This is a genomic window from Leptospira idonii, from assembly GCF_004770995.1.
In the GTDB taxonomy this organism is placed as follows: Bacteria; Spirochaetota; Leptospiria; order Leptospirales; family Leptospiraceae; genus Leptospira_A; species Leptospira_A idonii.
The window spans coordinates 1-230,686 of the sequence record NZ_RQHW01000002.1; the positions used below are offsets into that span (position 1 = coordinate 1).

The following is a 230,686-nucleotide window of genomic DNA, read 5'->3' on the forward strand; positions in this document are numbered from 1 at the left end:
CAGAGTTCGTCTCTCGATGTTCTTTCTTTACAACTACGTCGTATACAAGTTGTTACTCAAAACAACAATACAAGCCTTTGATCCCAAAAAGATCAGAGGCTTTTTTGTGCCCGGAGAGGGGGACACAAGATTAGCCCGCAAGTCCGATATACAACCACTACAAGCAACCCTTCACGAATTTTGTTCTCTCAATTGGAATGGTTGCAGTGCTTGGCTAGATTTTCTAGCTGCTGCTCGTTGTTTTGATCGGCTATAGCAAAAAATGCATGTGTCTGCAATAAATGACTCTTTGTTTTACATTAATGAATGTATAGCGAATCTTTTAGAAAAATAAAGAGGAAGAGTAAATTAGTATAAAAAAATAATGTGATTTACTACTTTTGGTGATAGATGATACGATGATCCCTTCTGCAATGGGCCATCATACAAGGCAAAATGTTTATTTTTGATGGTAATACAATACAATGAAAAAATTTATTTTTAGTTTGTTTTCGGTTTTTCTCTTTTTTATTTCTTGTGGTGGCAAAGGAGGTGGAGACTCTTCCGCTACCTTGCTTTTGCTTCTTGCTGCCGGGTCGGGGGCAGCGAGCAATGACTCTTCTTCCGCAAGCGAACCATGTATGGAGACGACAGAAAGAACAGTCGCAGCAAATAATGGTCCGATTTTAAACTACTATGGAGCTGGAAAATCAGTCTATTATTCGAATCCTCAATCTTTTTCGGTAGGTCCAACTAAGCCGAATGCAATATTTTATGTAGAACAAACACACAGTTATACGACTTCAGGTGACTTTCGACCAGTTCATTATTATTTTTATAATAGCTCGGGTTCCAGTTTCATAAATCGAGAAGTAACTTTAGGGGGACAATTTGGAACATCTATGCTCGGTTATGGTTCCAATTCTTCTTATTATCTTGGCTCGTCCTCTCCTTATGTTAGTTTTGGTTTAGCAAATACTTGGTATCTCGATTTAAACGGCCCTGTGAATTCAAGTTTTCGAATCAAACAAACTGTTGGTTGTAAGGCGATGACGGAAGATGAACGATGGTTTAATACGAGTAACAATTCTAACTCAACGAACGGGCTTTCTCATTCTTGGCCTCGAAGAAAAAAGATGAATGTAAATATCATTTTTTTGAATAATTCCTATGCTACCAAAAGTTTGGAAGCAATTCAAACGGCATTAGATCGCTTTAAAACTCTATACTTGCAAAATACGGTAAATGTAGAACTTGTATTCTCTCTTAAAACTTCATCAGATACGGAATTCAATGCGATCTCGGATATATCTTCAGAGGATACTTCTCTTTCGGGTGGTTTACTTCGGTTGTACACATCCACGGCTTCCTTACAAGATCCTAAGGCTTTGAATATCTATATTGCGAGTGAGGCGACTGGTGAAGGTAGTCTTTTGGGAATGGCAGGCGGTATTCCAGGCCTTCCTGGCTTTACCGGAACAAGAGCCTCTGCGATGATCGTATTCGTTGAACCGCATCGTTCGACAGGTGCAGCGGGAAGTTCGCTTTCCTCTGCGGATCTAGTGATTCTTGGGAATACTATGGCGCATGAAGCAGGTCATTTTTTAGGACTTTTTCATACATCCGAGAGCGCTGGATCGAGCTCCAATTCCGGCCTAAATTATACACGCGATCCTTTGATTGAAACGCCTTACTGTAGTACTTCCCGAGCAAGTTTTCTTGTAAATGACGGTTACATTGCGCCTCAAGAATGTTTGGGGACAGGGATTACCAATGCGAGCGGTTATAATATGATGTTTTGGGCAAGTGATGGGGTCACCAATCAAAACCAAATTACAGGAGAACAGGGCTGGGTGATTCGAAGAAATCCTCTTGCGTATTAATATGATGAAACAAAGAATGATTACTTTTTTTCTTGCGACTTTTGGTTTCGTTTTACCATTGTTTGCAGAACCTTTGAATCAAGAGACACTCGATAGAATGATTACGAGTTTATCTCTTAGTCGACATCCTGGAGATATAGACCTCAAAGTGCTTGTCACTTCGATTGATCCTCAGCCGGTTCCATACCTGAAGGAAATTATTGAGAATCGCCCTGTTAGAGTATACGTAAAGGTGAATGCAGTTAATGCTCTCGCCAAATTTGAGTTAACTGAATCAAAGTCCTATCTGGAAACCCATTTGTCCGATCCAAATCAACATAGATTGGTGCGGCAATCGGTGATTCAGTCCTATATTCAGAAATATTACGATAAAGATCCGAATGCAGCAGTTTTTAAACTTCGAACTTCAATTAAGGAAAAGGAGTTTTTGGATTTTGCAGAAAAATCAATTGACTTCTCTAAATCACAGTCTTTCCAAAACAGAAAATCTAAAAATGAATTCAAACAATTTGAATCTACTGAAACACAAAAACAGAAAAGAGTTTTACCCAAAAAACCTGTTTCAGATTAAGAAGGACTCTATTTATTTTTACTGAACCCGTTGATGGAATTCTCTGACAGGAAGAGTTCTGAGTTTGGAAGTTGTGAGGGCGTTAGAGAAGTTCAAACAAAAATAGTGTGCAGAATTTTTCGCAGAACTAGAATTAGATTCTCGCAGACGAATAGTTATTGGCTTTCAAAATTTAATTTATTTAGTCATGTCAGGATATTTTTTGTTACTCCATTCTGAACTATCAATATGCATACGGATCTTCTATTCGCTGGTATTTTTCCAATCAAATTATCAATTTGCAGGAGATTTTTACTTACTGCTGTACACAAATTAGTTGTTGGTTGCTCAGATTACAAGGATCTGGCGTCCAGCCAGCTGTAATGTCGGCTATTGAAAGAGAGTTTCCTTGTCCCATAACTGCATTAAAACTTCCTGAATTACTTGTCCAACCGTTGCAAGTATTGGTAAGATTCGTTGTCCAATTTGTATTCAGTCCAGTCCAGTATTTTGAATTAGCAGAAAATCTTGTAGTCAAACTAGATAAAAATAGCCCATTGGAACTTGTTGTTCCAATAGTTCCTTCATCTTGGTAATACGTTTTATTAGGTGCAAAAACCCAATTGATTTGACCATCACCAATATTTGCAGTAACAGATGCTCTTCTGGTGACTCCATCAACCACCATCGCTTTGTAAGTTCCTGAGCCTGGATAATTTCCATCTGTGGAACAAGATGGATCAAAATTAACGGCGCTACCAGGATTGGGAGGATAACCAGATAAAGTGAGGAAGACCTTGCAAGGGTTACAAGAGATTACACAAGTGATAGATACCGAATTTATATTTGCGTTTTGAATGACTCCGGTTCCATTCGTTACAGTGCAAAAAAGTCCAGAAGGTTGACTTGAAATTTTTACTGAATAATTTGTTCCTGTTGTTAATAGATTTTTAAATGAGAAATTGGAACTATTTTGATCAATATCTAAAAAGAAAACTTCATTTAGAGTGAGTTTTAGCCCGGAATTCACAAGCCCTGAAATAGTGCCAGATACGGAATAGGCGATAATGTTGGAAATAAAATCTTTCCCACATAGGGGAGATGTATCATTTAAAATAAACTTGGTGAATTGGCTTTCTTTGAATGCATCTGAGTTTGGATCGCAGACATTATTCGATTGTGAAGGTTGGCAGTTGATAAAGATCAGAACGACCAAAACGGCTAAATACAATCGATTCCAATACAAAAAAAGGGAACTATAGTTAAAAAATTGTGTAAACCTCTTCAAAATTTAGTCCCCTCCGTATTGTAAATCAAATTACGATTATCCTGTTGCGATTCATGGGCTTGCTTGCGGAACTTTCGACAAGGCAAAGAGCAAGCTTGAATATTGTCCTGACCGAAGTTAGTAACTGCAAAATCGTCCCAGTAGCTACGAATTTTGGAACTTTGCCAGTCATTCGTTTGGATGACTTGATCCCAGTGGAATCGGCGGCCTTACGAGAAACTAAAAAATGCGCTGCTATGTAATCCATATCGTTTTTATATTTTCCGCAGATAGTCTTGAACTCTTCTTTGGTCGAGGATTGGATGTTGCTCAGGATATTCAAAAAAAAGGATTCTAAGTTATACGGTTTGTTTGTCCATTTTGGTAGGAAACTTTCAAAAGTTTCCTTTTAATTTACAACCTGTAGAGATATACATACAAAAATTATTGGTCATATCGATCTCAAAAATACATTAATTTATTTATTTGCATGTGAGTCCTAGTTCACTTCTACAAATCACAAACCCTTTACAAAAAAGGGAAAGCATAGAAGGGATTTACGAAACTAGAACTAAGTGCGGAACGCACCCGCCCAGGCGAATCCCGCATTTAAAAACCTATCTCTTCACCTCTAACAAAAGTTTATCGAGTTCTTTGTAACATTCGGCCATGCCATCGGCCGCGCCGCTTTCCACCATCATCTTGCAAACTTCGGCGGAAGCATATCTGCATAAATGGGTCATCAGAGTTCGATTGCCTTCGCTTGTGAAGGTGCGCGATTCAAATGTAGCGTTCGGATCTTCGGGAGCATTCGGATCGAAGGTAGACATGTCCATGATGTAGTTCTCGGTATTGGCCAATTTTTCAGGTGCAATCACTTCCCGAAATGTTCCATAAACGCCGGATTTGTTTCCCGCTTGGTCCGCATAGAGATACAAATATTTTCCACCTACTTTCAGATCTTGTTCACAGGTATCAAGAACCATACCTTCCGGACCGATCAGCCATTGTCGCATTAACTCAGGTTTGGTGTGGCAGTCAAACACCAATTCCCTTGGTGCAGCGAAGTAGCGTGTAAACACGACTTCGGTTTCTCCTCGACGTTCCATCTTCACTTCATTTTGGTTTGAGTTCATCTTTTCCTATCTCCTTTGGTTTGCATTGTTTGTAATTCTTCCAGTAGTCCGTCGAGTTTCTTGTAACGCTTTTCCCAAATTTGGCGGTATTTCTCAATCCAATCGATCGCGGTTTTGAGAGGTGCTGTTTCGAGTCGGCGTGGCCTTTCTTGGGCGCGAATTGCGGTAGAAATGAGGCCTGCTTTTTCCAAAACCTTTAAGTGTCTGGAAATGGCGGGCTGGCTCATTTGGAACGGTTTTGCCAGCTCCATAACCGTCGCATCTCCTTCTGCGAGTTGCATCAGGATCGCTCTTCTGGTTGAGTCTGCCAGTGCGGCGAATGTAGAATCGAGAGTTTGCATAAACTAGAGCTTATATAACTAGTGGGTTATATAATGAAAATGGTCAATCTTTTTTTTGCTTGTTTTGAGTTTCGGGTAAGACCGCCTTTATAGTGTTTGTTTTTTTGTTTTATCTGACGCTACCCCATAATAATACTTATAAGGGATTTTAAAAAAGAAAAGAGAGGATTCTATCTCTTTCTAAGGGAACGTCAGTCACTACAAATCAGGATATTTGACTTCCCGCTTTCCAAATTCCTACGGTTTGGGTAGAAATTATGGAAGGGAATAAAAGATAAAAAGTTAGACTGAGTTTTCGAGTAAAAAACTTGTTAGTTAGTGTTTGCTTTACAGAGCTGGTTTGATGTCCAAAGGCACCATGGAGATTGGCTCATACAATCTAATTGCTTTGTGAAAGTATGACATTTCTTTTGGGTTTGCTCTTTGGCATTATCATATTTAAAAGTCATTTTTTTGATCGTTTGATTCTCGGTATAATACTTATACTTTGCAATGGAAGTGTCTGGAACTGTTGTTTGGTAGCCATATCCGTTTAAAAAAACGTTCGCTTTGCCGATCGTATCCCTTTCTTTTACGGTTCCCGCCTTCCATTCGTTATCGACATATACATCGACAAAGGCTCCAGGAGGTGCAAAACCGACTGCCGGGAATTGATAAAGTCGCAATACTTCTGCAGAAGACTCTTTTTCACTTCCTTCTCCGTTTGACTCTTTAATAAGAGTTATATGGTAGGATTGTTTTTCCATTACATCTTTCAATTCCCAGTATAAGTCGGGCACGTTATAGAATCGTGGTCCGAATTTTTGTTTCATTGGCGATTTTAAAGATTCTCGAATCGAATTGAGCTCATCTACGGATTTCTGTGCTGCATTTAATTTTTCCTGAAACTTGGGAGTTTTTTCTCCCTCTTTGATTTCTTCGGATGAAAGTGATTTGAAATCAAAGTTTTCTAAGTCTAAAAAGGCCAATACGGCTTTTTCTAAAAATTCTTTTTCATTTTTTTTGTTCTGCCCCATGAGTTGGGTTTGTATGAATGAAAAGAGTATAACAAAAGATAAAAGGGAAAGAAAATATTTCATCTGCTGAATTCCTTGCGTAAAATTGAAGGAAACCATAATCTTGTTTTTGAATGAGTCAAGAATTTATTTCAATAAATTTGTTGGATATTATATCTTTTCCTTGCAAAGATTTGTTTCGTAAGTTAGGGAATGACTCAATTCCAAATTCGTTTTGACAATTCTTGAAATCGGAATATTGTTTATCTCTCTATGGTTTCATTCCCAGATAAAGATGTTCGATCATTTCTTTCGTGATTGTTTTCGCATTTTTAAAATCGATTTTGCGAAACATCATCTGTTTGCCTGAGAGCAGAACGGCAATTCCATGAACCATCGTCCAAGAGGCGATGGATGTTTTTTTTACATCGTTTGTTACAAGTTGTCCGTCTCTTTTGCAGTCTGAAATGATATTCACAAGTACATCAAATGTCTCTTCTTCGGCGGCGATCAGAGTATCGTATTTTGAGTGATCCTGGATTTGATTGCCATACATGATTTTAAAAAGATCCGGATTTTTAAGAGCGAACTCAACATACCGAATGCCTGATTCTCTGAATTGCAGCAAGGAACGGTTTGCGAATTGGGTACGTAATTTTTTTAACTGTTCCGCCAATAATTTGAATCCTTCCGTTGCGATCTCTGCCAGAAGAGATTCAAGATCGGGGTAATGCCTGTACGGAGCCGATTGGGAAACCCCTGCTAATTTGGCGACTTTCCTCAAGGACAATGCCTGGTATCCTTCTTCCTTTAGAAGTTTTAAGGAGGCTTCCATCAGTGCTTTTTTTAAATCGCCGTGGTGGTATGTCGTTTTTTCCGTGTTTTTTTTCATGTTGACATATATTACATTTAATCGAGAGTAGGTTGCATTGAATGTGTTCTGTGTAAACATTCTGTAGCGGGAGATTGAGGTCAATGAAAAATGAAATTATAAACGATCATTTTGATATAATCTGTATAGGTTCCGGAATGGGTAGCCTTACTGTTGCAAGTTTACTTTCCAGGTATGCAGGAAAAAAAATATTAGTGATCGAAAAACATTTTCAAGTGGGCGGTTACACTCACGCATTTGCCAGAAAACAAAATAAATTTCATTGGGATGTTGGCATCCACTATGTGGGCGATATGCATTCCGGCGGTTTCAGCCGTTTGCTTATGGATAAAATTACGGATAAGAAGGTTGTATGGAACAAGATGCCGGAACCTTTTGAAAAGTTCGTTTATCCGAATCGAACTTTTGAACTTTTCGGCAGTGAAGAGAAATTCAAATCCGATTTGATCTCCCAGTTTCCCTCTGAAGAAGAATCGATTCATCAATATTTCAAGGACTTACATAAAGCGTCCGCATTGTTCGGTAAGTCGATGATGATGAAGTCAACTACTCCTGAACTGAGTGCGTTCACCGCACAGATGGAAAGTTCCGAGATTGTGACTCTAAAAGACTATCTGGATCATCATTTTAAGAATGAAGACATCAAGGCGATCCTTGCGTCTCAGTGGGGTGATTACGGTCTTCCACCTTCCAAGTGTTTGTTTGCAACACATGCCGCACTTGTTGTTCATTATTTTAACGGAGGATTTTATCCTGTCGGCGGCGGTGGAAAAATATTTGAAAGTGTGGAACCTATCATTTTAGAGAATGGCGGGGCAGTCCTTGATACAACCGAGGTGCTTAGTGTCATTATAGAGAACGGCAAAGCAATAGGTGTGAAAACCAAATTTCTTCGAGGGGAAAAACAGGAGCGGGATTATTTTGCTCCTGTCATCGTATCTTGCGCCGGTGCTTATCCTACTTATATGAAATTGATTCCTGAATCTGTGCCGATTCCGTTTAGAAAATCATTAAGTGAGTTTTATAATAAAGAGAAGATGGCGACAAGTGTTTGTGTGTATATGGGCCTTTCCGATAGTCCCGCCAAACTTGGGTTTAAGGGAGAAAATTACTGGATCTTTGCTTCCAATGATCACGAAGAAAATTTCAAAAGAAGAAACGAATGGTTGGAGAACTTTGGGGAAGTCAAAAATCTATATATGTCTTTTCCCAGTTTAAAAGATCCTGATGCAAAAAATCATACCGCGGATATGATCGCATTTACCGATTACTCTCTATTTGAAAAATGGAAAGATCTTCCTTGGAAAAAAAGAGGGGAAGAGTATGAAACATTTAAAAAGAAAATTGCGGAATCGGTTGTGGATACGATAGAGATGAGATTTCCTGGGTTCAAAAATATCGTTGAATACATTGAAGTATCAACCCCGCTTACAAATGAACATTTTACTTCTCATCCGCATGGTGCCATCTATGGACTTGCTTGTGTTCCCGAACGTTATGACAAAACCAAATCTCCTTGGTTCGATGTGACAACTCCAATCGAAGGTTTGTTTCTAACAGGAGTGGACGCAGGAGGTTCGCCTGGGATTGCAGGTGCCATGATGGGCGGACTTGCGACGACTCTGAAGATTTTAGGAAGCAGGGATATACTCAAAAAAATTCTAAAAGAATAACTATGCTACTATAGTATATTCCAATTCGATATTTTGGCAATTGCCTCAAGAGCCGATGTGCCGACGAGGGAGTTGCCATTTTTATTTAATCCGGGCGACCAAACGGTGATTACTCCTACCTCCGGAACGATGGCGACGATTCCTCCTCCCACTCCGCTTTTGCCCGGCAGTCCGACTCTATAGGCGAAATCTCCGGAGGCATCATAATGTCCGCATAACATCATGATGGAATTGATGCGTCTGGCTAGTTCTGGAGATATAATTCTTTGATTAGAGATCGGATCGAATCCTTCTTTGGCAAGAAATAACATGGATCTACTTAAATCTTCACAACTCATTGCAATAGAACAATGGTTACAGTAAACATTGAGAACATCGGACACAGTATTCTCTATATTATTGCAGCTTTTCATAAAATGAACCAAACTGGAATTTCTATGCGCAGTCTCTAATTCGGATAAAGCAACTTCATGATCGATACCGATTCGTTTCTCTCCAATGATCTCATTCAGGAAATTCAAAATAGTTTGGATGCTGGTGTCAGGTGTTCTGTCCTTTAATAGGATATCACTTAGAACAAGAGCACCTGCATTGATAAACGGATTTCGTGGGATTCCTCGTTCCATTTCCAATTGAACGATCGAATTGAATGCATTTCCCGACGGTTCGTGGTGCACTCGCTCCCAGAGTTTGTCTCCGATTTGATTTAAAACTAAAGTGAGAGAAAAAACTTTGGAGATACTTTGGATGGAGAATGGTTCTTTTGCATCACCGAAGGATGCGGATTCTCCGTCTAACGTGAGAATAGATGCTCCGAATTTTTTTATATCCACTCGTGCCAAAGCGGGGATATAATCGGCAACTTTTCCAGATCCAATTTGATCTTGGATGGATCTACATGCGGAATCCAGTATTTGATTCAGTGATGCGTTCGTCATGGTCATTTTATAAACCGACGAGCATACTATACAATCTCAAATGATGATTTTTTATTCTTCTACCCCAATTAAAACATCATATTTAGGAGAAGTGATCAGTGCTTGCAGGGTGAGCTCAATGGACTGAGGATTTATCTGCCTATAACAAAAGTTGTATTGTAGTTGTGTGCGAAAATTGATGTAATTTCTCAACTCCGTTGCGTCCAAAGAATTTTCCGATTGAAGTATGAATTTGTTAGAAGAGCCACAGCAAACCATTCATTTACTTCTTTGATCATCTCTAGGTATTCATGTTTTTTGGGGTATTTCAGAATTTGAATCGGTCTTCGTTTCAAAGTCCAATGAGTTAGGTAAGCGGCGACTTTTAAAGAATTAACATTTTCAATATCGTGAAAATCCTTTAACCGTGCAATATCTGCAAAGTAGTCTAATATTAATTCTTCAACTAACGGGATACAAACATTGCAATGTTTTTGAAGTTTGAATGCTTTTAGGAAATCTTCCGCTGTGGTTAAGACATGAAGCATGCGTTCAGAGACCTTTTGTTCCGTGAATCGCTCTATGATATAATTGTAATTCTTGTCTCTCGAATTCACTTAGTTTGGTATGCGGATTTTACCATTTCTTTGAATTCTTTGCTATGGACGTCTTCTTTAAAAGATTGAACTGCTTCATTTGTCGGGTAGTTGATCGAAGCATTTGGCAAAGTTCTTTTTGTAAATTGCCGAGAGTTAATTTTTGCTATAAATTCTTCTGTTACTTTTTTATGCTTTTTTGATGCCCAAGAAATTTCCGACTTTTTCTGCGTGCTCATTTGGTGCGCCTAATGACCATATTCTCGATAGACAGTCGTCAGAAAAAGTAGAATTATTATTGGGGGAAGTCAATTGAATTATTGAAATCTAGCATTTTCTTGCAAAATATGGTGCACTCGCTCCCACAATTTGTCTCAAAATTGATTTCAGCCTTAAAATGTTTTATCTTAAGACTGAAATCAAAATTCAGTTGGAAATTAGTTCCAGTTGTTTGTTTTCGGTTTAGCGATGTTTACTTTCATTTCGCGATTGAGAATGTTTTTTCCATTCAAATCGTTAATTGCATTGTCTGCATCCTTACGTTCTTTCATTTCGATAAAACCGAAACCTTTAGAGTTACCGGAATACTGATCCATAATGATTTTTGCAGATGTAACTGCTCCGTGAGCGGAAAAAAGTTCGTTTAACTTGTTTTCCGTCATTTCGTAAGAAAGGTTACCGACGTATATGTTTACTGACATGTGATGTCCTTGGGAAATTTATTTTTGATTCTTTAAGATTAAAAATTTAAATACAACTAACCCATTGGGGAGATCGGGTAAAAACACAACGAAAATGCAGGGGAAAACTTTGAAAAGAGATCAGAATGCAAAAAAGCGGGGAATACTCTAGTGGTTAAATAAACGATAATGTTTTGAATCTATTGCCATTATTAATGACATGCATTTCTTCCGCAAGGAAAATTCATAAAATTTCAATTAACAAATGTTTTTTGTAAATGGAAAAATGAAAATAGTAAGTTCCTTGCGTTAGGGATACGCAGGGCTTGATTCACCGTTAGGTGAATGGGAGCGAAGCGAACCCCGAAGTAGCCCGACCCATTCTATCGAATTCATTCGAATGTAGATTGGATCGGGAACGCCAGATGAATGTAAACTAATCACCGTAGTAGCCAAATTCCTTTGTTGTATCGTGATGCGAATAGCGAAAGTTATTTGTAAATTTATTATCCTGGAGGCATCTTGTCGAACTTCGGCAAAGAGGGATCCAGATGATCCCAAACATAACCTCGTGAAGTGTATGTTACAACTTGAGGTTTGTAGCGGCTCGGATCATCTAAGCTGGTCGCATGGATGGTAAAAAGATCTGGCATGGCGGAAAAGGTCATGTAAACAGGCGATCCGCATTTGGGACAAAAATGACTGGTTTTGGTATTTCCGCTGTCGCCTATCCTATCAAACTTTCCTGTTTCCCCTTTCAGGTTTACCGTTTTGCGAGAAGGAAACGTTAAATAGGATCCGTGTCCTGTGCCGCTCATTTTTTGGCAGTCTTGGCATTGACAGTCATTCATGAACATAGGTTTGTCGGAAATCTCGTAACGAATGGATCCGCAAGCGCATCCTCCGGAATAGGGTTGGTTCATATTTGTTCTCCTGGGAAAATTCTTTGAAATTTATTATTCCAATACTCGGATAAAATTAGTTAGTTGAAATCAGTTCCGCAAGTGGTCGACCCGATTCCAGGAAGGTTTTGAGATTCGAAAGAACTCCAGGCCAGCCTGTAGATATGCCTGCAAACATTTGCGGATCTAGGTCTTCGTGGGTAACTACCAAACGTACCAATCCGTCCGCATAAGGCTCTATATCGAATGTTACACGGGAATGTTTTGAGGCATCTTCCATTTCTTTCGGGCGAGACCATGATAGAACTAGGCGATGAGGTGGATTACTTTCCACTACTTTGCCCATGATGTCGATTGTTTTTGCTTCATCCAAACGTTCGTGTTTCCATTCCGAACCAGGTTTCCAATCGGAAACATTTACATGAGCGGGGTTTTTTGCCATCGGATCGAGCCAGTATTGGCGTGCGATTTCGGGATTGATGATTGCGTTCCATACCTTTTCCGGTGTGGTAACTATATATGTTACATAAACGAAGTTATGTTTTTCCATGATTCTCTCCTTCCAGTTGCGCTTTCAGATCGTGTAAAAACCCTAAGCGATTTTGTTCAAATTTTCTAACCCAACGTTCATAAACTTCGTAAATCGGCACTGGATTGATATAGTGAAGTTTCTCTCGCCCCTTCCAAACTACACTCACCAGATTGGCTTTGATTAAGATGTCTATGTGCTGTGTTGCTGATTGCCTTTGCATATCGAGCTCTTCACAAAGAGAGGAAAGAGGTTGGCCGTTGTTGGTATAAAGAAGATCCAGCACTTTCCTTCGATTCGGATCCGCTAGCGCCTTGAATACCTTGTCAGCCCCTTCCATTTCTTTCGACATGTTAAAAGCAATATGCAGGTATTTGCCTGCATGTCAATACAAAATTTTACCTTAAATCGGACTCATTCGGTATTTTAAGAATTCGGTTTGGGCACCAGCGATTGCAGCGGATAGCGCGGTCGTTATTGGAATGTATGTTGGTCAACTAACTTTATATTATCGATTGGATTGGGAACGCCCTAAGCAACTAAGCTTGCGGCTGTGTAAAAAACATTTAATTACACCTTTCTATCCTTTTTCCCTGTTTACAATCTCCACCAAACTTTTGATAGTAGTTGGATTGAATCATGGCAGCCGGCAAAAATCAAAAATTTCAGAGTATCATAGAATATTTACAGACCAACGGGAAAGAATCCGAAATCGATTCTAGGCTGGTAGAACCGTTTCTGAACTTTTTAGGGTTTCCCAAAGAAGAGTTTAAAAGTCATCCTTCCGGAGACACAAGAAAGGAAGCCGATTTTGTGGCCTATTTAGACGGGGCGCCTTACATTGTCGTAGAGTCCAAATCCAATTCTATAAACTTGTCCGATTTCAGTTTGGATTCCTATAAAAAAGCCAAGTTCCAACTGTACGGATATTTGAAATCGGATAAATTCAATGCGGCGAAATTCGGTGTTTTGTTGAACGGAAAAAATATCCAAGTATTCCAAAGAAAAGACAATCTGATTTTTCCTTTAACACCGATTCTTAGTTTTGGTAAACAAGCGGACAAAGTGTTCAATGATTTGAAAAAGATTCTAAAGAAACCTCAATCTAATATTCCGGAACATAAGACTGCGATTATAACCGTTTATAATAATAAAGGAGGAGTTGGTAAAACTGTGACCGTGGGAAATCTTGGCGGTGTGCTGGCGAATATGGGGAAAAGAGTTTTGTTGGTGGATTTGGATCCGCAGCAAAGGGACTTATCCGATTCGTTTAAGTTGGGCAACATCGCTTCTCACACAAGTATCTTCGATGTTCTGTTCGATGCGAAGATAGAGAAAGCGATTTCCGCTAAAAAAATCAATTCGAATCTTTATATCATTCCGGGAGACGAACGTTTTGACGATCCCAATCATTCCGCCAAAAAAGTGACCGCTTCTATCGTAAAAAAGTTCAGAAAGGTTTTGGAAGGATTCGGTAAAAAAGGTTTGTTCGATTACATTCTGATCGATTGTCCCACTAACTGGAGTTTTTTTAGTAAATCCGGTGTTTCCGTTGCGGATGCGGTTTTGATTCCTGTGAATTATCAGGCGGCGCAAGCGATTCATAATGCGGTTCAAGTTTTGGATAAGTTTATTCCCGAAGTTTGGAAGGAAAGATCGGGGAACGGCCCGGAGATTCTCTCTATTTTATTTAACAATGCGTATACGGATAAGACGAGTGAAAAACATTTTGAAGAAGTCAGAAAAGACGAAATCAGGAAACTGACAAAGGGTAAATGGTATTCGGATCTGTTTGAATCCAATGTGGAAATCAAACATTATCATGAAATTTCCACTCAATTGTTTTTATATATCAATGAAGCAGGACCTTCTCCTTTGACAGTTAGGAAGCCGCATTCGAAAATTTCTCAAGAATACGAGCAAGTAGCTAAGAAACTTTTGGAACTTACTTAGACTTTCGGATAGAAAACGGTTAGTATATATACATTCTCTCGTTTGTTAAGAAGACTGCATTGCAATATTCCAATACTTCCGATCCGAAAATTCCTTCGACTCCTTTGAAGGATGTGATCATGTATTCCAATGAATTTGGCAAAACTCCGAATTTCATATTCAATTGAGCGTTTCCTTGAAACTCTTGTTCCCCTGCTATAGAATCTCCTGTAATTACAACAGGCATGGAATAAAAATCCGTTTTGAATTCTCCTATAGAAGGGTGGAAGTCGTTCATTTCTCCTAAAAATCGGATTCCGTTGGATGTACTTCCGTCTTTCGGCAAGGGAGAGAACCAGTTTTTGGAACCGTAGGAAAGCTGTGCTCCGGTATCAAAAAACATCTTTGTCGTTTTGAAAGGAGTTTTCACTTCCATGATCGGCAGAGTGTGCAATCGCTCCAAAGGATAACTGATGGATTCGCATTTTATTAGTTTGTCGGAAGGATCTATTTGGGGTCTAGTTACATGAACATCATAGAATGACATTTTATCTTTTCTGATTTCAAAATGAAAACGGGATAATATGTCGTTTCCTATGAGATAATCGATTTTTTTTCCGATCAATGTTTCTAAGTTGTGAGAACTATTTTCAAATAATTCGCTAGGATTCGTTTCGAACTCGTGTCCGCATAAATGAAGTATCTTCTTAGAAGACAAGGTTTTTGAGGACCCTGTATCGATGAGCGCATAACAAACCTTTTCCTTCTGTCGCGGTATTTCAAGGAGGATATGTCCCGAGACAAACATTACTTCATAACTGGCGATTGTTTTAGACATTTTAGAATTGGACTATGGTTTTCTATTTTTGTTTCGAAATTTAAAGGTAAAAACGGAATAGAAGATGTGATTGAGGGTGGATCTGCTTAAAAAACAGAGTAAATGCTTTTTGGAGGGCAAAACATTTACTCTGTTTTGTGAATTTCGGATGAAGATTAGCTGTTGCTATCGTCAGCGATTTTTTGTAAGTCGCTAAGAAGTTTTGCTTCTTTTTGGCTCAATCCGTCAGCTGAGAGAATTTTCTTCAAAGTGCTGATGATTTGGTCTTGGTCGTCCTCATCTAATTCAGCGAAATCGTTGAGTCCTTCATCTACATCGAAATCATCGATATTGTCGATCGCATCGGAAATTTCATCCTCGCTGATGTCGAATTTTGCCAAAACAGAAACAAGTTTGTTAATTTCGTCCTCAGTGATATCTCCGTCCACACCCATAGCAGCAATACTGAAATTCATTAATAGTTCGTTATCCATTGAATCATCCTTAAAAATTGAATTTTCGATATGATAATTATCTGTTTATGAAAATCAATAAAAAATTTCTTTTGTTCGAATTTGGTTTTTCTCCCGTCTGAGAGGATGGATCTGGACCGAGTTAGGGGCTAGTAATTGCATTTGAAGTCGAATGTGTCGTCTCCGAACACCTTTCGAATGACTTGGTAAAGTTGGGGATCGTAAGTTTCCAATTCTTTGCGGGTATCGATTTCACCATGAATGCCGTTAGTCGGAATGCTTTCTAAATTCGTATCGAACCAGGATTGAACTCCTTCCGCCCAATATTCGTCTTCGTTGGATTCTGCGTAAGTGTTCTTCCACAAACCTTTCTTTTTCGCGGCTTTATAAGCGGCGAGGATTTCCTTATAAAGAGGAGGATTCGTATAGGACAAACTGAACATTATGGTATGGGCAAATTCATGCACCATAATATTCTCTCCCCTATAGCGGTCATTTGGAAAGCAAAGTAGATTTTCTTCTCCGAAGCTGGTCGCAGGTCTGGAGATCGTTGCTCCAAAACCTCTCGCTCTTTCGTTCCAGTTTTCTTCCGGGAATGCGGTTTGCATGTCGGAATGTTCGGGAATGTCTAATGTTTGTTCTTTGGCTCCGATGATCGCCAGGCGGATTCGATACATTTGCAGTCTGCCGGGAACCTGCGGGAGTTGTTTCAACATAAATTTCAGGATCTCATTGGCTCTGATCAAAGCTTTATCGGATACTTTCTCAGAGGCTAAGATCGGTATACCTGTTTCATTGATGTATTTTTTATAGAAGGGACTTAGGTTGTAGTAATCCGCCAATTCGGGTGAGACTGCGCTTACCCGATTCGTTTTTGCGGGAACTTTTGCATTCCCTTGAATTGTGATCATTTCGTCACTTTTTGTTAGTTGGTATACTCCGATACATTTTCCGTTTTGATTGTCCAGTTTCCATATATGTTTCGCATAAGTGTTCATCTCTAGCGTTTGATTCGGAACCAACTCGCTGTAAAAAACGGACTTTCCTTGCGTATCAATCCAATAGAGTTTTAGATTTTCTCTTGTTAGGTTGGAGAAGGAAGCTACGATAGCGCTTCCTCCCCCGCTTGATTTCCATTTGGAATCGCAAGAAAGGGATTTGTTCGCAGTCTGTGCCTCTAGAGGAAGCAAACAAAAAAGAAGCGATAGGTAGGTAATGGGTCTGAATATGCGAAACATATCGTATTTCCATTGAAGATGAATGGTCGGATCCCTCAGGAAGTAATTTATTTCTCAGTAAAGAAATTCATCGCTTCCCAGTTCGCATCTTCACGAAGCGCAGTAGACAAATGACAGCGAACAGGAACCTCTTCCATGATTTTGCTCAGTTCCACCGCGATTGCAGTGATCTGGTGTTCTTGTAGATATGTATATATTAGGAATTGGTGATGCCAAAAGTAGTGACCTACGTAAAGAACAGAACCTTGCTTTTCCATGGCCGCCAGAACTCGTTCTTTGCAGGCATGTGCGTGTTTTCTTCTTTCTTCATCGGGGAGACCGTCGTCACCGGGAGCAAGTTCCAATACAGGATCTTTCAAGTGGATTGTGAGCTCCATAAAATCAGAATGTTTTTGTTTTTCGGCCGGAGCTACAGGTTGAGCCAGATAACTTCCTTGAGCGATGTATCCGTCTCTTTTTCCCAAAAAAGGGGTGAAATTTTTTTCCAATGCTTCGATGTTCAAGGGCTCTGTTTTTCCTCCACACATAGATAAAAGCAAAAATATAAAAAGTGATTTAAGTTTCATTCGTTCCCTCGGTTGTTTGAGTTTCCCAGGCAAATTTCTTCTGAGCGGCAATTGTAAAGGATGCCCCTGCTCGTGGAAACTAAAAAATGAGGAAGGATTCTTGGGAATTTATTTCATTTTCGGTTTGGAAATTAATATAAGATCGAAGCACTAAAAGAAAAAGGAAAGCCCTAAATTAATGGATTTAGACTTTTCCTTATCATTTACAATCGTCATATTACATACCAAATTTAATGGGCTATCGTTCATAATCATGGATTCGAGGCTGAGTCTTTGATTAAAACCTAATACATTAGAAAAATCATAATTGTATATGATTTTGATATGAAAGAGATCATATATACTTTGGTGTAGATAAAAGCGCATTCCCGAATCAAAAGCAGCGACTCGCTCCTTCGGCATATCATACACTCTTCCTCCTAGATAAGGCATTGCGGTAATTTGCAGGCTTTCAAATATTTTTTTTGTATACCCGAATCCAACTCTGGCTACTGCTTCATTTTTGCCTTTATGGAACACTGACCAATCGTAATAGCTGAAATCCACATATCTTACAATGCCTTTACTGAAATGGCCGCCTGCGATCATTGCTTCCATTCTGAAAAGATTGAATTCTGTAATTTTGACTTTGTCTTTGAAGATTGCCATTTGGGTTCTTAGGCTTTCTACCTGCGATGTTCCTATGGGTTGATTGTTGACGAAAAAGATACTTTTGTAAGCCGGTGTAAAAGTGAATAAGAGTGAATTGTTATTATTATATAATAATTGAAGGGAACTTATTTTTAGATTAGCGCTTGGGTCGGTTTGGTTTTCAGGAATATTTGTCTTTAGTTCTTTTTCGGAATAGGGATATTTTTTCTTTTCTTGATTCAGATGTTTTCTGATCTCAAGAGAATATTCTCTCGGAATTTGATAATTTAAGGCTAGGCCTAGTATATTTTTCAAATTGGCATTTGTATTACAACTTTCTCCACATGAGTGTCCATTCAATACATTATCTATGGTATCTTTTTCTGTTTCGGAAAGATTTTTGAAAGAGTATTCCAGTAATTTCTGAGTTGAAACAATATAACGAGTATATTTAATGATCGATTTTTGCTTTAGCTGATCGATGGATCTGATCGGAATCGTAATCAGAGGGTTGCTGTCATCATTGATCAACAAACGAAAAACATAATAAGAGCAGTTACGTGTAATGAAATTATATGAGTCTGATTTCGTTTTACTTTCTTTAATTTTTTGTATAATTTTCTCCATATCTACTTTTTTCATATCCACTTCATAAAAGACGAGATCCCTATTCTCTAGATCGTTTTGTTTGTATTTATAGAAGTATCGAGAAAAGGTGAAACGGCCGGGAACTTTGAGGATCAACGCACTGACTGGATTATATTCATTTGAGCTTGTGTCTGCCAGATATTCGACAACAATATCATCTGGCTCGGGTAAATCCCCGTTGTAGGCTACTAAAAAAGTGTGACCGAACATTGAGGCAGGTGAATCTAAATTTTCTCCTGCCATAACAATCGCTAATTTCTTCTTAGTTTTAAGTTCTTCTTCATCTACGTCGCCCAGCCAATCCTCTGCATTCAATACGGAGGAGAAAACCGTGCCAAAAAAAAGAATGGCTATGAAAAATTGAGTCAATTGTCGAGAGAGAAACTAGCTTCGCAAGCGAATGCCTCAATGCTTCCTGTTTGATTTAGAATTGAATTCAAATCAATGATCCATTGATTGAATTCTTTTTTGCATTCAAGACAAAATCTTTTATAAACATAAGATAAAGTTCTTTTTTCATTTCCGTAAATTTCGTCTATAATGGCAGAATAATTGAAAATGAAAAAAGAATTTATATATGGCTTACAAAAAGATCTTATTTCTTTCCCTTAGATTGTTCCAAATCTACTTGGAAAGTAGAAGGTGCGTAAGAATACATTGCGCCAGTTGAATAGTCTGTAGAGGATCCCCAAATTCCTGGGAAAATAATATTCACCCAGAACATAGGATCGATTCCATTGGAAAGAGCGATGGTTTTTGTTTCGTAACCTTCTTTTTTCAATACCAACAATTTACCATTTTTCTTGATATTACCAACATATGGAGTTTGGCCGATTTGAAGACCGTCTAATTCCACGGTAGCTCCACTAACATTGGAGTTGATGGAAACTAGCTGGTCGGAACCTTTGAAAATTGTTGCACAATTTAAAGAGATTAAACTAACGATTGCAAGCAGCAATCCGAGCATTGATTTTTTATTCATAAACTTATCCTTATCGAAGACATTTCGAAATGTTTGCGGCCATGGTCAATGAGAAAATAGGAATAGTCATTGTTTTGCGATAATTACTGGTTTTATCTTTATGTTGCATTTTTGGGGCTTTTGAAATATTATTTGTAGACATCAAACATCTGCAACGGAAGATGTAATTTGTTTTGTTGCGGAATTTTATTTCTCAGTTAACGGAGTTCATTATTAAATGAAAAACCTGAAATTTATTAATTTATTAATTGTAATATTCTGCTTTTCTTTTTCCGGCTGCTTCACTGTTGGACATGTAAAGTATGTAAAACCGGGTCCGGAGATTGCCCAAATTCGGGGAGAAGTTATGAGAAAGTGCGGTTTTATAATTTTGACTTCAGTTTTGGACGAATCTTTCGCTGCGTTATCTGCCGAAACAAAATCAATGAATTGGGAAAATATTAATATAACGTTTATACCCGTAATTGATCAGCTTAATTGCGTTTATTTTTACAAATATACTAAATTAGGAGAGCAAAAATGAACTGGAAGCTAATGTTTTTGATTTCCTTAATTTCTCTATCATTTGGATGTAAATCTAGTCCTTATTGGGGGAATTTCGAAAGAATTTCCTTAGAAGCTGTTCCAAATACAGAAGATTTAGATGAACCTGTCTCTGGTTACAATTGTGCGCTTTTTTGGTATGAAGCGTCTTTAGCAAAAGCGGTGCAAAGCGCAATCGCAAAGGTTCCAGGAGCAACTGCATTACGTGATGTTACATTTAAGGTGAGTGCATTTTGTATCGTAGCAACAGGAATACCTGTAAAAGATAAATCCGGCCAAGCTGAGAAACCCAAATAGTAGTTTTGGGTTTCGTTCGTTTGTCACGAAACGATCTTATAAAACCCTCAGTTATGTAAAATGTCTTTTATGTTCGATGATTAAACATCGGTTGGAGACTACTTTCAGTCCTGCTTGTTCGGCTCGTGCTTCCGCTTCCGGATGAGAGATTCCCAATTGCAGCCATAAAACTTCCGTTCCCCCTAAATCTAAAATCTCATCGACTAGTTCCGGTATTTTGTCGGAGCTTCGGAATACATCTACGAATTTTCTGTATTCTGCAGGAACCTCTGCAAGAGTTTTATAAATTTTGAATCCGTTTTCGTTATGAACTTTAGGATAGGTGCCTTGGATGTCCCAACCTTGTGAGCGGATATAAGCTGGTACATAATGACTTGGTTTTTGTGCATCCGAACTGAGTCCGTAAACGGAGATTTTCTGATAACGAGTGAGTAGGTCTTTGATTTCATTATCTCTTACATTCATTTGGGTTTTGTCTCCTAGGAATCCTTAGACTGTTTTTTCACTCTTTAGATGAGTATATCTCCGTAAGATTTTTTATGAGCAGCAATTGCTTTTCGAAAAAACAATACGAAATTATTCCCAGTTCATGAACTGGGACGACCCACCTCCTTTGCATTTGGTAAACTTTTTTCAATTATGATTGCACTGTTATCGGGAGTGATATTTTAAAGAGTCAAGTGTGAGAGTGCAGCCGTTGTTTGTTTTGTCTTCCTTATCCTTCCGCAATGCCGTACAATTGGTACAAAGAAAGGCTGTCCTAACTGTCTCTTTGCTTCTTTTTTCCTCTCTTCTGATCGCTTGCCAATCGGAAAGAACATTCCCTTTTTCGGAAGAATCCGAGATTCGTTTGGAGTCGGAAGGATTATTCAACATTTCCAAAAGAGTAGAGTTTTTGTCAGAAGAGAAACCTTCCGATCTTTCCTCGGTTACGGAGAAAGATTTAGGTTGGTCCAAAAATACTTCCAGTGTTTTCGATCAGGGCTTTAGCGATCGCATTCATTGGATTCGTTTTCGAATACGAAACGGATCGGAAGCAACTCATTGGTATCTGGCTCTGCAGAATAACCGAATGAATTTTGTAGATTTCTACGTAACAAAGGAATCGGGAAACAGCGAACTACATACGGGAGACCATCGTCTTATTTCTTCAAAAGCGAAGGCTTCCTTTCCTTATGCAGATTTTGTTTTAGATTACAATGAAACGGCTGTTATTTATATTCGGATCGAAACCGATTCTCATATAGGCTTTCCGATTCATCTCATTTCTTCCGAGGATTTCGGCTCTTTTGTATATGTGTATCAAATATACCAATGGGGTTCCTTATCCATAGTAGTGCTCTATATTATACTTCATTTGGCGTTTAATCGTTATCTCAATTTGAAGCTGAAAATGCTTCTTGCCGCTTCCGTTTTCTTTGCTTACGGATATTTCTATTTTCTTTATGGAGACGGGAACAGAGTGTTTTTGTCGGATCATATTTTGTTCCGGGAATATGTTCCTTTTCTTTCTTTGTTTTTCTTCGGGTTTTGTTTTACTTTATTTATCAAAGATTATTTACGTTTTTATGAGATGGGCAGCTATTATAATTGGTTTGCAAACATTTTGGCATTTTCTTTTTTCCTTTTGATTCCTTTGTTGTTTAGTTCCGTTCCCAATTCGATACAATCTTCCATTCGTTCTCTCAATGTGATGATTATGTATTCGTTTATGATCTACGGTGGAATCGTGAATTTATTACAAAGAAGATATTGGGTGTTCTTTTCTATTTTCGCATGGATGGTTATTTTTCTTTTTTCCATGGCGAATACTTTGATGCTTATGCATTTTATAGAATACGGAATCATCTTAGAACACGGGCTTTATCTTTCTTTTATTTTGGAATTTGTTCTCGTTCTTGTTTCGACTTTATATCGGTATCGACAGTTAGAGAAAGACAAACTCCTGTTTCAGGAAAGACTTAGGGCTTTGATTTTGGAAAATCAAAGTTTACAGTCTCTAACAAGTGTTTCCTTGGATAGGATTGTTGTTGAGAACGATTTTGCTGACTCGACTCAATATGATAAAAGAACGAGTGGGATCGATAGGCACGAAATTGCGAAATACATCATCGGGATCTTCGAGGAAAAAAAGCCCTACCTTATGGAAGATTTCGATTTGGCGGATTTAGCTCGTTTTTGCGGATTGAGGATCGATCAGGTTTCAGCGATCATCAATAATGAATTGAATACTAATTTTCGGACTTTAGTGAATGAGTATAGAGTTAAGGAAGCATGTCGTTTGATACGAGAGACTTCGGATGAGAATATTTTGGAAATCGCTTTTGCCAGTGGATTCGGTTCCAAAACCGCATTCAATCGTATCTTTAAAAATACTCTGGGAGTTTCTCCCCAAGATTTCAGAAAACAGCCGATCACCTTTCCGTAATATAATTGTTTTATCGTAAGTGCCGTCCGTTGGGCAAAAAATTTCTTAAGAAAGTTGCTTTACTTTATTTTGACTTTTCCTTTTTTAATCAATCCAATCTGTTCTCTTCGAATCGTTTTGCGTTGAACCGAAAGTCGGTGATGCTGGATCTGATTCTTTGAATTTTTAGGAGGTAGTTTATGTCTTACCGCTTGGTTTTCGTTTGGATTCTTGTTTTGTTTCTGAACGTTCCTGTTTTTTCCCAAACGCTTCATTTTTTGGTGATGGCGGATACTCACGATGAAACGATCGGGAAGAGTGTGAAAAAGGATTTTAAGAATCTGAAAGATTTGGCTCAAAAAATTGCCTCCAATACCGGCATGACTTTGAATTTAACCGCTTACGAAGGAAATGATTTTAGCTTAAAAAATGCAAATCGTGCCATCAATTCGATCTCTCCTGATCAGAATGATGCCGTTATAGTTTATATATCCGCCCATGGTTTTAGAGAGAGAGATTCTGCTACGAAGTGGCCAAATATTTATTTCCCTGAAGGAGAATACCTTGAGGAGAACGATATTTATAAGAGGCTGGCAAAGAAAAAACCACGCCTTCTGATCGTACTTGCGGATGTGTGTAATTCATATACTGATGACGACGGTTCCGTTCCGAATGTGATCCCTCGTAGCCTCAACGACAAGGAAGCAGAAAATTATACCACTCTCTTTGTGAACAGTAAAGGTGCAATCGTTGCCTCTTCTTCCAAACCGGGACAAGCCTCCATTGCGGAATCGAAGGGAGGTTCCTATACTTTAGCTGTTTTGAATGCTCTTAAAAATGCGGTTAAGTCTTCAAGTCCTCCTCGTTGGGCTGACATTATGAAAACTTCCGGTAAGCCGATCGGTTCCGGTTCTTCCAGACAAGATCCTCAATATGAACTTTTTTCCTTTACGGAAGGCGGAAAAACGAATAATTCCGTTGTAACAACGAACACTCCTGTTTCTAAGAAAATGAAGTTTACATTTAGCTCTGGTAAGTTGGAAGAACAAAACTCTAAAAAATGGAATTTGACCTTGGACGGTACCGTTTATAATCTGAAGGAATACGAAAGAGACAAAACCTATATTTACTTTACGGACGAAGAAAATGAGACCACGTACGCTTTGGATCTTCCTGCTAAAGTTTTCTTTCAATATGATTGGGACCGGGAAGACTGGGATACGATTGCGGACGATTTGAAGTAGGAGTTCAAAATGAAGAATGTATTTATTATTAGTTGTTTATTGACGTTGTTGTTTCATTGCCAGTCGGCTAAACCGAATAAGCCGCCGATATCTCCCGATAAGGAGAATTCTCAAGGAGAAGATGCTATGGTGTTTCCTAAAACGGTAGAAGAGTATCTCGGTTCCGCTACGATTGCGGCCATTCAAAAGGCGGAATCCGGAGAAAGTATGACGGTTGCTTCCCGCAAAAGTCAGTCGGGTTCCCTTCTTGCAGGATATCCGATTCTTGCTAAAGGAAGAACTCTTTCCAAAGATCAGGTGCAGCTTTTCAAAAAACTTTTGTTAGACCCTAAGTCTTATGTTTTTCCTACTGCCAAAAAAGTAATGATTGCACCTAAGTATGGTATTTTGTTAGGTGATGTTGTCGTTTTGATTGATCCTGCAAACCTTTTGATTTCCGTTCCTTCCGATGGAAAATCCAAGATAGAGGATTATGATCCGATCCAAGCCAAAATTCAGGCGCTATTGAAAGAATTGTTTTAGATTCTTTTTGTATTTTTCGTTTCTTCCTCGCCGTCTTTTCTCTCTTGCGTTAGGGATGGGGAGGGCTTGGTCTCCCGAAGGGAGACGGGAGCGTAAGCGGACCCCGAAGCAGCCCGGCCCCGGCCGGGTTTCTTTTTGGATCATCGAATGGATGGGGAACGCCCCTTGTTCGTTATAGAGGAGGGACGGCAGATTGTTTTTCCTCGGCAGGGTTTGATTTTCGGTATTTCTTTTGCAACCGGTCGGGATGTTTTGAGTCATACTGTGTAGTATAGGTATTCTCATTTGAAACTTCCAATTGCTAAGGGTAATAAAAGAGCGCTTCTGGTAGAAGGCGGCGGCATGAAAGGTGCTTTTGCGGGCGGTGTCCTGCATGGCTTAAACAGCGTTTTAACGGCGAAGAACTTTGATTTGGTGGTCGGGGTTTCGTCAGGCGCTTGTTCTGCGGCGTATTATGTGACTATGGATAAACCGGAACCGGAGAAAAGTAAAAACGCTCTTTCCGTTTGGTACAAAGAACTGTCGGGAAGACAGTTGATTTCCCTGTTTCACCCTTTGCGGGGGAAAACATTTTTGGATCAGGAGTATCTGATCGATTTTATCTTCAGAGAAAAAGTGAGATTGGAATCGGAGAATTTCGAAACCAACGGACTTCCTGAATTCAGGATCGCTGTGAGTAATCTTCAATCACATAGCATTGAATATGTGAAAGCGACCACTTCGAACGTATTCGATCTTTTGAAAGCCGCCACCTCTCTTCCTATCGCTACGAGAGGAAAACATAAATTGGAAGGTGTGACTTATTCCGATGCCGCCATTTTGAATCCTCTTCCTTTGCAGGATTTGATCGAAGCGGGTTATAAGGATATAACTGTTGTTATGAATTCTCCTATGGAAAGAGTTTCCGAGCCTCTTGGTTTTCTTACTGGGCTTTTGGCTTTTCCTAGGAATTGGAAGTTGAGTAAACTGATGAGAGAGTTTCATCATCATCATTTTAATGATGCCAGAAGGATCGCTAAGGAACCTCCTGCGGGGGTGAAGATTCATACGATCGCTCCTGATGATTCGCTTCCTGTCGGACTTGTGACTACGATCGGTCAAAAGTTAAAGGAGACTGTGGATCTTGGGGTTCAAAAAGGAGAAGATGCCGCTCGATTTTTATTCGAGATGTTTTTTCCCAAAGGTAAATCCGAAAAAGGAAAACGTTCTTCCAGAAAAAAAGATTCCACTCGTGCAGGGAAAGGAAAACATCCTTCACCAAACAAGAGTTATGTGAAAAGTAAACTTTCTCCAGCTCCTAAAAAAACGAGCAAAAAAGCGGTTTCTTCCAAGAAAAAATAAAATCGTTGTTATTTGGGAAGGCGGGTTGTTTTGTCCAGTTTTGTGGTACCTACGCCATTTACGCTGCGAATAAGCCGCCAACATAGAGTTTTCCCTTGAAAATGGCAAGTGTAGGCCACGGAAGCATCCAAGTTTGGGTTCCAAGAAGGAGATTACACCCGTTGTTCGGTTGAAGGAGGGAAGGTAATATTTTTGTGGTACCTACCCTGTAAATCACTCAGTAATCCTGATCTAATTGGGATCAAGTCTTATAGTCCTACTTGCGAGCAATTCTAAGCAGAAGAACTTGGAGGAAAAGGCGGAATATTTTGTGATCATTACACCCATTCAAGTTCGTTTCAATGATATGGATCCAATGCGGCGAGTAAACAATGCCAGTTATTCGGCATACCTTGAGTTGGCTAGGTTGGATTTTTGCAACCGTTATCTGAACATTAATACATTAGAAGACATTCCGTTTGTTCTTGCTCGAGTTGAAATGGATTTGTTGCATTCCGTTTATCCTGTGGATAAAATTTCTGTAAAAACGATCGTTTCAAGAATTGGAACTACTTCTTGGGATTTCGATTATGAAATTGTGAATATGGGCAACGAAATGATTCATGTCAAGGCTAAGACTGTGCAAGTATATTTTGATTATCATAAAAAGATAAAAGTAATGATTCCTGAATCATTTCGTGCCATATTAGAAAAAGAAATGGGCTAGGCGGCTAATTTGACCTGCATAGGCCAAGAGTCTCCTCCAAGATCTATTTCGAAAAGAATACGAAACATTTTTGTCCGTGTAACATTGCAATAGTCGGCTAAATCTCCCAATTCCATAAGCGAAGAATTACAAACTTTACATTGAAATCTAACTAATTCTGAAGTTTTTTCTCGATTTAACGTCGATGGATCTTGGTTTGCTGAAGGTATTTGATAAATTCTATGAGAATATCTTTCTATTAGGTAGTCAAAGTAGTTCGCAAAACTGCCATGACGTGTGATTTTTGCGTGAAGAACGATGGTTCTCCATTTTGAGATGGTAAATGTTGTTTGTTTTTCGTCTTTTTGGTCCTGAAATAGGATAAAACTAATATCTGCGTTGTAACTCATGTTATATTTGTCCTTATTCATGTTCTGCGATATTTATCTTTGTACCAAATTTGAAAAGTATATTAAAATAATATTAGAAAAAAATGTAATATGTTTTCACCTTTTTGCCCTGATCCTAATTTTTATGTCTTATTTTTGCGATAATGTTTGTATCAAAAGAGATCTTTCGAGCCGTAATGCTTCCATTCCCAATGATAAGCGTTTTTATCTCCGAATGACATACACTCTTCAATCCAATTCGACTCTTTTGTTGGATTGAGTTTGTGATATGCTGATTCAATCTCTTTAAGGAGCTCTTTGTATTCCGGTAAAATTTCCGTTTCGATCGGGTTGATTCCTCTTTCCATTAGGGTGAGGATAGCTTGTATTAAGGCCGCTTGCACTCCATGTTTGAGTAAAGTAGGGAATTGGTTGATTTCTTGAAGTTGGTCTGTAATGGTTTGGTAGGATAGTTTGAGTTTTGGTTCGGATGTGGTACCTACCAGTTCCGGAAATTTCTCATTGAAATCCCAAGGTAAAGAGTTTTCGTTCATAGTAGTAGGTAATGTCTCTGTTGTCTGTTGAATTGAGCCGTATTAAGGATATTTGCTTGTCAGAAGGATTTGATTTAGTGGGTTTTACTCCGGCAGTCATTCCTAAGCAGGATATAGATAACATTCAATCATGGGTAGACCAGCAGTTTTTTGGCAAAATGGATTGGTTTACGAAGCAAATCAGCCAAGAAATTCGTCTGGAAATGAGGCATTTGGGGTTTGTACCACAGTCAGTCATCGCATTAGGCATGGTTTATCGTTCTGAAGAAGCTGAAGAGATATTAGAGCAGTCTGCTGTGAAGGTTTCTAGGTATGCTTTAGGCGATGATTATCATCAGGTTTTAAGAAATAAAGGCAAGAACATTCTAAAGAAGCTTAAACAGCTATATCCTCAGGCTTCTTTTCGCCAATCGATTGATAGTTTACCAATTCCAGAGAAGGTTTTCGCTCGTTTAGCTGGTATTGGCTGGATGGGTAAGAATACGAACATCATTAATGAGGCATTCGGATCTTACTTTTTTCTTTCAATGATCTTGACTGATTATAAATGGGAAATTCCTGAAGTAGCAAAAGTTGATCATTGTGGTACATGCAACGCCTGTCTAGATGCCTGCCCAACAGGGGCTCTATTCGAGCCATATAAGATTGATGCAAGTAAATGTATCTCACATCATACAATTGAGAATAGGGAAGATGATTTTAGTCCTACAGAATTTACTGCTAATTGGCTCTACGGGTGCGATATTTGTCAGGAAGTATGTCCATGGAACAAAAATAAGGCGAAAAGAAATCGCATCCAAACCACGGTTAAGGAATTTATTCCCTACAAATATTGGACCGAAAATAAAAATTTAATGGAAAGTCCGCTCTCTATGGAAGACTTTGCTTCTATCTTTAGAAATTCTGCTGTTAAGCGTATTGGGTCCAAGTCTTGGAACAGAAATCTGAGTTCAGTTTTAAATCATTTAATCCAGGAAGAATAAGCTTGTCTTTTATGAATCTAAACAGTGAAGAATGTCAATATGATAAGGTGTATTAAACCCGACGCTAGGAGCTAAATTATAGCTAGATTCAAGCTTAATGCGTAGTGTAGTATCTCTGACAAACCCTAACTTCCTCATCGCTTTTAGCCAACCTAAGGCTTCCCATTCCAGCATAAATACTAACAGCTTACTTCTCGAGACCCCGACAGCATAAGCAATTGTATCAAGTTCAATTAAATCTTCATTATTGATACGGCAGCTAACTTTCTTTAAGTTTTCTCCTCTATCTTGATAGGATTTAGTTAGTTTAGTCCTGCTTTTTCCAATGACGTTGCCATAGAGAGAAAATATGGAATGATTCAGTAGATATTTAATTTTCTTTCTTAAAGAAAATCGTTCCTTTTTGAGGGAACTTAGCTTACTCAGGATATGTTTTGGTATTAAGAAAGATGTATTTGCATGATAAGAAGAAGGTAAATTTATTTTTATTCTGGTTTTTGTATTAGAAATCAATCGGTTTGTTCCCAACATAATACCTCTTTGAAATGACTATTATGTGTGGGTTGCTCTGAAGGATATTGGTTCCTTGGAGATTAAAATTTTACAGCTTGGAATATAAATTTGTAAGATATTTTGCTCGATCAAATGGAGATTCTGCTGAGCAAAGATAACTAACTACTGCTAAGCTATCAGCTCCTGCTTCTATAACGGATTTTGCATTTTTCTCATTAATTCCTCCAATTGCCACCAAAGGGAGTTGAGTCATGGAACGAATTCTTTTTAATCCGTCTAATCCCCAGGGTTCCTTTGTATCTAATTTTGTTTGAGTAGAGAAGATGGGAGATATTCCAAGATAATCAAGGTTAGCCTGAGCTGGGAGTTGGTAAAAATCATCCATAGATTCGATAGAAAGGCCGATAATCGCCTCTTCGCCTAAGATTTTACGGGCGTACGTTGCGGGCAGATCCGTCTGTCCTAAATGAAGTCCTTCTGCTCCAGCGGCGAGTGCAATGTCCAATCGATCATTGATGATCAAAGGGACATTTGTTTTTACTAAAAGATTTTTCAGCCGAATCGCTAAATCAAGAAAGTCGCGCGTGGAAATATCTTTTTCGCGGAGTTGAACCATTTTTACGCCACCTTTGATGGATTGAGCGATCACTTCTTCCAAAGGGTGGTGTATGCAATAAGAACGATCTGTAACTAGGTAGGTACCACAAATCACCTCACGTTTCTTTGTAAAACTTTCGAATGTCATCCTCTTTCATCTCATACAATGCATCTAAAAAATGAACCTGAAAACTTCCTGGTCCTGTTGATTTGGTTTTTGCCATCTCTCCTGCGATTCCCATAACCGCCATAGCGGAAGTCGCAGCACGTAAATGATCATTTTGTACAGCGGCAAAAGCCCCGCAGAGAGCGGAAGCCGTGCAGCCGAGGCCAGTGACTTTCGTCATCATCGGGTCACCATTAGAAGTTTTATGAATGGCTTCGTTTTGAATGATGTAATCCGTTGCACCGGAAACAACTACGACTCCTTTCGTAACCCGGCTGAGTGTTTGAGCGGTTTCGATTGCGGATTCGGAAGAATCAGTTGCATCTACTCCTTTGGTTTTTCCGGAGGAAGATAAGGTGGATAGGATTTCAGATGCATTGCCTCGAATGATAGAGGGCGATCCTGCATCTAGGATTCTACGAATCGTGCTGTTTCTAAGTTGGCTTGCACCGGCGCCGACAGGATCTAAAACGATCGGTTTGGACAATTTTACCGCTTTGGCAACTGCTTTCTCCATAGCAAGGATCCAGGGTTCAGAAAGGGTTCCTATATTGATGACCAAAGCACCGGAAATCGTAATCATTTCTTCCACTTCTTCGATTGCATGAGCCATGATCGGAGAAGCTCCAACCGCTAATAAAGCATTAGCGGTATTATTCATCACTACATAGTTTGTGATATTGTGTACGAGAGGGCTATTCTTTCTTACAAGGGAAAGATCTTCGATAATAGATAAAAGATGATTTTGCATATTCTAAGCTTCCGGTAGGAAACTTAGGCAATTTTTGCTATAGCGTCTTCTACTTTTTTGATTAAGTCGGATTCTGACCAGGGTTTGTTTAAAAAACTGTGCAGATTGACTTCACCTTTTAATTTATTTAAGGAATTCTCGTCAATATGACCGGAGATGATGATTTTTTTGATATTTGGATATCGTTTGTGCACATCTCTGAGAAATTCGTCGCCTCTTTGATTTGGCATCAGCCAATCGGAGATGATGATTAAAATATAGATACCTTCATCAACTAACTCTTCTATAATGGACCAAGCTTCTTCCGTATTTTGTGCGGTCTCGTATCTGTATTCGTTTCCAAAGTGTTTTTTTAACTGAGATTTTAAACTCATTAGGATGATTTGCTCATCATCCACAAATAAAATAGCTTTTGACATGACTTAGAATCCCCAAATATAGAATCGTAATTAAGGAATGAATCAAGAAAAAATTAAAGAAACATTGGAGAAAATGCGAGAGGGGTGAAAAAAATAGAATTGGCGAGCTCAACCCGCCATTAGCTATTTGCCATCATTAGGGCATTCTACTAATTTATCTTTCCCTGGGCAATACTCAGATCTTTTTTCTTTTCCAGGACAAATTGCAGAAAAGATAGAAGTGAAACTGAATCCTAATAGAATAAATGTGAGAAATAGATTTTTCATAATACCCTCTTTCTTAATTAGACAGGCGGACTTTTGTTTTTGCGAGCAGTTTTTTGATCGGATTTAAGACTCTTGTGTCAGAATCTCATATCCTTGGTCTGTAACGAGCACAGTATGTTCAAATTGGGCAGACCACTTTCCATCTTTGGTTCTTACTGTCCATTTATCTTGCCTATCAAAATTGACTTCCCAAGTGCCTAGATTGACCATTGGCTCTACCGTAAAGATCATCCCTGATTCAATCTTTGCGAGTTTTTTGGGAGAGCGGAAGTGTGGTACCTGCGGCTCTTCATGGAAATTTCTACCAACTCCATGACCCATTAAGTCTCTGACGATTCCGTAGCCTAGAGGAGTAAGAAAATCATCTATGGCATTCCCGATGTCATCGACTCGTTTTCCTGGTTTTACTTGCTCGATTCCGACCCACATTGCTTTCTCTGTGTCGCTTACAAGCTTTTCGATTTCTTTGGTTGTGGTACCTACTATAAACGTCCTAGAAGTATCCCCAATATACCCATCTACAATAGGCGATACATCTAAATTGATGATATCTCCATCTTTGAGCACATCTTCCTTTTTAGGGATTCCGTGGCAGACTACGTTGTTAATGGAAGTGCAGATAGATTTAGGAAACCCTCGGTATCCTAAAGGAGCCGATCTATGCCCATGTTTTTTAGTAAACGCTTCGGCAAGATCGTTCAATTCGAGAGTATTGACCCCTGATTTTACAAAGGGGCCCAAGTAGTTGAGGAGCTTGGCGGCAAAATTGCCTGCCTTTCTCATCTTTTCGATTTCGGATTTGTTTTTAATGAAGATCACGAGGACTAGAAGTCAGTGGATCTGGCGGTAGTTCTTTTGTTAGCAGAAGTTCTTTCTAGCGCTTTGTCGATCAAACGGTAAACTTCTTCATTTAGGCCTTCGATAGCATCGCCGGAAGTCATAAATCCTTTTGATTTGATATAAGCTTTTACCTTAGATGCGACAATAAGTGTTTCTTTCGATGTGGATTCGTTTTGTTCTTCTGACATGGTTTCCTCGACGGATGTTTTATTTCTTTCTAGCTCCGAGGATCGTATCCACTAGGGATTTTTCAATATTTAATTTTTCACTAATTGCCTCGGGAGTCCATTGGTAGTTGTCATGGAGGCTCAAAATTGTGGCTTTTTTACGTTCGATGAGCTGATTTTGGGAGGATTTGGCGGAGGTACCACCACTTTTCCCCCCCTGTGGCGGAGGTACCACCATCGCCCCCTGCACAATGTCTAAAAATTGAGACAATTTCTCAAAAGTCTCGTCCGCCTCGCCCAAAAGGGACTCTAAATCCTCTTTCGTTTCGCCTGAAGTTTCTCTCAATTCTTCCAAACGCTTTTGTAAAGTGAGAATCTGTCTATGGCGCTCGGAAAGATCTCCCATCAATTCTTCAATTTTATCGAACTTACGTTCCACCGAATCGATCTGGTTTTCACGTTCCGCCAAAAAGGAAGTTCTGTTTTCTGCCAAACGAATGGTCTCGGAAAGTTCCTTCTCTCTGGCTTCTACCACATCGATCTCTCGATCCAAAACATCTAGTCTGGCTTGCAACTCTCTGGAGTTTTGTTTTTGGTTCTCTAGGCCTTGGGCCAAGGAATAGACTGAGTCTTGAGATTCCGAAAGGGAATGCAGGAAGGATTCGATCTTGATCTGTTCTTCTGTGATCAGTTCGATTTTTTTCTCCATTCCCTGAATTTCAGGAAGCGTTTCTTGGAAAAAAGACATTCGTTCTGACACATAAGATAAGTTAGATGCCAGTATTTGAACTTGTTTGTCGATATCGCTTGTTTGAGACTGTGCATCGCTCAATCTTTCCAACTCGTTTGCAATTTCAGATTGGAGTGAAGAGAAAGTTTCAATGGAAGTTTGATAAATCGCCAGATCCGGCTTTTGTTTTTCCAATTCATCGAGGGCATTCACGATTTCTTCTACAGCTTTCTCTGATTGTTCCGCGATTTGTTTCGCATTCGCGAATAGATCGGTATGTTCTTTTACAGTTTCCAAATCTTCTGTCAAGCCACCTATCGCTTGTTTTAGATCGGTAAGCTCGGATTGGAACTCTTCCATAGTCTCAGCTTTGATTTCTCTGATGTCGGATAAAGAGGAATCAATATCAGATTTTAAATCTTGGAACTGATCACGAGTATCTCTTAGGAAATCTTGGCTTTCTTTTGCGATTTCCTTAAACGACTTCTCATAGTCTCTTTGATAAGTTTCTATTTGTTTTTTGGAATCTTCTTTAGATCTTTTGATGCTTTCTTCCAAATTGCGTCTGACGGAATTTAAGTGAGATGTGATTTTCTCCTCTAATTGACCGAGCTGAACGTTCCCTTTGTCCAAAAGTTTAGCCAATTGATGAGAAATCTTCGCATCGATGGTCTCGTTCAAACGATCCATTTTCTCTTCTTGAAGATTGAAGAAGGATTCTCCAGATTCTTCCAGATGTTTTAGAATTCTTTCTACTTCGTCTCTAGCATATTTTGATTCCGACTCTATCTTGGAAACGATCTCTTGCGATTTTTTTTCTGCAGTATCATCTAGCTTCGATTTTGCGGATAAAAATTCTGTTTGGAATTTGGAGAGTAAATCTCCTCCTTCAATATGAATTTCTTTCAATCGATCTTGTAGAATGTCCATCGAGTCGGACTGATCTTCTCTTAATTTAGCGAGTTCATCTTCCCATTTGGAAACAAATTGTTCCAAATTCGCATTGGCGATGCGGATCTTTTCCGAAACGATTTCTTCCGAAGATCTTGCTTTTTCTTCTGCTGTTTCGAAAATTTCTGAAGCGGTTTCTCTCAATGCGGATTTTAATTCATCCACATACTCATCGACATCCTTAGTATGATTGGAGATCGTTTCATTGAGATTTTGAATTTGTAATTCAAGAGATTGGATTTCGTTTTGAATGGAACTTTCTTTCCCTTTGAAATCGAAATGCATTTTATCTTCCAATTCAGCCTTTACGTTGAGAAGGGAAGTTTTGATTAAACTTTCTTGGTTTTCTCTTACGGTTTCCAGTTCCCTGTCGAAATCTTTTAATTCTTGTAAGGCGCTTTTTTTGAGAGACCCTGCTTCTTCCTTCAAATCTTCCGAGATTCTGTGGAACTCTTCACTGAATGCTTCTATTTCTCTAATTAACTCTTGTTTGCGGGTATCCGCTTGGCGCAGAAGTTTGTTTTCCGCTTCCAGATATTTCTCTTGGAATTGAATGATTGTCTGATTGATTCCGTCCGCTTGGCGTCTGGTTTCGTTGATGATCTCATCCCGTTTGGAAAGAGTCTCCAAAGAAAGACCTTCGATTTCTCTTTTGATGGACTCTGTCTCCAGGGATAATCCTTTCATAAAGGAATCCTTGGTATGACTCACTTGTTCGAAGATGGAATCGAATCTTTCTTGGATCTTCTTTTCTAATAAAGAAACTTTTTCATCTAACTTTTGTGAAATGCGGGAATACTTGTCTTCGATTTTATCGTCGAATTTATCCACTTTATCGGAAAGTAAAGAGGAGGTGTCCTCGAACTTAGTCAGTTTGATGTCAATTTCACCTTGCGCCAGTTTCATGGAGTCCAAAAGAGAATCCATTTCCTTTCTAGCATGATCCAATCTTCCTGCGGTTTCCTGAACCATCACGTCCGCATGAGATAATAATTTTTCTCTGGCGGAATCCGCAATATGAGTCATCGATTCGTCTAGAGAATCGGATTTCGACTCAAGAAGACCTTCCAGTTCCACCATCTTTTGGGCAACCGATTGTAAAATTTCGTCCGATCTTTGATTGAGTTTGGATTGAAAAGCATCTAAGAGAGAAACACTTTCATCGTGCAATCTGTCCATATCTTCCGCAACATTTTGCAGTTCTCTTTTATGGGATTGGATTTGCGTCAGTCCGGATTCCATCATGGAAGTTTCCCGTCTAACTTCTGCACTCAGTTGGTTGATTTGTTGAAGTTCCCCGGAAAGGGAAGAAAGGTATTCTTTGCTCGATCTGATTTTTTCAAACAGATCTCTCGACTCAACACTAAGGGATTGGATCTCTTCTGCGACTTTTCTGGATTGCTTCACTAGAATGTCCAGATCGATCCCCGCATCTTTTACGGATTGGATTTTTTGAAGCGCAGAATTATGAATTTCATCCGTAAGTTTGGATGCATAACGTTTCAGTTGCGAAAGTTTTGCATTGGATTTGTCTAAACGACGTAGGCCGATCGTGACTGCGACGCTCGCAATAAAGGGAAGTAATATGATCTCTAGGCCCATCGGGGAAATGTTCCAATAGTGGAATTATGTCTCATCAAGTATGGTGAGAAAAATCGCCTCTGGGATAATTTCCGCAAGCCATTTTTTATAGTTGGACTTCTTTCTCGGTTTTTATCATCTAAATCCATGCAAGCTATCCAATTATCTAAAGAATTTCCAGGAAAATTGGCAGTTTCTGACTTAAATTTCAAACTCAAACCAGGAAGGCTCACTGCTTTGCTCGGTCCGAATGGGGCAGGGAAGACGACCACCATGCGTCTTTTAGCCGGTTTTTTGGATCCAAGCTCCGGCAGAGTGGAAGTAGAGGGGCTGATTTTAAGTGAGAATCGACAGAAGTTGCAGCAGAAAATTGGTTATCTGCCTGAAAATGGGCCAGCTTACAGAGATTTAACAGTAGAGGAAAGTCTATTTTTTTTCGGAAGAAGCAGGGGATTGGATGAATCCATATCCACAAAATCCATTCATCGTTTGTTAGGTGAGCTTGATTTGGGGGAAGTGAGAAATACTGTAATCGGAAATCTTTCCAAAGGTTTCAAACAAAGGGTCGCACTTGCGGGAGTACTATTAGGAGATCCCGATTACTTGGTGTTAGATGAGCCGAGTTACGGATTGGATCCTATTCAGATGACTCAGATCCGAAGTTTGATCAAAGAACTTGGCAAATCGAAAACAGTTCTGATCTCTACGCATAGTTTGGATGAGGTGGAAGAAATTTGCGAACATGTAATTATACTTTCTCAAGGACAGATCGTTGCGGACAGTCCGGTACAAAGTCTGCGCAAAAAGGACAAACTATTTATAGAAGCAAGAATTGCATTTCCTGAATTTAAAAAGATACTGGAGTCGTCCGGTTTGTCGAATTTAAAATTAAGCCAAACTTTGCAGGATGATTTCTTCGAATACGAATTGGAGTTAGGAGAAAGAAAATCTGAAGAAGTTTTTGCCATTCTTTCTTCCGGTGGGATCGTTGTCAGAGAGATGAGAAAATCGGAAGAATCATTGAAAGCGATTTTCAATTCGATCGCCGGGAATTGATTGTATGAAAAAAATCCAAGCACTCTTTCGAAGAGAATGGCTACAAAGTTTCAACACTCCCGTCGGTTATACTTTTATCGTTCTCTTTCTATTGATCGAAAATTATATTTTCTTTTACGGATTCGGATCCAATTCGTTTTGGGATCGTAAAAGTTCCGATATGGGAGTTTTCTTTCAAAGCGTTCCCTATCTTCTATTATTATTCGTTCCTGCGATCGGAATGAGAATTTGGACGGAAGAAAAAGAATCCGGAACCTGGGAGATTTTATTCACTCTTCCTTTAACCGAATGGCAAATCGTCTTAGGGAAATTTTTCTCTACTTTTTTCTATGTAATCGTCACATTATGCTGCACCGTGTTTATACCCCTCACATTATCTGTGCTTGGTGACCCGGACTGGGGGTTGGTATTCTCCGGTTATTTGGGTCTTTTTCTGTTGAGTTCTTCTTTTGTGTCTTTGGTGCTTTACTTCACACTTTTTTTAAGAAGCCAGGTCATTTCTTTTTTAGTGGGGTTTCTCACTCTCATCAGTTTTTATCTTTTAGGTTCCCAAAGGCTGATCGATTTTTTTAGTTCCGGTTTTATCAAGATATTTTCCATTCCCTCCCATTATGAACCGTTTCGTCTGGGAATATTGGACCCGAGAGATTTTTACTTTTTCATTAGTCTTGATTTTCTATTTTTATACTTATCCGTGATCCGGCTTCGGTACAAAAGATGAATTGGAATCGACCAGGTTTATTTGTATTTCAATTGGTATTGGCCTTTTTTCTATCCAATCTTTTGATTAGTCATTTGATTTTAAGAAAAGATATTTCTTCCTCCAACAGGCTTACGATATCAGAGCAGACGAATTCTCTTCTAACATCGATTCGTCGTCCTCTGTCGGTTGATGCTTTTTATTCTTCAGATCTTCCTCCTGAATACAATGTTAGACGGGATTTGATTCGGGAATATCTGAATGAGATCGCAGGAAGAAATCCGGAATATATCAAAATCGTCTTTCATGATCCAGATGCCTCCGCAGAGATAAGAAAAAAGGCGAACGATATGGGATTGAGTCCGAATGAAATTCGTAAGTCTTCGGAAACAAGCCAATCCTTCCAAGAAGTATATATGGGGATCGCAGTTCATTACGATTCGGAAACGGAAATTCTCTCCGATTATTTTTTTGTGGAAGAAGCGGAGTCCCAGTTCGTAAGAGCTCTTCGTAAATTAAGTCAGAAAAACAAAGAACCTAGTCTGGCGATTTCGATAGATCCGGGAGTGTTTTCTTTTCCGGAGCCAGGAGACGGTTCCGGAAAAGATACTTGGGGCGTTTTTTATCACCAAGCTCTTGTTAAAGAGTATGGAAATCCTGCACTAGTACGTTTGAACGATGCAAAAATCCCCGATTCGATTCGCCTGTTGTTTGTGATCGGATCTCCAGAGTGGACAGGGAAAGGCAAACTTCATTTGGAAGAGTTTTTGGCGCGAGGGGGAAGAATGATTTTCCTCGCATCCAGCATGCAGTTTAAAATAGAACCTGTCCGAAATAAAAACGGACTCAGTTTTGAAAAAGGATCACAAGCAACTCCCAATGCGGGGCTCGGGTTTTGGAACGATCTTCTCATCCACTATGGGATTACTGTAGGAACCGATTTGATATTCGATTTCGAACATCCTGTACCTGTTGCCAACGGAGCGGATCATTCCGGTTGGTCGAGTAAAACTCAATATTATCCTCTTTGGCAATTTTTGTATAAAAACTCAGGCAATTTGCACGAATCCAATTTTTTGACGGACAAAACCGAGTTTTTGATTCTTCCTTGGTCTTCCGGAATCCGTATCGATCCTACGAAACAACCTAACATCAAATATGAGGTTTTGATCAAATCCGATTTGGAAGCGATTCGAAAAGAGAATTTATTTTCCGTATCTCAAAACCAAAACTTTTTGGATCGATCCTTGGAAGCAAGCAGGGTTCCTATGGGAGTTTTATTGGAAGGTAAATTGAACCCTTTGGATTCGAGAATCAAGTCTGCTCTTCCTACGAAAATGATTTTCTTTGCGAGTCCTTATTTTGTTTCCGATATTCTGGCACTTCCCGAATTCAGAACCTATTTGAGAGAGGCGAACGTTCCTTTTCTTTTGAATTCCATAGACTATTTGTTAGATGAAAATCAATATTTAATCACTCGAAAACAAAGTCCTGCCGTTTTACCTCTGAGGGCGTTTTCTCAGAAGGAAAGAAATCTTTATACTTTCTTTAATCTTGCCTTTATTCCAGGAATCATCGTTATCTTTGCGGTTCGAAGAATCAAAAGAAGGAACTCGGGCAGATAAAAGATATGAAAGAACAAAACAAAAGAATCTTCATACTGAATTTATTTTTTTCTCTCTGTCTTGTCGTTTTATACGATCCTTTCAATGCGTATCCTAAAGAATATTCCAAAGCGCCGGCCTGGCTAACTCAAAGTCAAATCGATTCCATTGATCAAATTAAAGTTAAATGGGAAGATGAAACCGACGAATATTCTTTTATACTCAAAAAGGAAAAATCTTTCTGGACGTATTCCGAAAAGGAAAATTCAGAACCATTGTTTTGTGACCAAGATAAAGTGATTCTTTTTTTAACGGCTCTTTCCGGATGGAAAAGATTCGAGAGAGACAGTAAAATCCTAAAGGATGAAGAATTTCTTAAAGAGGGATCTCCGGGAAGGCTCAGTCTTCTAGGTGAAGGCAAAATCATTTTGGATTGGGAGTGGGGAAAATGTTATAGAAATCAAACTGATTGCTTAGTTAGAGCGAAAGGTGCTTCTCTTAGTTTTCAAATTCCTGCTTTTCTTCCCAATCATTTGGGATTTTCTACGGATGATTTTTTTCTTTCGGACCGTCCTTTCTTTCATATCTCTCCCAAATCCATCAACTTCGTAGAATATAGTTTAGGTGGTCAGATTCGGTTCGGAATTCGAAAAGAAAAAGAGACTTGGGTTTTGGAGTCAGAGGAAAAAAACAAACTGAACAATTCGTCCGTAGACAGCTTCCTTTTGAGAATCGTGTCTTGGGGAGGAGAAAGCGGTTTTCTCAAAAAACATCTCTCACCGGAATTTTTATCGGGGAAAGAAATTCAAAAATTGAAAGTCGGCTATTTGGATGAGGAAAATCAGCAGGAGTATATCGAGGCAGTCGATATGGGAATCTTCAAAGGCAATTATAAACTGCTGCGAGTGGAACCCCGCATTCAGTACATCATCATGCCTTCTTATTCTTGGGAATACTTTCGTTTTTTCGACACTAAGCAGCTACAAAATTAAGCCGGGTGAAAAATTTCTGAAACAGAACTTCTTCTTTGTCGATTAGATCTTTCAAGCGGGACTTATAAGAAGGGTCTAGTTTTTCCAGTTCGGAGGACATTTCGTTCAAATGGCCTTCTTCCTCTAAAATTAAATTTCTCAAGTTGATGCTGTGTTCTGCGGATTCCAATACGGAGTTATAGATCGTGTAAACGATCATAGCTCTTTCTTCGATCACAGTAGTCGTATATAAATAGGCGAGGTAAGTGAATGTGTGGCCCGAAAACCCCGCTTTTTTCAATTCCCTGCGAACCACCGCATCCAGTTTTGCGAAATAAATTTTTGCCGATCCACCTTGCAAAAGTTCGTTGGTATGGTAACCCGGTTTGAACTCTGGCCTTAGAGATTTCGCCGCCTTTTTGAAAAACAAAGCGTGTCTTGCTTCTTCCGTAGCATGGCGAAGGATCATTTCCGAAGTTTCTTCGCTCGATTGGGTCAGTAATATTTTTCTGGAACCGATATGTTCCAATAGGGAGAGAGTATTCAGCCAAAGAGAATGTCTAACGGGATTCGATATGATTGTGGAAAAGAACGATTCTAATTTTTCGGAAGGAAGTTGAGCTACGGAGACCATTTGTTTCCAGGTTCTAAAACCGGTTTCAGATTTCTAGTTTTTCTTCAAAGGTATTTTGACCTCCGCAATGGTTTCCGATTCCGAGCTGAAGATTTTGAAGTTTTCGATGGGAAGAGATTCTCCTTTCAGAAGGATCACACAAAGCGCGATTCCTATTCCCTCTCCTTCGGAATTGTCTCCTCTTTCGATATAGTATTCCATAATATCATTGTAGTTTTGCGCATAAAGGAGTGAGTTCTTGATTTTCTGCATTTCTCCTTTCACCAGTTTTGAATTATTAACTATTGTTACTAGGATCTCGTCCTGGTTGTGGCTGATTTTCGTCTTTACGAACAGATTTTGGTCTCTCGCCAAACGTTCGTAAATATGACTTTTGCCTGAAAGGATAAAACTTTTATACATCCGAACACCTAATTCATAGTCGGCGCTCGAACGAATGTCCAATCGATTCTCTTGAAAGAATAGCCTTTTGAAATTGGCTTTGAATCCGTTGAGGATGAGATCCTTGATGATCGTGAACAGGATCGAAGAAAAGTCGCTGATTTTATAATGAGAGGTCAGCATATCCAGAATCTGCACGAGTTCCTCGTCAAATTCCTTGGAGGGACCGTATTCTATGAGAAGAATCGGTTCTCCGTTTTTGATTTTTTCCTGAATGGAGGCAGTCGGATCCGGTTTCATTTAAAAAATGTAATTGGAAGGGAAGAGCGGCAAAGATTTGCTTTTTTCATCTTCCAACAATCGATTCATCTCCATTCTAAACCTTTCCGTCAGATCGTCGACCGCTTTTCTTTTGTCTTTTTTATAGTCTTCGTAAAATTCTCCGATGGAGATCGGTCTTGCATAGGTAACAACTGCTTTGTGAGGTCTGCTTCTTGATTCTCCGAAAAGTTCTGTTTCGTATCTGTATAAAAATTCATACAAGCGTTCTGCGGAAGCCAGTTCCTTGATGTAACCTGTTTGAAATGTAATGAAATCGTAAGCCTTTGCAGCCGCTTTTCTGGCCCAGGTGGCCATATCCGGGCTGGGGAGTTCTCCGTTCGGATCGGGGGCTCCTATGGAAACCAATTCCAGTGTAGTGAGAATTTTTCTAAGTTTTTCTATTGCGTTCGCATCTGTTTCCCATTTCGGGATTCTGATTTTGGAGGCGATATTATCTAACATAACATGTCTCATGCGACCGATTCTGTAATCGAAGTCTTCGATTTTATCCGGCTCCACTTGAACTCCGTATTCTCTTTCTTCTCTTTCGATCATTCTTCTGCCGACGGACAAAATTCTATGGACGATATCTTTTCCAGTTTTGGAGATTCCTAATTTATCTTCCATACGTGTGAGAGTGTTATCTATGTCTTTTCTCATCCAATCCAAAGAAGAGGTCATTCTATATTTCACATAAGAAAGAAGGACTGTGATTTTTGCGGAAGGATCTTGTTTGAGTGCATCTTCCAACCCCCAAAAGCCCAGTTGGGAAACTCCCGATTGAAACGGAAGAAGTGTATCGTTCATTCCGCTGGTGGGTTCTCCTTCCGGAAATAACACCAGTTTGCCTCCCTGGGAAGCCAGAATGTCCCTGGAAGCTTTGAGCGATTCCCTGTCTGGCGCACCAGCTAATACGGAAAAGGCGCCTAAGGATTGGATGAAGTCCCCCACGAAACCCGCTCCCCACTCGAACACTTCTCTTGCCGCCATATAGTGAAATCGTGCGGACATCAAGTTGGCTACATGATAGGCAACGGGAGGTTCTTTCGTTGTGGGATGGTTCGATATATAGATAATCCTTTCGTTTTGGTAACTTTTTAGAATTTTTTTGTCTTCTTCAGAAACCTCGATTCCCTCCAAATTATGCACAATCTTTAGGATTAGGGGCAGGGAGAGATCCGTGAACCAAAGTGCTGGCAAATTGAATTTTGCGGGAATAAAGGATTTGATTGACATAGAACGAAAGCTACCGGCTTCTTGAAAGGAATCAAGTACGATTTCACATGGCATTCATAGAAGAACTCAACCAACAAGGCAATTTCCTATTCCGATGGCGCTCCTATATTCCGGGGCTTGTTTTAGCGTTTTCGCTCGCATATCTGCCTTTCGTTCCGCTTTTCAACGGCAATTACAAACACAACCTGTACTGGCTTGGTTTTTGTTTTTTCATCAGTCTTTTGGGACTGGGTGTAAGATGTTTTACGATCGGATATACTCCTGCCAGAACTTCCGGCAGAAACACCAAACAACAAGTAGCCGATTTGGTGAACCAGACCGGAATTTATTCCTTGGTGCGCCACCCTCTTTATGTAGGGAACTTTCTTATGTATTTGGGGCCGGTTCTCATTTTAAGAGACCTTCCTTTCGCCCTGGTTTATATTATGTTTTTCTACTTATATTATGAAAGAATCATCTTTGCTGAGGAGTATTTTCTTCGAGGAAAGTTCGATAAAGATTATCTGGCTTGGGCGGACAAAACGCCCGCGTTTATCCCTCGACTCGGCGGATATGTAAAACCGGAACTTCCTTTTTCTTTTAAGAATATTTTAAAACGTGAATATCCTAGTCTTTTCGGGATCATCGTAGTTTTTACGATTTTCGATTTGATCCAAGTATATTTCCAACTTCCTTATCTCAGCATAGGAAATAAGTTCGGAATTTGGAATTTATTTCATACGATTTTCTTCGGTTTCGGAGTCGCTTTTTACGTATTGACCCGTTTGGTTGTAAAAACGACGAAATTTCTGGACGTGGAAGGACGATAAACCCTTCTTAGGTGAACTGAGAAGTTAAGTAAAGGTAGGAGGCAAATATGAGCAGTCGATTGTCCAACGGTTGGAAAATCCCTCAAAGTCTGGATGAGAAAAAAGAAATGTTTGCCTCTTTCCAAAAAACACTGTCCGAAATGGAAAGTGAAAACCCTCTCACTGTATTTAGAGAGCATATGGAAAACGGGCTGTTGTTCAAAGCAGGCCTGCAAGATGCTCTCAACCAACTGAATACGTTTGCCAATCTGTATGCAAGCGCAAGCGAGTTAAAGGAAGCGATCTCTAAAGAAGAGAAGTAACCGCTTTGGACTTAAGAAAAGAAGCTGAAAATCTTCTCTTAGGCAAACTTATTCTTCATAAAAACATCACTGCTTTATCCTCCTTTTTATCCTTAATTCAAAGTTTGGTGCAGTCTTCCTTTCCTGAGGGAGATCCCCGTATCATTTCCAATCAATTGTTATACGAAGATCTGAGCTTGAGAATGTTCTCTCTTCGAAATCGAATCAAGGAAGGAGAAGATGTAGCGGAAGCTTTTTTTCCCGTTTGGAGAGAAGTCGGATTCGATCCGGAAGAAATTTACTTGGATGCCATCCGCATCCGTTGTGTCCAAAACGGATTTCAGGAAATAGAGGCGGCAAAACCTTCCGCATTCATACATAGGGATCCTTGGTATGCGAATCCTCAATGTCAGTTGAATTTTTGGATACCTGTCTATGATGTAATGTTTGGTTCCGGATTTCGGATTTATCCGACTTATTTCGATCAGGCGATTGCGAATGATTCCAACCTTTTCGATTACGAAAATTGGATAAAGCAAGGAGGATTTCAATCTTTGCGAAATCAGGAAGAAGGCAAAAAGATTTTCCCTTCTTCCGAATCCATTCCCGAGGAAATGCAACCGTACGATGTGTATGGAAATTCAGGGGAATTATTTTGTTTCGCATCCCATCATTTACACGGAACTTCCCCCAATCATTCCGGACTAGCCAGATTCAGTTTGGAAGTTCGTTTCGTATTGGAATCGCATCTGGAAGAACGTTTAGGACCGGACAAATTGGATAATTTTTCCAAAGGAAATACCCTTCGTCACATGTACAAACTGAACGGTAAAAAACCTGTTTCGGATGTTCTGATCAAACATTACGAAGAGAGATTTGTTTCGAAGTGAAGTAAGAGGGATTCATCGGTTCCTTGAGGATCGCTTCCACGATCTCAACCGCTTGTTTTTCCCTTTCCGGAAACCCTCCCGAAATCAAAGTAAAATCTCTTTTTGCCAGATTCATCTCGCTGATAAATTTCTGCTTCATCTCTTTTCTGATGTCACCTAAGTCCCGCAATGGATCTTCCACCCAGGGGATATCGATGTCCAAAAACAAAGAAGAATCGTATTGCAGTTGATAGGCTCTCTCTTGCAGCCAGTCGTATTTCAAATCGAAATAATGTTCCGCATATATTTTAGTAGTGAGAAGGTCCGTATCCAAAAATAAAATTCGATTTGCCGTTTCCGCTTTTTTCATTTCGGATAGCAAATGCCCTTCTGCAATTTCGAAAATATCGTCTCTCTCTACGAATCTTCCTTTTGCATCCAGATATTCTCTTGCAAATTCTGGAGCCCATTCCGTTTTGAAATGATTTGCCAGTTTTTCACTTAACACGGTTTTGCCGACGGATTCGCTTCCCGTAAGAACGACTCTTTTGAGAAAAAAAGGCCTTTCTATTTCGGGAATGAACTCCCAATAATCGGCAGGATTGTTTCTGATTTTGGAGGCAGAGATGGGAACCGCTTTTCTTTCCAAATCGATGATTTGGTGTTTGGTGCCAAGAACCTTCGCTAACGGATCTCCGTAACTTTCCGAAGTGAATAGAACGTCTATAGGGGCAGGGCTGTGGGAAAGAATTGTTTTTTTCCAAATTTCCCAAAACTGGATCGGATCTTCTTCAGGGTATTGAGGGTTTTCATCTTGCACCCATACCACATGAGCGGGCAGATCTTCGGTTAGTTCTTTCATCCATTGGAACCGAAGAGATCCCGGGATGAGTTCTCTTTTTAAAGTTGCTACAAGCACGGTTAGGTGGTTGCAATGTTTTTTCGCTTCTCTAATCAGATGAAGGTGGCCTAGATGAGGAGGATAAAATTTTCCTAGAATCAATCCGTGGTTTTCTATCAATTTTTTTCCTCCTTTGTTTCATTCAGGAAAACAGGAATTTTCCCTGAATCGGAAGGAAGATCCGTTTTGATTCGAATATCTGCATCCGATCCTAAAAGTGATTTGAATTCGGATTCCAATTTTTGGATGAATTCCGTCTGAGCCGGTACATAAACGGAAAGATTTAATTCGTAACTTCCGTCCTTTTTTTGAATGAATTGATGTCTGAGGATGTTCGGTTCTTTTCTTAAGATTCTGGAAACGTCGATAGGGTTGATCCTTTCCCCTTTCGTATCTTCGAAATAAACAGGTTTTCTTCCTTTCAATAATTTCAATTTAGGAAAAGAATCTCCGCAGCGGCAACTGCCGTATTGAATTTCGCCCCAATCTCCTGTCGCATAACGAAGTAAAGGTAGGTATGGATTTCTTCCTCCTGAGATCAGAATTTCCCCTTCTTTTGCGGGAAAACCTTCCTTGTCTAACACTTCAATGAATAGGTCTTCCGAAATGATATGCATCCAATCCGGATGAACAGGACAAGAATAAGCAATGGGACCGGTTTCATTCAATGAATAAAAATTGACCACAGGGCATTTGAAAAAATCGGAAAGAGCGATTCTTAAGTTATCTTCCAGCTCCAAGGCAGTCGAATGCAATGCACTAGGGGAATATTTCAAATTCATCTTCATAGCAGTTTCGAAGGCGTAAGGGTCTCCTGAAAGAAATTGCGGCTGGAAATGGGAAATGAATTTCTGCAGATGGTCTTTTTCTTTCCATTCTTTTTCTTTAAGATTTATTTTTGCAAACAAAGATCCTTCCGCCAAACTATGGCTTGTCGCATAAACAATTGTTTGGTTTTGATGACAGAGTTGAATCGCAGCAGTATGATCGTGTCCCTTTTTTAATTCTACACCGTGCCTGGAAAGTGAGTATTCTATGAGAGGCACGTAACATCCGATCGCTTTAGGATGATTGGGAGCAAGGATGGGTTTTCCTGTAGTGCCTGACGTCGGATTTACCACCAAACGAGAAAAATCGACATCCGTGGGAAGAATCTCCGTGATTTTATTCTGCAGATCTTCTCTTGTCATAAGAGGGATCTTATGGAATTCTTCGGGAAGGGAGATTCCGTTCAATCGTTCGTAAAAATAAGAAGATGTGAACTTGAGTTTTTGTATTTTAAGGATCAGCCAAGGAGGTGGAACGGAGGAGGGAACTTCTTTTTTAGAATAAACGGACGATTCGAATTCTTTTACGAATCGGTAGTCTTCTTGGGTAATTCTGTCTCCGATCCACGCATTCCAATTGGGAGCGAAATCGGAATCGATCATTTTCTCAAGAGATAAAAACCACTCTTCTCGCATAAGAGGAGTGAGTTGGAATATTTTCGCCTTCTCCAATGAAAACTCTTTTACTCTCGATTGTATTTGGATGCGGCTTCTTGTTCTTCCGCTTCTTTTATTTTTCTTAGAATCTCTTTGGCTCTTTCCTGTGCTTTTTTAGATTCTTCCAAAATACGGATTCTTTCCATAGTGTCGATGGATCGAAATCTATCTTGGAAATATTTTTCTTCTTCTCCTTTAGGGAGAAGAAAAAGTTCCGAAAACAAAGCACGAACCAGTTCTTCCGCTCTTTCTCCGTCTCTTGTCCATTCCGTATAAGGAGTGACTAAAACAGAATAATTGACTAGTTTGTTTTTTAAAAATGAAATCAACGCGTCTGCGGAGAAGGAGGAGAATTCGCCTTCTTTGTCCGAGAGAAGATAGGCGATGACTGCATGCAATCCGAGAAGGTTTTTATGTTCGGAGATTTCCTTCTCATCTAATCCTGCAAGTTCCTTCTTTCTTCCCAATTCTTTTGTGAAAGGATACAAAACATCGTTCCAAAGAAGGCTCACTTGCAAATGATTGAGATCGGCCTCGGACTCAGGAAATTCAGTGATTCGTTTTATGTAGTATCTGATTTCTTTCATAATTTTTTCTCACAAAATTCCTGCTAAATGCCACTAACTGTTCCCAGCCGGTAATGGGATAGATGTCCCATCCGTCTTCTTTCATCTGTTGAATCTCTCCCGTGAGCTGAGGGTTGTATAGATTCAATACCAAGGAGCCTCCTCCTCCAGCATTCTGTAACATCGATTTTACGAGAGGTCTCGGCTCGGTATGATATTCTTGAGTGAACATAGTATCGATCCCTTCATCGGAGATCACAAGAATATGGGTTTTTCTATCTTGAGGCGATCTATGAGAATATTCTTCTTCCAAAAGATCCAAAGGGAAACAAGTGCCCCATCCTATATAACCGGTCAATATTTTCAAAATGGAATTTTCATCTCTGATAAATGTTTTTGTGGTTTCGTATTCTTTTTCACCCGACCAAAGAGTGGCTCTTACTTTGGCTCCCGTTCTGAGTGCAGAAAGAGCGAGAATCGTTCCGGCTAAAGTTAAATAAGATATTTCCGTTAGAGGATTGGGCATAGAACCGGAACAATCAACGAAAAGATCCAAATCGATCGGGTTCTTATTCTTTTCGTAAGAAGGAGTTTCTCCATAATTATTTTCCACGGTCGTATAACCTGGAATTACGATAGGACTTTTTATGACTGAATCCACCCAATTGATGTTTTCCAAAGGAGACCCTAGGTCCCAAGATTCATTTCCTTCCAGAATCAGCTCCGGAGCTCCCGGGGTCACCTGTTCCGGAAAAGAAATCAAATGAGGGAGCGCCTTTTCTTTGTAATATTTATAAGCTTTCTCCGATTCGCTGATTTTTACGCCTAACGCTTCGCAAATGGCAGAATACTGTGCAGGACTGAGGGAAGGTGTGTTCTTTTTTTCGGAGGAGATTTCTTTCGTTTTGCCTCCACTTAAGGAAGGATCTTTCCCTTCGTCGAAGATGGATTCGATTTCCACCTCCGTGATTCCAGAGGGAACGTTCCCTCCTTTTCCGATTTGAGCCGTATCATGTAAAATGCTTATTTTTTCCAAGGAAGAAGCAGGGTCTCCTCCTATGAAATAAGGATAACAAATATTACCGAAATCGAATGCACCTCTCAGCCAATCGTTCGGGAAATTGCGAACGATTCTGTTCACTAGCATGGCATCGCTTTCCATATCATCTTCTACGATTTCATTCGTTAAGGTTTCTTTGGGAAGAGCCCAGAGGATTTCATAGGTTCTCATATAAAAATTCCAGAACCTTCCTTTCTGTTTCCCCAGCTTTTGATACACTTCTTCCATACGCAGACCATTGTGCCGCTTCAAACGATCATTGATGAATAGATCCGTATAAACGTTTACGATCATAGGAGCGACATGTTCGAATCTAGGCATGGCAGTTTGAACCAAGTAGATGAGTTTTCCCTGATCGCTGATGTCTCCCGGGCAATACACATGGTGGCCGATTTCGTGGCCCATGATTTCGAGAGGGTAATTTTCCAAATGATATTTTTTTATTTTTTGAACAGACAATAATACTTTATGATCTGTTAGCCGGATTGCTGCGAAGGAAGCCGTTAATCCTTCTTGCGTTTCTTCTTTTTCGCTGAATAAAAAATGAGGAGAGGAAAGTTTTACATAGTCGCTCCAAAGTTTCAGAGCCTCTTCCCATTTGTTTTCCCAATCTTCCAGGAGGTTCATTGTGGTTCCGTTTTATAGAAAAGAAAAATCTGATACGAAAAATTTACGGTAACAATTGCAAATCCGTCTTCTGCGGCAACGGATGTGATTTCGTTCTCCTTGAAATTTTTTTCTAAAATGATTTTCCAGAAAGGAGGAACGGTTTTCGAAATTAAGGGAGCTCTTTTCCTTTCTGTAGGATACAAACTCTCTCCGAATAGATCGAAAAAAAACTGAAAACAATCGTCTCCCGAATGGATCAAAAAGCCTTCTTCCTCTTTTTCAATCAAAGGAGGAGAGTGAAAGTGGCCGCCAAGCAAAGGATAGCCGGAAATGAGTTTGTATTTGATAGGGCTTGTGTTCTGAGGGTTCAAAACTCCGAAGGGAGAATGGGAAAAGCCGGAATGGAAGTCTGCAAAACTTTTCCCCAAATCGGAACCTAGTTTTTGTTTCAGTTCCTCTCCCAGGTGTAGAGCGGAATCTAATCCTACCGTTTTGTATTCCGGTTTCCCTCCTACCCAAATAAAAAAGCCGATGAGCTTTTTCAGATCTTCCAAAGAACGAATATCTGAACTCATCAAAGTTAGGCGCTTTAAGAAGGCTATTTCTTGCGAAGGAGAAAGTTTCGTCATCGCATTGACAGTGAAAGAGACTGAGGAAACAAAATCTTCTTGGAGAGGGAACTTGAGAGAGGAAAAAAGAGATAAAATTTGTTTTTCTCTTTCTCCTTTAGGATCTTTTAGAATTCCCTTTGTGATGAGCTGCAATAGAATTCGAAAGCAGGAAAGAACCGTATCTTCTTTCGGATTCTCTCCTAAAGAACGGGCAAGAGAGGAAATATAATCGAGTAAAAACGAGGAAACTAAATCTTCTTTGAAGTTAACGCTACTTTGTTTTGCCAACTGAACCATCTGGTTGCAATTGTCTCTTTCTTTCAAAAGAGAAGTTTTCCATCCTTCCGGAATCATCCGTTCTTCTCAACCCACATACCATAATTCGTATATCTTTGGTGCAGGTACTTCAGCTTCAATAGATCGTCATAGACATGTCCGTAGATTTTTCTTTGTTTGCTGATCGCTTCCACTTCCTTTTCGATGGCGACGATTCTTTCCTTGGTTTGGCTTAATGTCAAACCTTCCAGCCCTTGTTCGAAGAGTTCACTCAATTTGGCGACGTTATCCGCTTTGTCCAAATTCAATCGGTCGTATTCAGAACAGGAAAGTTGGAATAGTTTTCGGATCCAACTGATTCGATCGCTTTTGTACACATTGTACCCTGGTTCTTCGAAAAAAGGAGAATCGGGGTTTTGCACCAGTTTATCGTGGAGGACGAAAGGAAGTATGTGGGAAAGATCATCCAGGCTCACGGAAGATTCCCCTCGGAAGTAAGCGAGAGCTTTCGCATAATTGATGCAGGTGAAGATGGCTCTGACAGAAAGTCCGTTTTTGGTTTGGGAACCTAAATCTTTTTTTCTATCTTTTCCTTGGTCTCCCGAATTGAAATAAGCAAAATCGACTGCGGATAGTTTGACGGTATCTTTCGTTTTATATTCTATTTGTTCTCCTCCCGATTCGAAAAATTCGAATTGAGATGCGAAAAATTCCATTCTTCTGCGTAGGTTCGAAGGAAACTCAATATTTCTGATTTCTTCGGATATGGATTCTATCTCTTTTTCGGAGAAAATGATTTCGGGAGGAACCATTGACTCCGGTTTGAAATTTTCCTCCACTCTCTGCAAAAGATCTTTGATGAAACGAGTGTTGAAGTGGAGTGCTTTGACTACGATGTCTATTCTGTCCCGTAAAGCTTCGATGACTTGGTAGGTTCCTCCTCCCGCATCGTCGTTTGCCGTTAAATACCAAGCAGCATCGGGGCATTCGTAAATTTGATCGAAGATCTCCGCATAATTATCGCCTAATATAGTTAAAAGGGCGGATTGAGTTCGTGTAGGAATTCGATTGTATTCATCGATCACTTTCACTCTCATTCCCAGCCATTTCCTCCAGGAGATTTTGATTTCGTCCGTAGATTTAGCGTTCATCAAATCGGAAGGAAGAGGGTTCCCGATGAGATCCGTAATGGTCATTTGAGGTTGCCCGTGTTGGATGGCTCGTTTGATTTCTTTCAGACTATAACCTGCGATCACTCCCATCAGTATGGCGGATGCGGTTTTTCCTCTTCCCGGACCTCCTACTAACAAACATTTGCCTCTCACCACCAAGGTGAGAAGGGGAAGTAAAACAAAACTGGAATAACTTTGTCCGGAAGGAAGAACGATTTCCGTTTTTAAGTCTCCGATCGTAAAACGGGTAGGAGGTTTTTCGTTGTATTCTATGTCGTAGAAAGGAGTGATGATCGCATAATTCGTGATCCAATAATATGCCTTTCTGAGTTTTTCATCCAATCCTGTTTCCAAGGATTCGGAAGAAGAAACGGAAAACGGTCCTTCCTCCACAAGTTGGGCGATATCAAACTTTTTTCTGGATTCTTTCTTTTGGGGAATGGTGGGTGATTGAGAGACCTTCTTCGAGGTGATGTTTCGATCCATACATTTTCCTAGTCTTCTAGCAGGGATATTTCAGAAAAACAGGCATTAGGCGTATTTGTTTTCACTTCCACGGTGATGATGGAAATCCCCAGAGGGTATTTTGATTCTTCTTTCAAAGGAAAAAACCCATCCAGGGAAAAAGAAGTTTGTTTTTTGTTTTCACCGTTGAACCGAAATACAGAGATTAGTTTGTCGTCAGGAAGGCGAAGGTCTTTGTCGATATTGATGCTTTCTCTGAAAAGAAGTTTCGCTTCGAAAGAGGGAAGGTTTTGTCCCGGGCAGGCCTTCCAATCCAAAGAACGGAAGTTTCTAGGAGAGAAAACATTACCGTTCCAAACATGTGTCAGTTTCATTTCTACGAAAAAGTCCCAATCCAAAGGGCTGTTGTTTTTCTTCTGCCAAACCGTATTCGTATCTTGGTCTAATAAATAAGAAAGGTTGCCGGATCGGGTAGCATCTTCCGTACGAAAGGGAGGGATTTTATGATAAACATCCATATTCTTAAAAGTGCTCGAAATCAAAAAATAATTGCCAAATAAGATCAGAAGAATCCAGACAAAAACAGGAACAAAGGTGGATATGCGCATGAATTCTGAAAATATTTACTTCCCTAAAAAAAGTTCTACTTCTTTTTTCCCGACAGAGTCAGTTTAGGTAATCATGAAAATCGGTATCTTAGGCGGAACCGGCCTTATAGGAAAGGAACTCATTCCTTATGCGATGAAGAGAGGACACTCGTTCCGCATCTTCTCTAGGAAAGCGGAACTTCCCAAGGAACTGAGACAACTGGGGAATCTGGAGTTTATACAAACAACTCTTCCCACTTCCGCTCAACTGGAAGGTTTGGATGCAGTCATCAATTTGGTCGGTGAACCTATAGCAGGTGTTCGTTGGACAGATGAAAGAAAGATACTCATCCGAACTTCCCGAGTGGAATTCACAAAAGGGTTAGTCGTCCGTCTGAAAGATTGCAAACAACCTCCTTCCGTTTTTATCCAAGCTTCCGCAGTAGGTTACTACGGAATGAGCGAATCGGAACATACTTCCTTCGATGAAAGTTCTCCTCACGGAGAAGACTTTTTAGCCACGGTCTGTGTGGATTGGGAGAAGGAAACGGAAAGTTTAAACGAAAAAGGCATTCGAACTTTGATTTTGCGATCTGGAATCGTTCTATCTCCTAAAGGAGGGGCTTTGGAAAAAATGATTCCTCCTTTTAAGATGGGAGTAGGCGGTTCGATCGCATCCGGCAGACAGGGAATGAGTTGGATACATATTGCGGATTATGTTTCTGCCGTCTTGTTTTTGTTAAACAAAGGATCGTCGGAAGGTGCATATAATATAGTCTCTCCTGCCCCTTGCAGCAATGCGGAATTCTCTTCTTCTTTGGCAAAAACATTGTTTCGACCCAATTTAATGAAGGTTCCCGAATTCGCTATACATGTGTTATATGGTGACGGCGCTTTGGTGATCACTCAAGGTCAATATGTGGTTCCCAAAAGGTTGTTAGAGGAAGGTTATGAGTTTCAGTTTCAAAATCTAGAAGAGGCACTTCGAAATCTTCTGCTTCGTTCCTGAATTCTTCTTTTCAAATCTTTCTGAGAGAAAGATACTGGAACCAACCTTATCTGGGAGTCAGAAATGAATTTTCAAAAATTAATCGTTTCCTTATCCGTTCTTGTTTTCTCGTTTGCAATGATTGCATGCGGCGGAGACAAACCTACGGAAACTACTACTACTGAAGTTGCTGCACCTGCAGTGGATCCTGAAATCGCAAGAGGAGAAGAACTCTATTTGCAAAATGCTTGTGCTTCTTGTCATGGTGAAAAAGGGCTGGGAGACGGAGAAGCTGGAAAGTTTCTAAAACCGCTTCCTAGAAATTACAAGTCACCAGCTAACGAGTGGAAGAACGGTAACACTCTTGCGGGAATCACAAAGACTTTGAAAGAAGGAATTAAGAACACTCCGATGGTTGCCTACACTCACTTGGGTGATGAAAACATCGCTATTCTTGCAAAATACGTAGAACATCTTTCTAAAAATTAATCCGATTCACAGTACCGATCTTACTCGTTTTTTTCGGGTAGGGTCGGATCGTGGTGATTATGACATCCTCCACCATTTCCAAATATGACAGACCTGTTTGCGACTGCGGAACTACCAGAGAGTCTGCAAATGCCCGAAAAGTAGTTCGGTATTCCACCTGGGGAATGATCGCCATGGGCCTCGTGGGGATTTCCGCCACACCCAAAGATGTGTACTATGTGTGCAAACTTTGCAAACAACCCTTCGGTCGACTCTCCAAAGAGGAAAGAAAGGAATCCGTTTAATTTTGATTGACCCTTCCTCCTAGAGGATTTCCCTGGAAGCAAATGATAGAGGAATTTAAAATCCGTTTAGGCTTTGAAAATGAAGGAATTCTTCCTGTCATCCACATTGCCGGGGAAATTACTTCCGAAGCAGAAGAAGAAATCGTTCAATCTTACGAATCGATCCCTTCTGAAAAAAGATCCAGGGTCATTTTAAACTTCACCGAAACTTCTTATATCAATTCCGCCGGGATCGCCACACTCATCAGTTTGATCACAAAATCCTCTGAAAATCAGGGGAAAATCGAGTTCGCCGGACTCAATTCTCATTTTCGCAAGGTCATGGACATAGTAGGTCTCACAGATTTCGTTCTGATCCACGACTCTTTGCAAACGGCTCTCTCCCAATCTTAAATTCTTATAGATTCCTAACTTCCCTTCTACAGTATAGGAAGCTAGAGAGGCTTTCTGAATGAACCAAGTGGAAATCCACATCAAGGGCAAAACATATACATTTCCAACCATCGTAGGAACCGATGGAAAAGAGGGCATTGACCTAACTGATTTTTATAGAAAGACGGGACTTGTGACCGTGGATCCGGGTTTGTTTAACACCGCGTTAGGTCTTTCAAAGGTTTCCAGAAGAGACCCGGAAAAAGGCGAACTGACTTACAGGGGATATGACCTGGCCGAACTGGCACACCAATCCACATTCGTGGAAACTTCTTATCTTTTGATCTACGGCGATCTTCCCAACAAGCAAGAGTTAAACGATTTTTCGAAACGACTCTCTAAACACTCCATGATTCATGAAGATATGTTGAATCTCTTCGACGGGTTCCCTGGAGTTGCGAATCCTCTTGCCGTTTTATCCGTAATGGTGACTTCTCTTTCCAGCTACTATCTGGAAGAATACGAAGAAAAGTTGGATATGGGAGTGGATCTAATCGCTCGTCTTTTGGCGAAGATCCGCACCATCGCAGCATTCACATACAAACATGCGGTAGGACATCCTTTCGTTTATCCGATGGATAAAAATCCTTATTGTACTAACTTTCTTTATATGATGCATTCCGTTCCTGCTAGAAATTATGTAGTGCCGGAAGAATTCGATCGCATCCTCAATCAACTTTGGATCTTACATGCGGATCACGAACAAAACGTATCCAACACTGCTGTGCAGGTAGTGGGTTCGACTCAGGCGAATTTGTTCGCTTCCATCTCTGCGGGAATTATGGCGCAGTGGGGGGCGAGAGAAGGGGGAAGACCTACCGCTGCTATTGCACTCATCGAAGACATCATTAAATCCAGAACCGATGTGAAACATTATTTCGAACGATTTAAAACGGGAGAAGCGACTCTTCATTCCAACGGTTTCGGACAAAAAGCTTACGATGTGGTAAGTCCTAGAGCGAAAGTGGTGAGAGGAATCGTACAAGAGTTCTATCGCAATCGTAAATTGGATGCGGTGGAAGAAACTGCACTCAAGATCGATGAATTGGTTTGGAACGATCCTTATTTTGTGGAAAATTTACTGTATCCTAATTTGGAATATTATTCCGGGGTAGTGTTCCACACTCTGGGAATTCCTAAAGAGATGTTTTCTGTGATGCAGGTGATCGGCAGACTTCCCGGTTGGCTGTCACACTGGAGAGAACAAAGGAAAAAAGGCGACTTCAGTAAATTTAGACCGAAACAAATTTACGTGGGAGAAAACCAACGTAAGTATGTTCCTCTTCAGAGCAGACTTTAGTATTTATCCGTAAGATAATGACAGCCAAACGTCTGTTTTTTGCTAGGTTGACCTCTGTGGTCAGCCTAAGTTTAGGTCTGTTTTTATCTTGCGGCCAGATCCAATCTCCTCCTAAGGCTGTTCAAGGGAAAATCGATGCACGGGATTTTTTCCTAAAAGAAACCAATATTCTCTCTTTGAAAGGAGAATGGTTTTATTATCCCAAAGTCATTGTCGCTCCGACGGATGTTCCTCTTATCTCTTCTTCTCTGGAAAATCGCTTTTTTACTGTGCCTGGAATTTGGTCCGAATCGTTTTTGGATCGTGGTTTTTTGGCAGGGGACGGATTTGCCACCTATCGATTGATTGTTGCTCACCATTTGAAAGGAGAATCCCTTTCTTTCAAGGTTCCGGAAATGGAAACCGCATACATTATGTTTGTGGATGGGAAAAAACTTTCCAGTAACGGGATCGTTTCTACTACGGAAACCGGTTCTCTTCCGGAATACAGACCTAAGATCGTTGATTTCGTTCCTTCTTCGGACGAAAGCGAAATCGTTCTCCAAATTTCAAACTACCATCATAGAAAAGGCGGTCCTGCTCAGATCATTTCCGTAGGCAGAACTTCCGTCGTTCATGCACAACAGGAGAAAGAAGTTCTGAAGGATATGCTCCTTGTAGGCAGCATTTTTTTTATGGGGATTTATCATCTTTTTCTTTATCTCAATCGTAAAAAAGATCCTTATACATATTGGTTTGCTCTGGCCTGTCTTTTAATTTGTCTTCGAGTGTTTATTACTGGAAACAAATACATCACTTTGTTTTTCCCGGATCTTCCTTGGGAGCTACATCTTAAACTCAGTTATTTATCATTTTTTCTGATTCCTCCCGTATTCATAAGGTACATGTTTCTTCTCTTTCGTTCTCATTTTTCCAGCCAAACGTATGAATGGATGTTCCATATAGGACTTGCGTTCTCAGCATTGATTCTTCTTACCAGATCTTCGTTTTACACCTATTTGATGGTTCCTTATCAAATTTTTACGTTATCGTGCGCATTGTACGGACTTTTTGTTATTTTTAAGGTAGTAGCGAAAAAGGAAACCAGCTCCGCTTTATTTTTATTCAGTTTTATCGTATTCATTCTTACGTTCATGAATGATTTTCTCGTGAATAATCTCATCATAATCAATCCTCTGATGGCACATTACGGGATCTTTATGATGTTTTTGTTCCAGTCGATTTTCATTGCGAGAGGTTTTTCCAAGGGTTTTGTGGAGGCGGAGAATCTTGCCTTGGAACTTTCCAACAAAAACAAGGATTTGGAAAGTGCCAGATCCGCACTTACGAATCTGAATGAAAAACTGGAAGGTAAGGTGGATGCAAAAACGGTAGAACTTCAGAACAGACTGGAGCAGATCGGCAAAGACTTAAAGTTAGCAAAAAGCATCGTAACGAACTTGATCAAAGTTCCTGACTTATCTCCTTTTTTGAAAGTGGACTATTTGTACCAACCTCTGTCCGAAGTAGGCGGGGATATTTATTCCGTCAAAAAAATCCAAAGCAGTTATTTTAGATTCTTTCTTGCGGATGCTACAGGGCACGGACTGCAAGCGGCATTGTACACTATGATGATTCAGTCCGAGTTCGAAAGACTGAACGATGTCGCCACTAAACCTAACGATTTGTTATACTATCTCAACGAACATTTTTATGATAAAAATGCGGAACTACAGATTTATTTCCCTTCCATCGTAGTGGATTTCGACTTCGAACAAAAACTTCTTCGATTCTCCTGTGCAGGAATGCAAAATCATGTTCTTATGAAAAAAAACGGAGAGTTGGTGTATTTGGAAAACACCGGCCCCATCGTAGGAATTCTAACTCAATATCGATTCGGACTCAAAGAAGTGGATGTGGAAAAAGGAGACCGTCTTTTCATTTATACGGACGGTCTGTTCGAAGAGCTGAATGAAACGGATGGAAATGCCGCTTTGGCCGAGTTATTCGAAGGAATTCGTAAAACTGCGGATCTTCCGTTGGAAGAAGTGATTCCTTCTCTTACTTCCCATTTGTTCGAAAAGATGAAAAAGAACAAATGGAAAGACGATGTATGTTTGTTTGCGATCGAAGTGATCCGTTAAAAATCGTTCCTGGCTTAAATAAGAATCTTTCGATTAAAGAGTAAGTTCCTCCGATCAATCACCAATCTCCGGAACTTCCCCCTCCGGCAGAATCTCCTCCTCCTCCAAACCAACTGGAGTCGTCCGAACCGGAAGAAGACCAAAAAGAATCGGAACCTCCTCCTCCATACCAGCTTCCTCCGCCTCGGCTTGATTTTCCTACAAGGCCGAAGATTCCCATAACGATGCGCAGGATGATATATAGGATGATGATTCCTATACTGATCAAAGTAGCGACTCCGTCTTCTAAAAAACCTGTGAGCCCGCTGAACATAACGGGGATACCGAAGATCAAAAGAAGAAGTGAATTGAAGATGGAGGAATAAAGTCCGAATGCCAGTAGTAGGATTCCGATTCCTATCAGGACGATAGGAGGTGTCCCTTCTTCACCGGAAGAAGTCGTTGTTGTTTTTACATCCGACTCGCTGGGAGTGTATTCCCCTGCGATCGTTTTGATGATCGCATCCACTCCCGCTTCGACTCCTCCGTTCATATCGTTCGCTTTGAATTTAGGTCGAATTTCGTTTCGAAGGATGTGATCGGAAAGAACATCCGTAAGTGCACCTTCGAGTCCTCGACCCACTTCGATTCTCATCTTTCTGTCTTGAATCGAGATGATAAGGAGGACTCCATTGTCTTTGTCTTTTTGTCCCAGTTTCCAGGCATCGAACACTTGAATGGCGGCCCCTTCAATGGTGTCTCCTTCTAGGCTGGGAATGGTAAGGACTGCGATTTGATTGGAAGTGGTTTCTTCGAACGATTTTAATTTGATTTCCAGTTTTGCGACCGTTTCCGCACTGAGAACGCCCGCATTATCTGTCACTTGTCTCGTTAATTTAGGAACATCTATCGCCTTTAGGTCGTTAGAAGGGATGTTTAAAAAAACGAAACAAAGGAAAAAAGAAAGAGAATGGTAAAAAAAAGAACGATTGATCATAATAAATTTGTTAGGTTGCCTTGACCTAAGGATTAAAGCTGGGTTCCGCCGTCTCTGATTTCATCGGAGATTTCATTTTTATCGTCTTTTTCGATGGAGAGGCCGTATTTCACGAGTAGGTTCCCGCAAAACAGAATGGAGGATACAATCCCTTCTTTTCTTTTGTGGGTTTTCATTCCTTGGACAATCAGTCGCACAGCCTCTTCCCATTCGGACCTGGGAACGACTTTTGCGATCCCTGAATCAGGAAGCACTCTTACGACTCTTTCTCTAAAAGAGATATAAAGCAGGATGCCGGTTCTGTTTTTCGTACGGAACACTTCCTCTTCGATAAACGCTTCTTTTGCTTTTAGATTCACAAACAATCGTTTGAATGCGGGAGGAACAATGAATAGGCGTAAGGAAGCGAAAAAATAAGAAAGGATAAAGCCTACGATGGCGCCGATCCAAATGAATACCACAGCGTCCAAAGAACCGAAATCCCATCCGGTCAGATGAAAATAATCGCAAGCAAGGAGAGAAACCCCTCCGAATCCTCCCCCGATAAAGGCGAAAAACCAGTTCCATTCGTTGTAATGGTGGGAACTTTCCGCAAAATAGGGAACGATTTCTCCGGAAGTCTTTTGTTCCGCTTCTTTAACAGCGAGTTTGATTTCGGAAAGATCCGGATCCGAGAAATAACGAGATAAAATACCCATGCCGCAAAGCATGGGAGTTTTTCGATTCTGAGGCAATCAAAAAAACTAAACTCTGGAATCTATAACGATGGCGAGGCTGATTAAAAATAAATGAAATATACTGAAAAAGAAGAACTTTTTCGCGAACAATCTTTCTTGAGATAACATCAGTCGGTAGGCGAAACCTAAAAAGAGGATCGTAAGAAGGATCGCTGTGATAAGGTAAATTTCTCCCATCCTCGCATCCGCAAAATAGAACCCAAGAACTGCTGCTGAATAGGCAATGGAATAAAGGAAAATTTGTTTCACGGTTTTATCCACGCCTGAGACCACAGGCATCATGGGAATTCCCGCAAATTCATAGTCTTCTTTGAGGAAAATGGCAAGAGCCCAGAAATGAGCGGGAGTCCATAGAAAAATCACAAGAAACAAAATCCATGCGGGAAGAGGGAGTGCGTTCGAGGCTGCCGCATAACCGATGACAGGTCCGATGCATCCTGAGATTCCTCCGATCACAACGTTTTGTTCCGTTCTTGGTTTCAGCCAGATCGTATAAAGAAATACATACAAAAGCAGTGCGGACCAAGCAGCCAGTGCTGTGAGCAAGTTTACGAAATAAAACAGAATTCCGAATGCCAAAACCATAGTCGCCAAACCAATGTACAATGCTCCGTGAGGAGAAAGAACTCCCGAAGGGATCGGTCTTTGTTTGGTTCTGTACATCACTGCATCCTTTTCCCTTTCAATGTATTGATTGAAGATAAAGGAGGAGGAACTCATCAGATAAGTTCCCAGAAGAGTAAAACATACCAGAGATAGGGAAGGGGTTCCTTCCATTCCCAGATACAATCCGGGAAATACGGTAGCTAAAACGAGAATGGTGACTCTCGGTTTTGTAAGTTGATTCCAGGTCTTCAGCATTTCAGGCACTCTCTGCTGAGGAGTTTTTTCGGAAGTGGTAAAAACTCGCAGCGAAACAGGAAAGAAATACGAAGACTCCGTTTAAAGTATGAAACCCTGTGAGAAGTTTGGGAAGTTGGTACAAAACGTTCATCGCACCGACTAATATTTGTAAAATGATTAAGTAGGAGGCGAGTTTCAGAAAAAACTTAACTCTTTTGTTTTCCAACTGGAAGATCGAATAGACGGTCGTTCCCAAGATGATGAGAGCGGTGATGTATCCGAAAAAACGATGTTCCATCTGCAATCGAACCGGACCTGTCATTTCCGGAAGCATACTTCCGAAACAAGCGGGGAAATCGGGGCAAGCAAGACCTGCGTAATGGGAACTGACTTTCCCTCCCAAGAACAATTGAAAGAGAACGGAAAAAAGCATTAGTATAAAAAGATAACGAGCGTTTGGCCGAGAATGGAACTCAGATAAATTTCTTTCCTTTTCCATAAGAGCAATGCTAAGGCAGAATGTGAGAAGCAAAATCGCGTTGATCAAGTGAAGGTTAACCGTTGTTGGGTGGAGAAGCTTCGTGACAGTAAGTCCTCCCAAAATCACTTGAGTGATCAGAAAGAAGAAGGAAAGAGAAGCAGGCAGAACCAAATTCGCCTTTTCCTTTTTGTTTCTTAGAATCATTATAAGGCCGATGAGAACCAAGATTCCTAGAAATCCGGAATAATATCTGTGGCTCACTTCCATAAATACGTGAAAAGTCCATTCTGGAACGAATTTCCCATGACACAAAGGCCAATCGGGACAGGCAAGTCCTGAATCTGTGGCTCTCACTAGAGGTCCGTAGATCATATTGAAGAGAATGAGGACGGAAAGGATGGTGTAGTATCTATATATTTTCATCTTCAAGTCTGTTTCCTCCAGAATCCGAGAGGGGACGTGCAGGAAAATAAATTTAATCGAAAGAAACCTAAAAATTGTTGGAGTTTTTCTTCCTATTTTAATATAGACTCAGATAGGAACAAAAAAACATGAACCAAGAAGACTTATATAACAAAAGTGGCTACTGGACTTTCCTAGTGACTCTCGCTCTGAACGTTTTATTCTTTGCTTACATCTCTTTCATCCATCCTGGCACTCCTGCCAACCCGGGAAGTGGAAGCGGACTCGTTGAGTCCAAATAAGGGATAAGAATCTAATCTCTCGTGTCTTTTCTCCGTTTTTCCTTTGCTCTCATCCTATTGGGATCGGCTCCTTCTTTTGTTTGGGCCTATGATCCCCATTCCAATTTGACAAAGGAAAACACTCTTCCCAAAGAACTGAATAATGTCCGCATCTCCGATGTTACCGGAAAAAAAATCAATCTAAACATTTCTTTTCGCAACTCGGACGGACAAGATGTACTCCTTTCCGATTATTTTGCCAAAGGCAAACCGGTTCTTCTTTCTCCCGTATATTTCAAATGTCCCACTCTTTGTAATTATCACATGAACGGAGTGACTAAGGCTTTGAAACAAATGGATTGGACCGCCGGAAAAGAATTTCAATACATCGCTGTTTCCATCGACCCTAGAGAAAATGAAGAGGTCTCCACTCCTAAAAAAGCAGCCTATATCAAAGATTATGGGCGCCTTGGTGCTGAGTCCGGCTTTCACTTGCTCACCGGCAAACAAGAATCAATCGATGCGCTCTTGCAGCAGCTTGATTTTCGTTATCGTTGGGATGAAGAATCGAAACAGTTCATCCACGCAAGTGGAGTGTATGTGATGACACCGGAAGGAACTGTCTCTCGTATCCTTCAGGGAATTCAATGGGAAGGTAGAGATTTAAAATTAGCCTTTCTCGAGGCTGCTGATGGCAAGATTGGCAGTTTTGTAGAGAAGTTTGCTTTATTTTGCTTTCAATTTGACCCACGAAAAAATAAATATACGATATACGCTTACAGGATGATGCAAATGGGCGGGGGTGTTACACTCCTTATCTTGGGCTCGTTTTTATTTATACACTGGCGAAAAACAACAAAAAATCACCGTCAAGGAGTCATGTAGATGTCTTGGATTACATTCCCAGCGACCTCGTTCATGCCGATTCAGGCCACCGAAATCGCGAAAGAAGTGGATCTTCTCTACGCTTTTCTGATCGTTTCGAGTTTAGTCTCGTTTGTAATTTTAATTGGGGGAATGACTTGGTTCCTCGTAAAATATAAACGTACTTCCGTTGATCAAAAATCTGCGTACATTACCCACAATAACTTTGCCGAATTTCTTTGGTCCTTCATTCCACTTTTAATCCTCTTGGGGATTTTTTATTGGGGTATGGTCATCTTCGAAAAACTTCGTGTTCCTCCGGAAGAAGTTGCCGCAGAGATCCATGTAACAGCAGAACAATGGGCTTGGACTTATACCTATGCAAATGGGAAAGAATTCTATAGCGCAGGCGAAGATCCTTTGATCGTTCCTGCAGGAAAACCCACAAAACTGATTCTTACATCCAAAGATGTAATTCATAGTTTTTTCGTTCCCGCTTTCCGTGCGAAACAAGATGCGGTTCCTGGTAAATTCACTCAACTTTGGTTCGAACCGAAAGAGCCTGGTGAGTTCATTGTGTTCTGTACAGAATACTGTGGAACGAAACACTCCGGGATGATGATCAAAATCAAAGCGATTCCTGCTGATGACTATGCTGCATGGTTCCATGCTGAGAAAAAAGGAGCTGAAACTCCTGCTGATAAAGGAAAAACTCTTTTTGCTCAAAAAGCTTGTGCCAGCTGCCACTCTTTAGACGGTTCTCGTATCGTTGGTCCTTCTATGAAGGGACTTTTCGGAAATTCTCGTAAATTTGCGGACGGTTCTTCTGCAAATGCGGATGAAAACTATCTTCGCGAATCGATTCTTGTTTCCAGTGCTAAAATCGTAGAAGGGTATCCTCCTGCTATGCCTGTGTTCCAAGGTCAGCTTTCCGACGAAGAAGTGAACAATCTAATCGAATACATCAAAACTATTAAATAAAGGAGACAGGGATGAGTTCAGCGCACACAAACACCGCACATGGTCACGACACCGACCATCATTATCTGAACCATGGATCAGGAATCTGGTCTTGGCTCACTACACTCGATCACAAACGCATCGGCCTTATGTACTTCGGTACAGTAATGACTCTGTTTCTGATTGGTGGTTTTTTCGCTTTGGGAATTCGTTTGCACCTAGCTAAATTCGGGGCAACTCCTCTTCTCGAACCAGATACTTATAATAAATTTATGACCTTCCATGGTGCCATTATGGTATTTATGGTGATCATTCCAGGAATTCCTGCCTTCTTAGGAAACTTCGTTCTTCCCATTCAATTGGGAGCGAAAGACGTTGCTTTCCCTAGATTGAACCTTGCATCCTACTATGTGTTTATCGCGGGTGCGGCTCTTGCTGCTTCCTCTATGATCTTCAACCAAGTAGATACGGGATGGACTTTCTATACTCCTTACTCAACGTCTAAAACTTCCGGTGGAGTGATTCTTCTGGTGATGGGTGCCTTTACGATGGGATTTTCTTCCATCTTAACAGGACTAAACTTCATCGTTACCACTCACAAACTGAGAGCGCCTGGTATGACGATGGATCGAATCCCACTTATGGTGTGGGCTCTTTATTCCACTTCCATCATCCAAATCCTTGCGACTCCTATCTTAGCGATCACTCTTCTTTTGATCGGAACTGAGAAAGTTTTGGGAGTAGGGATCTTTGATCCGGACTTAGGCGGGGATCCAGTTCTATTCCAGCACTTCTTCTGGTTCTATTCTCACCCTGCGGTTTACATCATGATCCTTCCTGCGATGGGAGTGATCTCCGAACTCATCACTGCGTTCTCCAAAAAAACAATCTTCGGTTACAGAGCGATTGCTTATTCTTCCGTAGCGATTGCAGCGGTATCCTTCCTTGTTTGGGGACACCATATGTTCGTTTCCGGTCAGTCCACTCTGGCGGGAGTTTTGTTCTCACTCATCACAATGTTTGTAGGAGTTCCTACAGCGATCAAACTCTTCAACTGGATCTCCACAATGTATCGGGGAACGGTTACCTTCGAAGCTCCTATGCTGTATGCGATCGGCTTTATGTTCCTATTCACCATCGGTGGATTGACTGGAGTTATGTTGGCAGCTACCGGTATGGACGTTCACTTCCACGATACTTACTTCGTTGTAGCTCACTTCCATTACGTAATGGTAGGGGGAACTTTGATGGCGCTTATGGGAGGAATCTTCTACTGGTTCCCTAAGATGTTCGGAAAAATGACTTCCGACTTCGGTGGACGAGTTTCCTGGGTTCTGATCTTCACCGGATTCAACGTAACTTTCTTTCCTCAATTCATTTTGGGTGCTATGGGTATGCCTAGAAGATACTTCGACTATCTTCCTGAATACACGAACCTAAACCAAATTTCTACTGTCGGTTCTTGGCTCATCGGCTTAGGGTTCCTTGTGGGACTCATCACTGTGATCCATGGACTCGTTGCAGGACAAAAAGCACCTGCCAATCCTTGGGGAGCAAAAACTCTCGAGTGGCAAACTTCTTCTCCTCCACCGCACGAAAATTTTACAGAAACACCAACCGTAACTGCAGGGCCATATGACTTCCGTTAGTTCTTCAAGTGAATTTCACCACCAGCACCATTTTAAGAGTGCAGAACACCAATATGCTTCTGCGAAGCAAGGGATTTGGTTGTTTCTTTGCACAGAGATTCTTATGTTCGGGGGCCTATTCGTAGGTTACCTGATCTATCATTCTTTATATCCTACCGTTTTTAAAAACGGTTCGGAAACATTGAACTGGAAGATGGGCGCGGTCAACACCGTCGTTCTTTTGATCAGCTCTTTCACTATGGCTGCTGCCATCAATTATGTGCAGAGAGGTCTTCATAAGATTGCCTCCATCATGCTTGCTCTTACGATCGCTTGTGCGGGTGCGTTCATGGTAATTAAATACTTTGAATACACTCACAAGTTTCATGTAGGAACAGTTCCTGGTAAGTTCTCACTTGTGGATCCTACTTGTGCGGCAGGCGGAAAAAGAGCGGAATGCGAATCTAAAATCGCAGCCCTTCTCAAAAACCCGCAAGCGTTAGCTGCCAATCATGTTCACGAAGAAGAAGCTGAAAAACTAAAAGAAGTGATTTCTCAACCTAAATGGGAAATGTTCTACGGCTTTTACTTCGTAATGACAGGTCTTCACGGGGTGCACGTGGTCGCAGGTGCGATTTTGATCTTCTGGATTCTCATCAAAACCATGAGAAGAAAAGTAGGTCCGGAATACTACACTCCTGTAGAAGGTGTGGGTCTTTTCTGGCACGTTGTGGATTTGGTTTGGATTTACCTCTTCCCATTGCTTTATTTGGTCGGATAACAGGAGCTAAAAAATGGAATACGTAATTAATTATGGACTTTATTTCATCGCTCTGGTAGCAGTAGCGACTCCTGTTTTAGGTTTTGGAATTTTCGCACCGGTCATCGCAAAGACGACTATCGTGGGATTTATCATCAACTGGTTCTCTCAATTCTTGCAAACAGACAGAGCGAAGCAGTTCACAGAACAAAACAAGGACAGCAAACTCTTAAAATTCGTTTTAGGAGATGAAGGGCACCAAGAAGATCACGCTTCCGCATCCATGTGGGTGGAAGACGGAGACGGAGAAGTGGAAGAGCATCACGAACACCACATCATCTCCATCAAAACTTATGTTTATGTTCTTTTGGCTCTCTTCTTCGGAACGTTTGTCACTGTTTGGGTGGCTCAATACGACCTAGGAAGATGGAACATGATCGTTGCTATGGCTGTAGCGACAGGAAAGGCATTCTTCGTTCTTGCCTACTTCATGCACTTGAAGTATGACAATATGTTGAACCGAGTGATCTTTCTTGCCTCATTCGCATTTTTGGCACTTTTGTTTGCGTTCTCTTTTGGAGATATTGCAAGCCGAGTTCTGCCGAACATCGATTTCCCAGCTACTAAATACTACTAAGAAAGAAATTTCTTTCTTTCTTGTTTATGGAAACCCGCTCCGGCGGGTTTTTTTATATCCAATTTGTAATAGTTTTAGAACTATTTCTAAATTGAACCAGGTTCATAAAATGAGTGGTATTTGAAGATGGCCTTCTATGTCTAAGTTTTCGCCTTTTACCAACTTTCTCAAAAAGATCTTAGACCTGACACATGAAAGGCAGGAATATGCGGAAGCATATTATGAAGAACTAAATCGCCAATCTCGCATTTTGCATATCCCCGGTAGCATACTGGGGATTTTTTGTTGGTTGGGTTTTGCGTTCGATACGGATCCGAAACTTCATCCTGAATTCCCGGAACTCTTCTATTTCAGAATGGGGCTCTCTCTTTTTTCAGCCTCGTTTTTACTCATCATTTATATCAGTCATCTCTTTCGACTTAATTTGAGAGGAAAAGGGCTAGGATGGTCTTATGCGTACATTGCGTATCTTTTGAACGCCACTGCCTTTTTTACGGGAAGGATTGCGGATGATCCTGCCTACGTATCCGGATTCCAAATGGTGATCATGATTTTACCGTTTATGCCTTTTCCTAGGAGGGCGGTCTTTATTTATTATCCCATTTCCATTTTCATCTTTTTTGTCTCCGTTCTGATCTATCGCCCGAACCTCTCTACGGTAAGTGCCGCATATTCCATGCAGAACCTTGTTTTGAGTTATGTGTTAGGTCTTTTTAGCGGTTACATCATCGAGAGATTTCGATTCAATTCCTTTCTCAGTCATCAGAAGATTCTTCTAAAGAACAAAGAAGTTTCTGAAAGTATGGATGAGATCAGGGCTTTGAAAAACAAGCAGGATGGGGATTATTTTTTAACGACACTTCTTTTCAATCCACTGATTGCGAAAGAAACGGAAAGCAGTATGGTTCGTATCGAATATGTGCTGAACCAACATAAAAAATTCTTTTTCAGGGAAAAAGAGTATTCGTTAGGTGGCGATTATCTCAGCGTTTATAATCTGATCCTGCAAGGGAAAAAATACAAAGCATTCATCAACGGAGATGCGATGGGGAAATCCATCCAAGGAGCGGGGGGTGCCATCGTTCTAGGTGCCGTTTACAATTCCATCATCATCCGTTCCAAAATGGATCCTAATTCTTCGAATCGTTCCCCCGAACGATGGTTAAAGGATTGTTTCATGGATCTTCAGAAGGTTTTCGAAACTTTCGACGGAGGAATGCTTGTTTCTGCGGTTCTAGGTCTTTTGGATGAAACCTCCGGAACTCTTTATTATATCAATCTGGAACATCCTTGGATGGTTTTGTATCGGGATGGCAAAGCGAGTTTCATCAAATCGGAAAGTCATTTTTATAAGTTAGGTGTTTCCGGAATTCAATCCGAACTTTCCATCAGCACTTTTAGGATGAAACAGGGAGATAAAATCTTCTGCGGTTCCGACGGTAAGGACGACATCATCATAGAAGAATTGGCGAACGGAAAAAGAGTGATCAATGAGGATGAAACGGAGTTTCTTCATCGTTTGGAGATGGCGGAAGGAGATACTTTGAAAGTGGAATCGGAGCTGAGATCTTTCGGACTTTTTTCGGACGACTTCAGTTTGATTTCTTTGGAGTTTGTGGGAGAAAATTCCCCCAGACCAAACAAAAACTTTTCTGCCGCAAGAGAAGCACTTATCGCCAAACAATATGACGACGCTTTGCGACTTCTTACGGAATACCAAACTCCTCTCGCTGCTTCCTCAAACGAATATAAATTGTTTTCCCGCATTCATGAGAAAAGGGACGATTTGTTCTCCGCCATAGATTATGCGGGGATGGCTTTGGAGGCGGATCCTTCCGATACGGATTGGTTATTTCATACTTCTTTGCTTTTCAAAAGAATGTATTCTCTTCAAAAATCCGCCGCTTACCTTTCTGAATCTCAGGAACTCAGTGAAAGGGTCCGTCTTCGTAATCCTCAGAATATTAAGAATTTAATCCATTTGGCGGATATTTATCGACTGCAAGGCAATAAGGAAAGGGCGTCCTATTTGATCGCAAAAGTGAATCGAATTTCACCTAACGATTTAATGGCGGAAGCTTTGGCTAAAAAATTGGTTTAACTGCGATAAGACCTGATCGGTTTTGTAGGGAGTCTATTTTTTATACCTTCCCTCGATCGTTTTTCTTTTTGTATTCTCCTGGTGTTAGCCCTGTTGCTTTTTTAAACTCGGAGTTGAACACCGATTTTGATCCGAAACCTGTAGTAAATGCGACGGCAATCACCGATAGATCCGGTTTGTTTTTGAGAAGTTCTTCCGCTTCTTTAATTCTATAGGAATTCAAGTAGGCTCGAAAACTCATTCCCATCTGCGAATTGATGAGCTCCGATGTCTGCTGTAGATTGAGCCCTATTGCCAAAGATGTTTTTTCCAAATCCAAAGTTTCATCTAAATACGGTTTTGTTTCCGACATCCATTTTTCCAGCCGAACTAAAAATTCGTTCGTATTCACCGAATCTAGTTTGGATTTCGTATAACGTGTGTCTTTTGAATTGTGTATGGAGAGAAGTCTTTGCAGAATTTCATTTCTTTCTCCGGTCAAATCCTTATATTTTTGAAGAAGATTGAACAATAAAAAAAACAAATCGATGGGAAATATGAATATGGATCCGTATAGAACCGGCAGAGAATAAGGAAGGATTCCTAAGTAATAAAAAATAGAAACGTATCCGGAACAAAGATAAGTTCCCCAGCAGAGTAGAAAGAATTGGATTCTTTTTTCTCCCATCCGATAGATTCTAATTCCTGTGATGAGGATGATCGGAACGGATATTAAATAGATGAGATTGATGAGCCTAGAAAAGAACATATTCGTTTCTGTGAAAGGAATGCAGAGAGAAGATATGAGTCCAATGATTCCCAGCAGGAACAACAATCGATCGATCCAAGGAGTTCTTTGTTTTGTGTTTAAGAACATTCTTACAAACTGAAAGGATGTTGCGATCCCCAATGCCAAAAAGAATAAATTCGATCTGCTTTGCCACCAGATTGAATTAGGCCAAAGAGTATGAAATGAGTTCCCGAATTGTGTGTTGTACCACAAAGTTGTTGTTAGGATATAGATGGCATAATAGAAAAATTCATAGAGTCGAAATGCGATCAAATAAAACAGGCTGATCACAAACATTACTGCACAAAATCCTAGGATTAGGCATATCACTGCGGTCTCTAGAACGATTTTGTTGTGAAATGCATCCTCATCCATAGAGAAGATAGGAAAAGAAATGAGTGAAACGGATTGAAGACGCAGATAAATATGGTTTTTCTTTGTTTGTTTGAGCTTTGGGATTTGAAAACTAGGATCCAATGCTTCCGGAACTGCCCAGGTGGATTTCGGAAAAGAATCCCCTGTTCGCAAAGACATGTAGGAAGTTCCGTCCGGTAAATATAAAGTCGCACTATCCAATGCCTTCCATTCTAAAGAGAGAATTTTCTCGGGCAAAAAAGCAGGATCTTTTACCGGGGCACGCAACCAAATGATGTCTTTTGTAAAATGGAAAGAGAGAGAATCTTCTCGGATGGTTTGCCAAGATGTTTGTTTCTCTATTTCCTCCAAAGTCATGTTTCCTGCAGGATCACGGAAGGATTCGAATCGATTCGTAATGTTGGTTCTGTTTTTATCCTGATCGGAACAGGCAACGCCCGCAGATAGGATCCATGCAAGGAACAAAAATCGAATCGATTTCATTTTGAAACAGATTCTATTTTTTTTGACAAGTTACAAGTTTAATTCTAAAAAACAGTCCTGAAATATAGTTTCGGACGACCGGTTCTTTTTTTCGGATATGCTATGCCTTTATGGAGAGTTATATTCGAATATTCTGGCAGGTCCGATGTTTCGATTTGTTTAGACATATCCATTTTATATTTTTTACATCCGCTTTATTTTTGTCCTTTGACTGCCAGCCGGTCCATTTTAATAATACGGGAGATCGGGGAAGCAAGTCATTCTATCAAACTCAAATTTTACAATGTTTTTTGGAAAGACGCTGCGGCGATTTTATTAAAAACATAAGTTATGCGGGCGGCCCGTATTCTTTCGTTCAAAAAGTTTCTATCGCTCCTTTGATTCCCTCTTTGACGATGGAAGTTGTATCCTGCGTTTCCCATCCTGCCTTGCCTAGCGGACTTTCCATTGATAATCAATGTAAAATTAGCGGTACGCCACTTGCCTTACAGTCGATGACATCATATACCATTATCGCAAGTAGTTCCGATTCTGGTTCGATACAGGGAAAGATTGAAATTTCTGTAAATAGTTTCTCCATCCCCGCCACACTTGTTTCCGGTCTCTATGCGTGGTATCCTCTCGACGGGAATATGAATGATATGAGCGGAAACTCTCGTCATGGATATTTCCCTGGTGGAATTTGGCCTACAACTTCAGGTCCTTCTTACACTCTCAGTCGTTTCAATCTGCCGAACGGTACTGCTTCCTTCAACGGGACAAATCAATTTTTCGGCAGCGACTTTGCTCCTCTTTGTCACGAGGACTTTGCCATTGCCTTATGGATTTATCCGAGCGTTGTCTCAAATAACAAAATTATGGGGTATCAAGGTGCTACGAATTATAATCCAGGGATCACACTTGCAGTGAATGGAGCAGGGCGTGCGGAATTCAATGCCTTTTGGGTTGCCGGTTGGGGCAATGTGGATGGTCTGGCAGGGAATTCCTCAACTGTGGTACCTGCAAACGTGTGGACTCATATAGTTTATGTTCACAATGGAACCACTCGGCAGGGAAATATTTGGGTCAATGGAGTGAATGAAGGTACTACCTCAAACTTTGGCTCGTATGCCGGATGTACCACAGGCACTTCGCCGAATCAATGGTGGACAGGCACACCGCTAAATATCGGTTATGCTTACCCAGGTGGGTTCTTTACGGGAAGGATGGATGATATCTGGTTTTTCATAGGACGCCAACTGAATGCGAGCGACATTTCCACTTTGATGAGTCTTCCTTAGTGTGTCATTTCTTTGCATCTATGATTTTGTTTTGTCATTAAATCTGCTTCAAAATGCTTTGAAAACATAGAGACTGCTTGTCGGATGATTGGCAGAAAGAAAAGAGATTCTTTTGGAAAATTGAGTAAATCTAAAAAACCATTCTTTTTTTCAGGTGGATCAGCCGATTCTAAAAGAAAAGAGATTCGGAAAGTCATGCAAAATATAGATTACTCACGTAGACTCCGCGGATCCACCGGCCTTACTTCCGGGATGCAGGAACCACATACTTACACTTCCTATGCGAACCCTTCTTTGGGTGGAGGGGAATCTTCCAAATCCAAATCTGCTTTTGTACTATTGATCGGTGCTATTTTACTTTTTACTTCCGGAATGGTAGTAGGAATCCAACTCAACCAAAAGGAGAAAGGATTCCAATCCAATGGAGAAAAAAGTTTTTCCAATGTGGGGAAATCTACAACGCAGCTTTCTAAAAATGAGGGTTTATCCTCTAAGGATGCGGTAGAGAAGGAGGAAGAACGTGGTACCTCCTACGATTCCCCCTTCCCATCCTCTCTTAAATTCCCTCCTAAAAATGACCAAATCAACTATATGGTCCAAGTAGGCGACTTTTCCCCGGAGGAAGCGGTTCAAATCGGAAAACAACTGATGACCAAAGAACCCAGCTTGCAGGGACGCATTTTCCGCACTTCTACAGGAAAGCTCTATGCGGGTTATTTCTACAGAATGGAAGACGCAAAAGAAGCTTTGGACAAAATTACTTCTTCTGTTCCTGGTGTTTCCAGCGAAGCGACTGTAAAAACAATTCGATTCTGAACTATTTTTAGCACTTCCCTTGACAGAGCCCGTTTTTCGGGTTATACTAAAGGTAAGAGTATTTACGGAAGTTATTATACTTACTTGGCTACAAAAAAATTAACTGAAAAAGTAAAAGAGCCTAAATTCAAGGTGGGAGACTATGTAGTTTATCCCATCCACGGGGTAGGCGAAGTCACAGAAGTCGCAAAAAAAGTGATTCTGGGAAAGAAGAAAGACTGTTATATCATGGAAATTCAAGGTTCCAAGATGAAAGTCTCGATCCCGGTTGAACGTGCGATCGATGTTGGCATCCGGTCGATCATTGATAAAAAAGAGATCAAAAAAGTTCTCACTCTCCTCAAGAAGGATGAGATCGACACGGAAGAAGACTGGAAGGTCCGTTATCAAAATAATATGAACAAGATCAAGTCCGGTTCCATATTTGAGGTAGCAGATGTTTGCCGCAATCTTTACAAACGTGCCTATGGAAAAGAACTCTCCATCATGGAGAGAAAGCTCTATGAGAGCGCTTATAATTTAGTAAAGATGGAAATTGCGTTGAGCAAAGGAGTTCCCCAGGAAGAAGCAGGAAATATTGTTTCTGATGTACTGGCGGCTTCGGTCCAAGGCATGGCACCTCCACCTCCCCCGAAAGAAGAAGATGATCTTGATCTAGAATAAACTTCCGTATCTGCTCAAATTTTTGGCTAAAAAGGTTTGAGTCATGAAACACCTCCTTTCAGCTATCGGCTCGGTTGCAGTCGGTTTGGCTTCATTTTTCTTTCTCTACTCGGAATCACAGAATCCGGTTCTTGCGGGTTCCTTGTCGGGATTGGTCCTTCTCTATTCTCTCTTTCTCAGCTATGGAGAGAAAAAACTATACCCTGAACTCAAAGCAGATGTTTTGCTTTGTGCTAGCGTGGGAGCTCTTTTGGGAATCGCAATCTCTGCGTATCCTGCATCCTTACTTTCCGAATACGGATTCAAGTCCGTGGGAATCTTAGCGGTATTTCTTTTTTTCCTTACAGGAGTGAAAGGGGGAATTGCTTTCTCTAAAAGACCCGGTCTTTCCATTTTCGGAGGAGGAGCCGGTCCGGCAGGAACCAGTTTTTCTATCCCAGGATTGGAAACTGCATCCAGCAATGTAAGAGAAAAAATTCTAGATACTTCCGTTGTGATCGACGGTCGTATTTTGGATATCGCCGACACACACTTCTTAGATGGTCCTCTCATCCTTCCTAACTTCGTGCTTCGTGAAATCCAATTGATTTCCGATTCTTCCGATCCGATCAAAAGAGCTCGCGGCCGTAGAGGTTTGGAGATGCTCAATAAATTGCAAAGAAAAGGATCTATCGAAGTTAAAATCACATACACTGACTATTCCGACACAAGAGAAGTGGATGCGAAGTTGGTGAAACTTGCCCGTGATACAGGCGGTGCCGTTGTTACCAATGACTTTAACCTCAATAAGGTGGCAGAACTCCAAGGTGTGAAGGTTCTAAACCTGAACAATCTGGCAAATGCATTGAAACCGGTTGTGCTTCCTGGAGAAGAATTCCCTATTTCCGTCATCAAAGAAGGAAAGGATGAAAACCAAGGAATCGGTTATTTGGAAGACGGTACTATGGTCGTGATCGAAAACGGCGGACATTTGGTCGGAAAAGAAGTGAGAGTCGTTGTGACTTCCATCATTCAAACCGCTGCCGGAAAGATGATTTTTACAAAAGTACAAAACGGTAACAATAACTATAACAAATCGTAACGATTGTTTGACAGAGTGCTAGCTGATGAAAGCTCTATTTCGTTTTTTTACCTCTCGTGAGGGGCTAATCGCAGTACTCTGTTATGTGGCGACCGCAGCGTTCGCCACACTTGCCTTCGCTCCCTATTCCCAATCTTATCTGGTATGGCTCTCTCCTCTCGGTCTTTTTTATATAGAAAAGAAATATAGGGGAGAATGGAAAAAGCTTATCTGGCACGGATTCGCCTTTGCGATCGTGTTTTATAGTTTTTCCTTTTATTGGATCTACTATATGGTCACTGTGTTCGGAGGTTTTCCTTGGTTTTTGGCGGGACCGATCTTCGTTCTATCCGGGATCTTTCTGAACATCAAGTTTCCTTTCTTTCTGCTTTTATTTTCTTTTTTGGCAAAGAAGGTAGGGAAGTATTTTCCCTGGTTGGCAGGATTCTCCATGTTGGCTGCGGAGTTTTTGACCCCCCAAGTGTTTCCCTGGTATTTCGGAAACATAGTCGCAGAAAATCACATTCTATCGCAAAACGCAGAGTATGCGAGTGCGTATGGCCTCACTGTTTTATTATTCGTTTTCTCTTATTTTCTATTTCAATCCCTTCGCCCTAAAAGATGGCTTTTTATTTTCCGTTATTTGCGAACCGAAGGGAAAAATCTTCTTCGTAAAAGAAAGATCGTTTTAGGGATCGGTTCCGTATGGCTTTTGTTTCTTTCGTTTTGGGTCAATGGCGCTTATTTGTTTTGGAAATGGGAGAATGTCCTTCCTGTCGCCAAACGGGAAGTATTGATCGTCCAGCCCAATGCTCCTTTGGAGTTCAGGGACGGAAGAAGTGTGGCAGAAGAGATGAATCTTCTGATGCAAAGAATTGACCGCCTTACGGAAGAAGGTGCTAAGGGAGATAAAATCGATCTCATCGTATTTCCGGAATCGGGAGTTCCTTTTTATTCCACACATGAAACGGAAGCCACAAAGATCACAGGTGTCTATCAGCCTTGGTTCGAATCTCAAATGGCGATTTTGGCTCTCAGACATAAGGCGAATGTTTTTTTCAATGAGATCGATGTGGACTTTTTGAACGGGATCAAATCCAGAAGAAATTTAAGAAGTTATAATTCTTCCGCACTTATGAATCCGAACGGAGAAAGAAGAGAGAGTTATCAAAAAGTATATCTTCTTATTTTCGGAGAATACATGCCTTTCGAATGGATGTACGAACTTTCCGAACAAACGGGAAGGTTTGAGGCGGGAAAATCCCTTTCCCTCATTCCTTATTATAAAACTGCGGATTCCGTATCTACGAATTTAACTCCTCTTCGCTGGCCAGACTCCCTTCAGTTTTCTCCTTCTATGGTAAGGGACTATTATAAAACTCACACCGTACCGGAAGAGAAGGTAGGAAGTTTTCTTCCTTTGATTTGTTATGAAGTGATCATTCCTGAATTTGTGAGAAGGTTCCAGGGAGATCCCGATTTTTTCGTCAATGTAACAAACGATAAATGGTATGGGAATACAGTAGAAACCTACGAACATCATACTTTGGGCAGGATGAGATCCATCGAATTCCGCAAATGGATGGTTCGTTCCACGAATTCCGGCACTTCCGTTTTTGTGGATCATCTGGGAAGGAACGTAAAAAATGAATTCACAGCCGTAGAAGCAAGTGCTACTCTAAGAGGAACAGTGGATGTGATGCCCGGTTACGAGACCTTTTACAGAAGGTTCGGAAATCTTCTTCCTTGGTCGTTCCTCATCCTATCTGGGATCTATTTCGGTTATTATGTTGCGAAACGTCGTTAATTTCATATATGAAACCCGCCTTTTTTATGCGGTATATGCTTCGATCGCTTTTCATATAGTGATTTTTATATTCGCATACAACCAATCGGAAACAATTTATCAACCTATCTATTGCGGTCCTTACTGGATTTATGCCAACGGAGAAGTTGCGGACCGCCCTCTCGAATTGGACTTAGAATTCGCAAAAAGGGCCTGGGAAGAAAATCGCCTCAACAAAGAAGGTCTCATCCAAGAAGAAGGGCAAGAAACAACGGACGGAGAGCCTGGTGAGAAAGGTAAGTCAGAGTCTTTTGCCAAAGGAAAATACGAAGGAGGGCAGTGGGAGAATCTGGTTAAAGATTTGGAATCCGCTTCCCGCTTGAGAGACGGTTTTAAGAACGATTATGATAATGTTTATTCTTTCTCCGATGTTTCCGATTCTTACATTCGAAGAGAAAGAGACTACGAAGATATCGTAGTTAAGGAAGTTTTTCCTACTCTAAAAACAATTAGAGATCCTTTCACAGTCGATATAGAAGAGGCTGATGATAATTTAGCAGTTCATAAAGAACGAAACCGCATCATAGAAGAATTTCGAAAGGGAGAAGAACAATCGATCGTTACGATTACGGTTGCTTCCGAAGGAGAAAATCCTCCCAAGTCTCCTCTTTCCATGCCGAAAGAAGAAAGATCCGACTACTTGGATCAAACTTTAAAACAATCCAAAGAAAAACAGTTGGATCAATTTATTTCCCGCTTTATGGGTTATGATCCTGACAAAGGGGATTTAGCGAAATTCGTTCGGGATTTATATTATGAAAACCTGCAAAGATTGGCATATGTTTTCAGCGGGGATCCCAGTTACTTCACAGTAGATTATTTTCAAGAGAACTTGAATAAGGAAGATTTCCTCAGGCAGATGATGGCTCTTCTTTCAGAGAACTTAGGCACCAAAGTCGGTACGGAAGTTCTATTCACTTTGGATAATATTTATTTCATTCAGGCAAGAGCTTTGAAGGTTCTGATGGAAGGGGAAGCTTTGTATGCATCTGCTTCCGATGAACAAAAAAACAAACTTCGCATGGAAATCATAAAAAGGGTGTCCGAAAAATACAGACCTCTTCTGAAAGAGAAAAATATTCGTTCTTATGCGGATGTGGAAAATGCATATTCCAAAAAAAGATTGGAGATCATGGACACTCTTATTAAAAATTCTCCCGCAGGATATCGGTTAAACGACGCTCATTTCGAAAAAGGTAAAATTCTTTGGGACTCCGGAATGTTCCGAGGAGAAGACCGTCTTCTATTTGCCGCCATCGAAGAATGGAAAAAAATAAATCCTAAGAGCAAAGAAGGGGATTTTTTGGCGGCAAAATCCTACGATTCTCTAGGGATCATCCTGCAGCAGGAAGATGTGAAAGATATGTATGGGAAGTTTTCTCCTGCCGCAAAGGATAGAATCAATTACGTAATGACCCATCATCTGGAAGAGGAAATCAATTTGAAACGTCAAAGGGAAGAAAAACTGCTTTGGCCGAAAGTAAAATCTAAGCCTAATTGATTTTAAGTTTTTAAGTTTTCGATTCCGCTTTCATGAAATTCAGTAGCCCATTTGTCGTGGAAAGGAGTTTCTTTTTCGATCCTTTCTTCTATGGCCATTCCTGAAATTGCAGACTCTCCGTAATGTCTGAGAAAATCACGATGTGCTAATCTTTCGATGAGAGCTTGCCAGAAAACTTCGTCTTCATAATCTTCCAAAATATCCACAAGGCCGCTTTCTTCTTCGAATTCACGAGTAAGATACGGTTCTCCGTTATTTTGATCGATTTGAACTATATTGCCTAGCCCTGCGCCTTCCGCATGATTGAAAACATGACGAACCACTTCCGCAAATCGGGAGTCGTTGTCGGAATCTTCCTCGACTCTTTCCTTTGCCTGCAACGTAGAGATAACCCAATCTCCCATATAGACTAATTTGAGAAGGGTTTCGTATTGCTCAAGGGACAGTTCAAGATTCATCTAAAGATCAAGATCGGGGGCTTGGTTGGAATGAAAAGAGTTTTTTAGGCGGATCTTTCTGGAAAACGTCCCAAATTTTAATCTTCCAAAAGCAGTTCTTTGTTGCGGAGAGGTCTGTATTTATCTCGCACAATGGCAGTTATATCGTCAATGGCCAAAAGCACTTCCTGGGTGTTGGAATTGTTTTCGTTGGGAAGATAAAAGAATCCCAAGAGCTTGAGAGAGGAGCCTTGGAGAAAAACCCTGTCATTCTGGTCTACGGAATGTGTAAGAGGTACCACACAATTCTTCCAACCTTTGTAATTGAGCGAGGTAATTGCGATTTGGCGGATCTCGAAATCCTGATTTTCTATGATCAATGTTAGGTTTCCGATGGATTGGGAGGAATAAACAGGAATATGGATCTCTTTTACATAATCTTTGATCAAAATCGGTTGGGGAAAATAAACGGAGAAAGGAAAATTGGCGGCTTTCGGAACCCTGAGCACCAATGCTTGCCTGGATCCTGGGATGGGTGCGGTAAAATTTCCGGAAAGGGACAGATCGGGTAGAATTGTGTCTTTTTCGAGCCTGGTCCTAAGGTTGGCCTGGGAGTAATCTTGGGTTTCGAAATTCTCCAAAAGGATCTCTTTCCAGATCGTAACGTCCGCTTCTCTAACGTGCGCAATGCACAGAAAAATGCTCAGGAAAGTTATGTTTCTTAATGCAATCATGTTGACAATAATTCCTAACGAAGGGGATATATATGTTTTATCGGTAAAAAGGAGAATCTCACAAATGCAGGCGCACAAGTACCTATTGGCCATTTTAGCAATTTTTTTCGCAGGCCAACTCTCAGCACAGGTCGCTGACCCAAAAGCAAATACTTCCACATCCAAAGAAGAAGCAATTCAAAAAACAGAAGAGACTTCAGGAACAGTGAAACAAACTGTCGATGAAGTAGAAAAGGCAGTGAAGGATGCACTCGGCGGAGACAAGGACGGGCAAGGCGTCGTGGCTTCTGGAAAAGAGGCACTTTTTATCAATAGCAAAACTTCCTTCACATTGGAAGCAAAAGATGATTCCTCTTCTGTGGATTACATCGAGTGGAAACCTAAAAACGGAGACTACAGACGTTTCACTACTCCTATCCGCATTGCGGAAGAAGGTGTGACTGAAATTCAATACCGTTCCGTAGACAAAGCGGGCAATTATGAAATTCCTAAAGTTTTGGTAGTGAACGTAGACAACACTGCTCCTAGAGTTTCTCTTCAACCTGCAGAACAATTTTTCGTGTTAGACGGTGTTCCTTACTCTTCTAAGAACAACAGTTACTCGATTATCGCTGAAGACAAACAAACCGGTGTCAGTGCAGTTCAATACAGCGTAAACGCAGAAGCTGCTAAAGCTTACTCCGAGCCGATCAAATTGGAAAACGGTGGAGCAAACGTAATTAAATATTCCGCTACTGATAAATCCGGAAATTCTTCTCCTGAATCTTCTCTTATCATTACTGTGGACGATGTAAAACCTACTGTTGAAATCGTTCCTTCTTTACCGCTTGTTGACATCAACGGAAAACCTTTTGCAAAAAGAGGAAACGTATTCTATGTAAACGCAACGGATAAAGAATCCGGTGTGAAAAAGATTCTAGTGAAACTGGACGCAGAAACAGAATACCGCCCTTACACAGAAGCGATTTCCGTAGAAACACAAGGAGACCATGTTCTCAGTGCGATCGCCATCGATAACGTAGGAAATCAATCCGCAGTAGTGGAATTGAAATTCTCCGTAGACTTAACTCCTCCTTCTTCCGTGATCCAAAAATCAGGAAAAGAAGAAGCTAAAGTAGAATCTACTACTCCTACAACAACAACACCTGCAGAAGAAACTCCTGCAAAATAAAAACTAGATACTTCGTTCGGGGCCAAATCTTTCGGCCCTGAACCCAGATTCGAGGAGGCAAAATGTTTTCTCGAATCCTTTCCTTCTTTTATTCCCATCCTTGTTCTCATTGCGGTCATTTGGATTTTCTATCCAATCGGTTTGGAGTCTGCATTCATTGCATACGCAAACGAAGAAAATTTCAAAGAGATCATTTTGATCCTTCTGTCTGTTCCGTTTGTTCTCATAAAAGAGAGGAAGGAAAAGACTGTGCCTTTTGTTCTTCCCGATTCGTTTTTTTCTCCCGATTAGAGTTTCTGCACTATCGGTTTCCCTGGGAAAAAGAAACCTTTCAGATGTGCAAATTCCAAAAAGAAAGATTGCTTTCTTTTTATTTTGCGTTAGACTTCCGCAGAAAAAAGATTTCTAAGCGTCAGATAGAAAGGCCGGATGCGATTGTCTTTCTGCCTTCCGGTGATTTGAAATCGGGAAGAGGGTATCATCCTGCTGAAATTTTAGGGAAAAGGTTAGCTCTAAAGTGGAAGATTCCGATTCTACCGGGGGTGAGAAAGGCATCGCACGAGAAACAATCCGGAAAAATGTATAGGGAGAGATTTTTTCATGCAAAAAAGGCATTTCTTTTTCGAAAAAATGATAGAATGTGTAATGGAATTCATATCTTGATCATAGATGATATATTCACTACTGGTGCAAGTTTGAATGAGGTGGCTCGTTTGTATCTGGAAAACGGTGCAAGTAGAGTTTCGTGTATGGTATTATTAATAAACGAGGGTGATTGAATATAATGGATGTTCAAGTCAAGGAAGACATAAGGATCATTAAATTTGCGGGCGCCATTTTAAAAGTGGATTCCGACGAGATTGAGAAAGAACTTTCCAAACTCACTCAATCTTCCGTCAAAAAGATCATTCTTGACCTAACAAAAGTTCATCATATCTGTTCCACTGCTCTTGGAATCTTTGTAGCTACCAAGAGAAAGTTGAAGCCGATGAACGGAGATATCAAGGTGATCGTAGTGGATGAAGATCTCATTCAACTTTTCGAAATCACAATGTTAGACAAAGTGTTTGAAATCTTTCCAGATCTTTCCTCCGCGATCGAAGGTTTTCAGTTAGACGCAGAAGATTGATTTAGTTTTTTATGTCGGCAAAACAAATTGCCTTTGCTTCGGGGAGTGCGCATAAACTCAAAGAAATGCGCCTCATCCTCGAACCGCTTGGTTTTCAATTACTCTCTCCGAAAGATCTTTCTATTTCCTTTTCTCCCGAAGAAACAGAATCCACCTTTCTTGGTAACTCTTTGATCAAATCGAGAGAACTCCATAGACTCACAGGATTACCTTCGTTTGCGGACGACTCGGGAATTTGTGTGGATGCTTTGGAAGGACGACCGGGAGTTTATTCCGCAAGATACGGAGGAGAAGGTTTGAGCGATAAGGATCGTGCCTTGCTTTTGTTATCCGAGCTTGGCAATAATCCGAATCGAAAAGCGAACTATACTTGCGTCATCAGTTTTTGCGACGGCAAAACAGAAACTTCTTTCGAAGGGCAAGTGTTCGGGGAAATCTCCGCAGATTACGACGAAGTGGGGAAATACGGTTTCGGTTATGATCCTGTCTTTTTTTATCCTCCTTTCGGGAAAAGGTTCTCAGAAGTAGAGGAAGAAAGAAAAAACAAAGTCTCTCATAGGGCGGTTGCAGTGGATCAGTTCGTTCGATGGTTGGAAACTTATGGAACCTCTTTATGAATTTTTGATTTCGGTTTTAATGATTCTAAAATTTATTTCGTTTCCGATTCCAAGTTGAGGGCTGCCGGTTTGTTTTTTCCGATCAAATCCAATCTATGCAACGGAATATTATATATTTCCATACTTTCATTGATCTTTTGTTATTCGGGAAATTCTCCTGATTACTGCGATGTAGGAGGAAGAATCATTCATGACAAAAGCTGCAACAAACAAAAAAACAAAACAGATTCCCTTCTTGCAGAATACATCATCGCCGTAGGAATCAAATGTGCCGATCCGAATGCTATTCGCGATTTGGAAGGAAATTGTTTTTTAGACAGCCAAAACCTGCTTCATAGCATTCAGGAATCCCCCAGCTCGATCCAGTATTCCGCAATTATAGATCCTTCCATTTCCAGATCCAGCCAGCAAACCATCGGGAGTTTGTGTTTAAATAAGGATGCAAGTTCGCCTTTGGGAGCCAGATCCAGCCATTATGCTCAGAAAATTTATTCTTACGATCCTATCTCAAAGTCTGCAGTTAAGGAAATTTGGAACCAAAATCCGGAATATGAAGGCAATCGAGCCGCCGTGTCGGCAAGACCTCAGTCTTTACAAAATCATATCGTAGGAATGCCCGTTTCTCGTTTGGAAGCAGGCGGATGGATTGTGACCTTCTCCGGAGCCTCGAGCGGTTGTTATGAAAACAAGGGAATTTTCGCCAAGAGTTATTACCGTATTTTACAAGTTATAGATTGATTTCATTCGAAATTATATTTCTTTGAGAAGATGAGGTTTTCTCTTTCTGCATTTACTTTCATTTTGCTTTCGTTTAGCAGTTCCATATCCGCCACAGCAGTGTGTTTGGGAGAAGAATGTTCTAGAATTCCGAACGAATTTTTGTTGGGTGCGAATCTGATTGATCCCGCATTGGATGCAGTATATACGAAAGATTTTTTGAACGCAATGGGCAGCAGTGCAGTGATGCAGAACGTCAATTCTTCCATGATAGGCGCAAGGCATCTTTCCGGGCAAAGGGCAGGTTTGGGATATTCATTGGCCAGAACCAATCTCAACCCAAGGAATTTGTTTCTGGAGAATTCGGAACTGAGGGAACTTCCCTCTCAAGGTGCGGCGGCTTCTCCTGCGGTTTCCTACGGTGCAAATTTGGGGACTTTGATCGGATCGCCTAATTCAGAATTAATGAAATGGAATGTGAATTTTCATATATTTCATTATTATCTTTCTGAAGGGAACCTTCCTTTTTTGAGAATCAAAAATACGGACATCGGGGGAAGGGTCACGAATCTAGGTTTGAATCTGAGATACTTTCCCTTGTATGAAGGCTCTGAAGAAGGGAAAGATACTTCTTATAAAAACGGGTTATCTTTCGGGTTCGGTATTTTTCAAACCAATCAACAAATTCTTCTGAATTCCTATGATAGAAGGCCTACGAACATCCGCATCGACGGGGATGCCAGAAAGTGGATCGGAGTCAACGATCTGAATTATCATTCCCGCATTTTATCTTCCACTTTGGATGTAAGATATTCCTACGCTTTCGGGGATTTTTCCATATACGGAGGATTAGGAGGTATGTTTCATCAAGGAAACATTACGATCCAAGTGGTGCGAAATGCATCGATTTCTACGGTTTTGAATAAGGAAGATTTCAGCACTTATCCTTCTCTTTTGCATTTGGACATTCATAGAAACTATTTTTTGACGAGCAGAGATTGGTATGGAATTTTAGGAATGGAGTTTCGATGGAGAAACGTGAATCTTCTTGCTGAATATTTGAAAAATCGAAATTCGGAATCTTTGAATTTGGGAGTACAATATCTATTTTGATATTTTTTGACAAGAAAAAGCCTTGTCAGTTTTGAATCTTTTCGCTTAACATTCCTGTAATAATGATGAGTCTGAAAAGAGGATGTGTCTTCTTTGTTCTAATTTGGTCCTCTTTTTTTTGCAAGAATGTTGATTTAAATAATGCTTGTGATGCGAGTTCTAAATCCTATCGTTTTGCGAAAACCCTCAATCTTCTTTTCCCTTCGGAAATAAAAGGATGCGTTTCTGTAGCTCCCAGTTTCGGGATCGAATGGAACCCATTTTCCTCTTACCAAAGATCTGTGGTACCTGATGGAGATTCACTCAATTATCCTGCGGGTAATTTAATACTTTCTCCTTCTTTTTCTGAAAATGTTTTTCAATACAATGGGTCTGTAAAATACCGAACGACTTCCTTTCGGCTAAAGGTTTACGGGAATAGAATCAAACATTTGATCATCGAACTAAATCGTCAGGTTATGCTGGATGCATCAGCAGGTAGTTCTGAGATTGAACTTCCTCTGACAGTCGGTTTGAACCAGATTCGTATTTTTGCCGATGGAATTGGAGATTATCACTTTCAAATCAAAAGAGAACCTCAGTACTTGTATGTGCTCAAGGCTACTTCGCCGCATATTTTCGTGTATGAAATAGCTTCTGATGGAAAAATCAGTTCCGTTTCAGGAAGTCCTTTTTCTCTTCCTTCCGTTTCAAGTGCATTCGGTTTTGATTTTAACATTGCCCATTCCCATATTGTAACAGCAAATAATGCGGATCAAAAAGGGAGCGTTATCCGGGCCGACTTTTCTGGAACTCCCGTTTGGAGATCGAATTTTAATGTAGTAGGAGCAAACAATTTAAATGCTGCTTTTCATCCTTCCGGGAAATACTTTCTGGCTGGCAGTACTACGCTTTCTTCCTTTTCCTTTGACGCAGAATCAGAAAAGACGGAATTGATTCATTCTACAGCTGGTTCTTCCACCGCCGCAAGAGGGGGAAAGTTTACTCCAGATGGAAAATATTATTTTCTAACGGAGGCAAGCAGCGGGCTTATTAAAAGATTTTCATTTTCTAAACAAGATGGAATGTTAGGTGCTGCTGTTGGCGTTGGAAATTCTATCAATAATCTCAGTACTTCCTTGTCTATTACACCGGATGGTAAATATTTATATTCGTCTGAAGACAGCAGGTTAGCCGCCTATTCGATCAATTCAGATGGGAATCTTTCCTCGATCGGAAATTATAATGTATCTTGCTCCACTTATTACTATTACTTGGGAAGCATTGATCCGAGTTCCAAATTTATCTATGTTCCTTGTCAGTCCGGAAATTCCATTGTTGGTTATTCCATTGCTTCAAACGGAGCTTTAACTTCCGTTGCGAGTTTGGGAGTGTCAGGAGCACCTACTAATACAGCGATTGATTTGGATGGAAAATATCTTTACGTAGGAACTTCTTCCAGCAATTCAATTTCCGTATATTCCATCAATGCATCTACAGGAGCTTTGGCTCTGATAGAAACAGAGCCATGCAACGGAGTTTCAGTAGAAATGAAAGCTGATTATTAATGTTGATTGGAATTATCCTGTTGCGACAGTTCCACCTGACAAACGTTTGTAGAAATCGGCTCCTTCTCTTTCCAAAAATTCCTCATAAGTTCCTTTGAAGTCGTTGATTCCTTCCGGAGTCACTTCTATGATTCTTGTGCAAAGGGAGCTGATAAATTCGCGGTCGTGGGATACTAACAGAACCGTTCCTTCGAATAACGAAAGAGCATAGTTCAGTGCTTCGATGGTTTCCAGGTCCAAGTGGTTGGTAGGTTCATCCAATGCGATTACGTTGTCTCCTGCTAGAATCATCTTACCGATGATCATTCTGGATTTTTCGCCTCCCGAAAGTACCGTTGTGGATTTGTTCGCCATATCTCCGGAGAATAACATTCTTCCTAAAATGGCTCTGATCTCTTGCACTTCCGTTCCTTGAGGAGCATTGCGAAGAAGCCACTCGATGAGAGTGTCTGCATCCGGTTCCATCGCCTCACGATGGTCTTGTGGAAAAAAGGAAGCTTCTACGGAATCTCCCCATTTTACCGTTCCTTTGTCCGGATCCAGTTTTTTCATAAGCATCTTGAGAAGAGTCGTTTTTCCCACACCGTTCGTACCTACGATTCCCACTTTTTCCCCTTTGGAGATGGAAACCGTAAAGTCTTTGATGACAGAAAGAGTCTCGTAAGATTTAGAGATGTTATCTGCATCGAATACATCTTTCCCTAGAACTCTTTTGGCCTTGAAACGAATGTAAGGAGCGACTCTGGAAGAAGGTTTTACTTCTACCATCTCCGCTTTGATTTTTTCGATCATCTTTTGGCGAGAGGTAGCTTGTTTGGATTTACTCGCATTTGCCGAGAATCTGGAAACAAACTCTTGTAAATCGGAAATTTTTTCCTTAGCTCTTTTGCTGTCGCTTACCAACTGTTCTCTCGATTGCTCTGCTGCAATCATGAAGTCGTCGTAGTTCCCTGTGAAGATTCGAATCGTATTGTAGTCTAAGTCTGCGATATGTGTTGAGACTGAGTTGATAAAGTGACGGTCGTGGGAAATCACGATGACAACACCGTCGTAAGATGTCAAAAGTTCTTCCAGCCAGTGAATGGTTTTGATATCCAAGTGGTTGGTTGGCTCATCTAATAAAAGTACGTCGGGCTTGAGATAAAGAACTTGAGCCAGCAACACTCTCAGTTTGAATCCGCCTGTCAGATAGTTCAAAGGTTTGTTATGTGTATTCGTGGGAATCGCAAGTCCTTCTAGTAGTTCCCCTGCGATGGACTCCGCTTCGTATCCGCCTAAGTCTGCGAATCGTTCTTCGATTTCGGAAATGCGGATTCCTTCTTCATCTGTCATTTCTTCTTTTGCGTAAATGGCGTCTCTTTCCTGCATCAAATCCCAAAGTTCGGGATTTCCTCTTAGTACGGTTCCTAAAACGGTTTCATTCTCGTATTCGTAGTGATCCTGCTTGAGGTATCCTACCTTCATGTCTTTGTCGATGGCTACAACACCCGCAGTAGGCTGTAAAATTCCCGCTAAAACCTTCATAAAAGTCGATTTTCCCGACCCGTTGGCTCCGATGAGGCCATACCGGCACCCTGGCTTGAATTTGATAGAAACGTTTTCAAAGAGGGGTTTTTTCCCGAAGGAGACGGTAATGCCAGTTGCTGAGATCATATACAGTCAATTTTCTAAGGGAAACTGTGGTTTCAACCGACATTTCGTATGGTATGGCACGGATTCTCATCATTCTAATCTTTCTTCTTGGGGGAGGGCTCATCAGCTCTCAAAACACTCAAAATGGGATCCAGGTCCTTGCGGGGGAACTCATTAATACTGGGCATATGTTGAAGATGGAGAAGCAGATCTTGCGGCTTTCTCCCTCTCCTCTACAGGAAGAATTGGCTTATATCACCGGAAAAAAAGTAAGAATGTTATGCGATGTGAGCGGTGATTCCTGCACACCGATTCGTTATGAGCTGGATCCTTTCGAAACCGCTAAGGTCGCCGATTGGACTTTGAAAAAAATCCCGAGATATGTAACCGGAGGGCATTTTTCTTTTAACCCTCAGTGTACTCCTGATGGAAAGATGTTGTTTTGGACGGCTCTTATTCGGGAAGGCGGTAGATCCACTCAGAAGATATGGGCCGCCAAACGAGATCAATACGGTTTTTGGATGCAGGGAGAACAACTTGCAACTCCATTGAACAATCGTTTACCTTCCGCAGTGATTTCCGCCTTGCCAGGCGGTAACGAACTTTTCGTTTTCGGTAATTTCGGAGAAGAAGAAATGTTGGATCTTTTGAAAAAAGAGATGCAGTTCAAATCCCAAGAAGCCTCCAGAGAAGCGCAAAATCCGAAAGATTTTCATTTTCGTTTGGGAAGATTGGAAACGGAATACAGAGAAAGAACCGAGAAAATCCAGAACAGGGCTCCTCTTTACAAATCCTACAAAACGGAAACAGGATGGTCGAATCCGAATCCGATTCATTTCCCTTCTTTTTATAATTGGTATAGAAAACCGGAGAATCCCAATCAACAAGTGTTCGGCGGTTCTGCTTTGTCTTCTACGGGAAGAACCATAGTTTATTCCGCACAACAAAAAAGAAATTACGGCAAACTGGACTTATATGTTACTTTTTTATCCGATACCGGTACCTTCGAAGAAGGAATCAATCTTGGATCGACATTAAATACGGGAGAAGAGGAGATGGCTCCTTTTCTTGCTCCCGACGATAAAACTTTATATTTTTCCTCTTCCGGAAGAAAGGAAGGAATTTCTATTTTCGTCTCAAGAAGGTTAAACGAAAATTGGAACCAATGGTCGGAACCTCAAGAGCTTTCACCTAACCTAAGAGGTGTGAACTTTTTCTCCATTCCTGCAGTAGGGAACTGGGCTTATGTTTCCAGAGACGGGGAATTGTACATGGCTGCCATCCCTCCATCTTTCCAGCCGGAGCCTGTAGTTGTCATCAAAGGAAAAGTAGTGGATGAGGAAGGAAAACCTCTTCAAGCATCCGTTACTTACGAATCTTTGATTAAAAAGAAAGGATTGGGTTCTACTGTTTCCGATCCTTTGACTGGAGAATTTTCCATCATCCTTCCGTTCGATGAGAACTACGGATTTTACGGAGAAAAAGAAGGATATCTTCCTGTTTCACGAAACTTGAATTTGGTGGGTAAGGAAAAGGAAGGTCTTGAAAAGACCGTTTTACTTGTGCTTCCTAAACTCAAGAAAGGAAACGAAATCGTTCTCAATAATTTGTTTTTTGCTTTCCGTTCCGTGGATATCACGAAAGAATCAGAACCGGAGTTGGATCGTTTAGCGGGACTTCTGAAAAAGAATCCTAGGTTGAAGGTTGTGATCGAAGGCCATACGGATAACGTGGGCGGAGACCAAGCCAATAAAAAACTTTCTATAGAAAGGGCTGTGTCGGTGGCAAACTATCTGAAGTCTAAACATCAGCTGGAAGAAACAAGAATCACCACCAAGGGGCTAGGGCAAGGAGTGCCCGTGGCAGACAACAAAACAGAGGATGGACGCGCACAGAACAGGCGGGTCGTCTTTAAAATTCTGGAAGATTAAACGATATGGTCGATCTAAAAAAGATCAATATTCCTAAAGTCAATGTAGATACCAAAAAGGTGATGGGGGCCGTCGACGGTCTTGTGGATAAAATCCCTCCGCAAGTGCAAAGCCTACTTCGCAAAATCGCTTTCGGGCTCTTGATTTTCTTTTTAGTGATGGGGATTTATACCGGTTGGTCCAAGGGATGGGATAATGCGACACCTCAAGGTCTCCAACTAGCACAAGATACACGGTCTCTTTTTTTGACCGAAATCGAAAGAGAATACAACCGTAAAAGAAAAGATGTTCAGATGACGGATCCTGAAAATCTGACTTATGAAAACAATCGCAGAATGCAGTTCGATTTTATCAGTGAAAGGGAAAAAACCAATCCCAATCAAAATACTCTTCCCGAAGAATCCGATTTTTTAGGCAAAGAATATGATTTTCGTAACAGAAGAAGTATGGATACGGAAACTCCTCCTATGGCCACTCCTTCCGGAGACGGTTTGATTTCTTCTCCGATCGACGTGGAAAAGATGGGAAATTGGGAAAATAAAGACAGTGGTCTTTTGAATGCGGATGCTCCTGCTTCCGGGAAAGAATTGGAAAGATCCAATGTGGATCTTTCCGCCAAACCTGCGAAAACGAATCTTCGTAATGCACCACTTGAAAATTCGGAAACGGAAGAGGACATTCGATTTAAGAAGATGTTGGATCGGGTGGATCAATTGGAAAAAAGAGTGGCTGAGAAAAGGAAAAAGGAAGCCGCCTCTTCCGCTCCTGCGGAATCTGTCACTGAGCCGAAGCGTAAGTTGAGAGAATTGGATCGAGTTCCTAGATGATCCGGGCGTTTCTGTGAAAAGATTTGTGGTACCTCCTACGAAAAACCTGCTCCTAATCTCTTTTCTTCTCCCTTTTGTAGGGAATTCTTTGTTTTCTCAAGGATCTGTCCCCTCTCAAGAGATATTTCTACCTTTTCCGGAATCTCAGAAAACGGAAGATTCCGGTTTGGAACAGCCTACACAGACCGTTTCTTCTCAGCCTTCCACCACATCGACTCTGGGAAAAGAATCCCAAGATACAACTTCTGCCGCTCCTTCGTCGGATTTATCCTCAAACTCCGGTTCCGTGAAGGAATCTGCCGTTGCCTCTACCCAAAAACAAAAAAACGGTAAAAACAAAAAGAAGGGGAAGGGGGAAGGTGTTGATCCTACGGAGCCACCTTACCAAAGAGGAAAGGCTTTTTTAACCAGAAATCAGAAGAAAAATGCTGAGACTGAATTCTCGGATTCCTATTCCAAAGAAGGAGAGAAATCTAGTCCTTCTCGTGTGGAAAACACCAACTTATTCGGATTAGATTCCAAAGATAAGGAAGGTTCCTCACTTGTCGATAAACAGGAAGATCCGGATCTAAAAATCAAAACCCAATTCGAACTGGCTCGTTCCTTGGATCGAGTAGGAAATCCGGAATCCGAAGAAAAAGCATATAAAGAATATCTAAAATTAGTCACTCAGTTTCCTGTTCATTCGGAAATTACACCTAGAGCTCATTATGCGATTGCGGTTCTTTTGTTTCGTAAAAAGGAATATCGTCCTTCTTTGCATCATTTGGTGAAACTCATCAAAGACTTTAAGGAGTCCAAAGAAAGATCCTCTGCTTATTATTATGCGGGACGGATTTATGAATCCGCTTGGCCGGAAAGAGATTTGGAAAAGGCAAAAAAATATTATGATTTGTATCTTGCCGCAACGGAAGGAAAAGTGATCAGTCCCGGCTATGATTTTAGAAAAGAAGTAAGAGAAAGAAGAAACTTGATAGAATCGTTTCCTTGATGCGATTTAGTTCTTCTTTCTTATTAAAACGAAATTTTTTATTCCTATCACTTCATAAGAAATAGAACAATGCTAGTGAGCAAGCTTGCTAGGAAAAAATAAGTTCCGCTGATGAGTCGAGTGGCAGCTGCCGGATGTTTGAAGTTGAGCCAAGAGCAGGCGACTTTCATTGCATTCGCATCCGGTGCAGTTGCAACATTAGGTGCGAATTTAAAATCTTTGCAAGTTTTGTCCGCAAACGAAAAAAATCTTTTGCGAGAATGGTTGAATCGAATCTCTGCGTCTACTTAAGCGATCGCTACGTTCACTTCGATCCTTCCGAATTTGGAGTAAAGATTGATCGAAAGAGTAGGCTTTTTGTTGAACTTAACAGAAGTTGTTTTGGATTCTTGAATGTTCGGAGTAGTGATTTCCACGGATTGACCGGAAGATGTGAATATATTCATGGCATTACCTGTAGTCATGTTGGCAATTTCACCTAATATATCTTTGTATTCGTTTTTTACATCTTCGTCGGAAAGACCGGGAACAAGTCTGCGGGAAATTTTATAGGCAGCATCGTAATTCATGCTGTAGACGACTTCACCGCTGAAAGACCCTACCACTCCGATCACAATCGCTAATTCGTGTGAGGGTGCAGGGGAGTCCTTGATGCCTATTTTCCCTCGGATCAGGTCTTGCTGCAAAACATCTCTAAAAACGATGGTGGCAGCTTCCAGGAAGGGATTGATGAAGTCGGCTTTTATTTGCATTATTCTAAGGTAGAGAGAGACTTTTGCTTCTCGATGTTGTATTCTCCCGAAAGGGACTGGTTTATTTCAACAAAAAAGCTGAGGAGCGGTTTTTGTTTCATAAAATCTGCCATCGGATCTGCGGGTGCAGAAGCCGTTTCCGGAGCTTTTGCGAAGCTGAGTTCTCCGAATTCCACGTAAATTTGTTTGTCGTTGTCCGTAAACGGCCCTGCGACTTTCTTTTTTCCAAAAGGATTGGCGGAGAGTTCTTCCCAAAATTTAGGATCGGAAGCCAAACGATAGCTTCCCTTGGGGGATTGGATGAGTTTCAAATTGGCCAAAGAAGTAGGTGCGATGGTTTCGATCGCTTGAGCCGTTTCTTTGGAAATTGCTTCCAATGCGTTTTCCGCTCCGGTAAGGGTTTGGATTCTTTTTTTCCAGATTTCTAATTCTTTTCTTTTTCTGTCGAATTTGAGTTTGGAAATAAGCACTGCTTTTCTTGCTTCGAAGCTCAAAGGATTGCCGGAAGCATCCTTAGGAACATTCCCTTCTTTTTTCTCTTTCTCATACTCAGCTTGTAGGTCCGCATCCGGGATTTGGATTTTGGACTCCAATTGGTTGAGTAGATTCACTTCTGTAAAAGCTACCACACGGAAAGAGATTTTTGCTGTTTTAGCTTCTGTTTCTAGAGCTGCTTCCGAAGGGGAAGCTGTCCATTTTTGATCCAAAAAGTTAGGAAATAGGCTGAATCCAGTTGCAGAATCGATTCGATATGTCATGGGAGCCGAAGTAAGAATCTGTTGGTAGATTTGTTCAACGGTACGGGAATCTTCTTCTGCGTAACCCGCTTGAGAAGAGGCTTCTTTATGAAGTTGGCGGGCTTGGTTGGAGATTTCTCTGCGAATGCTGATTTCGGAAACTCTGTAACCTACCGCTTTGGCAATGTCATTGGCAATGAATAACTCACGGATGGTAGAAAAAGCGCAGGAATTGATCGCCTCTTCGTTGGCGGCCATCTCTCTGGAATATTGTTGGTATCGATAATAGCAGTCTCTTCGAGCGGCGTTGAAATAGTCGATGGCGACGGAGGTACCACCGATTTTACCGGCTTTTGTGGAAGATTGGCCTGTCAAAGCTCCCATAAAGCTTTGTTCCGCATCCCCTGGGAGAAAAGTAACAATGAGCATTCCTACAAGAATGGTTAAAAAAAAGCCCACTACGGAGCGGGTGAGAATGTCTTTCCAATTACTTGGTTCTTCTTCGAACATAGGGAAATGGTTTCCCCGGTCTCAGACTTGTAAAGAAAAAATGTAATTAAGGGATTTAAAGGATGGGCAGATAATAAAAATGGTATGTTGTATGCTGCTTTCGCAATGATTTTGGTCGGGGTTTTGTGTTTCCTTTATGTTTCTTTAAGCCCCAAATCTCAGAAAAACGACCAACCTTTCAAAAGATTCGGAGAAAGGCAGCCAGCACAAGGGGCAGGATACAGTGCTTCTTATCGTCATAATCCCAATCTTTCAGTTTCTCCTCAGTTAGATGAACGAATCCGTAGGGAACGGGAAATCGCAGACCGCAGACCTGTTTGGGAAGAACCAAATCTGCATTATACGAAATCTGCTCCTGTTGTGGAAAAACCTTCCGTTGTGGAGAAAGCGAGCATTCTTCAGGAAACCAAAGAAGGTCTTTCTGAAGTGCCGGATGTGGTACCTCCTACACCCAGCCACTTCCAGATGGACGGAATCCTTTATTTGGATCATTCCGGAAAAATCCCTTTTGGCACCAAAGACCTAGGAGATTCCGAATCCAACGAAGAAGACCTTCGTAATTTCAAAAGGGTCGGTCCCGCACTCTTAAAGGAAGAGGACGGGAAATTCGTTTTCTATTCGGGTAATGTGAGTTATACGTATGGTTCGGACGATTTGGAACAAGTCGTCTTCTACGACCAAGGAATCGTTTTTTTACTCAAAGACAGCAAAGCTCCCAAACCGGTCTATTTCACGAAAGAAATGGATCAGTTTAAGGAATTTCTGACACAAGCCGCCTCTGCCTGATTTCACTCCGTCATTAATTTCACTTTTGTCAAATTCATCCGAACCTCCAGAAAGGAGGAAAGTTTTTCCGTCTCTTTTTGTGCGGGTTTCTTTTTCCATCTTCCGGCAAACAAATGGTAATTGTCGTATTCGTCTTTCGAGGGATTGTATTCTTTCGTTTCAGTGAGAGAGAAGGTTTCCAAGTCGGGAAAAAGAATTTGAAGTTCTTTTCCTAATTGGTCCAGATTCTTTTCTTGTGTCGCATTCGTATTTTTGTAGATCTCAGATAGGATTTCGAATTTTAGAGATTCCGTATTCGGGGCGGAAAAATCCTGGATGACGGAGAGTTCCGTATCACCTAATTGATAATTGGCGAGTTTGTTTTGGATGGAGGTGATCGTTTCTTCAGGAATCTTCGCACCGATGATGCTGAGTTCGATTCGGGAGGGGCTTCCGTATTTTATATTTGTTTCTATGATCTTCGTTTTTGGGAAATCGAAATTTTGAGTGATGAAAAGGTTCGCTCTCGCTTTGAAAAGAGATGAGTTTGCAATTTGCCAGGCGGTATAAATGGAAGGGAGGATTGTGATCAAAGCGAATACAGCAAGATACATCCTTACTTTTGCTTCTTTTTCTTTATAAAGTCCCCAATCTACTTTTCTAAACTTTAGATATCGTACAAAAACGAAAGTTGCGATCGCTATGAAAACGGAATTGATGAAGTAAAGATAAAAGGCACCTAAAAAGAAATTCCATTCTCCTTGGGCTAAACCGAAACCTGCCGTACATAAAGGGGGCATCAGTGCAGTTGCGATTGCGACTCCTGCGATAGCAGTTCCTTTTTCTTTTCTTGTGTTCGCAATGATTCCTGTCGCTCCTCCGAAGAGTGCAATGAGCACATCAAAGATGGTAGGAGTGGTTCTTGCTAAGAGTTCCGACTGCGCTTCGTTAATGGGAGTAACCGAAAAATATAAAGTGGAGGTCGCAATACTGACCAAAGTGGCGATTCCCAGATTACGAAAACATCTTTTGAGAAGATCGAAGTCGTTCGTGCCTGCGGCAAATCCTGCACCTACTATGGGTCCCATCAAAGGAGAGATCAACATGGCGCCGATGATCACAGCGGTAGAGTTCACATTGAGTCCGATGGAGGCGATAAAAATAGCAAAAATCAAAGTCCACAAATTGGTTCCTTTGAATTCGATGCCTTTTCTTACCGATTCAATGGTTCCTTCTTGATCCGTATCTTCATGAAGATGGAATAACTCCATGAATTTTATAATTTTAGCATAGGTTACGTTTTGCTCTGATAGATTCGACATAGAGGCGATCTTGGTAAAAGTAATCTTTCATATCAAGTGGAAAAAGATGAGTAAAATTTATTGACTTTGCTTTTCCCAAAGACATGGTAAGGTGGCGCCGGATGGTCGTTTCTTTTGGCATTGCTTGCACAAACATTCTTCCTCTTTTCCTTCCAGCTTTGCAAACGGTTCTTCTTCGGATGCTTGGGTGATGAATATGTATCAATCTACCGAAAATCTTCTCAAACAAAACAATACGAATAAACAGGCTTATACGTTCAATGTTCGTTGTGTTTCTACAGGCCCTTAAAAATCTGGTCATATCAGAGCGGACAAAGTGCCCGATCGGCGATCGGATACGAATTTCCTCTCTTGTGAAATCGTAAGAAATATCTTGACGAGTTTAAAAAAATTCCTAAGATACTGCTTACTTTTTTGGCTTCTTATTTTCGAAAATTCTAAATCGAAACCATTTTCCCTGTAAGAAAACAGTTTCGAATCAATTGAAAACAATTTCTCGATAAATTTTTTTACGGTGATGTTAAATGATTCGATCCAGTTTGAAAATCGTGCTGCTTGCCACGATCACTGCCACTGCCGTTTTGTTGACGGCATTTATTTCTACCTTCGCCTACGTGACTGCGAAACAATATGTAGAAGAAGCTTACGTAGACGAGATTCGTAAAGTCTCCAAATTATCGGGAGATCAAATCGCCCAATTCTTTGAGAACCAAAACAAACTGGCTGAATATCTTTCCTCAAATCCTCTCTTTACGGAAGCCATCCGAGATAAAAACTTCAAAGTTCTGAATGTATCCCTGGCGGATCTCTATCATAAAATGGGTTTCTATGAGAATATTTTCATCTCAACTCCCGAAACTAATCCTAAAATTTTCTCCGATGCGAACGGAAAAGCGATCGGTTTTCAATGGGGAGGGCAAGGGTTTGATGAGAACATCAAGCAGGCATTAGCTGGTAAAAAGCATCTAAGTAAGGTGGGAGAATCCCCTATCACTCACGATCCTGTTGCCTTGTTGACGGTGCCTGTCATCGATAAGAACAAAGTCATTGCGATATTGGCGTTTTCCTTATCCCTCAATTCCGTGACCGAAAAACTGGTGTCAGGAATCAAAATCGGGACGGACGGATTTGTGGCAATCACCGATTTCGACGGAGTCGTCGTGGGTCATCCCGATAAAAAATTAATTTTAAAACTCCGAATGAACGATATGGACTGGGGCAAAAAATTGATGGAATTGAAGTCGGGAGAATATACCGAATATTTCTTCAAAAAAGAAAAAATAGCCACATCTTATCGTTTGGAAGAATACAGATTGTCCGCATTCGCAGTGATCTCCAAGGACGATATATCCGAAGTCGTTCATAAGATGTTGTATAAGATCGCAGCTTTCGCTTTCGTCTTCTTGTTGTTATCTGTCCTTGTGATATATTATCTTCTGAACAGACGACTTCATCCGCTCCAAGAAGCAAGAGAACTTTTTAGATCCATGGCTTCCGGAGATCTCACCTCCGAACTTAAAATTTATCATCAGGATGAAATCGGTGATTTGAGTCAGGATACTAATTTTTTTCTGGAAAGTTTGAAAACTTCGATCGAAGAGATACAGAAAATTTCTTATGAACTTGCTTCTTCGGCAGAAGAACTTTCCTCTAGTTCGGATAACTTCTCTACTACGGCACAGTCCACTGCGGCTTCCGTAGAAGAGATGTCTGCGACTGTGGAAGAAATGTCAGCGGGTATGGAAAATATTTCCGGCTCTACGGACAATCAGTACAAAAACATTTCTGAATTTCAACAAAGGATCAGGGAGCTTTCATCCAGCGTAAATCAGGTAGGAGAAGAGATCCAAAACACTCTCAACCAAGCCAAGATGATTACCGCTCAAGCGAGAAAGGGAGAAGAATCCTTGATCGGAATGAATGAGATGATTTCCAATATCCTCAAGTCTTCCGGTGAAATGACTGCGATTGTGGGGATCATCAACGATATCGCCGATCAAACCAGATTACTTTCCCTAAACGCTTCCATCGAAGCCGCAAGAGCAGGCGATGCAGGTAAGGGATTTGCCGTCGTTGCGGAAGAAATTTCTAAACTTTCCGAAAAAACGGCATCCGCTATTAAATCTATCTCAAGTATGATTTCGAAAAATAAAGGTGAATTGGATAGCGGGGCACAAGGGATTAAATCCTCTACGGATATCATTCATTCTATCATCAAAAATGTGGATTCCGTATCCGCAGCTATGGACAAATTGTATTCTATCACTGGATCACAGAAAGAAATCAACGGAATCGTTTTGGAAAATGCCCATAAAGTGGGAATGGAAGCCGAGTCTGTCAAGTTTGCAACCGACGAACAAAAGAAGGCGGTCATAGAAATCAATCAAGTGATCGGTCAAATCAACGAACATACGATCAGTACTGCTTCAGGCGCCGAACAAATGTCCGCATCCTCTAAAAGTCTTTCTAATACTGCTGAACTTTTAAGAAGCATTGCAGAGAAGTTTAAGATATAAATGCCTATTTCCATTTATTTAGCAGGGCCGGAAGTATTTTTTCCGAACGGATTCGAGATATTAAAAAGGCATCGGGAAAAATGTGAAGCAAAAGGTTTTATCGCTTACACTCCGTTTGATGGAGAACTTCCTCCGCATTTGCCAAGAGATTTATCTATGGCGAAACGAATTTTCGAATCGAACTGTGAATTGATTCGAAAATCGGACAGAATTTTAGCGAATTGTAATTTCTTCAGAGGCGCCTGTGTGGATGACGGTACTTCCTTCGAAATCGGTTACGGTTTTTCTTTAGGAAAAGAGATTTGGGGGTATCGGAGTGATCTGACCGCTTTGCATCTTAAGACGGCGGAAGTTGTTCCTACATCCTTTCATGATTCCGGTTTTCGGATGGACCAAGAAGGATATCTATTGAACGAAGATTTCGGGAATTCGATCAATTTGATGCTTGAATTTTCCATCCTTCAGTCCCAAGGTAAACTTATATTAGGTGATTTCTCTTCAGCGCTTGAGGAGATGGCAAAGCAAATATAGAACAACGAATTGTCTATACTTGCTTTCCTTAAGAGTTTCTTTCAGACTCCTCCGATCATAATGTGTTTGGTGATGAGATAGTCTCCCATCGATTCTGCGGAAAGATCTTTTCCGAATCCAGATTGTTTGAATCCTCCGTGAGGAGCTTCCGAAGCCAAAGGCAGATGGTCGTTGATCCAAACCGTCCCGAATTCCAGTCTTTGGGATACCCGCATAGCACGAGATAGATCGTTTGTCCAAATTGAGGAAGCCAATCCGTAGTTGACATCATTTGCAAAAGCAATCGCATTTTCCTCTTTTTCAAAAGGGAGGATTGTGAGGACGGGACCGAACACTTCGTTCTGTACGATCTCTGCATTTTGAGAGGTTTCTGCGATGACGGTAGGTTCGAAAAAATAACCTCGATCGAAAGATTTAGGAATTCCTCCTCCTGTAAGAATCTTCGCACCGGATTGTTTCGCTCTTTCTACAAAACCGGAAACTCTTTCTCTCTGGATTTTGGAAATCAAAGGACCCATTTCGGAAGCATCGTCGAAAGGAAGACCTATCTTTACGGAACGCATCGATTCTACAAGAGCTTCCGTCGCCCGTTTCAACTGGGATTTCTGGACATACACTCTTGTCGCTGCAGTGCAGTCTTGCCCCGTATTGCATGTGGCGCCTAATGTCGCCTTGGCAGCTAACAATTCTAAGTCTGCCTCTTCGAATACGAGTAAAGGGGCTTTGCCACCTAACTCTAAATGTACTCTTTTCAGGGTATTCGCAGCGCTTCTCATTATTTTTTTTCCTGTTTCCGTGGAACCTGTGAGTGAAACCATTCTGACGGAAGGATGGTCTACGATCGTTTGACCGGTTTCGTTTCCTCCCGTAACTATATTGATCACTCCTTCCGGAAATCCTGCTTGACCGGATAATTCAGCTAACATTAAAGTGGTGATCGGAGTTCCTGGAGCCGGTTTGAGAACTACGGTACATCCTGCAGCTAAAGCAGGCCCCAACTTCCATACAGCCATTAGGATCGGATAATTCCAAGGAGTGATTTGGCCGACGACTCCTACAGGTTCTCTTCTGAAAAGGGAAGTGTATCCTGGAAAAAATTCTCCCGATCTGCTTCCTTGGGTTTCTCTGGCGGCCCCTGCGAAAAATTTGAGATTGTCTACCGCAAAAGGAATGTCTCCCACCAAACTTAGGTTTTTATAAGGTTTGCCCGTATTTTCCGATTCCGCTTTCGCAAATTCCTCCGTTCTTTCGGAGAGTAGTTCCGCTAATTTCCAAATGCAGTTCGCTTTTTCTCCAGGAGTCAGCCGGGACCAACGGCCGTCATAAAAAGCGTTATGTGCCGCTTGAACCGCTTTGTTTACGTCTTCAGGAGAAGAATCGATCACTTCCGCAATCAGATCTCCCGTGGCGGGATTTTCGATCTGCATTTTCTTCCCGCCTAACGTATCTTCCCATTTTCCGTTGATCCACAATTTAAACTGTTTCATCCGATTACCCTATTTCCTCTAAAGATTTTTGAATGATGGAAAGACCTTCTTCTACGATGGAATCCTCCGCAGTGAGAGGCACCAGGATTCGAATCACATTTCCATACACACCGCAGGAAAGAAGGATCAGGCCGTTTTCGAGAGCTTTCGTAGTCAATTTTTTGGCAAGATCCGCTGAAGGCTGGTTCGGATCCCCGTTTTCGATCAATTCGAATGCCACCATACCGCCTAATCCTCGTATTTCGCCGATATAGGGGGAAGAATTTCTCATATCTTTCAGTTTTTTTTGGATGTTCTCACCCATCTGTGCGGATCTTGCCAAAATGTCCTCTTCTTCGATGAGATCCATCACTGCGATGGCAGCGGCACAAGCCACAGGGTTTCCCGCATAGGTGCCTCCTAGTCCTCCCGGTTCCGCGGAGTCCATAATTTCCGCCTTACCGATGACAGCCGAAAGAGGCATTCCCGCCGCAAGAGATTTGGCAGTGGTGATGAGATCCGGTTTGATTCCGCTGTGTTCGATGGCGAAAAGTTTTCCTGTTCTGGCGAATCCGGACTGTACTTCGTCCGCAACAAGTAGAATGCCATATTCATTACAGATAGATCTTAATTTTTTCAAGAAGGAAGGAGAAGCGATGTAGAACCCTCCCTCACCTTGTACAGGTTCAATGACGATGGCTGCGACTCTGTAAGGATCTATATCCGACTTGAAAATATTGGAAAGTGCTTTTAGGGAATCTTCTTCCGTCACTCCATGGTATTCCATAGGGAAGGGAGCGTGGTAAACGTCGGAGGGAAAAGGACCGAATCCTTTTTTATAAGGAATGATTTTTCCCGTCAAAGCAAGAGTCATCATCGTTCTTCCGTGGAACCCTCCTAAGAAGGAGATCACTCCTGTTCTCCCTGTGGCAGTCCTTGCGATTTTGACAGCGTTCTCCAATGCTTCCGCACCGGAAGAAAACAAAATGGTTTTTGAAGCTCCTTCAATGGGAGCCTTTTGATTCAATTTCTCCGCAAGAGTCACATAAGGCTCGTAAGGCATGATTTGGAATGCAGTATGGAGGAATAAATCGACTTGTTTGTGAATCGCATCCAATACTTTGGGATGACAGTGTCCCGTATTCATCACACCGATTCCACCTCCGAAATCTATATAACGTTTGCCTTCCACATCCCAGATCTCTGCGTTTTTTGCCCTATCAGCAAATACATGATAGGCGGTTGTGACTCCTCTGGGGACATTTTTCAAACGTTTTGCCCAGAGGGCTTGGTTTGTCGATGAGGTTTGGTTTGTCATGTAATGCCTCCTAGGCAGAGATATTTGGTTACAGTATAATCGTCTAATCCGTATTTGGAGCCTTCTCTTCCCATTCCGGAGAATTTGACCCCTCCGAAAGGAACCTGTTCGGAAGATATGATTCCTTCGTTGATGCCTACCATTCCGTATTCCAATTGTTCCGCTACTCGGAAGAGTCTGGCTATGTCTTTGGTGTAGAGATAAGATGCTAGACCGAACTCGGTATCGTTGGCAAGTCGAACGGCTTCTTCTTCCGTTTCGAATGTCATAATCGAGGCAACAGGCCCGAAGGTTTCCTCTCTGCTAGCTAACATTTCTTTGGTGACCGGATACAAAACAGTAGGTTCGAAAAAATTTCCTCCCAAAGGATGCGGTCTACCTCCTGTAAGTATTTTAGCACCTTTTGAAACTGCGTCCTGAATGTGAGTCTCTACTTTTTGTTTGGCCGCCTCATTGATCAGAGGGCCTTGTTCCGATTCGGAGAGTAGGCCGTTTCCTACTTTCAATCGGGAGGAAGCTTCCGTCAATTTTGCTGCGAAATCGTCTGCGATATTTTTATGAACCAAGAATCGATTTACACAAACACATGTTTGTCCCGTATTTCTGTATTTGGATAACATGGCTCCCTTCACTGCTTCGTTTAAATCGGCGTCTTCGAAAACGAGGAAAGGAGCATTTCCACCTAACTCTAAGGAGAGCTTTTTCAAAGTTTGTGCCGATTTTTCCATAAGATACATTCCCGTTTTTGTGGAACCAGTGAAGCTGAGTTTACGGACGTCTGCACTTTCTAAAATGGTTTTGCCTATAGAAACAGGATCCCCTGTCACCAAATTCCAAACTCCTTTCGGTATCCCCGCTTTTTCACCTAATACAGCTAAAGCGAAAGCGGAGTATGGAGTGAATTCTGAGGGTTTGGAGACCACTGTGCATCCTGCTGCGAGTGCGGGAGCGACTTTTCTAGTCAGCATGGCGGCAGGAAAATTCCAAGGAGTGATGGTGGCGACCACTCCTATAGGTTCTTTTAAAACCAAAATGCGAGTGTCCCTTCTGTGGGAAGGGACGATATCACCATACATTCGTTTGGCTTCTTCCGCAAACCATTCGATGTAAGAGGCGGCATATTGAATTTCTCCTCTGGATTCGGCAAGAGGTTTGCCTTGTTCCAAAGTCATGATATGAGCCAACTCTTCTTTATATTCTAAAATGAGTTGAAACCATTTATGCAGGATGTTGGCTCTTTCCTTTGCGGTACGTTTTTTCCAATCCGTAAATGAGGACACCGCTGAACGAATGGCAGACTTCGTTTCCTTCGCTCCTGAGTTGGGAACGGAACCTAGGACTTCGTTTGTCGCCGGATTCACCACATTGAGCTTACGATTGTCTTCGGAATCCACCCACTCTCCGTGGATGTAATTTGTTTCTCGAAACAAGGAACTGTCTTTGATGGATTTCATAGGATTGCCAATTCATAAGTAAGCCGGTATGAAAAAAATTCATACCTTTTTTTTAAAAACGAAGTTAGTTGTTGATCTATTTTAAAAAATAGGAAAACTTTTCCCTGAAAAACTTGAAACAACCAGAGGAGCTAATTGAATCATGAAACCAGAATCATTCCGTAGAATCCTTTCTGCTGCGATTATACTGTCACTCAGTCTAACAATCGCTTGCGGAAAAAAAGACTCCAAGTTATCCGAAATAGGACAGTCGGAAGGCGAAGTATCCATAGTCGCCTGGCCGGGTTATATCGAAAAGGGTGAAACCGATAAAGCATACGACTGGGTCACCGAGTTTGAAAAAAGCACCGGTTGTAAAGTGAGTATAAAAACGGCGGCAACTTCCGATGAAATGGTTGCTTTGATGAACGAAGGCGGTTTCGATTTAGTGACTGCTTCCGGGGATGCCTCCTTACGTTTGATAGCCGGAAACAAAGTGCAAGAGATCAATATCGATCTTATCCCCAGCTGGAAAAATATAGACTCTCGTCTGCAAAATGCCGCTTGGCATACTGTCGACGGAAAACATTACGGAGTTCCTTATCAATGGGGTCCTAACGTTTTAATGTACAATACGAAAGTGTTTAAAGTCGCTCCTACAAGTTGGAACGTAGTTTTTGAAGAACAAAAATTGCCGGATGGAAAATCGAATAAAGATAGAGTGCAAGCTTTTGACGGGCCGATCTACATCGCGGATGCGGCTTTGTATCTTAAATCCGCCAAACCGGAATTAGGAATTCAAGATCCTTACGAATTGGATGAAAAACAATATTCCGCAGTCATTGATCTTTTGAAAAAACAAAGACAGCTCGTACCTAAATACTGGCACGATGCGATGGTGCAAGTGGACGACTTCAAAAAAGAAGGGTTAGTTGCTTCCTCCACTTGGCCTTTCCAAGTCAATATGTTGATCGGAGAAAAACAGCCGGTAGGTTCCGTAGTTCCTAAGGAAGGGGCGACAGGATGGGCAGATACCACAATGCTTCATAGAGATTCCAAACATCCGAACTGTGCATACAAATGGCTTGAACACTCCATCCAACCGAAAGTGCAGGGAGACTTGGCTTCTTGGTTCGGGTCGGTTCCTTCCGTCCCTAGCGCCTGCAAAGGAAATGCATTGTTAGGTGACAGCGGTTGTTCCATCAACGGATTCAATAATTTCGAAAAAATCTCCTTTTGGAGAACCCCTGTGGAAAATTGTTCCGGAGGAAGAAAATGTATCCCTTATAAAAAATGGGCGGAAGATTATATTTCCATCATCGGAAGCAGATAATCCCGATCCTTTTTAAACCTTAAAAATAAAGTTCGGTTCGGCATTTTGCCGGATCGAACCATCACCGAAATCGGTGGATGAGTGCGGAGGAAAGTGAGTATACATGAGTTACGATGTGGAATTCCAAAATGTAACTAAAAAGTTCGATCAATTTTTTGCAGTGGATCAGCTGTCTTTCGGGATTCGGAAAGGCGAGTTTTTTTCCATGTTAGGTCCTTCCGGATCGGGAAAAACCACCTGTCTCAGAATGATCGCAGGGTTTCAGGACCCCAGTGAAGGCAGTGTGTTTCTGGAAAACAAAGATGTAACAGGCGTTCCTCCCTACCTTAGAAACGTAAATACGGTATTTCAAGACTACGCTCTTTTTCCTCATTTGAATGTGGAAGAAAATGTAGGATACGGCTTAAAGATCAAAAAACTACCTACTTCAGAAATTCAAACAAGAGTGAGGGAAATGTTGGAGATGGTGCGCCTTCCAGATGCGGGGAAAAGAAAACCTTCCGAACTTTCCGGTGGACAAAGACAAAGAATCGCATTGGCAAGAGCACTCATCAATCGTCCGGGAGTTCTTCTTTTGGATGAACCTCTAGGAGCGCTGGATCTCAAATTGAGAGAAGAGATGCAGATCGAACTCAAATCCATTCAGAAAAAAGTAGGGATCACTTTCGTATTTGTAACCCACGACCAGGAAGAAGCATTGTCTATGTCCGATCGAATCGCCATCTTTAATAAAGGTAAGGTGGAGCAAATAGGAACTCCTTCCGAAGTTTACGAAAGGCCTTCCACAGAGTTCGTTGCCAATTTTGTGGGGATCTCCAATATTTTGAAAGGAGAGGAACACAGATCCATTTTGGGCAAGTCAGAGAATGCGATGATTCGCCCTGAGAAAATCCATGTATTGGATTCCGACTCATCTAAAGATGGTTTGGTGACATTGAACGCTTTTTTCAAAAATCATATCTATTCCGGAGCTACTTCCAGACTTCTCTTCGAAACCAAATCAGGGCAAAGTTTGGTGGTATTCCATCAAAATCAAAAAACAAACGAAGAGAAACTTTCTTTGGGCAGAGAGGTTCTTCTCGCCTGGAAAGAATCCGATATGCATTTGTTTTAAAGGTTTGCGATATGACTGCTCTCTTGAACCGATTTTTTGTGTTTTTGTTTTACCGCAAAACACTCGCATTGTTTTTGCTTTTGTCTCCTTTGCTTCTTTGGCTGGGGATCGTATATTTGGGTTCTTTGTTTACCCTTCTGATACAAAGTTTTTTTTCCGTAGATTCTTTTTCGGGAGTGATCAAAAAGGAATTCACTTTAGAGTCTTATTACGATCTGTTCCGTCTTTCCACAAACTGGGACATCATCTTCCGCACTGCGGGAATGGCTTTCTCTGTGACTTTGATGAGCGGAATCATTGCATTCCCTATCGCCTATTATATGGCGATGTATGCAGGGCCAAAGTTGAAACCGGTTTTGTATCTGGGAGTGATGCTTCCTCTCTGGTCTAGTTATCTTGTAAAGGTATATGCCTGGAAACTTTTGATGGCTAAGGAAGGAATCATCACTTGGTTTTTAGAGCGTTTGCATCTCATGTCCGTTTTGGATTATGCGTTGAGTCTTCCTGTGATCGGTGGCTCATCTTTGTCCTTCTCTTATTTAGGGATGTTTTTGGTATTCGTATATATCTGGCTTCCTTATATGATCCTTCCTGTGCAGGCTTCTTTGGAAAGAATTCCCAAATCATTGTTAGAGGCTTCTTCCGATTTGGGAGCTAGTCCTTTCTCAACGTTCCGTAAGGTGATCCTTCCTTTGGCGTTTCCCGGTGTAGTCGCCGGGTCTATATTCACTTTTTCCCTTACCTTGGGAGATTATATCATTCCTACCATCATCGGAAATTCCAGTTATTTCATCGGTATGGCAGTTTATACTCATCAAGGAACGGCAGGTAACATTCCTTTGGCGGCAGCTTTTTCCGTAGTGCCGATCGTAATTATGATGATTTATCTCACAATCGCAAAACGATTAGGAGCTTTCGATGCTCTCTAAAATGAATTTCAGCAAATTGAGCCTTCTTGTCGCCACGATCCTCGGGTTTTTGTTCATACACATTCCCATCTTTCTGATCATTCTGTACGCTTTTTCCACGGATGAAAAAACGTTTCAATTTCCTCTCCCCGGTTTCACCTTAAGGTGGTTTGGTGTTGCTTGGGATAGACCCGATATTTGGGATGCTATTTTTCTTTCCGTGCAGGTGGCCTCTATCTCCACTGCGGCAGCAATCGTTTTGGGAACTTTGGCGAGTTTGGCCATCTACAGAAGTAGTTTTTTCGGCAAAGAAGTGATTTCTTTTTTGGTGATCCTGCCGATCGCATTGCCTGGAATCGTCACAGGAATTTCTTTACGTTCCGCAATGAGTCTCTTTGGAATTCCTTTCAGCACATGGACGATCGTCATCGCACATGCGACTTTCTGTATCGTGACCGTTTATAATAATGTGTTGGCTCGTTTGAGAAGAAATTCCTATTCTCTTGTGGAAGCTTCTATGGATTTGGGAGCCAACCAATGGGAGACCTTCCGCTATGTGGTTCTTCCTAATATTGCCACGGCACTTTTAGCGGGAGGAATGTTGTCTTTTGCACTTTCTTTCGACGAAGTCATCGTAACTACTTTCACTGCGGGGCAACAATCCACTGTGCCAGTGTGGATGTTGACGGAATTCATCCGTCCCAGACAGAGACCTGTGACGAATGTTGTCGCAGTTTTCGTGATTTTGGTGACCACATTACCCATATTAGCCGCTTATTATTTGACGCAAGAATCGGGTTCGGAAAAGAAATAAATATTTAACGAGCCGCTCGCTTCTTTCCAGAAAATATTGGATTGGAATCGTCTTTCTCGTCTAATGACCAAAGGGTTCCTCATGAAACGTTTTCTGGACGATCTTAAAATTTGGCAAAAATTACTCGCACTTTTTCTCCCTCTCGCTGTTTCCCTAGTTGTGATGCTTTTTCTTCTCGTTCGGGAAATGAACTCCTTTATCGATTTAAGTCAGGCAGAAGTGAAAGGATTGGAATTTCAAATTCCTATCAGAAAATTATTAACTTTGGTCATTGAAAGGAGAGGAACCGGCCATCTGATCATATTGGGAGATCGAACCAAAAAAGAACATTTTGACGCAACTACAGCTTCCATCGATGCGGTTTTGCAGGAGATGAAAGTATTGGACGATCGAAACAAGTCCGGCTTTCGGGAAGAAAAGGTGTATGCGGATCTGGAGTCCGACTGGTCGAAACTCAAGGGAACGGATGTATTGACGTCGATTCAATTGAATTTCGATTTATCTCAAAAGGTTTTCGACGACAGTTCTCGTTTTTTAGAGTTAGTTGGTGACAAGGCAAATCTCACTTTGGACTACGAATTGGCTACCAATTCCATAAACAATGTTTCCATCCGTTATCTTCCTAACCTCATATATACGATCAGCAAAATACGTGCCAGAGGAGTGAACACTCTCTTTGCAGCAAAACTCTCCGAAGAAGACCGTATCTTTTTTGCCGAACAATCCGCACTCATCCGATCCGGCATTTACGAAAGTAGATCTCTTTTAAGGAAAATAGAAACGACGGATCCTAAACTCGCAGAAACCATCACTGCCATTTATAAGGACTTCGATTCGATAGAAGAGTATCTAAAGATGGTGAACAGAGAGATGATCACCGGAAAAAAGACAAATTTAATCTTAGGTGATTTTTTCGCATCGTCTTCTTTTGCGATGGAGAAAGCGGGAATCATTTTCGATTCTCTTCATGCCGTTTCTAAAATCAAGATTCAGGAAAGACTGGATGAATTGGAACAACGTAAGTTCATGTATTTGATTTCGATCACGATGATCATTCTATTCGGTTCTTTGTTTTCTTATTTTCTGATTTTATCCATCATCAAACCCATTCATTCCATAGAGAACGGTTTGAGCCGTATTGTAAACGATAGGGATCTCACACTTTCCGTGGATGTACATTCCGAAAACGAAATAGGAAGCCTTGCCAAAAATATAGATAGTTTTGTAAGTTATATGGCGGATGTCTTTAAGAAGATGGGCTCCATGTCCGATTCTTTGAATCAAATCGCAAAAGAACTGGAAGGTTCGGTTCACTATCTTTCCGAAGCTTCGCAGTCGCAAGCTGCCAGCACGGAAGAGTCAAGTGCCGCCATCGAAGAGATTGCGGCGAGTTTGCAGCATGTATCTTCTTTGGTGAGTGAAGAAACAAAAAACTCTCACGAAACCAATAAAAGTTCCATCCGTTTGCAGACCAATATCAAGGCGGCAAGTGGTCGTCTTTCCCGATTAGGTGAAAGCGCGAAAGAAAGCGCCAATCGAGCCATGGCGGGGAAAGAAAAAATCAATTTGGCTACAGAGTCCATCGAAGAGATCAGAGATACCGCCTCCCAAATCAATTCGATCACGAATTTAATCAAAGAGATTTCCGACCAAACCAACTTACTTTCCTTAAATGCGGCCATTGAAGCGGCAAGGGCAGGGGATTCAGGAAGAGGCTTTGCAGTCGTTGCGGAAGAAATCGCAAAATTAGCGAATAGGTCCGTGACCAGCGTAAACGATATAGGGAAACTCGTTTCTTCTACGAATGCCGCCGTGACAAAGGGTTCGGACAATGTGAACACTGCCGTCAATGTTCTTTTGGAAATCATAGATAATATCGGCAATATCGAAGTGGAGTTGGGAGATGTGGTGCAGTTGATCCAAAAACAGGTGGACGAAATCAACTTGATTTCCCATAATATTCAGTTGGTTGCGGATGAATCTCTTCAGATCGAAAATGCTGCCAATGAACAAAAGTTATCTGCGGATCAAATTGCGAAAAGCATCCAATTGATCACTTCGGAATCACAATCCATCGCTTCCAATTCTTCCGAATTGGCGGTCGTTTCCGAAACTATTTTTCAAAAGGCGAACGAACTGAAATCGATGATTTCCGGCTTTAAAATAGAGTAATGATATGAAAAGAATCGCTGTTTTTTGCGGGGCAAGTATGGGAACCGACCCCGAATTCATCAAAGCTTCCGATCAATTAGCAAACGTTATGGTCGAGAACGGTTTCGGACTCGTTTACGGAGGAGGAAATTCCGGACTTATGGGGAAAATCGCCGATAAAGTGATGGAACTAGGCGGGGAAGCCATCGGGGTCATTCCTGAAAAATTGGTGAAAAGGGAAATCGCACATTATCATCTGACCGAACTTTTGGTTGTGGAAACCATGCACGAAAGAAAGGCGAAGATGTCCGAGCTTTCCGACGGTTTCATCGCTATGGCGGGAGGAATCGGCACCTTAGAAGAGTTAACCGAAGTTTTTACCTGGAATCAATTGGAATACCATGATAAACCGACCGCATTATTGAATACGAGCGGTTATTACGATACCTTGGTTCGTTTTATGGACGAAATGGTTTCCAAAGAATTTTTAAGATCGGAACAAAGAGACAAACTCATCGTAGACGAAGATCCTGCAAAACTTCTTCGCAAAATGAATTTGATTTAACCTTTTATCCTAAAACTTTTCGAAACACTCCTACTGCAAAATCAATCTCCTCTTTCGTAATGACCAAAGGAGGAGTGAATCGAATCACGTTTTCATGAGTGTCTTTGCAAAGAAGCCCTTCTTCCATCAGTTTCAAGCAGACCTCTCGGGCGGGAATATCCAGTTCGATTCCTATCAGCAAACCCATTCCTCTGACTTCCTTGATGTGTTTCGAAGGGATTTCTCTGAACAGGGACATTGCATATTCTCCCAATTCTTTCGATTTTCGAATCAGATCCTCCTTTAAAATTATATCTAACGCTTGCTTGGCGATCGCACATCCGAAAGGATTTCCACCGAAGGTGCTGCCGTGACTGCCTGGTTCCATCAGTCCCAAAGTTTCTCTGTCGCCTAAAACGGCGGAAATGGGATAATATCCTCCGCTGAGCGCTTTTCCTACTGTGATGAGATCGGGTTTCACTCCGTATCTTTCGAAACAGAATTTTTCTCCCGTTCTTCCTAGTCCCGTTTGGATTTCGTCTGCAATGAATAAAACCTGTTTTTCCCTGCATATTTTTTCCACCTCATGCAAGTAAGATGGAGGAGGCAGATAAACTCCTGCCTCTGCCTGTATGGGTTCCACCAAAAATGCCGCTGTCTCATTTGTGATAGATTCTCTCAGGGCATTTGCATCGCCGAAAGGAATGATCTTAAATCCGGGAGTGAACGGCCCGAAATCCGCCCGATAACTTTCTTCCGAGGAGAAGGAAATGACTGTGGTGGTTCTTCCGTGAAAATTATTTCTGCAGACGATGATCTCCGCCTTGTTCTCCGGGATTTTTTTGCGGCGGTATCCCCATCTTCTGGCGACTTTGATCGCCGTTTCCACCGCTTCCGCTCCCGAATTCATGAGAAGGAACATATTTTTCCCACTGAATCGATGTAATGTTTCGTATAACTCTGGTAATTTGGTGTTTCGGAAGGCTCGGGAGGTAAGTGTAAGGATTTTCGCCTGGTTTTGCACCGTTTCTTGGAGGGATGGATGACAATGACCCTGATTTAGGGCGGAATAGGAAGCAAGACAGTCCAAATACTTTTTGCCGGAGATGTCCCAAACCCACACTCCTTCCCCTTTTTCCAAAACTACGTCGAGCGGATTGTAGTTCGGAGCTCCGAAAGATGATTCCAACTCTAAGAAATAAGAAAAATTTTCCGTCATGAATACAAGAGTATAGGAAAATGCTCATGAGGAAATGTTTATTTTGAAATCTATATGAAAGTTCTGTTACGAATTTGGAAATTTATTGCAAATATATTAAATTTAAAACATACTTCAATGTATAAACATTTTATTCTCTCTTTCTAACTTCAATGGAAACAATGACTATCTCAGGTAAAATCGAAATTCCGAGCGTGATTCCGCTCCATAAAAAGTACACAAGAACCTTCTTTCAGGAAGATTCTTTGGTTTCGAACATCAGAAGGGCTCTTCAAAGAGAGATTCCTGCCGATTTGTTCGAATCTCAAGTGATTCCTGTCATTACGGAAGAAGAAAGAGCCTTTCTTTCTAATTATTACGTAAAAAGGGAAGGTTCGAACGGACTGGTTTACAGCTTAAAAAGCATTCCCTTGAAGGTAAGTGCGGAAGCTGCAAAAACATTCTTAGGTGAAGGCAATATAGACGAGGATCAAAAACGATTCCTATTCAATCTTTACCTCTTCAATGAAACGGAGGGGAAATATGTCCTAAAAAATTCAGTCACCGAGTCGGATGAAATTCGAATTTTACAGATGTTCAAACAAAAGTCGTTTCATATCAGGAACGTGGAGAAGGCTCTCATCTCGGAGATTTTGGAGAAAGCACAAGGTATCGCAAAGAAAGATGTTTTCTTTGCGAATCTATACACTCCTCCCACTCATAAATTTTTTTCTCCTCCCAATCTGAAACATATTTCGGGAATGCAGATCACGGAATCTGCAAGACAGTTCGGAATCGCTTGCCACCATATCTACGGAGGAGTTCCTTTCGAAGGAGTCACCTTTCTTTTGCAATATCTGAATGCGGAGTTCTTTCAGTATGCAAAATTGACTATGCCTATTAAGATGAGAGCGATCCTGAAAGATGTCAAATATGCAAAAGACGGATCTTGGAATTATTCTAATCTTGAAATCACTGTGTACCAAGAGAACGTAGAGATCAGTAAGGTAAGTATGGCGGCGACGATCCTGCCGTTGAAGGTTTATAAAAGATTAAAATCCGGCCAAGCGGAAGTTTACGAGATCGATCCTAGGTTCCGACTTTTGGATAAATTCAAAAACAATATTTCGATTCGGGACCAAGGCAACAAATTCGTTTGTAGCATCGAAAACATGTCGCAGAACGGATTTATGGTGAAAGCGGCTGGGAATTCTCCTGCGGATCTGGGAGGTAAAGACAGTCTTGAATTTTTTATGCATTTCGACATTGCAGGATTCGTTCACGGAAAATGCAGTTTGTTATGGGTGAAACAGGACGATCACAATGAAGACACATATTATGCAGGATTTAAGATAGAGGAACTTTCTCCTATCGATTCGGAAAACTTGAAAGAAAGCATAGATCGTTACGGGCGTTTGATTGAAGAAAGAGAAATTTTCTAAGGGATGAAGTCGTTTCAAAATCTTGAATATATCTTCCTTCACCTAGACGGTGTTTTGTTAGAGAATATTCTTGGTCCCATACTTCATTCCGTAATTGTCAACCGTTTGCAGGGAGAATATACTTCCGAAATAGAAAATCATATTTTGGCAAAACCCAAAGAGTCCGCATTGGAATATCTAAGGGAAAAATTAAGATTAAATCTGACGAACGAGGAATTGTTCGAACTCTATCAAAAAGAAAGGTCCTTATTCGAAAAAGGAAATGTGATTTCCGCACATCCAGGCATCCTTCCTTTTCTTCGTTTGTTGAAAGATTCCGGACTTAAAATCATGGCTTATGGCGGTGCTCCCGAAACCTATTTCGAAACGAATATGGGAAGTTATTCCGAATATTTCCACGACGTTCGTTATATCCGTACGAATGAAATGAGACCGGGGGTATTGGAGATCATTCGAAAATACGGTTTGGAACATCATAAATGTCTGTTTATGGATGAAGAAGCTTACGTAGGTCAAGTGGCTAAAGAAAATCATGTTCCTTTCATAGGTTTTGTTACTAATTTTTCATATAGTTTTCAACCTGAAGAAATGGAAAAAATAGGAATTAAGCATAAAGTGAAATCATTGGAAGAAGTGGATTTGAATTTGTTGGAAAAAATCGATTCTGAATGTTTAGAGATGAAAAAAGAAAAGGCAGGGAAAATATGAACGGGATCGAAGGTAAAGTAGCGCTTGTTACAGGGTCCACTTCCGGATTGGGGAAAGAAATTGCTGTCTATTTTGCGAAAGAAAAAGCGAAGGTAATCGTTTCAGGAAGAAGGGAAAAAGAAGGAGAAGAGGTGGTCTCCTTGATTCGTTCGCAAGGAGGAGAAGCAGCTTTTGTTTCTTGTGACATCAGCAAACCGGAACAAGTGGAAACTTTGGTGCGCACTTCGATCGAACGTTTTGGTCGTTTGGACTTCGCAGTCAATAATGCAGGAATCGCAGGAGTGATGAAGCCTGTTGCTGAGTATCCGATTGATGTGTGGGACGATATCATAAACATAAATTTAAAAGGAACTTTCCTTTCCATGAAATTCGAAATTCAGGAAATGTTGAAGCAGGGAAACGGCGGAGTGATCGTGAATGTATCCTCTGCCATCGGTCTGAGAGGAAAGGAAAAAATCGCTCCTTATTCGGCAACCAAACATGGAATTATCGGACTCACTAAAAGTGCTGCATTCGAATACGGAGGTTCCGGAATCAGAATCAATGCACTGTGCCCCGGAGGGATTCAGACGGAGATGGACGATTTGTTCTATCAAAATGCTCCCGATCCTGAAGCACTGCGCAAAGAAAGAATGAAATCCTATGCTTTGGGTAGAATGGCGCAGCCCAAAGAAGTGGCAAGAGTGGCTGTTTGGCTTTGCAGTGAAGATTCTTCTTTCATCACCGGCGCCTCGATTCCCGTCGATGGCGGAAAAACGGCTAAATAAATTTCTTTCTAGGTTGATTTTTAGAAAAATCTTGTCATGATTTCCTCTCGTATCGGAGTGTTTGGATGCTGAAAATGGCGGGGTTTTCTTCCGTTGAAGAAATTCATTCGGGGAAAAAAAGTTTAGTTTATAGGGCGAATCAATCCGGTACCCCCGTCATCATCAAAATCCTCAACAGGGAATATCCTGATATTTCCGAGATCAATCGTTTCAAACACGAATTCGAAATTCTGCAAAGTTTGAATCAACCGGGGATCATTCGAACGATCGCTCTGGAAAAATACAACAACTCCATGGCAATCATCTTCGAAGATATGGGAGGAGAACCTGTATCCGAGATCTTTCGGGAAAAAAACGGATACGGTTTGCCTGAGTTTTTGGATTTTTCGTTAAAGGCAAGTAAGGCGCTGGGAGAAATTCACAAAGCCAATATCGTTCATAACGACATCAAAGCTTGGAACATCATCATGAACCGCCAAACAGGAGAACTTCGAATCATAGATTTCGGAAGTGCTACTTTACTTACGCAAAGAAATTCGTTTATGCCTTTGAACGAATCTCTTTACGGAACTTTGGCTCATATCTCTCCCGAACAAACAGGCAGGATGAATCGGACAGTAGACTACAGAACCGATTTTTATTCCTTGGGGGTCACTTTCTATCAATTGATCACCGGCGAACTTCCGTTCACCTATACGGATCCTATGGAAATGGTGCACGCTCATATCGCCAAAATCCCCGTTTCTCCTTACGAGAAGAAAAAAGTTCCTAAGATCATTTCTAATATTATCATGAAACTTTTGGAAAAAAATCCGGAAGATAGATACCAAACCGTTGCAGGTCTTGTTTCCGATTTGGAAAGATGCAGTCAAACTCTCTCTTCCGGGGGAGAAGAGGCTCTTGATGGTTTGAAATTCGTTCCCGGAGAAACGGATCGTTCCACTAAGTTCCAGCTTCCCAAAAAACTTTACGGAAGATCGGAAGAGGTGAAACAAATCGTTCACACCTTCCGAAAGGTTGCGGAAGGAAAAACGGAACTGATGTTGATTTCGGGAAGATCCGGGATCGGAAAATCGGTTCTCATCAATGAAGTCAACAAACCCATCACCGAATACAAAGGTTATTTTTCGTCCGGTAAATATGATCTTTTCAAAAGATCCATTCCATACAGAGGGATCACCCAAGCCTTCCAGAAGCTGATCCAGCAGATACTTGCGGAAAGCCAAGATTCCATTCATACTTGGAAGGAAAGTTTCGTAAAGGCGCTCGGCCCCAATGCGAAAATCATAATCGATGTCATTCCCGAATTGGAAACTTTGATGGGAGCTCAGCCGGATGTGGCCGTTCTGGATGTCTCGGAATCTCAAAACCGATTTAATTTAGTATTTCAGAATTTTATAAAAGCTTGTTGCACGGAAGAACATCCTGTCGCCATTTTTTTGGATGATTTACAATGGGCAGATCCTTCCAGCATTCATCTCATCCGCAGAATTCTTTCCGATTCGGAGATGAAGTATCTTTTCCTAATGCTCTCCTTTCGGGACAACGAAGTGTATCCTACGGATCCTTTTTCCGTTTTGCTCTCCGATTTGGAAGAGGCAGGCCATTCCTACAAAAAAATCAATTTGGAACCTATCTCTGTCGAGGACATCACTCAACTGGTTACGGACAGTTTGTACTGCAAAGAGTCCGAGGCGAAAGAACTTGCGGAAATCCTTCACTTTAAAACCAAGGGAAATCCTTTTTATGTAAACGAAGTCTTCAAAAGCCTTCATGAAAAAGAACTGATTTATTATGAAGATAACAGGTGGAATCTCAAACTAACGCAAATCAAGGAAGTGAATATTTCCGGGAACGTGATCGATTTGATCGTGGAAAAGATCAAGGAACTCCCTTCCGAAAAGATAGAGATTCTAAAATTAGCAGCCTGTATCGGAAGCTGGTTCAAACAGGAAGTATACGCATCTATCGCCGGCAAACCTCTCTCCGAAGTAAAACAAGATCTAATCGATTTAGCCAATGAGGAATTTTTCCTTTTGAGTGAGACGGAAGTCAATTTCGTTCACGATAAAATCCAAGAAGCCACATACACTTTGATTTCGGAAGAAGAAAGAAGCAAAAATCATTATCATATCGGTAAGGCTTATCTTTCCATGTTGGATCGTTATAAGCTGGAAGACCATGTGTTTACGATCGTCAACCAATGGAACCAAGGGATCGCAAACATCCGTACTGAGGAAGAGAAGAATCGATTGAAAGAGCTGAACATTCTTGCGGGAAATAAGTCGATGGCTTCTACCGCTTATGAAGCGGCGCTCGGTTTTTTCGAAATAGCGATTCAGTTTTTGGGAACAAATCCTTGGGACAATGATTACGAAAATACTCTAAAACTTTATACGAACAAGGCTCGTTCGGAATATCTTTCCAAACAATACGAAGCAGCTGAAAAAAGTTTCGATCTTATTTTTTCGAAGGCAAAAGACACGTTGGATCAAATCCAGATGTACGAATTAAAATCGTCCATGTATGTCAGCCAGAACAAAATGTTGGAAGCATTGGGAATGCTGAAAACCGCGTTGAAGTTATTAGGAGTGAACCTTCCTAAAAATCCGGGCGAACTTTCTCCTCTTCCTGAAATCATCAAATTCAAAATCAAACTGGGCAATAGAAAGATAGAAAAACTGGCGGAACTTCCCGTTTCGACCGATCAAAAGTATTTTGCCATTATGCGTCTGTTAAACGCATGTATCGCCCCTTCCTTTTTGGCACAACCTCCTCTTTTTCCTGTCATCGTTTTGAAGATGGTGAATTTGACCTTGAAAAACGGCCTTTCTCCCATCAGTACATTCGCGTTCACAGCCTTCGGTATGATCCAAGGTTTTGCGTTAGGTGATTTCGACGCAGGTTACCAGTTCGGAAAACTGGGAACTTCTCTTATAGGTCCCTTGGATGCGAAAGCGTTCAAATGCAGAACCCTCTTTTTGTTCAGTTGTATGATCAATCATTGGAAGTTTCACGCAAGAGAAGGGGTTTCTTCTTTTTATGAATCCTTCCAAAGCGGGATGGAAACGGGGGATTTGCAATACGCTTCTTATTCTTTGAATAACATCCATTTTCAAGGGCTTCTCAGAAGACAGAATCTTACCGAACTTTTGGACAGTTACGAAAAGTACGAAACTTCTTTCGTATCCCTGAAACAATACAATGCCTATCAACTGTTTCAATTGAACAGACAGATCGCTTTGAATTTCAAAGGAGAGGTGGAAAACCTTCTTTTATTGGAAGAACCTTATTTCTTCGAATCGAAGGTTTTGCCGGAATGGATCGAATCCAAAAATGCGAACGCTTTGTACGATTATTATTTGAGTAAGTCCAGGCTGGAGTATTTTTTCGGAACCAAAGAAAAAGCCTACGAATATTCCCTTTTAGGGGAACCTTTCGAAGCCGCTATGTTCGGGATGATGTACATTCCGGAACATGTATTTTTCAATTCTTTGATCTCTGCTTCTTTGTATGCCGACACAAACGATTCTTCCAAAAAAAAAGAATATCTGAAGCGCCTTCGCAAAAACCAAAAACGTTTTCATAAATGGGCGGAAAGTTCTCCCGCCAATTACGGCCACAAGTATCATATTGTGGAAGGTTTGTTGTTCCAGATCAGGGGAAATTATACCCAGGCGGTTTCCGAATTCAAAAAGGCGATTCAAATCGCAAAAGAACAAGAATATATTTTAGAGGAAGCGATTGCGAACGAACTTTGTGCTTCCGTATGGTTCGCTTTGGGCGATGAAAGTTATGCTAACTTTCATTTGGTGGAATCCCATTATCTTTTTATCAAATGGGGAGCGGAGCCTAAGGCAAAACAATTGGAAAAACTCCATCCTCATTTGAAGAAATACGGAAGAAGAGGGATTTTTTCCGAATCGGATCTATCTCATTCTTCGAATACTACCAAACTCTCTTCCGGTTCTTCCGGAAATTTTTTGGATTTGAATACCGTGATCAAGGCATCTCAAACCATTTCCGGAGAAATCCAATTGGGAAAACTTTTAGAGAAGATGCTGAAAATTTTATTCGAGAACGCAGGAGCAGAAAGAGGATTTTTCATTTTAAAGGAAGGGGACGAACTTTTCGTTCAGGCAGAAGGCGATTCCAATTCACAACATTTGGAAGTTTTGCAGAAAAAACCTCTCGATTTTTTGGGGGATCTTCTTTCTCCGCATATAGTAAATTATGTGATTCGCACGAAAAGCATCATTATCTTGAATGATGCTGTGAACGAAGGAATGTTTGTGAACGATTTTTACATCAAAAACAAACGTCCTAAATCGATTTTATGTTATCCGATCCTCAACCAAGGGAATTTGGTCGGAGCAGTTTATTTGGAAAACAATCTTACTACGGATGCGTTCACTCCGGATCGTATCGAAGTTTTGAAGATTTTATCTTCTCAGATCGCTGTTTCTGTGGAAAATTCCATTCTTTATGCGAACCTGGAAGAGAAGGTAAACGAAAGAACCAAGGATTTGAATCAAGCTTTAACGGAAGTAAGTGGGTTGAAGGAACAACAGGACGGTGATTATTTTCTCACATCTCTTCTCATCGAACCGTTGGGACAGAACCATTCCTCTTCAAAAAACGTTTCCGTCGACTTTTTGGTGGAACAAAAGAAAAAATTCCAGTTCAAACAGTGGAAGGCTGAGATCGGAGGGGATCTTTGCGTTGCCGCCAATTTGGAATTGAGAGACAGAAGATACACTGTAGTGTTAAACGGAGATGCGATGGGGAAGTCCATCCAAGGAGCCGGAGGCGCTTTGGTTTTGGGTTCCGTATTCGAAGCAATCCTGCAAAGAGGGAAGGATACATCCGAAACCAAAAGTTCATTCCCTGAGAGATGGTTGAAAAACGCTTTTACGGAACTGCATAACACCTTTACTACGTTTGACGGCTCTATGTTGATCTCGGTGTTTCTGTGTTTGATCGACGAAGAAACTGGTTTCATTTATTTCATCAATGCGGAACATCCTCTTCCCGTTTTGTATCGGGACGGAAAATCCAGTTTTCTTCCTCATACTTATTTTTATGCGAAGCTGGGTCTTCTGATGACCAAAAGAAAAAATCTTCAAATCAATACATTCCAATTGGAAAAAGACGATATTTTGATCATCGGTTCCGACGGAAGAGACGATTTGTTCTTAGGAACTTTTGACGGAGAAGACCGGATCAACGAAGATGATGAATTGTTTTTAAAGAGCGTGGAAAAAGGAAAAGGGGAAATCGCTCCCATTCTGGATTCGATTAAGACCAACGGACAACTGATAGACGATCTTTCTTTGGTGCGTGTGGAATTTAAAGCATTGGAAGGAGTAAAACACAATCAAATCTCCAAAATGGCGATGGTGACTTTTCACGATGCTTTGACCAGATTCAAAAACAAGGAATACCACAAAACTTTGGAAATTCTGGAAGGTCTGATCGCTTCCGAGCCGAACTGCGGCAATCATGCGAGCATAGTAAAATTGCATATCAATACCTATCTTCATCTTCGCGATTATGCTCAAGCTTTGCATCATACCATACGTTACAGCGATTCTTATCCTTCCGATGTAGATTGTTTGTTTATCATCTCCCGTTGTTTCAAAAAAATAGGAGACATCGAACAAGCGATCGACTACGGAGAAAGATTGAGACTAAGAACTCCCAAACATAAAAAAAACCTAATGCAGCTCGCCTCCTTATATAGGTTAAATGGAAATCCCGAAATTGCGGACAAAATTCTTAAGGAAATCACTTGAAGCTTTCTCTGAAAATTCCCCGTAAATTTCCGGGAGAGAAAGTTTTATCCGGCATTCTCTTTTCTAAATCCCGCTCGACCAAATCCCCCCGAATCGGAAACTCGTGACAGGAATGATTTCCATCGGCAATGATATCGTTGAAAATGATCGTATCCGGGCTCTTTTGGCCAAACACGGAGACCGGTTTTTAAAAAGGATTTTTACCGAGGAAGAAATTCGATACTGCCACAAACATAAGGACCCGGTTCCTTATTTGGCGGGTAGATTCGCATGTAAGGAAGCTGTGATTAAGGCGATGTCCTTGGGTCCGGGAGAAGTTCTGGATATGAGAGAGATCGAACTTGCGGGCACCGATTTCGGGAAAAAAACGCTGGTCATCCACGGGAAAACTGAGAAATTTTTCCAATCAAAAGGATTTACAGCCAGTTCCGTCTCCATTAGCCATGCAGACCATTATTCCACTGCTGTTGTAGTTTTGTACAAGGAGAAAGTATGATCGTCAGCGAAAATAAATTGCAAGTGTTAGCTTTGTACAACCAAGGTCTTGCTCTTTATAAGGATAGAAAATTCACGGAAGCGAAGGAATGTTTTCAAAAAGCGGTTTCTTTGGATCCGAGTGACGGTCCTTCCAAACTTTACATTGAAAGATGCGATGATTATATTTCCGAACCTCCTCCTGAAGATTGGGACGGGGTTTATAATATGAAGACAAAATAGAGATTTATGACTAAAAAAAATACACAACCGATTGTTACCGAACATGGAGTGATTGCTACCATTCTCGGAAAAGAAACTGCATTTAACGGAACTTTGGCGTTCAAAAAACCTCTTCAAATTTCAGGAGACTTTACCGGAGAAATCATTTCCGACGGGTATCTTGTAGTGAGCGAAGGGGCTCGTGTGAAAGCAAATATCAAAGCGGGAACAGTTGTAGTCGGCGGAACCATCGTGGGCAATGTGACTGCGACACAAAGATTGGAGATGCTTGCTTCCGGAACGGTGCAGGGAAATATTCGAACTGCCAAACTACAAATCGCCGACGGAGTTGTATTCGACGGCAATTGTGAAATGCTCAGCAGCGAAGAATCGTAACTTTGTGGCAGTTCCATCCAAATAGTTTACTTTTAGTTTTTTCCTTCTGCCTCAATCTGATATTGGGGCTTTTCCTTCTCCGTTCCTTCCAGCTCCGATTAGTAAAATATCTATTGGTAATGGTTTTAGGCGCTATGCTTTGGGTCGGCGCCTATGGTATGGATTTCATACTCATCCATCAAACCTGGCATAAGGTATTCGTTTCCATCGTTCATATAGGGGTCGCTCTCTCCGGTTTAGGAGCCATTCTTGCCAGTTTGGAATTTACCCAGAACGGTCATCGCATTACAAGAACTTTGTGGGTGTTTCTTTCCGTGCAGCCCATTTTGATGTTCATTGCAGTCATTCTTGATCCCATATTCCATACTTTGATCTCCGATTCCTATATCATCACCGTCAACGATCGAATTCAGTGGAAGCAGGAGCTTTCCTATTTCACTTTATTTCTTGAGTTCGGGATCACTGGAATTTGGACCGTATATGTCTTTTTTTTCGTCATCAAAAGCATTTTAGAGACAAAACCTCCTGCCAGATACAGATACTATCTTCTTCTTTTCACTTGCTCTATCGTTTGGATTGCAGGGATCACCAATTATATGGGGTTCAAACCGATTGCTGGTTTGAATTTAACTTCGGTTGCTCTTTCTTTTCAGGTCATCGTTATCTTTTTTGCCATCGCCTATTACAGAATGTTCGATTTGATCCCTTTGGTCCGAGGAGAAGTCGTGGACGAATTGGAAGAACCAGTGGTGATTTTGGATGCGAACAATCGAGTTGTGGACTGGAATATTGCCGCAGAACAGTTATTTGTTGAAGGAAGAAGGCAACTGGCTTTTACATCGGCTCAAAATTTTTTCCATACGTATTCGGATCTCAGTCATAGGATTGAAACTTTGCCAGAGAAAAGAACCCATACTCATTGGAATTGGCAGTCTAAAAATCCTACTCAGGAATGGGAAGTTCGCGCCAAAAGAATCAGAGACAAACAAAGAGTAAACATAGGTTTGGTGATTGTGTTTCGGGACATCAGCGAGCAGAAAAAACTGGAAGTGCAGATGGCAGATGCCAACCGCAACCTATTGTTTGCGAACGGAACCAAGGACAGGTTTTTATCCATCATTTCCCACGATTTAAGGGGACCTCTTGCAGGAATCAAAATGTTGCTTAAGATTTTGAACGAAGACATGAAGGAGAAAGACGCCAAAATCGCGGAAATGACTCAGTCTTTGGTGGATGCTTCGGAGTCCGTGTTTTCTCTTTTGGAAAATCTTTTGGAGTGGTCCAAATTGCAGAGAGGGCAGGAAGAGTTCCATCCTCATTATTATAAACTGGACTCCATCGTTTCCGAGTCTGTCGAATTATTCGAGTTAAACGCCAAAAACAAATCCATCGAATTTGAAATCGATGTTCCTTCTCATGCAATGGTATATTGTGACGACCGGATGATTTTCACGATCCTTAGGAATTTGATTTCCAATGCAATCAAGTTCAGTCACAAAAACAGCAAAGTTAAGATCACCGCACGGGCCGAATCCAAATTCTGGAGAGTCAATGTGATCGATTTCGGAATGGGAATCGCTCCCGATATCCGAGCGAAGTTGTTTCACGTGGGAGAAGTGATTAAGTCTTTGGGAACGCAGGGAGAAAGCGGGAACGGAGTGGGACTTTTACTTTGTCAAGAATTTATCCTGATGAATGCGGGCGAGATAGAAGTGCAAAGCGACGGCGTTTCCGGTTCTACATTTTCTTTTACGATCCCCAGTCAACCAGTCTAAGTTTGCAAACACGGATAGGAGAATCTATGTCCCAGAAGACCGTTATCATTACAGGTGCCACGGAAGGAATCGGCAAAGTGGCCGCCAGAGAAATTTTGAAACTAGGCAATGCAGTTGTTTTAGTGGGAAGAAATCAAGAGAAACTCGCTCAAGTCACCAAAGAACTTTATCCTTTCTCGCAAGGAAATTCGATCGCAACCTATCAGGCGGATTTATCCTCTTTAAAAGAAACATCTTTATTAGGTGATAAACTTTCTAAAAACTATCCTAAAATCGATGTTCTATTGAATAATGCGGGAGCTTTTTTCTCGGAGAGAACTTTGACTCGAGAAGGATTGGAAGCCACTTTCGCACTCAACCACATGAACTATTTTGTTCTGGCCAAAAAATTAACTCCTTCCTTACGTTCGTCAGGTGCCGGTAGAATCGTCAATGTCGCTTCGGGAGCGCACTTCGGAGTTTCTTTGGATTTTGCGAATCTGCAAGGGGAAGTCAAATATTCCGGTTGGAAACAATACCAAAAATCCAAATTGATGAACATTCTGTTCACTTACGAATTGAGTGAAAGATTAAAATCCGATTCCATTACTGTAAATTGCCTGCACCCCGGGTTTGTGAAAACGAAATTCGGACATAATAATGCAGGTTTGGCGAAAGGTCTTTTACAGTTCGCTCAAAATTTATTCGCTATTAACGAAGACAAAGGTGCGGAGACTTCGGTCTATCTTTCCACTTCCGACGAAGTGAAGTCCGTTTCAGGAAAGTATTTCGAAAAATGTAAGACCAAAACAAGCTCCAAACCTTCCTACGATTTTTCCGCAAGAGAAGAGTTGTGGAAAGTTTCCGAAGAGATCTATAACAAATTGGCGGGCTAAGGGTAGACGTTTATGCCTTTCTTTCATCAGAAAAAACCTATCTCGATTCCCGTTCCGGGAGGAAAAACCATCGAAGAACATTTCGGAATCCCGTCTACCGGGCATAATGCGGTTTCCATTGCGTATATGGTTGCCCCTTCCGGATGGTCCGAACCGTTCCAGGTTCCTTCTTTCGATGAATGGACTTTGATGGTCCGAGGGGAAAAACAGATCGAAGCGGACGGACAAGTGATCGTGCTTCGTGCGGGAGAATCGATTCTCATCCAAAAAGGCACTCGGGTGAGGTATTCGAATCCTTTTTCCGAGGATGCAGAATACTGGTCCGTTTGTCTTCCTGCCTTTTCCATCGATTCGGTGAATAGAGAGCCTGAGAATTAGAAAAGAGAGTTTACTCTCAAAACCGTTTCCTTAAATTTTGGGTGGAACCGTTTATCCGGTTTCTCCCTTGCATGAACTCCGAAGACTTAAACTTTTTACACGAAAAAATGACCAAAGTGGACTTTCTGTCCGGCGATTTGATCATTGAACAGAACTCCAACGGAGATTCTTTTTATCTCATCGAAAAAGGGCTGGTGCAAGTTTGGAAGTATCTTGACGACACTAAAGAAGATATACTCGAGTTAGGCGAGTTCGGCCCTGGGGAATATTTCGGAGAAATTGCCTTGATCGACTCCGCACCCAGAACGGTGAACATCACCGCAAAGGAAAACTGCTCTCTTCTTCAAATGACAAGAGCAAGTTTTCAGGAATTATTATATTCTAATCCTGCTATGACTGTTTTTCTACTCCGCATTCTGACTGCCAGAATTCGAAATTCGGAACAAAGAGAAAATCAGGTATTAAGCACTAAAAACAAAAATTTAATCCAAACGAACAGGGAATTGGAAATCGCTTTGGACGAATTGAGAATGAACGAAGCCGTTCGTGCCGCCCTGATGGAAGAACTTCGCAAACAGAACGAGACTCTGGAAGAGATGGTGAAAGAGAGAACTGCAAAACTGCAGCAATCTTTGGAAATCATTAGAGAAGATTTAGAGACCGCTAAGACGATCCAGAGAAGCATTCTACCATTAAACACTAAAAAGGTGGCAAATCTTCAATTCAGTTCCCGTTTCGAGCCTATGAGCGAAGTGGGAGGAGACGTTTTCGACGTATTCCGGTTGGGAACTCATAAAGTGAGGCTCTTTTTAGCGGATGCGATCGGCCACGGAGTACAGGCCGCTCTGATCACGATGGCCATCAAAGCGGAGTTTGATCATGTGAAAAAAGAATTGGAAACACCTTCCGAGGTTTTGCTCCACTTGAACCGGGTTTTTTTGGAGAGATACGGCAAAAGGGCGACTCAATTCACTGCCGTGATTGCCGACATTGATTTGGAAAATTCACAACTTTACTATTCTTGCGCCGGACACAATGAACCTTATATACTTTCCCAAGGGAATATCATTCCTTTGGAAGAATCCGGGATTATGTTGGGACTGGAAAATGATGCTCATGTTTTTACTCAGACACTTCCTTTTTCGGAAGGAGATCGTTTGTTTATGATCTCCGACGGTATCATTGAACAGGAAAATGCGAACGGGGAATTTTTCGGAGAAAAAAGACTGCATCGTTATCTATTGGATTCCAAAGATATATCTTTGGAGAAAACGGTGGGAGGTCTTTTGGAAGCGTTTCAAGAGTTCAAAGGCAAACGTGAAATGATGGACGATGTAACTATTTTAGGAATCGGAATGGGAGGTTCAAAATCATGAAGACTTATCTGTGGTTGTGTATTATCTTTTTTATTTCCTGTCGTTCTTTCGATCCTGTATCTTATGAACCTCCTTTGAAGCCGGAAAGAACCGGTATTTATGCAGTCAATGAATCTTTAAGGGTTTCCGAAGTAATCGCTAAAGGAAAGTTAAGTGGACTGGAATCCTTGGATGTGGACAATGCGGGGAACATATACGGAGGAGACAAGGAAGGAAACGTTCTTAAAGTGACTTCTTCGGGAGAAATTTCCATTTTAGGAAATACGGGAGGGCGCGCATTAGGAGTTCAATTCGATTCCAAGGGCAATCTTATCGTCGCTGATGCCTACAAAGGTCTTTTGAGTTTATCCAAAGAAGGCACACTCTCCGATTTGACTACATCCTATCAGGGAGAGAAATTTAAATTTACCGACGATATGGATATCGCTAAAGACGGAAAAATTTATTTCACCGATGCGAGTATCTACGAACAAAAGGAATATCTTCTCGATCTTTTGGAATCGAGACCTTACGGCAGACTTTTTGTTTTCGATCCTAAAACGAAAGAAACAAAACTTTTGTTAGATGGGTTGTATTTCGCAAACGGAGTCGCTTTGTCCAAAAACGAAGATTTTATACTGATCAATGAAACCTACCGATATAAAATTTCCCGTTATTGGCTCAAAGGCAAGAAGGCGGGAACCAAGGAAGACTTTATCGTAAACCTTCCCGGTTTTCCGGACAACATCACCAGAAATCATAAAGGGGAGTTTTGGGTGGCTCTGTTTACCGTAAGAAACGATCGTATGGACAAAATGCACCCTTCCGCTTTTCTCAAAAAACTCACCTCGAACCTTCCTAAGTTTTTATGGCCTAAAGCGGAACCTTACGGTTTTGTTTTGAAGTTGGATGAAAACGGAAACGTAATTTCCACTCTCCAGGATCCGGGAGGAGAGGTTTTGAAGGAAATTACAAGCGCCATCGAAAAAGACGGATATTTGTATTTGGGAAGTTTGTATTCGGATCGAATCGGTAAACTTAAATTAAACGACAAATAAAAGTCATTTCGAATCTTTAGGAGGGATCCAAGCCAAATCGGTCACACCGTAATTTATCCCTAATCGATGTAAAATGGAAGTGGCTTGGCTTCTATGATGGGTTTGATGGTTGAATAAATGGGAGACTAGAAGCCAAGTCGGTTTTGAAATTTCCGTTTTCAGAATATAACTATAAAACTTAAAATCGTTCTTCAGCCAATCTTCCTGAACATTTTGAAACCAGAATGAAATTTCCTCGTCCGTTTGTTTTCTCATTCGAATCCAGTCGTCTTTCGATTCCGCTAAAATGGATTTCGGGTCTTTCACCAAAACCTCTTTGCCTTTGAATCGATCCATCCAGGCTCGATCCGCATAGAGAATATGGTTGAGGGTTCCTTTTAAGGAATGAAAAAAAGCATCTAAGTCTTGCGACCAATTTTCGTCAGAGATCCCTTTTATAACTTCAATTAGGTTTTTATTTTGCCATTCATTGTAACGGGACATTTCCGTGCAGTATTCTTTGGAAATCATATAATACCTACATTCATTTAGTTTCGAAATTTCTTTCAATCACGATTCGTTTTGAGCATAATGATAGATTTCTCCATGGTTTAGTTGTTTCAATTCTTCTTCGTTCGGAAAATGTGAAAATGTTTTGATCGTGTTTTCCTTTTCCGGAAAATTCGTATAAAGGATGTCCAAAGACATTCTCTTCTGCGAATAGTTTCCTCTATGAATCAGATGGGCTGAAAAAACCAATAGATCTTTTCTTTCGTGGGGAATGAGAACGGAATTAGGAAGAGAGTTTGAATTCTTGGCATCTTTTAATTCTAATCTTACATTTTTTTCTTCCTCAGTATCCCATCTCGAATGAGAGCCCGGGATAAGTTCGATTCCAGGATCTGAAATGAGTGGAATTCGGAAGTGGAGCACAATATCTTTTTGAAGGATTCGAATTTGTTCTTCTTCATCAACTCCCAGATATTGCACATCTCTATGCCAATAGGGAAGCCTGTTCTGATTTTCGGGTGTGAAGAAAACTTGAGTATTTAGAAAAAAGATTTTTTCTTCAGGAAACAGAGACTTTAAAATATGGAAGATTTTATTTTGAGAGATAAAATGAAACAAAGTTAGGCGGTCATTTCGATCCGAAGCTAGACTCGAGGAGGTAAGATAGTTGGAGTTGACCGTATCTTTGTGAGAATGCAGTTTCAGCCATTCCGAATGGGGCTTTCGAATTGCATTTTCGAGAGAGGAAATTTCCGATTCGGAGAAAAAGTTTTTGAAAAGAAAATAACCTTCCTTTTCAAAAACTAATTTCTCTTTCTCGAATGTCATTGAATTGATTTTATTCGATCACTTCTCCCGAAATGGTCACGGTTCTTCTGGAAACGATGGCTCTGTTTGTCACAAACATATATTGCATTAAAGTCCCCAAAAATCGAATGACTGAATCTGTTGTGGCCTCTTCGCTTTTGATTCGTAAGTTTATGAATTTTTTCGCATTTGGAAATTCCTCATTGAGAGCTTCCTCCAAATTGAATTCTTGAGTGTTGACTAAGTCGAATGCTACGAACGTCATTTTTCTCTCGATCACAAAACTTTTGGAAATTTCTCCTTCCGTTTTTTCATTGGAAAAAGATACGATCTTCGCATCCGGTTTGTATTTGATGGAGTATTCCGCACAGGAAATAAAAAGCTGGGAAACAAGAAGGGATAGGGACGCTATTTTTACCGTGAATTTCATTATTGCACCTTCCTTTTGTAAATGCTTCCTGTGATGATTACCGTATAAGGTCTGTAAAGTCCGAATAAAATAGCATCTAACAAACCATCAAGTGCCGTATATCTTTCAGTGATCTCTATGTCTCCGATCGCATCGTAATTGTCATAGATCTCTTGGTTTAGAATTTCTTCCAGGGATTTGGAGTGAACAGGAACGGTTCCGTAAAATAAAAACTGTCTCATGTGACTGACTTCAAAATTTCTCACAAGAGTATAAGCAGGATCGTTTTTAAATGTAGAGAGTCGAATGGGTTTATCGACATTACGAAGCAGTCTGTATTTCGTTTCCGCACAATTCGCCATTAGAAGAGCGAATAGGGAAACTAACAATAGAGAGGTTTTTTTCATAAGTAAGTTCCTTTTGGATTTTCGTAGGAAGATTCAAACTTTTTAATTAATGAAATCATAAAATGATCTCTTGTCGAAGATGTGGTATTCTCCCTGAATTACCAGTATTTTTCGGACAAATCTCTATGTTTTGTTTGGTGCTTTTTGTTTGACAAGTAACTGTCATATTGACAATATGTTGTCAATATGAGTCGACTCAGTCCTCAAGGCAGTTCGTTTTCGGAAATCGTGATAGAGATCTTCCGTCTGAATCGTCTTCTTTTGGATGCGGGGGATGAAATTACAAAGCCGGTCGGTTTGAGCAGTGCCAAGTGGCAGGTTTTGGGAGTTGTGGAGCACGGCGCTTGCTCCATGACAGATGTAGCTCGTATAATGGGTCTTACTCGCCAAGGAGTTCGTCAGACTGCGAACATGCTTGTGAAAGAAGGAATGATTCAATTTGTAGATAATCCGAATCATTTACGTTCCAAACTGATGGAGATCACACCTAAGGGAAAAATTGCGCTGGATTATATCCATAAACATCATGCTAAATGGGCAGATAAGATCGGAAACAAACATAATTCGAAAACATTGCAGATTGTATTGAATGAGTTACGTGCTCTCCAAACCAGTTTGGTAGAACATGAATTCCATATATAAATTAAAAGGCGGTTTTTATGAAGGCTGAAACGTTAATTCCTGTTCTACCGTGTTTTTCTTTGAAAACAAATCTAAGCTTTTATATGAACTTGGGATTTGAGATTTTATACCAAAGAGAGGGAGACTCTCCCTATGCATCCGTTGCATGGAAGGGAATTGAAATTCATTTTTTCGAGATGAGGGAAATGGATCCTCGCACTTCCTACGGCGCCTGCCATATTTCATCCACAAACGTGGAAGGTTTGTACGAAAGTTTTCTTAAATTTTTAAAAAGAAACGGAAACGAAATGCCTCAGTTCGGAATTCCCAAAATGACATCCTTGCAAAAATCTCCTTGGGGAGGACAAGGGTTCGAACTTGTGGATCCGGGCGGAAATAGAATTCACTTCGTTCAAAGAATTGAGCAAAGATTAGGTGAAGATGCTGCTGCCGTAGAAAGAGAAACTGACTCTCAAAAAAACGGCGAAAGGGAAGCGGATCTATTCAAAGTGATTTTCCCTTTTTGGTGAAATTAAAAAATACATTCTAATTTCTTCACATACCGGAATCGTTCAAGCGGCATATTCTTCCTTGTTTTAGAATGAAAGTATGAAGCATGCAAAAACGTTTTCGACTTTCTTTATCGCTTTTCTCGCATTATGGAATTGCCTTTCTTTCCCTGAAGATCATTTTAAAAAACAAATTCAGGAACCTGTGAACTTCCCTTATAATGAAAGAATTCTTCGGATCAAAGACTCTCAAGATCTTAGTAAAAAAGGGCTTCTGAATTTAATTCCGAATGTGCCTGCACAAGATGAAATTCTTTTACAGGAAGATCTAGGCCGTGCCTTCACCGCATCGATGGACGGAAATATTTGGATCTTGGATCTGAAAAAAAATCAGGCGGAAGTTTTTGTTAAAACTCCTTTGATGCCGGGAGGAATGGTGCTTCATCCTAAAAATTCCGATTTGATCTACTTCTGTGCTTCCAGGGGAAGTAAGGAAGATTCGGTCGAACCGAACGGACCGGGAATTTACGAACTTAAAATTTCCACCAAATCGATCCGAAAGATTGCGGATAGAGTTCCCCTGGGTCCCAAGGATAAAATACAAAACTCAAAAAGTCGATTGGGCAGTTTGTATCCTTCCAACAAACAACCCACGCTTGCTTTCGCTGAGATGAATGATTCCAACAGCAGAATGGTGGAGAAGGCGGATGATTTGGCGATCAGCAGCGACGGGGAAAGAATTTATTTCACGGAACCTTACGATCATAAAGGTGCTATTTTGGGAGTGAGTGATCAATCCCGCAACGAAGCTTTGAGTTTGGGGAAAAACGGCAATGTTTGGAAACTCGATCTGAAAAAGAAATCGGCAAGCCTTGTTGCGCATAATTATTCTTATGTGGACGGAATCCTGTTGGAATATTCTTCTAAGCAAACGATAGAGACTTCTATTTTACTGAACGAAGTGTCGCAATTTCGACTGATCCGAATGCATTTATCCGGAGAGAAAGCGGGAGAGGATGAAGTGGTGATCGAAGGTCTTCCCGGTTTTCCTGACGGTATGGACAGGGATGCGGAAGGAAGGGTATGGGTCGCTTTGGTTTTCGAAAGATCCAAACTTGTGACATGGCTTCATAATCATCCTTTCTGGAAAGGATTGGCATTGTACATTCCTCAAAAATGGCAGCCTGTATCCCGCAAAACGGGACTACTTGTCCTTTCCAAAGATGGTAAACAACCGTTATATTATGGAATGCACGACGGCTCCTTGTTCTCTACACTCATCGTGGTGATTCCAGGTAAGGAAAGGGTTTATTTCGCAGTCTACGAAAAGGACTATAAAGGGCTGAACGTCATTCCTTATCCGCTACCATCTTCTGCGACTCAATGAGAAAATAAAATGACTCCGTAAACCTTCTTACGGAGTTTAATTTTTACGAATAAACTGGTTGAATGGAATGAATGTAGGAGGAACATCTGAACTTGTAGATGGATTCCGAAAACAAAAGCATTCTCTACTTATGGAACAGCCGGGTGATGTTCACGACGAACGCCATGCAAACCGATTTCCATGCGCATTATGCGGCTACTTTAGCGGTATCATTGGATAAAAAGATCTGCATTGAAACGGAGAAAGGAAAAGAGGAATACCGAGCCGCACTTGTAGGGCCGAATACCTTTCATAGAACGGTTTCTCCCGGAGTGGAAATGATCGCTCTTCTCATCGATCCGGAAACTTACGAATATGGCTCCATTGCGGGAGTCGTAGGAGCGGAAGAAGTGAAAAAATTAGACTTCACCGCTTTTGAACCGTTAGTTGAAAGATTATGGAATTTGTATTCGGGAAATGTAAGCGATCAGGAAGCTTGGGATCTTCATCTGGATCTTCTTCGCTGCGTATATCCTTTCCGTAAATTGGAAAAGAACGTAGACGAAAGAATCAAAAAAATCGCTCATAAAATCAGAACCGAACTTCCTGACAGTATTCGTATGAAGGAAATCGGGCAAGGGTTTTCCATTTCGGAAGACAGACTGATCCGTCTCTTTAAGGAAAATTTAGGCATTCCTTTGAGAAGATATCTTCTATGGGTTCGTCTTTTAACGGCAGTTAAAGTTTTAAAGGAAGGTAAAAATTTGACGGAAGTGGCTCATCTGGCAGGATTTTCCGATTCCGCTCATTTCACCAGAACCTTTAAGGAGAATTTCGGTTTTGTGCCTTCTCTATTCTTCGGTCATCTCAAATCTGCGGAAGTAAGATTTTGTGAATCAGATGATCGGGTCTTCTGAAATTTTTTATAAATACCGGATTCATTCAAGCGAAACATATTCAAGTCTGTTAGTCTTGTTTTTATTAAAAACAAAGAAGAATAGATTATGCCATTACCCAGAGAAAAAGGACTACTATCCAAACTTTTTTCCAAAATGTCCAGGTATCGTTCCGAATCGATTCGGATGCCTTCAGAGGATGAAAAGGCCGGTTTTTTAAAAGCGCAAAGGCTGGCGTATCAATGTGTTACGGAAACGGAAAAGGAAATGAAGGAAGGATGGACCGAACTTCAGACCGCCAAATATATGGATACTTTCTTGAGAGATCACGGAGTAAAAGTATTTCTGCATCGCCCCTTTGCTTGGTTTGGCGATCATGCACGTTTCGACGGTTATAAACGATTCACTCAATTTCATCCCGGTAAAAGAACTTTAGTCGCGAACGAACCCTTTATACTGGATGTTTCTCCCGTCGTGGAGGGATACATCGGTGATATAGGATATTCTTCCTGTTTGACTCCTAGTGAGGAGCTGGACCAAGGAATGGAATATCTTCTTCAGCTTCGTAAAAAAATCCCTGAATACTTTTCTTCTTCTATGAGTGCTTCGGAGATTTGGTGGAAGATAGATAAAGAAGCAAAAGAAAACGGTTTCGATAATGTTCATTCTTTGTATCCTTTTGCCGTGTTGGGTCATCGCATCTATAAGGTGCATCTCCCTAAGATTTCATTTCCGTTGCTTCCTGTTAGTTTTGCAAGTTGGTTCAGTCTGCAAGGCTCGTATGAGTTTTTGACCCACAAAGTGCTTCCTGAACTTTTGACTCCGGATCATGAGGGAGACAAGGTGGGTTTGTGGGCAGTCGAACCTCATTTGGGAAGAGGGAAAGTCGGTTTTAAGTTCGAAGAGATCCTTGTGGTCGAAAAAGACAAAGCCTATTGGCTGGATGAGGAAGTTCCTCATGTACAAAGAAAAAGGAAATTACAAGAAACAAAATGAAAATATATTCTAATAAACTAATTTTATTGACGATTGTTGTTTGCGGGATCGGTTGCAATTCTCAAGGCATCAAAATCGGAAAAGCTTACGAATTCGGAGATGTTCCCGTTCCCATCACGGAAATAGAAAGAAAAGACGACCCTTTTTCCAATCTCAAAGTAGAGATGGCGGATCTTCCCGGTCACGACGATTTGATTTTCGATGCAGGCAAAGGAGTCGGTTTCGCCTCCGGCATGGACGGATGGATTTGGAAATTGGATTTAAAAACGGGGAAGGCATCTCAGTGGATCCAACCACCTATGAATCCTGCGGGGATGAGTTATTCGAATCGAAACAAAGACAAAATCGTTTTCTGTGCCTCTAGATTAGGCGGTGATTCTTATGAAGAAACGCAAAGAGTCGGTTTGTATGAAGTGGAGATTGCGACGAAAACGATTCGTCCTTTGTTATTGGATCTTCCTAAAACGGAACAGGAAGATTTCGAAAAAATATATTCCGTTTCGGAAAGAAAAACATTCTCACTCAGCCAGTTGAATTCTTCCAACTCCAGACCATTCTCGTTATGCAATGATTTGGCGGTATCCGAAGATGGAAACCGCATCTATATCAGCGAACCGTTCGAAAGAAAAGATGCTGCTATGGGAAGCGGTGCCGTGCCGGAAGCGATCGGTTTGTACCCTCACGGTAAACTTTGGTTTTACGATAGAAAAAAAGGAACGATATCTTTAGCGCTCAGCGGATTCACTTTCGTTGATGGAATCCTTTTGGAAGAAAACAGGTCCGAGGAATCTGTCGTCATTACGGAGACTACTAAGTTTAGAATTTTACGTGCCTATTTATCCGGCAAGAACCAAGGAAAATTCGAAGTTCTATTCGAGAACCTTCCCGGTTTGGCGGATGGATTGGAGAGAGACGAACAAGGTAGAATTTGGACAGGAATCATCAAAAAGAGATCGGGACTCATCAATTTCGTCCATCGAAATCCTTGGTTGAAACCTTTCCTTTTGAGCATTCCTCAGAGCATTCTTCCTGTTTCCAAGAAAACGGGAATTTTGGTTCTGGACAAAGATGGCAAACGAGCGTTATACTATTCTATGCATGACGGTTCCAAAGTCAGAGATATCTCGGTGGCCGTTCCTTTTGAAAGAAGAGCCTATTTCCCTTCTTTCGATAAATCCTCCCGAGGGCTGTTCTCTCTGTCCTACGAAGACTTGGGAATCTAAGATTTCCTCTCTAAGATGTGCCGATCTCTTTCATTTCGGCACATTTGGAGCAAGCAGGATGAGAAGGGAGAAAGGATTTTTCGCCGAAAATGGGACATTTTTTCCTCATCCTAAGCCGCTGAAACCATCCAACTCATTTCCCTTGACAAATGGCATCTGTGCAAAATTCTGACTGGGAAGCTCGAACGAAAGGCCTCCCATGAATAAAACGCAAGCGGGAAACCTCATTCTGGTCCTGTTCTTGGGACTAATGGCGGGAGCTGTAGCCGGTGTAGTCATCGATAAACTGCTCGGAACAGCGTTTCTCTCCAAGTTCTTATTCGAAAGTCCTGTTAGTTTCGAGCTTTATATAGTTAAAGTCGAGATCCAGCTAACCCCTGCAAGTCTAGTCGGCCTTGTAGCATCTGGTTATCTCGCACTAAAAAAGGGGTAATATATGTCCGTAATTTCCATGAAGAGCTTGCTAGAGGCAGGCGTACACTTCGGTCACCAAACACGTCGTTGGAATCCAAAAATGAGTCCTTATGTTTATACGGCTCGTAACGGAATCCACATCATCGATCTTCAAAAGACAGTTCAAAAGACAAAAGAAGCTTATGATGCTTTGAAGAAACTTACCGGCCAAGGCAAAAAGGTTCTTTTCGTAGGAACTAAAAAACAAGCTCGCGGTGCGATCGAAAGAGCAGCTCTTGCTTGCAGCATGTACTATGTATCTAACCGTTGGTTAGGTGGTCTTCTTACTAACTGGAATACAGTAAAGAAGTCTATCGCTCGTTTGAAAAAACTAGAGCAAATGGAAGAGAACAACTCTTTCGAACAAGAAGCTCGTACTAAAAAAGAAGCATTATCCCTTAAACGCGAATTGGAAAAACTCCGCCAAACACTCGGTGGAATCAAAGATATGGCTGTCATTCCTGAGATTCTTTTCGTGATCGATCCTAAAAAAGAAGAGATCGCAGTAAAAGAAGCAAAGAAACTAGGCCTTAAAGTTTTCGCTGTGATCGATACAAACTGTGATCCGGAGCCTATCGATTACCCAATTCCAGGTAACGACGATGCGATCCGCGCGATCTCTCTTTTCCTAGACACTATGGCAAACGCAGTGCTCGAAGGAACAGGTGGAGAAGTGATCCAAACTAATTTTACAGAAGATATGGATGCGGATCAACTTGCTCTTGAATACCAAGGTGAATATGACGAATCCGGAAAATTCATCATGGACGATGAGCTTCCTCCTACTGCGAAAGACATTCCTGTCGATGCGGATGCAGCGGCTAAAGTTACCGAAGTAAAAGTAGAAGGGAAAGAATAATAATGGCTGTTAGTTCAGAACAAATCAAAGATCTCCGCGAAAGAACCGGTGCGGGGATGATGGATTGCAAAAAAGCATTGGAAGAAAACGGCGGCGATATCGAAAAAGCCGTCACTTATCTACGTGAAAAAGGTTTGGCGAAAGCGGCAAAGAGAGCAGGCCGCGAAACAGGTGAAGGAAAAGTAATTTCTTACATCCACGGAACTGGTAAAACAGGTGTTATCTTAGAATTGAACTGCGAAACTGACTTTGTTGCGAACAATGCGGATTTCGAAGCCCTTGGAAAAGAAATCGCTCTTCAAATCACTGCGATGAACCCTCTTTATGTGAATGAAGATTCCATTCCTAAAGCGGAAATCGACAATGAAATGAGCATCCAAAAAGCTCTTCTTGAGAAAGAAGGCAAAAAGGCGGATCAAATCGAAAAGATCCTTCCCGGCAAAATGAAAAAATACTACGAAGAGATTTGTTTGGTTCACCAAAAATCCATTCGTGACAACACAAAAACCATCCACGACCTTCTTCAAGAAGCGATTGCGAAGTTCGGTGAGAACATCACCATCCGCAGATTTGCGAGGTTCCAAGTAGGTGGGCAGTAATCCGAAATACAAACGGATTCTGATCAAACTCTCCGGGGAAGCACTTGCCGGAGAGGGCGAACTAGGTATTGATACAAATAAAACTTTTTCCCTAGCGGGGCAAATCAAGGAAGTCCATGATATGGGTCTTGAGGTTGCCGTCGTAGTAGGCGGCGGCAATATGATTCGCGGGGAAACTTTAGCTAAATCCGGTATGGAAAGGGCAACAGCAGACTATATGGGTATGCTGGGAACCATCATGAACGCTCTCGCCTTACAAGATGCATGCGAGAAGCAGGGCATGTTCACTAGAGTTCTTTCCGCAATTGAAATGAAGTCGGTTGCAGAACCTTATATCCGCAGAAGAGCAGTAAGACACTTGGAGAAAAATCGAGTGATCATTTTTGCAGGCGGAACAGGAAATCCTTATTTTACTACGGACACTACCGCTTCTTTACGAGCAGTCGAAGTAGGATGTGAAGTCATCTTAAAGGCGACAAAAGTGGACGGAGTGTACACTGCAGATCCTAAAAAAGACCCTAATGCAAGAAGATACCTTCAGGTATCGTTTATGGAGTCCATCAGACAACGATTAAAGGTTATGGATTCCACGGCACTGAGTCTATGTATGGACAATAATATGCCGATCATCGTATTCGATATATTCAAATCGGGAAACCTGAAAAAACTTATCGATGGAGATCCGATAGGAACATTGATTTCCAATTCAGAGGAAGTGATTGAAGATGGTAGATGAAATTATAAAATCAATGCAGGCAAAAATGGATAAAACCGTAGATGCCTTGAAAAAAGATTTCGCAGTAATCCGCACCGGGAAAGCGAATCCTATGATGGTCGAAGATGTAAGAGTCGACTATTACGGAACTTTGACTCCTCTCAATCAGATGGGTAAAATCGCAGTTCCGGAACCAAGAATGATTTTGATCACTCCTTTCGAAAAGAGCATGTTGAAAGACATTGAAAAGGCGATTTTTGCAGCAGGATTAGGGCTCACTCCGAATAACGACGGTTCTAGTATTAGGATCAATATCCCTGAGTTAACAGGGGAAAGACGTAAGGAACTTGCGAAAGTCGTTAAACAAAAATCCGAAGAGAAAAAAGTCGCAATTCGTAACATCAGAAGAGACGCAAACGATGAATTGAAAAAACATCAGACGGAAGTGTCCCAAGATGAGATGAAAGGTCACCAGGATAAAATCCAAAAAATCACCGACTCTTATATCGCTAAAATCGGCGATTTGGAAAAAGAGAAAGAAAAAGAAATCACTACACTTTAAAATCATCTTAAGAGAAAGATAGAAGTTTTGTAAGTTATCAAAATGAAATTTAAAGTGATCCCATCACACATTGCTGTCATTATGGACGGCAATGGACGTTGGGCGGAAAAACAAGGCAAAAAAAGAACGGAAGGTCATAGAGCAGGGGCTACTGCCATTGATCGTTTGTTAGACGTCGCTCTCGAATATAAAATCCCCGCTATTTCCCTCTACGCATTCTCCACTGAAAATTGGAAACGCCCCATCACGGAAGTGAATGCCATTTTCAATCTATTGATCGAATTCATCGATACACGATTGGACGATATCCAGAAAAAAGGAATTCGTATCCAACACTCGGGAAACAGATCCAAACTTTCCAAGAAGGTTTTGGAAAAGATCGACGGAGCGGCAAAGGCAACTCAAAAGAACAAAAAGATCGTAGCCAACTTCTGTTTGAATTACGGCGGACAAGAAGAAATATTAAGCGGCTTTCATCGCATCCAAGCCGCACGAAAAGAAAGTCGTGTCCCTTTGGACAAACCGATCTCTCCCAAGGAATTCGAAAAATATTTGTATACACACCCTCTTCCCCCGGTAGACTTATTGATCAGAACCGCAGGGGAACAAAGGGTTTCCAATTTTCTACTTTGGCAGATCGCCTATGCGGAGTTCTTCTTTACGAATACTTTATGGCCCGATTTCGGCAGGGAATCGTTGGAAGAGGCTCTTGTCTTTTTTGAATCTAGAAAACGTAAATTTGGTGGTTTAGCATGAGCGAAACAGCATTAAGAATCTTATCGGCGGCGGCACTCGTAGTTGCTTATGTTTTTATGATCTTCCACTCTTCCTGGTATTATGTGGAATTTTTTCTATTCGGATCCGCAGTGATTTTTTTCGGCTTACGTGAGTTATATGCATTTTGCACCAGAGAAGACTCCAAACCTTTTTTCGGAACGGGACTTTTCTTTTCCATCGTGATTTTTGCAGTTTATTACCTTCAATTTTTAGGTCTTCAATACAATGTAACTCCTCCTCTTTGGGTGCAGGAAATTTCCAAACATTTGAGAGAAAGTTTCCATCCGGTTCCTTTTTTGATTTTGGCTCTTTCCATCACTGTTTGGATTCTGCAAATCTTTAAACGCCCGTTAGATGGAGCGCTTTTTTCCGCGAGTGCGACCGTTTTAGGTCCTGTGTATTTGGCGATCCCTATCGGTCATTTTTTGCTACTTCTTGCTTTTCCTTTCGGAGCTTATTATATCTTCTTAGTTTCAACGATCACTTTCATGAGTGATGCAGGTGCTTATTTCGGAGGAAGATGGTTCGGTAAACACTCCGCAGGGCTTAAAATTTCTCCTAAAAAAACCTGGGAAGGTTATATCGTAGGAAATATATCCGCCGTTCTCAGTACTCTTCTTTTGAATTATCTTTGGGAAACTTTTTCAGGAATCAAACTTCCTATATCCGTTTTGGAATCCGTTCTTTTGGCGTTCTTTATCTCTATTCTTTCCGTAATGGGAGACTTGGCGGAGTCTGCGATGAAGAGAGATGCGAAAATCAAAGATTCTTCCGCACTCATCCCCGGTCATGGAGGGCTTTTGGATCTTGCAGACGCTCTTCTTTTTACGGTTCCTGCCGTGTATTATTACTTTCAATTCAAGGGAATTCTGGGTTTCCCAGTTTAAGAACCGTCTAATTACTGATGATAGGGGTTTGTGTTCTTGGAATTTCAGGTTCGGTAGGACAGTCAAGCCTCAAGGTTCTCAGGTCTTTCCCGGAATCTTTCCGTTTAACCGCATTTAGTGTTCATTCCAACTTAAAAATCGCCGAGACTCTGATCGAAGAGTTTCGGCCTGAAGTCGTTTGTCTCACTTCCGAATCCCATCTGGGTGTTTGGGGCGATAAAAAAGGCGGAACAAGAATCGTTTACGGAGAACAAGGGTTAAATGAGATTGTTTCCCTTTCTTCTGTCGACACTGTAGTGACTGCCATTGTGGGAGCTGCGGGAGCTATTCCTACCATCACTGCCATCAAGGCAAAAAAGAAAATCGCGATAGCAAATAAGGAAACTTTGGTCACTTTCGGGCCTTATATCAACCGTTTGGTGAAGGAATGCGGAGTTTCCATGGTTCCTGTAGATTCGGAACACAATGCACTCTTTCAACTTTTGGAGAAGGAAGACCGTTCCAATATCAAAGCCATCACTTTGACCGCTTCCGGAGGAAGTTTTAGAGACCTTCCCATCGAAGATCTTCCGAATGTGTCCATAAAACAGGCATTAAACCATCCTACTTGGTCGATGGGTCCTAAGATCACTGTGGATTCAGCAGGCCTTGTGAACAAAGGTTTGGAAGTGATAGAGGCTCATTTTTTATTCGGATTCTCTTACGACGAGATCGAAGTGGTCATCCATCCGCAATCTTTGACTCACGGAATCATAGAAACCTTGGACGGAGCCTGTCTGCAATATACGAGCGCTCCCGATATGATTTTTCCTGTCGCTCACGCTTTGTTTTATCCGAATAAAACTCCTAAACTTTTGGCGGAGAAAAAACCTTTCTCTTGGAAGGAACTTACTTTCAGAGATCCTGATCCTGCCAGATATCCCGCATTAGCTTTGGCCTTTCAAGCGGGAAGGACAGGCGGATCCGCACCTGCGGTATTCAACGCCGCAAACGAAGTCGCAGTTCAATTGTTTTTGGAGGAAAAAATTCCATTCATCCAAATTCCCAGAATCATCGAAGATGCGTTAAATGAAATCCCGAATACTTTCCCGCAGGATTGGCAAGGTTTCTTAGAAAAAGACAACGAGACAAGGCTCTCGGTAAATAAAAAATATTCCAAAGGTGTGGTTGTATGATCTTATTGATATTAGGCGCTATTTTGATGTTCGCCGTTTCCATTTTCATTCATGAGTTAGGTCATCTTCTTTGCGGAAAACTTGTAGGGGTCGAGGCTAGAATTTTTTCCATAGGTTACGGAAAAGGGATCTGGAAAAAAAGAATCGGTAAAACCATCTATCAAGTCACTGCCATTCCTATCGGGGGTTATGTTCTCTTTCGAGGCGGCGATTACGGAGAAAGACTCAAAGGCAAACCGGGAGAATTGTTTTCCACTCCTCCCTTAAAAAGAATGATTCCCGTATTGGGAGGACCTTTTGCCAACTTAGTATTGGGTTTTGTGTTATTATTCATTTTGGATTTAAGCGGAGAGAGTTTCACTTCCAATCGAATCTTTATAGAGGATTCGATTCAATCCAGTTCTCCTGCTTATCTTGCCGGACTTCGTACGGGTGACCGAATCACTTCCATTAACGGAAGTAAAGTGGAGAACTTCGAGGATATCTTTACAAACGTAAGTTTTACGACGGGAGATCCGATCAACGTGGAGTATGAAAGAGACGGGAAAAAGAACACGATCCAAATTGTTCCCAATCTTTATTCTGCGGGAGGGCATCCTTCCATCGGAGTTTCCGCTTTCGGAGACAGAAGAGTGGAGGCAACTTTCACTTATTCGGAGCAGTTGGGTTATGCGGTAGGAAGTTTTCTGGATAAGGAGGATAAATCCGCCGAATTTTTCCAAAGCAGACTAGAAGAAAGAAAGGAAGAAATCCCCGAAGAACATGTCAAAAGAATCCAAAAAGAAGAGAGAGATAAGGCTCTTCGCAGAAGGGCTCTTTCTTATTTAAACGATGGGGATGTGATCTTAAAAGTTGCAGGAGTAGACGTATATACCGTTCCTGAACTGCAGGAAGAATTGGGAAAACATCAGAACGAAACCATTCCCATTCTAGTGGAAAGAAAAAAATACCCTTTGCTTTCTCCTTGGGCGACTGAGCCGGTGACTGTGCAAATTCCTGTTTTGGGTGCGAACGTTTTCGAGCTGATCGATATCAGACATCCTTCTTTCCCCGAGTTGAATCTTCCTTATTGGCGTTTAGACAGTTATGATCCCGAGATCCAAAACCGCCTTTCCAACTTGAAAGTCGATTCCTTGAGTTTCGAAACAGCAAATCAATTCGCTGATTATTTGAAAAAAGCGGATTCCGCTCGTAAGACGATCCTGATCGGGAATATGAAATATACCGCAGAACTTAAGTTAAAGCCGATCGGCCTTCTTGGGTTCCGAGCCTCCGTAAAATTCGATCCTGAGAATATGGAAAAAAAGATGGGAGTAGGAGAAGCGCTTGTTTCCGCTTCCGCTAAGGTTTATGATAACGTTTCCAAATCTTTGACGGGAATCAAACTGTTGTTCTTCGGTCTTCTTTCTCCTAAAGACAATTTGGCCGGTCCGATCGGTATCGTCCAACATGCTGGGCTCAGTTTGGAATACGGCTGGTCCGCTTATCTTGATTTTGTCGCTAAAATTTCTTTGGCTTTGATGATTATGAACCTTCTTCCGATTCCGATGGCGGACGGAGGACATATCGTACTCTTCGCTTATGAAGCCATTACGGGAAGACCTTTGCCTCGTAAGGCGATCGATGCGATTTTCCGTCTGGGGTTTTTCTTTTTGGTCGGTCTCGGTCTTTATGTTTCTTTCAACGATGTAATGCGTATTTTTTAATTTAATTTTCAGGTAATTTGATTCATGAAAGCTAGTTCCTATTTGATTCCTACAACAAAAGACGATCCGCAGGATGCTGTCGTCGCCTCGCACAAACTGATGATGAGAGCGGGACTTGTTCGTAAGTCAGCCGCAGGCTTATACAGTTATCTGCCGTTAGGTCTTCGCATCCTAAAGAAAATCGAAAATATCGTGAGAGAAGAAATGGATGCTTCCGGTGCTTTGGAATTTCAACTTCCTATTCTGACTCCCAGCGAGATTTGGAAAGAGTCCGGAAGATGGGACAAAATGGGCAAAGAGATGTTCCGTATCAAGGATAGACATGATAACGAAAATTGCCTTGGGCCGACTCATGAGGAATCGTTTTGTGTTTTAGTAAAGCCGATGGTTCGTTCTTATAAAGATCTTCCTATAAATGTATATCAAATTCATACGAAATTCAGGGACGAGATTCGTCCTAGATTCGGAGTGATCCGATCCAGAGAATTCACTATGAAAGATGCATATTCCTTTCATTTGGACGATGCTTCTCTTGACGAAACGTATCAAAAGATGAGACAAACCTATCGTCGTATCTTCGCAAGATTGGGTCTTGCCACCATACCGGTGCAAGCTGATTCCGGAAATATGGGAGGGTCTGCCTCGGAAGAGTTTATGGTGGTTTCTCCTATCGGAGAAGAGACTTTGACTCTTTGTGATTCTTGCGGTTTTTCAGGTAATATTGAAAAGACTCCTGTCGTTAAAAAAACAAGCCTTGCTTCCAAGCAGGAAGAAGAGTCGATCGTGGAGACTCCCGGTCAAAAATCTATCTCAGATGTAGCCCAATTTTTATCAGTGAAAGAAGAAGAGACTTTGAAAGCGGTCGCTCTTTCTTATGACGGAAAATACGTTCTAGTGTTTCTGCAAGGAGACCGAGAACTGAATGAAAATAAGCTGAAAAACTTTTTAGGTGCGAATGAGCTTCGGCCTATGGGGCAATCCGAACTGACTCGTTTCGGTTTGATCGCAGGTTTTATCGGTCCTGGTTTTGCTGAATCTTCCGATTTATTGATATTAGTCGATTCGATTTTGGAACCGAATTTCCCTTATGTGGCAGGTGCAAACGAAATCGATAAACATAAAAAAGGCGTTCAATTATCGAAATACTACGATTTCTCCAAAATCCAAACTTTGGATCTTTCCCAAAGTAAGGAAGGAGATCCTTGTCCGAATTGCGGGCATGCTTTAAAGGCCGAAAAAGGAATTGAAGTAGGGCATATTTTCAAACTGGGTCAAAAATATTCCAAGGCTTTCGAAATCAGCGTTTTGAACGATAAAGGAAAAGCCACTCTGACAACTATGGGTTGTTATGGGATCGGTGTGAATCGTTGTATGGCGACTGTTATCGAACAATGTAATGACGATAAAGGAATTTTCTGGCCTGTTTCCATAGCTCCGTTTGAAGTCTGTTTGGTGAGTATCGCAAAAACTCAGGAAGATATCGCACGGGTAGGAGAAGTATATTCCTCATTGAAGCAGGCAGGAATCGACGTTCTTTGGGACGATAGAGATCTTGGGCCGGGATTCAAATTCAAAGATTCTGAACTCATCGGTTTCCCTGTGAGATTGACCTTGGGCAAAGGGTTCTTGGAAAAAAATGAAATCACAATCCTCAACAGAAAGACAATGGAAGAAAAAACGATTTCAGGTTCCGATCCGAAGACCCTGATCGAGGAAATCAATTCTCTTCTTCGGTCTTTGCGAAAAGAGTTGGATGACAGAACGAAAGAAATCGGGTAAAAAGGTGAAAACTTTTTAATAAAAAATCCGAATTTAAGAGATCGGCTCGCTTTTCGGAAAGAAATCCGGTAAAGAGGCCTTATTGGGTGGCGGGCGGTCAGCCCCACCCAATTCAGGGCGGGGATCGAAAGATTCTCCCCGCACCCGAGAAGCAGTTTCCCTAAAATCCTGTTTTGTAAATCTGGAGATTATGGGATTCGATCAAGTTGGTTATTTTGGTGAATTCGGCGGGCGTTACTCCCCCGAAATTCTGACGGAAGCTCTCGAAGAACTCGAAGCTACTTACAAAAAATTAAGCAAAGACAAAAAGTTTCAAAAGGAACTTGCTTATTATCTGAAAAATTACGTGGGCAGGCCAAGCCCGCTTTCTTTTGCAGAGCGCCTAACAAAGCATTGGGGCGGAGCTAGAATCTGGCTCAAAAGAGAAGATCTGAATCATAGTGGCGCTCATAAAATCAACAACGCCATAGGCCAAGCATTAATCGCCCGTTATATGGGTAAAAAAAGAATCATTGCCGAAACGGGAGCGGGACAGCACGGCCTGGCAACCGCCACAGTCGGCGCCATGTTCGGAATGGAAACAGTCGTTTATATGGGCGCTGTAGACGTAAAAAGACAAAATCTTAACGCAAAAAAAATCGAACTGTTAGGTGCTAAAATCCTCCCTGTTACCTCTGGCGAGGCTACACTTAAAGAAGCAACGAGTGAAGCGATGAGGGATTGGGCATTGAATGTTTCTACGACTCATTATATCGTAGGTTCTGCGATCGGTCCGCATCCTTTTCCGACGATCGTAAGAGACTTGCAGTCCGTAATCGGAATCGAAGCTCGTAAACAATTCAAAAAGGAAAGAAAAACTTTACCTGCCGCCATAGTCGCTTGTGTAGGAGGAGGTTCCAATTCGATCGGAATGTTTGCAGGTTTTTTGAAAGATAAATCCGTAAAGATCTACGGAGCGGAAGCAGGGGGACTCGGTCCTAAACCAGGCGAACATTCTGCAACATTGACTTACGGTAAAACCGGATTCCTTCACGGAACAAAAACATTGATCATTCAAGACGAATACGGACAAATTGTACCCGCACATTCCGTATCCGCAGGCTTGGATTATCCTGGCGTCGGCCCGGAACATGCTCATTTGTCGAAAACGGGAAGAGTTGAATATCGAATGGTAACCGATGAACAAGCATTAAGTAGTTTCATCGAAGTCAGCCGAATCGAAGGAATTATCCCTGCATTGGAAACTGCGCATGCGTTTCACGTTGCGAGGGATGTGGCAATGGACTTAGGCAAGAAGAAAGATCTAATCATTTGTCTTTCCGGTCGAGGCGATAAAGATGTAACGGAAGTTTTACGTTTGTTGGGAGAAGGGAAACATGAGTAAAATTAAGGATTACTTCGAGAAAAAAACGGTTCAGTCCGTTTTCGTTCCTTTTTTCACTCTAGGAGATCCCGATTATAAGGCATCCGTCGAATACGGAAAAGCGATATTGGAAAGTGGGGCGGATATATTGGAATTGGGAATTCCTTTTTCCGATCCTGTCGCTGATGGTCCGGTCATCCAAAGAGCGGTTGCACGATCTCTCAAAAATTCATTCAGTTTCGATCAGATTTTTGCGACAACCAAAGCCATTCATGATCACCGTCCTGAAAAACCTTTGGTGTATCTCACTTATTTTAATCCTATCTATCATTGTGGGATTCCGAATTTTCTCGATAAGGCGAAAGTTTCCGGGATCGAAGGTTTGGTGATTCCCGATCTTCCTTTCGATACTGAGGAAAGTAAAATATTATTTTCAGAATTGAGAAAGAGAGATATGGATTTGATCCATCTTGTAACACCTGCTACACCTAAGAAAAGAATTCAGTCCATGAAAAAAACCTCTTCCGGTTTTATCTATTATGTGACTTCTTTTGGTGTAACGGGAGAAAGGCGAGAATTTTCCATCGATCTGGAAGATAGAATTAAATTTTTGAAGAAAAATTTGGAGCTACCTATCTGTGCGGGCTTTGGAATTTCTACTCCGGAACAAGCATCCCAGATCGCACATTATGCGGACGGAATCATCATCGGTTCGGCGATCCAAAGGATCATCGAAGAGAATGGAGAAAACGTGTCCAAATGTGCGGATGTTTTGAGGGAATATTCTAAATCGATACGAGGAAGTTTCAGCTAGTAAATTTCTTGCAATGAAATCGAACTATCCTATTAGATAGGCAATGGTTCGATTTCACGGAATTTTTGAAATTTCCGCAGTCCTTCTTTCTATTTTGTTTCTTTGTGGTTCTGACGAATCAGTTTCATAAATGGGCACACGAAACGAATCCGAACAAAACGGTACAATTCATTCAAAATGTAGGATCGGTTCTTTCTTCTAAGATCCATTCCTTGCATCATGGACCTCCTTTTTCCAGTAACTACTGTATCACCTGCGGGTGGTTGAATCCTCTCTTTGAGAGAATTCAATTCTTTCAGAATTTAAAGATAATATTGGAAAAAGTTCTCCATAAAACCGCTTAACTGCCGCAGCTGATACATCCCTCTTCCATCGTGCAAACTGCACCTATGAATTCAGGATTGATATCTTCGAATTTTGCAGGATCTTCCTTCACGATTTTTTCTTGTTTTGCCGAATTCTGTATTTCTTGTGTAAACTTTTTTTCCACAGTAAACTGAACCGCTTGTGCCGCCGCCTTTGTCCTTAGATAATACATTCCTGTTTTGAGTCCTTGTTTCCAGGCATAAAAATGCATGGAAGTCAGTTTTGCAGGAGTAGGGCTTTCTACGAACAGGTTTAAAGACTGTGATTGGCAGATGAATGCTCCTCTGTCTCTTGCCATATCGATCAGAGATCTTTGTTTCATTTCCCAAACGGTTTTATAGAGTTCTTTTATATCCTTAGGGATGGAATCGATGTTTTGTATCGACCCGTTTGCACCTACGATTTGATTTTTCATATCATTGGACCAAAGCCCCAAGTCTGCTAAATCTTTTAATAGATGTTTGTTGACAATGATGAATTCTCCGCTCAAAACCCGTCTGGTATAGATATTGGAAGTGTATGGTTCGAAACATTCGTTGTTTCCCAAAATCTGTGAAGTGGATGCAGTCGGCATCGGAGCGACTAACAAGGAGTTTCTGGCACCGAATTCCATAACTTCTTTGCGAAGGCTTTCCCAATCCCAGCGTTGGCTTGGTTTCACATTCCATAAGTCGAATTGAAACTTACCTTGAGATAACGGAGAACCTGGGAAACTTGAATAAGAACCCTGTTCTTTCGCTAAATCCTTACTTGCTGTCATGGAAGCGAAATAAATCGTTTCGAAAATATCACGATTGAGTTCTTTCGCGTAATCGCTTTCGTAAGCGGTTCTAAGCAAAATAAAAACATCCGCCAATCCCTGGACTCCCAAACCTACCGGTCTGTGCCTTAGATTGGATGTTTTTGCCTCCTCTATCGGATAATAGTTTTCATCGATGATTCTATTTAGGTTTTTTGTGACTTGGTATGTGATTTCGTATAACTTCTCGAAATCGAAACGTCCATCAATGATGAATTTCGGTAAGGCGATAGAAGCAAGATTGCAGACGGCAACCTCTTCCTGACTTGTATATTCCATGATTTCCGTACATAAATTACTGCTTTTGATCGTTCCTAGATTTTGCTGATTGCTTTTCGAGTTAGCGGCATCTTTGTACAAAAGGTACGGTGTTCCCGTTTCTATTTGGGATTCGATGATGGCAAACCAAAGGTCTTGCGCTTTAACCGTTTTTCTGGCTCTTCCTTCTTTTTCGTATCTTTCATAGAGTGCTTCGAATTCTTTCCCGAAAGTTTCACTGAGACCGGGAGCTTCGTTGGGACAGAACAAACTCCAATCCTCTCCGTTTTCGACCCTCTTCATAAATAAATCGGAGATCCATAGGGCATAAAATAAATCCCTAGCTCTCATCTCTTCCTTTCCATGATTCTTTTTTAATTCCAGGAAAGGGAAAATATCCGCATGCCAAGGTTCTAAATATACGGCAAAAGCTCCTTTTCTTTTTCCTCCTCCTTGATCCACGTAGCGGGCAGTATCATTGAACACTCGTAACATGGGAATGATTCCGTTACTGGTTCCGTTGGTTCCTCCGATATAGGAGCCTGTCGCTCTTATATTATGAATCGCAAGTCCTATCCCTCCTGCACTTTGGGAAATCTTTGCTGTTTGTTTCAACGTATCGTAAATTCCGTCGATGCTGTCTTCTTTCATCGTCAAAAGAAAACAACTGCTCATCTGAGGTTTAGGAGTTCCCGCATTGAATAGAGTTGGGGTTGCGTGAGTAAACCATCTTTCGCTCATTAGGTTGTATGTTTTGATTGCTTCGCTTAGATTGTTTTTGTGAATCCCGACGGAAACCCTCATATACATCTGCTGAGGTCTTTCTGCGATTTCCCCGTCGACACGGAGTAAATAAGATTTTTCCAACGTTTTGAATCCGAAATAATCGAATCCGAAATCTCTGTCGTAGATGATGGTGCTGTCCAATAATTCCGCATTTTCTTCTATGATTTTCCAAACGTCTTCGGCAATGAGAGGCAGATTTTTTCCCGTTTTCGGATCCTTATATTCGTACAACAACCGCATCGTTTCCGAAAAAGACTTAAGAGTGTTTTTATGAAGATTGCTGACTGCGATTCTGCTAGCGAGGAGTGCGTAGTCAGGGTGTTTGGTGGTAAGCGAAGCGGAAATCTCCGCAGCCAGATTGTCTAATTCCGTGGTAGTGACCCCGTCATAGATCCCTTCTATGACTTTTTTTGCGACATCAATCGGGCTTACATATCTACTGAGTCCGTAGGATAGTTTTTCTATACGCGCCGTGACTTTATCGAATTTTACAGATTCTTTTTTTCCGTTTCTTTTCACTACAAACATAATTGATCTATCCTCTTGTTCTAAAAATCTTCATCTAACGAAAATGCCATGGATTCTTTTTGAGCGAGCACTCCTGCCTTTTGGTAATCTCCCACACGTTTTTCAAAGAAATTCGTTTTTCCTTCGAGTGAGATCATTTCCATAAAATCGAAAGGATTGGCAGTATAATAAAGTTTTTCCAATCCTAGTTCTAAAAGCCATCGGTCCGCAACGAATTCTATATATTGGCTCATTAACTTAGCATTCATTCCGATCAAATCAACTGACAAAGATTCTGTGATGAATTCTTTTTCTATCGCTACTGCGTCAGTGAATATTTCATAAATTTTTTCCTGCGTAGGTTTGTTCTGGAGCATTCGAAAGAGAAGGCAGGCAAATTCGCAATGTAATCCTTCGTCTCTGCTGATCAGTTCATTTGAGAAAGTGAGCCCCGGTAGAAGCCCTCTTTTTTTCATCCAAAAGATGGCACAAAAACTTCCGCTGAAAAAAATCCCTTCCACTGCCGCGAATGCCAAAAGTCTTTCTGCAAAATTTCCGTTTTCAATCCAACGCAAAGCCCATTCTGCCTTCTTTTTTACAGCGGGAACATTCTCTAATGCTCCGAAAAGACGGGTTTTTTCTTTCGTATCTTGTATATAGGTATCGATGAGAAGAGAATACGTTTCCGAGTGGATGTTCTCCATCATGATTTGGAACCCGTAAAAGCACCTAACTTCAGGAAGTTGGACTTCTCTCATGAAATTCACTGCTAGGTTTTCGTTCACGATCCCGTCGCTTGCGGCGAAAAATGCAAGAATATTGCTTAGAAAAAATCTTTCGTTCTCGTTTAGATTCTTCCAATCCTCCAGATCCGCACTGAGATCGATTTCTTCCGCAGTCCAAAAGCAGGCTTTTTGTTTTTTATACATCTCCCAAATTTTCGGGTATTGGATGGGCAGTATGACAAAACGATCCTTGTTTTCTCGTAATAATACTTCTGTTTTAAAATCCATTTAAAAACTCCATGTAAGCGATTTATATAATTGAAGTGTTTTGTATTCTTCTGTCAGTAATGACATGCATTGGTAACAGAGGCAGTCGTCGTATTGAATGCTCAGATAATTTCTTTCCTCTTCGGAAAGGGCGACTTTGGAGCATTGACAGATTGCGATCGAACCCACTTTACATTCGAAAAGGTTTTTGCATTTAGGGCAGAACTTTTCTTCGTGTTTCACCAAATTAGAATTAGGTGTATCTTGGCGGGAAAGATTCGGATGATGACTATGATTTCCCAAGATAATACTCCTAATAAACTCGGGACAGGATGATCACGGATGGATGAACATGGCGATCCCGGTAGCAAAAGTCCGGGGCCCTGAAAAAAATTTCGGTACAAATGATCGTAGTACGGGCGATTCATTTGCGGGAAGATCCGACTCATTCCTCATCGAATTCGATGTGGAAAATACGGTTGCGCCGTCAGTTGAGGAGTTGCACCCCATTCCTCCCGGAATTAATTTCAGGAAAGTGAAAGAGACATATTCTGTCAATGCGCATTTTGGGGTAAAATCGCTCCTACAGACGGCAAATTACTTTTTAGTCGCTTTTTCTTGTTTGAGGGCATTTCAAACAATTCTCTCTTTCTGCATAATGAAAGCTAAGTGAAGAAAACAGTTTTATGATATTGGTGTTGATTGCGTTGGCTGCACTTGGAGTAATCCCTCCTTGGAGCGGTGTGAAAGCAAATTGCAGGATGCAGTGGAAAGATCTCGAATCCTCTGTTCTTTCGGAAAATGGAAGTTTTTTTCCGAAAGATTCCAAAAACATTTGAGTCTCCTCATTTTTTTTCAAAGAATGGCTAGGAAATTCCCCTTTTAGGAAACGAGGCTCTATGTCCAACAAAGAATCTAAATCTCTTTCGATCTTAGATTATCTTATTCTTTCTTTAGCCACAATCGGCTCGATAGGAATTCTAACATCTGTTATTCTCACTGGCTGGGAATATGAATACCTATCGTTGGTTGTGGGACTTGCGATTCTTCTGGCAAGTTCGTTTTTCGTTTATAAAACGATCGAAAAAATCGCCTCCGATAAACAGAAAACAGGTGCTCTTTGGCTTGCGTATGTAATTGCCGTTTTTATGTACGGAATGGTAAATACTTTCCAACCTTTGAAAGATTTAGAAGAGGATTCCATATCTACTCGTTTTCAATTCTTAAGAGGATCCAACACCAAATCGGAACAGGAAGGGGAATCAGGAAGAATCGAATACATCCAATTCCAGCCTCCCGCAAAAGCAAGAAAAGACATCAATATCATCGGGATCACCACCGAGTCATTGGAAAGACTGCAAGGAACTTGGCCTCTTCCTTGGAAATATTATGCAAATATCATAGAAACATTCAGCTCAACGAACAACATACTGATGTTCGATATTTTTCTCGTGGATTATAAGCCCGGACAAACGGAAGAGATGGTGGAAGCTCTAAAGAAAAACAGGAATGTTCTCTTTGACTACCCTATGGAAACCAGTGCGGAGTCTAAAGCTGCCGTTTTGAACCTTGACAAACGAATCGATGTTTTGCGTCGATTCCAACTCAAAAACGTAATCGATGAAGGAGACTTGGGCGTTGCTTGGGTGAATTTTCCTCAGCCTCCTATCGAACAAATCGGAGAACTATCTTCCGGTTTGGGTTTTGCGAACGTAAAAAAAGACGAATCAGGTTTAAACCGAAAAATGCCTTTGGTTGTGAAGGTTCTGAACTCTGGCAAAAGCAGAGAAACAGAATACTTCCCTTCGATCGACTTACTCATCGTATGTCAATACTACGGAATCGATGTACAGAAAGATGTAGAAGTGAATATGGGCAAGTATGTGAAGCTCAGCAACATTCCTAAAAAGATTTTACGTGAATTCAATGTGAAGGCGCGTAAATTCGAAGAAAGAGATGTGATGGCAGCTCCGAATGAGAAAAGAGAAGTTATCATTCCCATCGATTATGACGGCCAGATGGAAATTAATTTCGTGGGTGGCCGATATTCATTCAAACAAAACGAAATTTTCGAAGTCACAAACGATTGGAACCCCGAACTTTTGGAAGCCAATCAAATCGATAATAAGATTTTTCTTGTAGCGATGTATTATGCAACGGGAAGAGGGGCTTCCAAAGACTCCCACCTTTCTCCGTTTGGCGATATGTCGGGAATCGAACACCACGCACATGCGATCAATACCATTCTGAATCAGGATTTTATGTCTTCGCTTCCGAACTGGGCGATTTTTATCATCTATCTTGGTCTTGGTTTGATGATCGGTTTTTTACAACCTCGTGTAAAAACACATTGGGGTTTCGTGATTATGCTCACTCAGTTGATTGTCTATGGTGTGGTTGCACTTTATATCTTTGAGAAATTCAATCTCATTACGGTGCTTCCTTCCGTAACGATCGAACAGATCGTAGTCTTCATTGCGATCATCGGTTTTAGAATTTTGACGGAAGAGGAGAACGTAAAATACATCCGCCAAACATTCTCTAAATTCGTATCCAAAGACGTTGTGGATGAGCTCTTAAAACATCCTGACAACTTGGCTTTAGGTGGATCTAAAAGAGAAATCACTATTTTCTTCTCGGACGTAAGAGGGTTTACCACCATTTCGGAAGCTCTCGGTCCGGAAGATTTAGTAAAACTTCTCAACGAATATCTTTCCGCAATGACGGACATCATCATCCAATATAAGGGCACTATCGATAAATATATGGGGGATGCGATTATGGCATTCTGGGGAGCACCTGTTCCCTTGGAAGATCATGCGTATTACGCTTGTGTTGCGGCGCTCGCCCAATTGGATCATTTAAAGACCTTACAGAAAAAATGGGAAGAAAGGAACGTTCCGGTTATCGATATAGGAATCGGTCTCAATTCCGGTCCTGCGGTTGTGGGAAATATGGGGTCTTCTCACAGGATGGAATATACCTGTATGGGAGACACGATCAACCTTGGTTCTCGTTTGGAAGGCTCGAATAAGATGTACGAAACCAATATCATCATTTCCGAGTACACCTATGAAAAAGTAAAGGATAGGGTAGTGGCCAGAGAGCTGGATTTGGTGCGGGTAAAAGGAAAAACACAGCCTGTTCGGATTTACGAATTGCTTGGAATCCTAAACCCAGAAGATATGGAAAAAATGAAGCGACCTTTGCAAGGGGCAGCCTCATGAAAAAAGAATGTCTTTATACCCGTATCTCGATCAAATCCAATACCCGGAAGATTTAAGAAAACTTAAAGAAACAGAGCTCCCTCTGGTCTGCAAAGACCTGAGGGAATTTATCATCGACACGCTTGCCGGAATCGGCGGCCATTTTGCAAGCAACCTGGGGGTTGTGGAGCTGACTGTGGCACTTCATTATGTGTTCAATACTCCCGTTGATCGATTGATTTGGGATGTCGGGCATCAAACTTATCCTCACAAAATTCTTACAGGCAGAAAAGGCCAACTCTCTACGGTTCGCAAATGGGGGGGGCTTTCCGGTTTTCCAAAAAGAGAAGAATCCAAATACGATTTATATAATACGGGTCATGCGGGAACTTCCATCTCTCAAGCATTAGGTGAAGCTTGTGCGAGAGATTTGGTAGGAAAAGACTACAAAGTCGTTTCCGTAATCGGGGATGCCTCCATCGCTACAGGGATGGCTTTGGAAGCGATGAACCACGGCGGTCATGTGAAGCCGAATATGCTGGTCATCCTCAACGACAATTATATGTCGATTTCCAAAAACGTAGGATCCATATCCAACTATCTGAATAATATCATCTCTTCTCAGATTTATAATAAATGGAAAATGGTATTTTATCGTTTTCTGAAGTGGCTTCCTCTCGTCGGTCCCGCTTTGGAAAGTATAGCGCATAATATGGAATCTTCCATGAAACATTTTATGATGACTCCGGGAGGATTATTCGAAGACCTGGGGTTTACATATTACGGCCCGATCGACGGGCACGATGTAGGAAGATTGGTGCAGATGCTGCAAAATCTTGTGAAGATCGACGGACCTGTTTTGCTTCATGTTTTGACTCAGAAAGGGAAAGGTTATAAGCCGGCAGAGGCAGACCCAATCAAATATCACGGTGTGACACCTTTCAATAAAGAAGACGGAAAGATGGCCTCTGCCGATTCGAATAAAATCAGTCTTTCTAAGATAGTAGGCAAAACGCTTTCCGATCTCACGGATAAATATCCGAATACTGCGGTCATCACTCCGGCGATGATCGAAGGAAGCGGACTTAGAGATTATCAGGAAAAATATCCGAATCATACTTTCGACGTAGGAATCGCAGAACAACACTCAGTCGCTTTCGCAGGCGCTATGACCAGTGCAGGAGTGATTCCTTATATGTGTATTTATTCCACATTCTTAACTCGAGGAATGGATCAGCTTGTGGAAGATGTTTCTTTGATGAATCTTCCCGTACGTTTTGTCATCGATCGAGCAGGGATTGTTGGAGCGGATGGAGAAACTCACCAAGGTCTTTCCGATCTAGGGTATCTGGCAGGACTGCCGAATATGGATATCATCGTTCCTAGTTCTGCACAAGACATCATCGATTGCCTTCATTTTATGGCTACTTATACGGATGCTCCTATTTCCATTCGTTTTCCTAAAGACAACGGAGATTTGAGAGAATTAAAATTCGAGAATCCTAATGTGATCGAAAAAGGGAAGGCGAGAGTTTTGGCAGAGGGGAACGATCTCCTTCTGATTTCCGTAGGATCTATGCTTCCTATCGCCAAACAAGTTCAGAAGGATTTAGAAGCGAAAGGAAAAAAAGTAGGATTAATCGATCTATTCTGGCTTCGCCCATTCGATAAAACTACCATTGAGCGATTATTAGGTGATGTAGGCCGATTTGCCATTTTAGATGAGAGTTACGTCCATTCGGGTGCATCCGGATATCTCTTGAATGAAATTCATCCTAAATACCTTTCCAAATTCCTAAAAACTTTCGCCCTTCCTGCGGAGCCGATTCATCATGGAGAGAGATCCCAAGTTCTATCCCATTATAGATTGAACTCGGAAGGAATTGTGGAAGAAATTCTTCGTATTCTGTAAAATTAGTTTTCAAGGAGATTTTCACCCCTTCCGAAAATGAAAGAAAAACAACGAGGATATCTTTGTCTTCTAATTCTTTCTCCAACCAACTTGATTTAGCAAAAGACTTTTTCCGAACGGGCGATATGGATCGCGCCGAATACCATACTCGTTCCCTTTTGGAAAGAGAGGAAAATGAAGAAGGATATTTTTACCTAGGATTGATTCAGAATTCCCAAGGAAAATGGGAAGATGCTTTAACTTCTTATTATAAAGCAGTGACTTTGAATCATGAGTATGGAAATCCATGCAATGAAATCGGAGTTTTGCTTCTCCGTATGGGAAAGGATAAGGAAGCTGTGTACTGGCTTAAGAAATCAGTACGTTGTACTGTAAATGACGCTCCTCATATTTCCTTTTTTAATTTGGCTACATTGTACAAACTTTGGAATCGCCCGGAAAGATCTTTACAATATCTTCATAAAGCAATGGAAATCAAAAAGGATTTTCCGGAAGCAAGCAAGATGTGGGAAGAGTTAAAAACCGATCCCAATCATTCCGCAAATTCGAATTAATTCTCAGCCGTAATTTTGAGGGAGAGGGATTCCAATCTCTCCTTCATATAAAGGGATTTCCATCCTCAAATCTCCTATTTTCAAATAAGATACATCTCCTTCCTCTTCCAGAAATTCCGAGAGATCCGATGCTGCTGTCCAAGTAAAGCGATACTTAATTTTATCTTGGAAGGATGAAATCCCTATCAAACTATCATCTAACGTATGATAGATTTCAAAATTGGATAGATCATGGAGTTTTTCATCATCCGTGAGGAATTGAAGTTCTCCGTTTTCTTGTTTTACTTGCAGGACATGGCAAGGAAAGCCTGTGATTTCGAGATATCCGTTTTCTCTCAGCAGTCCGAATGCATTTTCAATATAAACTCCTGCATCGTTTTGATGCAGATTTTGGCGGAAGTATTTCAGTATCTCTTGTTGAGTGATTTCATTTCCTCGGAAGATCCAGCGATCTTTCTGGTCGATTCGGATTTCAGAGTCAAATTTACGTGGGGAAGATTGAGTTTGTGAATCCATAGTGTATCGTGCGCCTCATTTGTAGCGAAAAGCATAGCCTGTCCAAACAGGCAGATTGGATTGGTGTTTGTAGGAGTGGGTTGTATGGCCACGGTTGTCCATGGTTTCGAAGGAAAGGGCATCCACGGATTGTTGTTTTTTTTGGATCATCCAGACTCCATCCATCTTTTTCTCCCACATCTCTTTCTTCAGGGAAATCTCCAACTCTTCCCAAGGTGCCTCGGATTGGTTCCGAATTACGATTTCTCCCATAATTTGAAAGGGCTTTCGGGGGCGTTCCCTAAGGATCTCGATTTCCTCCCAATTGGCCTTTCTATAACCTGCTCTGTACGCTGTGTATTCTGGCTCGGGTATAAATTCGATCGTTGAACAGCTAATGAAAGCGAGAAAGACGGCAAATTTCAAAAATTTAAGATTCATTCTTATTCCTTAGACAAAAATATGCTATACATTGGCTTAAATGCAATAGGATGAACAAAGACAGAGATATAGGCATCCTTCTTTCATGGAAGAAACAGATTTAGGAAAAAGAAAAAGAGAGAACGTCTTAAAAATCGGATTCGCAACTTTGGACGAGATTGAGGACAAAGTGAAAGCATTTCGGGTGATGAACCAGAATGCGGTAAAAAAGCGATACCTCATTACAAGAGATCCGGTTACGGATGGTTCCGGTAAGTTATTGCTACAAAAAGCCCAAGAGATAGATGTTTCCGCAGCCAAATTGTTGCGAAGACATTTTAAGGGTGGAGATATGTTTAAGGTCTTCCAGCCTGATGAGGGTTTGGTGATCATTTCTGACATGTCTACTATGGAAGGTGTCTCTTTTTCCATGGACATTGTGACACAGATCATGAACCTCGGAGGAGGGGCATACGAAGGTTTTATCGACCGAGTTGACAGCTTCGAAGACTTTATCGGTCTGCTTAAGAAGAACTTGTTTCCCCGTATGATCATAGTCGGTTATCTGCCTAAAGAAAAAATCCAGAACGAAATCATTAACTTTGTTAAGGTTAAAAGATTAGATAATTATTTGCGTGCTCTGGAGCTGACACATTCTGTCTTTAAACCAAGTGCCTACTTTCCTAAAATCAAACAAGTAAACATTTCTCAGGAAGATCCTAAATCGTGGGGTCGGTTCGTAGTGGAGATTGTTCGAGAATATACTCGACCATATTTCGTTGAAGAAGTTTAGGAATCGCGGTATTGAGTGATTTCGATCTCTAGAGTGTGATTGGTGCGGTTGAAAGTTTGGCGTGATTCGAGTCTGCGAAAATATGTAGTACCTCTTACAAGCCCCAATCCACGCACTAATTCAAGCCAACCCAACTCCTCCCATTCCAGCATTAAAACCAATAACTTACTTCTTGATATACCTAATGCATTGGCGGCAATATCCATTTCCGCTAGATTTTTATCTGTCACTCTGCAGCTAATCTTTTGAAGCTCTTGACCAACTACTTGGTAAGATCGAGTGATTCTTTTTCTGTTTCGAGAGATCAATCCGTAATAAATTAGATGAGCTGATTCTTCCAAAAGATTGCGAATTCTCGCACTAAAAGCGCCTTGCATAGAGGAACGAATGTATCGGAAGATCTTGGCAGGAATAAGGAAAGAGGTCACAGTCTCTCCGTTTGGTTGAAAATAATGAGAATTTACTTCCGAGGATTCTAAGGAGAAATAAGGATAACTAGATTTAAATAAAGGGAAATTCTGTGGATTAGTTGTTCGGTAGTTGCTTTCTTCCATCTCAGTTAGAGATAGAAAGAAAGCTCCTTTGTACCCTTAAACCTCGTAAAATAGTAAATTTTCAGCGAGTTCTTTCGGTAAATTCCCGCTGGCATCCATATATTTTCTATAGCGATTTTCCAACTCTTTGTGTTGTCGATTTCGAACGTTCTTAAAGCGGTTATGAAGTTCCGAGAACGCAGGTTGAGCCGAAACTTTTTCTCTAATATTCTTATGAAAAGGAATATGCCGATAGAAAGTAGAACGTACTACACGGTTTACCCTTTGGACCCCTTCCGCTTCATATTTGATCCATAAGCCGTAATCGTAGGCGAATTTATCTCGATCGGTTCGGAATCTTTTGAAATCGGATGTGATTTTTTCTTTCAATTCGGGAGACAGATCTTTACTCTTCTTGTAGAATTGCACATAATCCGTGTAATCTGCCGTGATTGAAGGAATCCCTACGTTGTTCCAGTCTGGCCCTAAAATATTTTTACATAACTCCCATCGGAATGCTGCGACTGCATCCAATAAAAAGGTTTTCAGATCCCCTGTTACGAAATGAGGGATCGTGATTCTTCCTTTGGATTCTTTCGAACCGGAGCCTCGGAAAACGGAAAGATCCTGCCACATCATGAGCTTAGGACCGATCGACGGAACCAAAATGAAATCAGGAATCACGCTTCTTTGGACGAATTCGTTTTTGATTCCAATGCTTTCATTTCTATATAAGATTTCTCGATTGAATGCTGTGTAATCCACGTTTAAGATATCTTGGATCGCTTTCTCTACATTCTCTCTTGTGACAAAACATTTCTCTAAAGGAAGAGTGATGTGATATCTTGTTAAGATAGGAAAGTGGCTGGCAATGCTTCCCGAAGTCAAACGTACATTCGGTTCGTACATCGCATTGATTTCATAACCTAATCTTGCTTCTCCCGTATCATGATCAGGGGGGATGTCTTTGTCCGATTTGATTCCGGAATCTTTCAGTTCCAGCTTGAGTTTTTCGAAAAAGGTTTGGCCTAGTTCGTCCACAGAAGTAGGAATTTCTCTTCCGTAGATTTTCTCCAGCCAATCTGTGCCGAAATGAACAGGAACAGAACCGTTGTATCTGCCGGATTCGAGTCGGCTGAAAAGTTCAACTATATGTCCGTCGTCTAATAATGTTTCGTCGAAATATCCGTAGCGTAACATAAGTTCGACGGCTTTGGGACCCTTCTTCCCGTCTTTCATCCATTTTTGGAAAGATTTTTTATAAACCTCCCAATATGTTTTGGATATGGTTCTACGAATCTTGCGGTTGTCCGGTTCCGGATCCAGAGGATTTTTGAAGGTTTTTAGTTTCACCATCAGAGTGGAAAATTCTTTCACTGCTTCCGGATCGGCCTGGGAATAGTTTAAGATTTGGCTCGCAGAATTCAACAGTTCCGTTTTCAAACTTCCTATATCGATCCCCGCACGGATATTGTCTCCTCCAGCGGCAATGACAGCATCGCTTTCTTTTTTTGCGTTCAATTCGTGAGAATATTTGCCGGTAAGTTCTTTGAGTTTCTGCTCCAGCTTATCCAAACAGGATCCGATCCCTCCGTATTCGGAACCGAAGATTTGTTTATACTCCTCGAGTATTCCGAGACTTTTCTTTTGGATCCATTCACATATTGGAAGTAATACGGTAGAAGGTATGGTGGAATAACCTGTAGAGAATAAATCCAGAGTTAGATTGAACTTCTCGATTAAAGATTGATCTCCCTGGAATGCTGAGTTCAGAATGTCTGTAAGATCGGATGCTTCTTTGTTGAGTGTATCGAATAATTCTCGATAGGTGGTTACGTAACTTTCTGCCGCGCTCTGCAGCAAACTAGGATCCGCCTCAAAGAGAGCTTGGGAGATTTTGGGGTTCACCGCTAAAATTTTACGGATGAAATGAAAAGAAGAATCATTCCATTCCACTGTCTCTTCGTAATCTTTATCGAAAAACTCTCCGTGATCTTCTTCTAAAAAAGAAATGCTGGGCTGCTCCGGTAAGATCCCCCCATGTTCGTGAAACCCCGCCAAATTGTTTCTGATTTGGCGCATAACAGGGTCAATGATTGTATCGTCTCTTGTAATGATCCCCCCAGGCTGCACATCAGAAAAAATAGAAGGATTCAAAATATAATAGATCGCTCCCAAATTGTCGGATACCTGTTGGATCTTGGAGTTTAATCCTTTGATGGACAGGATCCTTTTGTAAAGTTCTCCGATCTCTTTCAGCATCGTGCGAACGCTCATAACCCCTACGGAAACTTTTTGTGTGAGAGTTTTCTTCGCATTCGCAGAATTCATCACATAGGTAGAAATTACACAGGAAGTTTTTGCCCGAATCGTATAAGGATAAGGAGTTCCTTCTAACAAAGCAAAGATACCGGGAGTGAGATTGGTTCCTTCCAAAGTATAGAGAGCCAGGCTCGTTTCCCCCAAAGTCGTTTCTATGCGAACCGAACCTTCGTGAAGGATATTTAAGGACAAAGAAGGTTTTCCTGCGACAAAGAGGACTTCACCTGGATTGACTGGGATCTTTTGATTATTTTTACTGGTATCTAGGGGCATGTTTAGCTTTTGATAAGAACGTATCGTTCCTACAAAACCTAGGATTCTTTCTCCAAATTGCAAAATACTTTTTAGAAAAATATAGAATGTTATCTTCCCAAATTTCCATTTCCCAATCGAAAAAAATTTCCATACCCGGAGATAAGTCCATTTCTCACAGGTCCGTTCTTTTTAGTTCCTTGGCCGAAGGAAAATCCGAAATCCACGGCTTTTTGGAAGGAGAAGATCCTTTAAATACAATGCATTGTTTTGCAAAAATGGGGGTGGAATTTACGCCCCAGGGAAAGGGAAGTTATTCCGTCCAAAGCCCTGGAAAGAAAAATCTACATTCCCCCGGTTCGGAATTGGATTTTGGAAATGCCGGTACTGGAATTCGCTTATCAGCGGGACTTATTTGCGGACTCCCTCAGATCGAGGCCGTCCTCACCGGGGACGCCTCTCTTCAAAAAAGACCTATGGCAAGAATCATAGATCCTTTGCGAGCAATGGGAGCAGACATCAAATCCGTTTCCGGAGACGGAAAAGCCCCTCTTGCCATCAAAGGCAAACAACTGCAAGATTACCAATTCAAAAGTCCCATCGCTTCGGCCCAAATCAAAAGCGCTTTAGTTCTAGCCGCACTTTCTTCCGAAATCGCAATCGATTATGAAGAAGACGAACTCTCCAGAGATCATACGGAAAACATGATTCGATTTTTGGGAGGAAACATAGAGCAAATCACTCCTCTTCGTTTCCGCCTCAAACCTCCTTATAAGTTCGAAGGAGGAAAGTTCGTTATCCCTGGAGATATCTCCAGTGCTTCTTTTTATATAGTATTCGGTTTATGCGGGAAGGGAGAACCAACTATCATACGTAATGTGGGACTCAACCCTTCCCGCATAGGAATCCTTACCGTTCTGAGAAACATGGGAGGAAAGATCGAAATCGCAGATCCCAGACAGGAATGCGGAGAAGACATCGGTGATCTAGTTGTTTATCCTTCCCGATTGAAACGAACGGAAATCGAAGCTCATTTGATCCCTTCCATCATAGATGAAATTCCTATCCTTGCCATTGCAGGTCTTTTTTCCGAAGGAGGGTTTTCCATTCGAAATGCAAAAGAACTTCGGGCGAAAGAATCCGACAGAATCGTTTCCATGGTCACCAATTTGCAGAGATTAGGTGTTGAAGTAACGGAATACGAGGACGGATACGAATTTTCGGAAGTATCTTCCATCCGATCCGCCAAAATCGAAACTTATATGGATCATAGAATCGCAATGAGTTTTGCGATTCTTTCTAAGTTAACCGGGATTGATCTTCAATTGGATGAAACCAGTTGGGTAGATACTTCCTTCCCTGGATTTTTCGAAATTTTAAAACAGTTTTAAGGGAACGAAACAGTATGATCGATCATGTAATCGCAATCGACGGCCCTGCCGGTTCCGGCAAAAGCACCATCGCCCGGCTCATCGCAAATAAAATCGGATATCTATACTTGGATTCGGGAGCTTTCTATAGAGGACTCACTTTGGCACTTTGGGAAACGTTCCAATCCAAAGAAGGAACTCAGGAACAATTTCCTTTTTTTGCGGAGAAGTTGGCGGATGCCTGTCTTTTAGAGAAAGAAAAACAAGAGTTCGGATTTTCTTTATCTTCCGTTCCTTTGCGCTGCGAACTTTCTTCTCAGGGAGAAAATCGAATCTTTTTAGGAGAGAGAGACATTTCTGAAGAAATCCGTACTCCCGAAATCACAAGGCTCATCCGACACATCGCTCCTCAGAGAGCGTTCCGCGAATTCGTAAATTCCAAGATCAGAGATTTTGCCAAAACTCATAAATTGGTCATGGACGGAAGGGACATCGGGACGGAAGTCTTCCCTAAGTCCAAATTCAAATTTTTCCTCACAGCTTCCTCTGATGTTCGCGCCCAAAGAAGGTTTAAGGAATTGGAATCCAAGGGAATCAAAACCGATTTCGGGCATTTAAAGGAAGAAATCGAATCCAGGGATCTTTCGGACGAAACCAGAACCGTCGCCCCCCTCAAACAGGCTTCTGACGCAATCCGTATTGACACGAGCACCCTTGACACGGAAACTGTCCTAAATACTATCCTGTCCAAGCTTTCGCCGCCTGGACAAATCTAAGTTTTGTATCCCGGTAACCATTGAATTCAACCAACCCATCTTCCTCCCCCAAAAACGAGACCACTTCCTTCGGAGAACTCCTAGAAAAGTGGGAATCACAGTCGCAAGCGCAAGAACAAGAAAATTCAGCAGGGAAAGGACTGCTCATTGAAGGCACCGTCGTAGACGTAATCGGAGACACAGTTTTCCTAGACATCGGTGAAAAACTAGAAGCGCGCGTTCCGCGTGAAGATTTTTCTGAAACCCCGAAAAGAGGGGAACGTGTCAGTGCCATTGTTAAGAAGCGCGTCGACGGATATTGTGTACTCTCGAAAAAGGAAGCGGATCAAAGAGTCGGTTGGGAAACCATCAAAGATGCAAGCGTAAACGGTTATCCTCTTTCCGGAAAAATCGTAAGCGAAGTTAAGAACAAAGGTTATCTGGTAGAAAGCGAAGGCATTCAACTTTTCCTTCCTGCATCTCATGTAGGAGTTCGTTTCAAAGAAGCGACGGAAGGCGGAAAAGAGTTCCAAGTTAAAATCATCGAACTCAATGAAAAAACCAAAACGGGTGTTGTATCTCGTAAAACTCTTCTCGATGAAATCAACGGCGAAAAATGGGAAGAGCTTCTTGGAAAAGTAAAAGTAGGGGATAAAGTTCAAGGTAAAGTCGTTAAGATTGCCAACTTTGGAGTTTTCTTGTCCGTTCACGAAGTAGTGGGACTTTTACGTCAAAACGATATTTCTTATAAAAAATTCGCTCCTTTCAAACAATACTTCCAAATCGGTGCCGATGTGGATGTGATCGTTCTGGAAGTAGACAAAGAGAACAACAAACTCTCTTTGGGCATCAAACAGTTGTATGAAGATCCTTGGATCTGGGCTAAGAAAGAATTGGAAAAAGGTATGGTGGTGCGTGGAATCGTTACTTCCATGACGAACTTCGGTGCTTTCGTAGAACTCAAAGAAGGTCTTGAAGGTCTCATCCATACCACTGAACTTTCTTGGGCGAAAAAACCGCCTCATCCGAAAGATGTATTGAAAAAAGGCCAAGAAGTAGATTCCGAAATTTTGGACATCGACTTTGAAGCACGCCGTCTTTCCCTCGGTCTCAAACAATTACTTCCTAACCCTTGGGAAGCTCTTTCTTCTAACGTCCGTGCAGGAAACGTATTGGAAGGAAAAGTCACTGGAATCACTAAATACGGTGCTTTCGTAGAAGTTGAGAACGGAATCGAAGGTCTCATTCACATATCCGACATTACATGGGATGAAAAAGAAAAGAACCCTCTTTCTCTTTTGAAAAAAGGTTCTTCCATCCAATACAAAATCCTAGATGTAAACTTGGATGCACAAAGAATCAGCTGCGGTTTGAAACAACTCAGCGAACATCCTTACGAAGCTCTTCGCAAAAAATATCCGCCGGGTACTCTTGTAGAAGGAAGAGTGAAATCCATCGTAAGTTTCGGTGTGTTCGTAGAAGTAGAACCTGGTTTCGAAGGTCTAGTTCATATCTCCGAAATTCCTGACGGTAGAAATATCAAGTTGGAAGATCTTTACAAAGTGGGCGAACAAGTTCGCACAGTTGTAGTGAAAATCGAGCCAAATAACAAAAAAATCTCTCTCTCTATCAAAGACTTCGATAAGGCTGTGGAAAGAGAAGAGATGGCGAAATATATGAAAGAAGATAACACTCCTTCTCGTGAGTCTATCGGATCTTTCATGAACTTGAATAACAACCGTTAATCCTTATGGATAAGTTTGTAAAAAAGAACCTCATCGATAAGAAGAAAGAAGAAACGCGAATTCAGGTAGATGAATTTGCGGACTTCGAAGGCTCCAAATCGGAGCTTTACTTCTTAAAGTTTTCCCGTTTTTTGGGACGAAATCGTAAAAACGTTTTCATTGGTATTTGTGTCACAGTGGTTTTGTTAGCTTCTGTGATCGGATACTTCGAATACGCAGACCACAGATTCCAAAAGGAAACGGTTCTTCTTGAAGAACTTCAAGTAAAAGCCAGAAAATCAAATGCAAGCGTAGACGACCAAATCAAAGGTTTGGAATCTTTTCTGAAAGAACAAAGTTCCGGCAATATGGAACTTCGTGTTTGGAAAGATCTTTCTCGTTTGTATGCAGAAAAAGGCGATTTCGGAAAAGCTGCCGAGTTTTTGGAAAAAGCGGGAATCAAAATCGATTCTCCTGCTGAAGTTAAAGCATATTACTTCTACATCGCCGGCAATTACAGAGACCAACAATCCGATTCTGCAAAAGCATTAGAAAATTATAAAGTAGCTTCTACCATCATCGAAAAAAGCGCAGAACTTTCTAATTTCAAAGCTTGGGCCTTCTATCAAACGGGAAGACTTCAATTCCAAACGGGAGATAAGGCAGGGGCTAAACTTTCTTTGGAGAAAGTTTTGAAATTGGAAAACACAACTGCTACCGGTGCGGATTCATTGGATGAAGTGAAACTTCTTTCCAGCTATCTACTTCTGAAAATCGGGAAATCGTAAATATGCTGACCCTCGCTCTTCCAAAGGGAAGGCTTGCGGAGGAAAGCGCCCAGATCTTAAAAGACAAGGGATGGTTGTCATCCCTTCCTCCTTCCGACTCCAAAGAGCTCACCTTTGTTTCCTCTGACAAAAGACTTCGACTTTTGTTTGTTCGCTCCCAAGACGTATGCACTTATGTGGAAGAATGTTCCGCCGATGCAGGAATTGTAGGATGGGACATAATTAAAGAAGGAAAATACGATTTAATCTCTCCTGTAGACTTAAAGATAGGAGAATGCCGTCTTTCTCTTGCTAGTTTCCCCGATTTCGACCTATTTGCCAAAAGATCTAAGGTAAGAGTTGCCACAAAATACCCCGAACTCACAAAAGAGTATTTTTTCTCAAAAGGAATTTCCTGTGAGGTGATCAAACTCTATGGTTCCATCGAATTGGCACCTATCGTAGGGCTTTCCGACTGCATCGTGGATCTAGTTTCTACGGGAGGAACATTGAAGGCAAACGGTCTGAAGGAAATCGAGTCCATCCTGCACAGCACTGCGAGACTTGTCTGCAATCGATCCGCATTTTATGCCAAACAAAATGAACTGCGATCTTTAATTGAGAGCCTAGAAAATTAAATAGATTGTTTTTCGACAGCTTCCCCAAACCATAGTAAAAACTTAGTAATTTTTCCATAGAGGATAGCCATGGCAGTCCCAAAGAGACGCAAATCGAAATCAAAAGTTAGAACCAAAAGGGCGCATCATGCCATTGGTAAACCTAACTTGAACCCTTGTTCCAACTGTGGTTCTTATATTCTTTCCCACCGTGTGTGCCCTTATTGCGGTTTCTACAAAGGCGCACTCGTAGTTGCACAGAAAGTAAAAAAGACTGCTGAAGAAAACTAACAATTATGTGGGTCGCCGTAGACGCGATGAGCGGAGATTACGGCCCGGAGTGTATCGTTGAGGGCGCCGTCCTTGCCGTCCGGGAGCTTGGCCTATCTGTTTCTTTGGTAGGCGACGAACAAGAGTTATTAGACCTTCTTTTAAAATTCGACTATGATACTGAAAAGATCAGAGTCGTACATTCTTCCGAAATCATAGGAATGAATGATTCCCCCTCCATAGCAGTCCGTGCTATGGAAGATTCCTCGGTAGTAAAAGCGGTGAGATTGGTTGCAGAAAAAGAATGCATCGGCGTATTCTCACCGGGTAACACAGGTGCTACGATGGCCGCAGCTCTTCTTCATATGGGTCGCCTTCCTGGTGTTTTGCGGCCCCCTATTGCCGCTCCCATCCCCAGAGAAGAGGGACCTCCCGTTTTGCTTTTGGATGCAGGTGCTAATGTGGACTGCAAGCCGGAATACTTGGCACAGTTCGCAGTGATGGGAGAAATTTATTCCAGAGAAGTTTTCGGAATTCAAAATCCTAAAGTTGGGATTCTCTCCAACGGAGAAGAAGATAAAAAAGGAAATTCCGTTACCGTCAAAGCATTCGAAATACTCAAAAAAATCCCCTTTAATTTTATCGGAAATGTGGAAGGCCGCGATCTTTACGGAAGCGGAAGAGATGTGGATGTAGTCGTCTGTGATGGTTATACGGGAAACATCGTCCTTAAGGCAACGGAGGGACTAGCAAAGTCCATTTTCAATGTTTTGAAAAATTCAATCCGCCAGTCCAGTTTGGCTCAGACAGGGGCTTTGCTTTTGAAGTCCACTTTCAATGCTGTGAAAAAAAGATTGGATTATGCCGAATACGGCGGAGCACTTCTTTTGGGTGTGGAAGGGATTTGTATGATCGGCCACGGATCTTCCAACGCTCTTGCAGTAAAAAATGCCGTCAGAGTCATTTCTGAGTGCGCAAAACAAAGAGTAAACGAACGTATTGCGGCAAGAATTTTAGAGTTTCGCTCAGTGATGGGCGATGTGGTTTGATAGATATCGGATTTATTTTATTTTGCATAAGCGTATAAATCATTAGTTAGGAGAAAGAGATGATTAATTTAACCGGAAAAACGGCAATTGTAACGGGTGGAGCGAGAGGAATTGGTAAGGGAACTTGCTTCAAACTTGCCTCTTTGGGTGCGAATATAGTAGTTGCTGACATGAATCCAGAAACAACGCAAGCTACGGCGGAAGAGTTGAAGGCGAAAGGATACAAAGCGATCGCAGTGATCGGAAACGTTTCCGTAGAAGAAGATGCACAAAACCTAATCGCTACAGCTCATAAAGAATTCGGTTCCGTAGACATTTTGGTGAACAATGCCGGTATCACTCGTGATACTCTTCTAATGAGAATGAAAAAAGAGCAGTGGGATGCGGTGATTGCCGTGAACCTAACTGGAACTTATCTTTGCACACAAGCAGCGATCAAAGTGATGATGAAACAAGAAAACGGTGGATCCATCATCAACCTTTCGTCTATTTCCGGAGAAAACGGTAATATCGGTCAAACAAACTATTCCGCTTCTAAAGCGGGTGTGATCGGTTTCACTAAGGCGGTCGCTTTGGAGATGGCTGCTAGAAAAGTTCGTTGCAATGCGATCGCTCCAGGTTTCATCGCAACTGAAATGACAGATGCAATCCCTGAGAACATCAAAGCGGGTATGATCTCTGCAATTCCATTGAAAAGAGCCGGTCTTCCTGAAGACATCGCAAACGGAATCGCATTCCTTGCTTCCGATGCTTCTTCTTTTATCACAGGACATGTTCTTGATATCAACGGTGGTGGTTTCCTTCCTGGTGGGGGACATTAATCCTTCCAACCCCTTCTCAAATAAAAAAGCCCTCGTTTTCCGAGGGCTTTTTTATTATCTAAAGATCAAACAGATCAAACAGATCTAAGTTTTATTACTTATTGTTTATAAGCTTTATCTTCTTCGATGAACTTTCTGGTCGTTGTGGCAGTCGTATCGATCTCTGCCGCTTGGATTCTGGAATTGTCCGTGTTATAAGAGAATACGGAAACTGCAGTCGTGTCCGTACGGAACGGAGAGTCAGCAGCAATTTTGTTCAATGCCGATACAGGGTGACCTGCGGATAAAGAAGTCCATTCTACTAAGGAGCCGTCGTAGAAGGCAGTAGGATATCCTAATATATTCAAGGATGCGAATCCGTTCACTTGCGCTTCGAAATTCGTGCGGCATTGGGAGACGATTGTGGTACCTGCCGTATAACCTGCATTCGCAAAAAGTGTTTTGATTTCTCCTTTGGAAAGAAACTTAAATCCGTTTGCGGAGGAACCTAGAAGGTTTGCCCAAGGGAAAGTAACGGCACCTTTGATATTTCCTTCGAAAAGCACATATTTTTTTGCCTGTCCAGTCGCATCGTTGGAAGGAGCTCCGGAAGAACCGTAAGCAGTGGTGATGTATTCTCCCGCTGCACCCCAGGAACCTGTCGCAGTTCTATTGAATTGTGCAGTAGGTCTTGCATCCACAATCAATTGTTTGGATGTGAGTCCGATCACATTGGCACTTGAATTTGATTTAGCAATCTCGATCACATTTTCTAATCCCAAGGTAAGCGCAGTATTATCCACTCGTAGATGTTTTACGGAGAATCCTCCGTTGTTGTTCGGGATTGTGGATCGAGAGTTTACGGTCAAACTTCCGCTGAAGTTTTTATAAAGGTTTCCGTTGACCAAAGCCAAATGTTTGATGTCCGCACCCCAGTATCTGAGCCAGTAAATCCCTCTTGCGATATCTTGTACTCCGCCTGCATAGGTTGCTTTGTTTCCTGCGGTATCATAATCTCCCACGGAACCGCCTGTGGAACTTCCGTTGATTAGGGTGGTTGTGGTACCTACCGCAAACACTACCAAATCCGTATTTAGATTGATTCCAAATGCTTTCAACCATTCGTCCACATACGCACCGTTGGCTTGGTAACGTACTGAATTTTTCACAAGACCGGTGTCTCTCGTTTGGTTAAATCGGAAGTTTGTGGTACCTCCTGTTTGGTAATCATCCAAAAGATATACATACACTCCGTTCGCTTCATTTGCTTTGACGTATGCGTTTTTGGCACCTGAATCATAACGGTTGGCAGCATCCGTTTGCAGGATGATCAATTTTCCAGAGATATGGGAAGGTTTATTCGCAGGCCAGTTGCTGACCCAAGATTCCAATTTGGAAGATTCAATGAGTCCCCAATCGTTTTTTGCATAATCGTCATTGGACTCGTTTACTAGTTCAGAGACAGTGTTGACTTTGATTTGGTTGGCTAGAAAAAGAAGAGCCGCAAGAAGAGGCGTATTGTCGTCTTTCTCCTTTTTGCAATTTCCTACAGCGAAAAATGCTATGATGAAAAGTAAGATCGGTATTTTTTTCATGATCGTAACTCCTTCTGGTTTTTATCCTCACGTTTTTTTAAAAAACTTGAGGAAGGGGGAGATATATCAATATTATATTCACTATATTGAACAAAAAATCCACTAATACGGACAAGCGATTCTAGGTTTTGCTTAAAATATTGAACAATACCTTAGATTGGTTCAAGAAAGGGAGCACACTCCCGGTTTCTAACTCCACAGTTGCTGTATTTCGAATGCATCTAATGGAAATTATGTGATGGCGAAATTGAGGCAAAGGTTTCAAATAGAAAATAATCTATTTAGGCTTGCCAAAAATCTCGACAATTTCATTTTTAAAAAACGCTAGGCGTTTCTTTACGCCCATCGGAAAACGATTTAACAATTTTGCCCCACTGTTTTAGCAGTGGCCTGGAGGATAATATGGCAGATCTCGATAAAATTAAGTCAATCATCGTAGAACAACTAGGTGTTGATATCTCAGAAGTTCATGAAAAGGCACACTTCATTGATGACCTCGGTGCTGACTCTCTTGATACAGTTGAGCTAGTTATGGCTCTTGAAGAAGAGTTCGGAGTCGAAATCTCTGACGAATTGGCAGAAAAAATTCAAACTGTTGGGGATGTAACTAAATACATCGACGAACTCAGCAACAAAGATAAAAAGTAGGCTAATATACATCAAAACCGGGTTCTCTCTCGGGAGAACCCGGATATTTTTTCCTTTGCGACCCAAACCCTCCTCATCAGATCCAATTTCCTGGCAAACCTCTGGCAGGCTTGAGGAACTCAAACAAATCCAATCCAATACAAAAACTAAATTCAAAGATCTGCGTCTTCTCCACCAAGCATTTGTTCATCGGTCTTTTGCCAACGAACTGGATGCTAAATCTCAAATCGACAACGAAAGATTGGAGTTTTTAGGAGATTCCGTATTGGGAATCCTTGCTGCGGAATATTTATATTTATCTCTTCCTTCCGGAAAAGAAGGAAAACTTGCCAAATTAAAAAGTAAAATCGTATCTACTCCCGCCATTGCAGCCATTGCCAGAAAATACGAATTCAATCGATATCTGCTTTTGGGAAAAGGGGAGAAAGAAAAAGGGGAATCGAATCACAATCTTCAGGCGGATTGTTTCGAAGCGTTTTTAGGAGCATTGTTTCTAGACCAAGGATTGGAAGAATGCAGACGTTTTCTAAAGACCAATTTCAAAAGAATGGATCAGTTATTGGAAGATGTTGAAGAAACCAAGGATTATAAAACCATTCTTCAGGAATACTGCCAGAAAAAATGGAAAACCATTCCCGTATATGAAGTATTAGGTGAAGAAGGCCCCGATCATCAAAAATCGTTTTTGATTTCAGTCGCCTATGGCGATAAGTTTAAAACCAAAGGAGAAGGCAAAAATAAAAGGACTGCGGAACAATTGGCAGCAAAACTTGCTTTGCTCAAACTAGGACTATTATGATCGATTTTATCTTTAAAAAACAAGGACTCAGGGTCAGAGTCGCAGCACTCATTCAAAACAATAAAGGCAAAATTTTACTGATCCAACAGCACAAAAAAGGGCACGGTTATTGGCTTCTTCCGGGAGGAGGAATCGAATTCGGAGAATCCGCAGAGGAAGCCTTAAAAAGAGAATTGAAAGAAGAATTGAATTTCGATGTGGTATCTTCCTCATTTCTTCTTTTGAACGAATCCATCGACCCTCAGAAAAAAAGACATTTGATCCAGTTAGTATTTTCTGTAAAAGTAAAGGATCAAGTTCCTACGATCGATCCGAAAGAAAAAGCGATTTCCGGATTCGGTTATTTCACTGAATCGGAGATTCAAAAATTGGACTTGCGGCCCGATATCAAAGAATACTTCAAAAAAAAGAAGAGAACTCTCTCGACTTATATCCCCAGTAAATGGGTAATTGAATCATGATGCTGCAAAAAAGAGAAGTGGAAGGATCCGGGTTTCGATATCCGATCGAACTTCATGAAGATCTTTCCGGGCTTCGTGAAAAACTGGAGAGTCTGAAAAAAGTTTCCCGGTTTTTTATCATCACGAACAGAGAAATCGCAGGCATTTATGAAAAATACCTGATCCAAGAAATCCAGTCTTTATCCGTACCTTATACGATCATCTACGCCAAACCCGGAGAAAAAAACAAACACATCGATCGATTGAAAAAAGTATTTCATGAGATGGTGAAATCGGATGCGGATCGTAAAGCTGTTATCGTGGCTTTCGGAGGAGGAGTCATCGGAGACTTCGCCGGTTTCGTGGCCGCATCTTACCAAAGAGGAATTCGTTTTGTTCAGGTTCCTACCACTCTATTGGCTTGTGTCGATTCTTCGGTAGGAGGAAAGGTAGCAGTCAATTTAGATCTGGGCAAAAATATGATCGGCGCTTTTCATCAGCCCGAATTCGTTTTCGCTCCAATGTTCACTCTTTCTACGTTACCGGAAAAAGAATGGAGCTGTGGTCTGGCGGAGATCGTAAAACATGCGTTTTTGGACGGAGGAGAATTCTTAAATCGACTGACTCATGTCAAACGCTCCGACTTTTCCGCAGGTTCCGAAGTGTTAAGATACTGCATCGACGAATCCGTACGAATCAAATCGAATGTGGTAGGGCAGGATGAAAAAGAAGGAGGGCTTCGTGCCATCCTGAACTTGGGCCACACAACAGGCCACGCAATAGAATCTTTGACTCAATACAAAAAGTACTCTCACGGAGAAGCTGTATCCATCGGTTTGATCACCGCTCTTTTATTGTCTCGAAAGATTTTGGGTTTTTCCGATTCGAATCTTTCCAAAGCGGTTCAAATCATGAAATCCCTTTCCCTTCCCGTTCGTCTCAAGGAAAAACCTGCCGATGTTCTAACGCACATGGAACACGATAAAAAGAAGGAAGGAAAAACCCTGAACTTCGTCCTTTTGGAAGATTTCGGAAAACCTAAGTTCGGCGTTCCTGTCGAAAGAGATTTGATCTTGGAAGTTTTAAAATTTCAAAAAGGATGGGAAGAGCTTGGGTAATCTTTTAAGGGATTTTTATTTAGAGCTCAATCCGCTTCATATACTTAAAAATTCGAATCGGGGAGCTGCGGAGACGTTCATTCTGTTCTTTTACATGGTTGCGTTCGCCGTTCTGGCATATAAGCTCGCCATTTTTTTTTTGGAGAGAATCCGTCCTGCACAAGATCCGGGTCACGAATACAATCGAAGAAAAGTTTTAAGAATGGGGTTTCTCATTCTATTTACGATCATTTATCTTCCTATTTTCTTTTCCAGTCTGGCGCTTTTACCGACTGTTCTCGGTTTGGCGGCTGCCGGTATCGTCATCTCTCTTAAGGAAGTTTGGCTGAATATGGTCGGATGGTTCATGATTATGGGAGGCAACGGGTTTAAGGTAGGGGATCGAATCGAAATCGACCATATCAAAGGAGATGTGGTGAATATCGGTTTTCTTAAATTCACTCTGCTTGAAATTTCCTCCGATCTTAGAGCGGAGCAGTCCACCAACAGGCTCATCCATTTCCCAAATTATAATATAGTGTTGTATCGATTCTTTATCGTATCCGATGCGATGGATTTCGTTTGGGACGAATTCAAAGTAGGGCTCACACTCGCATCCGATTGGGAAAAAGCTGAAAAAATCTGCACTCAAATTCTGCAGGAAGAATTGGTTTTGGCTCCCGAACTTGTGGATCAAAAAATCAGAGAGTTGTCTAAAAATTATCTTGTGAGACTGGGGAAAACGACTCCTATCGTATATACTTCTTTGGAACCGGAAGGGTTTGTTCAATTATCTCTTAGGTATTTGACTCCGATCCGATCGAAACGCATCAATAGAATTTTAATCTCGAAAGAAATACTAACAAAGTTTAAAGATGAATCAAATATCCAAATTATTACACACTTTAAGGGCTAATTCCCTACTCGTTTATTTTCAGCAGCTTCTGCTCGTATTCGGGGTTGCCATTTTATTTTCTCCCTGCCAAGGTAAGGGAGATCGCCCGAACAATGTTCCGGAAGAAGCGAAATACAATCGAAAAACTAACCTGTATCAGTTGGTGCAGGAAGGAAAAGATAGAAGCTGGTTTCAAAACGGAACTTTGGTTGTGGAGACGGAAGTAAACGAATTCGGTATATCCAACGGGCTTTCCCAAAGATTTGATTATGTTACCGGGGTTGTCATCGCTTCCGGTAATTATCAAAACTTGGAAAGATCCGGAGTTTGGAAATGGAATTTTTCCGATGGAAAGGCCTATTATGAAATGAACTTCACTCCCGGAGTCCGTAAAAAATCATTCTGGATGGCTACTTTGGAATGGGGGAATGAAAACGGTCCCTATTACCGTTATTTTAAAAACGGACGCATCAGTGAAAAAGGGTTTTATGACGGTGGAAACAGAACAGGAGATTGGTTGAAATACTATCCGGATACTAAAATCGAATCTAAGGGAAGTTACGCGAACGACAAAAAAGCGGGGGAGTGGTTTTATTATTATCCTGACGGAAGAAAGGAAGCTTATGAGAAGTATTCCGACTTAGGAGAATTCGAATATAGAGTCACTTACTATCCGAATGGAACCGTATGGTGCGAAACTAAAAAAGGGCTCTCTGCGATTTGCAGTTAAGCCCTTTCTCATACGACTGACTTATCTCATTTCCTTGAATGAGAGATAATAAAAAAGAAAAAACCGAAGATATTTAAAACTCTGTTCCTTTCCCGAACAATCCCATATTCGATTGAATCAAATCGATATTGAAGATCAGAAGAACGAAAAGAACCACGATAAACAAAACAATCAAGAGAGTGGCGAAGAGTCCTATGAAACCGTTTCTAAGGAAACGGAATTGCAGGTAAGATGCGCTCACTAGAATATTCTGGAAACCGGAAAGAGTTTTTTCGCCTCCCACCTTACCATAGTTATAAATATAAAAACCGGAAAGCAGAAGAACGAGCGAAAGAATAAAAATACTGAATTCGGTTACATAGTGTTTTTGAAGCAGGAAAAGAGGGATGTAAACCAGGTTTCCGATGAGAAGCCCTACGAAGATAATCACTATAAAATGCAGGATAAAACTGAATACAGAACCGTTTCCTTGCGATTGAGGAGCCCTTCCTTCTTCTTCCAAGTTGGAAGAGTAACGAAGTGTTTCGAAGGTTTTTGTTTCCGAAGCATCTTTGCCTAAAGAATGCAGCGCCAGGATACATGCAACATACGAAGCCACAAAAAACAGAAGTCCAAGAATACTGAGATAGTGGCCTTGAACGATGAGGCTGATATGAAGGAAAATTTTAGTCATCAGCCAGAAGATACTGATCGGATACAGAATGTAACTTAGATGAGGATAAAACCAAGCCTTATACATTCTGGAAACGAATACGGAAAAACAAAGCACCATATAAAAAAGAATGACTGCAAGAAGAATCCTTTGACCGATTAAGATGCGTTTAATGGCATCCATCGTTTCTTCAGGAGTAGAGTCGACGGGCAAATCTTCTTTCCCTAGTTCGGATAAAAGATAAGAAAGATAATCGATTCTCGACCAGATCCCTTTTCTGAACTCGATTTTAGGCGTGACCGTCTGTTGGGTTTTTTCCTCGGAAATTTCCGTAATGGAAATCGGATCGGGGAAAATGACTTCGAAATCGATTAGAATGGAGTGAAGTGCCAGAACGAGAAGAAAAAAAGGTGCAAATAGAGTGATTTGTTTGATTAGTTTTTTCATTTGATTTAGAGAAAGAAAAACATTGCAAGCATTCCCAATGCAATGAGTGTTAATATGATGATAAACGGCATTAGGTGATAACTTTCTTCCGCTTCTCTTTGCGCTGCTGCATGAGCTTTGGAAGCTGTCGTAATGGAGGCTGCAGAAGTCAGAGTAGGAGCGGAACCTGCAGCCTGATCAAAAGTTTTGATTTTGACCGAGTTCTCTTCTTCTACGATTTTCCCGTAGATTTGTTCGTTGATTTTGATGACTACTTCCGAAACATTTTTCGTATTCGAGATGTTTACGATTTTTGCAGGAATTTGTTTGATCGTTCCTGCATCATCCTTAAGTTCCATACTTTCTATGATTGCATTTGTGATGGGATCTCCCGGAAGAAGTCTTACATAAACGTTGTCTCCCGGTTTTAAATCGACAAGAGGAGTCCCGTTAACGGGTGATAGCTGAAATCGGAACTGGATCAATTGTTTATCGGGAGGAATTTGAAACCCTGAAGTCGCAGGCACGATCACCGGTACTGCTTCTTTTTTCGCCAGTTCTTCTTCGTCGATCGTCGTTTTTTCCAGATCTCTTTTTTCTATCAGTTCATAATGAATTTCGATTTTAGGATTGGAATTCCCTGCCGTTCGATTGTGAATTTGACCGAATATGAACTGCAGTCTGTCGACTAAGTTGTGATCGATGTAGTGCAAGAGCTCTTCCAAAAAACTCTCCGACTGAAACGAGGACTTTAATATTTCATGAAGTGATTTTGTGATGTTTTTGAGCTGATCCCCTTTATAAATCACCCTTTGGGTTCTGTTATAAAAGTCCTGAAAAGTGGATTTGATGGGGAGTAAAACGAGAGGACTTCCGCTGGACACACCTTCGAATTTGATGGCTTCGATTTCCACAGGATCCAAAACGACGGCAATCATGGTGTAAACCATATTGGCCTCGTCTCTTAAAATCACCTTAAGGGAATAATAATTTGGTGTGTCAGACATAAGGTTCTTTTTTGACAGTTTCCATCTTAGGAAGAAAGCTGTCAAAAAGATTAGGTTTACATGGGAATCGTTACATTAATTACCACCCGCTATATTCGCGGGTCACGGGTTTTGGGTTTTTTGTCCATTAAATCCCGTTTGTCCTTCATCGTCATGGCAAGTGGAGTTTCTTTGCTTGTAGTGGTTCTTTCCATTTTCAACGGATTTCAAAAGCAGGTGAAAGAGTCCCTTTGGCAAGGCGGCCCGCATATCACAATCGAGAATTCCTACGGGTCCGGTGCCATTTACGATTATGAAAAATTGATCACTCATTTGCAGACCGACCCCAATTTGAAAGATTCTCTCGTATCCATCGAGGGAAACATCACGAGTCACGGCCTCATTCAAAGTAATAACAACTTCAACCCGATTATGATCCGTGCGGTTCCGATCGATTCGGTTGAAAAATTATTGCAGAACGGCCTTCCTAACTTTCCCCGCATTCTGCAATACCAAAGAGATGAAATCCAAAACATCAATACGAAGAAGTTGGTCGTTGTTGGAAAAGAAATGGCGGCCATTTACGGTTACGGGTTGGGAAGAGAAATCACCATGGCGGTCCCCGGGGGAAGATTCACTGTGGAAAGAGGTGTGCAGGTGAATGTGCAGACCTTTCGCCTAACAGGACTTTTTAAAACAGGTTATTATAATTACGATTCTAAATTCGTTTTTTTATCCCTTCCTATGGCTCAGGATTTTTTCAAAATGAAGGGTGCCGTCAATCAGATAGGAATCAAAGTGCGTTCCTTGGACGATTTGAAGCTCACTAAAAATAAGATCTTGTCTCGTTTGAACGAGGACGATTGGAATCCTTCTTTGCAGAGCAGTTCTTCTTGGTCGGTTCGAACGATTGCGGAAGAACAAGAAAACTTTTTGGCGGCTCTTCGTTTGGAAAAAACGATCATCTCCATCATCGTTTTTCTTTTTATCGTTTTGGCAGCTTTAGGGATGGTCGCTACGGTTCATTCGTTGGTTCGTGCCAAAAGAAAATCCATCGGAACCTTAAAGGCGTTAGGTCTTGCTTCGAACGACATTCTGCTCATCTTTACATTGAATGCGATGGTGGTTGGGGTATTGTCTTCGTTAGTTGGCGGTATGTGGGGGATTTTTGTGGCAACCAAACTGGAAGTGATCATCAACGGACTTTCCGAAATCATCAATTCTGTGGGCCATCTTCTGAACCCGAACGATTGGAGCGATGTGGAGCTGGTTCCTAAAGACATCTATTACTTCGATCATATTCCGGTGGATATAGACATTTCCTTTATCTTTATGGTAACTACTGCGGCTACCATTCTCTCCGGTCTGGCAGGTTATTTCCCTGCACGTTGGGCCGCAAATTTGAATCCTGTGGATACAATTCGCAATGACTAATTCTGAAAATCCAGTAACTGTTTCCGTTCGAGGGCTTGAAAAATTCTACCAAGTGGTGGATCAAAAGTATCATATTCTTTCCGGAATGGACTTCGAAGTAAAGGCGGGAGAAATCGTTTCCGTAGAAGGTTCCTCAGGAGTAGGTAAGTCCACTCTTTTGAATATTCTTGGTGCGATGGATTCGTTTGACGGAGGTGAGGTGGACGTATGCGGTGTCTCTCTCCGTTATCTTACCGAAAAACAAAGAGAAAATTTTCGGGCCGAAAAAATTTCCTTTATCTTTCAGCAGCATCTTCTTCTTCCCGATTTCACAGCTTTGGAAAACGTGATGATGCCTCTTTTGATTTCCAAAATGAATATGGGTCAGGCAAAACAGGAAGCCAGTGCGATGTTAAAGCTAGTTGGTTTGGGAGAGCGAACGGAAAGTTTTCCTTCTCAACTTTCCGGAGGGGAAAGTGCCAGAGTGGGAGTCGCCCGCGCTCTTGTTGGGAAAAAACAATTGATTTTGGCGGACGAACCTACTGGGAATTTGGATCGGGATAACTCCCGTCATTTGATGGATCTTATCAAAGACCTTCAAAAAGAATTCCAATTTTCTCTCATCCTAGTGACTCACGATATGGAACTGGCTTCCATGGCTCACAAAAGAAATAGAATTCTTTCCGGGAAATTAACACCTATCTCGGGTTAAATTGAATTCACATTGTCTGAAATGCGGACTCACCGAATCTACCTTTCGAAAGACAGGTAAATTCGGTTGTTCTTCCTGCATTTTTGTGTTTCTTCCCGAATCTTCTTTTTCAAGAATTTCTTCCGATCAAATCATTAAACTGAGAGAATCAGAAACAGCACTGAAGCCTAAGCACAAATTCGATTGGAAAAATATTTCCTTTCGAGTCCGTATAACCAGATGTTTGCGAGAAGGCTTTTTCCCTTATTACTCTTCCGAGAAGGGTTCTATTGTTTCTTTTTTGGAAAAGAAAGGATTGGCTTTGCAGGAAGGAGAGTTTTCCGAATCGAAAGGGCTCGAAACGACTTCCGAACAAATGGAACGCTTCTATTCCAACGGAGAGGATCATCTTCGTTATGAGAAGATTTGGAAGCAGGATACATTCGACGGAAAAAAACAAGGTTTAGACGGGAAATTCTTAAAAATATTATTCGAAAAGGGAATTTGGGCTTGGTCGCCTAGGATCGGATTCATCAATTCCTGTCCGACGAATTGCGGAAGAGGGGATCGCCTGAGTGTTCAAGCGAGACTGAGTCCCAGTGATTTTTCCTTGGCTTCCGATTATCTGACTCCTTTTCTGGGATTTGGTGTAGAATTTACGGTATTGTCCGATGATAGAAGGGATGGGAGTCTTTCTTCTGTAGGAGTTCCTACACAAATTTCCTGCAAAAACGGAAATCCCATCCAAAAACGACGGTTTTTCAAAATTCTTGGTTTACTGGGGCTAGCTTAAGTCGGTACGGTTCAAGATGGGAACAAGGATGTTCGTCTAAGTAATAAGAGGCAAGGTGCGGCATGTTGGAATTCACAAAAAGAGCAAAACGAGTCATCAACGAAATCGCGCAGGACGAAGCTAAACGCTTAGGATCTGATTTTATCGGTCCCGAACACATACTACTCGGCCTATTGCGAGAAGAAGATTCGGTTGCAATAAAGATTCTTACGAATCTAAACATCAATTTAAATGAACTTAGAAAGGAAGTGGAAAAGCGTACCAGAGAAAATTCTGGGGCATTACTACTGGATGTTTCTCAAGGCCAGGATAAATATCAAAAAATGATCGAGGTTTCCAAAGAGGAAGCAAAACGATTAAAACATAATTATGTAGGCACGGAACACATCCTATTGGCTCTTCTCCGAGACAATAACAACATCGCAGGAGGATCTTTATCTTCCTTCAGCGTAAACTACAATGTAATTAAATCTGAAATTCTCAGACTTTTGGGAGCTCCTCCTGCCAGTGCAGTAGGAACCGGTTCCGGTGCCGGCCAAACACAGCAGCAAACTGCGCAGACAGCTCCTCGCCAAGAAAAGAGTAAAACTCCCATCTTGGATGAGTTCGCTCGTGACCTAACCCAATTGGCTCGTGAGAAAAAATTGGATCCTGTCATCGGTCGCTCCAAAGAAATCGAAAGAGTGATTCAAATTCTTTCCCGCAAAACAAAAAACAATCCTGTGTTAGTGGGAGAATCGGGTGTGGGTAAAACCGCAATCGTGGAAGGTTTGGCACAAGCGGTCGTGGACAAATTAGTCCCCGATCTTCTTTTCGAGAAACGAGTGTTATCTCTTGATCTGGCTAGCCTGATTGCAGGAACCAAATACAGAGGTGAGTTCGAAGAGCGATTGAAAAAGATCATGAAAGAGATCGTTTCTTCTCAAAACATCATCATCTTTATCGACGAGTTACATACTCTGATCGGTGCGGGAGCTGCGGAAGGTGCGGTGGATGCTGCGAACATTTTGAAACCTGCGTTAGCGCGCGGAGAACTGCAATGTATCGGTGCTACTACTAGCAACGAATACAGAAAGTACATCGAAAAAGACTCCGCTTTGGAAAGAAGATTCCAGATGGTAAAAGTCGCAGAACCTACGGTTGACGATGCAATCCTCATTCTGGACGGTTTGAAAAAAGCCTACGAAGCTCACCATAAGGTGCGTTATTCGAGCAAAGCTTTGGAGCAAGCGGTTAAGTTATCTCATAGATACATCAACGACCGTTTTTTACCGGACAAAGCGATCGATATCATCGATGAGGCGGGAGCGAAAGCTCGTCTTGCCAATTGCCAGAGACCGAACGAGATCAAAGAAATCGAAGAAGAAATCAAAACTCTTTCTTTGAAAAAAGAAGATCTGGTTCGAGGACAAGAATACGAAAAAGCAGCTGCAGTTCGCGACGAAGTGAACCGCAAAAAACAGGCTTTGGAAGATAAAACCAAACAATGGCAAGAAAGAATGGAAGGTTACGCAGTTTCCATCGAAGAAGAAGACATTCTATCTGTTGTTAGCTTGTGGACTGGAATTCCTTTGAAAAAAATGGAACAAACAGAAAATGCGAAACTTCTCAATCTGGAAACAGACATTCGAGATAGAATCGTAGGCCAAGCGGATGCGGTCGAAAAAATCGCTCGTGCGGTAAGACGTTCCAGAACCGGACTCAAGAGTGAAAAGAGACCTACTGGTTCCTTTATTTTTCTCGGACCGACAGGTGTCGGTAAGACGGAACTTGCGAAAGCTTTGGCGGTTCAATTGTTCGGATCGGAAGATTCCATGCTTAGAATCGATATGTCCGAATATATGGAACCGCATGCGGTTTCCAGACTCATCGGAGCTCCTCCGGGATATGTAGGATACGATGACGGAGGACAACTTACCGAGTTCGTAAGACGCAGACCTTACAGCATCGTTCTTTTGGATGAGATCGAAAAGGCGCATCATGATCTTTTCAACATCTTACTTCAAATCATGGAAGAGGGAAATCTGACGGATACCAAAGGAAGAAAGGTAAACTTCAGAGATACCATCATCATCATGACTTCCAATATCGCTGCGAAAGAAATTTCCAAAGGCGGACGATTGGGATTCGAAGACTTCCAAGAAGAAAGAGAAACCTATAAAGCGGAACAGGCTCGTGAGCAGTTGAAAAAACATTTCAACCCTGAGTTCCTCAACCGTGTGGACGAAGTGGTTTATTTCTCACCTTTGAAAAAGGAAGAAATCGTTCAAATCGTAGACATCATGTTGAAAGACTTTAACAAACGTTTAACTGAGAAAAAAGTGACGGTGGAACTGACTCAATCTGCAAAAGAACATTTTGCTACGATCGGTTACGACCAAAACTACGGAGCGAGACCTCTCAGAAGAGTGTTCCAACGTGAATTGGAAGATTATATGGCACTTCAATCTTTGAAGGGAGTGTATGATCAACCTACTAAGATCGACGTCGATTTCGTAGACAGCAAACTGGCTTTCAGCGAAAGTCCTTGGGCCGACTACAAAGAACCTGCGAAAAAGTCGAACGATGATTCCTCTTCTTCGGAAGAACAAAAGAACGACGATTTGGCTCTCGTATAGAGAGCCTTTTTAGGTTCGGGTAAAATGGCGATTCTGATCCCTCTCGTCTTCCTGTTTTCCTACTTTTTCATTCGAAAGGTATGGTTTCAGTTGAGAAAGATCAGAACCGTCGGCACCATAGAAAGAATCCAGATGGGAATCATCCTTCCCAATCTGGTCCTTCCCGAAGTCAAAGTTCATTATAAATACTACTTCCAATCCGGTCTCTATTTCGGAACCGGTTATTTGAATGTTTCCGATTTCCTCCCTGGCCAGGAATTCCATCTGCATTTGAGCCCTGGGGAAATTCCCACCCTTTATGCGGGAGACCAGGAAATCATTACCGAAGAGCATATCGAACATTACTTGCTTTCCCATGCGGCTAGCGTTTTCCTATACATAGACCCCATTGAGCCCTACCATTCCAGGATTGATCAGGTCAATTTGAATTCCATTAGCGTTCCTTCGGACTTGATATGAAATATTATTTATTCTTAGCCGTATTGTATTTCGTTACCGGCAGTGTATTCTCCCAAGAATCCAAAACACCCGTCGTGGGTTCCTCCTACTTTCAGGCGGTGGAAGAATACAAACTCAAAAATTATGCGAAGTCTATCGAACTTTTGAGATCCTTACTCTCCGAAGGTAAAGCAACTTATGAAAGTTATGCGCTATTGGCATATAACTACGATAAACTGAACGACTTCGAAAACGCATATTCTTCCATTCAGGAAGCCAGAAAAAGAAAACCGGAAGATGAAAATCTTGCCAGTTCCGCTTTGGGAATCCTCGCTCATTTCAAAAAATGGAAAGCAGTGATCGAACTTGCGGAAAAGTTCGTACCAATGTATCCTACGAACGCAGAAATCCGTTATTTTTATTCTTTAGCTCTTTCTCATAAGGGAGCGGGCAAGGTTGCTCTTTCTCAAATCGAAAAAGCGAAGGCAAACAATCCCAACGATGTTCGTTTTCTAGAGTTAGAAGGCAAAATTTACTACTCCTTAAAGAACTATGAAAAGGCGGACATGAGTCTTAGATGGGCTTCTTCCTTGAATGAAAAATCAGCATCCATCTGGAACAATTTAGCTCTCGTACAAGAAGCTCTTTATCATCAAAATAAAAAATTGGGCAAAAAGAAGGATGCTCTCGGTTATTTGGAAGAAGCCAAACTCTGCATTCAAAGAGCGGAGAGCATGGATTCCGACCAAACTTCGATTAAGGAAAACGTCAAAAGGATCCAATCGATCGTTCCCGCATCGTGAAAATCAAGTTCCATACCTTGGGCTGCCGTCTTAATTTTTTCGAGACGGACGGTCTTTATTCCGTTCTGAAAGACAAAGGGTTTTCTTTGGCAGATACGAACGAATCCGCCAATTACATCGTAGTCAACACTTGTACTGTTACGAACAAAGCGGATGTAAAAAACAGAAATATCATACGCAATGCAATTCGCTCCAATCCGGGAGCTAAAGTCTATGTAACCGGATGTTATGCGGAGACGGATAAACAAATCATCCAAGCAATACCTGGTGTAACAGGTGTTTATGGGAATACGGAAAAAAGTTCTCTTCCTTATAAAATATTGGAAGATTGGGAAGGAAGACCGTCCGAGCCTACGGGAACTTTGGATCGATTTTCTTATTCCGATGTTCTTCCTGAAGGGCACACTCGTGCTTATTTAAAAATCCAAGACGGATGCAATCGAAAATGTTCCTACTGTAAAATTCCGTCCGCACGAGGATTGGGGGTCAGCCGCAATTATTCCGATGTTTTGGACCAAGTTCGTTTTCTGCAAGATCATGGAATCGGGGAAATTCAATTAACCGGTGTTAATTTGGGATGGTATCGACTTGAAAACGGAGAAAAAGGTTTTTTAAATCTTCTGGAAGACATTCTTAAAATTTTGGAATATTCCAGGCTTCGTATTTCTTCCATTGAACCGCCGGATGTGGGGCCTGGTCTTTTGGATCTGATGACTCATCCTAGATTCACTAAATTCATCCATATCCCTCTGCAAAGCGGGAGCAGGGAAGTTTTAAAGGCGATGAGAAGGACCTATCATCCTGATTCTTTCCGTTTGAGAGTGGCAAAAGCTCATGAAATGTTGCCTGGTCTTTTTTTAGGAACGGATGTCATTACAGGTTTTCCGAACGAAACGGAAAAGGAATTCCAGGAATCCAAAGATTTGTTAGTCGAGTTAGGATTCGCAAAGATCCATGCGTTTCCTTATTCAGTAAGAAAAGGAACGTTTGCGGAAACGTTAGGCGATCCCATCCCCGGTGACGAAAAGAAAAGAAGGGTTCTCGATCTTATGGATCTTAGCTCCCGCTTGAATGAAACCTATGCAAAAACGCAGATGGGGACGGTTCAGGAAGCCATTTTAGAGAACGACGGCAAACTGGTGACCGGAAATTATTTAAAAGGCAAACTGGCAGATTCCGATAACTATCGTTATTTGACTACCGGGCAGTTTTTGGATGTGGTTGTTTCCGATTATCAAAGGATTCCCGGAAAAGAAGGTGAAGTTACCTTTCAACTCACCAGATAAACGCTTTCAGGTTCCCGGAAATAAACTCAGTCGAACTCAAGAATTTGTAATCCAAACAGTCCATTCTCCTTTTTTCTCCAAAGCTTTTGTCCATCCTGCTCCGGGGCCTTCGAAAGAGGAATCAATAGACACGGCAAGCGAAGGGTTTCCTTGTTCGTTGGAAACGATCCCCGCAAAACCTCCGTAGTTTGAAGATAAATCCTCCCATTCCGAGCCTGCCGTAATCCCTGCTTTCTTCCGTAAGAGAGCCAAGTCTTCGATTTCAGTGAGTCCCCAGTCGAAGTAATCCGGCCAGTAGATACAAGGTGTTCCTGGAGTCGTTAATACGAAACAATATGCTTTGGACTTGAAATGAGAAGGGCATTCCCAAACCTTTTGTCCCCATCCGTTGGAAGGAGAATAAGGAGATGCTCCCGTATCATGATTGTCAACGAGTGTGACAGCCAATTCTCTTTCTTTGCGATTCGGGCTTAAGTTCAATCCGTACTTTAAATTTGTGCTGTTTGCCGAATTGATTTCCTTTTTCAAGATCATATCGAATACGGCGCAGCCGGACTCTTCCGCCCAACCTAAAATACGAGATCTTTCATTGTTTCCGTACCTTTGAAACATAGGATCGTCCTTGATCGAGGCTGCTTGCCAATATTCTCCTACGGAGAAATATTCGATCGCAGTCGTATCTTTGATCAGATTCATCACATCCTTAGGATGGTATCCCCAGACAAAGTCCCAGCGCCATCCGTCTACACCGCAGTCGTTTGTAAGTTCGTTTAATGCCTGTTTGAATCTTGAATATACTTCCGGTCTGTCTAATTTCAAATCGCAGCTTCCGTCGAAAAAAGCTCCTCCCGTATCGGAGCCGCTGACTCTCCAAGCAGGTCCCGGATAAGTCCATACATCGTTTTTCATTCTGAACCTATCTCTGTGGTTGAGTACGATATCGACGATCGCCTTCAGTCCTAAAGAGTGGAGTTTTCGTATAAGGGAAGTTAACTCTTCTTTCGTTCCGTATCTGGAATTCAGATCGAAATCCCTCCAAAAATAACCTTCTCCTCCTCCGTGTTTTCCGTTTCCTTCCCATTCCGAATCGTCAATCCAAGGAGGAGGCAGATACAGGATCGTAAATCCTGATTTTGCGATTTCTTCCGACCTATCGTGGAGGATTTGATACCAGGATTTAGGACTTTGATGTAACGTACCGGTTCCTCTTGTTTTTACCAGATTCCAGTGAAACGCTTGTAAGATGATATCTTTGCCGTTGCCTCTTGTGATTTGCGGATTTGTGTTCATTCTGTTTACCAGAATCATGGGGACTCTTTTCGAAAAACGAGTCATTTTTTTCTAAAATATCTGTTATATTGATCTAAATCCGATGGGATAACAGAAGTATTCTAAAAAAATAGGTGAGCGCATTCGTCGTTTTTACAGCTTTGTAGTAACTATGTTCGAAAATTTTGAATCCGATGCAGTCCGCATCCAAACCGAAAGAACTTCCCAAAGGGAACACTCAACCCCTCTTTTTTTAACATCGAGCTTTATCTTCGATGATTCCGAACAAGCGAGAGCTTTGTTTGCAGATGAAATCCAAGGAAATATTTATACACGGTTCTCCAATCCGAATAACAACGAGTTAATCGAGAAACTTTGCCGTTTGGAAAAAACGGAAGACGGCCTTGCAACTGCTTCCGGTATGGCTGCCGTTTTTATTTCCATGTTTTCCCTTTTGAAATCAGGAGATCACGTTCTTGCTTCCCGTTCCGTTTTCGGCTCGACACATCAGGTTTTAACTCAAATTTTTCCTAGATTTAACATCGATTATTCGTATGCCGATGTAGGTAAAATCAACGAATGGGAAGAGGGGGTAAAGCCGAACACGAAAATCGTGTTTATAGAAACTCCTTCTAATCCTGCATTGGATATCATCGATTTGGAATGGATTTCCGCATTCTGCAAAAAAAGAAATTTGATTCTGATCGTTGACAATTGTTTTTGCACTCCTTACATCCAAAGACCTGCGGAATGGGGCGCTGATTTAGTGGTTCACTCAGGGACTAAGTTTTTGGACGGACAAGGAAGAGTGATTGCAGGAGCCGTGCTTGGCAGAAAAGATTTGATGAAAGAAATTCGATTCATCGCTCGCGCAACAGGACCTTCTCTTTCTCCTATGAACTCTTGGATTATTTCCAAAAGTTTGGAAACATTGGCCATTCGTATGGAAAAACATTCCGAAAACGCAACGAAGCTGGCTGAATTTTTGGAAACACATTCGGAAGTTGACTTTGTGAAATACCCTTTCCTCAAGTCGCATCCTCAAATGGCTTTGGCAAAAAAGCAAATGAAGTTAGGTGGCGGAGTCGTTACTTTTTCTGTCAAAGGCGGTTTGGAAAGAGGAAGAAGATTTTTGGACGCTTTGAAATGGTTCTCACTCACTGCGAACTTGGGTGATTCCAGAACGACTGCGACTCATCCCGCATCGACCACACATTCCAAACTGAAAGAAGAAGAACGATTGGCCGTGGGAATCTCTCCCGGTTTGATCCGAATTTCAGTAGGGTTGGAACATATCGATGATATCATCGAGGAAGTGAACCAGGCGCTCTCTGCTTCGAAGTAAATAAACGATAATACGATCGTTCTTTTTCGGCTAATGCCTGTTTTAGAATGGGAATGGACTTCTCCGATAATTTCAGAGAAGTTCTGTTCTCTAGGTTGTGTCGAAACATTCTGACATACATCTCTCCTGGATCCACATCCACTTCCATACGAACCCAAACATCTTTATCGATATCTTTTTTCTCGATTCTTTCCTCCATCGAGAATGTTTCTCCTGGAGAAAGCCTATTGTCATAAATTTCTTTCTCTAAAAATATATCCACGAATCTGCCGATGACTTCTTCCCTAAGAAGCATTTCTTTTCGGTTTCCGTTTTCCAAAACGAATCGTACATAAACCTTAGGCACCGCATAACTAGGAAATTTGTGACCTATCTTTTCGGAGGTGAATGACCCTCGTATCAATATGTAGTTTCCTTCTTCTTTAACTTGAAAGGAAAAGGACAAACCTTGTTTCACCATTTCCAAATCATGAATCCCTTTCCATTCGTGTTTTCTATCCGGCATATGACAGTTCTGGCATTGGATTCCTTGTTTTGCGAAATCGGATTCTTTCCATTCGGAATAGGTTTCCATCATTCTTTTGCCGTTTATCTTTTTACCCGATTCGGAACTTTCATGGCAGTTCTTACAAAATAAGGAGGATTCGAATTCTAGTGCCGTGGTATATCCTCCATGCGGTAAATTTTTTTCCGTACCGATTGTACCGTTTAAAGAAGGGGGGCCGAAACGTTGTTGGTTTCTCACGTGGCAGGAGGCACAGATGAGACCATGACTTCCTTGAGGCAGATAAGAATTCCATTCCTCTGGATATGTGTGTTTCCATCCTTCCTCTATGGAAAGATATTGTTTTGTTTCTGCCAAAGGGGAGTGGCATCGAAAACATTTTTGGGATTCTTCGTGTCCCAGCCCGGGGAGTTGCCATAAGACTCCGGGAGAAATGGTTTGGGAATGAAGGCTATTTTGCCAGGCTTCGAATTGGGGTTTGTGGCAGGTACCACAGGATTGAGGCTCCAAACTCTTTTCCAATTGGGAAAAATGACTAGGAGGAGGGCCTTGTTCTCCCATCGGTTCCTTCCAATGGGAATTCAGAAAAGAATTCTCTTCGCATCCTTGCAAAACAAAGAAGAGGATTCCGACCAAGAGGGCTTTCAATTTCTGAACCTGCATTCGTGATATAAGATACTTTATCTTTTAAACTGTATATTTTTCTGCTATCTAAAAAACGATATTCTTTAGACTTGCAATAGAAAAAGGACATACGCAGATGAAACCATCCAGAATTTTTTCTCTCACACTTCTATTCCTTCTCTTCGCTTTGGCCTCCGTCTTTTGCGGCGGAAAAACCTCTCCTCTTCCTGGGGATCGAAAGAATTTAAAGATCGGAATTTGTCCGGGTCCATACGGGGATATGATCCAAAAAGCGATTCTTCCTTCTTTATCTAAGAAGGGTTATACGGTTGAGATCGTTACTTTCAGCGATTATATTCAGCCGAATCTTGCGCTTTCGAATCGAGACATCGATGCGAATCTTTTTCAACATGTTCCTTATCTTGTGAAGTTTTCCAAAGATAAAGGATTGAAGTTAAACGTTGTGATCAATATTCCCACGGCTCCTATGACTGTTTTCGGAGGCAAAACGAAAGATCCGAAGGATTTGCCGAATAACGCATCTATTGCGCTTCCGAATGATCCTACGAATCAAATTAGAGCTCTCAAATTATTTCAAGAACTCGGGTTTATCAAAGTCAATCCGAATGCGGATGCAACGAAAACCACTTTGAAGGATATCGTGGAAAACAAAAAGAACATTCAGTTTCTTCCTTTGGAAGCGGCTCAACTCCCTCGGTCTTTGGAAAGTACGAACTTTACGGCAATTAACGGAAATTTTGCGCTTTCTGCAGGATTAAAACTTACTGATGCGGTTAAATTGGAAACCCTTGCGGAAGAACATAAAAACGTGATCGTTGTCAGAGAGGAAGATAAAGACGCCGAATTTGCAAAGGATATCGAAGCAGCCGTACGTTCTAAAGAGTTTGCGGAAACGATCAATCGTGATTTTCAGGGATTTCAAAAGCCGGATTGGCTCGAAAAATAGGGCTTCCGCTTGAATTCCATTTCTATCATCGAGTTTAAAAACGTTTCGAAGGATTTTTCATCAGGGAAATCCTTCTCTGCACTTCATAACGTTAGTTTTGCGGTTCCGGGTAAGACGATTTTCGGAGTGATCGGTCAGACGGGAGCAGGAAAAAGCACTCTGCTTCGTTTTGTGAATCTATTGGAGCAACCTTCCGAAGGATCCATATTGTTCCGAGGAAAAGAGATCAACCATCTGAAGTCCAAGCCTTTGAGGGAACATCGTGCCAACGTCGGGATGGTTTTCCAACAATTTCATTTGGTTTCCAATGTGACTGTCTTTGACAACATCGCATTGCCTTTGAAAGCGGCAGGATGGAAACAAAACGAGATTCAAAAAAGAGTGACTGAACTTCTCGAATTGGTAGGAATTCCCGAAAAAATAAATTCTTTCCCTAAAACTTTAAGCGGGGGACAGAAACAAAGAGTCGGAATTGCAAGAGCCCTTGCCAATAATCCCAGCGTACTTTTATGCGATGAACCTACGTCCGCATTGGATCCGGAAACTACTTCTTCGATTCTTTCTCTTTTGAAAAAAATCAATTCGGAATTGAATGTTACGATCATGATCGTAACTCATGAGATGGAAGTGGTGAGAGATATCTGTGATTATGTAGCTGTGATGGACAAGGGAAAATTGGCGGAAATCGGTTCCACATACGATGTGTTTGCCGAACCGAAAGCGGAGATCACTCGAAAAATGATAGGTAGTTTCCTTTTTCCGAAACTATCCGATTCTCTGCTTTCCTCTTCGAAGGGGGAAATTTTCAGAATATTACTTAAGGGCAAAATCGCAAGCGATCCGGTTTTGGCGACCGTATTCAAAAACTCTGTTTTGCATCCGAACATACTATCAAGTAACATCGAATATATAGCAGGAAAACCCATCGGAGTTTTTTATATCGAAGTGAATGGCTCGGAAACGGAGATCCAAAAGCTTTCCGAACAATTTGTCCAGGCAGGAGCCGAAATAGAGGAGCTAATCAAATAATGACGGATCGTTTATTGGAACTATTCCCCGAACTATATATTGCCTTCGGTCAGACATTTTTGATGTTAGGTATTTCTTTATCCATGGCTTTGTTGTTTGGGATTCCACTCGGGTTTCTCATCTTTTTATTCGATAAAAAAGTTTTTATACGAAATCGCTGGATGTATGCGATTCTAGGCACTTTAGCCAACTTGATTCGCTCCATTCCTTTCGTGATTTTACTCGTTTCACTTCTTCCTTTCACAATGTTTCTTACGGGAACAACGATCGGTCCTTTAGCTGCGTCCGTTTCTCTTTCCGTTGCCGCCATTCCTTTTTTAGCCAGACTTGTGGAGACTTCTCTTCGAGAGATTCCGGAGGGAGTTTTGGAAGCCTCCGTATCTACGGGAGCTAGTTTATGGCTGATTGTAAGATGTGTTTTGATCCCGGAAGCTATGCCAGGAATGATTTCCGGGATCACATTAACGGGGATTAGTTTATTGAGCTATTCCGCAATGGCAGGGATCGTGGGAGGAGGTGGCATAGGAGACTTAGCCATTCGTTTCGGTTATTATCGTTACGAAGACGATATCATGTTTATCACGGTCATTCTTCTTATTGTTTTGGTTCAACTAATGCAATTGTTAGGTGATTTTGTAAGGAATAAATCGGACCGGAAAAACGGATAAAGTTTTTTTTCTGTTTGAATTGAAAAATAAAGCTCGAATCCAATACGATCCGAGCTTTTTCGTTTATTTATGATTAGCCGCCGCAGGCATTTCCGCCACCGCCGGAAGCCCCTCCGGAAACAGGCGTAGGTGCGTTGCCTCTGATATAATCTTTATCGTTATCGATCGCTTGATTCGAAGATACTGCAAAAGCACTTGTTGTGGTGAATGAATATCTGGGAATGAGGTTCGTATTCGAAGTAAATGTTAGACTGTCAGTGAGTTGGTCCGTCCTCCAAGGAGATCCGAAATTCAAATTGGTCCAAACTCTCGCTTCATCGTAGGCCAAAGAACTCCATTCCAACCATGAGCCGTTGTAAACTCTTGTAGGATATCCTAGTATCGCATTCGATACGAAAAAAGCGATCATATCATTCGTTGCATTTCTGGAGTAAGTGATGACGTGTTTGTTTCCGGAAATTCCCGCATCTGAAAATAACTGAGTCAACTCCACTTTCGTTTTGAAGCGATAGTTGGAGGCTCCCGTGTTCACCAGCAATTGATTCCAAGGAATATTGGCTGCATTTCGAATATGTCCGTCGATCGGAGTTTTACATCCTGAACCTGCGGAGCAAGTTTTCCCGGAAGGGGCATCAGTCTGTCCGTTTTGATTAGGAGGAGTAAATTCCGTACTGCTTCGGTTGTCCAGAAAAACGACTCCCTGTGCCGGAATAGGGGTTACTTTTTGAAAATTAGTATTTCCGTTTTTTATAATATGTATTACATCTCCTAAAGTGGCTTGTAAAATCGTATTGTCGGTCAACAAAGAGGAAACAGAAGTTATCTCTGCGGTTCCTAAGTCCGTATTTTTCGCTGCGAGAGAAGGAAGAAGAGATTCGTCTATATTTTGTTTTGCGGAACCATTGAGCACCGCAATATTGCGATTGGAGACTCCCCAATAACGAAGTGCATAATTGGCACGTAAGGTATAGGTCAGATCTTTTTCCGTGGAAGTATTCGGAACCAGAACGATCAAATCGTTTTTGGGATCTACTTTATAGGCAGATAAAAAACTATCGATCACTTTGCCTTCCGGCACAATCATTTCACTTTCAATCAGTCCGTTTGTTCTGGTTTGTCCGAAGATCGTAGAACTTCCGTTCAGGTATCCACTATCGATTAGATATCCGAAAACCCCTCTGTAAGGATTCACATAGATGAATTGATGATTCGCAGTCGAATTGGAATCGATTTGGAATAATATCAATTTGCCGGTAATTCCTGCCGGTTTTTGAACATTCCAATTGCTGAGCCAATAGTTCAGAGTGCTTGCCGTGATGAGACCGAACCTGTTTTCGTTATAATCCTCGCTGGATGCATTTGCCAATTCCTCAGCAGAGTTCACTTTGATCGCAGGTGGCACTTTGAGTTTAAGAAGCGCAGGCAAAAAATTATAATCCTTTGGATTTTTGCAATGAGTTAGGACGGCGCTTAAAATTAAAAAGATTGAGATCGAACGGATGTATTGATTCATATCGTGTTTCCTTTTATAGATTGAACGGCAGATTTGCCGCAATTCCGATCGTCTGTAGTTTCGGAGTGTTATATCCCCAATAAGTTTGAGAATAGAAGATCGTGTAAAAATTTCCGTAACTATCTGGAATGCCGAATCCTACTTCCACATTATGGAAATTTTCTTTTCTCCCCCAGGCAGGTCTTTGGTCCCGCACCCACATATCGTAGAGATTGACTCCCGGATATTGATCTGGAACTACTATATTATAATTATTGTAAGGTGGTCTATGTCTAGGGTCTGCAAAATCGTATCCACCCTGACCGAATTGTCCTCTTCCTCCTAAAGTGATTATGAAGCTTGCTATTCTTTTATACAATGCTCCGTAGTACAATACGTCGTCCGGGACAGGTTGTTCTCTTCTGCGATAACTGAGTTCCCCTAAGGTTCCCAACCCCCAAAAATTAAAGTCTTTTGCGATATATAAGTTCGCTTCCACTCCATTGGCACCGTCTCCTAGTGCTTGGGGATGTCTGTCATAGTCGCCTTTTTTGATTCCTCCCAAACGAAGAGATAGAGTCGGCATCCAAGAATATTTGGAGTCGAATTCATCAGTAATTTTATAACGTAAGCCTATCCGGCTGTCTAAAATTCCGTTTTTATCTTTGGTTTCGGGAATTTGAGTGAGTCCATAGTATCTATCAACGAGTCTATGTCTACTCAATCGTCCATTTCCAACTGTTAGATCTGCTGTTAGACGGTCTGTGATCCCGTATTCCAATGAGAGACTCGCTACATTAATTCTTACATCATCGTCATACTTGGCAAAATTATTCGCTAAGTATGCACTATCGTAACGAGAATGAACAAAAACAGGCCTGACCCAAAGCTGCCTCTCATAAGGAGCCCAGGCTTGCTGCGCACTTAATTGTGTAGCTAAAAGAAAAGATAAAAAAGAAAAACCATAAAAGATGAATTTGTTAAACATAATTTTTTCCTATATATATGATAACTTAATCTTTCATTTAAGATCATTCGATTCCTTGCGTTATCCGCATGCTCTATTTATGGAATCGAAAGGGAGAAGGACACAAACCTTCCCTCACCCATTCTCTTAAATTATTTTCAAGTTATGTAAAACTTATGCAAAATTTCAAAACTTGCGACTAACCACCGCAGGCATTGGCACCTCCTCCGCCACCACCGCCGCCGCTGGAACCGCTGCTACTTCCTCCCCCTCCGGATGCAGAAGAGCCGCCGGTAGAGATTAAATATGCTTTGTCCTCTGTGATGATTTGGTTGGAGGATGTAGAGTATTGTTGGGTGATCGTAAAACTGAACTTCGAAATTTTCGCGTCCGTATTTGCTGTTAGGTTGTTCGTGACAGCCGAAGAGTTCGTTCTCCAAGGAGAGGATGCCGCCAAATTCGACCAGTTTCCTGTGTTCGTTGAATCATTATAAGATGCGAATGCCGACCACTCGATCCAAGAGCCGTCATAGTATCTTGTAGGATATCCTAAAATGGAGATGGCTGCAAATCCTGTGACCATAGAACGTACGTTAGTTCTGCAATATGTGACTACCGTTTTACCTTTCGTATAGCCGATCCCGCTGAAAGTATTGGCAAGTTCCGCTTTGGTTAAAAAACTTCCTGTAGCGGCATCCAATAGATTTGCAAAAGGTAAGTTCACGGAGCCTTTTATGTTTCCTTCAATCGGAGAAACGCAAGGAGTAGTTGTGCAGGATCTTCCTGACGCTCCGGCAGTTGTGTCTTGCACTCCACCGTATTCATCCGTTCTTCTCGCATCCAAAATAAAGACTCCTCCTGCAGGAATCGGAGTTACTCCCGTAAAACCCGTATTGCCATTACGTACTATGTGGAGCACGTCCCCGATCGTGGCATGAAGGATTGTATTGTCTGTGAATAAGTTCCTAAGAGAAGAGCCTCCTTCCGGATACTCTGTACTACCCCTTAGAGTTGTGAACAATTGTCCTTGCAGGGCTAAGTTGCTCACCGCTCCGTTTAACACTGCCAAATGTTTTTTGTCCGCTCCCCAATAACGAAATGCGAACCAGCCTCTTAAAGTGAACCAAAGATTGGAATAGTCGCCCGTTGTATAAGAATCCTGAGCGAAAACAACCAAATCTTTGCTTAGATCGATTCCATACTTATAGAGTAGGGCATCGATAGAAGCTCCTTTGGCTACCATCGTTTCCGTATCAATCAATCCGTTGTTTCTTGTTTGCGCAAACGATGTAGTCGCATCTGTCACAAGGAAGGTATAAACTCCTTTTTGAGTGTTTTGAGGAACATAACGACCGCTAGCAGTTCCTCCCGTTTGAATTTGTAGGATGACTAGTTTTCTGGAAATTCCTTCCGGTTTTTCCGTATCCCAGTTATTAACCCATCTTTCCAATGTACTTGCAGTGATCAGTCCATAACGATTGTCCGCATAATTGTCTGCGGATTCGCTTGCGAGTTCTTCTGCAGTGTTGACTTTCAATAAAATAGGAAGTTTGAATTTTAATGCTTCCATTATGAAATCGTATTCTTTCGTCTTTTTGCATGAAGAAGTGCCCAAAGCCGCAATCGATAATAACAAGGTCAAGTATGTGATCTTTCTCATTTTGGTTTCTCCTTTATAAATTGAACGGAAGGTTTACTGCGAATCCTACCGTTTTCAACTTTGCAGTGTTATATCCCGAATATGTATCTGAATAAAATAAGTTATAAAAATTCCCGTAATTATCGGTAAAACCCAATCCTATTTCCAAGTTATGAAAATTTTCCCTTCTTCCCCATGCCGGTCTTTCATTGGCAACCCAGTAGTCGTATAAATTCACTCCCGGTATTAGATCCGCAGTTTTGAGGTTTAAATAATTGTTCGGCGGTTCTTGTCTAGGATCTGCAAAGGCATATCCTCCTTGCCCGATTTGTCCTCTTCCGCCTATCGTTAGAAATACGACTTCGAATATTTTTTTATAGAATGCACCGTAATAGAGGATATCGTCCGGAACAGGTTTTTCTCTTCTTCTGTAGGAAAGTTCACCTAATGTTCCTAATCCGTAGAAGTTGAAATCCTTTGCAAAATAAAGATTGACTTCTCCTCCGTTGGCGCCGTCTCCCAATGACTGAGGATTTCTATCATAATCTCCTTTTTTGATACCTCCCGCTCTAAGCGAGATTGTAGGCATCCAGGCATATTTGGAATCGAACTCATCTATGATTTTGTATCGAAGTCCCACTCTGGTATCTAGGACGCCGTATTTGTCCGGAGATTCTGGTGTTTGCTGCAATCCGTAGTATCTATCCAGAATTCTGTGACGACCTAACTTTCCAAAGCCGGAGCTTAGGTCGAATGTAAGCCGATCCGTGATCCCGTATTCAAGGACTAAACTTCCCGCTGTGATTCTGACATTATCGTCGTAGGAAGAGTGATTGTTTGCAAGATAGGCACTGTTGTATTCCGAATGAACAAAGACAGGTCTAACCCATAGCTGTCTTTCGTAAGGTGACCAAGCTTGTTGTGCGGATACTGCACTACTGATTGTTAATAGCGCAATGTATAATATTAATTTTATCTGTTTCATGAATGTCATTTGCTTAAGACTTTAAGTGTTTTTGTTAAATGGTGTAGGAACTCATTTGGCTCTCAGCTTTACGTTGAATCGAATACTGACAAAATATTCGAGTGCTTCCAACTGTTCGCTTGTAAGTTTGCCTGCAAGATCAGGAAGATTGACTCTTTGTTTTTCGCTGTTGGGAAGAGAACCTTGGAGGTAATCCAATTGTTCCGACTGAGCGACCACTTTCGTTTTGTCTGTCGGAGGAAGTTCTATCTCTAGATTGTATATGGACTTTCCTAAATGGAATTTTTCCCGATCTTTCCCCTGGGGGACTTGGCCGACTCCACCGCCACCAAAGCCTCCTGAGGCAAAGACGGAGCTGAACCCGCTCAGATAAATTAGTAGAAATAATGCGACAATTTGTTTCATATATTGTATTTTCCTTAGATATTTCCAGTATTTAAGACAATAAGTACGTTATCAAGAACTATATATCTAATATATTGAATTTTTTCCAATAAAAGGCCCTTTGGAGAGCAATCCAAAGGGCAGGGTTCACGGAGTTTTTTATATGGAGAGTGAGGTTACTGGCCTTTGTAGGCTTTGTCCTCATCAATGTTTTTGCGGGTAGTTGTTGCGTTTGTGTTGATGTTGAATACGGAATATTGAGCCGTACTCGCAGCGCCATTGTAGACAGGTCCTGGTGTGGAGGTTCCGCTTTCAGTCAGTTCTGCCGTATCTGTAGCAAATTTATGGCCGGAAGGCAGTGTTCTTAGAGCTGCATTTGTATGGTATGCGGAGAGTGCAGTCCATTCAATTAAAGAATTCTCATAGAATACTGTTGGTTTGCCTAAGATTAAAAAAGTGCTGATTCCTGTTACCATAGAACGTGCGTTAGTTCTGCAATACTGAAGAATTGTTTGTCCCGAAGTATAGCCTGTTCCTGCCGGATTGATTGAATTGAAACCACTAACATCCGACCAAAGTGCAGCGATAGCAGCTTTTGATTTGAATTTACCTGTTGTTTGATCAACGACTTGCGGCCAAGGAGTGAATTTTGCTCCTTTGATATGACCTGCAAATAAAGCGGCACCGGAGGGTCCAAGAGTGAGTGCTACCGTGCCGCCTGTAAATTCTGCGTCTGTTGTGGTAGTATTGTGTCTTGCGTCTGCTATAAATACATTACCAATTCCGTAAATTCCGTGAGAGGTAGGGTTTTTCGCAATATTGATTACGTTTTCAAGAGGCTGCACTAAAACTGTATTGTCGAGTTTTCCATAAGCATCCTTTACAGAGAACGTTCCTTTGGTCGGTGCTGATAAAACTCCAGAATCTGTGGAAATATAGTTTGCCGCAAAATCTCCGTTAGCATCTATTGCTCCGTTTAATACTGCTACATTTTTTCTATCCACTCCCCAGTATCTTAACCAGTATACCGCACGGCCTAAGTTTTGATATACGCTTCCTTTAGGGCTTGCTAAAGTTCCTGCTCCTCTATCAGAACCCGCTGCGAATACGATAAGATCTTTTGTAGGATCAATTCCGTATGTTTGTAGAATTTCATCTGTGATTGCGCCTGTAGGTAGTGTGTTCGGATCAGTGATGATTCCGTTGTCTCTGGAGGCTCTGTATGCGAAACGATCACTTTGATTGAATACCGAACTCGTCCAGTCATACACCTTTACACCATTTGTTGGAATTATGTATTGTTTTGTGTAAGAGCCCGATGGGAATGATTGGACGATTACCAAGTTCCCTGAAATATCGCTTGGCTTGTTGGCAGTCCAATTGTCCAGCCATTTTGAAAGTTTAACGGACGTTACTAGCCCATAATTATTTTCATCGTAATTATCTGCTGATTCCGTTGTTAACTCTGCAGCTGTGCTAACTTTGACAGTGTTTAATAAAATTCCCGCTAAAAGCAGTGTTGTAAGGTTATCATCATCTTTCTTTTTGCATGCAGTGAGCAGCGTTGTTGAGATGAGTCCGATTGCTAAAACCGATTTGAAGTATTTCATCTTTTTTTCCTACCTGGTCTTCGATTGCCAGATTGCATCCGGTTTTCGAATCATTTTAGTCATAAATTGAATGAATACGGGTATTTGATAGAATTAATCTGTTATATGAGAGTAATTGTTTATTATATGGGATAGAAAATTGGAGGTATGGGTAATGGATTGGAGGGAGGGGGGTGGGAGTTCCTACAAAAACGGACAATTTTGCAAAATAAAAACCTATTTCTCCTAGATATGAAAAAGATTACACAAACCAAACATTTTGAAAAACATTCGCTTACCTACCAAAATAGCACTACTTCAGTCTCAACTATGTTAATTTCAGAGCGATTGTCTCATGAACTGAATGAGTTCGTTGAACAAAATGGAGGTAGTTTTAAGGAATTATTTAGAAGTTTGTTGGATGAGTTTGGAGAGATGATTCTAAGTTATCAGCCTACTTCCTCCACTCGTTTAAAGAAAGAATATCAGGCTTCTGGACAGGCACAGATCAAAAGAAATATTCGTGTAAGCGATTCTGATTTAGAAGAATTTCGTATAATTGCTGATTATTTACGGATGTCAAAATGCAAATTATTCGCAATGCTACTGGAGTGGAAGTTGATCGGATGGGGGTTGGTTTTGAGGAGAGTGGGGGTTGTGAGAGTTCCTACCCACCACCTAACACACTTCCTCTCCATTCTCGCAAAACCCTCTTTCTTCTCCCAAAAATCCAAAATCTACTTACGATCTTGATGATGAGGGCAGATCCAAATCAACTTTACTTCCTGACTAGAAGGATTTTTCAGCTGTAAAAGATCGGATGCTAAGAAAATTGCACTGTCCCCTTGCTCCAAAGAATAGGTTTTATCTTGGAAAGTAATTTCCAGACGTCCTTCTAGGATGATGATATTCTGTTCAAATTGGTTTTCGAACCAAGCAGGAAGAGGGAAATTTCCAGAAGCAACCTTAATTTCATATAACTCGAGTTTATCGGCGTCGTCTTTATGCAGCGAACGGGCTTCTAAATTTCCTTTATGAAGCTTGAAAATTCTTCCTTCATCTTTTCTAACCACCTTAGGTGTTCTTAAAAATAAATCCGGGATCATTTCCGCAATCGGTGTTCGTAGTGCTTTTGATAGTTTCCATAAGATACCGATGCTAGGAGTTGTTTTCCCGGACTCGATCAATCCGAGCATTCCCCTGCTAACGCTTGATATTTGGGAAACTTTTTCCATAGAGTAACCGAGTTCCAAACGCCTCTTTTTGATAGTAACGCCGAGAATGCTGGTTAAAACATCTTCTGGCTCAAGTTTTCCAGGGGTAACTTCATCAATTGTATCATTCATAGGAAAGCTTCTTTATTTTAGCGGTCGAGCGCTTAGTTTTTACAAAAGTTTGATATATTGGATATTTTGTAAAGTAAAATAGAGTAATTCTTTGGAAATGAGATAAAAATGGTAAAAAACAAGAAAATTTCAGCCCAAAGGACAAGGGCAGGAAGGTTATAGAATCCAAATTCCTCTTTAGAAGAAGGTAAAATTCCTAAATTTGTGTAAGTAAAGTAGGCAAGTTGAGGAATGAAAAGGTTTGCCCATCCGAGGGAATTGTCGGAGAAAGAAATTAGATATAAGGGGAGTAAGAATAAAAAATACCAAGGATTGGCAATCGGGTTGATGATTAAGTAACAGAAAAAAAGAAAACTCATCGTAGCCATGCTTCTCTTCCTGTTCTTAAAGAAGCGATTTCTTTGTAGGATAATAAATAAATTAATTCCAATCATCAAAAAGATAAACAATAGCTTGATTATCGATTTTTCAACAAAAGATCCCAAGATATAAAACAGAATCGAATTGAATTCGAAACTGGATGCGAAAAGAAGCAGACTACGAATGTCTTCACTGCCATCCAATCCTACGATGTATTTATAAGCAAAGAATCCTGAAGCCAAACCTGTTCCGAAGAGGAAACTTGCAGAAAAATAGTATAGAATATTTGGAAACAATTTATTTTCAAATATTCTTTTCCTGAAAACGAAATAAGGAAAAAAGATGATTAGAAACAATTTGCAGTGAACGGATAATCCGAATAGAAACCAGGAAAGATAACGAAACTTATTTTCCATCAGCCAGAAAGAGGCGGAGATGAAAAACAAAGGAATCACTTCGAAGTGAGCGTTGATATATATTTCTTTCAAAAGGATAGGAAATAAAAAATATAAAACGGCCGCTTTCTCATTCGAAAGTTTGAATATAAACCAAAAAATCGCTAAATCAAAAACTATATATGATAGCTTGAGTTCGATCAATGAAAACGGAGCAATACTGTGGATCCAGCTGAAATACAGTTCGATCCAAGGAAAATAAATTGTAGTCCAGTCTGGATGATTGACTCGAGATAAAATTTCGCTCGCTCTTTCCGAATTCAGGATGGAGGAATCATTGGAAAAAAAGAAATCAGGCGCTAGCTGATAAGGCGAAAAATCATGGGAGATCATAGCACCTTCCCAAAGATATCTTGCCCAATCATCTTCCCAAATAGGGAGAGAAACCGATAACATCACTCTGAGTAAAATACCGAAAAACAAAAACTCGTGGAAATAATTTTCGAAAAAACTTTTTTCCAGCTTTGTGAACAGAAAAAAAGAAAGACCTAGGCAGATTAGGACAAACGCATAACTGAAAATTCCTAATTGAACGGAATAAATCTGAAAGAAAAGCAGAGAAGAGAAGAGTAAGATCAGGAAAGGGTAAGGAAGAAGCAGCCTTAAATTCTTTCCTGAAGAAAAAATCATTTCACTGTTGTTTGTTGAAATTCAGATTATTGCATTTTTCACAAACATCGGCAGGAATAATTCCTGTTTTCATGAGCAAACCGAATACGAAACAACCTGCACACCAGCCTAAAAAAGACTCAAGAGATGCGAAGAACACCAACACACCTAACACTGCTTTGTAAGCATCCCATTGCCCGTAATGAAATAGTGCAAAGGCGGCAACGGCGAACGAAAACCCTATGACTTGTGCAAATCGTTTGGGAGGTCCTGCCGTAGGGATAAAAGAAATTTTTAGTAAAGGCACTAGCCATCTTGAAGTAATGAACGCTACCGGTTCGAATTTGGGCCCGTAACTCAATCGCAATGCAAAGCTGACCGCTAGAATTCCCAAAACAATCGGGTTTGGAAATAAAATGGCGAGAACTCCTAACAATACAACGCTGGAAGCGACAATTCTCGTGGCATTTTCATTCACAACATCCGGATAATAACCTAATTTCATGATTTGGCTCCTATCTGCTCAGACTTGGTTGGAGGGGACAATTGGCAAGAAAAATTCAATTTTGCAGACAAAAAGTTTATTTTATTGACGAAAATCTGCAATTTCATCGTTTTGGACTCATATTTATATAAATGAGTGCTTTTCGGAAGGGATGGCATAAGGAGATTTATATGAGAGTTTCATTTTTCAGATTCGGAAAGCAGATACAAGTTTTCAGTTTGTTTCTATTGTTTGTCGCCCATCTTCCTATCGCAGCATTTTCTGAATCGGCTACAAAGGAATGGGATCTGAAGGAGTCTTGGGTTCTTTCTCCAAAACAAGCATATTTGCTGAAGCAGAAGGGTGCCGTCCTTTTGGATGCAAGAGATCTTTCTTTGCGATATTTACCGAAAGTGGCGGATACGAAAACAATTTCCTGGGAAGAACTCTCCGTTAAGTCTTCACCTAATAATGGTAAACTTCTTTCGGATCAAGAAATTTTAGGTAAACTGAGTAAAGTCGGTATCGGATCCGATACGACTGTGATCGTCATCGGAGATCCTTTGAACGGTTGGGGAGAAGAGGGTAGAATCGTTTGGACTTTAAGAACTGTAGGAATCAAAAAATCCTTCTGGATTGACGGTGGAGCGAAAGCATATACTCGATATCTGTCTCAAGTAGGGAATGGAAATTCGGAAACGAATAAAGGATTGGAAATTAAACAAGATAAAAATGCAAAGAAGAAAGAATTGGATATCGACCACTCCCAACTAAAATCCGCTTTAAATGCACCTAACAAAAAAATATTTGTCTTGGATGTAAGAGAGGAAAGAGAATTTAAGGGAGAAACTCCTTATGGAGAATCCAGAGGCGGCCATATACCGGGAGCTAAATGGTTGTACTTTAAATCGTTTTTAAACCAAGAGGGATATTTGAAATCGAAAGAAGAGATACTCTCCGTTTTGACTAAGGAATCCATTCCTAAAAACGGAATCGTAGTATCTTATTGCACAGGAGGAATTCGTTCCGCTTGGACAACATCCGTATTGATTTCTTACGGAATTGAAGCGAAAAATTATTCAGGATCTATGTGGGAATGGTCTTCCTTGGATTCCAAAGAATATCCTTTGGTGAAGTAAAGTCTTGAAACATATAAAAACCTTATCCATCATTTCCACTGCGGTTTTGTTGATCGCATCCGTATCATTTTTGGTATGGAAGTTTGTCCCCAATCCTGTTCCGGTGGAAGAAGTTTTTCCGGGAAGGATTTGGGCAAAGCCGGTGACACAGCTTCCCGATTTACAAGGAGTAGGTGCTCCTCGTGCGGAAAATTGCGGGAAGTGCCATGCGGAGATTTATCAAGAGTGGAAAACTTCTACGCACTCACACGCTCTTTCCGATCTTCAGTTTCAAGCAGAGTTAAGTAAACCGTCTTCTCCTCAATGGATTTGTTTAAATTGTCATATCCCTGTTCAAAATCAGAGAGAGAAGATCGTAGTCGCACTGAATCACGGTAAATATGAAGAACCGGTAGAAGTTCCCAATCCGGGATTCGATCCTAAAATGAAAGAAGAAGCTGTTACTTGTGCCACTTGCCATGTCAGAGTGGATGAACAAGGCAAATCCTATGTCATCGGGGCGAATGGAAATACTAGCCCTCCGCATCCTGTGAAAATCAATGCGTCCCTTCTTCGAAATCGTTGTTATGATTGTCATAATGAAACTTATGAGTTGAACTCGAGTTTGGTGTGTTCTTTTCAAACTGGCACTGAATTGAAAGAAGCGGCTTCCCATTTTGCAGATAAGGATTGTGTGAGTTGTCATTTGCCTACTGTGAAACGATCCTTCGTGATTGCCGAATTGGGAAAATCCAAGAAAGATTCCCATAAACATTCGTTTATCGGAGGAGGAGTCCCTAAAAAATTCGAACTGTACCAGCATCAAATCCCCGGAGGTTATTCTCCCGGAATCGTATTGGAAAGTTGGGAAAAAAAGGATTCCGATTCGATCCTAGTCAAAGTGAAAAACCAAAACGCAGGCCATTATCTTCCTTCAGGAGATCCAGAAAGACATTTGAAATTGGAATTGATCTGGTTGGATGATTCCCGCAAAGCAATTTCCAAAGATGAAATTCGAATCGGGCAGGAATGGGAATGGTCACCTAAAGCACGTAAGACGTCAGACAATCGATTGAGGCCGAAAGAAATTCGGGAATGGAGAAAGGAAATCCCGGAAGGGAAGGTTAAGTCGGCAATCCTTCGTGTGTACCATATAAGGTTGAAGAACGTTGTCTCCGATTATGTGGAAAAATATGCGACCGGAGCACCGGAACAATACCAAGTTAAGATCAAGGAATTAAAAAAACATTACCCTCATAGTTCTTTGGTTCTTGAATCCGAATTCGACTTGAATACTAAAAAGGTTAAAAATACTTCCTTAAAGGATCTATTTGAAATCAATGAAAAACGTAGAGGGGAGTGAAGTTGCAATCATCATCCCTGCCAGAAACGAAGAAGGTTCTATCGGCTTCGTTCTGGAGGGAATCCTTTCTTTAGGAGTTGTCTCGAAAGATCAAATCTATGTTTCGGACAATGATTCTACGGACAAAACGAACGAGGTGGCAAAGTCATACGGAGTTCATGTGGTTCATGAAACAGAGTTAGGTTATGGAAATGCCTGCCTTCGTGCCTTAAAAGAAATCGCATCTCTTCAAAAACTTCCTGGAGCTGTAGTCGTTTGCGACGGAGACGGTTCCGATTTTCCGGAAGACATTCTTTCTTTGGTGGAAACATTGAACCGAACTCAGGCGGATCTTGTGATCGGTTCCAGAACCATCGGAGAGATTGAAGAAAACTCTCTCGGTTTTTTACAAAGATTCGGCAATTGGCTGACTTGTTTTTTGATTCTTGTATTCTATCGAAAAAATTTTTCCGATTTAGGACCTCTGAGAGCGATTCGTTATGAATCCTTACTGAAGATGAAACTGAAAGATCCCACCTGGGGTTGGAATATAGAAATGCATATCCGTGCCCTTCAAGAGAATATGAAGGTCGTTGAAATCCCCGTCGGATACAGAAGGAGGAAATCAGGAGTGTCCAAAATCTCCGGCACATTAAGAATGGCGGTCCGAGTAGGAATCAAAATCCTTTACACATTTTTCAAGTTGACTTTCTTTAAACCTAAATAGGTTTACGTTTGCACATTTTTGTCTTCATACTCTATGCGGTTATTTTATTTTTAGGAGCTCAATTCATCAATAGGGAGGATTGGCCGAATCTACTGGGATTCACATGCACTGCTCATTTTATCTTTTTTCTTTCATTTCGTTATTTGGATCGTTTGAATTTAAAAACCTTAATTCTTTTCGCCGTTTTTTATCGAGTGATTCTCATTGGGATCGAACCGAAGTTAAGTGATGATTTCTATCGGTTTTTGTGGGACGGTTATTTGGTGTATGAAGGATACAACCCTTTCTTTTGGAACCCGGTAGAATGGTTGTCCCAGAATGGGAATCCTTCAGAAGAGATGGTTTATCTTTTTTCCCGTATGAACAGTCCTCATTATTATTCCGTTTATCCTAGTGTGTTGCAGTCCCTTTTTTTTCTGCCTTGGGCTTTTGAAATCACCTCCCTTTTTTGGCAGACATTTTTCCTTCAGAGTTGTTTGTTTCTTTTCGAGTTAATCAATATATTCCTAACGTATAAAATCAAACCGACCCTGGCTCATTCTTCTTACTGGGTATATTGGGGAAACCCTTTGGTGATTTGGGAGGGAATTTCCCAAATACATCCTGAACCGATCATCGTTACGCTACTGTTAGTCTGCATTTTGCTGTATCGTCTTCGTAGATTTTCAGGGATCTCTTTTGTTTTTCCTTTCCTTTTACAGGTTAAGATGAATTTGATCTTTCTTTTACCCGGAATTTTTTTCTCCATTCCTAAAAAATACCGCATCTCTCTCCTTGTATTTTTGATTTTTTCTTTAGTTGTACTCGCTTTTACTGTGTTTGGTGAATACGGCGCTCAATCTTCTCAGGGGATCGGTCTTTTTTTGCATTCCTTCCGATTTCACTCTTTATTTGAATCTCCTATTTATTATTTTTTAAGAATATTCGACCGATTGGAATATCTTTCCGGTACTATTTCTCTGATCACGGGAGGATGCGTTTATCTCTATTTGGTTTCGAGATACAAACTTGATCTTTCCGCTTCTTTCTTTTTCGGGTATTTGTGTCTGCTGTTGTTTTCTCCCGTCATTCATCCTTGGTATTCTTTGCCTCTCATCGCACTTGCATTAGAGAGGACGAATACTCTTCCTTGGATTCGTGCATTTTCGTTTTTCTGCGGACTTTCGTATCTGTTTTACGGAGTCAAATTCGAATCGTTCGGACTTATCTTTTTATTTTTGGAATCAATCGTTTATTTATGGATCATTTATGGAAAACAAAGCTTTAATTATCTTCGCCAAAAAACCTGAACTGGGAAAGGTGAAAACAAGACTTGCGAAGGATTTAGGGGAAACAGAAGCCTTACTTGCTTATGAAAGACTTTTAAAAATAACGGAAGATGTAACAGAAGGTAGTTGGATGAAAAAATATTTATTTTGGGAAGGTGAGATTCCTAAACAATCCGATTTTTTTTCCTCAGGTTACGTCTATAAATCTCAAAAGAACGGTGATTTGGGATTTAAGATGAAGTCGGCTTTCGAGGAAATCCTGCCATTGCATTCCCAAGTCTGTATCATTGGTACGGATTGTCCTTATCTGGATGAATCCATTCTGAAAACTTCTTTCGATTTACTGGAAAACGATTCCGATCTTGTGATTGGTCCCGCTATGGACGGAGGGTATTACCTCTTGGGAATGAGAAAACTTCACGGGGAAGTTTTCGAAGGAGTGGAGTGGAGCACAGATCGTGTTTTTGCAACCACTGTGTCGATTGCGATAGAAAAACGATTAACTGTAAAAGAACTTCCTAAATTGAGAGATATTGATACAATTGAAGATTATTATATTTGGAAAAATTAATATATTTTGTTATTTAGGTTCCAGGAAAATTTCCGCCCTTCTTTGAAGGGATCCGTCAGAAGCGGATAAACCTTGCGGTAAAGGTTTGGAGTTCCCGTAAAACAATCTTTGAATTTGATCTTCTTTTACGTTATGAACGATGAAGAAACGAAATATTTCCAGAGATCTTTTTTCACTCAGAAGCATCTCTTGAGTTGCATTCCCACCGTCCCAAGAATGGGCGTGGATGAATACGTTCCAATCAGGGTTTCTTAACAAATATTCGGCGGTCTTTTGCAGTCGGATTTGATCCGGTTGCGAGATGAGATACGAGTTTTTGGAAAAGTAAAGAGTCAGGCGGTTCGAATCCTGCTCTACTTTTAGTTTTTTATAAGGTTCGTCGTAGATATAACCGGCTTGCGCGGAGAGATTTCCATTAGATAAGATATAATGAACGCCGTAAGTTAGCCCTAGGGTTAGGGTAAGCATCGTTAGTTTTTTCAGAAGTAAAGAACCCACATTTATATTTTCGGAATTCTTTTGGCGACAACCAATGCCTATTTCGAAAAATATGTTTGAAATATGTCTCGAAAACAATTCAGTGAATGGAAAGTGAAAGGTGGTTCGAATGAAACTTAAAGATTTGGCTCTGCAACTAGGCGGAAAAGTTCATGGAAACGGCGAATTGGAAATCACAGGAATCAAGGATTTGGAGCATCATTCTCTCGTAGATGCAAAATCCATCTATTACGTTGCTTCCAAAAAATATCTGGCAAAACATCCCAAAGCGAAAGACGTACAAATCGCTCTCACGATCGAATCCTTAGCTGAAAATTTTCCTAACGCAATCATCGTATCCGAATCCGATTCCAAAGTGAAATTCATCCATATCATTTCTATGTTTGAAAAGAAACCTTCCTATACGGTACAAGTTTCCCCTAAAGCAAGCATACATCCTTCCGCTAAAATCGGTAAGAATGTAACCATTATGGACTTTGCAGTCATTCAGGAAAATGTAATCGTGGGAGACAATTGTGTCATTTATCCGAACGTAGTTTTGGAACCGAATGTAGAGTTAGGTGAAGGAACCGTCATTAAATCGGGAGTGATCATCTATTACAACTGTAAGCTGGGAAAAAACAATCTCATCCATTCCAATACCGTGATCGGTGCGGACGGATTCGGTTTTTACGATCATTCGGGAGTCAGATACAAAGTTCCTCAAATCGGGAACGTAGTGATCGGAGACGAAGTGGAAATGGGAGCTCATTGCACTGTAGATCGTGCCGCTTTGGAATCCACTACCATCGGAAATCATACTAAATTCGACGACCATGTTCATATCGGTCATAACTGTCGTGTGGGAAATTATGTGTATATTGCGGGCGCAACGGTTCTTGCCGGTTCCGTAACGATAGAAGACGGATGTTTTTTAGCGGGACAATCCGCTGTCGCAGAACATCTAACAATGAAAAAAGGTTCTATCTTGATGGGGCTTTCCGGACTTACGGAAGATTCCAAAGAGAAAACTGCTTATTTCGGAATTCCTGCAAGGCCGGCTTTGGAGATGCATCGCATTCACACTTCTTTAGGAATGATTCCGGACGTAGTGAAAGATTTTCAAAAAAGACAGAAAGATTAGTAAAAAATTATTTTTTGGAATCTTCGATCCATTGTTTCCAAATTTCAGGAACATAACCGATCGTAGCTTTTTTCCCGTCTCTTACGACGGGGGTTTTGATGAGAAGAGGGTTTGTCAGCAAAGCCTCTTCTTTGTCGTACACCATATACTTTAGATTTTTATCTTCATATACTTTCGATTCCGTATCGATCAGATCGTCCAGTTTGACGGAACCAAGGATGGATCTGAGTTCCCCTTTGCTCATTTCCTTTTCTTGAAGGTTGATGAATTGAAAGGGGATTCTTCTCTCTTGAAAGTAGAGTTGGGCTTTTTTGGAATCTTTACACTTCTTGGTGCCGAAGATTTGAAGGTTCATCCGAAAATAGATTTCTTGAATTCCTCTAACAAAGGTTCGGAGCCGGAAAGCATAAGCTCGATTTGATCTTTGTCGAGGTCGTACATAACATGAGCTTGCAGGTATTGAGTGAATTCTTCGGCGGTTAGTTTTTTCGCATCAAAGCTTTCTTTTAAAAAATTGTACCATGCAGCAAGAATCACTTTTTGGTGAGCTAATTCTTTGATCCCGATGGTGATGATTTTAGGGGATTTCATAGGAATCTTCTCCAGAATCTTGGTTAGGGAAGACTTGATGTCAATCTAAAAACCTGTGGATCACTGAAAAATACAAAGACCAAGAGCCTGAGTTCAAATCCAGTCTTCTCATGTACTGAGATGTGCTGATATTGGCATCAATCACTCTGGTATCGTCGAAGATTCCCACCTTTCCGTCTTGGCGGATGTAAAAACTGGACTCTTCTCCGTTATAACTTCCGTTGAATCTTGCGATGGCGATGTGATGGTAAGCGATTCCCAGTTGAAGGAAGTTGCTATCACCTAACCTGCGATTGATTGCCGTTTCGGCGCGAAATGCCAGACCGCTTCCTCTGAGTTTTCCTTTTTGTTGGAATACACTGACATTCGGTTCTCCTCCGACGCTCCATCCGCTGATGTCCCAATCGGCAGAAGTGAATCCCATTCCCACTCCGTTCTCCCATTCCCATCTTCTGGAGAGATCGATGACGTAATGATAGGTTCCTAAAAAATGATAAGAATAAATTTCCGAGGTAAGCCTGGTTTGGTAGAGATCGCTTGTGGCTTCTGTCAAATTCAGTTTCGCTAGATCTTGCCTGCCCAAAACCATTCCCACTTTCGAATGAGGGCTGATCATAAATCTCACAAAACCTTCGTAAGTTGCCGTTTCCCTGCCTCCCGTTTGCCTCACTTCCGAAAAAACGATGGGGTTGAAACTGGAGGAAAAACTGTTTAAATTGGAATCGAATCTTCCTGGAACTCTCTGTCCTACCCCTGTCCTAAGACCCGCTTCCCAATACCATCCTTCTGCGGAGATTCCTAGAAACGGACTCGAAAGCAAAAGAGCGGTACAAAACAATCCAATACATCTTGACATAACGATTTCATCCAATTTCGTAAGGAAGAGCCTATATGGAAACATTCTTTCAAAGCGAATCCAAATTCACCCTTCTTTTGGGTTCTGATATCCTCAGCCCCTATTTTTACCTAATCCTCTTGGTAGGATTGTACCTGACCTTTCGACTGGGGTTCCCTCAGATCCGATTTTTGTTTTTGTCCCTGAAGATTTTGACGGGGAATATGGACTTCAAAAGTTCCAAAGGGCAGTTGGTCCACTCCCAGGCCTTTTTTGCGGGGATCGGTTCCTCCCTTTTGACCGGATCCGTTTTCGGAACCGGTTTGGCGGTGGCTTACGGTGGAATCGGTGTTATCTTCTGGATTTGGGTGGTTTCTTTGCTTGTGATGCCGGTTCGTTTGGTGTCTTCCACTTTGGCAGTGAAATTCAGAAATCAATTGCCTAGCGGCCGTTATCTTTCCGGACCGATGTATTTTATCGAAAAATCGCTTCGTGCCAAATGGTTGGCGGTGGCCTTTTCTTTCGGAAGTATTTTTACTGTTTTGATTTTCGGGGGAATCTTCCCTTTCCTGAGTTTAACCTACATCACCAAAGAAGCGTTAAATTTCGGTGGAATGGCGGGTCCCATTTCCCTTTCCGTAATTTTACTTTTTATCGTGATCGGAGGAATTCGAAGAGTGGGGCGCACTGCTTCCATTCTGGCTCCTTTGGGAATCCTTCTTTTCCTTTTCGCTTATTTCAGTTTGTTTTCGGAAGGATTGGTATCTTTCTTTTCCTTCGTGGCGGATGTTTGTAGGGAGGCTTTCACCTTGAAGGCTCTGGAAGGAGGAGGGATTTTCGGAATTCTGAGAACCGTATCCGTTTCTTTGGGAGTCTTTTTTCTTTCTACGGAAACTGCAGTGGGAAAATCTTCCGGTGTGGCTGGAGTCGTTAGAACGGATTATGCCGCAAAACAAGGGTTAGTGAGTATGCTTGCTACCTTCTTTGAAGGTTTTATTATGGCGACCTTGGTCGGTTTCGTATTGTATTCTTACGGTGCCGTGAATTTCGATTCAGTAATTGCATTTCCGGAATTGATCCTTCAGAACAAAGAATCTTTTTCTTCCTTACTATTGTTCGGTGCCTTTTTATCTTTCGGAATTCTCAGTTTGGCAGGATGGTTTTACACGGGAGAACAAAATGCATTTTATATCTTCGGGGAAAAGTTTTCGAATTTTTTCCGCATTCTGTTCATAGGAATCATTTTAGCATCCGCTTATTTTTTCCTCAAAGAAGGTGCGGGAATATTCGTGATTGCGATGAAGCTAGGTTATACGATGGCCGTCATCACTTCGATTCCTCTTCTTGTGGCGCTTCTTCTTTTGGGTAAATCCGCAAAACTGGAATTGAATAAATATATTTCCGAATCCGGCGCAAGATACGAAATACTGAAAGACGTTTATCTTTTGTTTTTGACTCTGCTTCCTAAAAACTTAATTTCCAAAATCTTCGGATACTTCTCCACTTTGAAACTCCCTCGTTTTATGATGATCCCTCTTTTGAAGGCATTTGCGAAGGCTTACAAAATCAATCTGGATGAGGCAGAGTTGGAGATTAAGGAATACGCTTCCCTCAATCAGTTTTTTACGAGAGCACTGAGAGCCGAAGCGAGAATCATCGATTCTGCGGAAAATGCGGTCGTATCTCCTACCGATTCCAAAATCACCAGTTTCGGAAATATCAATCAATCTACGATCATCCAAGCGAAAGGGATCGATTATTCCGTAAAAGAATTGTTAGGTTCTGAAAAATATTATCCTTCCTTTACGAACGGAAAATACATCACATTCTATCTTTCTCCTCAGGATTACCACAGAATCCACTCTCCTTTCGCCGGCCAAATTTTAGGATACTATTATGAACCTGGAAAATTATTCCCAGTGAACGACTTGGCCGTTCTGAACATCAGAGGTCTTTTTCCTAAAAACGAAAGGCTCATTACATTCCTGCAAACCGAATACGGTAAGATTGCGGTGATCAAAGTAGGTGCGTCTAACGTGGGTAAGATTAGGGTGACCTACGATAATAAAATCGTCACAAACAACTGGATTCGTTTCTCCAAACAACATGAATACAAAGACGTATCCATTATGATCGATAAAGGTTCCGAGATGGGACGTTTCGAGATGGGTTCCACGGTGATTTTGGTGTTCGAAAACGATACGATCGATCTTTCGGAAAGCATTGTTCTGGGAGAAAAAATTCAATACGGAACGGTTGTGGGCAAATTCAAGAAAAAGCTCACCAAACTTCCGGTAAAGGTGTAAGTTCCGTGTCGAATTCTCAACTAGCCACTTTCCCTTCCGAGATCCATTTCGATGACGAAAACTTGGATATCGTCTGGAAAGACGGGTATCGTTCCCAATATTCTTTGTTAGACCTTCGCAAAAAATGCCCTTGTGCCACCTGTAGAGGAGGGCATGGGGGAAAAGTAGGAGCTGCCACTTCCCATATTCAGTCCATTCGCTTAATCTCCTGGACAAAAGTGGGAAGATATGCTATTTCTATCGTCTGGAGCGATTACCATAACACCGGCATTTACTCTTATGACAATTTAAGAGCTTATTCCGAAGGAAAAGAGTCCGCTTTCGACTAAAAAGGTCTACTTTTTGTCAAACTAGAAAAAAACTAGGTGACAGAAAAAATCGTATTATGTCTCATTATCCTAAGTTTTTCTGGAGAAATAGGGTATGGGTGAAGGTTCGCTTTCGCAAGATGAAATAGATGCGCTTTTGCAGGGTGCGGACGATACTTTCGATCTGTCCTCTCTGAGCGGAGCTGCCAGTTCAGATTCCGATAACCTTTCTCCTATCGACAGAGACATCATTTCCGATGTCATAGGTTCCGCATTCCAAGTTGCAGGCAACACCCTAGGAACCATCTTAGCGAAGAACACTCGTTTTATGAACCCCGCCACTGAGTCCAGTTTGGCGAACGATGTACAAAAAGAATTCGGTTCCAAAACGGTTTGTCTTTTTTCCAATCTGAGCGGAACTCTTGCGGGAAAAATCAGTCTTGTGATGGCGCAAGAAAATGCTGCCAAAATCGCAGGAGTGATGATGGGAGGAATGGCTCCTCCCGGACAATTGGACAACGCTCAATTACAAACATTAAAAGATTCTCTTTCTCCTATCATAGGAACCGTTACCGCACAGATAGGAATGAAGTTAGGTGGTTCCATGTCCGGAACTCCCGCAGATATAGCTATCATCAATTCCGCCAGAGATTTACAACTTCCTGACGACAATCATCTGGTAAAGACCACTCTCAGTTTGAATATAGACGGAGTCGGTTCATTTAAAGTATATTATGTGATCGCACTTTCCATGGCGAACGCCATCCTTGATATCCAAAAAGGCGGCGGCCAAAAACAACCGCAAGGTGGCGGAGGGATGAATGTCTCCGCACCCGGCGGAGGAATGGGCATGGGAATCGCACAAAGTTCCGTAGGGATCAAAGGTGTGAATTTCCCTTCTCTTGCCAACGCAGGAGCAGGCCCCGGACAAACGAATTTAAATCTTCTGATGGATGTACAGATGGCTCTTACCGTGGAACTCGGTAGAACCAAAATGTACATCAAAGATATATTAGGGTTAGGTGAAGGTTCCATCATCGAGTTGGACAAACTTGCGGGTGAGCCTGTGGATCTTCTTGTCAACGGCAAACTGATCGCGAAAGGCGAGGTTGTGGTCATCGACGAGAACTTCGGTGTGCGTGTCACCGATATCGTAAGCCCTACGGATCGATTAAAAGGCGAGAAATGATCTTACATAGAGAGAAAGCGAAAAGAAGACTAGGGGTACTTATGTACACTCTGGTTTTGCTTTCTTTTTTTACCTCTCCCGTTTTTTCCCAAACTGCAAGCGACAGGAAAGAATTGGATCAAATTCTGAGAAAGGAATTGGGAGAGTCCGAGCCTAAGACCAAATCGGAGACGGCTCCCGAAAAACAAGAGACTCGTTCCGATTCCATTCCTACGGAAGAATCCAATCCCATTCAGGAAAGGTATACGGAAGGAAACGACGATTCTCCTTCCGCTACTTGGATTTTACTCAAGATTCTTTTCGTATTAGGTATATTAGTCGGTGCCGGATATTACTTAGTAATCAAAATGCAGGCAACTAAGGCCGCCAAATATCCTGTGAAAGGATTTATGAAAGTGCTTTCCAGCCTTTCTTTATCTCCCAGCCAAACCCTTCAAATCGTGGAAGTGGGAAATCGTATTCTTGTATTAGGTGTGGCCGACGGATCGGTTTCTTTGATTACCGAGATCAATGCACAGGATGAAAAATCCCAAATCACCAAAATGAGAGACGAGGCGGATCCTTACGTTCCTAACTTTTTGGAAACGATCTTGGAAAATCTGCAAAACAAGGCTCAGTCCAAAAAGATCAGAATCAATAAAAATCTAATGGAAACGGGAGATGTGGAATCTTCTTCCGAAATCCAAAGAAGAGCCAAAGAAAATTTGGAGAGGCTTCGCAAACATAGAGAGATGTTGGAAGGAGGGCAGTCGTGAGAAAATATCTGTCTTCTCTTCCTTTTTTGTCCAAAAGGGTTTTAGTTCCCGTTTTAGGAGTGTTTTTCTTTGTTCTTATTTTTTCCGCATTGAGTTACGGTTTGGGTGCGCAGGATACGGGAAGAGGAACTAGAATTCCTATTCCGAATCTTTCCTTTAACGTAAATGAGGCGAAAGGACCGAAAGAGACCAGTCTTTCTTTGATGATTTTGTTTTTGGTTACGATTCTATCTTTGGCGCCTGCCATCGTGATGAGTGTGACTTCTTTCACTAAAATCGTAATCGTTTTCGATTTCGTCCGAAGAGCTTTGTCTTTGCAGAACCTTCCTCCCAACCAAGTAATGATGGGCCTTGCTCTGTTCGTTACTTTTTTCATTATGGCACCTACGATCGGTAAGGTGAATGATCAGGCTTTGCAACCTTATCTGAACGGGAAAATCGATCAGTCCGCTTTTATGGAGGGGTCGATGAAACATCTGAGGGAATTTATGATCCGCCAGTTGGGGAAAGACGGCACGAAGGATGTAGCCCTATTTCTCAGAATCGGGAAAGTCCAGAATGTAAAATCGTTCGAAGATGTTCCTTCCTATGTTCTGGTTCCTGCCTTTATGTTGTCCGAAATCAAAAAGGCATTTATCATAGGAATTTATATTTTTATTCCTTTTATCGTCATCGATTTGATCGTTGCCTCCGCTCTACTCGCGATGGGTTTTATGATGCTTCCTCCCGTAATGATTTCTCTTCCGTTGAAATTGATTCTTTTCATATTGATTGACGGATGGAACCTTCTCGTATTAGAGCTTGTTAGGAGCTACAAATGACGGAACTGGACGTAGTCAATTTGATTCGAGAAGCGTTCATAGTGACTTTGAAAATTTCAAGTCCTATTCTTTTGACGGCTCTCGTTGTGGGACTCATCGTGGGGATCATTCAAACAACCACATCCATTCAAGAGCCTACTATCGCTTTCGTTCCTAAATTGGTTTCTATTTTTGCAGTCATCATTCTTTTTTCCGCATGGATGGTGAGAGTGATGACCGATTATACGCGTGAAATATTCTTTATGATAGAAAAGATATGATATGGAAGCATTTCTCGATCACTTCCAAGCCTTTCTTTTCGTACTAGCTCGGTTATTCGGTCTATTCATAGTAGCTCCTTTTTTTTCGTCCGAATCGATCAGTTTTGCGATCAAGATGATCTTTGCATTTATGGTTTCCCTCATCGTATATCCGGTTGTTGCGCGTTATATGCCTGCGGTTCCCGGGCATATAGTGAACTTCGGTCTTTTGACTTTGTCTGAATTGATGATAGGAGTTTTAATCGGGTTTATCGTATCCGTAGTGTTTGCCGCATTCCAAATGGCAGGCGAATTTTTTAACAACCAAATCGGTTTCGGTTATACTGAGATTTTGGATCCGATCACTCAAACTTCTTTGCCTGCAATCGGAACGATCAAAAGTTTGATGGCCACCGCCATCTTTTTAGTGATAGGTGCTCATCGTTTTCTCATCGAAACCATTGCATTCTCCTTTGAAAAGATCCGTATTATTTCTTTCACAGGAAAGGTGAACTCCGGACTTTTGAAGCTTTTGGAAGATACGATCGGAGCCATGTTCGTAGTCTCCTTCAAAATCGCACTTCCCGTAATGGGAATTTTGTTTTTAGTCAGTCTGGCGGAAGGACTTATGGGAAAGGCCGCCCAACAAATGAATGTTATGTCCTTGTCTTTCCCTTTGAAAGTATTTATCGGAACTCTGACGCTCATTGCTACATTGACTTTTATCAGCACTCAAATGGTGCAAGGAATTCAGATTTCCATGGATAAGGCGAATCTCTTTATCAGGGAGTGGCCGAACCCATGATATCCGAAGAAATATTCAAAAATCCTTATTATCTTATAGAGCTTCAGCTTTTTGCTGCGGAGGATGAAGGTAGAACAGAACCTCCCAGCGAGAGAAGAAGAAGGGAAGAGAAGGAGAAAGGGAATGTTCCTAAATCCGCAGAAGTCGCTTCCACTTTGGTATTACTCGGCGGAACGGGAGTTCTTTTCGTTTTAGGGGAAAGGTTTGTGAAGAACATCGCAGTATTCATCAAAAAATACATAGCGATGGGAGTTCATGTGGATCATTTCGGAACGGAAGAATTTCGTTCCACGATGACTCTTGTAGCTCGTGATTTTTTGAATCTGATCTGGCCTATTTTGGCCATTACCGTAGTGTTTGCCATCGTAGGAAACGTGGTGCAAGTAGGGTTTATGTTCACTCCTAGGGCTGTATCGTTTCGTTTCGACAGAATCACTCCCAATTTCAAACGAATCCTCCCTAACCGACAAACAATGTTTAACCTTTTAAAGTCTCTTGCCAAAGTGATTTTGATCGGAGTCGTCAGTTATATACTCATTGCAGGAGACTTTCTTAAGATTCTTTTGACGGGAAATATGGGAGTGATGGAATCCATCGCTTTGATCTCTTATTCCGGTTTTAAGATTATGATGACTGTGGGAATCCTTTTGCTTGCGATCGCAGCTGCGGATTTCTTTTTTCAAAAGTTCGAATTCGAAGAATCTTTGAAGCAGACTCCTTCCGAGGCGAAGAGAGAAATGAAAGACGATTCGGGAGATCCCAGCTTAAAGAACAGACGTATGCAGCTTGCCCGGGATATGATGCAGGGCAATATGTTAAAGGAAGTTCCTAAAGCGGATGTAGTGATTACGAATCCTACTCATTATTCCGTAGCTTTGGCTTACGAATTCGGAAGGGATCAGGCACCTCGTGTCGTTGCGAAAGGAGAGAATCGCCTTGCTTTGGAGATTCGCCGCATAGCAAAAGAAAACGATGTGCCCATCGTGGAAAGCCCTCAGCAAGCAAGATTATTGTATGCACAAGTAGATGTTGGAAAGGAAATACCGAACGAATTTTTCCAAGCGATCGTTTCGATTTTGGTAACTCTTGAGAAGTTTAGGAAAAAAGTGGGGATGGCGTAGTAAGAATATATGAATATTAGAGATATATTGAAACAATCCGACCTGATTCTAGGAGTCGGTACGATCCTAATTCTAGGAATGTTGATCGTTCCTTTGCCGGGTGCGTTGCTGGATGTTCTCATCGTAGTCAGTATCGGTCTGGGACTTTTGATTTTGCTTACTGCACTTTCCGTAACGGAGCCGAGTGAGTTTTCCATTTTTCCCAGTTTGTTGCTTATCACCACCTTATTTCGATTAGCTTTGAACGTTTCCACAACAAGACAGATCCTTTCGAAAGGACCTGCAATGAATTCCAGTGTGATCGAAGCCTTCGGAACTTTCGTAGTGGGTGGAGAGTCCGGTTTAGGAAAGTATGTGGTCGGTCTTATCATTTTCATCATCCTAACCATTGTTCAGGTGTTGGTTATTACCAAAGGTGCGACCAGGATCTCCGAAGTTGCTGCCCGATTCACTTTGGATGGATTGCCTCAAAAACAAATGTCCATCGATATGGAACTCAACAGTGGTGCCATTACGGAAGCGGAAGCGAAGATACGCAGAAAAAAAGTGCAGAGAGAAGTCGATTTTTACGGGGCCATGGATGGAGCTTCCAAATTCGTGCAAGGGGATGTAAGGGCCGGATTGATTATTACTGCAATTAATTTGTTAGGTGGAATTTTGATCGGTTCCACGATCCGCGGGGAATCTTTTCTTGCCGCAATCGAAACCTACGGAAAGTTCACTATCGGGGACGGACTTGTTTCCCAAATCCCCGGCCTACTTTCCACAACCGCAACCGGTATCATCGTGACCCGTTCCAGTTCCGAGAAAAAACTTACGTTTGAAATCAAGGATCAACTTTTCGGAAATGCAAAAACATTGTATGTGGTTGCAGGTGCTTTGGGTCTTGCCGCTTTGATCCCAGGTCTTCCCTTTTTCTCACTTTTGATTTTAGCCGGAGGGGTTGCTTATTTGGGTTATTCCATCGAACAAGTTGCCAAGGAAGAAATCAAAAAGATCGAAACTGTATCTCAGGAAAAAGTCCAGGAACGAAAACCGGAAAATTATATCAAAGAAATTTCAGTGGAAGCCATTCAGGTGGAGCTAGGAAGAGATTTGCTTCCTTTGGTGGATGCATCTTCCGGAGGGCATCTTCTGGAACAAATCGCCAATACCAGAAAGAAATTTGCAACTGACTTCGGTTTGGTGATTCCTGCCATTCGAATTGTGGACAATTTGGAAATCCCTCATGACAATTATACCATTCGCATCAACGGAGTGGTAGTCGGCCAATCCGTTGTCAAAGCGGAAAGATTGATGGCGATGAACAGCATGCAAAGAGACCTAGAGCCGATTACGGGAGAAGGTTTCGTAGAACCGGCCTTCGGTATGAAGGCGACTTGGATCGATCCTTCCACCAGACTGGAAGTGGAAAACAAAGGTTATACGGTTGTGGATCCTTCCACTGTCATCATCACTCATTTAAAGGAATTGATTTCCAATTATGCGGCACAGCTTCTGGGAAGAGAGGAAGTGAAAGCGCTTCTGGAACACCTCAGACAGACCCATCCTACCCTTGTGGGAGAATTGGATTACGACAAACAAGGCAGATTGGGGATCATTCAGCAGACTCTGCAGAACCTTCTTATGGAAGGGCTTTCCATCAAAAATCTTCCTAAAATCATGGAAGCGATTGCAAATAACATCACTAAGTCGCTTGATCCTTTCTTTTTATCGGAAGCTGTCCGTCAGGCGATTTCTCGTCAAATCGTGAACGATTTCCTTTCTTCCGACGGGAAACTTCACGTGGTTACAATCGATCCTAGAATCGTAGATCGTTTGAATCGAAGTTTGATGCAGGATGAAGTGGAAGGAAAAATCATCATCCTTCCTCACGAGGTCAGAATCCGAATTTTAGAATCCGTTTACTCCGAATTGCAAAAAGCATTGGAAGAAAACAGGTTCCTTATCTTCGTAATCGCTCGTTATCTGCGCCAGCCTTTCGCTTTCTTTTTGGCAAAAGAGCTGCCTCCTCGTAATTTTGCGGTTCTGGCTTCGGAAGAAATCCAAAGAGGAATCCCTACGGACATCGCTTCCGTATTGAGTCTTGCTTCCAGGGAAGAACAAACCCAAGAAGCTTAGAGTCTAAAATAGGTGGAGAAACAAATCCCCAGTTACCGTTTGTCGGTCGCTCCCATGATGGATTGGACCGACAGACACTACCGTTATTTTATGCGGCTCATCACTAAACGGGTTTTGTTGTACACCGAGATGATCACTACGGGAGCCATCTTAAAAGGCAACCGACATAGATATCTTTCTTTTTCCCGGGAAGAATTTCCCCTTTCTCTTCAGTTAGGTGGAGATAATCCTTCCCATTTGGCGGAATGCGCCAAAATAGGAGAAGACTACGGTTATTCGGAGATCAATCTGAATGCAGGTTGTCCTTCCGATCGGGTTCAAAACGGATCCTTCGGAGCCTGTTTGATGAAAGAACCTGAGAAGGTGGCGGATATGGTTTCCTCTATGAAATCCAAAGTCAAACTTCCCGTTACCGTCAAACATAGAATTGGCATAAATGGAAAAGAATCCTTAGACGATTTGGTTTATTTCGTAAAAACGATCCGGGAGGCAGGAGTGGACAGGGTCATCGTTCATGCCAGAATCGCCATATTGGAAGGGCTTTCTCCCGCAGAAAACAGAACCGTTCCTCCTCTCCGTTATGAAGACGTTCGCAGTTTGAAATCGGAGTTTCCCGATCTGCCTGTGGAAATCAACGGAGGCATTAAAACCTTACACGAAATAGATGAACATCTGTCCTTCGTGGATGGGGTGATGATCGGAAGAGCTGCCTATGAAAATCCCTATCTTTTTTCGGAAGTAGATTCTTTATACTACAAGGAAGTTAATCCAGGTTATTCGAGATCGGAAGTTTTGGAGCATTTACGGGATTATATCCGAAATATGTCTTCCGAAGGAGTGAAACCCCATCATGTATTGAGGCATGCTTTGGGATTGTATTTCGGCTGCGAAGGAGCGCGTTTTTTCCGCCGTTTTTTTTCGGAGAATATGCACGGATCTTCGGTAGATTATACTGTAATTGATCGCTTTTTGAGCGAAAGCAAACAGTCTAATCAAGTGAAAGCCTGAAAATCCTTCGGTAAGAAGGTTTCCTTTTCTTTTGTCAAGCAAAATAATCCCTCCCTGACTTCTCAGGAGAACAGACATTAGGTGCCATTGGATTTTCAGCAGAAACAAATCACTGTTGTGATGCAGAATATCCGCCCGAAAATCTAACCATATCTAATGTGTTGACAGGGCGGTTTCGCTTCTCAGCCTGGTTAAATTGAGAGGGATTTATATGGCCAAACCACTCACAGTTCAGAGCGACAAAACGATGCTTCTCGAGGTAGATAACCCCGAATTTGAGGCTTGTCGAGACCTAATTTCTAAATTCGCAGAACTTGAAAAAAGTCCTGAATATATGCATACATATCGCATATCTCCGTTGTCTCTTTGGAATGCTGCTTCCATCAAAATGACTGCGGAAGAGATCGTGGAAGGTCTGGTATCCTTTGCCAGATACTCCGTTCCTAAAAACGTTATCAATGAAATCAAAGAACAAATTTCCAGATACGGAAAGGTAAAACTCGTTAAGGAAGAATCCGGTGAACTTTACATCATTTCCAACGAGATGGGTTTTATCACTGAGATTGCGAACAACAGAGCCGTACAACCGTTTGTTGACGGTATGGAAGGCGATAAGATCAGAATCAAAAAAGAATACCGTGGTCACATCAAACAAGCGTTGATTAAGATCGGTTTCCCTGTGGAGGATCTTGCGGGTTATGATGAAGGAAATAAATATCCTTTCAACCTGAGACCTATCACCATCGGGGGAATCAAGTTCGGTATGAGAGACTACCAAAGAGCTTCCGTCGAAGCCTTTCATGCGGGTGGCCGCAATGAAGGTGGTTCCGGTGTTGTGGTTCTTCCTTGCGGTGCCGGTAAGACCATCGTGGGAATGGGAGTGATGCAGATCGTAGGAGCGGAAACCCTAATCCTTGTGACGAACACTCTTTCTATCCGTCAGTGGAGAAACGAAATTTTGGACAAAACGGACATTCCTGAATCGGACATCGGAGAATACTCCGGTGAACTCAAAGAGATCAAACCGATTACAATCGCAACTTATAATATTCTAACTCATAGAAAGAAAAAGGGAGGTGATTTCACTCACTTCCATATTTTCAGTGCGAACAACTGGGGTCTTATCGTTTACGATGAGGTGCATTTATTGCCCGCTCCCGTATTCCGTATGACTTCCGAATTGCAGGCAAAACGTAGGTTAGGTTTGACTGCGACTCTGGTTCGTGAGGACGGATTGGAAGAAGACGTATTCTCTCTCATCGGACCTAAAAAATACGATGTGCCTTGGAAAGAGTTGGAAGCGAAATCCTGGATTGCGGAAGCGAATTGTATCGAGATCAGAGTTCCTATGGAAGATGATCTCCGTATGCGTTATTCCGTTGCGGATGATCGCGAAAAATTCAGACTCGCTTCTGAAAATCCCGAAAAACTAAGAGCAATCGATTATATTCTAAAGAAACATTCTACCAATAACATTCTTGTGATCGGTCAGTACATCAATCAATTGGAAGAGATTTCCCAAACTTTCAAAATCCCTTTGATTACCGGGAAAACTCCTTTACCGGAAAGACAAGAGTTGTATCAGGCTTTCCGTTCGGGACAAATCAAACAATTGGTTGTTTCTAAGGTTGCGAACTTCTCCATCGACTTGCCGGATGCGAACATTGCCATTCAGGTGTCGGGAACGTTCGGATCCAGACAGGAAGAAGCGCAAAGATTGGGACGAATTCTCAGACCTAAGTCCGGGGATAACACTGCGATCTTCTATTCTTTGATCTCCAGAGATACGAATGAAGAACGTTTCGGTCAGAACAGACAATTGTTTTTAACGGAACAAGGGTACGAATACGAAATTTATACTCTCGACCAATTCAAAGAAACAGTGCCGGAAGAAGCACTTAGCAAATAATAAATAGAGGAAAAAATGAAACTCATTGCAAGACGTTTAGATGTAGTAGAACCATCTCCCACACTGGCAATCACTGCAAAAGCTAACCAGTTGAAGGCGAGCGGTTTGGATGTTGTCGGTTTCGGAGCGGGCGAGCCGGATTTCGACACACCTTCTCACATCAAAGAAGCGGCCAAAAAGGCAATGGACCAAGGGAAAACGAAATATACTCCTGTTAGCGGAACAGTGAGTTTGAAAGATGCGATCATTCAAAAATTTAAAACCGAAAACGGTTTGAGTTATGAAAAGAATCAAATCATCGTAGGTACCGGGGGAAAACAAGTTCTCTATAATTTTTTTATGGCGACTCTCAATCCTGGAGATGAAGTCATCATTCCTGCCCCTTATTGGGTAAGTTATGCGGATATCGTTCGTTTGGCGGAAGGAACTCCTGTCATCGTTTCTACCGATATTTCCAGCGGATTCAAAATCTCCGCAGCTCAATTGGAAAAGGCGATCACTCCTAAAACGAAAGTGTTTATTTTTAACTCTCCTTCCAATCCTACCGGCGCAGCTTATACAAGAAGCGATGTAGAAGCGCTCGTGAAAGTGTTGGAGCCGAAAGATATCATCACTCTTTCCGACGACATCTATGAGAAAATCATCTATGACGGTTTGGAATTCGTGAATCCTGCTATGATCTCTTCTGCGATGAAGGAAAAAACCTTCGTTGTGAACGGAGTTTCCAAGGCATATTCCATGACAGGATGGAGAATCGGTTATGCGGCGGGCAATGCAGAGATCGTAAAAAACATGGATACTATGCAAGGTCAGTCCACTTCCAACGCTTCTTCCATTTCTCAAGCGGCTGCGGAAGCGGCTTTGACAGGAGATCAAACTCCTGTTGCGGAAATGTTGAAAGCTTTCGACAAAAGAAGAAAACTCATCGTATCCTTATTGAATGAAATTCCAGGGATCGAATGTCGATTGCCAGAAGGAGCATTCTACGCATTTCCTTATCTAACAGGTGTTTATGCGACAGACGGCTTTAAATCTTTGCAGAAAGAAAAAGGGGAAAAGTCTCTCTCTAAACTTTTCTGTGACGTTCTTTTGGATAAATACAATGTAGCCGCAGTGCCTGGGATCGCTTTCGGGGACGATAATGCTCTTCGATTGTCCTACGCATTGGGAGAAAAAGACATTGAAAAAGGTGTTTCCCGCATCCATCAAATGGTGAAAGACCTAAATAAATAATCGGATGATGAGCAGACGATTTACTTATATAATTTGTCTGCTCGTTTTCTCGTTGTTTGGTGTGAAGTCTCTCTTTGCACAGCCTGTCGTTCGCGCCAAAATCAAACAACCTTCTCCGAAGGAAACTTTTACCCAAGACAGACAATCTTCCTTTTTGATCCATCGGTTCGGAGTGAAACTTTATCTTTTCCCCGATAGAAAAAGTGAAACTTTGAAAATCTTAAAATTCGGAGAGATGGTCGTTTACGATTCTCTTTCTTTGGAGCCGCCTAGTTCTGATTGGGTGCCTTTGAAAACGGAAGATAAACTGGTCGGTTATGTTCTTAGGAGTGCAGTCCTTAGAGTTCCTAAAACCAAATATCTTTCCAGTATCGTTTTCGAATCGGAAAAATTGCTTCATCTAGCATCTACCGATTTAAAACAAAGAATGGAAATCACGGACGCGCTTTTTGCATTAACAAAAGAAGGTGATTTTACCGGGGACGATTTCACATTGATTCGTGCGAAAGCCGGTTTTGCACTCAAAAGAACTGTCGATTGGATGAACGAAAAAAACGTCAAACCGGATGATTCTCCCGAACTTCTCGACTTTCTGAAGAAACATCAGTCCAAACTTCTTTTCGATTATTCATCTAATAAATATTATGTGGATTCTAATTATTTTTGGAAACTTATTGAAAATCATCCTAGAACCAAACATTCCGATTATGCGGGATATTTGGCCTCCGAAGTGCTTCCTAATGTAGACTGCAAAGGAGAGTTGGGTTGTCGTCTGGATAAACTTCGCAGATCCAAAATGAGATACATTTATCTTTTCCCGAACGGAAATTACGTTCCCGTATATTTTAAGGAAGTAGTAAAAGAACTGAAAGATATCACAAAAGATCCGGATGCGATTGCGTGTTATCAGCCTGTGTCTGCTCCGATCGCGACAGAGATTCAATGGATGAATCGTTATGTTGTTGAGTATAACTTGCGTTATCGGAAAGAAATTCTTCCCTTGGTTCAAATTCTTCAGAAAGAATGCCTGAAATAAGGATCTTATCCCGTGAAATTAGCTTATAAATTTTACGAAAAACAATCAGAAGCAGCAAAACACGATTTCATCATACTGCATGGACTGTTCGGGTCTTCGAAAAACTGGGTTACCGTTTCCAAAGTTCTTTCCGAGTTCGGAAATGTATATTCGTTGGATTTGAGAAATCACGGTGATTCTCCTCATTCGGAAGATCATTCCATTAAATTGATGTCAGACGATTTAGGAGAATTTATTGCCGATCATAAAATCGTAAACCCTGTGGTTTTGGGGCATTCTATGGGCGGGCTTGTCACTATGCATTATGACTTGCACCATCCCGGAAATTTAAGAGCGATTTTGATCCAGGATGTGGCTCCAAGGCATTATCCTTTTATTTACGATAAGGAAGTCGCTTCAATGAGCATTCCCATCGAACATGCTAAGTCCAGAAACGAAATCGATTCCTTGATGGCGAAACTTCTTCCCGATACTTTCATCCGTCAGTTTTTGCAGATGAGTTTGGAAAGAAAGCAAGATGGCGGATATTATTGGAAGTTGAATCTTCCAGTCATTGCCAAATCCAGAAAGATGTTTGAAGATGCGTTCGGAACGGAACAAATCTCAGAAACTCCAGGGTTGTTTCTTATCGGAGGAGATTCTCCTTATTTCACCGAACAAGATGAAGGTTTGGTATCCCGTATGTTTCCCAAAGCTAAGAAACATTTTATTTCCGGCGGTGGACATTATATTCATTTCACTCACGCAAACGAATTTTTACAAACTTTGACAGATTTTATCAAAGAGGAGTTAGTTTGAAAATTCTTCCAAGTCTTTTGCTGGGAATCGTTTTGCTTTTATCCTGCCAAAAAGAAAAAAATTCTAAAGAGATATTTCGATCTTATGTAGGTGCAAGTTTCTCTATATCTTTGGATTCCGGGTCCTTGGAAGAACCGAAGGTATGGACAGGATCCGGTTTCGTATTCGACAGACAAGGTTTAGGTCTTACTTGTTCCCATGTAGTTCCCGATGATAAAATTTTTACCATTCGTATGGGCGGGATCGGGCAAAAATTCTTCGCAAAAGTAATCAAACGAGACGTTCAAAATGATTTAGCGCTGGTTCAATGGGAAGCTTCTGAAAGTCAAAATGCCTTCAACTTGGAAAATTCCGTTTCTCCTGAAACAGGCTCAGTATATTACATGATATCCACTCCTATGGGAATGGAAGAGTCTTTCGATTCCGGCTGGATCGCCAATCGTTCTCGCACAGGCGCGGATATTTTTTTACCGAATCATTCTTTCATTCAATTGAATCGGATGGTTCTTTCCGGTTCCTCAGGAGCGCCAGTCTTCGATGAAGACGGGAATATTTTCGGAATGGCTAGGTTCCAAATCTCCGGAGACGGTTCGAAAAGAGACGGGATCGGATTTGCAATTCCCTCTCATGTAATTCGTGAATTTGCAAAATCGATTCCGGTCGGAGGAAGAACCAAAGAAGAAATTCAAAGGGGAATCGTAGAGATTCCCGTTTTGACAGCTCATCTGGTATCTAAACTTTCATTAGGTGAAAATAGGGGAGTTTTAGTAAGCTATGTCGAGTCCGGTTCTTCTTCGGAAACAGCGGGAGTCAAAAGATACGATTTGATTTTGGAAGTGAACGGCCATTCGATACTGACGGCAGAAGATCTTTATAAACAAATGAGCCAATCGCCTTCGGACAAGAATGTGGAATTGAAGATTTTTCGGCAGGATCGAAACTTAAAATTAAATATCGCCCCTTTCTCAAGAAAGGAGCGATAAAGGAATTCTTAGAAATCGACAGTGATCGATTCCGTAAGATTTTCTCCGTTGATTTTCCCGGAGATAGTGATATTGAAATTTCCTGCATAACTGCTTCCCGAAGTTCTTAAATTGGAAGCTGCAACCATCTTTAGGTTTTCGATCACCAAACTAGGAGTTGTTGTTCCGTTTTGTGTGATCACCAAACCGTTTGAGTTGGCTTGAGACGTTACAGTGAAGATCAAAGAAGAAGCGGTCCCAGTCAAAATATTTTGATTTTCGAAGGACATATTTCCCGTGATTGTCACAAGTTTCGTGAAAGGGAGAATTTCCTGGTAACTTTGTTGGATCGAAGCGCAATCTAAAGAAGTAGTTCTTCCTTTTTCTTTATAATATTTATAGTAACCGAAGTTGTCCGTATATACCGATCCGAAGTCGTTGAATTGTACGGCAGCCTTGTTGGTGTATGTGCTGGTTCCTCCGCTGCTTTTGGATTTGTATTCTCCGTCTGAAAACACTGCAGTTCCTTGTTTTGTCAGACCCGATAAACTTGTATAACCACCGTACATTTCAACCTGACAGTTCGTTCCTGATACTGGCAGGTTTAGAGTTGTTTTTTTGAAAATATATCCGTCTACCGTTCCGTTGTATGTGTAAACGGTTTCTCCGCTGCCATTTACCGTACCGGAAGACCAACCGGTTAATTCTCTTACGTTTTTGTTTTCCAAACGGGTTTCTTTCAAAAATTTACGAACTGCTTCTTTCGCAACGATTGGATCTTTTCCGTTTTCATAGATTTCGTGTACAAGAGCCATAAGCTTTTGTTCTCCGAACTGTTTGTGGTTATAGGAGAAGTTTCCGCTTTGGCTGTTTGTCGCTACACTTCCTGAAATGGTAGATACGATGCTAGCTGTCGCTACTGCACGGCCGACGGGAGTATTGATGTCCCCTGTTTGGTTGGCTGCATTATTGCTGGCAAGATAGGCAAGACCGAGTAAAAGAGCGGAATCGTCTTTTTTGTCTTCTTTACAAGAAGATACGAATATGCAGGATATCGTAATCGCTAGAGTTGTGAGTTTTAAATATTTTTTAATTTTTACTTCCATGAGTGATAAGGAAACTTGGTTTCCATAAAACACAAGTAAAATGATTAAAATATTATTTATTTTTAATGTAATAATAGCCTAAAGTTAATTCCGTTTTAGACTTGTTCTAATGGAAAAAATGAAGTTATCGAATTTTTTTGCAATAAAACGGAAGCGAAATGAAATAGAGGGAGAATGGGTCCCCGTTGTAGTGACAGGGACTTTGTTTTGGAAAGGAAGTTTATTCTTCCAAAAGGGATCTTAACATCCAGGCTGTTTTTTCGTGAATGTCCAGTCTTTGAGTCAATAGATCCAATGTGGCTTGATCGTTTCCTTTTTCTGCGGATTCGAATGCTCCTCTTGCCGTGCGGATCACTGCTTCGTTCCCTTCCACCAAACGTTTGATCATGTCTGTCGCCTTTGGAACTTCTTTGTCTTCTTGAATGGAAGAATATTTCGCAAATTCCCATCCACCCATCGGAGCATAATATCCCAAAGAACGAATTCTTTCCGCAATCGGATCGATTGCATTCCAAAGTTCCGTGTATTGTGTCATAAATAACAAATGTAAGGTTTGAAACATCGGTCCTGTTACATTCCAGTGGTAACTGTGGGTTTTCTGGTATAGAGTGTATGTATCACCCAAAAGTTTTTTCAGTGATTCTGAAATGGCGTTTCTTTCTGCTTCCGGAATTCCTATATTAATTTTCATACGTTTCTCCTTACCCATCAGATCATCTCTTTTGCGAGTTTGGTCAAGTTTTTTGTTCTCAATAGAAAGCTGAAAAATAAAACGGACGGTAGAAGTCTTTCCTAATCGATTCGAATGAAATTTCCTTTTAAAATGAAAGCTTCCCCCTTTTTAAGAGACTTTTTGGGCTCCGGTGCAGCCGTACTCGTTGCGCTGCCTTCCGCAATCGCCTTCGGTTTGAGCGTTTACGGTCCATTGGGTGAAGGTTATGCCAGCAGGGGAGCACTTTCCGGAATCGTAGGTACGATCGTCATCGGACTTGTCGCTCCCTTGTTAGGTGGAACAGCGAAATTAGTTTCCGCTCCTTGTGCTCCTGCCGCTGCTGTCCTTTCCGTTTTCGTATTGGAGCAAGTGCGAAGCGGTGCTTCCGACCCTGCTTTGGTTCCCGTATTCGTAGGGATTGCCGTTCTATTCGCGGGACTTATACAAGTTGTTATGGGATTTTTGGGAGGAGGGAAACTGATCAAATACATTCCTTATCCCGTAGTGACAGGATATTTGAGCGGTTTGGGTATTTTGATCGTGATCAGTCAACTTCCTTTGTTATTCGGAATTCCCTTTCAGGTTCTTTTTTTGGGAAGTCTGGATCCTTTGGAAACGAACCCTGTGTCACCTATAATTGGTTTGGTGACAATTGTCGCTATGATCGTTTTCGGACGAATCTCCAAAAGATTTCCAGCCACCGTTCTATCTCTACTTGTCGGGATCGGAACTTATTGGGGGCTGAGCCTTTTTTATCCCGGTTTGCAGTCTTCCGCGAATAATTCATTTATCGTAGGGACAGTCGTTCCGGAAGGCCAAAACATTCTGACAGGTTTCGGTGAAAATATTTTCGGTCTGGTGAAACTTCGTTTTTTTGAACTCAAGTCCATCGTTATTCCCGCATTCACTCTAGGATTTCTGCTTTCCATCGATACATTAAAGACATGTTTGGTGATCGATCTTTATTCGAAAGAAAGACATGATTCCGACAGAGAGCTGATGGGGCAGGGGATTGCAAACGGTATGAGTTCTTTGTTCGGAGGAATTGCAGGTGCGGGAACTTTAGGCCCTTCCATGGTAAATCTCACTTCGGGAGGCAAAACGAAACTTTCCGGTTTCCTTGTGGGAGTGTTCGCATTCATCATCGTTTTCTTTTTTGCTCCTTTGCTGAAATGGATTCCTGTAGCAACCTTGGCAGGAGTTTTGTCCGTTGTTGGGTTCCGAATGGTGGATTGGAAAAGTGTAGGGCTTCTTCGTAACAGTTCCACAGTATTCGATTTTTTCGTGATCGTTTGCGTCGTCATTGCGGCAATTAGCACTAGTTTGTTGTTTGCTGCAGGTGTGGGAATTGCACTTGCAATTTTTCTTTTTTTAAGGGATCAAATTCGATCGTCCGTAATCAAAAGAAGTTATTTCGGAGACAGAAGGTTTTCTAAAAAGAGAAGACTTCCTTTCGAGTTGGACGAACTGGAGAAAAAGGGAAGGCAAAACTCGATTTTCGAGCTCCAAGGGCAGCTCTTTTTCGGAACTACCGAACAGCTATTGAATCATCTGGAACCGTTTCTGAAAGAAAGTAAAAACATCATTTTGGATTTCAAAAGAGTCGTTACGATCGACTTTACTGCGGTCAATCTTCTGAAACAAATTCATTCCCGACTTGCATCTAATGAAGGCAGGTTGATTTTATCTTCCGTATCTACCTCTTTTTCGACGGGTTATAATGTTCGCAATTATCTTGGCTCACTTGGGTTAGGTGATTCATCTTCCCATTTGGAATTATTCGATTCTTTGGACGAAGCATTGGAATTCGTGGAGGAGGAAATCCTGCAGGAAGCCGATTTGGATCCTAACAAAAATCTTCCTTATCTACATTTGAATCAGTTTCAGTTTTTCGAACCCTTTCCTAAAAAATTGGTTCGAAAGTTTGAAAAACACGCTCGTGAAATCAAATGTTCTTCCGGAGAGTTTTTATTCAAAAAAGGAGATATCAGCGACGAGATGTTCTTTATCAGAAAAGGAACGATTCGCATCCATCTCCCTTTGGAAGGAAATAGATTTCATCATTTGGCAAGTTTCGGAAAAGGGGACTTTTTCGGAGACATGGCATTTTTGGATCAGGACCCTAGGTCTGCGGATGCAGTTGCGATCGAAGAAAGTTTGTTATATGTAATTTCCAGGAAAAAATTCGATAAGTATGTGAAGGACATTCCCGAATTCGGAAATTTATATTTCGAATCTTTGGCTTTTACTCTGTCGAAAAGATTAAGACTCAATCATCTTGAGCTTACTGCTTTGGACGAACACTGATTTTTTTGTTAGGTGAAGAAAGGAGAGTTATTTAAGCTCTCCTGAAATTTTACGAACCAAATTTTCCGCAACAAAATCGTATTGGCTGGATTCGATTAAAATGTCTTCTCTGCTCCATAAAAATCCGAAGGAAAATGCGAACTTTGCCAAATTCAACGGGTTCCAATCCGCTCCAGGTTTTTTGCGGGCATTGATGATTACATGGCCGGATTCAATATGAACCACTTTTAAGGAAACTGTATCTACCAAGTTCGGAATTAAATTTCCTTTAAGATCGTATTTTCTAAGAGCGGAACCTCTTCCGAAAACGAGTGCATCCACTCCCAATACCTTTCCAATACGAACAGCTGTTTGTGTATCAATGATTCCTGTTTTGGAAAAAGATTGTTCGTTTATAACTTTGGAAAGTTGGTCTCTTTCGATGACTTTCATGGGGAGGTATTTGGAAATATAGAGTGCTACTGCATCCGTAAATTCGTCTCCCCACTTCGCATCATCAATGTCAAAAAGAAGGACTGCTACCTTCCCGATTCCTAAGTCTCTTTTCGTTTGGTCTGGGTATTGTACGGAGGCGTCCATGGAAGAACATCTGATGAAGACGGCGGAAAAGAGTAAAAGGAAGTACAGATGTAGATGTTTCATAGTGTTTTGGGTAGATTTTTCCTTCGAAAACGAGGGAATCAAATCTTTTTCGGATTCGAACAAATCAAGGAAATAAAATTCGCCTTGCCAAGAGAGGGTTTTGTCCGCTTTTTTTGACTATGCTTTCTAAAAAACGGGTTTTTGCAATCGTTCTAATCCTATTCGTTTTACTTTTGTTATATGCGGGGGAATACTTTTCCAAGGAGATCGTTTCCTTTCGGGTCCGCAGTTTTGCGGAAGATCAGGCTCGGTCGAAAATTAAGAACATGAAGGAGATAGGGCTTCCTGAACCGGAAAACCTTAGATTCCAAAACGGCTCCATTTCCTTACAAAGCTGGTTTTTTAAAAATCCCAAAAGAAAAAAATGCGGAGTGGTTTTGCTCCACGGGCATACAGGGACCAGATGGGGAATTTTGAAATACGCTCCTCTTTTTTGGAAGAGAGGCTGCAGTTTATTCGCATACGATGCCAGACATCACGGGGAAAGCAACGGTGACTACGGCACTTTCGGATATTATGAAAAAACGGATTTGGACAGAGCGGTAGATTATTTTTCAGAGATCAGCGGCATTCCTGAGGAACAGATCGGAGTTTTGGGGGAATCTTACGGAGCTGCCACTTCCATTCAGCTAGCGGATGTTAGAAAGGAATTGGCGTTTGTCATTGCGGAATCTTCGTATAAAGATATGAGATCCGTGATCGAAAAAAGAGCGGTAGAATTGTACGGATTTCCCATTCTAATCGTTTCTCCGATCGCATTTCAGATCGCAGAGATCAAAGCTAAATTTCATGTGAGCGAAACCGCTCCCGTTCGTTCCGCTGCCAAAGCAGAGTTCCCGATTTTACTTATCCATTCCAAAACCGACGAACTCACTCCTTACGAACATTCTGTGGAGATATTTGAAGCCATTCCTGGAAATCGAAAATCGATTTTTATCACAGAGTGGGGGGCTCCTCATTCCAGATCTATTAATACGAATTATGCGGAGGTGGAGAAGAAAGTAGATGCTTTCGTAAAGGAATTCGCACCGAAAGAATTTCAGTAAGAAATAAACTTTATTGAACCCTCTTCGATGTATAAAACACCGAAGAGAGGGAACACTAAATTTCTTTTAACGACTTACCGTAAATCTCAGAAATTTAGCAGCATCCCAAGTTCCTCCGTCATTCAATCGATACATCAAATAGGTTTGGCTTGCGACATCCGATCCGATAGCAACTAAACTTCCTCCTACTGCATGGTAGATAAAAGAATCCCCAGTCATTAGATAGGGACTTGTGAGAGTTTGCATCTGAGTTACGGAAGCTGAGTCGTCCGTAGAACGGAAGATGATTTTCTGAGAGGCGTTGTCGTTGTTTTGTATGATGAAGAAGTGACGGTTGTCAGAACTTTGTACGGAATCCAAAGTATCCGATCCCGTAGCGGAACTGCTGAAGGTTACGCTGAAATTACTGATGGCGGTGTTGATGGAAATCGGAGCGGTGCCATAGGCGCTCGTATTTGTAACCAAGTAACCTAGTTTCGTCGTAGGTACAGAATAGTTGTATTGTAAACTGAACAATTTCCCGTTCACTGGATAAATTCTAGACTGAGTGTAATTTCCGGACAAACTGTAACCGTCCGAGTAACTCGTAATGTTCGATGTCACTACTTGGTAAGTGCCTGTGCCGCTTCCGATCGAGTTCAAAGAACAATTCAGGTAATTGGAGCTGTTTACTTGGAAGGTGTAGTATGCGTTTCCCGTAGTTCCACAACCTACCGTTCCATAAAGATCGACCGATGAGGAAAGAGCTAGATCTCTTAATACCGGCGTAGTCGTATAACCTTCCCCCGCATTCTGTTCGAAACTCACCCAACGATTCGAAAAATAGAGCAAAGGATATAAGCTCGGTGTCGTTAAAATTCTGTTATTTGACATGGAGAGCTGCAAGGTCTGAGAGTTTAGAGAAGAGGGTTGTGAATCTTTCTCGAACTGAATGTATTTATTTTCGACGGAAGTCAGAACATAAGAAGTGTTATATATTTCTTTGCGAATGAAAAACACTATATTGGAACCGTCAAATCCGGGACGGGATAAGATGTGCTGCCAGTATTCCGAATTGGAAGAACTGCTGTTGATGTCGGTAAGGTCCGTAATTTTAGTGATTCGGTCGAATGTCAATCCGTCCGCAGAAGATGCCAGATAGATATTGGAAACACCGGAAACGTTCGTTTCGAACACATTCAAGGCTGCATATATCCTTCCGTTGGCGACTCCTAAAATATTGACTTGGCGTATTTGTGATAAAAAGCCGGTAAGAACGGAAATATCCTGAAGGGTTGCTCGTATATCTCCTGTTTGGCTGTATATTGTGAAATTGGAAGTGGAAAGAGTCGAATAAACTCTAAAGCTAACTGAGGCTACTGGCTCATTCGAGGAGCTGGAGGTGTATATATTTATGGTTAAGATCCCTAATCTTTGTACGAGTACGAAAGCATCTCCGCTCGCATCTATATTTGC

General features: G+C 41.4%; 229 protein-coding genes and 1 pseudogene (1 of these 230 cut by a window edge). 144 read left to right on the forward strand and 86 right to left on the reverse strand.

The window, feature by feature from the left end; all coding sequences use genetic code 11:
* Positions 1–464: 464 nt before the first annotated feature.
* Both EHS15_RS00010 and EHS15_RS00015 read left to right on the forward strand, forming a co-directional pair.
* Complete coding sequence (locus EHS15_RS00010; RefSeq protein ID WP_135758478.1) at positions 465–1,862, forward strand: zinc metalloprotease; 1,398 nt, start codon at positions 465–467, stop codon at positions 1,860–1,862.
* Positions 1,863–1,878: 16 nt separating this feature from the next.
* Positions 1,879–2,433, forward strand: a complete 555-nt coding sequence (locus tag EHS15_RS00015) for a HEAT repeat domain-containing protein (RefSeq protein ID WP_135758479.1) — start codon at positions 1,879–1,881, stop codon at positions 2,431–2,433.
* Between the two features lie 295 nt (positions 2,434–2,728).
* On the opposite strand, the gene EHS15_RS00020 is transcribed toward EHS15_RS00015, so the two are convergent.
* From EHS15_RS00020 to EHS15_RS00040, 5 genes are all read right to left on the reverse strand, one after another.
* Positions 2,729–3,643, reverse strand: a complete 915-nt coding sequence (locus EHS15_RS00020) for a DUF1554 domain-containing protein (RefSeq protein WP_246051821.1) — start codon at positions 3,641–3,643, stop codon at positions 2,729–2,731.
* Positions 3,644–4,296: 653 nt separating this feature from the next.
* Positions 4,297–4,815 carry an SRPBCC family protein gene (locus EHS15_RS00025; RefSeq protein ID WP_135758480.1) on the reverse strand — a complete coding sequence of 173 codons (519 nt, stop codon included), beginning with the start codon at positions 4,813–4,815 and terminating at the stop codon, positions 4,297–4,299.
* The gene (locus tag EHS15_RS00030) at positions 4,812–5,156 is read right to left on the reverse strand and encodes an ArsR/SmtB family transcription factor (RefSeq protein ID WP_135758481.1); all 345 of its coding nucleotides are present in this window, start codon (positions 5,154–5,156) and stop codon (positions 4,812–4,814) included. The genes EHS15_RS00025 and EHS15_RS00030 overlap by 4 nt, the downstream gene beginning before the upstream one ends.
* A 311-nt stretch (positions 5,157–5,467) precedes the next feature.
* A complete protein-coding gene (locus tag EHS15_RS00035) occupies positions 5,468–6,235 on the reverse strand; it encodes a hypothetical protein (protein ID WP_135758482.1) in 768 nt (255 codons plus the stop codon).
* A gap of 187 nt (positions 6,236–6,422) precedes the next feature.
* The gene (locus EHS15_RS00040) at positions 6,423–7,043 is read right to left on the reverse strand and encodes a TetR/AcrR family transcriptional regulator (protein WP_135758483.1); all 621 of its coding nucleotides are present in this window, start codon (positions 7,041–7,043) and stop codon (positions 6,423–6,425) included.
* Positions 7,044–7,126: 83 nt separating this feature from the next.
* Here EHS15_RS00040 and EHS15_RS00045 point away from each other — a divergent pair, with 83 nt between their 5' ends.
* Complete coding sequence (locus EHS15_RS00045) at positions 7,127–8,716, forward strand: phytoene desaturase family protein (RefSeq protein ID WP_135758484.1); 1,590 nt, start codon at positions 7,127–7,129, stop codon at positions 8,714–8,716.
* Between the two features lie 8 nt (positions 8,717–8,724).
* Here the strand turns inward: EHS15_RS00045 and EHS15_RS00050 are convergent, their stop codons facing one another.
* The 7 genes from EHS15_RS00050 to EHS15_RS00080 form a co-directional block, all read right to left on the reverse strand.
* Positions 8,725–9,654, reverse strand: a complete 930-nt coding sequence (locus EHS15_RS00050) for a glutaminase (protein WP_135758485.1) — start codon at positions 9,652–9,654, stop codon at positions 8,725–8,727.
* Positions 9,655–9,842: 188 nt separating this feature from the next.
* Complete coding sequence (locus EHS15_RS00055; RefSeq protein WP_135758486.1) at positions 9,843–10,181, reverse strand: hypothetical protein; 339 nt, start codon at positions 10,179–10,181, stop codon at positions 9,843–9,845.
* 65 nt (positions 10,182–10,246) lie between these two features.
* The gene (locus EHS15_RS00060) at positions 10,247–10,468 is read right to left on the reverse strand and encodes a hypothetical protein (protein WP_135758487.1); all 222 of its coding nucleotides are present in this window, start codon (positions 10,466–10,468) and stop codon (positions 10,247–10,249) included.
* Between the two features lie 198 nt (positions 10,469–10,666).
* Entirely contained in the window at positions 10,667–10,930 is a 264-nt protein-coding gene (locus EHS15_RS00065; RefSeq protein WP_135758488.1) for an RNA recognition motif domain-containing protein, read from the reverse strand.
* A 485-nt stretch (positions 10,931–11,415) separates the two neighbouring features.
* A complete protein-coding gene (locus tag EHS15_RS00070; RefSeq protein ID WP_135758489.1) occupies positions 11,416–11,832 on the reverse strand; it encodes a GFA family protein in 417 nt (138 codons plus the stop codon).
* A gap of 55 nt (positions 11,833–11,887) precedes the next feature.
* Complete coding sequence (locus EHS15_RS00075; protein WP_135758490.1) at positions 11,888–12,361, reverse strand: SRPBCC family protein; 474 nt, start codon at positions 12,359–12,361, stop codon at positions 11,888–11,890.
* A complete protein-coding gene (locus tag EHS15_RS00080) occupies positions 12,348–12,692 on the reverse strand; it encodes an ArsR/SmtB family transcription factor (protein WP_135758491.1) in 345 nt (114 codons plus the stop codon). Before EHS15_RS00080 ends, EHS15_RS00075 begins: the two co-directional genes overlap by 14 nt.
* Positions 12,693–12,979: 287 nt before the next feature.
* Between EHS15_RS00080 and EHS15_RS00085 the strand changes: the two genes are divergently transcribed.
* Entirely contained in the window at positions 12,980–14,293 is a 1,314-nt protein-coding gene (locus EHS15_RS00085; protein ID WP_135758492.1) for an AAA family ATPase, read from the forward strand.
* A gap of 19 nt (positions 14,294–14,312) precedes the next feature.
* Here the strand turns inward: EHS15_RS00085 and EHS15_RS00090 are convergent, their stop codons facing one another.
* The 6 genes from EHS15_RS00090 to EHS15_RS00115 all read right to left on the reverse strand — a co-directional run bounded on the left by EHS15_RS00090 (position 14,313) and on the right by EHS15_RS00115 (position 19,626).
* On the reverse strand, positions 14,313–15,110 hold the full coding sequence (locus tag EHS15_RS00090) for a hypothetical protein (protein ID WP_135758493.1): 798 nt from the start codon (positions 15,108–15,110) through the stop codon (positions 14,313–14,315).
* Positions 15,111–15,265: 155 nt separating this feature from the next.
* Complete coding sequence (locus EHS15_RS00095; protein WP_135758494.1) at positions 15,266–15,583, reverse strand: hypothetical protein; 318 nt, start codon at positions 15,581–15,583, stop codon at positions 15,266–15,268.
* A 128-nt stretch (positions 15,584–15,711) separates the two neighbouring features.
* Positions 15,712–16,800 carry a VHL beta domain-containing protein gene (locus EHS15_RS00100; protein WP_135758495.1) on the reverse strand — a complete coding sequence of 363 codons (1,089 nt, stop codon included), beginning with the start codon at positions 16,798–16,800 and terminating at the stop codon, positions 15,712–15,714.
* A gap of 47 nt (positions 16,801–16,847) precedes the next feature.
* Positions 16,848–17,303 carry a hypothetical protein gene (locus EHS15_RS00105; protein ID WP_135758496.1) on the reverse strand — a complete coding sequence of 152 codons (456 nt, stop codon included), beginning with the start codon at positions 17,301–17,303 and terminating at the stop codon, positions 16,848–16,850.
* A gap of 213 nt (positions 17,304–17,516) precedes the next feature.
* Entirely contained in the window at positions 17,517–19,013 is a 1,497-nt protein-coding gene (locus tag EHS15_RS00110) for a lipoprotein N-acyltransferase Lnb domain-containing protein (protein ID WP_167884105.1), read from the reverse strand.
* Positions 19,014–19,239: 226 nt separating this feature from the next.
* Positions 19,240–19,626, reverse strand: a complete 387-nt coding sequence (locus EHS15_RS00115; RefSeq protein ID WP_135758498.1) for a PEGA domain-containing protein — start codon at positions 19,624–19,626, stop codon at positions 19,240–19,242.
* A 217-nt stretch (positions 19,627–19,843) separates the two neighbouring features.
* On the opposite strand from EHS15_RS00115, the gene EHS15_RS00120 reads away from it, so the two are divergent.
* Complete coding sequence (locus tag EHS15_RS00120) at positions 19,844–20,149, forward strand: hypothetical protein (protein WP_135758499.1); 306 nt, start codon at positions 19,844–19,846, stop codon at positions 20,147–20,149.
* Entirely contained in the window at positions 20,146–20,466 is a 321-nt protein-coding gene (locus tag EHS15_RS00125) for a hypothetical protein (RefSeq protein ID WP_135758500.1), read from the forward strand. The genes EHS15_RS00120 and EHS15_RS00125 overlap by 4 nt, the downstream gene beginning before the upstream one ends.
* Before the next feature lie 51 nt (positions 20,467–20,517).
* Here the strand turns inward: EHS15_RS00125 and EHS15_RS00130 are convergent, their stop codons facing one another.
* Positions 20,518–20,931 carry a CoA-binding protein gene (locus EHS15_RS00130; RefSeq protein ID WP_135758501.1) on the reverse strand — a complete coding sequence of 138 codons (414 nt, stop codon included), beginning with the start codon at positions 20,929–20,931 and terminating at the stop codon, positions 20,518–20,520.
* A 217-nt stretch (positions 20,932–21,148) separates the two neighbouring features.
* On the opposite strand from EHS15_RS00130, the gene EHS15_RS00135 reads away from it, so the two are divergent.
* The 5 genes and pseudogenes from EHS15_RS00135 (at position 21,149) to EHS15_RS00155 (ending at position 26,686) form a co-directional block, all read left to right on the forward strand.
* On the forward strand, positions 21,149–22,894 hold the full coding sequence (locus tag EHS15_RS00135) for a helix-turn-helix domain-containing protein (protein ID WP_135758502.1): 1,746 nt from the start codon (positions 21,149–21,151) through the stop codon (positions 22,892–22,894).
* Positions 22,895–23,073: 179 nt separating this feature from the next.
* Positions 23,074–24,117, forward strand: coding sequence for a caspase family protein (locus EHS15_RS00140; protein WP_135758503.1), 1,044 nt, complete (start codon positions 23,074–23,076; stop codon positions 24,115–24,117).
* A gap of 9 nt (positions 24,118–24,126) precedes the next feature.
* Complete coding sequence (locus EHS15_RS00145) at positions 24,127–24,639, forward strand: hypothetical protein (protein ID WP_135758504.1); 513 nt, start codon at positions 24,127–24,129, stop codon at positions 24,637–24,639.
* A 285-nt stretch (positions 24,640–24,924) separates the two neighbouring features.
* A pseudogene (locus EHS15_RS00150) lies at positions 24,925–25,786 on the forward strand (patatin-like phospholipase family protein); the annotation flags it as partial.
* A gap of 504 nt (positions 25,787–26,290) precedes the next feature.
* Positions 26,291–26,686, forward strand: coding sequence for an acyl-CoA thioesterase (locus EHS15_RS00155; protein WP_135758506.1), 396 nt, complete (start codon positions 26,291–26,293; stop codon positions 26,684–26,686).
* On the opposite strand, the gene EHS15_RS00160 is transcribed toward EHS15_RS00155, so the two are convergent.
* Positions 26,683–27,075, reverse strand: a complete 393-nt coding sequence (locus EHS15_RS00160) for a hypothetical protein (protein ID WP_135758507.1) — start codon at positions 27,073–27,075, stop codon at positions 26,683–26,685. The two genes, EHS15_RS00155 and EHS15_RS00160, sit on opposite strands and share 4 nt — an antisense overlap.
* A gap of 152 nt (positions 27,076–27,227) precedes the next feature.
* A complete protein-coding gene (locus EHS15_RS00165) occupies positions 27,228–27,608 on the reverse strand; it encodes an LIC_11502 family protein (RefSeq protein ID WP_135758508.1) in 381 nt (126 codons plus the stop codon).
* A gap of 20 nt (positions 27,609–27,628) precedes the next feature.
* Here EHS15_RS00165 and queG point away from each other — a divergent pair, with 20 nt between their 5' ends.
* Positions 27,629–28,591: a tRNA epoxyqueuosine(34) reductase QueG gene (gene queG, locus EHS15_RS00170; protein ID WP_425460610.1), complete on the forward strand. Its 963-nt coding sequence runs from the start codon at positions 27,629–27,631 to the stop codon at positions 28,589–28,591.
* Positions 28,592–28,600: 9 nt separating this feature from the next.
* Here queG and EHS15_RS00175 read toward each other — a convergent pair whose 3' ends face one another.
* The 7 genes from EHS15_RS00175 to EHS15_RS00205 all read right to left on the reverse strand — a co-directional run bounded on the left by EHS15_RS00175 (position 28,601) and on the right by EHS15_RS00205 (position 35,594).
* The gene (locus EHS15_RS00175; protein WP_167884106.1) at positions 28,601–29,104 is read right to left on the reverse strand and encodes a DUF1564 family protein; all 504 of its coding nucleotides are present in this window, start codon (positions 29,102–29,104) and stop codon (positions 28,601–28,603) included.
* 88 nt (positions 29,105–29,192) lie between these two features.
* Positions 29,193–29,849, reverse strand: coding sequence for a thiamine phosphate synthase (gene thiE, locus EHS15_RS00180; RefSeq protein WP_135758511.1), 657 nt, complete (start codon positions 29,847–29,849; stop codon positions 29,193–29,195).
* A complete protein-coding gene (thiM, locus tag EHS15_RS00185; protein WP_135758512.1) occupies positions 29,818–30,618 on the reverse strand; it encodes a hydroxyethylthiazole kinase in 801 nt (266 codons plus the stop codon). Before thiM ends, thiE begins: the two co-directional genes overlap by 32 nt.
* 23 nt (positions 30,619–30,641) lie before the next feature.
* Complete coding sequence (locus EHS15_RS00190; protein WP_135758513.1) at positions 30,642–31,037, reverse strand: response regulator; 396 nt, start codon at positions 31,035–31,037, stop codon at positions 30,642–30,644.
* Positions 31,038–31,367: 330 nt separating this feature from the next.
* Positions 31,368–32,123 carry a type I methionyl aminopeptidase gene (gene map, locus EHS15_RS00195; RefSeq protein WP_135758514.1) on the reverse strand — a complete coding sequence of 252 codons (756 nt, stop codon included), beginning with the start codon at positions 32,121–32,123 and terminating at the stop codon, positions 31,368–31,370.
* 5 nt (positions 32,124–32,128) lie between these two features.
* A complete protein-coding gene (locus EHS15_RS00200) occupies positions 32,129–32,332 on the reverse strand; it encodes a hypothetical protein (RefSeq protein WP_135758515.1) in 204 nt (67 codons plus the stop codon).
* A 19-nt stretch (positions 32,333–32,351) separates the two neighbouring features.
* Positions 32,352–35,594, reverse strand: a complete 3,243-nt coding sequence (locus EHS15_RS00205) for a SpiroCoCo family coiled-coil protein (RefSeq protein ID WP_135758516.1) — start codon at positions 35,592–35,594, stop codon at positions 32,352–32,354.
* Positions 35,595–35,759: 165 nt separating this feature from the next.
* Here EHS15_RS00205 and EHS15_RS00210 point away from each other — a divergent pair, with 165 nt between their 5' ends.
* From EHS15_RS00210 to EHS15_RS00225, 4 genes are read left to right on the forward strand one after another with little or no spacing between them, the layout of a single operon-like run.
* Positions 35,760–36,629, forward strand: a complete 870-nt coding sequence (locus EHS15_RS00210) for an ABC transporter ATP-binding protein (protein WP_167884107.1) — start codon at positions 35,760–35,762, stop codon at positions 36,627–36,629.
* Between the two features lie 4 nt (positions 36,630–36,633).
* Entirely contained in the window at positions 36,634–37,350 is a 717-nt protein-coding gene (locus EHS15_RS00215) for an ABC transporter permease (RefSeq protein WP_135758518.1), read from the forward strand.
* Positions 37,347–38,954 (forward strand): GldG family protein, encoded by a 1,608-nt coding sequence (locus EHS15_RS00220; protein ID WP_135758519.1) that lies wholly within the window; start codon positions 37,347–37,349, stop codon positions 38,952–38,954. Before EHS15_RS00215 ends, EHS15_RS00220 begins: the two co-directional genes overlap by 4 nt.
* 5 nt (positions 38,955–38,959) lie before the next feature.
* Positions 38,960–39,925 (forward strand): hypothetical protein, encoded by a 966-nt coding sequence (locus tag EHS15_RS00225; RefSeq protein ID WP_135758520.1) that lies wholly within the window; start codon positions 38,960–38,962, stop codon positions 39,923–39,925.
* On the opposite strand, the gene EHS15_RS00230 is transcribed toward EHS15_RS00225, so the two are convergent.
* Genes EHS15_RS00230 through EHS15_RS00240 form a run of 3 tightly spaced genes read right to left on the reverse strand, consistent with a single transcriptional unit; the run spans position 39,906 to position 42,476 of the window.
* Positions 39,906–40,538, reverse strand: a complete 633-nt coding sequence (locus EHS15_RS00230) for a rubrerythrin (protein ID WP_135758521.1) — start codon at positions 40,536–40,538, stop codon at positions 39,906–39,908. The two genes, EHS15_RS00225 and EHS15_RS00230, sit on opposite strands and share 20 nt — an antisense overlap.
* A 33-nt stretch (positions 40,539–40,571) precedes the next feature.
* Positions 40,572–41,219: a hypothetical protein gene (locus EHS15_RS00235; protein ID WP_135758522.1), complete on the reverse strand. Its 648-nt coding sequence runs from the start codon at positions 41,217–41,219 to the stop codon at positions 40,572–40,574.
* Positions 41,220–42,476 (reverse strand): lysophospholipid acyltransferase family protein, encoded by a 1,257-nt coding sequence (locus EHS15_RS00240; protein ID WP_135758523.1) that lies wholly within the window; start codon positions 42,474–42,476, stop codon positions 41,220–41,222. It abuts the gene before it with no gap.
* Between the two features lie 47 nt (positions 42,477–42,523).
* Between EHS15_RS00240 and lmtA the strand changes: the two genes are divergently transcribed.
* From lmtA to EHS15_RS00255, 3 genes are read left to right on the forward strand one after another with little or no spacing between them, the layout of a single operon-like run.
* Positions 42,524–43,285 carry a lipid A Kdo2 1-phosphate O-methyltransferase gene (gene lmtA / locus EHS15_RS00245; protein WP_135758524.1) on the forward strand — a complete coding sequence of 254 codons (762 nt, stop codon included), beginning with the start codon at positions 42,524–42,526 and terminating at the stop codon, positions 43,283–43,285.
* A gap of 47 nt (positions 43,286–43,332) precedes the next feature.
* Positions 43,333–43,587 carry a hypothetical protein gene (locus tag EHS15_RS00250; protein WP_135758525.1) on the forward strand — a complete coding sequence of 85 codons (255 nt, stop codon included), beginning with the start codon at positions 43,333–43,335 and terminating at the stop codon, positions 43,585–43,587.
* Between the two features lie 5 nt (positions 43,588–43,592).
* Positions 43,593–44,456, forward strand: a complete 864-nt coding sequence (locus tag EHS15_RS00255; protein ID WP_135758526.1) for a hypothetical protein — start codon at positions 43,593–43,595, stop codon at positions 44,454–44,456.
* Here EHS15_RS00255 and EHS15_RS00260 read toward each other — a convergent pair.
* The 7 genes from EHS15_RS00260 to EHS15_RS00290 are packed head-to-tail and all read right to left on the reverse strand — an operon-like array spanning position 44,422 to position 52,187.
* Positions 44,422–45,456, reverse strand: coding sequence for an AAA family ATPase (locus tag EHS15_RS00260; RefSeq protein ID WP_246051822.1), 1,035 nt, complete (start codon positions 45,454–45,456; stop codon positions 44,422–44,424). The two genes, EHS15_RS00255 and EHS15_RS00260, sit on opposite strands and share 35 nt — an antisense overlap.
* The gene (locus EHS15_RS00265; RefSeq protein WP_246051823.1) at positions 45,453–46,835 is read right to left on the reverse strand and encodes a phenylacetate--CoA ligase family protein; all 1,383 of its coding nucleotides are present in this window, start codon (positions 46,833–46,835) and stop codon (positions 45,453–45,455) included. Before EHS15_RS00265 ends, EHS15_RS00260 begins: the two co-directional genes overlap by 4 nt.
* An 11-nt stretch (positions 46,836–46,846) precedes the next feature.
* Positions 46,847–47,407 carry a hypothetical protein gene (locus EHS15_RS00270; protein WP_135758527.1) on the reverse strand — a complete coding sequence of 187 codons (561 nt, stop codon included), beginning with the start codon at positions 47,405–47,407 and terminating at the stop codon, positions 46,847–46,849.
* The gene (locus tag EHS15_RS00275; RefSeq protein ID WP_135758528.1) at positions 47,370–49,073 is read right to left on the reverse strand and encodes a VWA domain-containing protein; all 1,704 of its coding nucleotides are present in this window, start codon (positions 49,071–49,073) and stop codon (positions 47,370–47,372) included. The genes EHS15_RS00270 and EHS15_RS00275 overlap by 38 nt, the downstream gene beginning before the upstream one ends.
* Positions 49,070–50,020, reverse strand: a complete 951-nt coding sequence (locus EHS15_RS00280; protein WP_135758529.1) for a hypothetical protein — start codon at positions 50,018–50,020, stop codon at positions 49,070–49,072. Before EHS15_RS00280 ends, EHS15_RS00275 begins: the two co-directional genes overlap by 4 nt.
* Positions 50,017–51,600, reverse strand: a complete 1,584-nt coding sequence (locus tag EHS15_RS00285; RefSeq protein ID WP_246051824.1) for an AAA family ATPase — start codon at positions 51,598–51,600, stop codon at positions 50,017–50,019. Before EHS15_RS00285 ends, EHS15_RS00280 begins: the two co-directional genes overlap by 4 nt.
* Before the next feature lie 8 nt (positions 51,601–51,608).
* Positions 51,609–52,187: a hypothetical protein gene (locus EHS15_RS00290; RefSeq protein WP_135758530.1), complete on the reverse strand. Its 579-nt coding sequence runs from the start codon at positions 52,185–52,187 to the stop codon at positions 51,609–51,611.
* A gap of 73 nt (positions 52,188–52,260) precedes the next feature.
* On the opposite strand from EHS15_RS00290, the gene EHS15_RS00295 reads away from it, so the two are divergent.
* The 6 genes from EHS15_RS00295 (at position 52,261) to EHS15_RS00320 (ending at position 57,782) form a co-directional block, all read left to right on the forward strand.
* Positions 52,261–53,175: a TIGR01777 family oxidoreductase gene (locus EHS15_RS00295; protein ID WP_135758531.1), complete on the forward strand. Its 915-nt coding sequence runs from the start codon at positions 52,261–52,263 to the stop codon at positions 53,173–53,175.
* A gap of 63 nt (positions 53,176–53,238) precedes the next feature.
* Positions 53,239–53,643: a c-type cytochrome gene (locus EHS15_RS00300; protein WP_135758532.1), complete on the forward strand. Its 405-nt coding sequence runs from the start codon at positions 53,239–53,241 to the stop codon at positions 53,641–53,643.
* Between the two features lie 59 nt (positions 53,644–53,702).
* Positions 53,703–53,927, forward strand: coding sequence for a hypothetical protein (locus tag EHS15_RS00305; RefSeq protein WP_135758533.1), 225 nt, complete (start codon positions 53,703–53,705; stop codon positions 53,925–53,927).
* Positions 53,928–53,969: 42 nt separating this feature from the next.
* The gene (locus EHS15_RS00310) at positions 53,970–54,320 is read left to right on the forward strand and encodes an STAS domain-containing protein (RefSeq protein ID WP_167884108.1); all 351 of its coding nucleotides are present in this window, start codon (positions 53,970–53,972) and stop codon (positions 54,318–54,320) included.
* 58 nt (positions 54,321–54,378) lie between these two features.
* Positions 54,379–55,659, forward strand: a complete 1,281-nt coding sequence (locus EHS15_RS00315) for a citrate/2-methylcitrate synthase (RefSeq protein WP_135758534.1) — start codon at positions 54,379–54,381, stop codon at positions 55,657–55,659.
* Between the two features lie 17 nt (positions 55,660–55,676).
* On the forward strand, positions 55,677–57,782 hold the full coding sequence (locus tag EHS15_RS00320) for a SpoIIE family protein phosphatase (RefSeq protein ID WP_135758535.1): 2,106 nt from the start codon (positions 55,677–55,679) through the stop codon (positions 57,780–57,782).
* A 58-nt stretch (positions 57,783–57,840) separates the two neighbouring features.
* On the opposite strand, the gene EHS15_RS00325 is transcribed toward EHS15_RS00320, so the two are convergent.
* From EHS15_RS00325 to EHS15_RS00340, 4 genes are read right to left on the reverse strand one after another with little or no spacing between them, the layout of a single operon-like run.
* A complete protein-coding gene (locus EHS15_RS00325) occupies positions 57,841–58,758 on the reverse strand; it encodes a TPM domain-containing protein (protein WP_135758536.1) in 918 nt (305 codons plus the stop codon).
* Between the two features lie 32 nt (positions 58,759–58,790).
* Positions 58,791–59,468, reverse strand: coding sequence for a TPM domain-containing protein (locus EHS15_RS00330; protein WP_135758537.1), 678 nt, complete (start codon positions 59,466–59,468; stop codon positions 58,791–58,793).
* 33 nt (positions 59,469–59,501) lie between these two features.
* Positions 59,502–60,356 carry a heme o synthase gene (gene cyoE / locus EHS15_RS00335; RefSeq protein ID WP_135758538.1) on the reverse strand — a complete coding sequence of 285 codons (855 nt, stop codon included), beginning with the start codon at positions 60,354–60,356 and terminating at the stop codon, positions 59,502–59,504.
* Between the two features lies 1 nt (position 60,357).
* Positions 60,358–61,242, reverse strand: a complete 885-nt coding sequence (locus tag EHS15_RS00340) for a COX15/CtaA family protein (protein WP_135758539.1) — start codon at positions 61,240–61,242, stop codon at positions 60,358–60,360.
* 128 nt (positions 61,243–61,370) lie between these two features.
* Here EHS15_RS00340 and EHS15_RS18990 point away from each other — a divergent pair, with 128 nt between their 5' ends.
* The 7 genes from EHS15_RS18990 to EHS15_RS00370 all read left to right on the forward strand — a co-directional run bounded on the left by EHS15_RS18990 (position 61,371) and on the right by EHS15_RS00370 (position 68,452).
* Positions 61,371–61,523, forward strand: a complete 153-nt coding sequence (locus tag EHS15_RS18990; RefSeq protein WP_167884109.1) for a hypothetical protein — start codon at positions 61,371–61,373, stop codon at positions 61,521–61,523.
* A 21-nt stretch (positions 61,524–61,544) separates the two neighbouring features.
* Positions 61,545–62,387, forward strand: a complete 843-nt coding sequence (locus EHS15_RS00345) for an SCO family protein (RefSeq protein ID WP_135758540.1) — start codon at positions 61,545–61,547, stop codon at positions 62,385–62,387.
* Between the two features lie 33 nt (positions 62,388–62,420).
* Entirely contained in the window at positions 62,421–63,347 is a 927-nt protein-coding gene (gene coxB, locus EHS15_RS00350) for a cytochrome c oxidase subunit II (protein WP_167884119.1), read from the forward strand.
* A gap of 11 nt (positions 63,348–63,358) precedes the next feature.
* On the forward strand, positions 63,359–64,975 hold the full coding sequence (locus tag EHS15_RS00355) for a cytochrome c oxidase subunit I (RefSeq protein ID WP_135758542.1): 1,617 nt from the start codon (positions 63,359–63,361) through the stop codon (positions 64,973–64,975).
* Positions 64,962–65,735, forward strand: coding sequence for a cytochrome c oxidase subunit 3 family protein (locus EHS15_RS00360; protein ID WP_135758543.1), 774 nt, complete (start codon positions 64,962–64,964; stop codon positions 65,733–65,735). Before EHS15_RS00355 ends, EHS15_RS00360 begins: the two co-directional genes overlap by 14 nt.
* A 13-nt stretch (positions 65,736–65,748) precedes the next feature.
* Entirely contained in the window at positions 65,749–66,351 is a 603-nt protein-coding gene (locus EHS15_RS00365) for a cytochrome C oxidase subunit IV family protein (RefSeq protein WP_135758544.1), read from the forward strand.
* 136 nt (positions 66,352–66,487) lie between these two features.
* Positions 66,488–68,452 (forward strand): PP2C family protein-serine/threonine phosphatase, encoded by a 1,965-nt coding sequence (locus EHS15_RS00370; RefSeq protein WP_135758545.1) that lies wholly within the window; start codon positions 66,488–66,490, stop codon positions 68,450–68,452.
* A 40-nt stretch (positions 68,453–68,492) separates the two neighbouring features.
* Here EHS15_RS00370 and EHS15_RS00375 read toward each other — a convergent pair whose 3' ends face one another.
* A complete protein-coding gene (locus tag EHS15_RS00375) occupies positions 68,493–70,079 on the reverse strand; it encodes a 7TM diverse intracellular signaling domain-containing protein (RefSeq protein WP_135758546.1) in 1,587 nt (528 codons plus the stop codon).
* A 155-nt stretch (positions 70,080–70,234) separates the two neighbouring features.
* On the opposite strand from EHS15_RS00375, the gene EHS15_RS00380 reads away from it, so the two are divergent.
* From EHS15_RS00380 to EHS15_RS00405, 6 genes are all read left to right on the forward strand, one after another.
* The gene (locus EHS15_RS00380; protein ID WP_246051825.1) at positions 70,235–71,359 is read left to right on the forward strand and encodes a LamG domain-containing protein; all 1,125 of its coding nucleotides are present in this window, start codon (positions 70,235–70,237) and stop codon (positions 71,357–71,359) included.
* A gap of 195 nt (positions 71,360–71,554) precedes the next feature.
* The gene (locus EHS15_RS00385) at positions 71,555–72,175 is read left to right on the forward strand and encodes a hypothetical protein (RefSeq protein WP_135758547.1); all 621 of its coding nucleotides are present in this window, start codon (positions 71,555–71,557) and stop codon (positions 72,173–72,175) included.
* Between the two features lie 84 nt (positions 72,176–72,259).
* Positions 72,260–72,838 (forward strand): CarD family transcriptional regulator, encoded by a 579-nt coding sequence (locus tag EHS15_RS00390; protein WP_135758548.1) that lies wholly within the window; start codon positions 72,260–72,262, stop codon positions 72,836–72,838.
* A gap of 43 nt (positions 72,839–72,881) precedes the next feature.
* A complete protein-coding gene (locus EHS15_RS00395; protein ID WP_135758549.1) occupies positions 72,882–73,919 on the forward strand; it encodes a PIN/TRAM domain-containing protein in 1,038 nt (345 codons plus the stop codon).
* A 25-nt stretch (positions 73,920–73,944) separates the two neighbouring features.
* Complete coding sequence (locus EHS15_RS00400) at positions 73,945–75,705, forward strand: apolipoprotein N-acyltransferase (protein WP_135758550.1); 1,761 nt, start codon at positions 73,945–73,947, stop codon at positions 75,703–75,705.
* Positions 75,686–77,245 carry a hypothetical protein gene (locus EHS15_RS00405; RefSeq protein WP_135758551.1) on the forward strand — a complete coding sequence of 520 codons (1,560 nt, stop codon included), beginning with the start codon at positions 75,686–75,688 and terminating at the stop codon, positions 77,243–77,245. Before EHS15_RS00400 ends, EHS15_RS00405 begins: the two co-directional genes overlap by 20 nt.
* A gap of 2 nt (positions 77,246–77,247) precedes the next feature.
* Here the strand turns inward: EHS15_RS00405 and EHS15_RS00410 are convergent, their stop codons facing one another.
* Positions 77,248–77,703, reverse strand: a complete 456-nt coding sequence (locus tag EHS15_RS00410) for a hypothetical protein (protein ID WP_135758552.1) — start codon at positions 77,701–77,703, stop codon at positions 77,248–77,250.
* Positions 77,704–77,780: 77 nt separating this feature from the next.
* On the reverse strand, positions 77,781–78,416 hold the full coding sequence (locus tag EHS15_RS00415) for a flagellar assembly protein FlaA (protein WP_135758553.1): 636 nt from the start codon (positions 78,414–78,416) through the stop codon (positions 77,781–77,783).
* Positions 78,417–78,480: 64 nt separating this feature from the next.
* Here EHS15_RS00415 and ompL47 point away from each other — a divergent pair, with 64 nt between their 5' ends.
* From ompL47 to EHS15_RS00450, 7 genes are all read left to right on the forward strand, one after another.
* Positions 78,481–79,587: a multi-beta-barrel domain surface protein OmpL47 gene (ompL47, locus tag EHS15_RS00420; RefSeq protein WP_135758554.1), complete on the forward strand. Its 1,107-nt coding sequence runs from the start codon at positions 78,481–78,483 to the stop codon at positions 79,585–79,587.
* 62 nt (positions 79,588–79,649) lie between these two features.
* Positions 79,650–80,366 carry a ComF family protein gene (locus tag EHS15_RS00425; RefSeq protein ID WP_135758555.1) on the forward strand — a complete coding sequence of 239 codons (717 nt, stop codon included), beginning with the start codon at positions 79,650–79,652 and terminating at the stop codon, positions 80,364–80,366.
* Positions 80,367–80,371: 5 nt separating this feature from the next.
* Positions 80,372–80,716: an STAS domain-containing protein gene (locus EHS15_RS00430; protein ID WP_135758556.1), complete on the forward strand. Its 345-nt coding sequence runs from the start codon at positions 80,372–80,374 to the stop codon at positions 80,714–80,716.
* An 11-nt stretch (positions 80,717–80,727) separates the two neighbouring features.
* Entirely contained in the window at positions 80,728–81,333 is a 606-nt protein-coding gene (gene rdgB, locus EHS15_RS00435) for an RdgB/HAM1 family non-canonical purine NTP pyrophosphatase (RefSeq protein ID WP_135758557.1), read from the forward strand.
* A 69-nt stretch (positions 81,334–81,402) separates the two neighbouring features.
* Positions 81,403–82,071, forward strand: a complete 669-nt coding sequence (locus EHS15_RS00440) for a hypothetical protein (protein WP_135758558.1) — start codon at positions 81,403–81,405, stop codon at positions 82,069–82,071.
* A gap of 30 nt (positions 82,072–82,101) precedes the next feature.
* Positions 82,102–83,163, forward strand: a complete 1,062-nt coding sequence (locus tag EHS15_RS00445) for an Lsa36 family surface (lipo)protein (RefSeq protein WP_135758559.1) — start codon at positions 82,102–82,104, stop codon at positions 83,161–83,163.
* 62 nt (positions 83,164–83,225) lie between these two features.
* The gene (locus EHS15_RS00450) at positions 83,226–84,710 is read left to right on the forward strand and encodes a lactonase family protein (RefSeq protein WP_135758560.1); all 1,485 of its coding nucleotides are present in this window, start codon (positions 83,226–83,228) and stop codon (positions 84,708–84,710) included.
* A 12-nt stretch (positions 84,711–84,722) separates the two neighbouring features.
* Here EHS15_RS00450 and EHS15_RS00455 read toward each other — a convergent pair whose 3' ends face one another.
* Positions 84,723–86,363: an ATP-binding cassette domain-containing protein gene (locus tag EHS15_RS00455; protein ID WP_135758561.1), complete on the reverse strand. Its 1,641-nt coding sequence runs from the start codon at positions 86,361–86,363 to the stop codon at positions 84,723–84,725.
* Positions 86,364–86,416: 53 nt separating this feature from the next.
* On the opposite strand from EHS15_RS00455, the gene EHS15_RS00460 reads away from it, so the two are divergent.
* From EHS15_RS00460 to EHS15_RS00475, 4 genes are all read left to right on the forward strand, one after another.
* Complete coding sequence (locus tag EHS15_RS00460; RefSeq protein WP_135758696.1) at positions 86,417–88,273, forward strand: OmpA family protein; 1,857 nt, start codon at positions 86,417–86,419, stop codon at positions 88,271–88,273.
* A 5-nt stretch (positions 88,274–88,278) separates the two neighbouring features.
* A complete protein-coding gene (locus EHS15_RS19280; RefSeq protein ID WP_246051826.1) occupies positions 88,279–89,100 on the forward strand; it encodes an LIC_11485 family protein in 822 nt (273 codons plus the stop codon).
* An 88-nt stretch (positions 89,101–89,188) separates the two neighbouring features.
* Positions 89,189–90,091 carry a tetratricopeptide repeat protein gene (locus EHS15_RS00470; RefSeq protein WP_246051827.1) on the forward strand — a complete coding sequence of 301 codons (903 nt, stop codon included), beginning with the start codon at positions 89,189–89,191 and terminating at the stop codon, positions 90,089–90,091.
* Between the two features lie 111 nt (positions 90,092–90,202).
* Positions 90,203–90,382 (forward strand): hypothetical protein, encoded by a 180-nt coding sequence (locus tag EHS15_RS00475; RefSeq protein ID WP_135758563.1) that lies wholly within the window; start codon positions 90,203–90,205, stop codon positions 90,380–90,382.
* Here EHS15_RS00475 and EHS15_RS00480 read toward each other — a convergent pair.
* Positions 90,379–90,843 (reverse strand): chemotaxis protein CheX, encoded by a 465-nt coding sequence (locus EHS15_RS00480; protein WP_135758564.1) that lies wholly within the window; start codon positions 90,841–90,843, stop codon positions 90,379–90,381. The two genes, EHS15_RS00475 and EHS15_RS00480, sit on opposite strands and share 4 nt — an antisense overlap.
* Entirely contained in the window at positions 90,843–92,090 is a 1,248-nt protein-coding gene (locus EHS15_RS00485; RefSeq protein ID WP_135758565.1) for a SurA N-terminal domain-containing protein, read from the reverse strand. The genes EHS15_RS00480 and EHS15_RS00485 overlap by 1 nt, the downstream gene beginning before the upstream one ends.
* Positions 92,091–92,174: 84 nt before the next feature.
* On the opposite strand from EHS15_RS00485, the gene EHS15_RS00490 reads away from it, so the two are divergent.
* Positions 92,175–92,876, forward strand: a complete 702-nt coding sequence (locus EHS15_RS00490; protein ID WP_135758566.1) for an LIC_11490 family protein — start codon at positions 92,175–92,177, stop codon at positions 92,874–92,876.
* A gap of 2 nt (positions 92,877–92,878) precedes the next feature.
* Here EHS15_RS00490 and EHS15_RS00495 read toward each other — a convergent pair whose 3' ends face one another.
* On the reverse strand, positions 92,879–94,177 hold the full coding sequence (locus EHS15_RS00495) for a DUF389 domain-containing protein (RefSeq protein WP_135758567.1): 1,299 nt from the start codon (positions 94,175–94,177) through the stop codon (positions 92,879–92,881).
* Between the two features lie 124 nt (positions 94,178–94,301).
* Between EHS15_RS00495 and EHS15_RS18995 the strand changes: the two genes are divergently transcribed.
* The 3 genes from EHS15_RS18995 (at position 94,302) to EHS15_RS00505 (ending at position 97,224) form a co-directional block, all read left to right on the forward strand.
* Positions 94,302–94,466, forward strand: coding sequence for a hypothetical protein (locus EHS15_RS18995; protein ID WP_167884110.1), 165 nt, complete (start codon positions 94,302–94,304; stop codon positions 94,464–94,466).
* A gap of 235 nt (positions 94,467–94,701) precedes the next feature.
* Positions 94,702–96,693: a methyl-accepting chemotaxis protein gene (locus tag EHS15_RS00500; protein WP_135758568.1), complete on the forward strand. Its 1,992-nt coding sequence runs from the start codon at positions 94,702–94,704 to the stop codon at positions 96,691–96,693.
* Positions 96,694–97,224, forward strand: a complete 531-nt coding sequence (locus EHS15_RS00505) for a nucleoside 2-deoxyribosyltransferase (protein WP_135758569.1) — start codon at positions 96,694–96,696, stop codon at positions 97,222–97,224.
* Between the two features lie 41 nt (positions 97,225–97,265).
* On the opposite strand, the gene EHS15_RS00510 is transcribed toward EHS15_RS00505, so the two are convergent.
* Genes EHS15_RS00510 through EHS15_RS00520 form a run of 3 tightly spaced genes read right to left on the reverse strand, consistent with a single transcriptional unit; the run spans position 97,266 to position 101,462 of the window.
* On the reverse strand, positions 97,266–98,711 hold the full coding sequence (locus EHS15_RS00510) for a gamma-aminobutyraldehyde dehydrogenase (protein ID WP_135758570.1): 1,446 nt from the start codon (positions 98,709–98,711) through the stop codon (positions 97,266–97,268).
* Positions 98,712–98,715: 4 nt separating this feature from the next.
* Positions 98,716–100,008, reverse strand: coding sequence for a 4-aminobutyrate--2-oxoglutarate transaminase (gene gabT / locus EHS15_RS00515; RefSeq protein WP_135758571.1), 1,293 nt, complete (start codon positions 100,006–100,008; stop codon positions 98,716–98,718).
* Positions 100,005–101,462 carry an NAD-dependent succinate-semialdehyde dehydrogenase gene (locus tag EHS15_RS00520; RefSeq protein ID WP_135758572.1) on the reverse strand — a complete coding sequence of 486 codons (1,458 nt, stop codon included), beginning with the start codon at positions 101,460–101,462 and terminating at the stop codon, positions 100,005–100,007. The genes gabT and EHS15_RS00520 overlap by 4 nt, the downstream gene beginning before the upstream one ends.
* A 142-nt stretch (positions 101,463–101,604) precedes the next feature.
* Here EHS15_RS00520 and EHS15_RS00525 point away from each other — a divergent pair, with 142 nt between their 5' ends.
* The 6 genes from EHS15_RS00525 to EHS15_RS00550 all read left to right on the forward strand — a co-directional run bounded on the left by EHS15_RS00525 (position 101,605) and on the right by EHS15_RS00550 (position 108,326).
* Positions 101,605–102,774, forward strand: coding sequence for an ABC transporter substrate-binding protein (locus EHS15_RS00525; RefSeq protein WP_135758573.1), 1,170 nt, complete (start codon positions 101,605–101,607; stop codon positions 102,772–102,774).
* 103 nt (positions 102,775–102,877) lie between these two features.
* The gene (locus tag EHS15_RS00530; protein WP_135758574.1) at positions 102,878–103,888 is read left to right on the forward strand and encodes an ABC transporter ATP-binding protein; all 1,011 of its coding nucleotides are present in this window, start codon (positions 102,878–102,880) and stop codon (positions 103,886–103,888) included.
* Positions 103,889–103,899: 11 nt separating this feature from the next.
* Positions 103,900–104,817: an ABC transporter permease gene (locus EHS15_RS00535; protein ID WP_135758575.1), complete on the forward strand. Its 918-nt coding sequence runs from the start codon at positions 103,900–103,902 to the stop codon at positions 104,815–104,817.
* Positions 104,807–105,610, forward strand: a complete 804-nt coding sequence (locus tag EHS15_RS00540; RefSeq protein ID WP_135758576.1) for an ABC transporter permease — start codon at positions 104,807–104,809, stop codon at positions 105,608–105,610. Before EHS15_RS00535 ends, EHS15_RS00540 begins: the two co-directional genes overlap by 11 nt.
* A gap of 81 nt (positions 105,611–105,691) precedes the next feature.
* Complete coding sequence (locus EHS15_RS00545) at positions 105,692–107,782, forward strand: methyl-accepting chemotaxis protein (protein ID WP_167884111.1); 2,091 nt, start codon at positions 105,692–105,694, stop codon at positions 107,780–107,782.
* Positions 107,783–107,786: 4 nt separating this feature from the next.
* Positions 107,787–108,326 (forward strand): LOG family protein, encoded by a 540-nt coding sequence (locus EHS15_RS00550; RefSeq protein WP_135758578.1) that lies wholly within the window; start codon positions 107,787–107,789, stop codon positions 108,324–108,326.
* Between the two features lie 4 nt (positions 108,327–108,330).
* Here the strand turns inward: EHS15_RS00550 and rocD are convergent, their stop codons facing one another.
* Complete coding sequence (gene rocD, locus EHS15_RS00555; RefSeq protein WP_135758579.1) at positions 108,331–109,524, reverse strand: ornithine--oxo-acid transaminase; 1,194 nt, start codon at positions 109,522–109,524, stop codon at positions 108,331–108,333.
* Positions 109,525–109,685: 161 nt separating this feature from the next.
* Here rocD and EHS15_RS00560 point away from each other — a divergent pair, with 161 nt between their 5' ends.
* The 12 genes from EHS15_RS00560 to EHS15_RS00615 all read left to right on the forward strand — a co-directional run bounded on the left by EHS15_RS00560 (position 109,686) and on the right by EHS15_RS00615 (position 124,748).
* Positions 109,686–110,945 (forward strand): AfsA-related hotdog domain-containing protein, encoded by a 1,260-nt coding sequence (locus EHS15_RS00560; protein WP_135758580.1) that lies wholly within the window; start codon positions 109,686–109,688, stop codon positions 110,943–110,945.
* A 3-nt stretch (positions 110,946–110,948) separates the two neighbouring features.
* The gene (locus EHS15_RS00565; RefSeq protein WP_135758581.1) at positions 110,949–111,653 is read left to right on the forward strand and encodes an HAD family hydrolase; all 705 of its coding nucleotides are present in this window, start codon (positions 110,949–110,951) and stop codon (positions 111,651–111,653) included.
* A gap of 5 nt (positions 111,654–111,658) precedes the next feature.
* Positions 111,659–112,420, forward strand: a complete 762-nt coding sequence (locus EHS15_RS00570; RefSeq protein WP_210416270.1) for an SDR family NAD(P)-dependent oxidoreductase — start codon at positions 111,659–111,661, stop codon at positions 112,418–112,420.
* 65 nt (positions 112,421–112,485) lie between these two features.
* Positions 112,486–118,215: a protein kinase domain-containing protein gene (locus tag EHS15_RS00575; protein ID WP_135758582.1), complete on the forward strand. Its 5,730-nt coding sequence runs from the start codon at positions 112,486–112,488 to the stop codon at positions 118,213–118,215.
* A gap of 112 nt (positions 118,216–118,327) precedes the next feature.
* The gene (gene acpS, locus EHS15_RS00580; RefSeq protein ID WP_135758583.1) at positions 118,328–118,711 is read left to right on the forward strand and encodes a holo-ACP synthase; all 384 of its coding nucleotides are present in this window, start codon (positions 118,328–118,330) and stop codon (positions 118,709–118,711) included.
* A complete protein-coding gene (locus EHS15_RS00585; protein WP_135758584.1) occupies positions 118,708–118,932 on the forward strand; it encodes a tetratricopeptide repeat protein in 225 nt (74 codons plus the stop codon). The genes acpS and EHS15_RS00585 overlap by 4 nt, the downstream gene beginning before the upstream one ends.
* A gap of 6 nt (positions 118,933–118,938) precedes the next feature.
* Positions 118,939–119,307, forward strand: coding sequence for a bactofilin family protein (locus EHS15_RS00590; RefSeq protein ID WP_135758585.1), 369 nt, complete (start codon positions 118,939–118,941; stop codon positions 119,305–119,307).
* A gap of 2 nt (positions 119,308–119,309) precedes the next feature.
* Positions 119,310–121,082 (forward strand): sensor histidine kinase, encoded by a 1,773-nt coding sequence (locus EHS15_RS00595; RefSeq protein ID WP_135758586.1) that lies wholly within the window; start codon positions 119,310–119,312, stop codon positions 121,080–121,082.
* 26 nt (positions 121,083–121,108) lie between these two features.
* Positions 121,109–121,957 (forward strand): SDR family oxidoreductase, encoded by an 849-nt coding sequence (locus EHS15_RS00600; RefSeq protein WP_135758587.1) that lies wholly within the window; start codon positions 121,109–121,111, stop codon positions 121,955–121,957.
* Positions 121,958–121,969: 12 nt separating this feature from the next.
* The gene (locus EHS15_RS00605) at positions 121,970–122,335 is read left to right on the forward strand and encodes a cupin domain-containing protein (protein ID WP_135758588.1); all 366 of its coding nucleotides are present in this window, start codon (positions 121,970–121,972) and stop codon (positions 122,333–122,335) included.
* A 71-nt stretch (positions 122,336–122,406) separates the two neighbouring features.
* The gene (locus tag EHS15_RS00610; RefSeq protein ID WP_135758589.1) at positions 122,407–123,711 is read left to right on the forward strand and encodes a SpoIIE family protein phosphatase; all 1,305 of its coding nucleotides are present in this window, start codon (positions 122,407–122,409) and stop codon (positions 123,709–123,711) included.
* Positions 123,708–124,748: an SMP-30/gluconolactonase/LRE family protein gene (locus EHS15_RS00615; RefSeq protein ID WP_135758590.1), complete on the forward strand. Its 1,041-nt coding sequence runs from the start codon at positions 123,708–123,710 to the stop codon at positions 124,746–124,748. Before EHS15_RS00610 ends, EHS15_RS00615 begins: the two co-directional genes overlap by 4 nt.
* Positions 124,749–124,751: 3 nt before the next feature.
* Here the strand turns inward: EHS15_RS00615 and EHS15_RS00620 are convergent, their stop codons facing one another.
* Genes EHS15_RS00620 through EHS15_RS00635 form a run of 4 tightly spaced genes read right to left on the reverse strand, consistent with a single transcriptional unit; the run spans position 124,752 to position 126,860 of the window.
* Positions 124,752–125,258, reverse strand: coding sequence for a DinB family protein (locus EHS15_RS00620; protein ID WP_135758591.1), 507 nt, complete (start codon positions 125,256–125,258; stop codon positions 124,752–124,754).
* Positions 125,259–125,297: 39 nt separating this feature from the next.
* Entirely contained in the window at positions 125,298–126,065 is a 768-nt protein-coding gene (locus EHS15_RS00625) for a phytanoyl-CoA dioxygenase family protein (protein WP_135758592.1), read from the reverse strand.
* 10 nt (positions 126,066–126,075) lie between these two features.
* Positions 126,076–126,474 carry a hypothetical protein gene (locus tag EHS15_RS00630; protein WP_135758593.1) on the reverse strand — a complete coding sequence of 133 codons (399 nt, stop codon included), beginning with the start codon at positions 126,472–126,474 and terminating at the stop codon, positions 126,076–126,078.
* On the reverse strand, positions 126,474–126,860 hold the full coding sequence (locus EHS15_RS00635; protein ID WP_135758594.1) for a hypothetical protein: 387 nt from the start codon (positions 126,858–126,860) through the stop codon (positions 126,474–126,476). Before EHS15_RS00635 ends, EHS15_RS00630 begins: the two co-directional genes overlap by 1 nt.
* Positions 126,861–127,046: 186 nt before the next feature.
* Between EHS15_RS00635 and EHS15_RS00640 the strand changes: the two genes are divergently transcribed.
* The 19 genes from EHS15_RS00640 to EHS15_RS00730 all read left to right on the forward strand — a co-directional run bounded on the left by EHS15_RS00640 (position 127,047) and on the right by EHS15_RS00730 (position 144,504).
* Entirely contained in the window at positions 127,047–127,502 is a 456-nt protein-coding gene (locus EHS15_RS00640) for a MarR family winged helix-turn-helix transcriptional regulator (RefSeq protein WP_135758595.1), read from the forward strand.
* A 17-nt stretch (positions 127,503–127,519) separates the two neighbouring features.
* Complete coding sequence (locus EHS15_RS00645; RefSeq protein ID WP_135758596.1) at positions 127,520–128,011, forward strand: bleomycin resistance protein; 492 nt, start codon at positions 127,520–127,522, stop codon at positions 128,009–128,011.
* Positions 128,012–128,090: 79 nt separating this feature from the next.
* Positions 128,091–129,377: an SMP-30/gluconolactonase/LRE family protein gene (locus EHS15_RS00650; RefSeq protein WP_135758597.1), complete on the forward strand. Its 1,287-nt coding sequence runs from the start codon at positions 128,091–128,093 to the stop codon at positions 129,375–129,377.
* 98 nt (positions 129,378–129,475) lie between these two features.
* A complete protein-coding gene (locus tag EHS15_RS00655) occupies positions 129,476–130,273 on the forward strand; it encodes an AraC family transcriptional regulator (protein ID WP_246051828.1) in 798 nt (265 codons plus the stop codon).
* An 87-nt stretch (positions 130,274–130,360) separates the two neighbouring features.
* Positions 130,361–131,248, forward strand: a complete 888-nt coding sequence (locus EHS15_RS00660; protein WP_135758598.1) for a M24 family metallopeptidase — start codon at positions 130,361–130,363, stop codon at positions 131,246–131,248.
* Positions 131,245–132,471, forward strand: coding sequence for an SMP-30/gluconolactonase/LRE family protein (locus tag EHS15_RS00665; RefSeq protein ID WP_135758599.1), 1,227 nt, complete (start codon positions 131,245–131,247; stop codon positions 132,469–132,471). Before EHS15_RS00660 ends, EHS15_RS00665 begins: the two co-directional genes overlap by 4 nt.
* A gap of 199 nt (positions 132,472–132,670) precedes the next feature.
* Positions 132,671–132,904: a hypothetical protein gene (locus tag EHS15_RS00670; protein WP_135758600.1), complete on the forward strand. Its 234-nt coding sequence runs from the start codon at positions 132,671–132,673 to the stop codon at positions 132,902–132,904.
* A gap of 3 nt (positions 132,905–132,907) precedes the next feature.
* Positions 132,908–133,783: a 30S ribosomal protein S2 gene (gene rpsB, locus EHS15_RS00675; protein WP_135758601.1), complete on the forward strand. Its 876-nt coding sequence runs from the start codon at positions 132,908–132,910 to the stop codon at positions 133,781–133,783.
* Positions 133,784–133,785: 2 nt separating this feature from the next.
* The gene (gene tsf / locus EHS15_RS00680; protein ID WP_135758602.1) at positions 133,786–134,382 is read left to right on the forward strand and encodes a translation elongation factor Ts; all 597 of its coding nucleotides are present in this window, start codon (positions 133,786–133,788) and stop codon (positions 134,380–134,382) included.
* Positions 134,372–135,118 (forward strand): UMP kinase, encoded by a 747-nt coding sequence (gene pyrH / locus EHS15_RS00685; protein ID WP_135758603.1) that lies wholly within the window; start codon positions 134,372–134,374, stop codon positions 135,116–135,118. The genes tsf and pyrH overlap by 11 nt, the downstream gene beginning before the upstream one ends.
* Complete coding sequence (gene frr, locus EHS15_RS00690; protein ID WP_135758604.1) at positions 135,108–135,659, forward strand: ribosome recycling factor; 552 nt, start codon at positions 135,108–135,110, stop codon at positions 135,657–135,659. Before pyrH ends, frr begins: the two co-directional genes overlap by 11 nt.
* A 42-nt stretch (positions 135,660–135,701) precedes the next feature.
* On the forward strand, positions 135,702–136,415 hold the full coding sequence (locus EHS15_RS00695) for an isoprenyl transferase (RefSeq protein ID WP_135758605.1): 714 nt from the start codon (positions 135,702–135,704) through the stop codon (positions 136,413–136,415).
* Positions 136,412–137,323 (forward strand): phosphatidate cytidylyltransferase, encoded by a 912-nt coding sequence (locus tag EHS15_RS00700; RefSeq protein WP_135758606.1) that lies wholly within the window; start codon positions 136,412–136,414, stop codon positions 137,321–137,323. The genes EHS15_RS00695 and EHS15_RS00700 overlap by 4 nt, the downstream gene beginning before the upstream one ends.
* A 17-nt stretch (positions 137,324–137,340) precedes the next feature.
* On the forward strand, positions 137,341–138,498 hold the full coding sequence (gene dxr / locus EHS15_RS00705; protein ID WP_135758607.1) for a 1-deoxy-D-xylulose-5-phosphate reductoisomerase: 1,158 nt from the start codon (positions 137,341–137,343) through the stop codon (positions 138,496–138,498).
* Entirely contained in the window at positions 138,495–140,204 is a 1,710-nt protein-coding gene (locus tag EHS15_RS00710; RefSeq protein WP_135758608.1) for a site-2 protease family protein, read from the forward strand. Before dxr ends, EHS15_RS00710 begins: the two co-directional genes overlap by 4 nt.
* A 24-nt stretch (positions 140,205–140,228) precedes the next feature.
* Positions 140,229–141,983 carry a proline--tRNA ligase gene (locus EHS15_RS00715; RefSeq protein WP_135758609.1) on the forward strand — a complete coding sequence of 585 codons (1,755 nt, stop codon included), beginning with the start codon at positions 140,229–140,231 and terminating at the stop codon, positions 141,981–141,983.
* A 190-nt stretch (positions 141,984–142,173) separates the two neighbouring features.
* A complete protein-coding gene (gene trpB / locus EHS15_RS00720) occupies positions 142,174–143,367 on the forward strand; it encodes a tryptophan synthase subunit beta (RefSeq protein ID WP_135758610.1) in 1,194 nt (397 codons plus the stop codon).
* The gene (gene trpA, locus EHS15_RS00725) at positions 143,360–144,160 is read left to right on the forward strand and encodes a tryptophan synthase subunit alpha (RefSeq protein ID WP_135758611.1); all 801 of its coding nucleotides are present in this window, start codon (positions 143,360–143,362) and stop codon (positions 144,158–144,160) included. The genes trpB and trpA overlap by 8 nt, the downstream gene beginning before the upstream one ends.
* Positions 144,161–144,225: 65 nt before the next feature.
* Positions 144,226–144,504, forward strand: a complete 279-nt coding sequence (locus EHS15_RS00730) for a fatty acid desaturase CarF family protein (protein WP_167884112.1) — start codon at positions 144,226–144,228, stop codon at positions 144,502–144,504.
* On the opposite strand, the gene EHS15_RS00735 is transcribed toward EHS15_RS00730, so the two are convergent.
* The 3 genes from EHS15_RS00735 to EHS15_RS00745 are packed head-to-tail and all read right to left on the reverse strand — an operon-like array spanning position 144,501 to position 148,171.
* A complete protein-coding gene (locus EHS15_RS00735) occupies positions 144,501–146,897 on the reverse strand; it encodes a ribonucleoside-diphosphate reductase subunit alpha (RefSeq protein WP_135758613.1) in 2,397 nt (798 codons plus the stop codon). The two genes, EHS15_RS00730 and EHS15_RS00735, sit on opposite strands and share 4 nt — an antisense overlap.
* 20 nt (positions 146,898–146,917) lie before the next feature.
* Positions 146,918–147,889, reverse strand: coding sequence for a ribonucleotide-diphosphate reductase subunit beta (locus EHS15_RS00740; RefSeq protein ID WP_135758614.1), 972 nt, complete (start codon positions 147,887–147,889; stop codon positions 146,918–146,920).
* Positions 147,890–148,171, reverse strand: coding sequence for a cysteine-rich CWC family protein (locus EHS15_RS00745; protein WP_210416268.1), 282 nt, complete (start codon positions 148,169–148,171; stop codon positions 147,890–147,892).
* Positions 148,172–148,214: 43 nt separating this feature from the next.
* On the opposite strand from EHS15_RS00745, the gene EHS15_RS00750 reads away from it, so the two are divergent.
* From EHS15_RS00750 to EHS15_RS00765, 4 genes are all read left to right on the forward strand, one after another.
* Positions 148,215–148,541, forward strand: coding sequence for a hypothetical protein (locus EHS15_RS00750; protein WP_135758615.1), 327 nt, complete (start codon positions 148,215–148,217; stop codon positions 148,539–148,541).
* 226 nt (positions 148,542–148,767) lie between these two features.
* Positions 148,768–151,095 (forward strand): adenylate/guanylate cyclase domain-containing protein, encoded by a 2,328-nt coding sequence (locus EHS15_RS00755; protein ID WP_135758616.1) that lies wholly within the window; start codon positions 148,768–148,770, stop codon positions 151,093–151,095.
* A 7-nt stretch (positions 151,096–151,102) separates the two neighbouring features.
* A complete protein-coding gene (dxs, locus tag EHS15_RS00760) occupies positions 151,103–152,986 on the forward strand; it encodes a 1-deoxy-D-xylulose-5-phosphate synthase (RefSeq protein WP_135758617.1) in 1,884 nt (627 codons plus the stop codon).
* Positions 152,987–153,042: 56 nt separating this feature from the next.
* Positions 153,043–153,540, forward strand: a complete 498-nt coding sequence (locus EHS15_RS00765; protein WP_210416272.1) for a tetratricopeptide repeat protein — start codon at positions 153,043–153,045, stop codon at positions 153,538–153,540.
* A 3-nt stretch (positions 153,541–153,543) separates the two neighbouring features.
* On the opposite strand, the gene EHS15_RS00770 is transcribed toward EHS15_RS00765, so the two are convergent.
* Both EHS15_RS00770 and EHS15_RS00775 read right to left on the reverse strand, forming a co-directional pair.
* Entirely contained in the window at positions 153,544–154,056 is a 513-nt protein-coding gene (locus tag EHS15_RS00770) for a hypothetical protein (protein ID WP_135758619.1), read from the reverse strand.
* Between the two features lie 15 nt (positions 154,057–154,071).
* Complete coding sequence (locus EHS15_RS00775) at positions 154,072–154,476, reverse strand: hypothetical protein (RefSeq protein WP_135758620.1); 405 nt, start codon at positions 154,474–154,476, stop codon at positions 154,072–154,074.
* An 85-nt stretch (positions 154,477–154,561) separates the two neighbouring features.
* On the opposite strand from EHS15_RS00775, the gene EHS15_RS00780 reads away from it, so the two are divergent.
* The gene (locus EHS15_RS00780) at positions 154,562–155,248 is read left to right on the forward strand and encodes a hypothetical protein (RefSeq protein WP_135758621.1); all 687 of its coding nucleotides are present in this window, start codon (positions 154,562–154,564) and stop codon (positions 155,246–155,248) included.
* On the opposite strand, the gene EHS15_RS00785 is transcribed toward EHS15_RS00780, so the two are convergent.
* Positions 155,245–155,802: a DUF1564 family protein gene (locus EHS15_RS00785; protein ID WP_135758622.1), complete on the reverse strand. Its 558-nt coding sequence runs from the start codon at positions 155,800–155,802 to the stop codon at positions 155,245–155,247. The two genes, EHS15_RS00780 and EHS15_RS00785, sit on opposite strands and share 4 nt — an antisense overlap.
* Positions 155,803–155,838: 36 nt before the next feature.
* Positions 155,839–158,376: a cyclic nucleotide-binding domain-containing protein gene (locus EHS15_RS00790; protein ID WP_135758623.1), complete on the reverse strand. Its 2,538-nt coding sequence runs from the start codon at positions 158,374–158,376 to the stop codon at positions 155,839–155,841.
* Positions 158,377–158,462: 86 nt separating this feature from the next.
* Between EHS15_RS00790 and aroA the strand changes: the two genes are divergently transcribed.
* From aroA to fabG, 8 genes are all read left to right on the forward strand, one after another.
* The gene (gene aroA, locus EHS15_RS00795) at positions 158,463–159,746 is read left to right on the forward strand and encodes a 3-phosphoshikimate 1-carboxyvinyltransferase (RefSeq protein ID WP_135758624.1); all 1,284 of its coding nucleotides are present in this window, start codon (positions 158,463–158,465) and stop codon (positions 159,744–159,746) included.
* A 14-nt stretch (positions 159,747–159,760) separates the two neighbouring features.
* The gene (gene cmk, locus EHS15_RS00800; protein ID WP_135758625.1) at positions 159,761–160,501 is read left to right on the forward strand and encodes a (d)CMP kinase; all 741 of its coding nucleotides are present in this window, start codon (positions 159,761–159,763) and stop codon (positions 160,499–160,501) included.
* Between the two features lie 20 nt (positions 160,502–160,521).
* The gene (locus tag EHS15_RS00805) at positions 160,522–162,225 is read left to right on the forward strand and encodes a 30S ribosomal protein S1 (protein WP_135758626.1); all 1,704 of its coding nucleotides are present in this window, start codon (positions 160,522–160,524) and stop codon (positions 162,223–162,225) included.
* Positions 162,226–162,230: 5 nt separating this feature from the next.
* Positions 162,231–162,992, forward strand: a complete 762-nt coding sequence (locus EHS15_RS00810; protein WP_135758627.1) for a tetratricopeptide repeat protein — start codon at positions 162,231–162,233, stop codon at positions 162,990–162,992.
* Between the two features lie 2 nt (positions 162,993–162,994).
* Positions 162,995–163,609 (forward strand): ATP phosphoribosyltransferase, encoded by a 615-nt coding sequence (gene hisG / locus EHS15_RS00815; RefSeq protein ID WP_135758628.1) that lies wholly within the window; start codon positions 162,995–162,997, stop codon positions 163,607–163,609.
* Between the two features lie 69 nt (positions 163,610–163,678).
* Positions 163,679–163,879 carry a 50S ribosomal protein L32 gene (gene rpmF, locus EHS15_RS00820; protein WP_135758629.1) on the forward strand — a complete coding sequence of 67 codons (201 nt, stop codon included), beginning with the start codon at positions 163,679–163,681 and terminating at the stop codon, positions 163,877–163,879.
* Between the two features lie 5 nt (positions 163,880–163,884).
* Positions 163,885–164,907, forward strand: coding sequence for a phosphate acyltransferase PlsX (gene plsX / locus EHS15_RS00825; RefSeq protein ID WP_135758630.1), 1,023 nt, complete (start codon positions 163,885–163,887; stop codon positions 164,905–164,907).
* Between the two features lie 59 nt (positions 164,908–164,966).
* Positions 164,967–165,728, forward strand: coding sequence for a 3-oxoacyl-ACP reductase FabG (gene fabG, locus EHS15_RS00830; protein WP_135758631.1), 762 nt, complete (start codon positions 164,967–164,969; stop codon positions 165,726–165,728).
* Positions 165,729–165,826: 98 nt separating this feature from the next.
* Here fabG and EHS15_RS00835 read toward each other — a convergent pair whose 3' ends face one another.
* Positions 165,827–167,302 (reverse strand): sulfurtransferase, encoded by a 1,476-nt coding sequence (locus EHS15_RS00835; RefSeq protein WP_135758632.1) that lies wholly within the window; start codon positions 167,300–167,302, stop codon positions 165,827–165,829.
* Positions 167,303–167,704: 402 nt separating this feature from the next.
* On the opposite strand from EHS15_RS00835, the gene EHS15_RS00840 reads away from it, so the two are divergent.
* Genes EHS15_RS00840 through EHS15_RS00865 form a run of 6 tightly spaced genes read left to right on the forward strand, consistent with a single transcriptional unit; the run spans position 167,705 to position 171,911 of the window.
* The gene (locus EHS15_RS00840; protein WP_135758633.1) at positions 167,705–167,950 is read left to right on the forward strand and encodes an acyl carrier protein; all 246 of its coding nucleotides are present in this window, start codon (positions 167,705–167,707) and stop codon (positions 167,948–167,950) included.
* 55 nt (positions 167,951–168,005) lie between these two features.
* Entirely contained in the window at positions 168,006–168,749 is a 744-nt protein-coding gene (gene rnc, locus EHS15_RS00845) for a ribonuclease III (RefSeq protein ID WP_246051830.1), read from the forward strand.
* The gene (locus tag EHS15_RS00850; protein WP_210416273.1) at positions 168,749–169,210 is read left to right on the forward strand and encodes an NUDIX domain-containing protein; all 462 of its coding nucleotides are present in this window, start codon (positions 168,749–168,751) and stop codon (positions 169,208–169,210) included. The genes rnc and EHS15_RS00850 overlap by 1 nt, the downstream gene beginning before the upstream one ends.
* The gene (gene aroB, locus EHS15_RS00855) at positions 169,207–170,307 is read left to right on the forward strand and encodes a 3-dehydroquinate synthase (protein WP_135758635.1); all 1,101 of its coding nucleotides are present in this window, start codon (positions 169,207–169,209) and stop codon (positions 170,305–170,307) included. Before EHS15_RS00850 ends, aroB begins: the two co-directional genes overlap by 4 nt.
* Positions 170,300–171,202, forward strand: a complete 903-nt coding sequence (locus tag EHS15_RS00860; RefSeq protein WP_135758636.1) for a mechanosensitive ion channel family protein — start codon at positions 170,300–170,302, stop codon at positions 171,200–171,202. Before aroB ends, EHS15_RS00860 begins: the two co-directional genes overlap by 8 nt.
* Positions 171,162–171,911 (forward strand): toxin-antitoxin system YwqK family antitoxin, encoded by a 750-nt coding sequence (locus EHS15_RS00865; protein WP_135758637.1) that lies wholly within the window; start codon positions 171,162–171,164, stop codon positions 171,909–171,911. The genes EHS15_RS00860 and EHS15_RS00865 overlap by 41 nt, the downstream gene beginning before the upstream one ends.
* A gap of 73 nt (positions 171,912–171,984) precedes the next feature.
* On the opposite strand, the gene EHS15_RS00870 is transcribed toward EHS15_RS00865, so the two are convergent.
* Both EHS15_RS00870 and EHS15_RS00875 read right to left on the reverse strand, forming a co-directional pair.
* On the reverse strand, positions 171,985–173,010 hold the full coding sequence (locus EHS15_RS00870) for an LIC_10230 family protein (protein ID WP_135758638.1): 1,026 nt from the start codon (positions 173,008–173,010) through the stop codon (positions 171,985–171,987).
* A gap of 5 nt (positions 173,011–173,015) precedes the next feature.
* Complete coding sequence (locus tag EHS15_RS00875; protein ID WP_135758639.1) at positions 173,016–173,996, reverse strand: hypothetical protein; 981 nt, start codon at positions 173,994–173,996, stop codon at positions 173,016–173,018.
* A gap of 60 nt (positions 173,997–174,056) precedes the next feature.
* Between EHS15_RS00875 and EHS15_RS00880 the strand changes: the two genes are divergently transcribed.
* The 7 genes from EHS15_RS00880 to mtaB all read left to right on the forward strand — a co-directional run bounded on the left by EHS15_RS00880 (position 174,057) and on the right by mtaB (position 182,017).
* Complete coding sequence (locus tag EHS15_RS00880) at positions 174,057–175,409, forward strand: ABC transporter permease (protein WP_167884113.1); 1,353 nt, start codon at positions 174,057–174,059, stop codon at positions 175,407–175,409.
* A complete protein-coding gene (locus tag EHS15_RS00885) occupies positions 175,402–176,100 on the forward strand; it encodes an ABC transporter ATP-binding protein (RefSeq protein WP_135758640.1) in 699 nt (232 codons plus the stop codon). Before EHS15_RS00880 ends, EHS15_RS00885 begins: the two co-directional genes overlap by 8 nt.
* 1 nt (position 176,101) lies before the next feature.
* On the forward strand, positions 176,102–176,872 hold the full coding sequence (locus EHS15_RS00890; protein ID WP_135758641.1) for a hypothetical protein: 771 nt from the start codon (positions 176,102–176,104) through the stop codon (positions 176,870–176,872).
* Between the two features lie 62 nt (positions 176,873–176,934).
* Positions 176,935–179,490, forward strand: coding sequence for an ATP-dependent Clp protease ATP-binding subunit (locus tag EHS15_RS00895; protein WP_135758642.1), 2,556 nt, complete (start codon positions 176,935–176,937; stop codon positions 179,488–179,490).
* Between the two features lie 24 nt (positions 179,491–179,514).
* Positions 179,515–179,949, forward strand: a complete 435-nt coding sequence (locus EHS15_RS00900; RefSeq protein WP_135758643.1) for a hypothetical protein — start codon at positions 179,515–179,517, stop codon at positions 179,947–179,949.
* Positions 179,946–180,731 carry a tetratricopeptide repeat protein gene (locus EHS15_RS00905; protein ID WP_135758644.1) on the forward strand — a complete coding sequence of 262 codons (786 nt, stop codon included), beginning with the start codon at positions 179,946–179,948 and terminating at the stop codon, positions 180,729–180,731. The genes EHS15_RS00900 and EHS15_RS00905 overlap by 4 nt, the downstream gene beginning before the upstream one ends.
* Positions 180,728–182,017 (forward strand): tRNA (N(6)-L-threonylcarbamoyladenosine(37)-C(2))-methylthiotransferase MtaB, encoded by a 1,290-nt coding sequence (mtaB, locus tag EHS15_RS00910; protein ID WP_135758645.1) that lies wholly within the window; start codon positions 180,728–180,730, stop codon positions 182,015–182,017. Before EHS15_RS00905 ends, mtaB begins: the two co-directional genes overlap by 4 nt.
* A gap of 36 nt (positions 182,018–182,053) precedes the next feature.
* On the opposite strand, the gene EHS15_RS00915 is transcribed toward mtaB, so the two are convergent.
* On the reverse strand, positions 182,054–183,307 hold the full coding sequence (locus EHS15_RS00915) for an alpha-amylase family glycosyl hydrolase (RefSeq protein WP_167884114.1): 1,254 nt from the start codon (positions 183,305–183,307) through the stop codon (positions 182,054–182,056).
* Positions 183,308–183,458: 151 nt separating this feature from the next.
* Here EHS15_RS00915 and EHS15_RS00920 point away from each other — a divergent pair, with 151 nt between their 5' ends.
* The gene (locus EHS15_RS00920; RefSeq protein WP_135758647.1) at positions 183,459–184,631 is read left to right on the forward strand and encodes a trans-sulfuration enzyme family protein; all 1,173 of its coding nucleotides are present in this window, start codon (positions 183,459–183,461) and stop codon (positions 184,629–184,631) included.
* Here EHS15_RS00920 and EHS15_RS00925 read toward each other — a convergent pair.
* The gene (locus tag EHS15_RS00925) at positions 184,591–185,784 is read right to left on the reverse strand and encodes a multiheme c-type cytochrome (protein ID WP_167884115.1); all 1,194 of its coding nucleotides are present in this window, start codon (positions 185,782–185,784) and stop codon (positions 184,591–184,593) included. The two genes, EHS15_RS00920 and EHS15_RS00925, sit on opposite strands and share 41 nt — an antisense overlap.
* A gap of 112 nt (positions 185,785–185,896) precedes the next feature.
* On the opposite strand from EHS15_RS00925, the gene EHS15_RS00930 reads away from it, so the two are divergent.
* Genes EHS15_RS00930 through EHS15_RS00940 form a run of 3 tightly spaced genes read left to right on the forward strand, consistent with a single transcriptional unit; the run spans position 185,897 to position 188,424 of the window.
* Positions 185,897–186,727, forward strand: coding sequence for a MetQ/NlpA family ABC transporter substrate-binding protein (locus tag EHS15_RS00930; protein WP_135758649.1), 831 nt, complete (start codon positions 185,897–185,899; stop codon positions 186,725–186,727).
* A 9-nt stretch (positions 186,728–186,736) separates the two neighbouring features.
* Entirely contained in the window at positions 186,737–187,756 is a 1,020-nt protein-coding gene (locus tag EHS15_RS00935; RefSeq protein ID WP_210416269.1) for a methionine ABC transporter ATP-binding protein, read from the forward strand.
* Positions 187,756–188,424 carry a methionine ABC transporter permease gene (locus EHS15_RS00940; RefSeq protein ID WP_135758650.1) on the forward strand — a complete coding sequence of 223 codons (669 nt, stop codon included), beginning with the start codon at positions 187,756–187,758 and terminating at the stop codon, positions 188,422–188,424. Before EHS15_RS00935 ends, EHS15_RS00940 begins: the two co-directional genes overlap by 1 nt.
* Positions 188,425–188,497: 73 nt before the next feature.
* Here EHS15_RS00940 and EHS15_RS00945 read toward each other — a convergent pair whose 3' ends face one another.
* From EHS15_RS00945 to EHS15_RS00970, 6 genes are all read right to left on the reverse strand, one after another.
* The gene (locus EHS15_RS00945) at positions 188,498–189,937 is read right to left on the reverse strand and encodes a sulfurtransferase (RefSeq protein WP_135758651.1); all 1,440 of its coding nucleotides are present in this window, start codon (positions 189,935–189,937) and stop codon (positions 188,498–188,500) included.
* 13 nt (positions 189,938–189,950) lie between these two features.
* Complete coding sequence (locus EHS15_RS00950; protein WP_135758652.1) at positions 189,951–190,904, reverse strand: hypothetical protein; 954 nt, start codon at positions 190,902–190,904, stop codon at positions 189,951–189,953.
* A 178-nt stretch (positions 190,905–191,082) separates the two neighbouring features.
* Positions 191,083–192,543 carry a sulfurtransferase gene (locus tag EHS15_RS19000; protein WP_167884116.1) on the reverse strand — a complete coding sequence of 487 codons (1,461 nt, stop codon included), beginning with the start codon at positions 192,541–192,543 and terminating at the stop codon, positions 191,083–191,085.
* A 13-nt stretch (positions 192,544–192,556) separates the two neighbouring features.
* The gene (locus tag EHS15_RS00960; protein ID WP_246051831.1) at positions 192,557–193,507 is read right to left on the reverse strand and encodes a hypothetical protein; all 951 of its coding nucleotides are present in this window, start codon (positions 193,505–193,507) and stop codon (positions 192,557–192,559) included.
* 51 nt (positions 193,508–193,558) lie between these two features.
* The gene (locus tag EHS15_RS00965) at positions 193,559–193,912 is read right to left on the reverse strand and encodes a hypothetical protein (RefSeq protein ID WP_135758654.1); all 354 of its coding nucleotides are present in this window, start codon (positions 193,910–193,912) and stop codon (positions 193,559–193,561) included.
* Between the two features lie 155 nt (positions 193,913–194,067).
* Positions 194,068–195,162, reverse strand: a complete 1,095-nt coding sequence (locus EHS15_RS00970; protein ID WP_135758655.1) for a sulfurtransferase — start codon at positions 195,160–195,162, stop codon at positions 194,068–194,070.
* A 486-nt stretch (positions 195,163–195,648) separates the two neighbouring features.
* On the opposite strand from EHS15_RS00970, the gene EHS15_RS00975 reads away from it, so the two are divergent.
* Complete coding sequence (locus EHS15_RS00975) at positions 195,649–196,233, forward strand: DUF1564 family protein (RefSeq protein WP_135758656.1); 585 nt, start codon at positions 195,649–195,651, stop codon at positions 196,231–196,233.
* Here EHS15_RS00975 and EHS15_RS00980 read toward each other — a convergent pair.
* Genes EHS15_RS00980 through EHS15_RS00990 form a run of 3 tightly spaced genes read right to left on the reverse strand, consistent with a single transcriptional unit; the run spans position 196,218 to position 198,755 of the window.
* Positions 196,218–196,826, reverse strand: a complete 609-nt coding sequence (locus EHS15_RS00980; RefSeq protein ID WP_135758657.1) for a helix-turn-helix domain-containing protein — start codon at positions 196,824–196,826, stop codon at positions 196,218–196,220. The genes EHS15_RS00975 and EHS15_RS00980 overlap by 16 nt on opposite strands.
* A gap of 32 nt (positions 196,827–196,858) precedes the next feature.
* The gene (locus EHS15_RS00985; RefSeq protein WP_135758658.1) at positions 196,859–198,271 is read right to left on the reverse strand and encodes a hypothetical protein; all 1,413 of its coding nucleotides are present in this window, start codon (positions 198,269–198,271) and stop codon (positions 196,859–196,861) included.
* 1 nt (position 198,272) lies between these two features.
* A complete protein-coding gene (locus EHS15_RS00990) occupies positions 198,273–198,755 on the reverse strand; it encodes a DUF4395 domain-containing protein (RefSeq protein WP_135758659.1) in 483 nt (160 codons plus the stop codon).
* A gap of 170 nt (positions 198,756–198,925) precedes the next feature.
* Between EHS15_RS00990 and EHS15_RS00995 the strand changes: the two genes are divergently transcribed.
* The 5 genes from EHS15_RS00995 to EHS15_RS01015 are packed head-to-tail and all read left to right on the forward strand — an operon-like array spanning position 198,926 to position 203,760.
* Positions 198,926–199,873 (forward strand): sulfurtransferase, encoded by a 948-nt coding sequence (locus tag EHS15_RS00995; RefSeq protein WP_167884117.1) that lies wholly within the window; start codon positions 198,926–198,928, stop codon positions 199,871–199,873.
* Between the two features lie 4 nt (positions 199,874–199,877).
* Positions 199,878–201,215 (forward strand): multiheme c-type cytochrome, encoded by a 1,338-nt coding sequence (locus tag EHS15_RS01000; protein WP_135758661.1) that lies wholly within the window; start codon positions 199,878–199,880, stop codon positions 201,213–201,215.
* Positions 201,193–201,921, forward strand: coding sequence for a glycosyltransferase family 2 protein (locus EHS15_RS01005; protein WP_135758662.1), 729 nt, complete (start codon positions 201,193–201,195; stop codon positions 201,919–201,921). Before EHS15_RS01000 ends, EHS15_RS01005 begins: the two co-directional genes overlap by 23 nt.
* 8 nt (positions 201,922–201,929) lie before the next feature.
* Complete coding sequence (locus EHS15_RS01010; protein WP_135758663.1) at positions 201,930–203,210, forward strand: hypothetical protein; 1,281 nt, start codon at positions 201,930–201,932, stop codon at positions 203,208–203,210.
* Positions 203,170–203,760: a TIGR04282 family arsenosugar biosynthesis glycosyltransferase gene (locus EHS15_RS01015; RefSeq protein ID WP_135758664.1), complete on the forward strand. Its 591-nt coding sequence runs from the start codon at positions 203,170–203,172 to the stop codon at positions 203,758–203,760. Before EHS15_RS01010 ends, EHS15_RS01015 begins: the two co-directional genes overlap by 41 nt.
* A 9-nt stretch (positions 203,761–203,769) precedes the next feature.
* On the opposite strand, the gene EHS15_RS01020 is transcribed toward EHS15_RS01015, so the two are convergent.
* On the reverse strand, positions 203,770–204,258 hold the full coding sequence (locus EHS15_RS01020; RefSeq protein ID WP_135758665.1) for an OmpA family protein: 489 nt from the start codon (positions 204,256–204,258) through the stop codon (positions 203,770–203,772).
* Between the two features lie 109 nt (positions 204,259–204,367).
* Between EHS15_RS01020 and lpxD the strand changes: the two genes are divergently transcribed.
* The gene (gene lpxD, locus EHS15_RS01025) at positions 204,368–205,381 is read left to right on the forward strand and encodes a UDP-3-O-(3-hydroxymyristoyl)glucosamine N-acyltransferase (RefSeq protein ID WP_135758666.1); all 1,014 of its coding nucleotides are present in this window, start codon (positions 204,368–204,370) and stop codon (positions 205,379–205,381) included.
* A gap of 7 nt (positions 205,382–205,388) precedes the next feature.
* On the opposite strand, the gene EHS15_RS01030 is transcribed toward lpxD, so the two are convergent.
* Genes EHS15_RS01030 through EHS15_RS01040 form a run of 3 tightly spaced genes read right to left on the reverse strand, consistent with a single transcriptional unit; the run spans position 205,389 to position 206,828 of the window.
* Positions 205,389–205,736, reverse strand: coding sequence for an arsenate reductase family protein (locus EHS15_RS01030; RefSeq protein WP_135758667.1), 348 nt, complete (start codon positions 205,734–205,736; stop codon positions 205,389–205,391).
* Complete coding sequence (locus tag EHS15_RS01035) at positions 205,733–205,972, reverse strand: hypothetical protein (RefSeq protein ID WP_135758668.1); 240 nt, start codon at positions 205,970–205,972, stop codon at positions 205,733–205,735. Before EHS15_RS01035 ends, EHS15_RS01030 begins: the two co-directional genes overlap by 4 nt.
* A 40-nt stretch (positions 205,973–206,012) precedes the next feature.
* Positions 206,013–206,828 (reverse strand): LIC_11366 family protein, encoded by an 816-nt coding sequence (locus tag EHS15_RS01040; protein WP_135758669.1) that lies wholly within the window; start codon positions 206,826–206,828, stop codon positions 206,013–206,015.
* 35 nt (positions 206,829–206,863) lie between these two features.
* On the opposite strand from EHS15_RS01040, the gene asd reads away from it, so the two are divergent.
* The 15 genes from asd to EHS15_RS01115 all read left to right on the forward strand — a co-directional run bounded on the left by asd (position 206,864) and on the right by EHS15_RS01115 (position 223,439).
* Positions 206,864–209,113 carry an archaetidylserine decarboxylase gene (gene asd, locus EHS15_RS01045; RefSeq protein WP_135758670.1) on the forward strand — a complete coding sequence of 750 codons (2,250 nt, stop codon included), beginning with the start codon at positions 206,864–206,866 and terminating at the stop codon, positions 209,111–209,113.
* A gap of 5 nt (positions 209,114–209,118) precedes the next feature.
* Complete coding sequence (locus tag EHS15_RS01050) at positions 209,119–209,442, forward strand: DUF971 domain-containing protein (protein WP_135758671.1); 324 nt, start codon at positions 209,119–209,121, stop codon at positions 209,440–209,442.
* Between the two features lie 94 nt (positions 209,443–209,536).
* Positions 209,537–210,610, forward strand: a complete 1,074-nt coding sequence (fliN, locus tag EHS15_RS01055) for a flagellar motor switch protein FliN (protein ID WP_135758672.1) — start codon at positions 209,537–209,539, stop codon at positions 210,608–210,610.
* Positions 210,607–211,365 (forward strand): FliO/MopB family protein, encoded by a 759-nt coding sequence (locus EHS15_RS01060; protein WP_246051832.1) that lies wholly within the window; start codon positions 210,607–210,609, stop codon positions 211,363–211,365. The genes fliN and EHS15_RS01060 overlap by 4 nt, the downstream gene beginning before the upstream one ends.
* A 59-nt stretch (positions 211,366–211,424) precedes the next feature.
* A complete protein-coding gene (fliP, locus tag EHS15_RS01065; RefSeq protein WP_425460612.1) occupies positions 211,425–212,186 on the forward strand; it encodes a flagellar type III secretion system pore protein FliP in 762 nt (253 codons plus the stop codon).
* Complete coding sequence (fliQ, locus tag EHS15_RS01070) at positions 212,183–212,446, forward strand: flagellar biosynthesis protein FliQ (RefSeq protein ID WP_135758673.1); 264 nt, start codon at positions 212,183–212,185, stop codon at positions 212,444–212,446. The genes fliP and fliQ overlap by 4 nt, the downstream gene beginning before the upstream one ends.
* Before the next feature lies 1 nt (position 212,447).
* On the forward strand, positions 212,448–213,230 hold the full coding sequence (gene fliR, locus EHS15_RS01075) for a flagellar biosynthetic protein FliR (protein WP_135758674.1): 783 nt from the start codon (positions 212,448–212,450) through the stop codon (positions 213,228–213,230).
* Complete coding sequence (locus EHS15_RS01080) at positions 213,227–214,351, forward strand: EscU/YscU/HrcU family type III secretion system export apparatus switch protein (protein ID WP_135758675.1); 1,125 nt, start codon at positions 213,227–213,229, stop codon at positions 214,349–214,351. The genes fliR and EHS15_RS01080 overlap by 4 nt, the downstream gene beginning before the upstream one ends.
* 9 nt (positions 214,352–214,360) lie before the next feature.
* Positions 214,361–216,472: a flagellar biosynthesis protein FlhA gene (locus tag EHS15_RS01085; RefSeq protein ID WP_135758676.1), complete on the forward strand. Its 2,112-nt coding sequence runs from the start codon at positions 214,361–214,363 to the stop codon at positions 216,470–216,472.
* Positions 216,473–216,526: 54 nt separating this feature from the next.
* Entirely contained in the window at positions 216,527–217,480 is a 954-nt protein-coding gene (gene dusA, locus EHS15_RS01090; RefSeq protein WP_246051837.1) for a tRNA dihydrouridine(20/20a) synthase DusA, read from the forward strand.
* Positions 217,481–217,691: 211 nt separating this feature from the next.
* Positions 217,692–219,389, forward strand: a complete 1,698-nt coding sequence (locus tag EHS15_RS01095; RefSeq protein WP_135758678.1) for a DNA repair helicase XPB — start codon at positions 217,692–217,694, stop codon at positions 219,387–219,389.
* Positions 219,390–219,404: 15 nt separating this feature from the next.
* A complete protein-coding gene (locus tag EHS15_RS01100; protein WP_135758679.1) occupies positions 219,405–220,622 on the forward strand; it encodes a pyridoxal phosphate-dependent aminotransferase in 1,218 nt (405 codons plus the stop codon).
* 61 nt (positions 220,623–220,683) lie between these two features.
* Positions 220,684–221,658, forward strand: coding sequence for an SH3 domain-containing protein (locus EHS15_RS01105; protein ID WP_246051833.1), 975 nt, complete (start codon positions 220,684–220,686; stop codon positions 221,656–221,658).
* Between the two features lie 12 nt (positions 221,659–221,670).
* Positions 221,671–222,456: an alpha/beta fold hydrolase gene (locus EHS15_RS01110; protein ID WP_135758681.1), complete on the forward strand. Its 786-nt coding sequence runs from the start codon at positions 221,671–221,673 to the stop codon at positions 222,454–222,456.
* Positions 222,453–223,439 carry a S1C family serine protease gene (locus EHS15_RS01115; RefSeq protein WP_135758682.1) on the forward strand — a complete coding sequence of 329 codons (987 nt, stop codon included), beginning with the start codon at positions 222,453–222,455 and terminating at the stop codon, positions 223,437–223,439. The genes EHS15_RS01110 and EHS15_RS01115 overlap by 4 nt, the downstream gene beginning before the upstream one ends.
* Positions 223,440–223,447: 8 nt before the next feature.
* Here the strand turns inward: EHS15_RS01115 and EHS15_RS01120 are convergent, their stop codons facing one another.
* Together EHS15_RS01120 and EHS15_RS01125 are read right to left on the reverse strand one after the other, a co-directional pair.
* A complete protein-coding gene (locus tag EHS15_RS01120; protein WP_135758683.1) occupies positions 223,448–224,524 on the reverse strand; it encodes a hypothetical protein in 1,077 nt (358 codons plus the stop codon).
* A gap of 220 nt (positions 224,525–224,744) precedes the next feature.
* The gene (locus tag EHS15_RS01125) at positions 224,745–225,215 is read right to left on the reverse strand and encodes a Dps family protein (RefSeq protein WP_135758684.1); all 471 of its coding nucleotides are present in this window, start codon (positions 225,213–225,215) and stop codon (positions 224,745–224,747) included.
* Between the two features lie 132 nt (positions 225,216–225,347).
* Here EHS15_RS01125 and EHS15_RS01130 point away from each other — a divergent pair, with 132 nt between their 5' ends.
* Positions 225,348–227,543 carry a SulP family inorganic anion transporter gene (locus EHS15_RS01130; protein WP_167884118.1) on the forward strand — a complete coding sequence of 732 codons (2,196 nt, stop codon included), beginning with the start codon at positions 225,348–225,350 and terminating at the stop codon, positions 227,541–227,543.
* 27 nt (positions 227,544–227,570) lie between these two features.
* Here EHS15_RS01130 and EHS15_RS01135 read toward each other — a convergent pair whose 3' ends face one another.
* On the reverse strand, positions 227,571–228,122 hold the full coding sequence (locus tag EHS15_RS01135) for a CsgG/HfaB family protein (RefSeq protein WP_135758686.1): 552 nt from the start codon (positions 228,120–228,122) through the stop codon (positions 227,571–227,573).
* 182 nt (positions 228,123–228,304) lie between these two features.
* Here EHS15_RS01135 and EHS15_RS01140 point away from each other — a divergent pair, with 182 nt between their 5' ends.
* The gene (locus tag EHS15_RS01140; protein ID WP_135758687.1) at positions 228,305–229,231 is read left to right on the forward strand and encodes an alpha/beta hydrolase; all 927 of its coding nucleotides are present in this window, start codon (positions 228,305–228,307) and stop codon (positions 229,229–229,231) included.
* A gap of 66 nt (positions 229,232–229,297) precedes the next feature.
* On the opposite strand, the gene EHS15_RS01145 is transcribed toward EHS15_RS01140, so the two are convergent.
* On the reverse strand, positions 229,298–230,686 hold the 3' portion of the coding sequence (locus EHS15_RS01145; RefSeq protein WP_135758688.1) for a hypothetical protein. It continues 309 nt past the right edge of the window; the window shows 1,389 of its 1,698 coding nt (coding positions 310–1,698); the start codon falls outside the window, past its right edge; its stop codon occupies positions 229,298–229,300.

Coding starts and splice junctions, on each gene's coding strand:
- EHS15_RS00985 (WP_135758658.1), bottom strand. CDS start 198,271: ATGATTTTTTCTTCAGGAAAGAATTTAAGGCTGCTTCTTCCTTACCCT.
- fabG (WP_135758631.1), top strand. CDS start 164,967: ATGATTAATTTAACCGGAAAAACGGCAATTGTAACGGGTGGAGCGAGA.
- EHS15_RS00060 (WP_135758487.1), bottom strand. CDS start 10,468: ATGAGCACGCAGAAAAAGTCGGAAATTTCTTGGGCATCAAAAAAGCAT.
- EHS15_RS00695 (WP_135758605.1), top strand. CDS start 135,702: ATGAAATTTAAAGTGATCCCATCACACATTGCTGTCATTATGGACGGC.
- EHS15_RS00165 (WP_135758508.1), bottom strand. CDS start 27,608: ATGAACGAAAACTCTTTACCTTGGGATTTCAATGAGAAATTTCCGGAA.
- EHS15_RS00735 (WP_135758613.1), bottom strand. CDS start 146,897: ATGTTTGTAGTGAAAAGAAACGGAAAAAAAGAATCTGTAAAATTCGAT.
- EHS15_RS01135 (WP_135758686.1), bottom strand. CDS start 228,122: ATGGACGCCTCCGTACAATACCCAGACCAAACGAAAAGAGACTTAGGA.
- EHS15_RS00495 (WP_135758567.1), bottom strand. CDS start 94,177: ATGTCGAATCTATCAGAGCAAAACGTAACCTATGCTAAAATTATAAAA.
- EHS15_RS01130 (WP_167884118.1), top strand. CDS start 225,348: ATGAAAGCTTCCCCCTTTTTAAGAGACTTTTTGGGCTCCGGTGCAGCC.
- EHS15_RS00865 (WP_135758637.1), top strand. CDS start 171,162: ATGAATCAAATATCCAAATTATTACACACTTTAAGGGCTAATTCCCTA.
- fliN (WP_135758672.1), top strand. CDS start 209,537: ATGGGTGAAGGTTCGCTTTCGCAAGATGAAATAGATGCGCTTTTGCAG.
- EHS15_RS00385 (WP_135758547.1), top strand. CDS start 71,555: ATGCAAAATATAGATTACTCACGTAGACTCCGCGGATCCACCGGCCTT.
- EHS15_RS00080 (WP_135758491.1), bottom strand. CDS start 12,692: ATGTCGAAAGAAATGGAAGGGGCTGACAAGGTATTCAAGGCGCTAGCG.
- EHS15_RS00545 (WP_167884111.1), top strand. CDS start 105,692: ATGAAACGTTTTCTGGACGATCTTAAAATTTGGCAAAAATTACTCGCA.
- EHS15_RS00500 (WP_135758568.1), top strand. CDS start 94,702: ATGATTCGATCCAGTTTGAAAATCGTGCTGCTTGCCACGATCACTGCC.
- EHS15_RS00905 (WP_135758644.1), top strand. CDS start 179,946: ATGAAATATTATTTATTCTTAGCCGTATTGTATTTCGTTACCGGCAGT.
- tsf (WP_135758602.1), top strand. CDS start 133,786: ATGGCTGTTAGTTCAGAACAAATCAAAGATCTCCGCGAAAGAACCGGT.
- EHS15_RS00645 (WP_135758596.1), top strand. CDS start 127,520: ATGAAGGCTGAAACGTTAATTCCTGTTCTACCGTGTTTTTCTTTGAAA.
- EHS15_RS01080 (WP_135758675.1), top strand. CDS start 213,227: ATGATATCCGAAGAAATATTCAAAAATCCTTATTATCTTATAGAGCTT.
- EHS15_RS00480 (WP_135758564.1), bottom strand. CDS start 90,843: ATGCAAATAAAAGCCGACTTCATCAATCCCTTCCTGGAAGCTGCCACC.
- EHS15_RS00410 (WP_135758552.1), bottom strand. CDS start 77,703: ATGAATCTTGAACTGTCCCTTGAGCAATACGAAACCCTTCTCAAATTA.
- EHS15_RS00605 (WP_135758588.1), top strand. CDS start 121,970: ATGCCTTTCTTTCATCAGAAAAAACCTATCTCGATTCCCGTTCCGGGA.
- EHS15_RS01035 (WP_135758668.1), bottom strand. CDS start 205,972: ATGAAATCCCCTAAAATCATCACCATCGGGATCAAAGAATTAGCTCAC.
- EHS15_RS00250 (WP_135758525.1), top strand. CDS start 43,333: ATGAGCAGTCGATTGTCCAACGGTTGGAAAATCCCTCAAAGTCTGGAT.
- EHS15_RS00700 (WP_135758606.1), top strand. CDS start 136,412: ATGAGCGAAACAGCATTAAGAATCTTATCGGCGGCGGCACTCGTAGTT.
- EHS15_RS00065 (WP_135758488.1), bottom strand. CDS start 10,930: ATGTCAGTAAACATATACGTCGGTAACCTTTCTTACGAAATGACGGAA.
- EHS15_RS00340 (WP_135758539.1), bottom strand. CDS start 61,242: ATGAAAATATATAGATACTACACCATCCTTTCCGTCCTCATTCTCTTC.
- EHS15_RS00395 (WP_135758549.1), top strand. CDS start 72,882: ATGAAACACCTCCTTTCAGCTATCGGCTCGGTTGCAGTCGGTTTGGCT.
- EHS15_RS00530 (WP_135758574.1), top strand. CDS start 102,878: ATGAGTTACGATGTGGAATTCCAAAATGTAACTAAAAAGTTCGATCAA.
- EHS15_RS00200 (WP_135758515.1), bottom strand. CDS start 32,332: ATGTCAGAAGAACAAAACGAATCCACATCGAAAGAAACACTTATTGTC.
- EHS15_RS00370 (WP_135758545.1), top strand. CDS start 66,488: ATGTCTAAGTTTTCGCCTTTTACCAACTTTCTCAAAAAGATCTTAGAC.
- EHS15_RS00475 (WP_135758563.1), top strand. CDS start 90,203: ATGAGTCGAGTGGCAGCTGCCGGATGTTTGAAGTTGAGCCAAGAGCAG.
- EHS15_RS00505 (WP_135758569.1), top strand. CDS start 96,694: ATGCCTATTTCCATTTATTTAGCAGGGCCGGAAGTATTTTTTCCGAAC.
- EHS15_RS00920 (WP_135758647.1), top strand. CDS start 183,459: ATGTTCGAAAATTTTGAATCCGATGCAGTCCGCATCCAAACCGAAAGA.
- EHS15_RS00630 (WP_135758593.1), bottom strand. CDS start 126,474: ATGAAATTCACGGTAAAAATAGCGTCCCTATCCCTTCTTGTTTCCCAG.
- EHS15_RS19280 (WP_246051826.1), top strand. CDS start 88,279: ATGGTCGATCTAAAAAAGATCAATATTCCTAAAGTCAATGTAGATACC.
- EHS15_RS00425 (WP_135758555.1), top strand. CDS start 79,650: ATGTTTTCTCGAATCCTTTCCTTCTTTTATTCCCATCCTTGTTCTCAT.
- thiE (WP_135758511.1), bottom strand. CDS start 29,849: ATGACATTCGAAAGTTTTACAAAGAAACGTGAGGTGATTTGTGGTACC.
- EHS15_RS00030 (WP_135758481.1), bottom strand. CDS start 5,156: ATGCAAACTCTCGATTCTACATTCGCCGCACTGGCAGACTCAACCAGA.
- EHS15_RS00455 (WP_135758561.1), bottom strand. CDS start 86,363: ATGATCTCAGCAACTGGCATTACCGTCTCCTTCGGGAAAAAACCCCTC.
- EHS15_RS00320 (WP_135758535.1), top strand. CDS start 55,677: ATGACAGCCAAACGTCTGTTTTTTGCTAGGTTGACCTCTGTGGTCAGC.
- EHS15_RS00750 (WP_135758615.1), top strand. CDS start 148,215: ATGAACATGGCGATCCCGGTAGCAAAAGTCCGGGGCCCTGAAAAAAAT.
- lmtA (WP_135758524.1), top strand. CDS start 42,524: ATGGCATTCATAGAAGAACTCAACCAACAAGGCAATTTCCTATTCCGA.
- fliR (WP_135758674.1), top strand. CDS start 212,448: ATGGAAGCATTTCTCGATCACTTCCAAGCCTTTCTTTTCGTACTAGCT.
- EHS15_RS00575 (WP_135758582.1), top strand. CDS start 112,486: ATGCTGAAAATGGCGGGGTTTTCTTCCGTTGAAGAAATTCATTCGGGG.
- EHS15_RS00650 (WP_135758597.1), top strand. CDS start 128,091: ATGAAGCATGCAAAAACGTTTTCGACTTTCTTTATCGCTTTTCTCGCA.
- EHS15_RS00810 (WP_135758627.1), top strand. CDS start 162,231: ATGGATAAGTTTGTAAAAAAGAACCTCATCGATAAGAAGAAAGAAGAA.
- EHS15_RS00990 (WP_135758659.1), bottom strand. CDS start 198,755: ATGAAATTAGGTTATTATCCGGATGTTGTGAATGAAAATGCCACGAGA.
- EHS15_RS00400 (WP_135758550.1), top strand. CDS start 73,945: ATGAAAGCTCTATTTCGTTTTTTTACCTCTCGTGAGGGGCTAATCGCA.
- EHS15_RS00585 (WP_135758584.1), top strand. CDS start 118,708: ATGATCGTCAGCGAAAATAAATTGCAAGTGTTAGCTTTGTACAACCAA.
- EHS15_RS00280 (WP_135758529.1), bottom strand. CDS start 50,020: ATGATTCCGGAAGGATGGAAAACTTCTCTTTTGAAAGAAAGAGACAAT.
- EHS15_RS00215 (WP_135758518.1), top strand. CDS start 36,634: ATGAAAAAAATCCAAGCACTCTTTCGAAGAGAATGGCTACAAAGTTTC.
- EHS15_RS00360 (WP_135758543.1), top strand. CDS start 64,962: ATGACTTCCGTTAGTTCTTCAAGTGAATTTCACCACCAGCACCATTTT.
- EHS15_RS00945 (WP_135758651.1), bottom strand. CDS start 189,937: ATGAATCAATACATCCGTTCGATCTCAATCTTTTTAATTTTAAGCGCC.
- EHS15_RS00310 (WP_167884108.1), top strand. CDS start 53,970: ATGATAGAGGAATTTAAAATCCGTTTAGGCTTTGAAAATGAAGGAATT.
- EHS15_RS00125 (WP_135758500.1), top strand. CDS start 20,146: ATGAACTGGAAGCTAATGTTTTTGATTTCCTTAATTTCTCTATCATTT.
- EHS15_RS00325 (WP_135758536.1), bottom strand. CDS start 58,758: ATGATCAATCGTTCTTTTTTTTACCATTCTCTTTCTTTTTTCCTTTGT.
- EHS15_RS00950 (WP_135758652.1), bottom strand. CDS start 190,904: ATGTTTAACAAATTCATCTTTTATGGTTTTTCTTTTTTATCTTTTCTT.
- EHS15_RS00670 (WP_135758600.1), top strand. CDS start 132,671: ATGAATAAAACGCAAGCGGGAAACCTCATTCTGGTCCTGTTCTTGGGA.
- EHS15_RS00755 (WP_135758616.1), top strand. CDS start 148,768: ATGTCCAACAAAGAATCTAAATCTCTTTCGATCTTAGATTATCTTATT.
- EHS15_RS00965 (WP_135758654.1), bottom strand. CDS start 193,912: ATGAAACAAATTGTCGCATTATTTCTACTAATTTATCTGAGCGGGTTC.
- EHS15_RS00665 (WP_135758599.1), top strand. CDS start 131,245: ATGAAAATATATTCTAATAAACTAATTTTATTGACGATTGTTGTTTGC.
- EHS15_RS00960 (WP_246051831.1), bottom strand. CDS start 193,507: ATGAAACAGATAAAATTAATATTATACATTGCGCTATTAACAATCAGT.
- EHS15_RS01125 (WP_135758684.1), bottom strand. CDS start 225,215: ATGAAAATTAATATAGGAATTCCGGAAGCAGAAAGAAACGCCATTTCA.
- EHS15_RS01015 (WP_135758664.1), top strand. CDS start 203,170: ATGGAAAACAAAGCTTTAATTATCTTCGCCAAAAAACCTGAACTGGGA.
- EHS15_RS00055 (WP_135758486.1), bottom strand. CDS start 10,181: ATGCTTCATGTCTTAACCACAGCGGAAGATTTCCTAAAAGCATTCAAA.
- EHS15_RS00790 (WP_135758623.1), bottom strand. CDS start 158,376: ATGCCCCTAGATACCAGTAAAAATAATCAAAAGATCCCAGTCAATCCA.
- EHS15_RS00615 (WP_135758590.1), top strand. CDS start 123,708: ATGAAGACTTATCTGTGGTTGTGTATTATCTTTTTTATTTCCTGTCGT.
- EHS15_RS00035 (WP_135758482.1), bottom strand. CDS start 6,235: ATGAAATATTTTCTTTCCCTTTTATCTTTTGTTATACTCTTTTCATTC.
- EHS15_RS00520 (WP_135758572.1), bottom strand. CDS start 101,462: ATGAAATCCATCAAAGACAGTTCCTTGTTTCGAGAAACAAATTACATC.
- EHS15_RS00875 (WP_135758639.1), bottom strand. CDS start 173,996: ATGTCTGACACACCAAATTATTATTCCCTTAAGGTGATTTTAAGAGAC.
- EHS15_RS00100 (WP_135758495.1), bottom strand. CDS start 16,800: ATGTTTCGCATATTCAGACCCATTACCTACCTATCGCTTCTTTTTTGT.
- EHS15_RS01030 (WP_135758667.1), bottom strand. CDS start 205,736: ATGAACCTTCAAATCTTCGGCACCAAGAAGTGTAAAGATTCCAAAAAA.
- EHS15_RS00610 (WP_135758589.1), top strand. CDS start 122,407: ATGAACTCCGAAGACTTAAACTTTTTACACGAAAAAATGACCAAAGTG.
- EHS15_RS00715 (WP_135758609.1), top strand. CDS start 140,229: ATGAAAGCTAGTTCCTATTTGATTCCTACAACAAAAGACGATCCGCAG.
- EHS15_RS00040 (WP_135758483.1), bottom strand. CDS start 7,043: ATGAAAAAAAACACGGAAAAAACGACATACCACCACGGCGATTTAAAA.
- EHS15_RS00095 (WP_135758494.1), bottom strand. CDS start 15,583: ATGGATAACGAACTATTAATGAATTTCAGTATTGCTGCTATGGGTGTG.
- EHS15_RS00640 (WP_135758595.1), top strand. CDS start 127,047: ATGAGTCGACTCAGTCCTCAAGGCAGTTCGTTTTCGGAAATCGTGATA.
- EHS15_RS00635 (WP_135758594.1), bottom strand. CDS start 126,860: ATGAAAAAAACCTCTCTATTGTTAGTTTCCCTATTCGCTCTTCTAATG.
- EHS15_RS00270 (WP_135758527.1), bottom strand. CDS start 47,407: ATGAAAGAAATCAGATACTACATAAAACGAATCACTGAATTTCCTGAG.
- EHS15_RS01120 (WP_135758683.1), bottom strand. CDS start 224,524: ATGGAAGTAAAAATTAAAAAATATTTAAAACTCACAACTCTAGCGATT.
- rocD (WP_135758579.1), bottom strand. CDS start 109,524: ATGACGGAAAATTTTTCTTATTTCTTAGAGTTGGAATCATCTTTCGGA.
- EHS15_RS00625 (WP_135758592.1), bottom strand. CDS start 126,065: ATGACATTCGAGAAAGAGAAATTAGTTTTTGAAAAGGAAGGTTATTTT.
- EHS15_RS00655 (WP_246051828.1), top strand. CDS start 129,476: ATGGATTCCGAAAACAAAAGCATTCTCTACTTATGGAACAGCCGGGTG.
- EHS15_RS00140 (WP_135758503.1), top strand. CDS start 23,074: ATGTCTTACCGCTTGGTTTTCGTTTGGATTCTTGTTTTGTTTCTGAAC.
- EHS15_RS00365 (WP_135758544.1), top strand. CDS start 65,749: ATGGAATACGTAATTAATTATGGACTTTATTTCATCGCTCTGGTAGCA.
- EHS15_RS00115 (WP_135758498.1), bottom strand. CDS start 19,626: ATGAATAAAAAATCAATGCTCGGATTGCTGCTTGCAATCGTTAGTTTA.
- EHS15_RS00205 (WP_135758516.1), bottom strand. CDS start 35,594: ATGGGCCTAGAGATCATATTACTTCCCTTTATTGCGAGCGTCGCAGTC.
- acpS (WP_135758583.1), top strand. CDS start 118,328: ATGATTTCCATCGGCAATGATATCGTTGAAAATGATCGTATCCGGGCT.
- trpA (WP_135758611.1), top strand. CDS start 143,360: ATGAGTAAAATTAAGGATTACTTCGAGAAAAAAACGGTTCAGTCCGTT.
- asd (WP_135758670.1), top strand. CDS start 206,864: ATGGAAACATTCTTTCAAAGCGAATCCAAATTCACCCTTCTTTTGGGT.
- EHS15_RS00235 (WP_135758522.1), bottom strand. CDS start 41,219: ATGAAACCGGATCCGACTGCCTCCATTCAGGAAAAAATCAAAAACGGA.
- EHS15_RS01095 (WP_135758678.1), top strand. CDS start 217,692: ATGGCCAAACCACTCACAGTTCAGAGCGACAAAACGATGCTTCTCGAG.
- EHS15_RS00230 (WP_135758521.1), bottom strand. CDS start 40,538: ATGGTCTCCGTAGCTCAACTTCCTTCCGAAAAATTAGAATCGTTCTTT.
- EHS15_RS00430 (WP_135758556.1), top strand. CDS start 80,372: ATGGATGTTCAAGTCAAGGAAGACATAAGGATCATTAAATTTGCGGGC.
- hisG (WP_135758628.1), top strand. CDS start 162,995: ATGCTGACCCTCGCTCTTCCAAAGGGAAGGCTTGCGGAGGAAAGCGCC.
- EHS15_RS00300 (WP_135758532.1), top strand. CDS start 53,239: ATGAATTTTCAAAAATTAATCGTTTCCTTATCCGTTCTTGTTTTCTCG.
- EHS15_RS00840 (WP_135758633.1), top strand. CDS start 167,705: ATGGCAGATCTCGATAAAATTAAGTCAATCATCGTAGAACAACTAGGT.
- EHS15_RS00190 (WP_135758513.1), bottom strand. CDS start 31,037: ATGTCAAAAGCTATTTTATTTGTGGATGATGAGCAAATCATCCTAATG.
- EHS15_RS00590 (WP_135758585.1), top strand. CDS start 118,939: ATGACTAAAAAAAATACACAACCGATTGTTACCGAACATGGAGTGATT.
- EHS15_RS00995 (WP_167884117.1), top strand. CDS start 198,926: ATGAGAGTTTCATTTTTCAGATTCGGAAAGCAGATACAAGTTTTCAGT.
- EHS15_RS00915 (WP_167884114.1), bottom strand. CDS start 183,307: ATGAACACAAATCCGCAAATCACAAGAGGCAACGGCAAAGATATCATC.
- EHS15_RS00130 (WP_135758501.1), bottom strand. CDS start 20,931: ATGAATGTAAGAGATAATGAAATCAAAGACCTACTCACTCGTTATCAG.
- EHS15_RS00160 (WP_135758507.1), bottom strand. CDS start 27,075: ATGAGTTACAACGCAGATATTAGTTTTATCCTATTTCAGGACCAAAAA.
- EHS15_RS00460 (WP_135758696.1), top strand. CDS start 86,417: ATGGCACGGATTCTCATCATTCTAATCTTTCTTCTTGGGGGAGGGCTC.
- EHS15_RS01040 (WP_135758669.1), bottom strand. CDS start 206,828: ATGTCAAGATGTATTGGATTGTTTTGTACCGCTCTTTTGCTTTCGAGT.
- EHS15_RS00975 (WP_135758656.1), top strand. CDS start 195,649: ATGGGTAATGGATTGGAGGGAGGGGGGTGGGAGTTCCTACAAAAACGG.
- EHS15_RS00880 (WP_167884113.1), top strand. CDS start 174,057: ATGGGAATCGTTACATTAATTACCACCCGCTATATTCGCGGGTCACGG.
- EHS15_RS00070 (WP_135758489.1), bottom strand. CDS start 11,832: ATGAACCAACCCTATTCCGGAGGATGCGCTTGCGGATCCATTCGTTAC.
- EHS15_RS18990 (WP_167884109.1), top strand. CDS start 61,371: ATGAACCAAGAAGACTTATATAACAAAAGTGGCTACTGGACTTTCCTA.
- EHS15_RS00240 (WP_135758523.1), bottom strand. CDS start 42,476: ATGTCAATCAAATCCTTTATTCCCGCAAAATTCAATTTGCCAGCACTT.
- EHS15_RS00415 (WP_135758553.1), bottom strand. CDS start 78,416: ATGATTGCATTAAGAAACATAACTTTCCTGAGCATTTTTCTGTGCATT.
- EHS15_RS00445 (WP_135758559.1), top strand. CDS start 82,102: ATGAGGTTTTCTCTTTCTGCATTTACTTTCATTTTGCTTTCGTTTAGC.
- thiM (WP_135758512.1), bottom strand. CDS start 30,618: ATGCAAAATCATCTTTTATCTATTATCGAAGATCTTTCCCTTGTAAGA.
- EHS15_RS00010 (WP_135758478.1), top strand. CDS start 465: ATGAAAAAATTTATTTTTAGTTTGTTTTCGGTTTTTCTCTTTTTTATT.
- EHS15_RS00780 (WP_135758621.1), top strand. CDS start 154,562: ATGGAAGAAACAGATTTAGGAAAAAGAAAAAGAGAGAACGTCTTAAAA.
- lpxD (WP_135758666.1), top strand. CDS start 204,368: ATGAAACTTAAAGATTTGGCTCTGCAACTAGGCGGAAAAGTTCATGGA.
- EHS15_RS00870 (WP_135758638.1), bottom strand. CDS start 173,010: ATGAAAAAACTAATCAAACAAATCACTCTATTTGCACCTTTTTTTCTT.
- EHS15_RS00930 (WP_135758649.1), top strand. CDS start 185,897: ATGAAACCATCCAGAATTTTTTCTCTCACACTTCTATTCCTTCTCTTC.
- EHS15_RS00290 (WP_135758530.1), bottom strand. CDS start 52,187: ATGCGCATATCCACCTTTGTTCCTGTTTTTGTCTGGATTCTTCTGATC.
- EHS15_RS00560 (WP_135758580.1), top strand. CDS start 109,686: ATGACTATCTCAGGTAAAATCGAAATTCCGAGCGTGATTCCGCTCCAT.
- EHS15_RS00775 (WP_135758620.1), bottom strand. CDS start 154,476: ATGAATCTTAAATTTTTGAAATTTGCCGTCTTTCTCGCTTTCATTAGC.
- coxB (WP_167884119.1), top strand. CDS start 62,421: ATGCCGATTCAGGCCACCGAAATCGCGAAAGAAGTGGATCTTCTCTAC.
- aroB (WP_135758635.1), top strand. CDS start 169,207: ATGATGCTGCAAAAAAGAGAAGTGGAAGGATCCGGGTTTCGATATCCG.
- dusA (WP_246051837.1), top strand. CDS start 216,527: ATGATGGATTGGACCGACAGACACTACCGTTATTTTATGCGGCTCATC.
- EHS15_RS00510 (WP_135758570.1), bottom strand. CDS start 98,711: ATGAAACAGTTTAAATTGTGGATCAACGGAAAATGGGAAGATACGTTA.
- EHS15_RS00490 (WP_135758566.1), top strand. CDS start 92,175: ATGTTGTATGCTGCTTTCGCAATGATTTTGGTCGGGGTTTTGTGTTTC.
- rpsB (WP_135758601.1), top strand. CDS start 132,908: ATGTCCGTAATTTCCATGAAGAGCTTGCTAGAGGCAGGCGTACACTTC.
- trpB (WP_135758610.1), top strand. CDS start 142,174: ATGGGATTCGATCAAGTTGGTTATTTTGGTGAATTCGGCGGGCGTTAC.
- EHS15_RS00220 (WP_135758519.1), top strand. CDS start 37,347: ATGAATTGGAATCGACCAGGTTTATTTGTATTTCAATTGGTATTGGCC.
- rdgB (WP_135758557.1), top strand. CDS start 80,728: ATGTCGGCAAAACAAATTGCCTTTGCTTCGGGGAGTGCGCATAAACTC.
- ompL47 (WP_135758554.1), top strand. CDS start 78,481: ATGCAGGCGCACAAGTACCTATTGGCCATTTTAGCAATTTTTTTCGCA.
- EHS15_RS00330 (WP_135758537.1), bottom strand. CDS start 59,468: ATGCTTTGCGGCATGGGTATTTTATCTCGTTATTTCTCGGATCCGGAT.
- EHS15_RS00885 (WP_135758640.1), top strand. CDS start 175,402: ATGACTAATTCTGAAAATCCAGTAACTGTTTCCGTTCGAGGGCTTGAA.
- EHS15_RS00535 (WP_135758575.1), top strand. CDS start 103,900: ATGACTGCTCTCTTGAACCGATTTTTTGTGTTTTTGTTTTACCGCAAA.
- EHS15_RS00450 (WP_135758560.1), top strand. CDS start 83,226: ATGATGAGTCTGAAAAGAGGATGTGTCTTCTTTGTTCTAATTTGGTCC.
- aroA (WP_135758624.1), top strand. CDS start 158,463: ATGTTATCTTCCCAAATTTCCATTTCCCAATCGAAAAAAATTTCCATA.
- EHS15_RS00900 (WP_135758643.1), top strand. CDS start 179,515: ATGGCGATTCTGATCCCTCTCGTCTTCCTGTTTTCCTACTTTTTCATT.
- fliQ (WP_135758673.1), top strand. CDS start 212,183: ATGACGGAACTGGACGTAGTCAATTTGATTCGAGAAGCGTTCATAGTG.
- EHS15_RS00940 (WP_135758650.1), top strand. CDS start 187,756: ATGACGGATCGTTTATTGGAACTATTCCCCGAACTATATATTGCCTTC.
- EHS15_RS00375 (WP_135758546.1), bottom strand. CDS start 70,079: ATGAAATCGATTCGATTTTTGTTCCTTGCATGGATCCTATCTGCGGGC.
- EHS15_RS00090 (WP_135758493.1), bottom strand. CDS start 15,110: ATGTCTAAAACAATCGCCAGTTATGAAGTAATGTTTGTCTCGGGACAT.
- EHS15_RS01085 (WP_135758676.1), top strand. CDS start 214,361: ATGAATATTAGAGATATATTGAAACAATCCGACCTGATTCTAGGAGTC.
- rpmF (WP_135758629.1), top strand. CDS start 163,679: ATGGCAGTCCCAAAGAGACGCAAATCGAAATCAAAAGTTAGAACCAAA.
- frr (WP_135758604.1), top strand. CDS start 135,108: ATGGTAGATGAAATTATAAAATCAATGCAGGCAAAAATGGATAAAACC.
- EHS15_RS00120 (WP_135758499.1), top strand. CDS start 19,844: ATGAAAAACCTGAAATTTATTAATTTATTAATTGTAATATTCTGCTTT.
- EHS15_RS00980 (WP_135758657.1), bottom strand. CDS start 196,826: ATGAATGATACAATTGATGAAGTTACCCCTGGAAAACTTGAGCCAGAA.
- EHS15_RS00295 (WP_135758531.1), top strand. CDS start 52,261: ATGAAAATCGGTATCTTAGGCGGAACCGGCCTTATAGGAAAGGAACTC.
- EHS15_RS00145 (WP_135758504.1), top strand. CDS start 24,127: ATGAAGAATGTATTTATTATTAGTTGTTTATTGACGTTGTTGTTTCAT.
- EHS15_RS00895 (WP_135758642.1), top strand. CDS start 176,935: ATGTTGGAATTCACAAAAAGAGCAAAACGAGTCATCAACGAAATCGCG.
- EHS15_RS01060 (WP_246051832.1), top strand. CDS start 210,607: ATGATCTTACATAGAGAGAAAGCGAAAAGAAGACTAGGGGTACTTATG.
- cyoE (WP_135758538.1), bottom strand. CDS start 60,356: ATGCTGAAGACCTGGAATCAACTTACAAAACCGAGAGTCACCATTCTC.
- EHS15_RS00540 (WP_135758576.1), top strand. CDS start 104,807: ATGCTCTCTAAAATGAATTTCAGCAAATTGAGCCTTCTTGTCGCCACG.
- plsX (WP_135758630.1), top strand. CDS start 163,885: ATGTGGGTCGCCGTAGACGCGATGAGCGGAGATTACGGCCCGGAGTGT.
- EHS15_RS00525 (WP_135758573.1), top strand. CDS start 101,605: ATGAAACCAGAATCATTCCGTAGAATCCTTTCTGCTGCGATTATACTG.
- EHS15_RS00225 (WP_135758520.1), top strand. CDS start 38,960: ATGAAAGAACAAAACAAAAGAATCTTCATACTGAATTTATTTTTTTCT.
- dxr (WP_135758607.1), top strand. CDS start 137,341: ATGATAGGGGTTTGTGTTCTTGGAATTTCAGGTTCGGTAGGACAGTCA.
- cmk (WP_135758625.1), top strand. CDS start 159,761: ATGATCGATCATGTAATCGCAATCGACGGCCCTGCCGGTTCCGGCAAA.
- EHS15_RS01100 (WP_135758679.1), top strand. CDS start 219,405: ATGAAACTCATTGCAAGACGTTTAGATGTAGTAGAACCATCTCCCACA.
- gabT (WP_135758571.1), bottom strand. CDS start 100,008: ATGACAAACCAAACCTCATCGACAAACCAAGCCCTCTGGGCAAAACGT.
- EHS15_RS00050 (WP_135758485.1), bottom strand. CDS start 9,654: ATGACGAACGCATCACTGAATCAAATACTGGATTCCGCATGTAGATCC.
- EHS15_RS00740 (WP_135758614.1), bottom strand. CDS start 147,889: ATGGATTTTAAAACAGAAGTATTATTACGAGAAAACAAGGATCGTTTT.
- EHS15_RS00620 (WP_135758591.1), bottom strand. CDS start 125,258: ATGATTTCCAAAGAATACTGCACGGAAATGTCCCGTTACAATGAATGG.
- EHS15_RS00315 (WP_135758534.1), top strand. CDS start 54,379: ATGAACCAAGTGGAAATCCACATCAAGGGCAAAACATATACATTTCCA.
- EHS15_RS00085 (WP_135758492.1), top strand. CDS start 12,980: ATGGCAGCCGGCAAAAATCAAAAATTTCAGAGTATCATAGAATATTTA.
- dxs (WP_135758617.1), top strand. CDS start 151,103: ATGTCTTTATACCCGTATCTCGATCAAATCCAATACCCGGAAGATTTA.
- EHS15_RS00075 (WP_135758490.1), bottom strand. CDS start 12,361: ATGGAAAAACATAACTTCGTTTATGTAACATATATAGTTACCACACCG.
- EHS15_RS01140 (WP_135758687.1), top strand. CDS start 228,305: ATGCTTTCTAAAAAACGGGTTTTTGCAATCGTTCTAATCCTATTCGTT.
- EHS15_RS00600 (WP_135758587.1), top strand. CDS start 121,109: ATGTCCCAGAAGACCGTTATCATTACAGGTGCCACGGAAGGAATCGGC.
- EHS15_RS00025 (WP_135758480.1), bottom strand. CDS start 4,815: ATGAACTCAAACCAAAATGAAGTGAAGATGGAACGTCGAGGAGAAACC.
- EHS15_RS01005 (WP_135758662.1), top strand. CDS start 201,193: ATGAAAAACGTAGAGGGGAGTGAAGTTGCAATCATCATCCCTGCCAGA.
- EHS15_RS00305 (WP_135758533.1), top strand. CDS start 53,703: ATGACATCCTCCACCATTTCCAAATATGACAGACCTGTTTGCGACTGC.
- EHS15_RS00660 (WP_135758598.1), top strand. CDS start 130,361: ATGCCATTACCCAGAGAAAAAGGACTACTATCCAAACTTTTTTCCAAA.
- EHS15_RS00710 (WP_135758608.1), top strand. CDS start 138,495: ATGATCTTATTGATATTAGGCGCTATTTTGATGTTCGCCGTTTCCATT.
- EHS15_RS19000 (WP_167884116.1), bottom strand. CDS start 192,543: ATGAGAAAGATCACATACTTGACCTTGTTATTATCGATTGCGGCTTTG.
- EHS15_RS00405 (WP_135758551.1), top strand. CDS start 75,686: ATGTTGCGAAACGTCGTTAATTTCATATATGAAACCCGCCTTTTTTAT.
- EHS15_RS00550 (WP_135758578.1), top strand. CDS start 107,787: ATGAAAAGAATCGCTGTTTTTTGCGGGGCAAGTATGGGAACCGACCCC.
- EHS15_RS00015 (WP_135758479.1), top strand. CDS start 1,879: ATGATTACTTTTTTTCTTGCGACTTTTGGTTTCGTTTTACCATTGTTT.
- EHS15_RS00045 (WP_135758484.1), top strand. CDS start 7,127: ATGAAAAATGAAATTATAAACGATCATTTTGATATAATCTGTATAGGT.
- EHS15_RS00485 (WP_135758565.1), bottom strand. CDS start 92,090: ATGTTCGAAGAAGAACCAAGTAATTGGAAAGACATTCTCACCCGCTCC.
- EHS15_RS00565 (WP_135758581.1), top strand. CDS start 110,949: ATGAAGTCGTTTCAAAATCTTGAATATATCTTCCTTCACCTAGACGGT.
- EHS15_RS00785 (WP_135758622.1), bottom strand. CDS start 155,802: ATGGAAGAAAGCAACTACCGAACAACTAATCCACAGAATTTCCCTTTA.
- EHS15_RS00770 (WP_135758619.1), bottom strand. CDS start 154,056: ATGGATTCACAAACTCAATCTTCCCCACGTAAATTTGACTCTGAAATC.
- EHS15_RS00355 (WP_135758542.1), top strand. CDS start 63,359: ATGAGTTCAGCGCACACAAACACCGCACATGGTCACGACACCGACCAT.
- EHS15_RS00835 (WP_135758632.1), bottom strand. CDS start 167,302: ATGAAAAAAATACCGATCTTACTTTTCATCATAGCATTTTTCGCTGTA.
- EHS15_RS00285 (WP_246051824.1), bottom strand. CDS start 51,600: ATGGATCGAAACATCACCTCGAAGAAGGTCTCTCAATCACCCACCATT.
- EHS15_RS00275 (WP_135758528.1), bottom strand. CDS start 49,073: ATGAACCTCCTGGAAGATTGGGAAAACAAATGGGAAGAGGCTCTGAAA.